This window comes from Actinopolymorpha rutila, assembly GCF_013407855.1.
GTDB classification, from domain to species: Bacteria; Actinomycetota; Actinomycetes; order Propionibacteriales; family Actinopolymorphaceae; genus Actinopolymorpha; species Actinopolymorpha rutila.
Map to the genome: position 1 here is coordinate 5,106,715 of NZ_JACBZH010000001.1, position 228,933 is coordinate 5,335,647.

Here is a 228,933-nt window from a genome sequence, read left to right on the forward strand (position 1 = left end):
CAGCGCCCAGGTGACCAGGGCGACGACGAACAGGTGCAGGAAGACGATCCGGATGCCCAGCAGATCAAGGGGTGCCAGCAAGTACGCGAGGATCAGCACGACCAGCGGCCCGGCGCCCCACGCGACCTGGGTGAAGCCGAGCAGCTTCCCGCGTGCCTTCGCCGGGGAGAACTCCGCCACCAGAGCGAGTGAGGTGGGTACGTCGGCGCCGACGGCGATGCCGACCACCAGGGTCCCGACGAACAGCATCGGCGCATTGAACGCCAGCGCGATGCACAGGATGCCGAGCGCGTACACCAGCAGGTCGTACTTGTAGATGCGTTTGCGGCCGAGCTTGTCACCGAGTCGTCCGCCGATGAACGCGCCGATCGCGCAGCCGATGGCGTTCGGGCCGATCGCGGCGAGCGCTCCCACCGCACCGCTGCTCAGGTGCAGGTAGCTCTGGAACAACGCGAGTCCGGCACCGAGGGCCACGATCGAGCCGGCGTCGAGGTAGGACGCCATGCCGGCCAGGACCGACCAGGTCCACTGCTGCCGGCTGACGGCGCCGTCAGCCGGCTCACCGCCCTCCTGCTCGTGCTGGTGCTCACCGTGCGCCTGTCGTGGTTCCACTGCGACTCCTCGGGTTGGTCGAGGTACGTCGGGCTTCGGATTCCCACCCCCGGGCGTAGGCGAGGCTAGCGCCGGACTGACCAACTGGCGCGAGCCCTGAGCGCTGGCCCTTCCGGCCGGATGAGGACAGCCGACCGGTCTCGGACAGCGCGACGCGGGCGCCACGGCCGGGAACGGACGCCGCCGCAGGTTCGAGCCGGTACTGGTTCTGGTAAGGACTGATAGGCGACCTGTTGTCGCCGAACCACCGACGAACCACCGCACCACCGAACCACCGACGAACTACTGCACTGAACCCGCACCGATGGAGACGACATGACGATGCCCGCACGTACCCTCGGCCGCTCCGGCATCTCCGTGAGCCCGATCGGCTTCGGCTGCTGGGCGATCGGCGGGCCGGCGTTCCGCGACGGCAACCCGATCGGCTGGGGAAAGGTCGACGACAACGAGTCGGTGGCCGCGATCGAGGCCGCCCTGGACGCCGGGGTGACCTTCTTCGACACCGCGAACGTCTACGGCGCGGGCCACAGCGAACGCGTCCTCGCCCGGGCACTGGCCGGCAGGCGGGACCGCGTGGTGATCGCCACGAAGTTCGGCAACCTGATCGACGAGGGTGCCCAGCAGGCCATCGGCCGGGACGCCTCCCCCTCCTCGATCCGCGCGCAGTGCGACGAGAGCCTGGCCCGCCTGGACACCGACGTGATCGACCTCTACCAGTTCCACATCGGCGACTATGACCTCGAGCAGGCCGAGGACGTGGTGGCCACGCTGGAGGAGCTGGTCCAGCTCGGAAAGATCCGGTCGTTCGGCTGGAGCACCGACGACCCGCAGCGGGCGGCGGTGTTCGCCCGCAGTGAGCACTGCGCCGCGATCCAGCTGCACGCGAACGTCATCGACGACAACCCCGAGATGGTGAAGCTGATCGAGTCGGAGAACCTCGCCGGCATCAACCGCGGACCGTTGGCGATGGGCGCGCTGACCGGGAAGTTCAACCGGGACACGAAGTTCGCCGACGACGACGTACGCCGTCGGTTCGACTTCGCAGGCAAGGAGGGCCGCACGCTGGACGCGCTGGAGCACATCCGCGGCGTGCTCACCTCCGGCGGCCGTACGCTCGCCCAGGGCGCGCTCGGCTGGCTGCTCGCCCGCAGCGAGGCGTTCGTGCCGATCCCCGGTATCCGCACGGTGGCCCAGGCCCAGGACAACGCCGGCGCGCTCCGGCACGGTCCGCTGACCAACGGGCAGATGGCCGAGGTCGACACCGCGCTGAAGTCGCTGTCGCTGCGCTGAGTTTCCTCACGTACGCAGAAAGCCCGGCCGGTCACGTGACCGGCCGGGCTTTCTGCTGTCTGGGCTCTCGGCTCGTCGAGCGCCGGGATAAAGGCTGTCAGAAACCCCAGATGTGGTACTGCTCGACGTCCATCCAGGCAGTCACGCGTGGGCTTTCGCGGTTGGGGTACTGCTTCCCGCCGTAGTGCTTGGACAGCCGATCGATGTCGGCCAGGTCCGGGTCCGGCTCCAGCGTCACCGTGCCCTGCAGGCTCACGTGGCGGTACCACGAGTCGCCGTCCAGGACCGTCAGCGAGACCCGCGGGTCGGCACGCAGATGCTCCAGGCGCTTGCGGGTCGCGTCCAGGTTGAGCAGCACCCGGCCGTTGTCCCAGATGTACCAGGTGGCCACCGACACCGGCGTACCGTCCGGGCGCACCGTTGCCATCACGGCGGGGTTGGGACTCTTCAGGATCACTTCGACGTCGGCGGGCACGGGCGGCTTCGGCACGGCAACTCCTTCCCTCGGGGGAACACCACGTCGGTGGCGTACTCCTCGACCCAACCACCGACGCCGTACGCCTGTTCCACCGGCCCGCCCGCGCTGCGGAGCAGAACCTATGCGGAAGCGGCGGCATGGCAGGCGCCGTAACCGTCCGCGCGGGCGATGATCCGGCCCGCCTGGATGCGGACTGCCGTCTCGGTGGCGTCGCTGACGGCGGACACTCCGGCGGCCGCGGCGAGCTCGCCGGACTCGTCGTGGACGATCCGGAGCCTGGGCCAGGCTGACGGCGCGAAGGCGCCTTTGAGACCGGTGCGCAGGTCGGTGACGGCCAGGCGGGCGAGCGGGCCGAGCTCACCGGGATTGCTGGTGACGAGGACCGCCGTCACCGCGCTCTCGGGCGGCGCAGCGCGCAGTGCCTCCTCGACGGCGGCCAGCCGATGGAGTCCGAGCACGGCGAGGACACCGTCTTGTTCCAGGTCGGCCGGCTCGTCCCGCAGTGCGTCGGTCGTCGCCGGCGGTCGCCAGGGCCGGTCGACGGGTCGCGCCGGTGCGACGTGCGGCAGGTGAGCGGGCCGCCACGTGTCGTCAAGGTCGAGCTCGGCGAGCTGTTCGCACGCGCGGACGACGGCGAAGGGCTCCCCGAACCCCGGCGCCGCCGCGGCGAGCTGGCCGGCGCCGTGCAGAGTCGTCAGGGCGATCTCGGCCACCTGGACCATGCGGGAGGCGGCCCGGCGCGAGGACGGGAACTGTTCCAGGCACAGGCCGAGCAGGATGGCGCCGAGACTCGTCAACTGCGAGAACGGTCGGCTGACCCGTTCGTCGGACACGATCTCGGGGATGAGGTCCCGGCCCAACCGGCTCGCACTGCGCTGATCCTCGGTGGACAGGGGAAGCCGGGCCATCCAGGCACGCGCGAAGTCACCCAGTGCCGCGCCGGCAGTCGTGGCGGTCGGTGGGTACTGCTGGTCGGCTGCCCGCTCCGCGTCCTCCGCCAGTACGGCGAAGTAGAGGGCCCGCTTGCTCGGGAAGTTGGAGTAGACCGCGCCGCGGGTCAGCTCGGCTCGCTCGGCGATCTGGTCGATCTTGGCGTCGCGGAAACCGCGTTCGGTGAACTCGTCCCGGGCCGCGGCGAGTACCCGGCCCCGGTTGTGCTCCTGCATCTCCGCCCTGCTGCGCCGGACCATCGCGTCCCTTCGTGCACTTCGTTGCCGTCGCTCCGCGGGTAGGATACTGTCCCCATTCAGATGCCGTCATCATCTGAAATTACCATCTGGAGTACGCATGACTGCCATCCCCGAGATCGACCTGTCCAATCCCGCCGCCCTGCGCGACCCCTTCACCGCGTACGGACGGGCCCGCGAGATCTGCCCGCTGGCGCGGCTGGTGACACCGGGATTTGGCACGATGTGGGCGGTCACCAGGTACGAGCACGCGAAGGCGATGCTGACCGACCCGCGGTTCGAGCTCAACGCGAACAGCTACCTGCGTCCGGACGTTCCCGAGCACTGCCTGAAGTACATGCGGACCATGCAGGAAATGGACGGACCCGAGCACACCCGACTGCGCCGGCTCGTCTCACCGTCGTTCAGCGCACGGCGTGCCGCGGAGTTCCGGCCGCGCGTCATGCGCATCGTCGAAGGCATGCTCGACGACCTGGCCGAGAAGGCCGAGCGGGCCGAGCCCGCCGGCGGCGGCAACGGGAACGCGGTGGACCTGCTGGACCACTTCGCCAGGCCGCTGCCGATCGAGGTGATCTGCGAGCTGGTCGGCATCCCGCCCGAGGACCGAGGGTCCTGGCGCACCTACGGCGCCGCGGTCACCGCCGGACACGGCCCCGCGTTCGCGCGGGCCATCCCCGCCATCATGCGCGACGCCGTGGCCGCGGTCGCCCGCCGTACGCACGAACCCGGTGCGGACCTGCTGTCCGAACTGGTCGGCGTCCACGCCGACGACCAGGACCGGCTCGGCGACACCGAACTGGTCACCCTCGTCTGGCACCTGATCCTTGCCGGCCAGACCCCGGCGAACCTCGTCGCCAACGCCGTGGAGACTCTGCTCGGTCACCCCGGCCAACTGGCCGCGCTGCGCGCCGACGAAGACCTGATGCCCGGCGCCGTCGAGGAACTGACCCGTTGGTACGGCCCTCAGCTACTGACCCTTCCTCGCTACGCCCGCGAGGACGCCGACATCGCCGGTTTCCCCATCGGCAAGGGAGAACCCGTCACCGTCGCACTCGCCGCCGCCAACCGTGACCCGCGCGTCTTCGCAGACCCCGACCGGTTCGACCTGCGCCGCCCGGCAGGCAAACCGGCGCACCTAGGATACGCCCACGGGCCGCACTTCTGTCTCGGCGCGGCCTTGGCGCGCGTCCAGACGGAGGCCGCGCTCACCGGACTTCTGCGCCGGTTTCCCGATCTCGCGTTCGCGGGCGACGGCGCCCAGCGCGCACCGGACCCGGGAACCTGGCGCCTCACCGCTCTGCCCGTCTCCCTCTGCCCGGTCTCCCTCTGACCTACCGCCCTACTAGGGCAGGATCCGGGGATGACTCTGACCACCGAGGACCGGCTCGCCATCCACGAGCTCATCGCCCTGCACGGCCACCTCGTCGACGAGGGCGCCCTCGACAGGCTCGGCGAGGTGTTCACCGGCGACGTCGACTACGACCTGACGCCACTGGGAGGCGAGGTTCTCAACGGCATCGACGCGATCCGCGCATCGGCACTGGAACTCGGCGACCGAAACCCCGTCGCCCACCTGGTGACCAACATCGTCGTGGCCGAACACGACGGCGAGATCACCGCTCGCTCGAAGTTCATCGGCCTACGGCGTGACGGATCCGTCGGCAGCGGCGTTTACACCGACGTGCTGCGGCGCACGCCCGACGGCTGGCGTATCGCCCACCGGAGGGTGTCGCTGCGACGTGAGCCGCTCCAGCCGTGAGCGCTCCAGCCCTGCGGCCGGCGGCCGTCGTCAGACACCGAGGTCGGCAGCCAGCCGGCGAAGCCGGTCCTCGGCGGCCGCCACCTCCGCCATCGCGTCCCCGACGCCGGTGTCCGGGTCGGCGTACCGCGTCATCCATCCGGTCTGCGGAGCGCCGGTGACGACGGCGTCGACCATGCCCGCCAGTCGGCCGAGTTCGCTGCCGAGCTTGTGGGCGAAGAGGTTCTCGCCGAGTCCGCCGACGAGCTTGCCGCCGTTCGCGGCGTAGGACGCGAGCGTGCGCCGGACGAGGCGGGGGTCCCGGTACGCGAACGTCACCGCGGCGAACCCCGTCTCCAGGCTCGCGCTGTCCGGCCCGATCACGTCCCAGTCGGTGAGTACCGGACCGGTGGGGGTCATCAGGACGTTGAACGGAACCATGTCCCGGTGGGTGAGGACGTGGTCGCCGATGCCGGAGTACGTCGTACGCAGGCGTTCGGTCTGGCGTAGGTAACCGTCCAGCCGACCGGCGAACTCCGTTGCCCACGGGCGGCCCTGACGCCGCGCCTGCGCGGCCCACTCGCGCCAGCGATCGGCCGGATGCACGTAGTAGAAGGGTTCCAGGTCGCCGGTATCACTAGGGTAGGGCTCGAAGCTGTGCAGGACGGCGAGCACGCGTCCCAGCCAGTCGCTCAGGTCGTCATCGGCGGTGACCTTGCGGTGCTCGACCCATTCGGTGACGCGGTAGGCACCCCGGCCGGCGACCCGCGACGTCCAGCCGTACGCCTTCGTAGGCGGCGGCACCGGGGGCGGGATCCGGATGCCCGCGGCCGCGACGCGTTCCTCGAAGGTCCTTCTCCAGTTGAGCTCGTCGGCCCACGGGCGGTCCTCGTCGGGCCAGAGTTCCTTGACCAGGAAGCGTCCCGCGCTCGTGGTCAGCCGCCAGGTCTGCGACACCGTGTGCTGGACGAGATCCAGCTCCCCGGTCGGCGTACCCAGGTCGAACGCCTCGGCCACCTGGCGTGCGGTCACGTTCCCGACGGCACCAACGGTCACGTCGTACGCCAGTCGTCCACGCCGATCCGCCACAGCACGTGCCGCCGGATCGGGTGCCCCTCCGGAACCCGCGGGTGGTCGAAGTCGCCGTCCAGGTCCGGGCGCATGCCGATCTTGCGCATCACCGACTGCGAACGCTGGTTGACCGGTGCGGTGAACGACACCACCTCGGTCAGGCCGACCGTCTCGAAGGCGAACCCGAGCGCCGCCCTGGCCGCCTCGGGTGCGTACCCGCGTCCCCACGCGTGGTGGGCGAGCCGCCAGCCGACCTCCACCGCCGGCACGAACGGCGCGTCGAAGCTGACACGGGACAGTCCGGTGAACCCGATGAAGTCGCCGGTCTCGCGTACCTCCACCGCCCACAGGCCGAAGCCGTCCCGCTCGAAGCCGGCCTCCATCCGGTCGACGAACGCGTCGCTGTCGGCCTCGCTCAACGGATTGACGAAGTGCTCCATCACGGCGGGGTCGGCGTTCATCGCCGCGAACGGCGCCCGGTCACTTTCCCGCCACCGGCGCAGTAGCAGCCGCTCGGTGGTCAGCTCAGGTCCTTCGCCCATCCGTCGATGATAGGCGAGCAGGTGTGAAGCGTACGAACGAGATTCGCTCGCCGACGGCGCGGTAGTCGTCCTGACTGCCGTCCACCTGGAAGCCCATGAACCGAGTCAGCCTGGGCGCGAGCCGCGGATACCTGACGGCGTAACGGGCCATGAGCTCCGCGCTCTCCGCCGGCGGCACCGGAGTGGCGGTCATCGCGCGCACGCGCCGGCCGACCTGAACGGTCACGCCGGGGTTGGCGAGGATGTTGCGGTACCAGTCCGAACGCCGTCCGTACCCCGACGGGCCGACGTAACTCCCGTCGCGCGGGTCGTGGTCGATCGCCTCGATCACCACCCGGCGCGCACTGCCCGACACCCGCCCGGTGTGGGTGAGCAGCATGAACCTGCCGCCCAGCAGCCAGCCGAGGTGTGCCCGGTAGAGGTGGATGGGCAGCCGGAAGAAGAGTCGGCGCAGTCCGCTCGGCGGCCGCGGGGTGTCGAGCACCTTCATGACGGGTCCTTCCCCCACGTAAGGCGCCGCTGCACTGATTTGGTCACTCGCCCAAATTAGCACGTCGTCCGCCACCGAGGCGCCCGGTCGTCGCGGCAGCGGCGGCGGGAGGGATGTGCCGTCCTGGCCGGATCAGGCCGGACGGGCGAGACATTCGGCGTCCTAACGGTTAGCCTCCTTAACTGTGAAAGATGACGAACCTTCGGTCGAGCGTGCCGTGCGGGCGATCGTCCGATTGGCGCGGCTGCTGGAGCGTGCCGACGCCGGGCTGACCCTCGCGCAGTTCCGGATCCTGGAGCTGGTCTCCCGTGGGACCGAGCGCTCCACCCACATCGCGACCCGCCTCGCCACCAGCAAGCCCGCGATCACCGTCGTCGTCGACGGGCTGGTCGCCGCCGGTCTGCTCACCCGGCGTGGCGAACCCGGTGACCGCCGCGTCGTCCGCCTCGCCCTCACCGCCGAGGGACGGGAAGCGCTCGCCCAGGCCGAGACCGCCTACGGCGACCGGTTGCGCCCGCTGCTGGCGGAGATCTCCGCCCCGGACGCCCTGCTCGGCCAGCTCGCCGAGGTCGACGACGCGATGGACGCGCGCTGGGCCCGGCACTCCCCCGCCGCGAAGGACCGCGCCCCGAAGAGCGCCGCCGCCCCGAAGGAACCCACAGCCCTCCAGACCCCACCGTCGCCGGAAGCCGAGGTGCCCGCCACCAGATGACCGCCGCCACGACAGCCTCGTCCAACGGCTCCCAGCAGCCGGGCCGGCCCGCATCCGCCGGCAACAGTCAGCCCGACCAGCCCGAACAGCCCGAACAGCCCGGCCACTCGGGCACACCCGCGGCCCCTGGTCAGTCCTCCGCCGACCGGTGGGTGCGCCGCCTCGCCCGCTACTGCTGGCGGTCCAGGCCGCTGGTGTTCGCCAGCTTCGGCGGGGCGATCGTGGCCATGGCCGCGAGCGCGTTCGTTCCACTGGTCCAGCGCCAGATCGTCGACCACGTGATCATCGCCCGGACCGCGCCGATGCTGCCGTGGATCGGAGTACTGCTCGTACTGGGCCTGACGACCTTCGGCGCGGGTTTCGTACGCCGTTACCTCGGCGGCCGGCTGGCACTCGACGTCCAGCACACGATCCGCGGCGACCTGTTCCGCGCGCTGTCCCGGCTGGACGGCGCCCGCCAGGACGAGCTGCACACCGGGCAGGTGGTCAGCCGGTCGATCAGCGACATCATGATGGTGCAGGGCCTGCTGCAGATGTTGCCGATGATGCTGGGCAACATCCTGCTGTTCGTCATCTCGCTGTCCATCATGGTGTGGCTGTCGCCGCTGCTCACGCTGGTCGCGCTCGCGGTGGCGCCGGCGTTGATGCTGATCGGCTACCACAGCCGCAGCCGGCTCTTCCCAGCCACGTGGGACGCCCAGCAGCAGGCGGCCGAGGTCGCCGGCATCGTCGACTCCGCGGTCACCGGCGTCCGGGTCGTCAAGGGCTTCGGCCAGGAACGGCGCGAGCTCGGCCGGCTCGAACGCCAGGCGCGCAACCTCTTCGGCTCCCGGCTGCGCGCGATCCGGCTGACCAGTCGCTACGGGCCCACGCTGCAGGCGGTCCCGCTGCTCGGCCAGGTCGGCATCCTCGCCCTGGGCGGATATCTCGCCGTACGCGGCAACATCACCCTCGGCACCTTCCTGGCGTTCTCCAGCTACCTGAGCCAGCTCGTCGCACCGGTGCGGATGCTGTCCAACTTCCTGGTCATGAGCCAGCAGGCCCGGGCCAGCGTCATCCGGGTGTTCGAGGTGATCGACTCCCGGCCGGTGATCACCGAGAAGCCGGACGCGATCGAGCTTCCTGTCGGCCCGGGTGCCGTCGAGCTCCGCGACGTGCACTTCGGCTACCTCGCCTCCGACCCGGTGCTGTCCGGCCTGTCCCTGAACGTGAACGCCGGGGAGACGGTGGCACTGGTGGGTACGGCGGGATCGGGCAAGTCGACGATCTCCCAGCTGCTCCCCCGCTTCTACGACGTACACAGGGGCTCGGTCCTGGTCGACGGACACGACGTCCGCGACCTCACCCTCAGCTCGCTGCGGGCCCGGATCGGCCTGGTGTTCGAGGACAGCTTCCTGTTCTCCGACACCGTGCGTTCCAACATCGCCTACGGACGTCCGGACGCCACCGACGAACAGGTGCGCGCCGCCGCCCGGGCCGCTGAGGCCACCGACTTCATCGAGGCACTGCCCGACAGCTACGACACCGTGGTCGGCGAACGCGGGCTCACGCTGTCCGGCGGGCAGCGGCAGCGGGTCGCGCTGGCCCGGGCACTGCTCAGCGACCCGACCCTGCTGGTGCTCGACGACGCGACGTCGGCGGTCGACTCCCAGACCGAGGCGGAGATCCACGCCACCCTGCGCCAGGTGATGGCGGGGCGGACCACGATCATCATCGCCCACCGGCGTTCGACACTGCAGTTGGCCGACCGGATCGCGGTGCTCGACGAGGGACGTGTCGTCGACGTCGGCACGGACGAGGAACTCACCAGCAGGTGCTCGCTCTACCGCCTGCTGCTGTCCGGACCGGGCGAGGACGCCGAGGGCATCGAGGCCGGCGAAGCCGAGGTCGAGCAGCGGCAAGCCGAGGTTGACACCCAGGTCGACGGGGTCACCCCCGCCCTGTGGGTACGCAGCGGCGACGACACGCCCAGCCACCTGACCCGGGTGCAGCAGGCGACCGGTCTCGGAGGCGGGTTCGGTGGCGGCGGAGGCCGCGGCGGTGGCGGAGGCGGCATGGGTGGCGGCTGGCTGGCCAGCATGCCGCCGACGCCGGAAGTGCTCGCCCAGGTGGCGAAACTGCCCCCGGTCCGCGACGTCCCCGAGGTCAGCATGGAGGACGCGCAGCAGGCCGACCCGGGCTTCACCCTGCCGCGTACACTCCGGCCGTTCAACCGGCCGCTGCTGCTGGCGCTGGTCCTCGTGGCGGCGGACGCGATCGCCTCGCTGTGCCTGCCCCTGCTGATCCGGCACGGCGTGGACGCGGGCGTGCAGCGGCAGGCGGTGTCGGTCGTCCTGGTGGCCGCGGCGGTCGCGCTCGGCGTCGTGATCACCGACTGGATGATCAACATGGGCCAGACCAGGGTGGCCGGCCGCACCGGCGAACGCGTGCTGTACTCCCTGCGGGTCAAGCTGTTCGCCCATCTGCAGCGCCTCGGGCTCGACTACTACGAGCGCGAGATGGGTGGCCGGATCATGACCCGGATGACCACCGACATCGACGCGCTCTCGTCGTTCCTGCAGACCTCACTGCTCACCGCGGTGGTCGCGATCCTTCAGTTCGTCGGTGTTCTGGTCGCGCTGGTGTGGATCAACTGGGAGCTCGCCCTCGCGGTGCTCACGTTGATGCCGGTGCTGATCGTGGCCACCCTGATCTTCCGGGCCAAGTCCTCGGTCGCCTACCAGGAGGCGCGGGAGCGGATCAGCGTCGTCAACACCAGCTTGCAGGAGAACGTCGCGGGGATGCGGGTGGCGCAGGCGTTCGGCCGCGAGGAACACAACGCCAACCGGTTCGAGGAGAAGAGCGACGCCTACCGGGTCAGCAGGTTGCGGGCCCAGCGCTACATCGGCACGTACTTCCCGTTCGTGCAGTTCCTCAACCTGGCCGCGGCGTCGGTCGTGCTCGGTGTGGGAGCCGGGCTGGTGCACTCCGGCAGCCTCACCACCGGTGCGCTGATCGCCTACCTGCTCTACCTCGACCTGTTCTTCTCCCCCGTCCAGCAGCTCTCCCAGGTCTTCGACGGCTACCAGCAGGCGCGGGTGGGCCTGCGCCGGATCGGTGAGCTGTTGCGTACTCCCACCACCACACCGCAGGCCGAGCACCCGAAGCAGGTCGGCCGGCTCACCGGTGAGATCGTCTTCGACGACGTGCGGTTCCACTACCAGAACGCCGCGGGCGACGCGTTGCAGGGAATCAACCTGCGGGTGCGTGCGGGCGAGACGGTCGCGCTGGTCGGGGAGACCGGAGCCGGGAAGACCACGCTGGTGAAGCTGGTCGCCCGGTTCTACGACCCGACCGGCGGAAGCGTACGGGTGGACGGAACGGACGCCCGCGAGCTCGACCTGGGCGGGTACCGTCACCGGCTCGGTTACGTACCCCAGGAGTCGTTCCTCTTCCCGGGCACGGTCCGCGACGCGATCGCGTACGGGCGACCGGAGGCCACCGACGCCGAGGTCGAGGCGGCGGCGCGGGCGGTGGGTGCGCACCAGGCGGTCGCCCGGATGCGGGACGGCTACCTGCACACGGTGGGCGAGCGCGGGCGCAACCTGTCCGCCGGGCAGCGGCAGCTGCTCGCACTGGCCCGGGCGTACCTCGTCGACCCCGACATCCTGTTGCTGGACGAGGCGACCGCTGCGCTGGACCCCGGCACCGAGGCGCTGGTCATCCAGGCGACGGAGACGCTGGCCCGGCAGCGCACCACGCTGCTCATCGCGCACCGGCTCACCACCGCCGAACGCGCCGACCGGATCGTCGTGGTCGACCACGGCCAGGTGGTGGAGGACGGCACGCACCGGGACCTGGTGGCCGCCGGCGGCCGGTACGCGCAGCTGTGGCGGGTGTACTCCGGCGCCGAGCCGGTCCACGCCCACGGCTCAGGCGCGGTCTCCGTCGTCGACCCCGCCTGAGGTCAGGCGGGGAGGTGCCATTCGATGCGAGTGTGGTTCTCGGTCTGCGACACGGAGACCCGGCCGCCGTGTTCCCGGGCACGTTCCTCCAGCCAGGCGATGCGTTCTGCCTCGATGGTCGTGGCCGGCGGGCGTCCCTGGTCGGAGACGGTCAGCACCAGGTGGTCGACCATGGCCTCGATGCACACCTCCACCGAGGTCGCCGACGGGTGTGGCGCGAGCGCGAGCGAGTGCTGGACCGCGGCGGCGAGCTCTCCGCGCACAGAGCTGGCCAGGGCCGTCTGGTCCAGGTGACCGGTGAGCACCAGCCGGGGATGCAGGCCGGCCGTCGAGCAGGCGGAGTCGATCTCCTCCAGCAGCGGCTGCCAGGCAGTCGACCGCACGTCCGTGGTTGCCTCGTCCTGGGTCTGGAACACGGTGTCCCGCATGGCCCGGACCGTGTCCTCCAGCGCCTCGACGGCCGACTGCAGGCGGCTGCGTACCTCGGGTTGCCGGGTGAGACCGAGGGCGCTGTGCAGGTCGAGCTCCGACTGGGACAGGCGTTCGATCACGCCGCCGCTCAGCTCGCCGGCAATGCGGTCGCGTTCCCGTAGCAACAGCAGCTGGTCGCGGTCCTCCTCCGAGTGCAACCGCAGCAGCGCAAGGGCGGCTTGACGGGCGAAGCCGCGTACCAGCTCCACCTGCTCCCCCCGTTCCAGCGCCGCCACGCCCTGCGGCGAGCCACGGCGCCAACCGACCTGCAGGACGCCGAGGATCCGTCGCCCGGCCTGCAAGGGCAGCAGCATCCCGGGCCCCATCGAGGCGAGGCGCCTGGCGCACGGGACCGGCGGGTTGTAACCCTCGACCGCGGACAGGTCGGCGCTGATGATCTCCTCGCCGGTACGAAGGACCCGCCCGGTCAGGCTGTCCGGCGACATCTCGGTGACCGGGACGTCGTCCAGACCGAGTCCGTCCACGGCGATGATCAGCGGTACGCCCGGCCGGAGCGGGTCGGCGCACATCACCGCTGAGACGTCGGCGCCGCACAGTTCCCGGAAGCCGCCGCGCAGGATCTCGCGCAGCGCCTCCTTCGGGTCGACGTGCTTCAGCAGCAGGCTGGTCACCGTGGCGCTGATGGAAAGCCAGTGCTGACGTCGTCGTTCCCGGGCCGCGATCCGCGCCTGTTCGATCGCCGCTCCGGCCGCGTCGGCGAGAACGGTGACCACGGAAGCGTCCTCGGCGGTGAAGGTGCCGCCGCGCTTGGCGGCCACGACCAGCGCCCCGCACAGGTCACCGCACTCCGGGGAGAGGATGCGGTCGCCGAGCAGGCCGCAGGTCGGCGTCGAGGGTGAAGGTGAAGGTGAAGGTGAAGGTGAAGGTGAACTGCCCGCTCCTCCGGCCCGCCGACGCCCCCGCGAGCGTTGGTGCGGAACGGGCAGGCTGTGAACGTCGGTGACGTGCGTGGGTCCGTCGCAGTCGAGCACCCGGCGCAGCACACCCGACTCGGCACCGAGCAGCAGCGCGTCGTATGTCGAGTGGTGCGGGCCGTGCGACACAGCGAGTTCGGGTGGTTCGCCGTCGACCAGCACGATGCCCGAATACTCCGCATCGGTGAGCGCGGCGGCGCTTTCGGCGATCCGTTCCAAGGATCCCCGTACTCGCTCGTTCGCGATGAGAGTCACCTGAAAACCTCGCTTCTCTTACCCCAATCCTCGCGCGCACCGGCGTGGGAGTCGACACCGCGAGCCCCCATCGGTCCTTCGGGGTCCCGGGGCTTCCATCGTTACGCGCAGGCAGGAATGCCTTACCGAGCACGGTCGACTTGCCCGCCATCCTGCCTGCTCCGGGCGCGGTTTTCCGGCCGTTGGACCTGGAGTTCCAGCCGCGGCGCCGGACATGGGGCGAGTGAGAATTTCTGCCCGGGATGCCCGTGGTGCCCGGTCCGGGAAAACCTCGGTGTGCCTCGGTGTGCGCCGGTGCGCGCCGGTGATGAGGCCGAGGGACCTGTCAGCGGCTGTCCCGCTCCTGCGCCCACGGGGTGTTTGCCCACGGGTCGTAGTCGACCTCGAGGGGTTCCTGCGGTGGGCGGTGCGCCTCGGGGACGTGCTGGAGGTTGACCCGGATGCGGTACCAGACCGAGCTTCGTCCGCGCATGCCGTCGACCAGGATGTCGGCGGGTTGCAGCTGCCCGACCACGGCTTCGTGCCGGGACTTCCAGCGTTCCAGCCCTTCGAGGGCCTCCTCCTTCGTCTTCGCCCGGGCTATCTCGACCAGCGGCATCGTCTGTTGACGGCGGCCGGTCCCCTTGGGCGGCTTCTCCGCGGGTCCGAGTCGCCTGGCGAGGTCGAGCAGGGGTTCCAGGGATCCGTGCGAGCTGCCGATGCCCTCCCACTGGTCGCCGAGCGCGTCGTAGCGTTCGAGGACGGTCGGCAGGGTGTACGCCTCGGGCCGGCAGTCGGGCACCTCGTCCCACCGCAGAGGGGTGGACACGCGGGCGTCAGGGGTGGGCCGCACGGAGTACGCCGACGCGACCGTGCGGTCCTTGGCGTTCTGGTTGAAGTCGACGAACACGCCCTGGCGTTCCTCCTTCCACCACTTGCTGGTGGCGAGGTCGGGCGCGCGGTTCTCCACCTCACGGGCGACGGTCTCCGCGGCGAGTCGTACGTCGCGGAACGTCCAGTGGGGTTCTATCCGCGCGTAGATGTGGAAGCCTCGCGACCCGGAGGTCTTCGGCCAGGCGGCGAGCCCGTGGTCTTCCAGCACCTCGCGGGACACCAGCGCGACATCGAGGATCTGCTTCCACTCCACGCCGGGAACGGGGTCGAGGTCGATGCGTAGCTCGTCGGGATGGTCGAGGTCCTCCGCGAGCACGGGGTGGGGGTTGAGGTCGACGCAGCCCAGGTTGACCGCCCACGCCAGCCCGGCCGCGTCACGCACCACGGCCTCCTCCGCCGAACGCCCGGAGGCGTAGTGCAGCTCGGCCACCTCCACCCAGTCCGGCCGGTTGCCGGGTGCGCGTTTCTGGAAGAACGCCTCCTGCTCGATGCCCTTCACGAACCGCTTCAGGATCATCGGGCGGCCCTCGATGCCACGCAGGGCTCCGTCGGCGACGGCGAGGTAGTAGCGCACCAGGTCGAGCTTGGTGTGGCCGCCGGCGGGGAAGACCAGCTTGTCCGGGTTGGTGACAGTCACCTCATGCCCGGCCACTTCCAGGACCTGCGACTTCGACATGGGCTCACGATAGGCGGAAGCACGCCCAGATCGCTGTCATGGCCGGCGCACTTTCTGCCGCGGGTCCACCCACTCTGGCGGGATGTATTCGGGGTGTCCGTGGTCACCCATCCGCACTGTCCAGCCTTTGTGGTGGACGAAGGTGTGGTGGGTTTTGCAGAGCAGCACTCCGTTGGTGAGGTCTGTCGGTCCGAAGTCGTCCCACGGGTTCAGGTGGTGAGCGACACAGCGCCGCTCGGGCACCTGGCAGTCGGGGAAGTGGCAGTGGGACCCGTCCCGGACGGCGAGTGCTCGGCGTTGGGGTTCGGTGAAGAACCGGTCGGCCATCCCGACGTCCAGGACCTCCCCGTTGCCGCCGAGGACGACGGGGATGATGTTGGCGTCGCAGGCCATCCTGCGGATGGTGGCGACTGAGAGCGGTTCGCCGCGCAGGCCGAGGATCCGGGCCGATCCACCGCCTCCGCACTTGGTGCAGCCGTCGTGCGGGTCGGGGGCAGCCTCCAGGCGCGCCGCACCCTCCCCGGTCTCGGCGTCGGTTTCCGGATCCGTTTCACCTGTTGGATCCGCTCCGGTCTCGCTGTGCGGTTGTGGGTGCTGCCCGGGGCCTCGCGGTTCGGGTACCCGGTCCGCGTACCCACCCGGATCGCCCGGTGGTTTCTCCTTGGCTGGATGACCTTCCCGCGTAGCCACCGTGCACTCGGCACCGGCCTCCTCCGAGTCGCTGGTTCCGGCAACGCCACCTGCACCGGCTTCGCGCTCGCTGTCGTTCGCGTCCTCGCTGCGGACGGAGTTCTTGGCCTTGGTGTCCTCGGTGTCGTCGGCGCCATTGCTGCAGGCGGGCGTCGTGGGCTTGGTGCCCGTGGTGCCGTTGGTGTTGCTGGTGTTCTTGTTCTGCTGTCGGGTCTTGCGCTGGGCCTGGCGTTTGGCGTCGGGGGTTTGGCAGTTGCAGGGCATGGGGCGCACGGGGTTGAGGTCATCGATGGTGCCGAACCCGAGGCCGGTCAGTAGCTGGTCGACTCCAACGGTGACCGTGACGCAGTCGCGTCCGCGGCCGCGGTTGGGCGATGCCTGCTGCTGCGCCCACCGGGCGACCAGTTCCGCAAAGGCGTCCCCACGCCGCTGGTCCAGGGGGCGTTCGTCGGGGTCGGGGCGGGCGTCGGAGGCAATCAGCGCCTCGACCATCTTCCGGAGGGTCTCCATCTCCACCGCCGGAAGCTTGATCACCACGGTTTCGGAGCCGGGAACACCGTTGGCCAGGTAGCGCAGGGACCGTTTACGTTCCGCTGCGCGTTCGGCGTCGCCGAGCTCCTTGCCGAGGCGGCGTTCCCACTCCTGCGGTGCGAGGTACTGCAGCAACGCCCGGCACAACACCCGGATGTCGTCGGGGTTACGCCGCCTCGACCAGGCGATCAGGTACTCCTCGGCCTTCACCCGCTGTTCGGGACCGATCCAGGTGGGCAGGTCCTTGACCGCGAACGCGATCACCTGCGCATGCTTCAACGACAACTCCCCACGAGCAAGAGCCCGCGCGGTCATGGTCACCGTACGATCCAGGTCCCGCGCCAAGCCGACGGTGGCGGACGCCTCGGTCTTCGACATCCGCTGCACGGTGCGCAACCACCCCGCCGCGGTCGCAGCACCCGTCGTCTTCCCGATGTCGCCGGCTTCGGCCTCGCGTACCCAGGTCAGGGTGAGCGCGTCCGCGCGCGCCTTCTCCACGGCCAGTTCGCCGATCAGTTCGCCGAGTTCGCGCGCTTCCAGGCAGGCGGTGGGGGTGGACAGTGCCTCGTCCATCCCGGCGCGGAACATACCCAGCGCAGCCCTCAACCGGGCGACGGCGCCGCTGCCACCTGCGCCGGGAAGGTCCTGCGTCGTCGAATGCATGTTCGAAGTCTAGAGGCCACCGCCGACACGAGATCCGTTGTCCACAAGGAGACCCGATGCACAACCCGATCCGCTACCTGTGGACAAAAACCTGGCACCGCACTACTCAAGGGAGGTACTCCCGGCTCGGAGACGCCCAACCGGAGAAGGCGCCGACGGCACGGCAGGCCCACGCATGCCGGGCAGGCGCGGCCGACCCGGACCAGGGGCCACGACGTGCAGGATCGGCTACCGCTCCTTCAGCATCCGCACGTACGCGTCGTGCAGGTCGTTCCAGCCGAAGTCGACCGCCTCCATGCCGCGGATCGGGCCCACGGGTTCCCCGTCGAGCAGGTGCTCGGCCACGTCGAGGCACAGGTGCCAGCCCGCCGCGACCTTGGCCACCACCTGCCGATCGCCCACCGTGTGCCGCAACGTCAGCAGGGTGCCCGCCCCTTGGGCAGCGAGCTCCCACCGCAACAGGTCGGAACCCCACGTGTACTCGAGCAACCGAGGAGGCTCGGCCCGGCGGACGGTAGACGCAACGTCGTCCGTCGCGGCGCCGTCGACCATCGCCAGGGTCGCGTCACCGGCCCGGCCGAGATCGCGGTCGGGTACGAACGGCGCCCATTCGCGTACCTGGTCCGGCTCGGTCAGTGCCGCCCACACGCGTTCAGGCGAGTGACGGAGTTCGCGGACGAGAACGAGCGTCCAGCGATCGTCCTCGGGGACGGCCTCCGCCGGGCCCGGCGGCCTGGGTCGGAAACTCGAGCGATCCATGGAGCACTCCTCACCAAGAGACGGTTCACACAAGGCGGCCGGCGCAGCGGGGTCCGGAGAACGTGACGCCCTCACGCCAGAAGTAATATGCCGCCTTGGTTATATAGCCGTCAAGACCTGTCCGCCTTTGCCTGAACTCCCCGGGACTCCCCGCGGACTCCCCCGGACTCCCCCGGAACTCACCGGGACTCCTCGGCACCAGCCGCCGGCGATGACTTTCCGGCCGTCGCGGAGTCTCATCCGACGACACAATCCGGTTGCTCCCCACCTGGGCCGTGGGCCTACCGTCGTCCCCACTGCGCGGCGGCGCCACCAGCACGACCAGGAGGCGGCACCGGCAGCACAACCGAAAGGGACGTCGTGACATCGCAGTCGACCGCACCTGGCCCCCGCGCGAGCCGACGGGAGTGGACCGGGCTGGCCGTGCTGGCACTGCCGACACTGCTGCTCTCACTCGACATGAGCGTGCTCTACCTCGCCCTTCCCCACCTGAGCGAAGATCTCGGCGCCACCGCGACCCAGCAACTGTGGGTCATGGACATCTACAGCTTCATGATCGCGGGCTTTCTGGTCACGATGGGGACCCTCGGCGACCGGATCGGCCGCCGGCGGCTGTTGATGATCGGAGGTACGGCGTTCGCGGTCGCGTCCGTGCTCGCGGCGTATTCCACCTCCGCGGAGATGCTGATCGCGACCCGTGCCCTGCTCGGTGTTGCCGGCGCCACCCTCATGCCGTCGACCCTGTCGCTGATCGGAACGATGTTTCGTGACCAGCATCAGCGGGGCGTGGCGATCGCGGTGTGGATGACGTGCTTCATGGTCGGCATGACCGTCGGGCCCCTGGTCGGCGGCGTACTCCTGCAGAACTTCTGGTGGGGCTCGGCGTTCCTGCTCGGTGTCCCGGTGATGGTGCTCCTGCTGGCCACCGCACCCTCGCTGCTGCCCGAGTTCCGGGACGAGCAGTCCGGCCGCATCGACCTGGCGAGCGTGGCCCTGTCGCTGGCCACGGTGCTGCCCGTGGTGTACGGCCTGAAGGAACTCGCCCACGGCGGCTGGCAGGCCGGTCCCGCACTGGCGGTGGTGGCCGGCCTGGCGTTCGGCGTACTCTTCTGCCGCCGTCAAGTCCGCCTTGACGACCCGTTGCTGGACCTGGATCTCTTTCGCTCACGCCGGTTCAGCACCGCACTCTGCATGAACTTCGGCGGCGCGATCGTGATGGCCGGAACCTTCCTGCTGATCAGCCAGTACCTCCAGCTCGTCGCCGGCCTGTCGCCGCTGCGCGCGGGCCTCGCCACCATTCCGGTGAACGTCGCGATGGCGATCAGTTCGATGCTCACCCCGCAGTTGGCGCGCCGGTTCCGTCCGGCCCTCGTCTCGGCGGGCGGGTTCGCGATCGCCGCCCTGGGTCTGGTGGTGGTCGCGCTGGCGGCCGGTCGCTTCGGACTCACGACGTTGCTGGTGGGCTTCGCGCTGGCGAGCGTCGGCATCGCCGCGCCGTCCGCGCTCGGGGTCAACCTGATCGTCGGCGCGGCACCGCCCACGAAGGCCGGCGCCGCGTCCGGCATGTCGGAGACCAGCGGCGAACTCGGCGTCGCCCTCGGCGTGGCGACGCTCGGCAGCATCGCGGCGGCCTTCTACGTCGCCCGGGTCAGCGTCCCCGCCGGCGTCCCGGCCGCGGCGGCCGACGCGGCACGGGAGAGCCTGCCCGGCGCGGTGGTCACCGCCGGCGGACTGTCCGACCCGATGGCCACCGCCCTACTCGGCTCCGCGCGCAGTGCGTTCACCGGCGGTCTGGCGATCGCCGCGGTCGTCGGCGCGGTGATCCTCGCCGCGGTCGCCGTCGTGGCCGGCGTGATGTTCCGTCACCTCCGGTCGTACGGCGACGAGACCGCCGCCGAGTCCGCCGAGCCTGCCGAGTCCGCCGATCCCGTCGACGCCGCCACGCGTGCCTGACCGGACCGTTTCCGCACCCGGCGCCGGGTGAGCGCCACCCCGACCAGGCACAGCGCTCCCCCGGCGAACGCCAACGACGCCGGCACCTCGCCGAGCAACAGCCAGCCGAGCAGGATGGCCACCGGCGGGACGAGGTAGGTCGTGGCGCCCATCCGGCCGGCACTCGTCCGGGACAGCGCGTACGCCCAGGTCGTGAACGCGACCGCGGTCGGGAACGCACCCAGGCACACCACCCAGCCCAGGGTGGACGGCCGGGCCGCCACAGTCTCGCGTACCAGCTCCGGACCGAACGGCAGGCAGGCGACCGTCCCAATCACACACGCCAGCCAGGTCACCTGCAACGCCGGCAGGCGCGCGAGCAGCGGCTTCTGCGCCACCACGCCGACGGCGTAGGCGACCGCGGCGACGAGGCACAGCAGCACGCCAACGGTGTCCGCGGTCGACCCCGCGGACGTCGCCACCCCGATCACCACGACGCCGGCGAACGCGACCGCGCTGCCCAGCAGCAGTGCGGCCGGGAACCTCTCGCCCAGAAACGCCCCGGCCAGCAGGGCGATCAGGATCGGCCCGACGTTGACCACCATGGCCGCGGTGCCCGCGTCGACCCGGCGTTCGGCGGCGTTCAGCGCGACGTTGTAGACGCCGAACCACAACACTCCGCACACCACCAGCCGGGGCCACATCGACCGCGCCGGCCAGGGCGACGGCCGGCCCAGCATCACCACGCCCAGTACCACGCTGCCGACGAGCAGCCGGCCGAGCGACAGGGCTCCGGGAGACAGCTCGGCGCCGACATGGCGGATCGCCACGAACGCCGAGGCCCACAACAGCACGGTGGTCGCGGCGGCGATCGCCGGCAGCCAGGCGAGGCGCTGGGACGTCGCCGGCGCGGACGGGACGCTGGAAGGTTCGGTCGAGCTCACCGGACGACTGTAGGGAGTCGTCCCTTCGGCCGGGCCCGAACGGTTCGACGGCGGGCGGCCCGACCCGCGTCGCCCACGGCGGGGTGCCGGTCAGCGCATGGTCGGCCGGGCCTGCACGAAGACCCACTGGTGTCCTTCGAGGTCCTCGGCGACGTAGCTACGGACCGCGTGGGATCCGATCCCGGTGACGATCCGCGCACCGTGGTCCCTGGCGTGGGCGAAGTGCGCGTCGAGGTCGTCCACGTGCACCCACGGAACGTGCGTACGCCGCGGTTCCCGAGCGCCACTGTCCACGGCGCCACTGTCCACAGCGCCGCCGCCCACAGCGCCGCCATCCACACCGTCACCGGCACCGCTCCGGCCGACCGTACTCTCCTGCCGGAAGAGCATCACCAGGCTGTCGCCCACGTGGAGATCGATCCAGCCCGGGCGTTCGCCCTCCTCAGGTGCGCGGTCGACGTCCCAGGAGCCCAGCCCGAACACCTCGTGCAGCCAGCGCGCCGCCGCCACCGGATCCTCGTAGTAGAGCGCCAGCCCCAACCGGCCGATCTCGCGTGGCGTACGCGGGGCGGTGTCGCGGCGGCGGCTCCACGCCAGGTAGGTGCGGAGCATGTTGGCCCACCCGAACCCGACCGTCGCCGGGTCGCCGCCGGGACGGAGGTACTGCGAGACCCGGACCCGGGTGCCACCCGTCGCCGTCGGCTCGAACAGCACGTCGGTCTCGGTGTCCTGGACGCTGCCCCGCAGGACCAGCCGGGCGCCTGGCTCCCAGACCGTGATCCGCTGGGTCTCCAGGACGTCTCCGGTGGACTCGTCGTAGATCTCCAGCACGCGGCCGCCGACTCCGGGCTCCATCCGCAGCTCGGCGAGGCGGGAACTGTCGAAGTGGTTGATCGGCCCGCGTACCCACCACAGGTCGATCTCCTCGGTGAAGACGGCGAACGCGGTGAACCGGTCGACGTCGACCTCGACGAAGGCCTGGGCTGACATACGGCTCACGAGCGGCTCCGGCGTTCGACGTGACGGCGGAACGAGCCGAGTTGCTCGGTCCAGTGGGCCTGCACCTGGTCCAGCCAGGCCGACACCGCGGCGAGCTGGTCGGCGCGCAGCGAGAAGATCCGGGCCCGCGCGTCGTCGGGTGGCCGCTCGTCGGTCACCAGGCCGGCCCGCAGCAGGACGCGCAGGTGCCGGCTCATCACCGGTGCGGACGTGCCGAGCTCGCGGGCCAGGTCGCCGGCGCGGTACGGCCGCGCGCCGAGCAGCTCGACGACGCGGCGGCGGGTCGGGTCGGCCAGGGCGCCGAAGGCCTCGTCCACCCGAGATTCCGTATTCTTCACCACACCGAAATAGTTGCACTTCTCGCTAACAATTGGCAAGCTGCCCGGCATGACCGAGACGAAGCTCCCCACCATGGTTCCGATGCTCGCCTACGAGAACGCGAGCGCGGCGATCGAGTTCCTCACCACCGCGTTCGGCTTCACCGAGCGCTTCCGGTTCACCGACGACGACGGCCGCATCACCCATGCCGAACTCGCTCACGGCGACGGCGTCGTGATGCTCGTCGACTTCGGCAACGGGTACGAAAGCCCCGCCACGCACGTGCGGACCTGCGAGGCCGCCAGGGGCTGGATGGACACCCCGTACATCGTCAACGGCGTGTTCGTCCAGGTCGGCGACGTACGCGCGCACTTCGACCAGGCCAAGGCCGGCGGCGCCACGATGCTGTCGGAAGTGGAGGACACCGGCCACGGGACCCTCTACCGGGCCGCCGACCCGGAGGGCCACCGCTGGATGTTCAGCCAGCCCGGCGAGTAGGCAACCGATCCCGTTCGCGAACCGCTACGGTCGCGGCGTGGAGGTGATCGGCCCGCAGGAGATCGGCCCGCAAGAGATCGGCCCGCAAGAGATCGGCGTCGTCGAACGCGTCTGGCGGTACCCGATCAAGTCGGTCGGCGGTGAACTGCTGCGCCAGGCGGACGTCGACGCACGCGGGGTGGTCGGCGACCGCCGGCTCGCCGTCCGCGACGGACGCGGGAAGCTGGGGTCGGGCAAGAGCACCCGGCGATTCACCAGGATGGACGGCCTGCTTCGGCTGGGTTCGCGGCTGCCTCCCGGCACCGACGAACCCGTCCTGCTCGACGTGGACGGCAACCCCACGCCGGACGCGAACCGCTTCCTGCGCACCTACCTGAACCGGGACGACGTCGAACTGGCCCGCGAGGGCGAGATCTCCCACTTCGACGAGTTGCCGGTCAGCGTCCTCACCACGGCGACGCTGGACTGGATCCGGGCTGCCGTACCCGACGTCCCCGTGGACGAGCGCCGCTTCCGGCCCAACCTCCTGGTCCGGACCCCTCCGGGCTGCCCGCCGTTCGTCGAGGACGACTGGCTGGGCCGCTCGGCCGGAATCGGCAGCGCGCGGCTCACGTTCGTACGTTCGAGCGAACGCTGCGTCATGGTCAACCTGGCCCAGCGCGGACTCCCGCACTCCTCCGACGTGCTCCGCGCGATCGCGGCCACGCACGACAACTGCCTGGGCGTACTCGCCACGGTCGCCTCGGCCGGTTCGATCACCGTCGGTGACCCTCTTGTGCTGACGAGCCACGGATAACGCCGCGGCGCCCGGCCCGTCCCACGGTCTGCCGCGGCGTTCCGCAAGTTCGCGGTGGTTCCCGTACGGTGGACGCTCGCCATCGCCCGGCAGCCGTGAGGAGGCGAACGCCGATGACCCAGAGCCCGCAGGAGAGCACGCCCAGAGTCGACCTGAGCGGCCTGTTGGGGGCGCTCCAGTCCCTGCTGCTCGCCGGTCCGCGACTGGAGGAGTTCCTCACGAAGGTGGCCACGCTGGCCTGTGAGGTCACCGACCCGCCCGCATCGTGCGGCATCACGGTGCGTCAGGACGGCGAGCCGATCACGATCGCCAGCAGCGACGACCGGGCGTCTGTGGTCGACGAGAAGCAGTACGGCTTCGGCGAGGGCCCGTGCATCCACACGCTGGACACCGGCCACATCATCGAGGTGAAGGACCAGGCCGCCGACACGACCTGGCCGAAGTACAATGCCGCGGCGGCCGAACTCGGCGTCTGCTGTTCCCTGAGCCTGCCGCTGAGAGTGGGCGACGAGGTTCTCGGCGCCCTCAACTTCTACGTCTTCGACCACCCGAACGCGTTCGACGGCGATCAGCGTGCGCGGGCGGAGACGTTCGCCGCGCAGGCGTCGACGGCGCTGGCGCTCACCGTACGTCACACCGAGCAGGCCGACCTGACGTCGCAACTGGAGCAGGCACTGGTCTCCCGTACCTACATCGACCAGGCCGTCGGCATCGTGATGGGGCAGCAACGTTGCGACGCCGACCAGGCGTTCGACATCCTCCGCAGGCACTCGCAGAACAACAACCGGCGGCTGCGCAACGTGGCCACCGACCTCATCACCCGGGTCAGTGGAAAGCCTGCCGTCCCTCCCCGGCCTTTCGAACGCTGAGTACGGCGCTACAGTGGCAGGCGGTTGGGAAAACAGCCGGTGGCCGAAAGGCCGCATCCGTGCTCCCCTGCGAAGGACCGGCGATGACCAAGCCGACCCCAACCACCCTCCCCTGCGACGCTCCGGACATCGTTCCGGACGGTCCTACTGACAGCTTCCCGGGCAACCTCCCTGAAAACGTTCCCGCGGCCGGAACGCTCGTTCCCGCCGTCGACGTCTCCTGGGCCGCCGAGACGGGGCGCCACCTCGTCGTCACCCTGACCGGTGACATCGACGTGGCCACCGCCTCACAGGTCCGCTCGGATCTGCTGCCGCTCGTGAACCACAGCGTGCCGACCGTGGTCCTCGACCTGAGCGCGGTGTCGTTCCTCGACTCCACCGGCCTGGGCACGCTGCTCGCCGTCCAGCGTCGCGCCGACGCACTCGACGTCACGCTGCGCCTGGCCGCACCGCCGCGAGGGCCGCGCCGGGCACTGCACATCACCGGCCTGGATCGGGTGTTCGACGTCTACCCCACCCTGGACGAAGCGCTGTGCTCCGGCCGGGCCGCCGATGGATCGGGCGGGCGCTCCTGCGGCGCGACGGCCGCGACGGCCGCGACCGAGCCGACCGAGCCGACCGAGCCGACCGAGCCGACCGAGCCGACCGAGCCGACCGAGCCGACCAGGACCGAACCCGCCGGCGCCTGAGCGGCCGCCCGCCGCCGCTCCGCCCGCAACCGGCGGCCACCTCGGGCGTACCACCCGGCGAGCAGCGCCACCGCCAGCAGCACCTCCACCGCGTCGCCGCCGTAGAACATCACCTGCGCACCGAGCCGCACCTGCTCGGCGCCACCGGCAGCACTGGGCAACGTCTCGGCATACATCAGTTTGGCGAGTACGTCGTGACTGCCGGCGGCGAGCAGCAGCACCACCGCGGCGGTATGCGTGGAGGGCCGGCGGAGCATCGGGTCACGACCCGCGACGTACCAGGCCAGCAGGCATCCGGCCAGCACCATGTGGACGTCGACCAGCAGCCCGAGGGCGGGCTCCCTACCGGCCGCGGCGAACAGCGGGGTGAGGTAGTACGCGTACATCCCGCCGACCTCGAGCACGAGCACGACCGGTGCCCGGGTGAGGACCCGCACGACCCGGCTGTGCAGGACGGCGAGCAGCAACCGCCGGGCGTCTCCGGTGAGTGTCCGCAGGGCGAGAGTCACCGGGGCCGACAGCGCCAGCAACAGCGGCGCGAGCATGGCGAGGACCAGGTGCCGCACCACGTGCACCGGGAACGGTGCCCCCGGCGGCATCAGCGGGGTCAGCGTCAGCACCGGGGTCAGGGTGGCCAGCAGGCCCACCAGCCCCGCCGCGGCCGCTGCCGTACGCCGCCACGGCCATCGAACGTCGCGCCCCCGCAACTGGCGGACGGCCCGACCGTACGACACGGCACCGGCAACCACCGGAACCAGCGCCAGCCACGTCCCGCTCATCGCGTGCCCGGTCATCGCGTGCCCGGTCATCGACCGGCAATGGCGCGCGGAGCCCCGCGAAGCAGGACCAGCCCGACGAGGATGCCCAGGACTCCGGTGAGATTCCAGACCAGGTCGTACGGCAGGATCTCGACGCCGTACCGGATCTGGTGCAGGCCGAGCACCTTGTGCTGGAACAGCCCGTCGTACACCTGGAAGCCGCCCCAGCCGAGCAGCCCGCCGGCCCACACCCGTTTCGGCACCGTCGCCTGCCGCCGGTGCAGGTCGGCGTACATGAAGAGACCACCGACGATCGCCAGCCACCCGGCAGCGTTGAAGTAGCCGTCGGAGACCAGTCCGGCCGCCGGGGTGGAGCGGTCGTAGAAGTGGTGCCAGTGCAGCAGTTGGTGGAAGAGCGTCTCGTCGACGAACGCCGCGACGCCCATCCCGATCAGCACACCGGCGAGGATCGAGCGGCCGGTGCCGTCGTAGGGCGGACGGGAGTACGGGATGCCGCCGCCTTCGACCCGGTCACGCGGCCCGCTGTCGCGGGGCTGGGTTCCCGACACGGTGAGCTCCTGTCGACGCAGCGGGCGGGCCAACGTGTCATGCGCCTACCCGGCACGAGCTCGGGTAAGCACGGGCGCTCCGCCCCGGGGTCGGTCAGCTCACCGTGGAGCGTTCGGCTCCTGAGTGCCGGGAGTAGCCGCGGCGTCTCCGACACCGGCGGAGAGGATCTCGGCGATGCGGTCCCCGGTCGGGTGCGACTCGAGGTCCTCCAGGGTGGCCGGCAGGGCCAGCGACCAGTTGTCGCGGTCCTCGTCGGCGCCCGGCATGTTGGGGCGTTCGGGCTCCACCACCGCGTCGTCCAGGGTCGCGGTGAGCAGCGTGGCGGGCGCTCGGGCGAGCAGTTCGTACGCGGCCACCACGGCGGCATCGGAGTCGGCGTGGTCGTCCAGCCCGCCGGTCTTCGCCAGCCGGTGGCGGATCGCCGCCGTGCTCTCCTCGTTCGGCTGCTGGCCGAGGCGCCGCTGGGTGTCCAGGTCGCTGCCGTCCCACAGTCCCGCCACCGTGGGCAGGTCGTGGGTGGTGACCGCGGCCATCGACTTCGCCGGCCAGGTCGTCGGGTCGTCCTCCTCGAACCACAGCAGGCGGTACGACAGGATGTCGCGCTCGGCCAGTTCCTCGCGCACACCCTCCTCGACCGTTCCGAGGTCCTCACCGACCACGGCGGCACCGGCGCGGGTGCTCTCCAGCGCCACCAGCGAGAGCAGGTCGCGGGTCGGGTAGCGGACGTAGGCGCCGCCGGCCGGACCGCTGTCGTCCGGGATCCACCACAGCCGGAACAGCCCCATCACATGGTCGACCCGCAGGCCACCACCGGCCGACATGCTGGACCGGATCGTGTCGATGAACGGCTGGTAGCCGGCCGCCCGCAGCCGCCACGGGATGAACGGCGGCAGGCCCCAGTCCTGCCCGAGCTGGTTGAACTCGTCCGGCGGGGCGCCGACCGACGCGTCCAGCGCCACGAGGTCCTGCCACTCCCAGGCGTCGAAGCCGTGCGGGTCGAAGCCGATCGGCAGGTCCTGCATCACCGCGAGGTCGCGTCCGGCCGCGGCGAGCTGGCCCTCCACCAGCCACTGCAGCCAGGCGTGGAAGCGCACCCGGTCGGCGTTCTTCTCCTCCGCCTCGGTGACCGCGGGCCCCTGCGGACGAGCCAGCTCGGCCGGCCACTCCTGCCAGTCGGCGCCGTGCTGCTCGACCAGCACCGACCAGGTGGCGAACTGCCGCAGCGAGGCCGGCTGGTCGGCGTACCAGCGATCGAACTCGGTACTCCCGCCGCCGGCGCTCCAGATGGCCTCCAGCGCGGACTGCTTGAGCTCCCACACGGTGTCCCGGTCGATGGTGCGGCGGTCGTTCAGCGCGCGGCCGGCGGTGGCGGCGCGGCGTACGTCGTCGGCCGCGAGCTCGGCACCGGGGACGTCCTCGACGCGGAGGTAGAGAGGGTTGCGGAACCTGCGGCTGGCAGGGAAGTACGGACTCGGCTGCTGCGGCAGAGAGGGCGCGACCGCGCCGATCGGGTTGACGAGGAGGAAGCCCGCGCCGCGCTGCCGGGACCAGCGGGCCAGCTGGCCCAGGTCGGCGAGGTCACCCATCCCCCAGCTCTGCGCCGACCGGGTGGCGTACAGCTGGGTTGCCCATCCCCACGCCCGCCAGCCTTCCGGCAGGTGGCAGCGGCCGGGGGTGACGATCAGCCGGCGTTCGCTCCCGGAACGGTCGACGAACGTGTGGTAGCCGAGGGGAAGATCGGCCGGCGTCGTGGTCTTCACCGGGACGGTCCTGCCGTCCTCCAGCACGACCTCGCCCGGCCCGGTGTGAGTCTGTTCACCTTCGCCGACGATCAGCGGTCCGGCGTCGTCGGTAGGCGTGCCGATGATCTCCCGCAGGCGCTCGACCACCTCCGGAGGGACCTGCTGCTCCTTGTCCGTCGCGTCGACGTACCGGCTCTCGATCCCCCATGCGTCGGGCATCGCCACCTCCAAGATCGGCAGGACTCAGCGGTCATCATCTCGCAGCCGGGCCGACCCGCAACGGACCGGGAGGCGGCAGGAATCGGGCGGCAGGAATCGGGCAAGGAAAAAGCCCGCACCACGTGGGTGCGGGCTTTGTCCTCTAACGGTCAACGCTCGGAAAGGCGCTGAACTCCGGCTCAGACCGGACGGATGTTCTCCGCCTGCGGGCCCTTCTGGCCCTGCGTGACGTCGAACTCCACCTTCTGGCCCTCGAACAGCTCACGGTAACCCGTGGACTGGATGTTCGAGTAGTGAGCGAAGACGTCGGCGCCGCCGCCGTCCTGCTCGATGAAGCCGAAGCCCTTTTCCGAGTTGAACCACTTGACCGTGCCAGTCGCCATGCTTGCTCCTTCAGGGATGCGTTGCCGAACCCGCACCGTGTGTGCAGGTCGGAGTCGCCGCTACGAGTGCCCCTCCGGAGTAAGTCCGGAAAACAAAGCGCCCGGCGGTCGCAACCGACGAGCGCGTAAACGTTCATGGGTACCACAACTGCAACTCAAGCCATGAGACTAGCACGCCGGTGATCCGCTCGCCGCACACCCTCGCATCGGGTTTCAAGATCGTGTCCCTCGCCCCGTACGGGTGGTGGCGGACTGCCGCCCGGCCGCAGGACAATTGGCCCCATGACCAAGCGCAAGCCGCCGGGGATCGGCTTCGAGTCGTGGGTCGACCAGCAGATCCGTGAGGCGACAGAACGTGGCGAGTTCGACAATCTGCCCGGCGCGGGCAAACCGCTGACCGACCTGGACAAGCCCTACGACGAGGTCTGGGTGATGCGGCACCTGCACAAGGAGGGCCACTCGAGCGAGGACCTGCTGCCGCTCCCCCTGCAGCTTCGCAGGGAGGTCGAACGGCTGCCCGAGACGGTCCGGAAGCTGCGTACGGAGCGTGAGGTACGCGACGCCGTGGCCGACCTCAACCTCCGGATCGTCGCCTGGCTGCGGGCACCACTCGGGCCACCCATCCCGGTGCGGCCGGCCAACGCCGACCAGGTGGTCGAACGCTGGCGGGCCGAACGCGCCGAGCGCCTGGCCAAGGGAGAGGAACCCCCTCCCTCCGCCGGGACCAGCCCCGACCCGACCGGGCAGGCGCCGGCGAAGGCGCGCCGGCGGAGGTCCATGGGCGGCGGGCGTTCGCCGGACGACCGGCCGACCTGGTGGCGCCGGGCGCTCCGCCGCGGCCGCTCCACCTGAGAGGGGTTGCCGGCTGAGAGGGGTTGCCGGCTGAGAGGGGTCGGTTGCTGAGCGGGTCGATTCAGTCCTTGCGGCCGGACACCGCGACCGACAGCCCCAGCCCCACCATCGACAGGCCGCCGACACCACCGACGAGTTCCAGACGCCGGTGCGAGCGGCCGAACCACGACCGGACCGCGCTCGCCGCGACCGCCCAGGCGCTGTCGGACAGCATCGCGATGGCGAACGACACCAGGCTCAGCACCAGCATCTGGGCCGGGACCGCGCCCGCCTGCCGGTCGACGAACTGCGGCAGCACGGCGGCGAAGATGACGAACGCCTTGGGATTCGCCACGCCGACGAGGAAGCCCTCGCGGGCCGCCCGCCAGCCGCTTCGCGCGGGCTCGACCGCGGCGAACGCCTCGGCCAGCGAACGCCGGTGGCGGAACGCCTGGATCCCCAGCCAGACGAGGTACGCAGCGCCGGCGTACTTCAGCACCGCGAAGATCGTCTCGGACCGCTGCACCAGCGCACCGACACCCAGCGCGACGCACGCGGCCACGACGTAGATCCCGACGGCGTTGCCGAGGACCGACGCCAGTGCGGTCCGGCGGCCGTAGGCCAGGGCCCGGCCGATCACGAACAACACACTCGGGCCGGGGATCACGATCAACACGAACGACGCCAACCCGAAGGTGAGCAGCTGAGTCGAGGAGACCACGATCGGACACTAACACCGGCGAGGACGGCGGAGACTCGGCTTCAGTCCGGCCAGTGCCGCACCGCGGGACGCAGCGGATCAGCCAGGTCGAGTACGACGTCGGCCCGGTCCAGTGGCCGTGCCTGCACGCGGTACAACTCCTGGCCGGGCAGGTAGCGCGCGACGTACCGCTCGCGTACCGCCTCCCGCGAGCCGAACAGCGCGGCGGTTCGGTACCACCCGTCGCCGCCCGGGCCGTCCACAGCGACCCGCAGTGGGTGGGGCGGCTCGCGGTCGGCGAGCAACCCGGCCAACCGGTCGAGCACCTCCGCCCGCTCACCGGCCCATGCCGGAAGTGTCTCGCTCTCGCCGTGCCCCACCACGGCAGCCTGGAACCATCCGGTGATTTCGGGGTGATCGTCGCGGTGGTCGGTGTTGGTACGGTGCGCCGGTGGCTGGTCGATGGCAGCGAACGCCGAACGAGGCCGGCGCCCGCGAGGTTGCCGGTGCCCTCTACGACGACGTGAAGGACGTGGAGTGGATCCCGTCCGACGACGCCGACGTCTTCCGGGTGACGTTCACGTCCGGACGGCGGGCGCGTGTGCTGAAGCTCGCGATCTCCGGGAACCCCGCTGTGTGGCGTGAGGTGGGAGCGTTCCCGGCCATACGGTCCCTGGGCGTTCGGGAGGTGCTGGAGTTCGAGCACACCACCGAGGACCTGCCCGGCCTGGGGTACGAGTTCCACGTCACCGCCGAGCTGACACCTCCGTCGCTGGCCGATCAGGCGATGGCGCGGATGTGGGCGGACGACCGACCGCGCGCGGTGGAACTGGCGCACTGGTTCGGGGACTGCACGCGACGCGTCGAGAGTCTCGACCGGCGTCGTGTGCCGCGGGCCAACAGTCCGGAACGCACGATCGAGCTGGCGACGCGGTGGTGGAGACCCCATTACGACAAGCTGGTCACCCGGCCGGACTGTCCACAGTGGGTACGCGAGTTCGTCGATCAGGTCTGGGAGCACATCAGGCGGCCGCCCACGTCGTTCGGAGGGTGGGGTGGCGAACTGCTCCGCGCCCCGGACGGGACGTTCCTTCTGATCGACTGGCCCAGTCTCGGCGCCGCGCCGCCCTGCTCCCAGGCGGCCACCGCGTTGGAGGTGCTCCTGAGGTTCGGAGCGGCCGACCCGGCGCCGCTCGTGGAGGCGTTCATGGACGGCTGGGCGCCTGGTGGCCTCGACGACCTCCGCCTGCAGGACCTACGGCTTTCGTGGGTACACAGCATCCTCGGCTGGGCCGGAATGAGTCTCACCTTCGACGACCCCGACGCCGACCTCGGACCGGCGTACGCTGCGGCCCAGCATGATCTCGGGGAAGACGACCCGACCGCATGGCTGCGTCGAGCAGCCGGAAACCCGTAGGCGACGCCGCCCACCCGCGCGTCCCGCGCCGAAAGGACCAGACGATGAGCACCGAGGACGCGGAGACCGCCGGTTCGGCGCAGGTGCGCACGACCATCGCGCCGTGGCTGGCCGTACGCGACGGGCAGGCGGCGGTGGACTTCTACAGGGCCGCGTTCGGTGCGGTCGAGGTCTACCGGCTCGACGACGAGGACGGCCGTCCTGTGGTCGCACAGCTCGAGGTGGACGGCGCGGCGTTCTGGGTCCAGGACGACCCCGAGAACAGCCCCACGGCGACCATGCCGCACGGGTCCGGCGGGCCGGTGCGGATGATCCTCACCGTCGCCGACCCGGACCGGCTCTTCGGTCAGGCGGTCGCCGCCGGCGCGACCACGATCGCCGAGGTGCACGAGGACCACGGCTGGCGGGTGGGCCGGGTCGCCGACCCGTCCGGCCACCACTGGGAGATCAGCCGCCAGACCGGCTCCGACGCCTGACCTGGCGCTCCCGCTTCCACATCAGGACGCTCTGCAGTGCGCCGTTTACAGGAGGATGAAATATGACTTAATGTGTGCTCGCCATAGGCGATCACACGGTTGGCGATCACACGGATCGGTAGGCACCCCCATGCCCTCTGCCCAGAAGCTGCGTTCGGTCGCGGTCGCTCTCGCCTGCACGGTGGCAACTATCCCGATGGTCGCCGCCTGCGGTTCGTCCGGCTCCGAGAAGCCGTCCGCCGGACCGGTGACGCTGACCATGAGCGCGTGGGGCGGCGACGTGGACAAGAAGGTCTACGAGCAGCGGCTCGCCCTGGCACACAAGAAGTACCCCAACATCACCGTGAAGCTGCAGATGGCGCCGGGTGGTGAGGACTACTCGCAGAAGATCTCCACCGCCATCGCCGGCGGCAAGGGCCCGGACATCCTCGAACTCGCCGAACAGACGTCGGCGTTCGCGAGCAAGCACCAGATCCTTCCGCTGGACGACAAGGTGATGGCGAGCAAGCTGGACCTGACGAGGATGTTCGGACCGACGGTGCCGAAGATCTTCCAGTACGACGGTCAGCAGTACGCCATCCCGGATCGTTCCGGCGCGATGGTGCTCTACTACAACAAGAAGTTGTTCGACCAGGCCGGTGTCGGCTATCCCTCCGCCGACTGGTCCTGGGACGACCTGCTGGCCGCCTCGCGCAAGCTCACCGTCCGCGACAACGGCAAGGTGAAGCAGTGGGGCTTCGCCACCATCTCCTGGTGGCCGTACTGGATGACGTTCATGTACCAGAACGGCGGCCGGATCCTCGACGACAAGGGCGCCCCGGTGGTCGACACGCCCCAGAACGTCGCGGCCATGAAGTGGTACAACGACCTTGCCTGGAAGGAGAAGGTCTCACCCACGCCACGAGACTTCGCCAACTACGGCCAGGGCGTGGGGCCCGACCAGCTGTTCGCGCAAGGCAAGCTTGCCATGGAGATCACCGGGTTCTGGAACATCTCCGCGGCCAACAGTGTCAAGGGTCTCGACTGGGACATCTCCCCGCTCTGGCACGGCACTAAGCCCGCGACCAGTGCCTTCTTCAACGGGCTCGCGGTCTCGCGTAGCTCCAAGCACGCGGCCGACGCGTGGAAGGTGATCGAGTTCATGGCCGGTGAAGAGGGGCAGCGGCCGATCATCGACAACGCCGAGGACGCGCCGGCCAACGTCCTCGTCCAGCGCAGCGACGCGTTCCTCAAGCCGAAGTGGGCCAAGCGGGACGTCAACATGAACGCGTTCGCCGACTCCGCCGACGCGATCTTCGTTCCGCCGCTGACACCCCACTGGAACGAGATGCTCAAGGTCTTCACCGACAACATCGAGCTGATGATGAACAACAAGGTCACGCCGGAGAAGGCGCTGGCCACGATCCAGCAGCGGCTCGGGCCGGTCATGAAGCAGGGCGGCTGAGCTCTCGGTGGGGCACTCGACAAACGCAGACACCACCCTCCGCCCGCGGTGGACGCAACGCCACCGCGAGGCACTGTGGTTCTACCTGATGGTCTCGCCCTGGCTGGTCGGGTTCGTCGTGTTCCTCGCCGGGCCGCTGCTCGCCTCCGCCTACCTGAGCCTGACCGATTACGACCTGTTGACCCCGCCACACTGGGTGGGCCTGGCCAACTACGTGCGGATGTTCACCCAGGATCCTTTGTTCTGGAAGGTCCTGCGCAACACCGCGTACTACACGTTCGTCGCCGTCCCGCTGTCCACGGTGGTCTCGGTTGCGCTCGCGGCCCTGCTGAACAAGCCGGTTCCGGGGATGCGGGTCTACCGGACGATCGTCTACCTGCCGGCCCTGGTGCCACTGGTGGCGAGTGCGATGTTGTTCGGCTGGGTGCTCGCTCCGGACGCCGGACTGGTCAACCGCGCGCTCGGGCTGGTCGGCGTACACGGGCCGGCGTGGCTGCTGGAGGAGGCGTGGGTCATCCCCGCGCTGGTGCTGATGTCCCTGTGGGGCGTGGGCACCGGCGTCGTCCTGCTGCTGGCGACGATGCAGGGCATCCCGGCCGAACTCCTGGAGGCCGCGACCATCGACGGGGCCGACCCGCGCCAGCGGTTCTTCCGCATCGTGCTGCCGATGTTGTCGCCGGTGATCCTGTTCAACGTCGTGATGGGCCTGATCGGTGCGTTCCAGGTGTTCAGCCAGGTCTACATCCTCACCGGCGGCGGACCGAACAACGCCAGCGAGACGCTCGTGCCGTACATCTTCGAGGAGGGCTTCAAGAACTACCGGATGGGGTACGCCTCGGCCCTGTCCTGGTTGCTGTTCGCGGTCATCATGGTCTGCACGGCGGTGGTGTTCCGGTCGTCCTCGCGCTGGGTCTTCTACGAGTCGGAGGTACGCCGATGACCGCGCCGCCACTGGTGGAGACCGCCCTCCCCGAGGACGCGAGCCGGGGACGGCGGAGCAGGCCGGTCGGCAGTCACGGCCGGCGCGAGGCGGCGGTGTCGTACGGCGTCCTGACCGTCGTGTCGGCGGTGCTGTCCGCGCCGTTCGTGTTCATGGTGTCGATCGCGCTGTCCTCCGACGTGACCGTGCAGAAGGCGGCGTTCACCCTGCTGCCGCGGGAGTTCCACCTCGACAACTTCGTGCGGGTGCTGGGCTCCGACGCCGACATGGCCCGGTGGATTCTCAACAGTCTGGTCATCGTGACGTTCGCCTGCCTGGGGCAGATGTTCGTCAGCGCGATGGTGGCCTACGCGTTCGCCCGGCTGCGGGCACCCGGGCGCTCGGCGCTGTTCGTGGTGCTGCTGTCCACGATGATGGTGCCGATGGAGGTGACGATCATCCCGCAGTTCGTGTTGTTCCGCGGGCTGGGTTGGATCGACACCCTGCTGCCGCTGATCGTGCCGAACCTCTTCGGCGGCGCGTACAACATCTTCCTGATGCGGCAGTTCATCACCCGCATCCCGCGCGAACTCGACGAGGCCGCGCAGGTCGACGGCCTCGGCCACTTCGGCATCTTCGCCCGGATCGTGCTGCCGCTGATGCGGCCGGTGATCGTGGCGGTCGGGGTGTTCAGCTTCTCCGCTTCGTGGGGTTCGTTCTTCGGCCCGCTGATCTACCTCAACACCGAGAGCAAGTACCCGTTGGCACTCGGCGTGCAGTTCCTGTCCGGCACGTCCACCAACGCGCAGACGCCGCCGTACAACCTGGTGATGGTCGGTGCGCTCTTCCTCACCCTGCCGATGGTGGCGGTCTACTTCTTCAGCCAGAAACACATCTACGAGGTCAACCTCGGGGCGGGCAGCGCGGGAATCCGCTGAGAAGCGGGTCTCACCGGCGGGTACGCCGAAGGTGGGAGAGGTCGTCCACGGCCCGGGTGAGCAGGGCGCGCATCTCCCGCTCCGCGCGCGCCGGGCTCCCCCGCCGGACCGCGGCCAGCACGGACCGGTGCACCGGCACGGAGTCCTCCGCGGCGCCGGACCCGTGCATGTGCCGGTCGCGGACCGACAGGCCGACCTCGATCACCACCTCCATGCGTTCCAGGAGTTCGTTGTGGGCCGCCGCCAGCAGCGCGCGGTGGAAGGCGAGGTCGGCCCTGGTCATCGCGTCCGGATCCTCACCGGCGGCCACCATCGCGTCCAGCGCCGCGTCCATGGCAGCCAGGTCCTCGTCGGTGCGGCGTTCGGCGGCGAGGCGCGCACCGGCGGGTTCGACGATGCCGCGGATCTCCTGCAGGTTGGAGAAGAACGCGACGTCGGAGCGGCCGGCGAACTGCCAGCGCAGGATGTCGGCGTCGAGGAGGTTCCAGTCCGCGCGCGGCCGGACGTAGGTGCCCCGCTTCTGCCGGGCGGTGACCAGGCCCTTGGCGCCCAGCACCCGGAACGCCTCGCGGACGACGGTGCGGCTGATGCCGAGCTCGGACTCCAGGGCGACACCGTCGATGGTCGCGCCCTCGGCGAGCTCGCCGGTGAGGATCCGGCGGCCGATCACCTCGACGGTGTGCCCGTGGATGCCGCGTCCGTCGTACTCCGCCATGCCCACATCCCTGGATTCAGCACACCGATCCCGGCCGAATATACCCGCCGCACGCAACTTCTCCGCCCCGTCGCGACCTCACTCCGGTGGGTACTGACCGGACGGTGGCGGCTGCTCGGTCGGTGGCTGCCACAGCAACGCGCCCACCACCAGCCAGCCCACCAGGCTGAGTCCGGCAAGGCCCCAGAGGAGCAGGCCGAGGTCGGGCCTGAGGGCGAAGGCGATCAGTCCGAGGCCCGCGAACCCCGCGCAGGCGTACTTCAGCCCGTCCACGTACGGGTTGCCGTCCAGCCGCTCCTGACCGTCACCGGCGTCGAGACCGTGTTCGCGTTCGCGCCGCGCCCGCCAGCGCCGGGCCGCCGCGCCTCCCTCGTGCAGTGCGTCACTGGGCTCGGTCGGCTCGCTGGGCTCGCTGGGCTCGGTCGGTTCGGGCATGGCGCTCCTCGGCGTCAGGTGGGGACCGAAGCGTATGCGGAAAACAGGATGCCGTGCCGGTCGTACGGCGGCCAGACTTGGTGCATGCTCGCCGACCACTTCCCCCTGGTGGGACTGCGCCTGACGACGCCCCGGCTCGAGCTCCGGCTGCCCACGCCGGAGGAGCTCGCCGACCTGGCCGACGTGGCAGCGGCCGGCATCCACGACCCGGCCGTGATGCCGTTCCTGGTGCCCTGGACCGACCGGCCGCTGGCCGACGTCGCCCGCAGCGTCATCCTCCATCACTGGCTTCGGCTCGGCGGCTGGACGCCGCAGGCCTGGTCGCTCAATCTCACGGTCTTCCGCGAAGGTCAGGTCGTGGGGCTGCAGACGATCGGCGCGTCCGACCTCGCCGTGACGAGGACGGTCAGCACCGGCTCCTGGCTGGGCCGCACTCATCAGGGCAAGGGCATCGGCACCGAGATGCGCGCGGCCGTGCTCGACCTGGCGTTCACCGGGCTCGGCGCGGAGGAGGCCGTGTCAGGGGCGTTCGACCACAACGTGACGTCCTACGGAGTGTCCCGCAAGCTGGGCTACGTCGACGACGGGACCAAGCGGCACGCGGTAGGCGGCAAGCTCGCCGTCGAGCGCAGGCTGAGGTTGACACGCGCCGACTGGGAACGGCACCGGAAGATCCCGGTCACGATCGAGGGCCTCACCCCATGCCTGCCGCTGCTCGGGGCGAGCTGACCTCGGCATCGGCAGCGGCAGGGGCGGCGGCAGCATCACCCAGTGCCATCCGCAGCTGCCGCTGCCGGGCCGGGTCCTGGCTCCGCGGATACAGTCCCTGGTAGGCGTAGCGGGCCGCACCGGTCGGATAGGTGTCCGGCCCGGCCCAGATGCCGATGACGTTGCGCCGCGGCGCGGTCGACGTGTTGGCCCCGCCACCGTGCAGCAGGTTGACGTGGAAGATCACCGCCGAGCCGGCCGGGCAGGCGACCGTCCGGCGTTCGAGGTCGGCCGGCAGGTCCTCCTCCCGGATGTCCTGGTCGCCCACCGCGACGTTCTCGTCGGCCAGCAGGTGGCTGCCGGGCAGGACGACCGTGGCGCCGTTGTCCTCGGTCATGTCGTCCAGGCACAGCATCGCGGTGAGCAGGTTGGGCGTGGAGTGGTAGAGGTAGGGAAGGTCACGGTGCCAGACGAAGGCACCGCTGGCGCCGGGCGCCTTGTTGACGCACTTGTAGTTGTGGAAGTGGAACTCCGTGCTGGCGAACAACGCCTGCAGGACGTCCAGCAGGGGCTGGTAGCGGATGAGTTCGGCGAACACCGGCTCGAACTCCGGTAGCTCCATCACCAGCCGCACGGCCCGACCGAGCCGGGTAAAGTCCCGGTCCTCGGCACCGTCGGACCGGGCGTACTCGCGTTCCAGCTGCACGTGGGCGCGCAGGTGCGCCGGCAGGCTGTCGGGGTCGTCGACGATCCGGGCCACACCCGCCCGCAACGCTGTCAACGTCTCCTTGTCAAGACAGTCCTCGACGACGAGGTAACCGTCGCGCGCGTAGTCGGCCCGCCAGCGTTCGGGTTCACTTCTCATCGCGCGGGTTCCCTTCCCCTCGTCGGACGCTCAGGTGGCGTATTCGTAGTTCAGCAGCAACAGCACGTCGTCGACGTCACCCGCATGCACACCGGCCGGCAGGTCCACGACGCGCCCGGTCCATGATCCGGTCACCGGCTTGCCGTGCGCCATGGCCTCCAGCGCGGCGAGACCGGAACCGGCCGGTGTTCCGGACGCGGTGGCCACCACACCGACGTCGTTCGTCTCCACCTGGACCGGCGCGGCCCCCTCGTAGGAGATCTCCAGCCTCGCCTTGCCCGGCAACGCCGCCAGCCCCTTCGCGGAGACCAGGAAGCCGACGTTGACGACGGTGCGCTCCAGAACGGACGCCTCGAACAGGTCCGGCCCCACCTTCCACCCGAACGTTCCGGTCAAGTCCGGTGGTGTCCCGCGGGCCTCACCCAGCTTGCGGGCCGACAGCGCCGCCGTCTCCTTGCGACCGGTGTAGCGCTTCTTCTCCAGCACCCGCTTGAGGTTCTCGTCGAACATCGCTTCGTACTGGAACGACACCCGCACGTCGGTGACCAGGGACAGGTCGAACGGCTGGTCGGGCAGCAGTTCGATCGCCCAACTGCTCTCCAGGCCGACGTTCTCGAAGAAGTTGCGTTCGCGGGCCTGGAGCTGTCGCATCCGCTCCTGGTGGAGGTACGACGAGAAGGGCGGGAACGCCATCGTGTCGACGTGCCGCTGACGCTGGAACCTCTTGTAGCACAGGCGTACCAGATCGGGATCGGGCTCGGCGAACACCTGAACGCCGTCCACCAGGCGCTTGTTTCCCGAGTCGACGAAGCGGACCCAGGAGACGCCGTCGTTGGAGAGATACCCGCGGGCGGGGACGGGTTCTCCGTCGACGAAGACCTCGATGCCGACCTCCTTGATCCGCTGCTGGTATGTGCCGGGGAACCACCGGTCGAACTCCGCGAGCTTGGTGGTGAACCTCGTCCTGCCGGTCGCACGCAGGGCGACCAGGCTCATCGGGTAGTGGCGGGCGAGGGAGACGGTGTGGCTGAGCTGCATCGCCTTCTGCGTACGGCCGGTGAGCTCGATGTGGTCGAAACCGCCGAGGTCGTGCAGCAGGCTCTCCGCCGAGGTGTAGCCCTTCCGGGCGTCGTCGTAGTACGCGTCCTTCACGACGTGCACGTCCGCGTCCCGCTCGAAGTTGAACGCGTCCTCGGCGAGCTTGGCCACCGACTGGGCGCGGGTGAGCAGCGACTGGCGGATCGCGTTGTACTGGGACTGGATCGCGTCCAGCGTCTTCGCGTCGAGCAGCCGCGCCGCGTTGCTCGCGTACACCGCGCAGAGCTGGTCCGACAAGGCGCTGATGCTTGCGACGAGGGCGTCTCTGGTGGTCAGCGCGTGGGAGAGTTCCGCCCTGGTCTGGGTGATCCCCTGCCGGATCGCGTTCAGGGTGGTCTTGTACTCCGTGGTGATCTCGCCGACGTTGTCGCAGTTGATCGTGTTGAGGCCCGCGAGCACCAGCGAGTCACCCACGAAGACGTCGAGGGGTATCGCGAGCGTCAGGAAGAAGCCGAGCTCCAGCGGGGTCAGCGGAGCCGCGACGATGCTCGTCGCCACCACGATCGCCGCGGCGAAGAGGAAGCACAGCGACGCGGTCAGCCAGCACCACCAGTCGCAGTCGCACTGGTCCTCCACCGCGTCCAGCGCCACGACCACCTGGTCGACCGCCTTCTCCGCCTGAGCGAGCGCGGTGAGCCCCTGGGTCAGGTCGGCGATCCGCTGGTTGACGGCGAGGAGTTCGGCCTCCTGCTCGGCCAGCGGACGGCGTACGGCGTCGACCACCTGCGCGAAGTCGTCCAGCTCGAACTGGATCGGCAGCATCCGCGACTCGATCTGCCGAACCCGGTCGGCGATCCGCTCGGCCTGGTCGCGCAGGTGCTCGTAGCGGAACAACGGGACCGAGGCCGGCGACTGGCCGGTGGGTGTGAGCCGGGCGTCCAGCGCGAGCAGCCGGGCCTTCGCGGTGAACACGCCGGCGATCAGCGGCATCGCCACCGAGGCCCGCAACCGGCCGTCGGTGGCCTGCGGGCTGACGTCCACCGCGACCGCTCCGGTCGACGTGGCGCTGAACACGGTCGCGGGTACGGCCGACCCGAAGTCGACCAGCTCGCTCTCGGCCGGCAGCGGGTCGACGTACCCCGGATCCGGGTCGATCGGCGGCCGCTCGCCCAGCGTGGGTTCGAGGCGGAAGTCCGGTGAGATCCGCTGCCGCAGCGCGGCCACGTCGAGCAGGGTGAGCCTGGTGAGGTCGCTGTGGTCGGCACACCAGTTGCCGTAGTCGTCCTTGCTGATGGCCGCGGTCAGCCGGTCCACGAGCGCGGTCCGCCGGGCACCGAGCTCGTCGAAGACCTGGCCGGCCAGCTGGGCGGTCGCGCGTACGGTCGGGTCGGTCGTCTCCGGGCTGACCGCGCGTTCGTAGAAGATCCGCGCGTTGGCGGCGTCACCACGCAGGAAGTACCTGTCGGCGATGCCCACGTGCGCCCGGGCGAGCTTCTCGTGCCGCAGGAACTCGTAGTGCGCCGACAGCTTCCCGCCTGGCGGCAGTTCGGCGGCGGCGCGCAACGCGGTGCCGAGGTGGCCGCGGCCGATCAGGTCCTCGACCCTGGCCAGGACCGTCTCGACCTCGGTGCTCTTCGGAAGCTCGTGAGCCGGCGCCGCGTCCGGCGCAACGAGGTTGTCCCGGTCGGCGGACGGAAGCACTTCGCTGCCGAGCAGACCGGCCTGGACGAACTCACGGCGCGACGCCTGCCCGGGATCCTGCACCGACATGGCGGGTCTCCCTTCCCGCGAGCCGGCCGGCCTCGATCGCCGGGTCCCTCGGGCTCCGCGGTGCGCATCATTGTTCAACCCGTACCTGCGAACGACGCCCGAATGCGGAAATCCTCCCGCCCCATCCGCGGTGCGCTGTCGCCCGCGTCGTTTCCGCCCGCACGTTGCCGTACGCGTCATGATGTGGGGGTGGACCTCGACGAAGCGGCGCGGGAGCTGTACGGCCTGGCACCGGAGGACTTCACCTCGGCCCGCAACAAGCTGGCCGACCAGGCCAAGGCCGACGGTGACGCGGCCGCGGGCAAGGCGATCAGGGAGCTGAAGAAGCCCACCCTCGCCGCGTGGCTCGCCAACCAGCTCGTCCGCGCCGAAGCCGACCGCATCGACGACCTCGTCCAGCTCGGCGACGACCTGCGTGACGCGCACGCGTCCCGCGACGGCGACCGGATGCGCGAGCTCACCTCGCAGCGGATCTCGCTCGTCCGCGACCTCGGCCGGGCCGCCCGCGACCTCGCGAAGAAAACCGGCCACAAGGTCACCGACACCGTGGGCGACCGGCTCGCGGAGACTCTCGACGCCGCCTCGGTCGACACCGACGCCGCGCGGCTGCTGGGTACCGGCCGGCTGACCAGTGCGCTGCGGCACGTGGGGTTCGGCGTGGTCGACGAGTCCGGCGAGCCGGCCGAGGTGACCCCGATCAGCACCGCGCGGGAGCGCCGGGCGAACGGGAAGAAAGCCACGAAGAAGCAGGCCGGCAGACCTACCCAGGCCGACAAGCGTGCGGAGGAACGCCGGCGCAAGGAGGCCCGCGAGAAGCTCGACCGGGCCGAGGCGGAGCTGGCCGAGGCCGAGGAGGCGCGGGCGCAGGCCGAGGCCGAGCTGGACGCCAACGAGCACCACGTCGAGGACATGCGGACCGCGGTCGAACGCCTGACCGACGAACTGGAGAAGGCACAGGCCGAGCTGGAACGCGCCGAACACCGGACCGGCTCGCTGGAACGCGCCCTCACCAGGGCCGGCCGCGCCGCCACCTCCGCCCGCAGGCGACGCGACTCACTGGCGGAGGACTGACGCGGGGAACCGATCAGCCCGGGCCCCTGCCGAAGGGATCTCGGAAGAGTGATCCCGGAAAGTGATCTCGAAAAACTATGGGCAGCGGCACTATCGGATAGTTAAGCTATCCGTATGCGGATGGCAGAGCTGAGCCGAGTGAGCGGGGTCCCGGTCCCGACGATCAAGTACTACCTGCGCGAGGGCCTGCTCCCCGCCGGCCGGCTCACCCCGCCCAACCAGGCCAGCTACGACCGGTCCCACACCCGGCGGCTGACCCTGATCCGCGCACTGACCGACGTGGGCGGCATGTCCATCGCCACCGCTCGCGTCGTGCTGTCGGTGATCGACGATCCGGACAGGACGGTCCGCCAGAAGCTCGGCGCCACCATCAGTTCGCTCGGCGACATCCAGGCGGGCGGTGTGGCCGACGGGACCAACCGCGCCGACCGGGCCGACGAGGAGCACGTGCAGGCGACGAAAACGGTCGACGACCTGCTCGAACGCCGCGGCTGGCGCGTCGAGGAGGCCAGCCCGGCCCGGGCCGCTGCCGCCGACGTGCTCGCCCGGCTGGACCGGCTGGGCCAGCACCGGGCGATCGCGGCGCTCGACGGCTACGCCGAGGTGGCCGAGCTCGCCGCCACGACCGACCTCGACGTCGTCGCCGGGATCGAGGACGAGGACGAACTCGTCGAGACCGCGCTGGTCGGCACCGTCCTCGGCGACGCACTGATCGTCGCGTTACGCCGGCTCGCGCAGGAACACCTTTCCGGCAACCGCTACCGAACACCACCGCGCTGACCGCGCACCATCCGACCGGGGGGACTCATGACCTCTGTGCCCGAACCATCCGTGCCGACCTCGACCGCCCACCACCGTTCCGGGCGCCCCGAACGCCGCGACCGCCTCGCCGGGGTGACGTTCTCCCAGGCGTTCGGGTGGCACCGCCCGCTGATGACGCTCGCCGTCGCCATGGCGGCCGTCGCCGTCGTCGGAGTCGTCGGCCTGTTCGCCGACCACCGCGTACTCACCGGCATGCCCATCTGGGCCAAGCCGACGAAGTTCGCGGTCTCGATCCTGATCTACTCGGTCACCTGGGCGTGGCTGATCTCCCAGCTTCGAAACCTCCGCCGGACCGCGTGGTGGATGGGTACCGTCTCAGCCGTCGGCCTGATGGTGGAGATGGTGGTCATCGTCGGCCAGGTCCTCCGCGGTACGACGAGCCACTTCAACGAGACCACCCCGCTGAACGGCGCGCTCTGGCAGGCGATGGGCATCTCGATCGCGTTCGTGTGGGTGGCCACGCTGGTCGTCTGCGTGATCCTGTTCCGCAACCCCGGCCCGGACCGCGCCCGCACCCTCGCCGTTCGGGCCGGCGGACTCGTCGCACTGCTCGGCATGGGGCTCGGTTTCCTGATGGTGATTCCGACCGCACAACAGCTCGCGACGGACTCCTCGATCATGGGCGCGCACACCGTCGGGCTCGCCGACGGTGGCCCCGGGCTCCCGTTGCTGGGCTGGAGCACCGTCGGCGGCGACCTGCGGATTCCTCACTTCGTCGGCATGCACGCGCTGCAGTTGATCCCGTTGGCCGCGCTGCTGCTGGAGTTCCTGGCCCGTGGCCTGCCTGTGCTGCGGGTGCCCGCCGTTCGGCTGCGGCTGCTCGTGGTGGCGGTTTCGGCGTACGTCGCGGTGCTGGCGCTGCTCACCTGGCAGGCGCTTCGCGGGCAGTCGATCGTGCACCCGGACGCCCTGACCGGCACCGTGGCGGCCGTCGTCCTGGTCGGCGCGGTCGCCGGCGTCCTCGGGGCGCTGCGGGCCGGCCGTGGACGGGACCTCGGCGGCGACATCGGGGGTGACCCCGACGCCGGTCACCAGCAGACGATGGTCTCCCCCGTCAGGTGATCGGAGGCCGAACTCACCAGGAACAACACGATCGAGGCCATGTCGTCGGGCTGGGCGACCTGTTGCAGACGCGACCGGTCGCTCTGGTCCGCGACGTTCCGGGTGGCGAGGAACCGGCCGGTGTAGGTCGGTGCGGGCGAGATGCAGTTGACGTTGACGTCGTACGGGCGGAGCTCCTCGGCCAGGCAGCGGGTGTAGTGGGAGTTGGCCGCCTTGGCCGCGGCGTAGATGATGCCGTTGCGGGCGGGGATGTGCCCGGCGACCGAACCCACGTTGACGATCTTGCCGGTACGCCGTTCCCGCATGTGCCGGCCGGCGAACTTGCAGGTGTACATCGTGGTGAGCACGTTGCGTTCGACGACCGCGCGGATGTCGTCGGGGTCGATGTCGAGGGCGTCGTTGGGATCCGGGCGCGGGCCGGTGGCGCCGATGTCCCCGCCGGCGTTGTTCACCAGGATGTCCAGCCGGCCGAGCTCCTCGACGGTCCGCGCCACCAGCCGCTCGGCCGCGGCCGGGTCGGTCAGGTCCGCGGGGACGAACGCGGACTGCCGGCCGAGCGCGCGTACCTCCTCGGCGACCGCCTCACCGGACTCGGCCTCGCCGAACTCCGCTGCCGCCCGGTCGTCGACGTCGTGGACGACGACATCCGCACCGCGCCGGGCGAGGTGCAGGGCGTAGTGCCGGCCGAGGCCGCGGCTGGACCCCGTCACCAGCGCGGCCCGGCCGGCCAGGTCCTGGTTCTGGTACTGGTTCTGGTCTGCCTTTTCCGTCGTCATGCCCGCCCTCCGTGCCAGTCCTGCAGGGTGCGGACGTAGGCGATGCTCTGCAGCAGTTGGCGTTCCTCGTACGCGACGATCTCCTCCACCGACTCGCCTCGCTCGTACGGCGTACGCCAGTCGCCACCCGACGGCCGGGCGTTCGCCTGGACGACGCCCAGCGCCTGCGCGAGCTGCGCCGACGTCCGCGGCGGGTAGTCCGGCCAGAAGTCGGCCGCCAGGACGCGGATGTGACGGGCCTCCAGCGCACCCAGCTCGATCGCCATGCTCACTCCGGGCGCGTGCTCGGCGAGCATGCCGAGCAGGGCCGGGAAGTCGGTCAGCCCCTGGCCGAGCGGGCACCGGACGAGCCGGTAGCCCTCCTCGCTGAGCCACGTCCAGTAGTCCTTCAGGTGCACGTTCTTCACGTACGGCGCGACCCGGCGGAAGTAGTCGATCGGCTCCTCCGCGGTGGCCAGCGGGTTGCCGGTGTCGAGGTTGATCCCGAAGTGGGCCGAGCCGATCGACTCGCACAGGTCGAGGAGTTCCTCCGACGCGAGGTCCTGGTGGTTCTCCACGGCGAGGGTGACGCCGACCTGCTCGGCGAGTTCGGTGGCCGCTTGCAGCTTGGTGGCCACGTCGTCAAGGAACGCTTGCCAGCGGGCGGCGAGCGGGCGCCGGTCGCCGCCGATCTTCGCCCCGCCGATGACGGTACGCACGACCGGGGCGCCGACCCGTACGGCCAGCTCGAACACCCGGCCCAGCGCCTCCGGGTCGAAGCCGGCTGTGTCGACGGTGACGAACAGCCCGTGCTCGGCGGCGTACTTCCCCAGTGCCTCCGGACTGTCGGCCCGCTCGGAGCGGTCGGGTGTCTCGCCGGGCTCGCGGCGGGTGCTCGGTGCCTCGCCGGCCAGCATGGTCGCGGGCAGCTCCACTCCCGCCAGGCCGAACCGGACCGCCTGGTCCATCACGTCCCGCGCGGTGACCGGCGGGCGACCGGCCTTGGGATGCAGGCCCATGCTGTACGTCGTTCCGTAGACCGACAGGCCGACCCGAAGCGGCGCGGACGTACTCGCGGCGCTCACTGGGCGGTCCAGCCGCCGTCAACGACCAGCGTCGAACCGGTCATGAAACTCGACGCCGCCGAGGCCAGGAAGATCGCCGCGCCGGCGAGTTCCTCCGGGTTTCCCCAACGCCCCAACGGGATCCGGTCGACGAAGTACTTGTTGGTCTCGGGGTTCTCGATCACCGGGATGTTGAGGTCGGTGGCGAACGGCCCCGGGCACAACGCGTTCACGGTGATGCCGTGACCGGCCCACTCCAGCGCGAGCACCTTGGTCAGCTGCATGACCGCGGCCTTGCTGGAGCAGTAGGCCGTACGGTCGGGCAGCGCGGACACCCCGAGCATGGAGCCCACGTTGATCACCCGCCCGTACCCCTGCGCCTTCATGTGCGGCGAAACCGCCCTGGCGCACAGGTAGGGAGCCTTGAGGTTGGTGGCCTGCACGAGGTCCCAGCTCTCCTCGTCGAACTCCTCCACCGGCTTGCGGATGTTCACCCCCGCGTTGTTGACCAGAATGTCGAGGTGCCCGAACTCCGCCACCGTCGCGGCCACGGCGTTGTTCACGTCGGCCGCCCTGGTGACGTCGGCGCCGATGCCCAGCGTGCGCCGGCCGGTCTCCTGACCGATGTCGGCCGCCGCCTTCTCCGCCTGGGCCTGCTGCCGGCTGACGACGGCGACGTCCGCGCCGGCACCGGCCAGCGCCTTGGCCATCACCAGCCCCAGACCGCGGTTCCCGCCGGTGATCAGGGCGACCCGACCGCCGAGCTCGAACGACTCCAGACCCATGAACGCGAACCTTCCTCGTCGGTGACACGACCACCGCTCGGCCCCTTCATCGACGCTGATCAACACTCGTCGCGTCCAGTCCTCGCGTTGTCTCCTGCCGCGTCAACGTAGCGCTGACACCGGCCGCCGAGGGGCTCTCAGTCCGGGACCGGCAGGCCGGTTCCGACGCGGGCGCGCTCTTAGGGTCTGTCCTGCGGACCCTAAGCTCCGGTCCCGTGTCCGAATCCGACCAGGCCGACCCGGTGAACGCGGAGCGCATCGCCCGGGCGAAGCTGCGACTCGACGCGGCGCACCGACTGCTGGCCCACCTGGACCTGCCGGCCCGCTGGAGCCGGTACGGCAACCCGGTGCTGTGCGGCGCCACGGCGTACGACCTGATCGTCGAACCCGACATCGACCTGGAGGTCTTCGTCGACGCCCCGTCCATCGACGACGGTTTCGAGGTGCTCCACGAGGTGGCGAAGCTCCCCGGCGTCGTCCGGTGCGCGTTCTCCAACCACCTGAACTCGCCCGACCACGGGCTGTACTGGCGCATCGTCTGCGACCACGAGGGGATCCGCTGGAACATCGACAACTGGCTGTTCGCCCGCGATCACCCGGGACCGGTCAGCGCGCGCCTGGTCGAGCCGATGCTCGCCGCGCTGAACCCGGCGACCCGGTCGGCCGTGCTGGAGATCAAGGAGGAGGCGTACGCCCGGAACGAGCCGCTGCAGGGCATCTGGGTCTACCGCGCCGTGCTTGACGACGGAGTGCGCGGGTACCCGGCCTTTCGCGACTGGTTGCGCGGCGTCGACACCGACGCACTCACCGGCTGGACTCCCCGACCGTGTGGCGATGGCCCGCCAACCTGAGCCGCGACGTCGTGTGACGACGGCTTGTGTCAATCGCGGACCTGCGTACTCTGTAACACCGAAGACAACACCGGAGACCGTGACTGCATCGGTGCGTCGATCCGACCTGCGGGGAGCCGACGAGAACGGCCTGTTCCTGCCGCGTGGGAGAAGGGCGATGCATGAGCTGGCAACCGCCTGTTGGCAGCCATCGGGACAGCTGCCCCGATGGCCGCCCGGACGCCATCTGCCCGAACGCCATCTGCCTGGACGTACGCGATGGCTGACGACCCGCTGGGCGACGCCCTGGCGGCCATCGTCGCCGAAGGTGGTGACGGGGCGCCGCTTCGGGTGTGTCACGCGGGCGTCGCGGAGTTGCCGATCGACGGCGCGGCGATCACCATGATGACCGGCCTTGATCGCCAGGAGCCGATCTGTGCCAGCGACGAGGTCGCCGGTCGCATCGACGAATTGCAGTTCACCCTCGGCGAGGGCCCGTGCCTGGAGGCCTTCGCGTCCGGCCACCCGGTGCTGATCCCGGACCTGCAGGAGAGCGTCGACCGCCGCTGGCCGGTCTTCTCGCTGCACGCCCAGCGCACCGCTGCCCGCGGACTTTACGTACTCCCGCTGCAGCTCGGTGCGATCAAGGTCGGCGTGATGGACCTCTACAGTCTCGCGCCCGGCGATCTCCCGTTGAAGGTCCTGACGAACGCGCTGCGCATGGCCGACGCGGCCATGTGGACGCTGCTCGACCGGCGAGGCGAGCACCAGACAGGACAGCCGGCCCACGAGGCCGAGGCGACGTACGGGCTCACCGACCTCCCCCTTCACCGCGCGGAGATCCACCAGGCGACCGGCGTGATCCTGGCGCAGGCCGGCGTGTCCGCCGAGCAGGCCCTGGCCATGCTGCGGGCGTACGCCTTCGCCAACGAGCGCCCCATCGACGAGGTCGCCCGCGACGTCGTCGCGCGACGTCTTCGGTTCGCAGGAGGAACGTCATGACCAACGGATATCCCGAGGAGGTGTTGAAGCCGTGAATGACGGCGACCGCAGCCGAGAACGTGAACTTGCCGAGGTCCTGGTAGCCCTTGCCGATTCCCTCGTCGACGACTACGACGTCATCGACCTGCTCCACCGGCTGACCGACGAGTGTGTCCACCTGCTGCCGGTCGACGCCGCCGGGCTGATGCTGTCCGACCACCGCGGCACGCTCCACCTCGTGTCCTCCTCCAGCGCACAGGCCCAGCTGCTCGAGCTGTTCCAGTTGCAGGCCGAACAGGGCCCGTGCATGGACTGCTTCCGTACGAGCCGGCAGGTGACCGTTCCCGACCTGACCGGGGAGAGCAGGTGGCCGCTGTTCGCCGAGCAGGCGTCGGCCGCCGGCTACCACGCGGTCTACGCGGTGCCGCTGCGGCTGCGCACGGAGACGATCGGAGCGCTGAACCTGTTCAACGTACAGGCCGGGCCGCTGGAGTCCGACGAGCTCCGGATCGGCCAGGCTCTGGCCGACGTCGCCACCATCGGCATCCTGCAGGAACGCGCCGTCCGTCACAACGACGTCCTGGTCATGCAACTGCGGACCGCCCTGAACAGCCGCATCGTCATCGAACAGGCCAAGGGCGTGATCTCCGAGCAGCACCGCATCGACGTGGCTGCGGCGTTCACCGTCCTGCGTGGATACGCCCGCGGCCACCGCCGCAAACTCACGGAGGTGGCCGCCGAGGTCGTCGAGGGCAAACTGTCGATCCCTCGTACCTGACGCTTACCGCGTAGCGGCCTGCGTGCGTGACGTTCTGCTGCGTGCGAGTCCTACTGCATGGTGGCGGCCACCTCGTCGGCGCTCAGCCGGCCCCGCGCCGGGTCGGCGGCACCGGCCCGGACGACTCCCCGGCCGGCCAGTGTTTCGCCGCGCCGGGCGTCCGCGGTCGAGGCCGGCGGATCCGCCGGACGCCGCCAGTGCCAGTCGGTGACCGCCTGGTAGGCAGCGGCGACCGACAACAGCCGGTCCTCGCCGTAGGGCAGCCCGCCGAGGATGGTCCCGATCGGCAACCCGGCAGCGGTGAACCCGATCGGGAACGCGATCTCGGGCAGGCCGAGAATGTCGAACGGCACCGGCCCCGTCTGCACCACCACGTCACAGTGGTCGAAGATCTGGTCCAGAACGCGTTCCAGCAACAGCAGTTTGGCCCGCTGGCCGGTGAGGAACTCGTTTCCGCCCAGCAGCGCACCCTGCAGCCAGCCCAGCACCGACACCCCGAAGCCGCGCAGGTCGTCACGCAGGTAGGGCATGAACGGCTCGCTGCGTTCAGGCAGCCGGACGTTGTTGAACTCGTTGCCGGTGAGCAGGTCCCACTCGTCGGGGAACGGCACGTCCACCAGCCGCGCGCCTGGGATCGATGCCAGCTTCGTCAAGTACGCCTTGCGCGCGTTCGCCGTCTCCGAGGTCCCGTCGGCGAAGCCGGGCAGGACGCCGATCCTCGTCTGCCACCGCAAGCTCACCTTGCCCCCGCGGCGCACCGGACTGGCGGCGGTGATCAGGTCGGGCACCGGCGGAAGCCCCTGCGTACGCGGGTCCTGCGGGTCCTCCCCCGCCATCGCGGTGAGCATGATGGCCGCGTCCTTGGCGTCGCGCGCCAGCGGTCCGGGATGGTCCCGGGTGTAGGTGAGCGGGATGATGCCGTGCAGCGACACCCTGCCCATGGTCGGCTTGAGGCCGGTGAGGTTCTGCGCGTTCGACGGTGCGGTGATGGAGCCGCCGGTCTGGGTACCCGTACCCGACGTCACCATCCGTCCGGCGACCGCGGTCGCGGTGCCGGTGGAGGAGCCGCCGGGGTCGACGCGCGGGTTGGTCGGCGCCCAGGCGTTGACCGTGGTGACCACACCCGCGGGCGTGGTCGCACGGGTGGTCGCCAGCGGGCCCATCTGGGTCTTGCCCAGCACGATCGCGCCGTTCCCGGTCAGCCGGGCCACCGGCGTCGCGTCGTACGGCGGAACGAAATCCTCGAACAGGAAGGAGTTCGCCGTGGTGGGCACGTCCCGGGTGTAGTAGTTGTCCTTGATCGCCAGCGGAATCCCGTGCAGCGGGCCCAGGTGCCGCGACCTTCCCGCGGTTCGCGCGGCCGCCATTGCCTGGCTGACCAAAACCACGTTGAACGCCTGGTAGGTCGGGTCGAAGGTGCCGATGCGGGCGAGGTAGGCCTCCAGGAGTCGTTCCGGGGTGAGCCTGCGCGCCCTGATCATCCAGGCCGCCTCGCCCAGGGTGAGTTCGGTCGGGTCGGCCAACACCTGCGGGCGCGGGCGGACGTAGGCGTTCGGCTGGTCGAGGTTCGGGTCGGGCCGGCCGGGTGGCCTGCGGGTGGACGTGAGGCCGGTCGCCGCGGTCGTCGCTGTCGTTGCCGAAGCGGTCGAGGGCAGGGCGACGGCGCCCATCGCACCGGCGGTGCCGGCCGCGGCCAGGGCGGCGGAACGGGCCAGGAACGCCCGGCGGTCCACGCGCCGGTCGACGGGCTCGTTCGCCATCACTGCCGCCATTCCGTGCTGATCGAGGGGTAGAGCATCGGGGCGTGCTGCTGCGACAACGCGTCCGCGGTGTCCGCGTCGGTGGCCGTCGGCGCCGGAAGCTGGTAGCCGGCAAGCGTTCCGACGGTTCCCCGGACGAACGAACGCAACGACGCCAGTGCGGCGTCCCGGCCGGGTGCGCCGGTCTGCGGGTCCGCGTCGGTGCCGGCCGGAAGCTGGTCGAGGTCGATGCCCAGCGACGCGAGCCGGGCGCGGATCATCACGTCCAACTCGGCGTCGGTCGGTGGGGTGGGTGGCATGGCTCTCCTTCGAGGGCGGGGATGCGAAACCAACTTTCGGGGTCACCTGTGTCCGACAGGTAACACGCCGATCTCCCGCCCGTGAAGGCGATCACCACCGATCACACCGTCCGACCCCGGTCGTGCCCTTCCTCGAAGACGACGAGCACCTCGCCCGTGGTGGCGTCCACGACAGCGGTGCCGTCGAACCGCATCTGCTGCCGCACGGCCTGGCGTTCGGCCCTGGTCATGGACACCGGGCCGTGGACCTCCGCATCGATGTCGCGCCAGGTGAGCACCCACACCAGCCGGTGGGTGAACGGCCCGGTCGGCCGGCCCGGGTCGCCGACGTCGACCGAACCCGTCGTGCTGGCGAGCATCACCTCGGCGCGTGGGCGCCGAGGTGGTTGCCAGGTCGCTCCACCCTGGCTTTGTTCGTACGCCTGAACCGCGTCGCTTCCCGACAGTGTGGGAACGGTCCCAGCCGGCGCGGGAACAAGCTCGAGCCCCAGCTCCGGGTAGCTCCGCGCGGCTGCCTTTCGGTGCAGGGCGTCGCCGGCGGCCGCGGTGGTCACGCCGACAGCGGGAACCACCGCCACTGCGGCCGCACCGGCCAGCAACAGGTTGCGCCGCGCGACGCGTCCCACGCTCATGCGCACAGTGTGCGCCCCTCCCGATCCGAAGGCGAACCGCCGGCCGCTGGCCTGCAGGTCCCACGCCGCCGGGACAGGCTTCGCCGGTGACGGATGACCGTCCACCTCGGCAGACTGACCGCATGGCGATCGGCATCCGCGAAGCGCGGGAAACGGACGCGGCCCGGGTCACGCGGATCTACGTCGAGTCGTGGAACTCCGGGTTCGGTGACCTGATGGGCATGATCAGGCTCGACGAAGCCCGGATCCGACGCTGGGAGCACGACCTCACGGCTGGCCCGACCCGCTGGTGGGTCGCGGAGACCCCCGAGGATGCGGTCGAGGTCGCGGTCGCGGATGCCACGGGAGCCGGGCGGATCGTCGGGATGGTCGGAGTCGGCCCCAGCCGTGACCCGGTCGACCCGGACCTCGGCGAACTCGACACGATCGCCGTCGACCCCACCTTCTGGCGCGGCGGCGTCGGGACCGTGCTGATGCACACGGCGCTCCGCTCGCTGGCGGAGTCCGGGTACCGCGAGGCGGTGCTGTGGACGGTCACCGGATACACCCGCGGCCAGGCGTTCTACGAGGCGACGGGCTGGCGCCGCGACGGGGGCACCCGCGACTGCGGACGCCAGCTCTCGTTCCGGCACAGCCTCCGCGACGTCGAGGTGGACCCGCGGCGGAAGTAGGCAGCCGGAGCGAACTCGGGCTTGACCTTGACGTGCGGGTCAGGGGTTAGGACAGAGCCCGAAGCACGCCCTGGCGTCTGGGCGCGGGTGACCCACCCGTCCACCGGCGCCTGCTGACCGCACCCGAGGAGCCGTCCGTGACCAGCCCTTCCCAGCCCACACCCACGTCCACGTCCACGCCGCCTCGTACGTCACGCGAGGTCCGGCTCGTCTCCGTACCCGACACACTTCCGCGCCCCGAGAACCTGGCCGTCGTCGAGACACCGGTCCCGGAGCCCGCCGCCGGCGAGGTGCTGCTGCGCAACCGGTTCTTCCACGTCTTCCCCGCCCTGCGCTCGGTGATGGGCGACGGCGTGCAGGACGCGCCGCTGCCTCCCCTGCGGCCGGGCGACACGTTGTTCGGCGCGGCGATCGGGGAGGTGGTCTCCGCACCGGCCGGCAGCACCCTGCGCCCGGGTGACCTGGTGTCGCACTGGCATGGCTGGCGGGAGTACGCGGTCGTACCCGCGTCCGAGTGCGTCCCGCTGGGCGACGGTCTTCCCGACCCGGCGGCCCACCTGTCGCAGGGATCGACGGCCTACGACGCGCTCACCGACGGGGCCGACGTACGACCTGGCGACACCGTGTTCGTCTCCGGCGCGGCCGGCTCGCTGGGCTCGATGGCCGGCCAGCTCGCCCGCCTCCTCGGGGCGGGCCGGGTCGTCGGAAGTACCAGCACGCGGGCGAAGGCCGACCGGCTCGTCGCGGAGCTCGGCTACGACGCCGTCCTGCTCCGGGGCCGCGACGACGACCCGATCGCCGACCAACTGGCCAAGGCCGCGCCGGACGGAATCGACGTCTTCTTCGACAACGTGGGCGGCGAACAACTGCGGGCGGCGGTGGCGGCGGCCCGCCCGGGAGCACGGTTCGTCCTCGTCGGCGCGCTGTCCGGGCAGCTCTCACCGGTCAGGCCCAGTCCCCACGCGCCGGTGGAGATCGACTCGTTCGCGGTGATCCTCAAGCGCCTGCGGATCCGCGGGTTCAGCGGCGCTGGACTCCGCGCCGTCGGCACGGGCGGAATGGACCGAACGGTTCGCCGGGTGGCTGCGGGCCGGGGACATCACCTTCCCCCACGTTCGGATCCAGGGCATCGAAAACGCTCCGCAGGCGTTGTACGACGCGGCAGCAGGCAAGCACCTGGGCACTGTGATCGTGGCGTTGTAGGTGCCGCGGACGCCCAAGATCTCGACGGAGGAGCCATGCGAATCGGCGACGCGGCCGCGGCGGCGGGCACCACGGCACGGGCACTGCGCTTCTACGAACAACGCGGGCTGCTCCCCGCGCCGACCCGGACGATGGCCGGGTACCGCGAGTACACCAGCCGCGACGTTTCCCGGGTACGGCTCGTCCGGGAACTGCTCGCCCTGGGCCTGACCGTGGAGGACGTGCGCGGCTGCGCGGACTGGCTGGACGAGTGCGCGGCCGACGGTCTGCCGAAGCGGTGCGCGGCGACCGCGGCGACCAGCGAGCGGGCCGGGATCGCCGAACGCCGGCTGGCCGCGCTGGACGCCGAGATCGCCCGGCTCACCGAGACCCGCGACCGGCTGGCGGCGCGGATGAACACGAGCGCCCCGGTCGGGTAGGCCTACGGGGCGTCCGCTGGCGACGTCCGCGCCGTCGCCAGCCGAAAATCGCTGAACTACTACGACAGCCGATGTATCGTACAGCGTAGTAGAGCGACTGGCGGGACGGCGGAGGAGGAACGGTGGCACCGGAGACCGACGCGGGAGTACTCGTGCTGACCAGCCTCGCCGGAGGCGAGAAGCACGGGTACGCGATCACCCAGGACATCGCCGAGCGGGTGGGGGTGACGCTCGGCCCGGGCACGCTGTACGGCGTACTCGCGCGGCTGGAGGAGGGCGGCCTGATCGAGGCGCTGCCGGCCCAGGCCCGGCGCCGCCCCTACCGCCTCACCCCGGCCGGGGCGGAGGCGCTCACCGAGCAGCTACGCCAGATGCGGCTCGTCGCCGACCTGGGCACCCGCCGGCTGCGGACGGCCGCGACGTGAGCTGCCGGAGACGGGCCGCGGCGTTGGTCGCGCTGTATCCACCGGCCTGGCGCGATCGGTACGGCCAGGAGTTCGTGGCGCTCCTGGAGGACACCGGCGTCCAGCTCCGCCAGGTCCTGGACGTCCTTCCGGCGGCGGCGAGGGCTTGGATCCGACCGGCCGCCCACCTGCACGACCGCGCCGCGCGGATGCGGGCCAGCGTCACTGCGACGTTGTTCGCCTGGGTCACGGTCGTCGCCGGCGCCGTCGTCTTCGGCCAACTGCACGACGATCCCGCGCCGGGGTTCCCGGCCGGCGGCGGACTGCGTGCGCTGTCCGTCGCCTGCGCCGTGGCGTCCGCGTCACTGGTGGTGCTGGGCGGGATGCCGCTGGCGGGAGCTGTCGTACGCGCCAGCGGCCGCCGGGTCCGGACCATTGCAGCTCTGGGCGTACCCGTCGTCGCGGCGGCCGGCTTCCTCACCCTCGCGGCGGCGGTCACCCGACTCGTCCCGCACTCTCCACGGCCGGGCACGGGAGTCGGCGCGACGTGGTTTCTCGCGTTGACCGCGGTGGGTTGCGCGGCGGCGCTCGCCGCGGCGGCCGGACCGGCGTCGGCCCTTCGACGTACACCGGTGGCCGGGCGACCGCTCGTGCTGGCGCTGGCTGCCGGGGCAGGCGCCACCGTCCTGATCGCTACCGCGACCACCAGCGGCCTGGCCGCCGTGCTCGTCCCAGCCGCCGTCTGGCCGTCGACCCCGGGCGACCTGCCCACTACCCTCCTCGCGTACGGCGCAGGGATGGCACTGACGCTGGTGGTGGCGGCGACCTCCTGCGTGCGGGGTCTGCGAGCCGCCGCGTCGAGCCCCGGGAGTGGTCGTGGCCAGGGCTGAGCGACGCCGGCGCGGGCCGCTGCGCCGCGCGCTCGCCGTCGTCCTCGCGATCTTCCTCGCCGTGGTGGTGGCCTGCGCGGGGTACGTCGGTTACGTCGCGGTCCGCAGCTCCCGGCCGGTGACGCTTCCCCCGCCGACCGGCGCCTACGCCGTCGGTCGTACGGCGTACGACTGGACCGACGCCGGGCGGACGGACCCGCTCGCACCACACCCCGGCACGGCTCGCGAACTGTCGGTCTGGCTGTGGTACCCGGTCGCCCGGACCGACGCCGGGCGTGGGCACCCCGCCGACTACGCACCAGGCGAGTGGAGCCAACTGCACTTCCCTGGCCCGGTCGGGTTGGGCGAGGGCAGCTTCGGCAACCTCAGGATCCACGCGCGGGAAGGTGTTCCGGTCGCGAACGGGAGATTCCCGGTGGTGGTGCTCGAGCCCGGGCTGGGCTTCGCCGCGCCGCAGTACACCACGCTCGCGGAGAACCTCGCCGGCCACGGCTACCTCGTCGCGGGCGTCACGCCGACCTACAGCGCGAACCTCGGCGTCGTGCACGGCCGGACGGTGAGAGCGAGCGACGCGGGCAATCCGAGCGGCCTGGAAGGCACCTCGGCTCGGGCCACTGCCGAAGCGAAACGGATCGTCGCCGTGTGGGCCGCCGACGCGAGGTTCGCCGCGCGTCGGGTGGCGGCCCTCGACGGTTCCGGCGGGACCGTCGACCTTCGCGGGCACGTCGACACCGGCCGGGTCGCCTACGTCGGGCACTCCTTCGGCGGGGCGGCGTCGCTGGAGGCCTGCAGAACCGACGCCGCCTGCGCGGGAGCGGTCGACCTCGACGGCAAGGAGTTCGGTCCCGTCGTGCACACCGGGCTGCGCGTACCGCTGATGCTCGTCGGCAGCGAGAACTCCTGCGTCACCGGCACCTGCTCGCCCGCGAGCGACACCGACCGCGGCGATCTCGCGGTCGCGCGTTCTCTGCTGGCGGCCAGCACGGGCGAGGAGTACGCCTACTCGATCACCGGTGCGCGGCACTTCAACTTCACCGACTACGGGGCGTACTACCTCGCGCGGCCACTGCGCGCTCTGCTGGCCCTGGGGCCCATCGACGGCGACCGCGCGCTGACAGTGCAGAACGCCTATCTGGTGGCGTTCCTCGACCATGTGGTGCACGGCTCCTCCCGGCCGCTGCTCACCGCCTCCCACTCGAGCAAGTATCCGGAGGTACGCGTCCTCCGCCATCGAGCGCCGCCGTCGCCGTGACCGGGGCCAGTCCTGGGGTCTCCCACTCGCCGGCGAGCCGGCGCAGCCGGCCGAGTACGACGTCGCGCCGGGACGGGGCGACGGCCTGGAGGTGGTCGGGCCAGCCGTACAGGATCATCCGGATCTCGGCCGCAACGGTGGCCGCCCGGAGAGTGGCGTCGAGCGGGATGCCGCGCGCCTGCGCGTAGGCGGCGAACATCGCCTCCCTCGGCGGGTCGCCCCCGTCGAACTCCGCGCGCTGCCAGAGCAGCGCCAGGTCCACCGGCCCGCGATCCAGGCCGACCTCCTGCCAGTCGATCCACACGAACTCGTCGTCGGCGTCGAGCAGCAGGTTGTCGACGTGCCAGTCTCCGTGGCACAGGCAGGTCGGCAACCGGGACAGCGCGTCGGCGAACTCGCCTTCCCGGTCCAGCAACGGCCCGGCGAGGGGATCGTGGCCCAGCCGCCGCCAGGCTGCACGGACACTATGGGCGGCCACGGCCGGTGCACCTGTTTCGCGGCGGGGCAGCCAGCCGAACCCGGTAACGCCGGCGGCGACCTCCGGTCGATGCAGGGCACCGAGCTGGGCGGCCGCCCGCTCCCAGTCGCGCGCGGCCCACCGGTCCGGCGGCGGCGCGGGTCGGGCGTTCGTGAGCAACAGCACGGTCTGCCCGTCTGCCGTCTCGGCACCGGCGAGCAACCGCGGCGTGCGTACCGGAAGCAAACCAGCCACGTCGCGGTAGAAGCCGAGCTCGCGCCGGGCGCGGTCACCGCCGCTGGTCACCTTGAGGACGACCTCCCGATCGCCGTCCAGAGCCAGCAGGTGGACGGCCGAACCGGACGCACCCCCGGCCAGGCGGCGATGCCGGAGCACCCGGCCGAGGCCGGGCGGGAGGTCACGCCCGAGCACGGCGAGCGCCCGGTCCACGGACTCCGCGTCGGTGGGCGGCGTACCCGGCGGTTCGTTCATCGATTCCTCCGTGGTCGGCGGGAGAACCATGGCCGGTGAACCATGGAGGACTCGGTATAGCAGCGACCACCGACACCCATGACCAGGAAAGCTTCCGTATGGTGAGCCGGTGAACGACACCCCCATCTCGCTGCGCCGGATGACGGACGAGGACCGGCCCACGATCGACCGGCTGTGGCAGCTGTACGCGCACGACCTGTCGGAGTTCCGCGGCACGATGCCCGACGCCGCGGGCCTGTTCAAGTGGACGCGGGTGCCCGCCTACTTCGACGACCCGGACAGGTGCGGCTACCTCGTAATGCACGACCGGGGGCCGGCCGGGTTCGCGCTGGTGCGCGGGCTGAAGGACGACCACAGGTTGATGGGCGAGTTCTTCGTCGTTCGGGCGGTACGCCGCCGTGGGGTGGGCCACGACGTCGCGCACGAACTGCTCCGGCTGCACCCCGGCAGGTGGGAGATCCCGTTCCAGGAGGAGAACCCCGGGGCGGCGAGGTTCTGGCGGCGTATCGCGACCGAGGCGGTCGGCGACACCTGGACCGAGGAACGCCGACCGGTGCCGGGCAAGCCGCAGATCCCGCCGGACGTCTGGCTCTCTCTCACGGTCTGAGCACGCCTCGGCCTGACGGAACCAGGCCCCGCACCGGCTCAGTCGTCGTCGGGCTCAGTCGTCGTCGGGCTCGGGCGTCACGGTCACGGTGGGCAGCTCGGCCACCCGGAGCCGGGCCGAGCCGTAGGGCAGCAACCGCAGCTCCATCACCGGCGCCCGGGTGCTCACCGGACCGGCCGGTGGCGGACCCGCGGAGTTGTCCCGCATCCGCCACTGGCGCAGCGGGGCTCCGCGTCCGTGCACCACCACCGGAGCCGCGTCCACGTCGTACGGCACCGGCCCGACAGGGCGGCGCTCGACCGGCCAGGAGTCGATGCCGGCGGGGTCGTCGACCCAGGCGCCGAGGTTCCAGAACGTGCGGGGCGTGATCTCCCACTCGGCGAGACCTGCGTGGTCGGGCACCGGGCGCCAGATCTCACCGACCGCGTGCACGAGCACCAGCGGTCCGAGGCGGAAGCCGACCGCGCCGTCGTCCCGCGGCACGGTCCGCAGCCGCATCGGCAACCCGAGGCGGACCACGTCGCCGTCGGCCCACGTCCGCCGCACGGTGACCCAGCCGTCCTCGTCCGGCGTGACGGGGATCGACTCCGACCCCACGGTCAGGGCCGGCTCCTGGCACCAGCCCGGGATCCGCAGCCGCAGCGCGAACTCGTGCGCCACCGCCGTGCCGACCCCGATCTCCACCACGTCGTCGAAGGGATAGCTGGTGCGTACGTCCAGCCGCACCGGACGGCCGGCCAGCTCCGCGTCGACCTGGCACGGGGCGTAGGCGACGGCGGCCAGGGTCTGGTCGTCGGCCCGCATCCACAGCGACCTGGCGAACTTCGGCCAGCCCTGGTGGAGGTTCGCCGTGCAGCAACCGAAGTGTGGCTCGAGGCCGAAGACGTTGGCGTCGGGCCCGCTGAAGCTCCAGTCGCGGTCGGCGAAGGAGACCAGCACCTGGTTGGCCTGCTGGTGGTACTGGTGGGCGAGCATGCGCGGGTCGCTGCTCGCCGCGAGCAGGTTGAACGCGGTCTGCTCCAGCAGGTCGGCGTAGGTCCCGTCACCGAGGATCCGCACCAGGTGCTCGAGGCTGAACATCAACTCGACCACCAGGCAGGTCTCCACGCCGTGGTGGGGCTCGCGGCCGCCGAGCCACTCGTCACCCGAGAAGCAGCCGTGCACGAGCCCGTGCAGGCGCATCAGGTTGGCCAGCATCTCCCGCGTCTGCTCCGCGCGCCGGCCCGGTCCCCCGTCACGGTCGTCGGCGTCGTCGAGCAGGGCGGCGACGGCCGGCGTCTTCAGCCCCATCGCGACGTTGACCCCGTGGGTCAGGTGGCGGAACGCCGGAGCGGGCCCTGCGGGCAGGTCACGGGTGAGGAACGTCGCCCAGTCGTGGGTCTGGGCGAGGAGCAGCCGGCCCAGGTCGAGCAGCCACTCCTCCCCCGTTCGGTCGTACAGCCACATGACGGACAGGACGTTGTCCGCGCCGCGCGCGCGTCCCCAGCCGTGCAGCGGCCGCCCGGGCAGAGTCCGCGCCTGGAAGGTGAAGTAGCTGCGCAGGAACGGCGGCACGCGTTGGTCGCCGGTGGCGTCGGCGTACTGCGTGAGGACCTTCAGCATCACCATCCGCGGCCACCAGTCATCGTCGGCCGGGCCGAACTGCCCGTCGTCGCGCTGGCTCACCAGGACGGCCTCGATCCACTTCTGCGCCCTGGTCGACAGGTCGGCGTCGTCGAGGAGGTACGCCAGCGGTATCAGCCCGTCGAGGTAGTAGGGCCCGCGTTCCCAGCCCTCACCGTCACCGCCGAGCCAGGCGCTGTCCGGCCCGACGTCGGGCCAGATGTCCTCCAGCCGCCCGGTCTGGCCGTCGGCCTGCAGCCGCAACTGGTCGGCCAGCCAGCCCCTTGGCCGGATCGCGCCCAGTGGGAGTTCGGTGAGCCGGGCCAGGCTGCGCACGTTCGGCACGGGTCAGCCCTCGACCGGCCACTCGGCGGGCTGGAGCGGTGCCCCCAGCCGTTCGCAGATCTCCCGCCACCGCTCGACCATCCCGGCCGCCCACAGGTGCGGACGGAAGCCGAGCCGGAGATAGGTGTGCAACGCCGGAAGCCGGAAATCGTCGGTCTGCAGATAGACACATTTCGCGCCGACCTCGACCAGGCGAGCGGTCGCCGCGGCGGTGACCGCTCGGCCGAGTCCCCGGCCGCTGTGGTCGGGGTGCGCGGCGATCCAGCCGACCTCGTGGCCGTTCGGATAGAGGTCGGGCACGGGCCGGCGCTGCGACATACCGGTCGCCACGACCGTGCCGGTCGGCTCGTGCACGACCAGGTGCCAGCCGTCGGGGACGACACTCTCCAGCACCTCGCGGAGCTTGTCGTCGTCCCACGTGCCGAGCTCGACCCGCGCCATCAGCTCCCGGAACGCGGGAACGTACTGGTCAGGGTCGCCCTGGCGGAGGACGTAACCGTCCGGCAGCCGAGTGGCCTCGGCGTCGGGCGCCTCCCCGGCCGGCCAGAGCATCCGCAACTGCTGCGGTGCTCCCCCCTCGGTCCAGCCGTCTTCTGCACCCATGCGCACCTCCAGCCACTCGTGCGGGTCGAGCTCCCCGCCACTACTTCGCCTCGACAACTTTCACGACGTTCGGCCAACCTACCCGGACGCACCGACATGACTTCAAGGTCCTGATCCGGGCGCGTCGTGTCGCCGGACACGCGAAGGTCCCCGTACGCCGCGGCGACAGCCACGGTGCACGGGGACCCGGAACACGAGCCGCGCGGGCTCAGCGGCTCCTCGCGGTCAGCGTTCTCCTCCCAGCAGCAGCGAGTTGAACAGCAGCTTGTACGTGCCGTGCGCCTGCGCCCGGTGCTGCACGCTGGTGCCGAGCAGGACCACGCGCCCCTTGCCGTACGTCACGTCGGCCACCGCCGCCTTGCCTGCGATCAGGTCCTCACCGAGCAGCCAGCCGCTCCGCAGGATGTTCCCCTGCGGGTAGGTCACCGGAGTGCTGACCGATCCGGCATCACCGGTGACCGTGAACGCCGGGCTGGTCGAGGAGTACGCGTCCAGCTTCTCCGGCAGGCCCCACGTCACCGGCGTGGTGGGCTGCACCTGGGTCGCCACCACCGAACCCGGCGAGTAGTACTTCGTGGACGGCACTCCCTCGGTGACGTCGGTGACCGGGAAGTCGCCGAACGCCTGGATCGGCAGCTGGGCGGCGTCGTTGACCGTGACGAGCGTCCCGCCCTCCTCGACGAACTTCTTCAGGTTGGCCACACCCGCGGCGGTCATGCCGCCGGTGTACTCGGCGGGTAGGGAGCCCTCGCGCAGGCCGTTCAGCATCCGGGAGTACGTCGCGTCCGGCAGCACCAGCACGTCGTACTTCTTCGCCAGCGAGCCCGCCCGCACGTCTGCGTCGTGCACCTGGGCGTACGGGAACTTGAACTGCTCCAGCACGTAGCGGGTCCAGCCCTCGTCGGAGTTGCCGCCCCAGCCGTGGTAGAGCCCAACTCGGGGCCCGCTGACCGGCACGGTCTTCGCCGGCTCGGTGGCCACCCCTGCGACCGTCAGCCCGAGACCGCGGGCCTGGCCGCGCACCTTCACCTCACTCGAGCGCCCCGCCGGGACCAGGAACGTGCCCGCGGGCCAGGTGCCCTGGTCGGTCTGCACCGCCTCGAGGGTGCGGGTCACCTTCTCACCGGAGCGCATCAGCTGCATCGCGGCGGTGTAGGAGTCGTTGACCCGCGGGTCGAGGGCGTACGCGTAACCCGGCGTCCGGCTCGGCATCTGCGGGGTGGGCACGCTCGCCCACGTCACCTGCCGGGACGGCACGTCGATCTTCGCGTCCACCTTGTCGACGTCGACACCCATCTGGTACTGCAGTGTCCAGCCGGCCATGTCGTACGGGCGTTCCGGCGTGCCGTCGGGGTTGCGCCGGTCGGGGTAGTTCTGCGGGTTGAGCAGGTCGACGACGTACGGCCGGAACGGCTGCGCCTCCCGCACGATGTAGCTGCCCGCGGGGTAGGTGCGGTCGCCGACCGCGAACGCCCTGCTCGCCTGCTCGACCTCGACGTCACCCCAGCGCAGGACGTTGACCATCTTGGCCGCGGTGGCGAAGTCGGTCTGGTCGGCCGGGATGACGTACGCGACGTTCCCGCCGGCCTCGATGGCCTGCTTGCCCATCCGGTAGGCGCCGTACAGCCAGCCCTCCCGGTCGCTGGCGGCAGTGTTGAGGTAGGCCCAGCCGGTCGACTCGATGTAGGAGCAGCTGTCCTTCAGGTGCCACCAGCCACCCTTGTAGGGGCTCGGGTAGAACGCCGACGGCTCCGACGTCGACACGCCCTGGTAGGGGAACTCCTTCGGGAACTTCGCCGGGTCCTCGAACTTCGGCGTCGCGGAGGCGTGCGCGGTCTCGCTGAGCAGGCCGATCTGGTTGTGGAACGCCGGCACCGAACGCAGTCCGCCGTTCCACCACTGGTCGTACTGCTGCCGGGACACCGCGCCGACCTTGCCCTCGCGGTCCAGCCGCTGGGTCATCGAGTCGCCCATGAGGTTGATGCCCCGGATCACCTCGGCCGGGATGTTGGGGTTGCTCGGGTCCTTGAACGGCGGGATGAAGATCCGCGCGGGGTACGCCGCGGTCTGGTGGGTGTTGTAGACCATCTGCGGGTACCACTGGTGCCACAGGATGTCGCCCTGGTTACGGGTCTCCTGCAGGTTGAACATGAACCAGTCGCGGTTGTCGTCGTGGCCGGCGTACTTCTGGTACAGCTCGGGATAGCTCGAGTCCTGGTAGGGCCCGCCCACGTGGTCCATGTACCACTTGGAGATGTGCGTCGTCCCGTCCGGGTTGACGTTCGGGTTGAACAACGTGATGACGTTCTCGCGGATCGACTTCGCCTCCGCGCTCTCGCTGCGCACCAGGTCGTACGCGAACTGCGGGGCCGTCTGCGTCGGCGCGACCTCGGTGGAGTGGATGCCGAAGTCCACCCAGGCGACGGTCTTCCCCTCGGCGGCGAGGTCCTTGGCCTGCGCGTCGGTCAGCCCGCGCGCGTGTGCCAGGCGTTCGGCGATGCCGCGGTACTTCTTCAGGTTGTCCGGGGTGAGGTTGTCCGGCGTGGACACGATGCCCAGCACCTGGTCGCGACCCTCGGAGGTCTTGCCGATGCTCATCATCTGCAGCCGGTCGCTGGCCTTGTCGAGCGCGCCGAAGTAGTCGGTGATCTGTTCGTAGGTGGCCAGCTTGTAGTCGGTGCAGGGCTCGAAGCCGAGCACCGAGGCGGGGGTGGGCAGGTTGTCCTCGCGCGGGTCGCTCGCCTTCGCCAGCGACCCCGAGGCGGAGGGGCCGACGACGGCGGCCAGCGCCGCGACGAGCGGAACCACGAGTCCTGCTTGAAGTTTGCGTCGCATGCGTACCTCAAGACACGAGTAGGAGGAACACTCAGGACACGAGTAGGGACACCTCGGCCATGGAAATGATCAATCTAGGTACGAACCCGCTGCGTCACAAGACCGTGTCTGAACGTGGCCGGATGACCGTTTCCTTGCCACCGCATGGGGATCTCGTGGTACGCCCAGGTGGGAAAGAAGCCGCTCCCCTACAGTGGGGCCTCATGCGCCACGGCATCGTGATCCTGCCCGAACACCGCTGGTCGGAGGCTGCCCCGCGGTGGAAACGTGCCGAAGAGTACGGATTCGACCACGCGTGGACCTACGACCACCTGGCGTGGCGCAGTCTCGCCGACGGGCCGTGGTTCGGCACGGTTCCGACCCTGACCGCGGCCGCGATGGTGACCTCGCGGATCAAGCTGGGGACCTACGTGGCCACGCCCAACTTCCGTCATCCGGTGTCGTTCCTGCGGGACGTCCTCGGCCTCGACGACATCAGCGCGGGCCGGTTCCTGCTCGGCGTCGGCTCCGGCGGCACCGGCTTCGACGCGACCGTGCTCGGTCACGACACCCTGTCCCCGCCGCTGCTCGTCGCGCGTCTCGGAGAGTTCCTGGACCTGCTGGACCGGTTGCTGACCGAGGATGACGTCAGCCATGCGGGCGACTACTTCACGGCGGTGCACGCGCGCACCCGGCCCGGCAGCCTGCACCAGCCGAGGCTTCCCATCCTGGTCGCCGCGAACGGGCCCAAGGCCATGCGGCTCGCCTCGCGGCACGGCCAGGGCTGGATCACCTACGGCAAGGGAGGCCAGGGCGACCTGCCGCAGTGGTGGCGGGGCGTCGCGGACCTGGCCACCCGCTTCGACGACATCCTTGCCCAGGACGGCCGCGACCCGGCCACGATCGACCGCTACCTGTCCCTGGACAGCGACGACCACTTCGCGCTCGCCAGCACCGAGTCCTTCGCCGACGCGACGGGCAGGGCGGCCGAGCTCGGCTTCACCGACGTGGTGGTGCACTGGCCACGGCCCGACGGCATCTACGCCGGCGACGAAGCCGTGCTCGACAAGGTCGCGAGCGACTACCTGTCAGCTCCGTAGCCGCCCTCGCCCAGAAGCTCGGCGAGCTCGCCCGCGTCCGGCTGGGCGTCGGTGCCGCCGGCGGCCCGGGTGGACAGCGACCCGCACCCGGCGCCCAGCGCGAGGCACTCCCCCAACTCGGCGCCGGACAGCATGCCGTGCACGAATCCCGCGTCGAAGGAGTCGCCGGCACCGGTGGTGTCGACGACATCCACCTCGTACGCCGGAACCGAGGTGTCCCCGCCGTCGCGTACCGCCAGCGCTCCGTGCTCGCCGCGCTTGACGACGACCGTCCCGCCCGGGCGCATCCGCTCGCTGAGCGCGTACGCCGCACGGAACGCCGGCAGGCCGCCGGTCAGCCCCTCCGCCTCGGCCTCGTTCACGAACACCACGTCGACGTGGGCGAGCAGCGGCAACAGGTCGGTCCAGCGTTGCGCGGGGTCCCAGTTCGGGTCGAACGACGTGCTCAGGCCCGCGGCCCGGGCGTCGTCGAAGAGCGCCGGCAGGTCCGGGCGCAGGTCACGTTGCAGGAAGACGCTGCCCACGTGCAGGTGCCGCGCCGTGTCCGGAAGCGGCGCGGGCACGTGCGCGCGCCGGGTCGTTCCGATGCTGCCCGGGGCGGTCAGCAGGGCGCGGTCGGTGCCGGTGTTGAGGATCACCGTGACGCCGGTGGGTGTGCCCGGGTCGACGACGACCGCGGAGGTGTCCACGTCGCGCTCGCCAAGGGCGTCTCGTACGACCTCGCCGAACATGTCCGCCCCGACCACGCCGACCATCGTGGTGGGGTGTCCGAGCCGGCGTACGCCACAGGCGAAGATCGCCGAGGACGACCCCAGCGTCACCCGGCACTCGTCCACGATCTGCTCGTGCTGGCCGAACGTCGGAACGGCGTCGGCGCCGGACACGATCACGTCGACGTTGAGCTCGCCGACGACGAGCACCTCGGTGGGTTCGGGCATCGGCGAAGCGTAGCCGACCTGCCGGAGCTCTTCGGAACCTGCCGGAGCGGGTCGGAAGGCCGCAGGCGGACACACCGGCTTGACCCGGCCAGGTGAGGTGAATACGTTCCGCAGACGTCGGCAGTGATGCTCGTTCCCAGGGGCGGTTTCCCACATGTCGTTGAGCCGCAGGGGTTTCCTCACCCGCTCCGCCGCGGGCATGTCGGCGGTCGCCGCGGGTTCCGTGCTCGGCGGATGCTCCTCCGGAGCGACCACCGAGGGAACCGTCGTGTCCAAGCCGGTCGACGGCAAGCTGAACGTCACCTGGTGGAGCCACAACAACCCGAGCTTCGTCACGGCCAACACCACGATGATCAGGCGCTTCGAGGCCGAGAATCCCGGCATCCACATCGTCTACCAGTACTTCCCGTACGACGTGCTGGCCCGCAAGCTGCAGGCCGCCTACCGCGCTCGCAACGTCGCCGACATCCAGCAGATGTTCGGCACCTGGGTCACCGAGTACGCCGTCAACCAACTGCTCGACGAGGTTCCGGCGTCCCTGTCCGGCAGTGAGCCGACGTCGAGGTTCTGGCCGGCCGCGGTCGGTGCCTACACCCACAAGGGAAAGCTGTACGGCGTTCCGCACGAGTACAACCTGGAGAACGGCGGCATCCTCTACAACCCGAAGCTGGCCAAGGAAGCAGGCATCAAGGAACCGCCCGGGACCTGGGCCGAACTCGTGCGGGCCGGCGAACGGCTGACGAAGGTCGACTCCAAGGGACGGGCCGACCAGGTCGGGTACGCCTTCACCGGCAACGACTCCATCACGTTCACGTTCTTGTCGATGATCCTCCAACTCGGCGGCGACTTCTGGGACGCGGACGGCGTGCACGTCGACTTCCACAGCGCGCAGGCTCGTAAAGCGTGGGTTGACGAGACCGAGCTCGTCACCAGACACAAGGTCGACAACACCACGTGGTACACCGGCGACCCGTACACGATGTTCTTCCGCGGCCGGGCGGCGATGGCCCACCAGGGCCCGTGGGTGGTGGCGTCCGGGCACGCGGACTTCCCGAAGTTCACCGATCTCGCCTACGTCGCCGAGCCGCCCTACGCCGGTGACACGCTCAAGTTCGCCGCCGAGTCCGGATGGGGCGAGGTGGTCAACGTCAAGGCGGATCCGCACATACGGGAGGCCGCGTGGAAGTTCGTCGGCTTCATGGCCCGCCCGGACAACGCCCGCATCTGGAACCTCACCTCCGCCACCGTCCCGGCGTTGAAGGAACTGCAGAACGACGAGCAGATGCTCGCGAAGGCGCCCTACCTCAAGGTGCCGTTCGGCGTCCTGCCGCACGGGCGGTGGGTCGGCCGGGTGCACGACCGGGACGAGTTCTGGACCTACATCCACGACGCGTTCGTGAGCGTCGAGCTGCATCGCCAGGACCCGGTGACGGCGATCACCGAAGCGGAGAAGCAGATCAACCTGATGATCGACGAGAAGATCGGGCCCTGACATGGCGGCCACGACCACACCCACGCCCACGCCGACTTCCGCGTCCACGACCTCCCGACTCCCCGGGCGCAGGCGGCAACTCGCGTTCGTCTACGGCTGGCTCGCCCCCATCCTCGCGTTGTTCGCGGTCTTCTCGCTGGTCCCGATCGGCATCGCGATCTGGCTCAGCCTGCACAGGTACAACCAGCTCGCGCCGGTGTCGCCGTTCATCGGCCTGCGCAACTTCACCTACGCGTTCACCGACGACCCGGCGTTCCTCAACTCTCTCGCCGTCACCGGGAAGTACGCCGTTGTCGCCGTACCGCTGAACATCGTTCTGTCGTTGGCGGTCGCGCTCGCCCTGAACCACATCACCCGGCTACGGGCGTTGTTCCGCACGGTGTTCTTCCTGCCCGCGATCGCCTCCGCGGTGGCCGCGTCCCTTGTGTGGGTGCCGATCTACGACCCGCAGGCGGGCTGGCTCAACGCCGTCCTCAACCTCGTCGGGCTGTCCGGGAAGTCGTGGCTCGGCGACCCGGGCACCGCGCTGTGGTCGGTGATGGTCACCTCGGTGTGGCAGGACCTGGGCTTCAACGTGATCGTGTTCCTGGCCGGGCTGCAGGCGATCCCGCTGGACTTCTACGACGTGGCGAAGGTCGACGGCGCCGGTGTGATGTCCCGCTTCCGGCACGTGACGCTTCCGCTGTTGCAGCGTACGTTCGTGTTCGTCTTCTGCCTGACCACGATCGGCTACCTGCAGGAGTTCACCCGGATCCAGGTGATGACCGCGGGCGGTCCGCTGCGGTCGAGCGAGACCGTCGTCCTGCACATCTACCAACGCGCCTTCGGTGACTTCCAACTCGGGTACGCGACCGCGATGTCGCTCATCCTGATGTTGATCATCCTCGTCATCGCGCTGGTCCAGATGCGCATCCTGCGATCCCGTTGGGAGTACTGATGGCGAGCCCGCTCACCAGCCGCGTCCCGGCGGCACCCACGCCCGCGACCGCGTCTGTGGCGAGCCGGGGCGGCCGGTCCCGTCGCCGTTTCGGCGGACCCGGCCAGGTCGTGCTGTACGTGGTGCTGAGCGCGGCGGCGATCGGCTTCGTCGCGCCGTTCGTGCTGATGGTGAGCAACTCGCTGAAGACCGCGCAGGAGATCATCCAGGTCCCGCCGAGCCTGCTGCCCGAACACCCGACGTTCGCGAACTTCGCGTTCGTCCTGCAGAACTCGCCGTACCTCGTGTGGTATCGCAACAGCCTGCTGGTGGCGGTGTCGGTGACCGTGCTGACGTTGTTCACGAGCTCGATCGCGGGCTACATCTTCGCGAAGTTCACCTTCCCGGGAAAGAACGTCGTCTTCGTCGTACTGCTGTCCACGATGATGATCCCGGCACCGGTCCTGCTGATCCCGAGCTACCTCGTGATGAACTTCCTGCACCTGCTCAACACTCTGTGGGCGCTGGTGGTCGGCAGCATCGTGAGCGCATTCGGCATCTTCTTGATGCGGCAGTTCATCGCCGCGATCCCGGACGACCTGGTGGACGCGGCCCGGCTCGACGGGGCGGGCGAGTTCGCGATCTACTGGCGGGTGATCCTGCCGCTGACCGGGCCCGCGCTGGCGGCGCTCGGCATCTTCACGTTCCTCGGTTCCTGGAACGACTACCTGTGGCCGCTGATCGTGATCAACGACCAGGACAAGATGGTCGTCCCACTGGCACTGACGTACTTCAACAGCCAGCACTCGCAGCGCTCTGACCTGGTGATGGCGGCGGCCACGATGGCGGTCGTTCCGGTCTGTGTGGTCTTCTTGTTCTTCCAGCGGCGGATCGTGAACGCGTTCGTGCTGACCGGAATCAAGTAGGCCGGTATCAAGTGAGGCTGGTATCAAGTAGACCGGAATCAAGTGAGGCTGGTGGCGTAGGCCGATGGCGGGGATCAAGGTCGTGCTGATCGGCGCGGGCAGCACTGTGTTCACACCCGGGTTGCTCGCCGACCTCGCGGCCTCACCGGTCTTCGACGGTGCCGAGGTGCACCTGGTCGACCTCGAGGAGGACGCCGCCACCACGATGGCCCGGCTCGGCCGGCGCATCGCCGCCGAACGCGGGGCCCGGCTCACCGTCGAGGCGCACGTCGATCGGCGGGAGGCGCTGTCGGAGGCCACGCTGGTCGCCACCACCATCGCGGTCGGCGGTGCGGACGGATGGCGCGCCGACCTGGACATCCCGCTGCGGTACGGCATCCGGCAGACGGTCGGCGACACGGTGGGCCCGGGCGGGGTGCTTCGCGCGTTCCGGCAGGTGCCCGAACTGGTGCGGATCGGCCAGGACGTGGCCGACCTCGCCCCGGACGCCTGGCTGGTCAACTACGCCAACCCGCTGACCGCCAACGTCCGGGCGATCACCGGCTGGGCGCACCCGCGCACCATCGGCCTGTGCCACGGCACGATGCACACCCGGTCCATGCTCGCCCGCGTGCTCGGGGTGCCGCGGGAGGAGATCACCGCCGTCTTCGCCGGCCTCAACCATCTGTGCTGGCTGCTCGAACTCCGCCACGGGCGGGAGGACCTCTGTCCCCGGTTGCGTGCGCTGGTCGAGGAGGTCGCCGCGAAGGGCGACCGCGACCACCCGCTGGGCGAACCCGTGAGCCGCGACCTGCTGGAGCTCTTCGGCCTGTTCCCCGCGCCCGGCGACCGGCACGTCGCGGAGTTCTTCGGGTGGTACCTGCGCGGCGGTCCGGACGCGTCGGGCGCGTCGAGCACGTCGGGCACGTCGAGCACGTCGGGCACACCGACCGGCGCTCTGCCCTGGGGACTGCAACCCGGCCTTGACGCCACCCGCTCCTACATCGACGAGAAGTCCGACCTGTGGGACAAGCTGCACGGGCAGGCGTCCGGTGCGGTGCCGCTGGATGCGGTGTCGGAGGGCCAGGAGGCCGAACGCCTGGTCGCGATCGCCGAAGCGCTGTTCACCGGCCGCGAGCTCGTCGAGCTTGCCGTCAACGTTCCGAACGCGGGAGCGATCGCGAACCTCCCGAGCGAGGCCGTCGTCGAGGTGCCCGCTGTCGTCGGCGCGGCCGGCGTCACCCCGCTGGCGGTGGGCGATCTCCCGCCCGCACTGGCGGCCGTACTCACCGAGCGCAGCCACCAGCAGGAACTCACCGTACGCGCGGCGATCGAGGGATCCCGGGAATTGGCCGTGCAGGCGCTGGCGTTGGACCCACTGGTGCCGAGCCCGCAGGTGGCGAAGGCGCTGCTGCGCGACGCGATCGCCGGCCACCGCCCGCTGCTGGACTCCTTCACCGCCTGAGGAGACCTCGCTCCCAGAGGAGAAGACGTGCCGCACCGCCCCGAACTCGTCGTGTTCGACGTCAACGAGACGCTGACGGACCTCTCGCCACTGCGCGACCGGCTGGAGTCGGTGGGCGCACCGCGCCACCTGCTGGACTCGTGGTTCGCCGCGACCCTGCGCGACGGGTTCGCGCTCACCAGTGTGGGTGCATACGCCGACTTCGCTGCCGTCGCCAAGTCGACCTTGCGCACCGCGTTGGCGGGATCCGGCGTGGGCCTCACCGACGAGGCGAAGCGAGAGGAAGCCGTGACGGAGATCCTCTCCGGCTTCCCCGCCCTCGACGTGCATCCCGACGTCCCGGCCGGGCTGCGCCGCCTGCACCAGGCCGGGGTTCGGCTGGTGACGCTCACGAACGGGGCGGCGGAGCTGTCGCGCGGCTCGTTCGAGCGAGCCGGTGTCCTGGACCTGTTCGAACGTCGCCTGTCGGTGAGCGAGCCCCGCCGCTGGAAGCCCGCACCCGAGCCGTACCTGTGGGCGGTTGGTGAGTGCGGCGTACCGGCCGATCGGGCCGCCCTGATCGCCGTTCATCCCTGGGACACCGACGGTGCCGCCCGGGCGGGGCTGACCAGCGCGTGGATCGACCGTTCCGGCACGCCGTTCCCCGACATCTTCCGCGCCCCCGACCTGACCGGCCCGGACCTGCCCTCCGTCGTCGAGGCGTTGCTCGCCCTCGACCCCGCCTGATCCGCCGTGGAAGCTTCCGAGGTCCGGCGCGCGGTCGACGCCGCCGAAGCAACCGCGTCCGGGCTCGGCCTCGAGGTCCGCGATGCGGTCGTCGTCCACAACTCGGACCGCATCGCCGTACGCCTGACTCCCTGCGAGGTCCTTGCTCGGGTCGCACCGGCGTCGGCGTCATGGCAGGCGGGCATGGAGTTCGAGGTGGAGGTCGCTCGCCGTCTCGCCGAAACCGACAGCCCGTTCGGTGAACTCGAGCCTCGGGTGGAGCCGGCCGTCCACGTGCGTGACGGCTTCACCATCACGCTGTGGACATACCACGAGCCCGTCGTCGTCGACCGGCGGGCCGACGTGTCGTCCGCGCAGCTCGGCATGTCCTCAGACGTCGTGCCGGCGGACTATGCGGACGCACTTGTCAGGTTCCATGCCGGCCTGCGCCAGATCGACGTGGACGCGCCACACACCACCGCTCGAGTCGCCGGCTGGGTACACGGCATTGACAACCCGGAGTTGACGCCGGACCTTCGCGATCCCGACCGCGAACTCCTCAGCGACACATTCGGGCGCGTGAGCGCGGCGATCGGTGGCTGGGGTTGCGAGGAGCAGTTGTTGCACGGTGAGCCGCACCCGGGAAACCTGCTCAGCACCAGTCGGGGCCCGCTGTTCATAGACGTCGGTACGTGCCAGCGCGGGCCGATCGAATACGACCTCGCCTACGTGCCCGAAGAGGTTGCAGAGCACTACCCTGGGGCCGACCAGGACCTCGTTCACCAGTTCCGCATCCTCATGTGGGCTGGGGTCGCGACGATGCGCTGGGGCCGGGACGATCAGTACCCGGACCGGGACCACTGGCGAGTCGAGGCACTCGACCAGCTGCGAGCAGCACTGGGCCGCTGCGGACCGGATTGAGTCAGAACGGCGGTAGGTCATCGTCGGCCGTCCTCGTGCCGGCGGTGGCGGGTGCCGGTTCGGGTGGTGCCGGGTCGGTGAGGGATGGTGCCCCGCTTCGGTAGTGCCGGCCGTAGGGGTCGGTGAGCCTGTGCTCTCCCGGCCCGGTCTGTTCGAGTTTCCAGTCCCGTTCGGTTTTGGCTTTGTGGTGGCGTGGGCACAGGGGTGCGATGTTGTCCACCGAGGTGGCACCGCCGTCGGCGTGTTCGGCGTTGTGGTCCAGGTGACAGGTCGCCGCGGGTCTGCGGCAGGTGGTCCACACGCAGCGCTGGTCGCGGGCATGCACCAGTTCTGCCTGTAGTCCGCGCAGGAACCTCGCCGGTATCGGATGCAGGCTGAGTAACCGCCCGGTGACCGGGTGGGTGACACCCACACTGAATCGGGCCTCGGGGTTGTCGAGATTGTTCGCGACCAGCCTCGCGGCGACCTCGGTGATGACGGGTCCGAACCCGCCGAGTTCACCGGGCCGGGTGGACAGTCCCATCAGCGTGGTCAACGGGACATTCAGCTGGATCTTCGCCCGCGTTCGTATCCCACCCCAGCTCGGTTGCGAGGAAGACCAGGGCCGCGGTGTAGCTGGTGGTTCTGTCGGCGGATCAGACGTGCCCGCTGGCTCGTCGGGTCGCCGGTTCTGCTGCGGGATGTGGCCCGCGGCGGGATGACCGGTGGCCGCCTCGTCCCCGGCTGCGTCCTCTGTGGCCGCGGTGCGCTCGGCGGCGTCGTGGGCGGCGGTGTCGTGCACGGTAGAGCAGTGACAGGGGGTGTAGTGCGGCGAGGTGTTTCCGGTCCCGGCGGGAGCGCAGTCGCTGCAGTCGCAGTCGGCGCTGTGCAGGTCGTGGTCGGGGTACCGGTGAATGGCACAGTGCCCCTGCTCGGTCTCACCCTCTCCCTGCGGCGCGCTGCCTTCCGCGTCACACTGATCAGCCTCGTCCTGCTCTGTCTCGCCAGGTGTCTGGTCGGCTTGCCTGGGGGCGGAGCAGTCGGTGATGTCGGCGGTGCCGGTGAGCAGGGCGGCGGCGACGTCGGCGCGGAGTTGGCTGAGGGTGCGGGGGTCGCCGGTGGATTTGACCGCGCGGGCGATGGCGTCGATGTAGCCGTACGCCTCAGCAGCCTGGTCGGCGGACAGGCCGCGGATGGCGAGGTCGGCTACGCCGTCGACGGCGGGCCACATCGCCACGTTCCGCCCGGTCCGCGCGGCCCGATGCCGCTTCAATGCTGCGTCGGGGTCGGCTTTGAGGACCTCTGCCTCGACTTTCGCCCGCAACAACCCGCCGCGCAGGTCGAGCACCTTGGGGAACAACGCGTCCTCAATGGCCTCCCACAGGTCGGGTTTGGCGTCGGTGATCCGGTCCACGATGGTGCGGACCTCGTTGAGCTCCAGCCCACCAGACGCCAGAGCCTCACGTACCCGTGGCAGGCGGGGCGGGGTGGTGGCCAAAGACACGTACTGGTGTGCGCGGTAGCCGGTCCACCCCAGCAGCGGTTCGAGGACCTCCGGGGTCATCGGGTCCGGCGTGACGGTCCGTCCGGCCGGCTCATCACGCATGCCGGGCTCGGCGTAGGTCAGCTCATTCACCGCCGCCAGACACTCAGCATCCAACCAGCAGATCAACCGCCGCTGGGCCCTGATCAGCTCCTCCAGCTCCCACCCGTTACACGCGGCCAGATCAACCGAAGCCACCGCCGCCGCCAACTCCGGCCCGCCCGGCAGATCAGCGAACCCGGCAGGCAGCACCCGACGACCACCAGGCCCATTGCCTAGGTGGTCGTCGAAGTGCTCACCGCTGTCGCTCATGCGTTCGATTCTACCGAACAAGATCCACTACTGCTCGCCGGAAACCCCTTACCCACAAGAAGATTCGGCGCGATGTTCAGATCTACATCTACGACAGCCAGGCCGACGGAATCACTCGAACAGAACGACTCACCGCCGCCGGCCACGGCATGGTTGGCAGCCGGCCGCCGCAAGTCATGACGGGAGGTGGATGCGTACGAGGTTGCGGCCGCGCACTGTGAAGACATCCCCGGAGTCCTCGTCAACCGCGAGTTGCGGCTCGTTGTACCAGTCGCCCGCGAGCCCGGAGACCAACGTCGTCGTGGTGGCGTCGGGGTTTACCCTGGCCAGCACCTCGCTGGTCACGGCGAGCACAGCGCCCGCCCGCACCGCGAGGTAGCCGTGCCGCCCGGCCGGTATCCGCCCGGAGCCGACCACCGTGCGGGTCACAGGATCGGCCACCAGTAACGCCCCCTGCGCCGTAACGCCGTACAGCAGACCGTGATGGTGCACCAGGCTGACGTACCCGGTGGCACCCGGCACCGCGGTCCACGTCCACACCACCCGTCGGGTCGTGAGGTCGAAGCCGGCCAGCACCGCCTCCTTCGCCACCGGCGGCGCACCGTCCACTGAGATCTCGGTGCCGAGGTAGGCGACATCGCGATGGCTCGCCACCGCCGCGACCCCCTGGCCGGCGGCGAGATTGTCGTACCGATCGATCGCGCCGGACCGGACATCGACGATGGCGAGCGCACCACCGGGTATGCCGTACTCGTTGCGTACGCCGATCAGCAGCAGCCGACCCGGTGGATGCAGGCGCATCGAGCGGGGCCGGTTGGCGAGGCCGCCGATCTCGCCGATCCGGACGACGTTCGCGGACCGGTGGTCGTACGCGTCGACCAGTGCGCCCGGATAGATCGCCATCGCGGTGCGGTCGCGTACGGGAGTCATCGACTTCGCCTCCCCGTCCACCCGCACGCGCCGACTCGTCCTCCGGGCCAGATCGCGCACCTGCAGGCCGAAGTTGCCGCCGACGAGCACCTGCCCGGAGCCACCCGCGTACGACACCGACTGCGGCGGCTCCGGTCCGGTCCGCAGGCCGACGTCGACCAGGTCGACGACGTTCACCTTGCCGCCGTTGGCCGCGTCGTAGGTCCACCACAGCCCCGCGCCGGACGCGCCGTGCACGACGCCGTCCCGGACGAACACCCCGCGCGTCTCCTCCGCGGCAACCGGGACAGCGAGCCGGGTCAGTTCCCCGGTGTCCAGCCGGTACGCATAGAGGGCGCCACTCGGACGAGCGGTGAAGTACGCCGTGTTGCCGTCGATGGTGATCGCGTCGATCGTGCGTTCACCGGTGGTGACGGCGGTGTTTTGCGTGGGATCGGCCCGGTCGATCACGACGAGCTGACCGTGGGGTTCGGTGCCGGCCACCACGTGGTCGGCACTCACGGCGACGTCGTAGACGAACGACTCACCGTGCAGCGACGCCGGCAGGATGTCGGTCCGGGCGCCACTCACCGGATCGATCGCCACCAGCCGGGCCGACGTGCCGGTGCCCGCGTACACCGTGCCGTCGGGACCGACCGCGACACAGCGGACGTACTGCAGGCCCGGCACCGCCTGACGGAGGTCGCGGATCACAGGACTGCCGGTGCCGGTTGTGGGATCGATCTCATAGACCTTCCCACCGGGGAACGTACCGGCGTAGACCTTCCCCGACGGTGAGGCGGTCAGGTCGAACGCGAACTGCTCGTTTCCCAACCGGCCAAGGCGTTCCACTATCCCGGTGGCGAGGTTCAGCCGGTGGATGTCCGCTACGGAGTACATCCCGGCGTACACCGAGCCGTCGACCGCCACCATGCCCCAGCCGCCGAGCCCGGTCGTCAACTCGTGGTTGGCAACCACCTTCCCGGTGTTCAGGTCGTACTCGGCCAGGATCGGTGGCTCGAGTCCACGGGTCACCACGAAGCCGCGGTCACCGGCGACCGTCGCCCCGACGATCGGCGCTCCCAGCACCGCCGGGCCGAGGTCGGTGATCGTCGGCGCCGCTTCCTGGGCAGCTTCCGACGTGGCACGCGTCCCACCCGCAGCGTGTGCGGTCGCCGCGCCGACCGGAAGCGTCGCCGCGACCGCCCCGACACCGGCCGCACCCGCCGCGCCGAGCAGGCGTCGCCTGGAGATGCCGTCGTTGTCGCGTTCGGGCGTGGTCATCGGTTGCCCTCCAGTCCGATTCGGACGAGGTCGCGCCCACCGCAGCGCATGCAAGTGCGGAGCCGTCGGGAGCCGTGGCGATCACGGCGTCGCGTCGATCACACGTTTCGGTCGGGACTGTAATTAAGGATCGGCGGGCATGACAGCCCTCGCTCGATCCGCGTCCGCGTTCGGCCGCTCCTGCAGCTCCGGTCGCGGCAGGACTCGACTCAGCTCAGAAAGGTGAACGCCTGGTCGAGGTTCGCCTCGGCGATCATCCGCATGCCCTCGCGGTCCGGGAAGTCGCTCTCGAGGATGAGCAGTGGCTTCGCGACGAGCGACAGGTGCTCCGCGAGCTGGTAGAACTCCAGCCGTCGCTCGTCGAGGTCGCCCCGGCGAAGGGCCTGGTAGTGCTCGCCGAAGCGGATCCGCAGGAAGACGTGCTCCCATTCGACGTCGAAGAACATCAGGCCCTCGATGTCGATGAGGACCGGGGCACCGCCACGGTCGATCATGACGTGATCCGGTCCGAGTTCGCCGTGGATGAGGCTGTACTGCGTACGAGGACGAACGGCCCCGGTCAGCGTCCGGAGGACGTCGACGAACTCGTCGTGCGCCTTCGCCATCCGCTCGTCCCGGGACGCGGCGCCGGCGAGGTCGGTGAGCGCGTTGTCGAGGACGACCTGTTCACACGAGGAGCCGATCGGCCGGCCGCCGCCGTCGACCATGGCGACCTTGCCGTACGTCGGCCCGAGGTGGTCGTGCATGCGGCCGAGGGCGTCACCCAGCCGGCCCATGACCGCGCTCGCCGCCGTCGGATCGCTGTCCAGCAAGGTCTCCAGGTTTGGTCCCCGGAGGTCCTCGACGACTGCGCCGTCGGCCGGGAAATGCGCCCGGCTTCGGTCGGCGAGGTAGACCCGCGGACTGCGCACTCCCACCTCGTCCAGGTGCGTGCGCGCGGCCTCGAACAGCTCGAAACCGGAGGCGTGCGAGAACGGATCCGCCCAGTCGCCGTCGGAGGCCTGGTCGTCGCCTCGCCCGGCATCGTCGACGTCAGCCCCCGATGACGACGGCCAGTAGTTCTCGTCCGGGTCCCAGCTGTAGACGACTGCCGTGGTGTCGTCGTCGAACGCGAGGCGGTACACGCCCTTCTTGGTGCCACCAGCCAGGCGTTCGGTGGCGACCAGGCGGCGGTCGCGGCCGAACGCCGCGCGTGCGAGCGCCGTCAGGTGCTCGGGATCTGCGAACTTACGTTCCGCGGTCATCAGCCGATCTTCGTCGGACGCAGAGCGGTCACACAAGGCATTCCAACGGTCAGGCACCGGGTGGTTCGAGGACGAGACCGAGGTTCTTCGGCCCGCGGAAGTCCAGTCGTACGGACTCGCAGCGGCCACCGAGGTCGCGGTGGTGCGCGGCGACCGCGGCGAGGAGTTCGGCCTGGCCCAGCCGATGGGAACGATCCCAGAAGTTACAGCAGGGCACCACCAGGACCGGACGCGTGACGGCCGAGTCGACCACCTCCCGCAGCGCCTCGTCCGGATGCAGTCCGACCACGACGTCGTAGAAGTCGGCCATCGCCGCGGAGTACTCCTCCGCCCGTCCGGGCACGCCCTTCAGCGTCCAGCCGCGCGGATCCACCACCTCGCACTCCATGCCGTACCGCTTGCGCAGCAGCCGCGCCAGCATGCCCTGGCCACCGGCCACGTCCGCGACGTACCTCGCGGCGGGGAACCGCTCTCCGACATACGCGGCGACCACCTCGAAGCGGGCAGGGTCACCGTGGAAACGATGCCGGCTCACGGCTCCCTCCCCGCGACGCGACGACGGCGCGACCCGGTGGTGCGCGGTCGTTGGCGTCATCGGCGTCCCTCCCATGAGTTCGTTGTCATGCTCGGTCATTGAATCGTCCCGGTGCGGCGGGCAACAATTCTCCGGTGCAGTTCAGCGCGGATATTCGTGATCGGGTAGCGGACGGCACCATCACAGTCTCCTACCGGCTCTGGTCGCGCCCACAGGTCAAGGTCGGCGGCCGCTACCTGAGTGGGTCGGTGACGATCGAGGTCGACGAGATCGAGCTGGTGCCGTTCTCGTCCATCGGGCAGGACGATCTTGCGCGGACGGGAGAGGCCGACCTCGACGCTCTCCGTCGTCGCGCCGCACACGCCGGCCCGATCCGAGCCGACACGCTGCTCTACCGCGTGGAGTTCCACGTCTCCGGACAGCCGGAGGACGAGTGACGTCCGTGCGGACGCCGCTGCCGATGGGCGGCATACGCTGCGGCCATGGTGCCCGAGGTCGGCCGTACAAGCATCGACACAAGCATCGACCGAGCCACCGTGGCCGTCGAGCACGACCTGATCGCCCTGCGGCGTGAGATTCACCGGCGGCCCGAACTCGCCGGAGACGAGAAGAACACCGCGGCCCTGGTGGCCGACCGGCTCAGGGCCGCCGGGTTGGACGTGTCGACCGGAGTCGGGGGCAATGGCGTCGTCGGGATCCTCGATGGTGGCGGACCTGGGGCTACGGTCGCCTACCGCGCGGACATGGACGCCGTCGCGATGGACGAGGACGTCCCGTACGAGTTCCGTTCCCAGGTCGCCGGCGCCGGCCACCTGTGCGGGCACGACATCCACACAGCGATCGGTGTCGGCGTCGCGCGCGTACTGGCCGAGGTGAGGGCGCAGCTACCTGGCCGGGTCGTGTTCTACTTCCAGCCGGCGGAGGAGTCCCTCAGCGGGGCGCAGGCGATGATCGACGACGGCGCCCTGGACCTGGCCGGTCCACAGGAGATCTACGCCCTGCACTGCGCGCACTTCGACGTCGGCCGGTTCGCGGTGATGCCGGGCCTGGGGCTGCCAGGCCACGACAGCTTCGATCTCGAGCTCGACGGTCAGGATGCGCCCGCGCGGGCCACGGAGATCACGGCCCGGGTCGGCCGCCTGTCCACGGTGACTCCTCCGACCACCCCGCAGGAGCACCAGGACCTGCTGGCCGCACTGCAGGTCGAGGACGGGCCGATGGCCCGATTCGTGTCCGCCGGCGCGGGGGCGGGCGTCGACCCGAACAGCTCCTCGACCCGGGTGCACGGCTGGGTGAAGGCATGGCCGGACGACCTGTACCCCGGCATTCGCGACCAGGTGGCGCAACTGGTGCGCGAGATCGGCGGGCCGCGGGCGGTGGAGCAGCTCAGGTTCCGGGAGAGCAGGTTCCCGGCCATGGTGTGCTCGCCCGACCTCAGCCACGCCGCGGCGGAGCACTTCCGGACGACCGTCGGCCCGGATGCCGTGGCCGTGCTGCGGGCATGCTTCCCGTTCAACGGCGAGGACTTCGCTCACTTCCTCGACCGGATACCGGGAGCGATGTTCTTCCTCGGAGTGGCCAACCCGGCAGCCGGGCTCAGCGGCCTCGTGCACACCCCGACCTTCGCTGCTGACGAACGCGCGATCGGCATCGGAACCCGTGCCATGGCGGGATGGCTCGCCGACCGCCTCCTTCGACGAACGTCTGTTCGAAGCATCGGGTAGGGTCGGACGCGTGACCTCGGCGTTCCAGGGCTCCCTGCTGGACTATGCCGACGAGCCGGGCCTGGCCGAGCTCGCCGGCGCCGTCCGCCGCGTGCCGCTCAGCTACGGAGCGTGGATCGACCTGCGGCCGGGCTGGGTGCGCGGCTCCGACCAGCTGTTCGAGCGGCTGAGTGAGACCGTCCCGTGGTACGCCGAGAAGCGGCAGATGTACGACCGGGTGGTCGACGTCCCGCGGCTGCTGTGCTTCTACGACGAGGACGCGCCCCTTCCCGACCCGCTGCTCGACCAGGCGAAGGCCGCCCTCGACACCCACTACGCCGAGGAGCTGGGCGAGCCGTTCCGCACCGCCGGGCTGTGCCTCTACCGCGACGGCAGCGACAGCGTGGCCTGGCACGGTGACCGGATCGGCCGCGGCCGCGGCGACGACACCATGGTGGCGATCGTCTCCCTCGGCGCTCCGCGTTCGCTGCTGCTGCGACCGCGCGGCGGCGGTGAGACGATCCGGCATCCGCTCGGCCACGGCGACCTGATCGTGATGGGTGGCTCCTGCCAGCGCACCTGGGAACACTGCGTGCCCAAGACCAGAGGCGTGGTCGGGCCGCGGATCAGCATCCAGTTCCGTCCGCGCGGGGTGCGCTGAGCCGCGCGCTCCCTCCCCGCCCGATGGGCGAGACGGGGCAGACCATGCCCGGACAGCTCCCCTACCGCCCGCCCCGCTTCGTGGTTGGCTGGCGGGCATGCACATCGATCTCAGTGGACGTGTCGCCGTGGTGACCGGTGCCGGGCGCGGGATCGGCCGCGCGCTGGTGCGCCGACTGGCCGCCGAAGGGGTCACCACCGTGGCGCTGGACGTCCACCCCGACGAGTTGGACTCCCTGGGGGCCGAGCTCAGGTCCGAGAGTGCCGTGCCCGCCAGTCAGTTCGTCTGCGACGTCACCGACCTGGCCCGCATCCAGGAGGTCGTGGAGGAGACCGTACGCCGGCACGGTCGCATCGACATTCTGGTCAACAACGCCGGCATCGTCGCGGGCGGACCCGTCGACGTGCTGTCGGAGGAGAGCTGGCGGCGCTGCCAGGACGTCAACCTCACCGGAACGTTTCTGATGTGCAAGGCCGTCGTCCCGGTGATGAAGGAACAGCGTTCCGGGCGCATCATCAACGTCTCGTCGTTCGCCGCGATCGTTCCCACCGCCGGCGGTTCGGCCTACGCCTCGGCGAAGGCGGCGGTCGCGCACTTCACCCGGGCACTCGCCGGTGAGCTCGGCCCGTGGAACATCACCGCGAACGCCTACGCCCCCGGCATGGTGCCCACGCAGATGAACCACTTCGCCGAACGCTCACCGGACGAACAGGACAGGCTGCTGGACCTGCTCACGATCCGCCGCTGGGGTACGCCGGACGACATCGCCAACCTGGTCTGCTTCCTCGCCTCCGATCAGGCCGGCTACGTGACCGGAACGCTGGTCGACGTCAGTGGCGGCAAGCTCGCCACCCAGATGCCCCGCGCCGCCTACGACCGGGCGGCCCGCACGACCTGAGCGGCGTCTCGCTCAGGCCTTCAGGTGGTGCCGCAGCATCGTCGCCGCCTGGGTCACCGCGGCCCGGGCGGCACCGGTGTCGCGGAGCGCGTCCAGCAGCACGAAGTCGTGGATCGTTCCGGCGTACCGCACTGCCGTCGTGGGCACGCCGGCCTGGCGCAGCCTGACCGCGAACGCCTCTCCCTCGTCGCGGAGCACGTCCGCCTCCGCGGTGATCACCAGCGCCGGTGGCAGGTCGCGCAGGTCGTCGAGGTCCGCGCGCAGCGGGCACACGGTGGGCAGCGCCCGCTCGTCCTCGTCGGTGGTGTACTGGTCCCAGGCCCATCGCATCGCGTCCCTGCGCAGGAAGTAGCCCTCGGCGAACTCCTCGTAGGAGCCGGTGTCGAACGCCGCGTCGGTCACGGGGTAGAACTCCACCTGCGCGGCAAACCGGACGTCGCCGCGCTGTTTCGCCAACAGGGTAAGGGCGATCGCGAGGTTGCCGCCCACCGAGTCACCGGCCACCGCGATGTGGGAGGAGTCCAGTCCCTGCAGGGCACCCTGCGCGCAGACCCACTGCGCCGCCGCGTAGCACTGCTCCAGCGCGACCGGGTAGCGCGCCTCCGGTGATCTGTCGTACTCCGGGAACACCACCGCGGCGTGTGCCTGGGTGGCGAGCTCGCGCACCAGCCGGTCGTGGGTGTGCGCGTTGCCGAACACCCAGGCGGCGCCGTGCACGTAGACGACGGCCGGCAGCAGGCCCCGTGCCCGCGGCGGGCGTACGACCCGCACCCGGACCGACCCCGTCGGGCCGCCCGGGACGGTCACCCACTGCTCGTCGACCTCGGGCTTTTCCACCTCGCCGGACTGGACCTCGTCCACCGCTGCCCGGCCCTGCTCGGGCGGCAGCTCGTAGAGGTAGGGCGGTGCGTCGGTCGCCTCGGCGAACGCCTGCGCGGCCGGGTCGAGCGCGATACCTCGCGGGTTCGCCGTCATGGGCTGCTCCTGAGACCAGAACGTACGACTCGGAACGTACGATCACAAACGTACGACGAGAACGCACCACTGCGAACCTGAACCGGAACTCCGGCCCGAGATTCTGCCCGCGGCCTACTTCAGGGCACCCCGCGTCAGCCCGGCCACGAACTGTTTCTGGAAGAAGATGAACACCAGGATCACCGGCAGGGACGCCAGCAACGCACCGGACAGCAACATTCCGTAGCGGAAGTCGTACGGTCCGATGAGTGAGGAGATCCCGAGGTTCATGACGAACATCTTCGGGTCGGTGGTGATGATGAGCGGCCAGAAGTAGTCGTTCCACAGTCCGAGGAACGTCAGGATGCCGAGCACGGCCAGCCCGGGCCGCACCAGCGGCACGACGACCCGCCACCAGATGCCGAACTCGGTGGCGCCGTCCACCCTCGCCGCGTCGAGCAGCTCGTTGGGGATCGAGAGGGTGTACTGCCGCATCAGGATGATCCCGAACGCCGTCACCGCCCGCGGGATGATCAGGCCCTGGTAGGTGTTGAACCAGTCCAGCGTCCGCATGATCTGGAACTGCGGGACCAGCAGCACCTGGCTGGGCAGCAGGATGGTGGCCAGCATCAGGAACAGCAGCGGGGTCTTGAACCTGAAGTCGTGCTTGGCGAACGCGAACCCCGCGAGCGAGGCGAGCATCACCGCGAGGAACGTGCCCACCACCGCCACGATCGCGGTGTTGAGCATCCACCGGGCCACCGGGAAGCCCTGGAACAACTGCGCCATGTTGGTGAACGTCCACGTCCGCGGCCACAGGGTGAGCGGGACGCCGAAGATCTCCGCGTTGCTCTTGAACGCGCTGAAGGCCATGTAGAGGTAGGGCAGCACCTCGACCAGGACGCCGATGAGCAACAGGACGTTGATGACGACGAACGACACGAGCGGCCAGCGCCGCCTCGTCCCTACCGTGGCCGCGGTGTCGGCCTGCGTGCGCGCGGATGCCTTGGTAATGGCCTTGTGAATGACTGCCACTTGCTTCACCTCACTCGCCGGGCGCGGACCTACCGCGGAAGACCTTGATGTTGACCAACGACACGATCAGCAGGAAGAACGTCATCACGTAGGCGATCGCGCTCGCGTAGCCGACGTTGAAGAACTGGAAGCCCTGGTTGTAGATGTAGAGCGTCACCGTGAGCGAGGCGTCGGAGGGCCCGCCGTTGGTGAGCAGGAACGGCAGGGCGAACAGGTTGTACGACCCGATGATCGCCTGCAGGACCACGAACAACGCGATCGGCCGCAGCAGCGGCATGGTGATGTGGCGGAACGCCTGCCAGCTGCTGGCCCCGTCGATCGCGGCCGCCTCGTAGAAGTCCTCGTCGATGCCGTTGAGGCCGGCCATCCAGTACAGCGCGTTGATGCCCGTCCACGTCCACACGCCGATCAGCACGATCGCGAACATCACCAGCTTCGGGTCGGTCAGCCAGGCGAACGGCCCGATGCCGAACCAGCCGAGTGCCGCGTTGAGCAGGCCGAACTGCTCGTCCAGGATGCGGGCGGCGATGACGGTGATGACCACTTCCGACGTCAGCACGGGGAAGAAGAAGGCCGTTCGGTAGAACGTCTTCCAGCGCACCGACCTGGAGTTGATCGCCAGCGCGATCAGCAGGGACAGTCCGCCGATCAGGACGACGCTGCCGAGCGCGTAGATCGTGGTGTTGCGCAGCGCCATCAGGAACCGCGGGTCCGACATCAGGTGGATGTAGTTGCCCAGGCCCACGAACGTCCGGTTCTCGAACCCGAAGCCCTTGGTGAAGCTCAGGAGGAACGAGTAGATGATCGGATACAGGCCGAACACCAGGAACAGCAGGAAGAACGGCGCGATGAACAGGTAGGGCGACACCTTCCGCTGGCGTTGCCACCACCACGTCCGGGCCGGCTCCAGCGGCGCGGTCAGACGCGCGCCCAACGTCGACGTCGCCATCAGGCAACCTCTCCTTCTCTCACGACCCCCACGGCAACGGCCTCCACGACGGCTCCCAGAACAGTCCCCACGACGGCCCTCACGACGGCCCTCACGCGGTCACGAAGTTGATGGTGTCGATCGACTCCCGCTGCGCATTGGTCAGCGCCGACCGCGGGGCCATGTGCAGGTTCTGCATCGGCGGGGTGAGGCCAACCCGCACGAACGTGCTGGTCGTCTCCGGCCAGTACGGCGACATGTAGGCAGTCGGGATCTCCGGCGACACCTCGTGGATCAGGGCACCCACCCGCTGGTTGTCGAAGAACGGGAGCGGCTCGGACAGCCGCTTGTCGGCGAACGCGGGCTTGTAGGTCGGCCACACCTGGCGGATGCCGAAGTCGGTGAGCAGCGCCTGGGAGTTGGTGTGCTCCCACAGCACGAAGTCACGGGCCTCCTCGGCGTACTTGCCGGTCTTCAGCACCGTCACTCCGGTGCCGCCCCAGGTCGCGGTGCGCGGGCCGCCGGCCTCCCATCGCGGGAACGGCATCAGGTGCCACTTGCCCTTGGTCTGCGGGATGTTCTGCTGGACGAACCCGCTGAACTGCCAGGAGGGACCGAGCAGGGACGCGATCTTGCCCTGCTCCAGCGCGACGTTGTACGACTGGCCCGCCGGGCGCAGGGTCGACCAGCCCTCCCTCATCGCGTTCTGCATCCACGCCAGCGTGCGCACACCCTCGGGGCTGTCCAGTGCCGGCCGGCCGTTCGGGCGGAAGAAGCCGCCTCGTTGCTGCAGCGTCTGCATCCACCACTGGCTCCAGTCGAGGTACGCCTGGTCGATCAGGTAGCTGCCGGTGTCGCGATGGAACCGCTTCGCCTCCTCGACGAAGTGCTCCCAGGTGGTGACGTTGGTGTCGACCTTCGCCTTCTTCCACACGTCCCAGCGATAGCTGAGCAGGCAGGCGTTGAGCTCGTTGCCGATGCCGTACGTGTGGCCCCGCCAGGACCAGGGGTCGGTCGCGGACGGATGGTAGAGGTTGTCCCATTCACCCATCTGTTTGAGCTTTGCAGCCAGATCGACGAAGAGAACGCTCCCTTTGATGAAACGGGGGAACTGACTGATTTCTACGTCGGCCATGTCGGGGCCGCCCGAACCCGCCTGGGCGGTGATGAGCAACTGGTCGTGCATCTGCGTGAACGGCAGAATGAGCCAGTTGATCTCGAAGTCCGGGTTCTTCTCCTTCTTGTACCGCTCGAACGCTTTCTTCTGCCACGCGATACGCGTATCGGTGAATGCCCAGAAATTAAGCGTCTTCTTCGCCCCGCGATTGACGTTAGGCGCCTGCCCGCAACTGCCCAGCACCGACCCACCAGCGACCGCGGCTCCTGCCGCTACAGCACCTTTGAGCAGTGCCCTTCTGGTCACAGACGCCATCTTCACCAGCCTTTCGAAAGCATCGGACGCACCGACTTCCGCAATATCGGGCAGTTCGTTTTTCTACTGATGGAAATACGGTTGACGCGACACACACGAATCCGCCGTCGGAGGCGTTGAGCGTACGACGTGACGCATTGCACGGCTACCCGGGTGGCCAGCTTCGGACAGCATTGGATTCAGGTACTGACGCGGATTAGGAACTGAACTTTCAAGTGCTGAGCGCTCAACAAAGTGGGTTGCCCTTTTTACGTCGAAAGGCATCGACGCAACATCGACCCAACTGACCGCAAAACTCGCCGGCGCGGCCGACCCCGGGCATGCGGCGCCGGGGCCGTGGACGGGTCACCGGCGCCTGCACTAGCGTCCCAGAACATGCCGCACGGACCAGGCAAGCCTGGCAACACCAGCCCGTACGAGATGTTCCGGACACTCGCCGACCACAACCGACCGAAACACGGCTACCGGCCGGACGAGGACGTCGCCGCCTGGCGGGCACGGGCTCTGCCGGACGTGCTGGCCACGCTCGGCCACTCGCCCGCCGCGGCGTCCCAGCCGCGGGCCGACCTGGTGGCGGAGTGGCAGGACGGCCCGGTGCTCACCCAGCGCTGGCTGCTGTCGGTGAGCGAACACCTCGAGGCCTACGCGTACGTCAACCGGCCCGCCGACCTGGCGCCGGGTGAACGACGTCCGGCGCTGCTGTGCTGGCACGGCCACTCCGCGGGTGGCAAGGAGGTGATCATGGGCAACGCCTCCTCCCCCGAGTACCGCGACGCCGACCTGGACACGCACACCTCCTACGGCCGCCGGATGGCCGAGGACGGGTTCGTCACCTTCGGGGTCGACTGGATGGGGTACGGCGACCAGGACGACCGCCGCAAGCCGCACCACCACGACGTGGCCGGCAACCGGGACTGGTGCAACCTCTACTACCTGCAGGCGACGATGCTCGACATGACGCCGCTCGGCATCAACCTCGCCCATGGACGGAGCCTGGTCGACCACGTGGTCACCCTGCCGTTCGTGGACGCGGACCGGCTGGGTGTGATGGGGCTGTCCGGCGGCGGCACGATGACGCTGTGGAGCGCGCTCACCGACGATCGGCTTCGCGCGGCCGAGATCATCTGCTACAGCGACCTGTTCGCCGTCTTCGGGTTCCGCGACCTCAACTACTGCGGCTCCCAGATCGCCCCCGGGCTGTTCACCCTGGTCGACCTCCCGGACCTGCAAGGGCTGCTTGCGCCGCGTCCACTGCTGGTTGACATCGGTGCGTACGACGAGTGTTTCCGGCTGGAGTCGGCGATGGCCTGCCACGAGCGGGTACGCGAGATCTACCGTGCGGCCGACGCGGCGGACCTCCTCGAGCTCGACCTGTTCCCGGGCGGGCACGGCTGGGGCGGCAACCGGTCCGTGGCGTTCTTCTCCCGTCACCTAGAGGTCGGCCGATGAGCGGCAGGCCGACGGGTCGCCGTACCCGATATGCCCTGTGCGGCCTGTCCAACCGCGGGCTGTCGCTGTTCGCGCTGCCCCTGCTCGGCCTGGACGCCACGGGCACGCGGCGGGCCGAGCCGTCGGAGCTGTCCGGCCTGTCCGATCTGTCCGACCTGTCGAAGCACGGTGAGTTGGTCGCGATTCTCGACGTGGACGCCGACCGCGTACGCGCGTTCGGCGACCTGACTTCCACCGCCGTCCCCTACTACGCTCCGGCCGACTTCGACCGGATGGTGGACGAGACCGATCCGGACGTCGTGCTGGTCACCTCCCCCGACGCCACCCACGCCGTCTACGCGATCGCCGCGCTGCGCCGGGACCGCGACGTCATCACCGAGAAGCCGATGGCGGCCAGCTGCGCGCAGGTTCGGGAGATGCTCGCCGCCGAACACGCCGGCCGCGGGTCGATCAGGGTGGCGCACAACCTCCGTTACACCGAACGCAACCGGCAGCTGAAACGGTTGCTGCTCGACGGCGCCGTGGGCAGGGTGACCAGCGTCGAGCTGACCTGGAGCGTGGACACCCACCACGGCTCGAGCTACTTCCACCGGTGGAACCGCGAACGCCGGATCTCCGGCGGGCTGTCGATCCACAAGGCCTGCCACCACTTCGACATGGTCAACTGGCTCGTCGGCGACGTGCCGCAGCAGGTGTTCGCCTACGGCGCGCTCAACTACTACGGGCCGAACAGCCCGCACCGCCCGGAGGCCGTCGGCACCGCCGACGCCGACGACAACACCGACCCGCGCCGGGGTTGCCCGTACCACCAGCGCTGGCTGGCCGACGGCGACGTGCCGGAGGACGACCACCTGAAGCCGCGCACCGGCCTGGGCGGTCTGCCGTACACCGTGCAGTACCCACCCGGTCGGCAGAACTGGATCTACGACGAGGCCATCGACATCGAGGACACCTACTCCGCGGTCGTGCGCTACCGCTCCGGTGCGAGCCTGAGCTACTCGGTGCTGTTCTCCGGCGCGTGGGAGGGGTACCGACTGGCGATCAACGGTACGCACGGACGACTGGAGGCGTGCAGCGTCGACTTCCGTGACGGGAAGGGCGAGACGCCGGAGTCCGGGCAGATCGTGCACTACCCGATGTTCGAGCCGGTACAACACCACGACATCGCCGGTGGCGAGGGAGGGCACGGCGGCGCGGACCCGCTGATCCGGCGGGATCTCCTGCTCGGCCCGTCGAAGGAGTCGCTGGACCTGCGAATCCCGGCCGACAGCCGCGAGGGTGCGCTGGCGGTGGCGATGGGCGAGGCGGTCTGGCGTTCGGTGGCCGACAACCGTCCGTACCTGATCGACGAACTGCTCGACGACCCGCTTGAACGGAACAACCGCACGAACGTGGCCGAGACGACGGGGAGGTACGGCGATGGTGAGCGACATGGCAGCAGCGCGGCAGGTGGTGGGTGAGCACGCCGGGCGCGACGGGTTCTTCCTGGTGGAGGACCTGGTCGGCGCGGACGACTGTGCGCGCTACGCCGCCCGCCTCAACGAGTACGCCAGTGGCCGGCGCGCGGCTCCGGACGGCATCAGGCTGCAGCGGGAGCCGGCGCTCGACCGGTCCGGCGAGGTACGCCCGGACGGCGGGGACATCCGCAAGGTGGACGGGCTGTTCCACGACGACCTGCTGCACGGGCTGATCACCAGTGAGCAGGTACAGCACTTCGTCCGGGCGCTCGTCGGTGAGCCGCCGCGGCTGTTCCGCGCCACCGCGCTGATGAAGCCGGCGGCGGTCGGCTCGGAGAAGGGCCAGCACCAGGACTCGCCGTACTGGCCGATCGAGCCGATGTCGCTGTGGTCGTGCTGGATTCCGTTCGACGACGCCACCCTGGACAACGGCTGCCTGACCGTCGTCCCCGGCAGCCACCGGCGCGGCGCGTTGCCGCACGTGCAGACGCAGGACGACTTCGTGGTACCCGCCGAGCACTACGACCCGGCCGCCCTGGTGCCGGTGCCGATGAGGCGTGGCTCCGCGTTGTTCTTCCACAGTCTGCTGCTGCACGGGAGCGCGGCGAACACCTCCGGTGACCCGCGCCGCGCGGTGACCATGAGCTATGTGGGGCCGGGCCACCGCTACACCGGCACGCCACCGGCCCCGGAGTACCCCGCCGTCACTCGGTAGGGTCAGGACGTTCCAGGCGACGTCGACGCGAGGAGCGATGCCCGGTGGTCGAGGAGCGGCGGGAGTGGCGGGAGCTGCTGGAGGCGAACGCCGCCGGCTACGCACGGGTGGCGCTGGACAACATCGACCGGGAGTTCCCGTACGCCGTCCCGCACACGATGCGGGAGCCGGGTGACTTCCCGCACCGGCCGCGAGCACAGCACCCGGTCTTCTACGGCAGCTACGACTGGCACTCGTGCGTGGAGATGTACTGGCTGCTGGTGCGCCTGCTCGCGACGGCCGGTCGTGGCGTCCCTGTCGGGGCGCTACCCGAGGCGGAGATCCGGTCCCTCCTCGACAGCCACCTCAGCGCCGACGGCCTGGCCGCCGAGGCCGCGTTCATGGTCGATCGGGTCGGAGGTCGCCGCGAGCGACCCTACGGGTGGGGCTGGGCGCTGCGGCTCGCCCACGAGCTGGCGAGCTGGGACGACCCGGACGCCCGGCGGTGGTCGGAACGCTTCACACCGTTGGCCGAGACCCTGACCGGGAACTTCCTCCGGTGGCTACCCAATGCGACCTATCCGGTGCGGTACGGCATGCATTCGAACAGCGCCTTCGCCGTGTCCCTGTCGCTTCCGTACGCCCGGGCCCGCGCGGCCGGCGGCGACCCGGACCTGCTCAACGCACTCGTAGCGGCCACGCACCGGTGGTTCGGTGACGACCGCGACTACCCCGGCGCGTGGGAGCCGTCCGGCAGCGACTTCCTCTCCCCCGCGCTGACCGAGGCCGAACTCATGGCCCAGTTTGTGCCGGCGGAGGACTTTCCGACCTGGCTCGAACGGTTCCTGCCCGGACTCGCCGACGCGAGACCGGCGGCCCTGTTCACCCCGGCGATCGTGTCGGACGGCAGCGACGGCCAGATCGCACACCTGCACGGCCTGAACGCAAGCCGCGCGTGGTGCTGGCGCCGGATCGCCGAGTCCCTTCCCGGCGACGACCCGCGGGTGGGAGTCGCGCTCACGGCGATGCGGCGTCATGCCGACGCGGCGTTGCCGCATGTCGCCGGGAGCGACTACATGGTGGAGCACTGGCTCGCGGCCTATGCCGTCCTCCTGCTCACCTGAGCGCCGCCCACCTGTCACTCGTCGGTCCAGGCAGCCAACTCAGTCGAGGTAGGCAACTCAGTCGACGTAGGCAACGTCGTCGACCTGGAACCTCGCACTCCAGGGCGTGTCCGACCCGATCGCCCGGAAGCTGACCTCGATTCTCGTCACCTTGTTGCGCGGGGCCCAGTCGCCGACGTCGACCTGAAGCCCGTTCCACCTGTCCGGCGTGAAGGTACTCACCGTCGTCGACCGGCGCTCGGTTCCGCTGACGAGAGTCAGCGTGGCCTCGTAGCCGGTCGCTCCGGGCGCGCCCCCGTAGGAGTCCACCCAGGCGACGACGCTCTTCGCGCCGGACAGGTCCAGCGGGCCGGCCGGGTCGACGGCGACGGTCCTGGTCGCCGAGGCCGGTGCCGCGGCTCCGGTGGCTTCCAGCGCACCGGCCCTCAGGTCGTCCGGCGTACGACGTTCCACGAGGGACGGCTGTTGAGCGCCTGGACGTCCATGTCGCTGAGCCGCCGCTGGGCACCAGCCGTGCCGGCGAGCTCCTCCGGTGTCAGCACGTCGGCGATGTCATCGAAGCCGTGTGGCGCGCGTTCGGTCACCAGCGCGATCGTCTGCTCCATGGGCAGCTCGCGCTGGGCGAGCACAAGGTCGGCGGTGGCAGGCCTGCGCTCCTCCTCGTACGCCGCGAGACCGGCCGCGGGGTCGGTGGTCACGGCCAGCTCTCTCGCCAGCACGCGGGCGTCCAGTACGGCCTGGGAACCGCCGTTGGATCCAACCGGATACATGGGATGCGCGGCGTCCCCGAGCAGGGTGACCCGGCCAATTCCCCAACTGGGCAACGGATCCCTGTCCACCATGGGGTACTCCAGGATCCGCTCCGTGCCGGCGAGGATCGCGGCGATGTCCGCGCCGGGAAGCCGCCAGCCGTCGTAGTGCGGGAGTACGTCCTCCAGCCGCCCGGGCCGGGACCAGTCGGCCGCCGGCGCCGGGCCTGGCTCGGCGAGCGTCACCTCTGCCACCCAGTTGAGCAGTGCTCGCCCTCGAGCCCCGGCGCGAGCCGAGACGGGGTAGAGCACGAACTTCGCCGACCGGTTCGAACCCGCGATGATCATCGTGGCGCCGTCGAGGTAGGGATCCCCCTCGACCGTTCCGCGCCACATCCGGATCCCGTTCCACAGCAGCGGTCCGTCGTTTGGGTGGAGCCGGGCTCGCACGGTGGAGTGAAGACCGTCCGCGCCGACGAGAACGTCGGCCGTCTTCGACAGTCGCTCCCCGGTCCGCACGTCGCGCAGCAGCGCCGTGACTGCGGTGCCGTTCTGCTCGAAGCTATCCAGCGCCAATCCTGTCGAGATGCCGCCGAGGCGGTCGCGTACGTGCTCGAGCAGCATCATCTGCAGCTCACCGCGGTGGACGGAGTACTGCGGCCAGTCGTATCCAGCAAGCCTCCCCCGAGGAATCGTAACGATCGTGCCGCCGAACCTGTCGGTGTACATCATCCGGCTCGTCGGTATGCCGATCTCGGCGAGCGCGTCCCCAAGGCCAAGGTCGGTGAGCTCGCGGACGGCGTGCGGCTGGAGGTTGATGCCCACGCCGAGGGCACGGGGCTGCACGACGTACTCGACGACCTCGCAGTCGACACCCGCCGCGTGCAGGCTGAGCGCTGCCGTGAGCCCCCCGATCCCGCCCCCGACGATCAGTACCTTCATGCTCTCTTTCCTGTCTGCTGGAGATTCACGACATGCCTCGCGCACTCAGGTGCCAACGGGGCTCCCTCTTCTCCATCGTCACGAAGAGGGCGTTGGGCAGACAGTCCAGCACACGTATGAATCGCCGGCGGCCGGTGACCATGGATCTGGGAACGGTCTCTGACGCAGTCCTGCCCCGACGCGAATCGCGTCGGGGCAGGAACTGACTTCAGCGGGCCGGGTCAGCCGAGCATGCCTGGCCGGGCACTCAGGTGGTGCGGGCCGCGGCGGTCGCGCCCACCGGCTCCGGCTCCAGCGCTACCGGCGGCGGAGCGTCCTCGGTGCCGGGCACCTCGGTGCCGTTGATCGGGCACCGGCTGGTCTCCGGGATCCGAATCAGCGAGATGGCACCGATCGCGCAGGCGGCCATCATGTAGAACGCCGGCGTGAGCGCAACCCCCGTCTTCGCCGTCAGCCAGTCGTTGACGGCCGGCGCCGTGCCACCGAACAGCGACGTCGAGACGTTGTAGGCGATGGCGAACCCGGCGTACCTGATGTGGGTGGGGAACATCGCCGGGAACGTCGCGGAGATCGTCGCCAGCTGCGGAACGTAGAGCAGGCCCAGGACGGCGAACCCGATCACCGCGCCCACCACGTTCGTCGCCATCAGGATGAACATCGGAACGACCGCGACGAACAACCCACCGAGCGACAGCCACCACATCGGCTTGCGACCGAACCGGTCGGAGAACGCTCCGGCGAAGGGCAAGAACAACATCATCGCCAGCATGCCGATGATCGGGACGACCAGCGACCAGTTCGCGCTCAGCCCGATCTCCGTCTTGAGGTAGGTCGGCATGTACGTCAGCAAGGTGTAGTTGACGACGTTCAGCGCGATCACCAGGCCGCCGAGCTGAAGGATCGGACGCCAGTACTCCGTGATCAGGCTCCGGAACGGGTGGCTGACCTTCTCCTTCTCACCCGACTCCTCCAGCTCCTGGAACACCGGAGTGTCCTCCAGCTTGGAGCGCAGGTAGACGCCGATCAGCCCGAGCGGAGCCGCCACGAGGAACGGCAGCCGCCAGCCCCACGCGTGCATGGTCTCGTCGCCGAGTGCCAGCGAGCAACCAAGCATCAGCAGGGCACCGAGCGAGAAGCCCGACAGCGTGCCGAACTCCAGGAAGCTGCCGAAGAAGCCGCGACGCCGGCTGGGGGCGTACTCAGCCATGAACGTCGCCGCACCGCCGTACTCTCCACCGGTGGAGAACCCCTGGATCATCCGCAGGATGACCAGCAGCGCGGGTGCCCACAGGCCGATGGAGTGGTAGGAGGGGATGAGTCCTACCGCCAGAGTCGCGCCGGACATCAGCAGGATCGTCAACGCGAGCACGTGCTTGCGACCGAGTCGGTCACCCAGCGGTCCCCAGATCAGACCGCCCAATGGGCGAACGAGGAACGACACCGCGAACGTCAGCAGGGCGAACAGCGTCGCGTTCTGGGTGTCACCCGGGAAGAACGCTGCCGAGATGTAGATGACGCCGTACGAGTAGATGCCGTAGTCGAACCACTCGGTTCCGTTCCCGATGGCCGACGCGGCGATCGCTCTGCGCAACACCCCCGATGGTTGCTCTTCTTCCACGGTCGGTCTGGCGGATTTCTGTGAACTCATAGTCCTCCTCGGCCGTTTCCGGACCGCGGCACGCTAGCAGCGTCCAGTGCAACGTTTCAAAACCCGAACTATCCAAGGCAAGATCAACTTGCGCCTGCGTGCGACTGGGACCCCAGCGTGATAAGTGTCCGCCTGAACAGCGGCCGGACGAGCCGTGGACCAGCCGCTTGGGGGTCAATCCTCCCGCGCTGACAGGCGTGCCCGATTGTTGTCCGATAACGGACAGCGCTTGCCCGCCGGAGGGGCCGTGCCTGGTTCGCCCTAGTATCGAAGGAAACCATGCGGCGGGGCGCCGGTCTCGCCGGACCCGTCTGGCCATGGGGAGACTCATGAAGATCACGGACGTCAAGACTTTCCTGGTACACGACCGCGAGCGTCCGAGCCGCAACTACACATTCGTGAAGATCTACACCGACGAGGGTGTGACCGGCCTCGGTGAGGCAGGAGTCACGGGCCGTGAGTTGGCCGTACGCGGCATGGTCGAGAGCTTCGCACCCATCCTCCGCGGCATGGACCCGACCCGGATCGAGCACATCTGGCAGACGCTGTGGCGCGGCCACTTCTTCCGTGGTGGGCACGTCCACTCCGCCGCAGTGGCGGCCATCGACATCGCGTTGTGGGACCTGCGCGGCAAGGTGCTCGGAGTCCCCGTCTACGACCTGCTGGGCGGGCGTACCCGCGACTACGCGCGCTGCTACTGCCACGTGCAGCAACCCGGCGGCGGTCACGGCCCACGCGGGGCGATCGACGCGATGGTCGACTACGCGAAGGGCCAGGTCGAACAGGGCTGGCAGTTCATCCGCTTCGGGGCCGGCGAGGGCAGCCGGCAGGGCGCGGAAGGCATCTACGAACAGTCCCGAGCGGTGCGGTGGACCGTGGAAGCCTTCGGCGCGCTGCGGGACGCGGTCGGCCCGGAGGTGGAGATCTGCGTCGACTTCCACCAGCGCACCACCCCGCCGTACGCCATCGAACTGGCCCGCGAACTCCAGCCCATGCGGCCGTTCTTCATCGAGGACCCCCTGCGGGCGGAGAACCCCTCGGAGTTCGCCTACCTACGCCAGCACATCTCGGTGCCGATCGCCACCGGTGAGCAGCTGCCGAGCAAGTGGGACTGGCGCGAACTCGTCGAACAGGACCTGATGGACTACTGCCGGGTGGACCTGTGCATCTGCGGCGGGCTCACCGAGGCCCGCAAGGTCGCCGGATGGTGTGAGACCCACTACATCGAACAGGTCCCGCACAACCCGCTGGGGCCGGTGTCAACCGCGGCCTGCCTGCACTTCGACCTGTCCACACCACTGTTCGCCGTACAGGAGCTCACCTGGCGGCCGGACATCCTCGCCGACATCGTGACCACCGACATGCGGTTGGAGGGCGGCAACCTCTACAGCGGCGGCTCCCCCGGCCTCGGCGTGGAGCTGAACGACGAGGCGGCGCTCGCGGAGCCCTACCAGCTGGCGGGCCCGCACATCCTTCACCGCGAGGACAACTCCGTCTCCGACTGGTGAGTCGGTAGGAGCTGCAGAACTCACGCAACGAGACGAGACGCCGGAAGGACAGCCATGCGGGTGAAGGAAGTGCGTACCACCTACTCGGTGCGCCCACACGCGGCCCGGCCGATCCGCGACGCCCTGCAGACGCTGACCGGCGGCGGCTCGGTGAGCGTGGAGGTCGAGTCCGAGGATGGCCTGGTCGGGCGCGGTACTTCGTCGTTCGGACGGATCGACGGGGCACCGAAGGCGTTGTCGGTCTTCATCGACGGGGTACTCGCTCCGTTGGTCGTCGGCCGGGACGCCACCGGGATCCCGGCGATCATCGAGTCGCTGAAGGTGGAGACCGAGTACCACGGCACGGCGGGGTTCGCGACATTCGGCATCAGCGCGGTCGACGTCGCGTTGTGGGACCTGCTGGGCAAGGCCCACGGCGTTCCGACGTACCAACTGTGGGGTGCCCACCGCGACCGGGTCCCCGCGTACGCGATGGTCGGCTGGTCCAACTACGACCTCGACGAACTCCGGCAGCAGTGCGGCGAGGCGGTCGCACAGGGCTTTCGCGGTGTGAAGATCAAGGTGGGCGCCGGCGACCTGGACGACGACGTACGCCGGATCGAGGCGGTCCGGTCGCGGATCGGTCCCGACGTCGCGCTCATGGTCGATGCCAACCAGGTGTTGACACTCAGCGAGGCGCTGCGCCGCGGCGAGGTGTTCGGCGAGCTGGGCGTGACGTGGTTCGAGGAACCCCTGCCCGCACAGGACTTCGCGGGCTACGCCGAGCTCACCAGCCGACTGCGCATCCCGGTCGCCGCCGGTGAGAACCTCTACGGCGCCGGACAGTTCCGCGAGTTCTTCGAACGCCGTGGCTGCGACATCGTGCAGCCCGACCTACGCCGCGCGGGCGGGCCGACCGAGATCCGCGCGGTCGGGGCGTTGGCCTCGGCCTTCGGTGTCCCGTACGCCTCACACGGCGGTGGTCCCGCGGCGCTGAGCCTGCTCCTGTGCGCACCGACCGCGATCTGGCTGGAGACCGGACTGCGGTCGTCGCCGACGGCGTACCCGCGACTCGAGGACGGGTGCGCGCTCGCTCCACAGGGGCCTGGTTTCGAGTGGGAGTGACGTCCTCGGCATCGTCGACGTCGGACCCTGGGGTCTCCCCCGACCGTTCGACCTCGTCGACCGAAAACCCGCACGACGCGCACGACGTACACGACCGGCGACTGCTGTCCGGTGTCGTCGGGCAGGCAGGTGCGGTCGCCGTCGCGGTCACCGGCGGCGCCGCCTCGGCCGCGCAGGCGCTGGTGAACGGCCGGCTGGCCACCGGTCTCGGAACGCCGGTGACCGCAGCGCTGGTGAGCAACGGACTCGCCACCGCGCTCCTGCTGGTGATCGCGGTCGCCTCGCCCGCCGTACGAACGTCGTTGCGGCGCGTCCTTCGCGAACGGCTGCCGTGGTGGTGCTATCTGGGCGGCGTCCTGGGAGCGGTTTCGGTCGCCGGTACGGCGTTGGCCGCGCCGATCCTCGGAGTGGCGTTGTTCACCGTCGTCTCCGTCTGTGGCACCGGGGTGGGTGGCCTCACCGCCGACCGCGCCGGACTCGGCCCCGCGGGCCGGCTGCCGGTGAGTGCCGGCCGGGTGGCCGGGGCCGCGCTGGCAGTCGTCGCGATGACCGTCGCGCAGGCCGGCCATTCGGCTGCCAACGTGGCGCTCGCGGTCATCGTGTTCGTCCTGGTCCTCGGCATGGGCCGGTCGGTCCAGGCCGCGCTGAACGCCAGGCTGGCGGCGGTGGCCCGCAACGTGGGCGCCGCGTCCCTGGTGAACGCGACGGTGGGTACGACTGCGCTCGGCCTGGCTGCCGGGGTGCTCGCCACCGCGGGCGCCCTGCCGTTCGCCGGCTGGCCGGCGACCTGGTGGGCCTACCTCGGTGGCGTACTCGCGCTCGTGGTCACCGGCGCGAACATGATCGCGGCCCGGTCGATCGGCGTACTGCGGACGGTGCTGGCGGCCCTGTCTGGACAGCTGGTGTGCGGAATCGCGCTCGACGCGCTGGTGCCGTCCGAGCCGACGCCGACCGGATGGCTGCTGCTGGGTTCGGCGCTGATGGTGCTCGCGGTCACGGTGTCCGGGGTCACCGCCGCCCGGGACAAGCAGGGGCCGGCTCGCGCGTGACGGTCACCGCCGAGCGCGTACGCGACTCGACGCCTGGGGCCAAGCTCCTGTGTGGGCAAGCACGGCTTGCACCACCTGCTCGACGGTCCGCCCGTCGGTGTCGACCCGGTGGTCGCCAACCCCGGCTTGCTCCAGGTCGGCCGCGCCCCTCGCCGCGTCGTTCGCCACCTGCTTGAGGACCGAGTCCGGCTGTCCTCTCAGCGGATCACCGGGCTGCCACCAACTGCCGCCTCGGCCGCGCCTCAGGATCCGGCGGGTCAGTTCCTCCGGCCCGGCGTGGAGTCGGCACACCGTCAGGGTGGCGGCCGGCAGCGCGTTCGCGTACGTGTGTACGGCGGAGGGGTCGTCGACCGGTCCGTTGACGACCAGGCACCGTGCACCGCCGGCACGGTAGGTGTCCCACACCGCCGCGAGGTTGTTCGCCCTGACCTGGTGGACGTCCACGCCGGTGTCCACATCCACGTCGCCGTCCACGCCGGTGTCGCCGACCCGGAAGTGGCCGAGCTGGTCCAGGTCGACGAACGCCGCGGGCACGCCCGCTGCCCGCGCGTGCTCGAACAGCTGCCAACCCACGGTTGACTTGCCGACCCCGGTGGCGCCGCACACCCACAGGATCGGTCCGGGTGCGTGGCTGATCCGTCGCGGTGCCGGGCCGGCGACCGAAGCCCTCGCCACGAGGCCGGGCCACTGCCCGATCCGCGTGCGCATCAGGCGCACCACCTCTTCGACGGTCAGGTCGGTGGTGTCGACGCAGCTGTCGGCAAAGTCACTGGCGTCCAGCACCGCCGCCTCCCGCAGCACCTCGTCCACCAGCTCGGCCTGAGCGCCGCGGCCGACGAACCGCGCACGGAGTACGTCCTCGTCGGCGCGCAACCGGCACACGGTCACCGCCGTTCGCGGCAACGGATCCACCGGTGCGTCGCGACGCGGATCGAGGAGTCCCGAGGTGACCACGCAACTGATCCCGGCGGCCTCGAAGTTGGCCACGACGGCGGCCAGGTTCGTGGCCTGCATCCCGTGCCGCCCCGGATCGCTCGCGGATTCGGGGTAGCACATGCCGAGCTGGTCCAGGTCGACGTACCCCGCGTTCACGCCGGCGTCGACCAGCTGGGTATGGAGCTCCCACCCGACCGCCGACTTGCCCACCCCGGGCGGCCCGCAGATCCACAGCACCGGGACCAGTTCGCTCATCTCGGCGACCCTACGCTCCACTCCCCCGTGGGTGCGACTGACTTACTCCCCGCCGGGCTCCTCGTACAGCCGCAGCAGCTCCTGCCGGTGGCGCGGCACCGGCAACAGGTCTCGTACCTGGTCGATCCGCCCAACCGGCCACCGCCGCGCGATGCGTTCCACCGTCGGGTCCTTGATCTGTGCGCGCAGCGCACCCGGAAAATCTCCCCAGACCACCTTGAACGGACGGTCCCACAGCTGGTGCACCTCGGTGGCGACGGGCTCGGTGACGCCCAACGCGTTGTGCATGGCCGCGACCGCCTCGTAGGCAACCGCCAGCGCCTCCTCGCGTTCGGGCCAGGTGCCGGCTCGAAGAGCACGCGAGAGTACGGGAGACAGTTCGGCGCCGCAGGCCAGCCGGGAGAAGGCGGTGCCGAACCACTTGGAGTACGGCGCGTACTGGCGTTCCATCGAGAAGCACAACGCCATCAGGTCGTGCACCAGCTGCGCACCGATGAGTGCCGACCCGAGTTCGTCGCCCACGAAGCCGGTTCGGCCCACCAGGTTGGCCTCCGGGTGGACCCGCCACCAGCCGGCGAGCAGGAGGTAGAGCCAGACGTCGTGCGGATAGTAGGCGAACCGATCGCGGATGCCCCGCAGACCGACGTCGTCGTGGTGGACGGTGCCGGCGGCGAGCATCCGGAGCCGGTCCTCGGGAAAGGTGAGCCAGTCGTGCGCCTCGATCTCCTCGTCGAGGTCGAAACCCAGCTGGGCAAGGACGTAGCCATGCAGGGTGTGAAGCTCGTACTTGGTCGCGCGATTTCCGAACCGAGCGGGCAGTCCCGTCCGCAGGGCTTCCTCGACCGCTTCACCGTGCCGAGTTTCGTCCTCCTCCCGCAGGAAGACCAGCACGCGCGCCTCGCAGTCGTGGTCGGTCGACATCTCGTCGTCGAAGCCCAGCACCTCCGAGCCCCGGCCGAGAAGTGCCGCGCTGTGTGGCAACCCAGGGAACCTCGCGTCCAGGACCGGCCGCACCGCCTCGTGGTAGAACCGCGCGCTGAGCTCCCTGCCGGAGACGAATCCAGTCATGGAGAAGGACCTTACGGCGTCTGGAACCCCGCGCGGGCGAGCACGGCCCGTCCACGACCGGACAGCACGTAGTCGACGAAACTCCTGCCGCCGTTCGCGTTCTGGCCGCCCTTCAGAACGACGATGGGGTACGCGTTGATAGCCTTGGCCGACTCGGGAAACTCCACGCCGTCGACGTCGGAGGCGGCCGAGCGCACGTCCGTGCGGTAGACGAGCGCGGCGTCGACCTCGCGGATCCTGACCTTTGTCAGGGCGCCCTTGACATCAGGCTCCAACGTCACCGGGGTTATCTTGACGTGGGCGGCCGCCAGCGCCTTCTGAGCGGCCGCGCCGCAGGGCACCTGCTCCGCGCACAGCGCCACCTTCGTCCCCGACTTGGCCAGATCTTTCAGCCCCTGCACGTGTTTCGGGTTTCCCTTCGGCACCGCGATCACGAGCTGGTTGCGAACGAACGTCGTCGGGCTACCGGCCACGTGGCCCTGCTCGGTGACCGCCTGCAGGTTGGCCGGGGCGGCCGAGGCGAACACGTCCGCGGGTGCGCCCTGGTTGATCTGGGTGGCCAGGGCGGAGCTGCCGCCGAAGTTGAACCGCACCGTGACGCCCGGATGGGCCGCCTCGAACTCCTTGCCCAGCGTGGTGAACGACTCGGTCAGCGAGGCGGCGGCGAACACCGTGATCGTCCCGGAGACCTTTGGCGTGGCGGACTTCGCGGCCGCACTGGTAGTGCTCTTGCCGGGAGTCTTCCCGGCCCGGTCGCCGGCGGAGTTCGTCGGGCCACCACAACCGGCCAGGCCGACCAGGGTCACCGCGGTGAGTGCAGCCACGCCGACCAGCGCGGAACGCAGCCGCGCGCTCACGACCGGGCCCCGTGTTCGACCACGACGTTCGTCGACTTGATCACCGCGACGGCCACGGAGCCCACCTCCAGGCCGAGTTCGTCCACCGCCTCCCGGCTCATCAACGACACCACCCGGTACGGCCCGGCCTGGATGTCGACCTGGGCCATCACGGTGTCCTTGGCGACGGCGGTGACGATGCCGCGCAGGCGGTTTCGGGCGGAGGAGAACCCGGTGCCGTCGGCGTCCGGCTCACCTGCCTGCGCACGGGCGAACGCGGCCAGATCCTGCCCGGCCACCGTCCGGTGGCCCTGCCCGTCGCGCTCGGCGGCGAGTCGGCCGGCGTCCACCCAACGACGTACGGTGTCGTTGCTGACGCCCAGAAGCTCGGCGGCCTCACTGATTCGGAACGATGTCACGCCCACACCATAGCGGGCGCAGGTGCAAGGTGAAACCGGCTACTTACCTCGCATCCGCGCCTCGCACACCGACCCGCCCCGCGCATCTGCCGGGATGGCGTTCCCAGTCGACGTCAGCCGTGCCCGCCGACGGTCACCCGGCCGATCGTCAACGTCGGATTGCCCTGTAACACCTCGCCGACGCGGCGCACCTGCAGGTCGAGGTCCTCACGCTGGGCCGCGGTGAGGTCGACGACAGGCTCCACGGTGACCGCGATCTGGCGGCCGCTTCGGCGCTGGTGCCACAGCCCGCCGACCACTCCGTCGACCAGGAGCACCTGGAAGTTGCCACCGAGCACCCGGTCGGCCGCGCGTCCCGGACAGAGGTGCTCGGGCGGCTGGTTCCCTACCCGATAGGCGTATCCGTCGAAGTACGGCAGCAGGCGTACCCCGCTCGGCGCCTCGTCCGGCACGTCCAGCTCGCCGGCCGGCAACCAGGCGGGGCTCCCCTCGACATCGACCCGGCATAGCTCCCCGTCCGCGGTTTCGAACACCGAGCGCGCCCACGACACCGGCGCGTTCAGCCAGTGCGCGAACCGCTGCGGCGTCGACGGCCCGTACGCACGCAGGTAGCTGCGCAGGAGCCGTGGCACCGCCTCCTCCGCCGCAGCCGGCCGGAACGACGGAAGCCAGCGCCGCGGGTTGGTGTAGGTCACGTTGCGGCCGGTGTTCGGCCCGAAGCACAGCGTGCCCCGATGCCCAGCGAGGTGCTGGACCTGCCGCCAGCGTGGCCAGTACGTCTGGAACGCCGGCATCACGGGGTCCGCGGCCCATGACCCGGCGAGGTCGGCCACCGCGTCGGTGAGCTCGTCCACGGTGAGCTCGGCGTCCAGCAACGCGGTGCCGATCGCGTCCACCACCACTTCGATCTGGTCCGGGCTCATCCGCACCGACTCCGGGAACGGGCTGACGCTCGGCGCGACGGCCGACAGCGCGCCGGTCCAGGTGCCGAGCTCGGCTGCGGGCAGGAGGTGGACGGTGCCACGCGGCCCGAACGCCTTGATCAGACTGTGGTCGTTCCACAACGCGTTCCGGATGTCGACGCGGGTGGCACCCTCGATCCGGAGCGCGATCCCGAGCTCAGCGGCGGACATCACCTGCGCATGTGTGCCGGCCGTCGCCGCGACGATCTCGGCCGGCTCGGCGTCCTTGGCCGGCTGGGTGAGCGCATGCACGTGCAGGCGGCGCGCACACACCTGCCGCCGGGTCAGGCGTGTGGCCGAGGCGGGAAGCTGCTTGGTCATGGCCGCAACTCTAGGAACCATTGAGGCCAGTTTCCGACCTCAGACGTCAGAGCACGCGGCACCTACGAGTGCTGGTCGGGGTTGGCCCAGTAGAAGGCCTCAGGGTCGTAGACGGCCGGGGTCGGGTGGGTCCAGGCGTTCACCCAGCCGCCGGCGGCGAGGCTCTCCCGGGCCGGCACGTTGCGCAGGTCCTTGTGCACCACGGTCACCTGGGGCGCGTCGGCCACGCAGCCCATCAGGAACGGCCCCTCCTCGATGTGCACCTTGTAGATCTCCCACAGGAGCCGGACCTGTCTCATCCGGTCGGTCTCGACCCTGCCCTTCCGGTAAAGCTTCCACAACCGGTCGATCGGGCTGTCCGGCTCGGCCAGCAGCCAGGGCGGTTGCCGCTTCCACGGATCCTCGTGCTCCTGGGCCTTCAGCCTGCCCGGATCGGCTGTCTGCAAGGCGAAACCCTGCGCGTGCAGCGGAGCCCAGTGCGCGGGTGGTACCGGTACCACAGGAGCGGGGTAGATGAGCGGGGTGTCACTGACTTCCCACGTGGTGTACGACATCAGCCGTCCCGCCTCCCAGCGCTCCCCGAACGTCGTGGGCGGGACGGGGTTCAGTTCGGTGTCGATGCCGACGGCGCGCCAGTTCTTCTTGATCACGTCGTTCTTGACGATGTTGATCTTGTCGGTGTCCGCGGGATAGTCGAGAGTGATCCTCAGCCTGGAGCCGTCGGGCAACTCCCGCTTGCCGTCGCCGTCCCGGTCGACCACGCCGAGCTCGTCCAGCATCGACTTCGCCTTCGCCGGGTCGTACGTCAGATAGGAGTCGCGCCAGCGGGCGTAGGTCTTCCGCCCGGTGTCATTGACGATGTACTCGTACGCCGTGGGGTGGGTGGTGCCGGTGGTCTTCTCGCCGGTGTTGAAGTAGACGGACTTGCGTACCTCCTCCCGGTCGTAGGCGTGGGACAGCGCCTGCCGGAACTTCGGTTCGCGAATCAGCGTGCGCAGCTTCTCGTCGGGATAGTCGTAGTTGAAGAAGAACAACGTGCCGGTGCCCGAACCGGAGTTCCACAGGTGCACCTGCATGCCGCTGCGTTTCGACGACTGCTTCAGCGAGGACACGTCGGGCAGGCCGATGCCCACGAACGGCCCGTGGCAGTAGTCGACCTTTCCCTCTGTCACCTGGAGCTTGCGCACCTGCGGGTCGACGACCGTGGTGAACGTGAGCGTGTCCAGGTAGGGAAGCTGGCAACCGTCGGGCGCGACACACCAGTAGTAGGGGTTGCGTTCGAACGTCACCGCGCGGCCCTCGCGGTAGCTCGCGAGCCGCCACCCGGTCATCGTCGGGCACTGCGGATTGGTGGCCCAGTTGGCCTTGTCGTCGTGGGTGTTGAACCACGCCTTGCTGGTGATCGACTTGTTGTACTTCGGGTGGAACTGCGAGACGTAGTGCTTGGGCTGCATCCAGGTGGCACCGTTACCACGGTTCACCCACGCCGCGAGGCGTTCGGGCAGGACCGGCGCGGGCGCGTCGAAGGTCAGCACCAGCGTGTGATCGTCGGGTGCGGTGAACTTCGCCAGCGTGTCCGTGCCCGACCGCACGTCGTCCGGCGGCACCTCCGGGTGCTCCTTGTCGAGCACCAGGTCCTCCCACCAGTACATGATGTCGGCGGTCGTCCACGGCTTGCCGTCCGACCAGCGCAGCCCCTTGCGAAAGTGCAGGGTCCACTCGGTGGAGTCGGCGTTCGGCTCCCAGCTGTGCACGAGCCCGGGCCCGATGTCGAGCCCGTCGTTGAGCCACCGCAGCAACGAGTGGCCGTACATGAACTCCTTGTTCGACCCGTCCTCGGTGCTGGTGCCGATCAGCAGCAGGCCGCCGCCGTACCTGCCGGGCGACAACCATCGGTGGGGTACGACGTACGGCTGCTCGGGAAGGCGCTTCGCCAACGGTGGAAGGTCGCCGGCCCGCACGCGCTTCGCCAGCGCCGGGGCCTCCTTCAGCTTGCTCGGGACCTTCGGCGGCTTCGTCAAGGAGCCCTTGCCTACTGGCGCCTTGCCGGCCCGGCCGCCGGATCCGCCCGAGCCTCCGTCCGTCCCTGCGCCCTTCCCCGCCGAGGAGCACGCGGTGAGCGTGGCGGCGACCGCCGCCGTGGCCGACAGGCGCAGGACGTCCCGGCGGCTCGGTGCGGATCCTGGTGTCGTCATCAGCCCGCGCGGAACCGTTCGGCCAGCCGGGTCGTCCGCGCGGCGAGGTCGGAGATGCGCGACCCGTCGAACCCGAACAACGCGCTGCGCAACCGGTCCTCCAGTGGGTCGACCCAGTGCGCCGGGATCGCCTTCGCACCCACCAGCGCACCGGCCACCGAACCGGCCGTCGCACCGTTGGAGTCGGTGTCCCAGCCGCCGAGCACGGTCAGCGCGATCGTCCGGGTGAAGTCGCCGTCGCCCCACAGCAGACCGGCGGCGACCACGGCGGCGTTGTTGATCGTGTGCACCCAGCCGTAGTGGCCGTACCGCTGCCCGATCTCGGCTCGGGCCGCCTCCCAGGTCAGCTCGCGGGAGTGCAGGTCCAGCACATCGCGCAGCGCCTCGGCGAGCCGGGACGCAGGCGGCACCACGCCACACGAGACCTCCAGGGCCTCCCGGGCCGAGCCCGCCGTGAACGCGGCAGCCACCACCGCGGCCGCCCACATCTCGCCGTAGACGCCGTTGGCGACGTGGGAGAGCACGGCGTCCTGGTAGGCAAGCCGGGCCGCCGACGCCGGGTCACCGGGGAACACGTAGCCGAACGCGTCGCCGCGGATCTGCGCGCCGATCCATTCGCGGTACGGGTTGCGGTAGACAGCCGTGGTCGGGGCGCGCAGGCCGATCGCCAGGTTGCGGTAGGCCACGCGTTCGGCCGTGTAGGTCTGGTGCAGCGGCAGCAGAAGGCGCCACGCGTCCGCCACGTGGTGGGGTGTGAGATCGATTCCATGTTGTTCGAGCAGGTGCAGCCCGAGGACCGTGTAGTCCACGTCGTCGTCGCGTGAACTGCCCTGCACGTTGCCGCGCGTGGTCTGGGATGCGTTCGGCAGGATCCGGTATCCCTCGGGCACCGGATCCATCAGCGGGATGTAGTCGTCCAACGGCCAGGCGCCGGCGAGCTCGAGGTAGGACCGCAGATGCTCGGGGGTCCAGTGGTCCCCGGACTCGACCGGCTTGCCGAGCATGTTGCCGGCGACCCGGCCGAGCCACGCACCGTGGATGCGGTTGGCTAGGTCGTCGCCGGTGGGCGGTGTGGACGGTGCCGGCTGGGTGAGGGTGGCGGTCAGCTCGTCCCAGTCCGTGGGTTCGACGTAGGACCACCCGGAGCGGTCGTCGGTGGCTTCCTTCTTCGCCAGGTCGTCCAGCAACGCGCCGAGTTCGGCCGCACTGCCGTCGGCGAGTTCGGCCAGCCGGCGCTCCTCCTCGCGCACGTCGAACCCGGTCTCGCGAAGTTGTCGTAGCTCCCACTCGGCGAGATCGCGCAGGTCGATCGCGTCGTGCATCGCTGGCCTCCTGGTATGGCTGGATCGCGGACAGACACCGCCCGTCCACGTAACCCCTGTCCGTGAGCGACGGTCAAGGAGAACGGGTCCGGCCGCCGAATACGGCCAGCGCTTGCCCGGGGTCGGCGGCCTCAGGCCAGGAGCGTCGCGCGGTTGGCCAGGATGTACGCGATGTCCTCGCGGTAGCCGTCGGTGTGCCGCTCGTCGCGTTGCCGGTCGTACGCGGGATTGCCGGCCCGCACCTCCCGGTCGATCGTGGCCGCGATCGAACCCAACCGGACGACCAACAGGTCCAGCAGTTGTGCGGGCGGGATCTCGCCGTACGCCCGCGCGAACGTCCGCAGCCGCGCCGCCTGGTCCGGCAGCGGGTCCCAGCCGAACGCCTTCGTGGAGCGCGGAGCGGACAGCGGCACGAAGCGGTGGGCGGCGTAGCAGAGGTCCCAGGCGCGCGACGACGGCCCGGCGAAGTCCCAGTCGATGATGGCGGCGACCTGCGAACCTCGGTAGACGAGGTTGTAGGGTCCCAGGTCGTTGTGGCCGATGCAGTCCACCTCGGTGGGAACGCTGGTACGCACCTGCCAGGAACCCTCGTCCGGTGGGACGAATCCGGCCGTCGCGTCGTGCATCGCCCGGATCGCCAACGCGACGTTGACAAGGGCCTCGTTGGACCGCTGGGCCTCGGTCAGCGGGTAGGTGCCGCCGTCACCCTCGACGAAGCCGAGCGTCTCGGTCCGCCCGTCCTCGCTGACCGCCACCGGCTCGGGCGCAAGACCGAAACCCGACCGCCGCACGTGCCGCAGCAGCGCATGGACCTTGGGCGTCCACGGCCCGGCTCGCCGCTCGACGACCTCGCCCCTACGGACGGGAGCGGAGTGGAACCCGCCGGGAAGGATCTCGTTCACCACCGCCGACCCTACCGAGGGCGGCGGCCACCGCGGCACCCGCCGCGAGCAGCACGACCAGCAACCACGCGACGCGGGGCTCGGTCACGGTGGCGACCAGCACCATCGCGGCGACGCCGATGGCGGTGCCCAGTTGGGCCGCGGTGTTGAGCACCCCCGCGGCGGTGCCCTTGGCGTGCGCGTCGACCGCGGTCCCCATGTCGTTCGCGGCCACCGAGGCGATGCCGTTTCCCAGGCCGCTGACTCCGGCCGCGACCGCGATTCCGGCCACCTGCGGCCAGGTGACGAGCACGAGGGCGCCCACGGCGACGACGCCGAGACCGACACCGAGGGTGCCACTCCAGCCGAGCGCCGCGACCAGCCGCGGCGAGAGTGCCGAGCCGCCGACGGCGAGGATGCTGAACGACACCAGCAGAGTGGCCGTCCGCAGCGGTGTCAACCCCAGCTTGTCCTGGAGATACAGCGTGGCCAGGATAACCGACGAACTGGTCGTCGCGGTGACGAAGAACGACCCGAACGCACCCCATCGCAGGCCACTCGACCGCCAGGCCGCGCGCGCCACCAGCGGATGGCGGGACCGGCGTTCGAGCAGTACGAAGCCTGCAGCCGCCAGCAGGCCCAGGACGGTCACCGCACCGGCGAGCACGCGGGACCTGCCTTCGCCGAGCATCGTCGTACCGGCCACGACGCCCATCGCTCCCCCGGTGAGCAGCAGCGACGACCGCCAGCCGATTCGTACGTCCGAGGTGTCGGCGTGGTCGCGTGGGATCATTGCCACAATGGCGGCCGCCAGCCCGGCGGCGAGCGCGATGTTCAGCCAGTACACCGCTCGCCACGAGACGAGCTCGGTCAGCACACCACCGACGAAGAACCCCGACGCTCCGGCGGTGGCGCCGGCCGCACTCCACCCCGCGACCGCTCGCCGGCGCACCGGCCCCTCGGGGACCACCGTCGTCAGCAGCCGCAGCGCGGCCGGAACCGACGCGGCCGCTGCGGCACCCTGCAGCGCTCTCGCCCCGGCGAGCATCCACACCGACTCCGCCAGCGCGCCGAGCACCGACGCCGCGGCGAACAGCGCGAGTGCCGCGAGGACCACCCGGCGATGGCCGAGGCGGTCACCGATCCGCGAGGCCACCATGAGCAGGCCGCCGAAGAACATGGCGTACGTCGTGACGACGACCGTGCCCGCGGCCGGTGTCGCGCCGAGATCGGCCAGCATCCGAGGCAACGTGGTCACCACGACCGTCACGCCGAGGACGTCGACGAACTGAACCCCGCACAACGCCACGGCGGCCCGACCGGACCCGGCCTCCTCGCCCCTGCTCCGCTTGTCGGTGTTTCCGGCTAACTGGGTCACACCGGAAACATGCCAGGTGCGCGCCGGGACCGCAACTGGTAAAACTGACTTTGATGGAAACATCCCCGAACCAGCTGTCCGACCCGAGGGAGCTGCCGATCGTCGGCGGCCATCTCGCGCTGGACTTCGCCAACACCGTCGACGACCCGCTCGGGCCGCAGCGGCACGACCACGCCGCGACCTACGACGACCTGGTGAGCTGGTCGACCAGGGTCGAGACGGTCACCGGCGCACAGGAGGCGCGGCTCCGCCGGCTGGCGCGACGCCGGGCCGACGACGCCGCGCACACCCTCGAGCGAGCACACGAACTCCGGGACACCCTCAACAAGGTGTTCGGACGCATCGCCGACAGCGGGTCCGGCGCAGCGGAGACCGCGAGGCACTGGACCCGGCTGCGCCCGTTCGTCACCGACGCGATGGCGGCAGCCACCCTCGCCGAGGAGCCTGCCCCGAGTCCCGGATCGCCCGCATGGCGATGGGCATGGCCACGCTCCGACGACCTGGCTGTGGTCCTGCACCCGGTCGCGGTCGCCGCAGCCGACCTACTGGTGAGCGACCAACTTCACCGGCTTTCGCGATGTGCGCGCTGCCCCTGGTTGTTCCTGGACACCTCCAAGAACCACAGCCGCCGATGGTGCGACATGAACGACTGCGGCAAGGCCCAGAAGATCGAACGCTACGTGGCCCGCCGAGCCGCCGCTCGCCGCGGCGGCTCGAACCGCTGAAACAGCGCTCGGAGAAAGGCGATCCGGTGTGCCGTTCCGGCGGTATACAGGCCGAGCCGTCAGGGGCGACGCGGGACGATGGGGCCGAACGGGTTCTGCACGTGGGGGCCGTCGATGACCGGTCCGTCGTCGCCGAACTTCAACCTGGACAGCCAGACGAGGCGGCCGGACGGCACACCGTCGGGCTCCCACGCGTGGTAGACGTACCACCAGTGCGGCCCGACCTTGATCGGCATGCCGTGTCCGGGGCCGGACGCCACGTCGTTACGGGACAGGATCGGGCCGTTCCCCTGCTTGGTCCACGGACCGGTGATCTTCGGAGCCGTTGCCCAGCAGACGCCGTAGCTGTCGTTCCAGTACTCACCGGTCGAGTAGAAGCAGTAGTAGGCGCCTTGGTGCATGATCACCGACGCGCCCTCGATCGTGTACTTCTCGTACGGCTGGTCCATGCCGATGATCCGCTGCCGCTCTCCCTGGAGCTCCAGGCCGTCGTCGGTCAGCCGCTGCAGATAGATGTACGACGGGAGACCCACCGCGTTGCCGTCGTTCTTCCACAACAGCCACAACGAGCCGTCGGTGTCGCGGAACGGCGACGCGTCGATGCTTCCGCCCTCGTCGGCCTGGCCGACCAGCGGTGCGGATCGGTTGTCGACGAACGGTCCGGCAGGTGAGGCGGAGACCGACACCGACACCGCCTGCTGCCCGTTGTCGGCGCGGCGCGCGGTGTAGTAGGACTGGTAACGATCCCCTACCTGCATCACTTCCGGTGCCCAGTGCCGGCCGGGCACCGACCAGGTGGCGATCACCGGCATGCCGTTGCCGACCTCGGTCCAGTTGACCAGATCCGGCGACGTCAGGACCGGCATCGCACCCATCTTCCCGGCCGTGGAGTAGAGATAGAAGGCTCCGTCGGCGAACAGGACCGCGGGATCGGGATGGTTCGTCGGTTCGACGGGGTTCTGGTATCCGGGTGACTGCGCGTGGGCGGTACCGCCCATGAGGAGAGCTGCGGCGGTGCCGCCAGAGGCCGCCAGCATGGCCCTTCGACTCATGGAACCGGTGAACGGGGACGAGGGATCCTGCGGCATGCCTTCTCCTTTGAAAGGGACGGAACGTCCGAGCCGTACGAGTGGCGCCGGGCAAACGATCATCAAGAAGCTAGGTGATCGTTCATCCCCGCGCAACATTGTTGGCCAGGACGGCCCCTTCGACCGCACGTCGCTCTCCCGCACGGGCATCGACCGTGACGCGCTCGCCGCCGGCGCGTACGACGATCCGCCGATCGGTGTCGGGCGTCACGAAAATCCGGTCGATCGCGCCGTCGGTCCACTCCGTGTCGACAGTGACACCACCTCGCGCCCGGAGCCCCGTGAACGCACCGGTGCGCCACGACTCCGGCAGCGCCGGCAGGAGGTGGAGTTCGGTGACCTCCCGGCTGGAGTCGTGGGACTGCACGAGCATCTCCGCGATCCCGGCGGTGACACCGAAGTTTCCGTCGATCTGGAACGGCGGATGCGCGCACAGCAAGCTGCGGTAGACACCGCCAGGTCCCATCGCCGGACTTTCAGGCACGTCGTCCGGCATCGGCGCGAGGAACGCCCGAAGTGCGGTGTGGGCACCGACGGCGTCTCGCAGCCGTGCCCGCAACGAGACCCGCCAGGCCAGAGACCAGCCGGTCGAGTAGTCACCTCGTGCGGTGAGAGTCCGCAGCGCCGCCGCCGCGAGTTCGGGGGTCGACTCGGGTCCGATCCGCTCGGCCGGGTAGACGCCGAACAGGTGTGACATGTGCCGGTGCTTCGGCTCGGCGTCGCGTAGCTCGGTGGACCACTCGGCCAGCCGTCCGTCGGACCCGACCCGTTCGGCGGGGAGCCTGTTCAGGGCGTCGGTCACCCGCTCCCGCCACGCGTCGTCGGCTTTGTCAGCTCTTTCGGCTCTGTCAAGAGCGGCTTGCAGGTCGAGCGAGCGCTCCAGAAGGTCGCGGATCATCGCCAGGTCGGCGGTCGTGGACACCGACACGGCGGCCGGCTCCCCGTCCGGCGCCACGTAGTGGTTCTCCGGCGAGGTCGACGGCGCGACCGCGAGTGTCCCGTCCGGACGTTCGGCCAACCAGTCCAGGCAGAACGTCGCGGCATCCCTGACCAGCGGCCACGCGACGTCACGCAGGAAGGTCTCGTCCCGGCTGTAGTCGTAGTGGTCCCACAGGTGACGGCACAGCCACACCGCGCCCAACGGGCCACGCGGCCCAGCACGGGTCGTGCGTACCGTCGCCGACGGGTAGCGCGAACCCCCAGGCGTCGGAGTTGTGGTGCAGAACCCAGCCGTCCAACCCGTACAGGTCGCGGGCCACCGTGCTGCCGGTCCGGTGGGCGTACCGAAGCCAGTCCGTCAACGGTGCATGGCACTCCGGGAGGTTCGCGACCTCGGCCGGCCAGTAGTTCATCTCCAGGTTGATGTTGACCGTGTAGTTGCTGCTCCAGGGCGGGCGGACCGAGGCGTTCCAGATCCCCTGCAGGTTTGCCGGGAGCGTTCCCGGCCGCGAGCTCGCGATCAGCAGGTAACGGCCGTACTGGAAGAGCAGCGCTGCCAGCCCTGGGTCCGGCAGCCCTCCGGCGTGCCGCGCGAGACGGTCGTCGGTGGGCAGCTCGTCCAGCTCCTGCCGGTGCTCGTCCTCGAGATCACCAAGGCGCAGGTCGACCCGGCCGAACAGCGCGCCGTGGTCGGTCACGTGTTCGGCGCGCAGGGCGTCCACCCCATGGTCCGATCCGCCGTCCGCGACTTGTGCCGCGAGCGGGTCGAGTCGCGCCGACACCTGCGCCCGCAGGGACGCGACGTCTCCGTGCGGTGGGGTGAGCGGGTCGGCATAGTCGGTCCGCGTCGCGAGGAGGACCACGAACCAGCTCGCGCGGGCGACGGCCAGCCCGTCGTCGCGTACGTCGACCTGGCCGTCGGTGACCACCCGAAGCTGGACGACCGCCGTCACCGCCGCGCCCGGGGCGTCGTCGTAGGTGACCGGCGACTCCGACCTGTCGTGCGACGGGATCACGTCGGAGGGCATCCGCACGACCAGCTCCAGCCCGTCGGCCGGCGCGTTCGCGTCCGAAGTGATCCTCGTGCACGTGGCGGTGGCGTGCGGTGAGTCGAGCCGGACAGTGATCTCGGGCAACCGGGCATTGACGTCGGCCGCGGTGGCCCTCGGCGCGACCCGGCGGTGCACCACGAGGGCGCGGTTCGGCCTGCTCGACCAGGCCTCCTGCTGGACGTCAACCCCGCCTTGCGTCCATTGGTGCGACGTGATCGCCGTACGCAGGTCCAACGCTCGTCGGTATCCGGCCGGGACGTCCTCACTGTTGGCCCTGGCCGACTGCGTGAGCCACAGGTCGGCCAGCGGCTGGTACGCCTGGCTGTGGCCATACTGCAGGTGGCGAACCGCCGTCTCCGCCCCGCGGACGTCCCCCGCGTCGAGTGCCTTCCGGACGGCGGTCAGCGCCTCCCTCGCGGCGTCCGCACGGACCGGCGGATGACCCGCGACCGTCACCGGCGAGCCGGACCAGCACGTGTCGTCGTTCAGTTGGAAGCGGTCGACCTCCACGCCGCCGAAACACATCGCGTCGAGGTTGCCGTTCCCGATCGGGAGCGCGTCAGTCCAGATCCTTGCCGGCCTCGAGTAGTGGAGCCGCACGTCTACTCACCCCTGGTTCACTGTGCCGCGACAACCTCGGCGGCATGTTACAGCCGGTTCGTCAGATGTCCGAGGGTCAGTCACGCCGCCGCTCCCGGTCGGCCGGTCGTACTCGACGGCGCAGATCACCTTTTGGTCGCGTCGGCAACCTTCGGGTCCACACCGGCATCCCCCAAAGAGACGGATGCGCTTTCGGTGGAGGTGATCCCCGTGTGGAAGACAAGGCCACGGGCACGATGGATCGGCGCGGTGACCGCCGGCGTGCTCATGGCGACGACGTTCCTCACCGGCGCGGCTACGGCGGCGCCGGCACAGACCGGCAGCGGCGGTTGGGAGGTGTCGCCGGTTCGCGCGTTGCGCGGGCAGGCCGACCTGACCGGCGTGGTCGCGTTCGGCCCCTCAGACGCCTGGGCCGTCGGTTACACCGGCGGCAATTCGACTGTCAGCACGCTCACCCTGCACTGGGACGGCACGCGCTGGTTACGCATTCCCAGCCCGAACCGCAGTGCCCGGGAGAACTGGCTGTTCGGCGTCGCCGGCACGTCCCCGAACGACGTGTGGGCCACCGGCTACGACATCGGACCGGACGGCAAGCACCGGACGCTGGTCCTGCACTGGGACGGCGCCCGGTGGCGGGTCGTCGCGAGCCCGACGGTCGAGGGCGAGGACGCGACGCTGAACAAGGTGGTCGCGTTGTCACCCACGAACGCCTGGGCGGTCGGGAGCACGATCGCCTGGCCGTTCACGGGCCGGACACTGGTCCAGCACTGGGACGGGCGCGCCTGGTCGACCGTGGCCAGTCCCAACCCCGGCACGTCCGGGCTCGGCAGCTTCCTGCTCGACATCGCCGCGACCTCCGCGGACGACCTGTGGGCGGTCGGTGACTACGACACCGGCGACGGGACGATGCGTACGCTGACCGAGCGCTGGGACGGCACCAGGTGGACTGTGGTCGAAAGCCCAGCCTCCGGTGAGGGTTCCCTGCTGTCCGGCGTGGCGACCGGCGCGCGGGGGCAGGTCTGGTCCGTCGGCTGGCGGCAGGACGGCGTCGAGCAGGCGCCGCTCGTACTGCGCTGGAACGGCGACGCCTGGTCGCCCGTGGACGTGTCGGGCCTTCCCGCGGAGACCTCTCTGGGGGACATCCGCGTGGTCGGGCCGAACGACGTCTGGGCCGTGGGCAGCCAGGCCGGACAGACGTTGGCCGCCCGCTGGACCGCCGGTACGTGGACGGTCTCGCCGAGTGCCGGCCCGGGCTCGGTCGCCAACGCCTTCGCCGACGTGGCAACGATCCCAGGAACGAACTGCCTGTGGGCAGTCGGGCAGTACACCAACGGCGACGTCGGCCGACCTCTCGTCGAACACCACTGCGACCAGTAGGCGCCTACTCCGCTCATGTGACCGCGCTGACGCGACCAAGTGTCATGTCAGCGCGGTCACTGCATGACGCTCTCCGCGGAGTCAGGGGAAGGTGCGTGCGACGGTTGGAGCACGCCTCCCGCGTCACCGTCGTCGTCACCGCCCTCGTCGATTCTTTCGCGCCAGCGCCAGGTGATCTCATTTCTCCGTGCATGACGTGGCCGACCTAGGTGGAGCGTGGCATCTCCCGAGGGAAAGTCGATGGCGTATGCACAAACCAACTGGACCACCGAAAGCTCTGCGGCTGGAGCGTCCGGGAGTTCACCCAGCACGTCCGCCGCCATCCGCAGATCTACGACGTCCCGAGGCAATGGCGGCTGATCAGGATCGGACTGACTAGCGACGTTGCTCTTCGTTCGGCTCTTCTGCGACCACATGATGTGGTCCACGTCTTGTCCTCCGAAGGACTGAAGGAGTATCTGCCAGGAACCTCGACGCCACCCCGGTGACCCGTTGAGATCGTCACGCTCGACCAGATCCGAACGCAGGACCGGAATCCCCTGGAAGTCACATCGCGGCATGCCCTTAGCAAGGATCTGGCATCGCTCGAAGTGAGACTGGTCGGCACGAACTTCGAACTTCCTGCAGCGGAAGACTCGATCCAGTCTGTTCGAGAACACCTTGTACGCGGTGTATCCGAGCCACCCCTGATCGTGCCCCGTATCGGGATCGAACGATCTCAGAGTGGACCTTCGCGCACTCCCCCATGCCCACCGCAATGCGCGTATGACACCGCTGTCATCCAGTTCACGGACAGCATCCTCTTGCTCGCGCATTCATCGACCATAGGTGGAGAAGATCACCTCGTACACCCGTGAATGATTCTCCCGCCCGAGCACGGGCCTCGCCTCTTGTGAGGCTGGCCGGCAAGAGTGAAAACTTGCGGGAGCAATAAACGCCCGTGCTGGACCAGTTCCGTCTCGCGCGTGTGGAGCCTAGCTTCCGCCTCCGCAGCGAAAAGGTCGCTACGACAAAGAAACGGCGACGCCCCTGGCCTCCGGAGAGGACAGGGGCGTCGCCGAGTGAGACTGCGATGTACGCAGCAGGTTTCGCGATTATGCCGTCGCGACCACGCGCTCTCGCTCCGGCTCCGGTTCCGTCGGCTCGTTGATCAGGTCGACGCGCTCGGAGTTGTAGATCGCCTCGTCCAGGATGCCTTCCCGCTTGGCCACCAGCGTCGGCACCAGCGCCTGCCCGGCGACGTTGGTCGCGGTCCGCATCATGTCCAGGATCGGGTCGATGGCGATGAGCAGGCCGACGCCCTCCAGCGGCAGGCCCAGCGTCGACAGGGTGAGCGTCAGCATCACGATCGCGCCGGTGAGCCCAGCGGTGGCGGCGGAGCCGAACACCGACACGAACGCGATGAGGAGGTACTCCTTGATGCCCAGCGGCACGCCGAAGATCTGCGCCACCGTGATGGCGGCGAGCGCGGGGTAGATCGCCGCGCAACCGTCCATCTTGGTGGTCGCGCCGAACGGCACCGCGAACGACGCGTACGACTCGGGCACACCGAGGTTGCGGATGGCGACCTGCCGGGTCAGTGGCATCGTTCCCACAGAGGACCGGGACACGAAGGCCAACTGGATCGCGGGCCACGCACCGGAGAAGAACTTCATCGGCGAAAGCCCGTGCGCCCGGGCGAGGATCGAGTAGACGCCGAACAGCACCAGCGCGCAACCGACGTACACGTCGACGGTGAAGACGGCCAGCGGGGCGAGGAGGTTCCAGCCGTACGTCGCGATCGCCTTGCCGATCAGGCCCAGCGTGCCGAGCGGTGCGAGGCGGATGATCCACCACAGCACCTTCTGCACGATCTCCAGCGCCGAACGGTTGAACGCCAGGAAGGGCTCGGCCTTGTCGCCCACCTTCAGCGCGGCGATGCCGATGGCGGCGGCGACGACGACCAACTGCAGGACATTGAAGTCCAGCGACGTGGTGGGTCCGGTGTCACCGGTCTGCGTACTCGCGGTCAGTCCGAGGAAGTTGGCCGGGACCAGACCGCTCAGGAAGTCCAGCCAGGTGCCGCTTCCACCCTTGTAGGACGCGCCTTCCGGGGTCAGCCCGCTGTTCGCCCCGGGGTTGGTGATCAGGCCGATCGCCATCCCGATGACCACCGCGATGAGGGAGGTGATCATGAACCAGAGCAGGGTCTGCCCGGCCAGCCGGGCGGCGTTGCGGACCTCGCGGAGATTGGCGATGCTCGCGACGATCGCGGTGAAGATCAGCGGTACGACGGTGATCTTCAGCAACTGGACGAAGATCGTGCCGATCTGGGTCAGGGTCTCCGCGAGCCAGTTGACCTGGAACCCGCGGGCGATGCCGCCGAGGACCAGGCCGAGCGCCAGGCCGAGCAGGACCTGCGCCCAGAAGGGTACGGAGATGCGCCGTCTGGGCGCGGTGGTTTCGGTGGCCGAGTCGACCATGGTGCGGAGCCTCCGGAAGTAAAGGCGGAAAGAGATGGCAGGTACGCGGATGCGTGAGTACTACAGCGCTGGGTAGCGTCGACACGCACAGCTGGCCTGCCGTCGCAGATCGACATGCAGGCGCCGCCAGAAGTACCGTCCGGTCATCGGCCGGTGCAACACCGGTGACTCGCCGCCCTATTCCGGATCCGTCGACTGAATGTCCGACTCCGGCCAGTCGCCACTTCCTCACGTCATGACTCGGGCAGGTCGAGTACCCCGGCGAGCATGCGGTACGCCTGTCGCCGAGCGGCGGGTGGGAACGTGTGCGGACCGTCGAAGACCCAGGGCACGAACGACCCGTCGGCTCCGTACGCCGCGTACACCTCGCGCACCTGGTCCAGCCAGCGCGCCTCCCCCACGTCGGGAAAGATCGCGTCCCTCCTGCCGGCCACGACCATCAGCGGTCTGGGCGCCACCAGCGCCAGCCAGTGGTGGAAGTCCAGCGGCGTCTGCTCGACAGCCGGGGCGTAGAGGCCGAGGCGCGGGATCAGCGCGGTCTGGCGCCACCACCGGTGCCGCGACGGGTCCCGCCGCAGCAGGTTCAGTCCGCAGCTGGCGACGCCGGCCGCGATCCGCGGCTCGGCCAGCATGGCGAACAACGTCCCGTACGCGCCGTGGGAGTGGCCGATGCATCCGACCCTGCGCGCGTCGGCCTGCGGCAGCACCTGCAGCAGGTCGACCGCCCGGGACACGTCGAAGGCCATCTTCGCCATCACCGAGCCGTCGGGGTGGGCGGCGAAGAACTCCTCGGCCGACCGGTAATGCGCGTTGGTGTGGCCGGCCTGGCGCTCCCCGAACGCGATGGCGTCCGGCGCCAGGACGACGAACCCACGGGCGGCGAGTTCGGCGGCGTACTGCACGTGGCTGGTGTTGCCGGTCGTCTCCAGGCCGACCACCTCGGCCTTGCCGGACGCCGTGGTCTGGTGCAGGGCGACGACGGCGGGACGAGGCTCGGTGCCGGCGTGGCCGGTGGGGTCGCGGGGCGTCAGCAGCCAGGCGTAGCCCCACTCGTCGTCGGTCAGCGGGTAGCGCAGCCGGCGCATCGCGTACGAGTGACCCGGCGCCGGCGGCGTGACCACGAACTCGTCCCCGAGGTACTCCCACGACATGGTTGCGGGCGGCACGTCGTTCACCGAGCCGAGGACCTCGGCGGACACGGCCTGCCAACCGGCGCGCGCCTGCTCCCAGCGCTCGAGCCGCTTCCCGGGTGGGCAGTCGGCAAACAGCGGCAGCGGTTCGGCCGAGCCGGACTGCTCGCTGACCACCGGTTCCCAGGACTGGCGCGACTTCCAGGCCGCGAAGTCCCATCCCCCGTCCGGCCAGTACCACAAGTACGACATCAGCGCGTTGCCCTCGTCAGTCGTTCGTCAGTGGTCCTCGGGGTTCTTGTACGCCATCTGCTCCATCGCGCTGGTCGCCATGAACTGCAGCCGGTAGCTCAGCACCGCGTCGCTCAGCACGTTCACCAGGTCCGCGCTGACCACGACCGGGGCGAACGGCGCGGTGACCGTACCGATCATCCAGACGTTCTCGTCGTGCGCCTTGAGAATCTGCCGGCCGATGGTGAGCCGTTTCTGCTCGTCGACCTCGCTGGCCATCTGGTCGTAGAGCTGTTGCAGCCTTCGGAACTGCGGCGGCGGCTCCACCCCGCTCTTGCCGCCGGTCTCGTACCACTCGCCGTACGCCGGCGCCCAGTAGGAGGATCTCGACGTCGGCACGTACCAAACCGGGTCCACGTCCCACAGCAGCCCGGCCACCGTGTAGCCGGGGATGTCGAGCAGGTTGCCGGTGGCGCGTTCGGACCACAGCGGTCCGGCGACGCTCTGGAAGTTGGTCCGCACCCCGACCTTCTGCCAGTTCGCCTTGACGATCTCGTACGCGTCCGAGGCGTCGGCTGTTCCGCCGTACTCGAAGGTGAACGTGGTGATGGAAAGCTCCAGCGGCTTGCCGTCGGGCCGCAGCCGGAAGCCCTTCCCGTCCCGCTTGTCCACCCCCGCCTTGTCGAGATAGGCGTTGGCCTTGGCGACGTCGTACGCGGTGAACCGGTTGCCGGATCCCTTGATGTAGTAGTCGTCCTGCGGCACCGCGCACGGCTGGCGCGTTCCGCCCGCACCCGCGTAGAGGATCTTGCTCATCTCGTCGCGGTTGAGCGCATGGGACAGTCCGGCACGGAAGTCGATGTTCTGCATCAACCCGCGAAGCACCGGGTCCTTGTCGCTCTGGTTCATGTACATCGCGATCCACGGCGCGTCGCTTGCCCACCGCAGCAGCCGGAAGCCGTTCTTCTTCGCGGAGTCGGCGAGCACCGGCAGGTCACGGACGTTGAGCGTCTCGAACTGGATGTCCAGGTCGCCGCCGATCGCCTGCAGCGCAATGGTTTCCGGACTCAGCTTGGCCTGGGTGATGGTGTCGACGTACGGGAGCTGGCGTCCCTTGGAGTCGACCTTCCAGTAGTACGGGTTGCGTTCGGCGACGAAGCGAGGGTCGCTGGCGGTGAGCTGGTGGGTGAGCTTCCACGGACCCATCGCCGGCCGGTCGGGGTTGTCACCCGGCGAAGCCTTCGCCACGAACAGGTCCGTCCACGTCTTCAACCCGGCCGCCTTCACCTTCTTGTCAAGCTCGGCTTTCGGTGCGTGGTCGACGTGGAACTGGCTGAGATAGTGCTTCGGCGTCAGCAGGCTGCCCTGGAACGCGCCCCGGAACGCCATCTGGCGAAGGAGAAGTCCGTGCGGTCCGTCGAAGGCGAACTTCACGGTGTGGTCGTCGATCTTGGAGATCGTGCCGGGCTTGCCGTTGATGGTGAGCCACGTCGGGAAGACGGGCGTGAGCTCGGTGTTGGACAGGACCGACTCGTAGAAGAAGACGAGGTCGTCGGCGGTGAAGGGATGGCCGTCGGACCACTTCGCGCCCTCCCGAAGGTGGAACGTGTAGACCTTTCCGCCCTCGGTGATGTCCCACGACTCGGCCAGGCCCGGCACGACGTCCGTCGTGCCGGGAGCCCACTCGACCAGACCTTCTCGCGCGACGATGAGGAAGTGCGCGCCGGACTGCACCGTGGTCGCCATCCGGATGGTGCCGCCGTAGTTGCCGAGTTGTTGCAGCGGCTTGACGACCGCCGGCTTCTTCGGCAGCCGCTGCGCGAGCGGAGGCAGCTTGCCCTGCTTGACCTGGGCGGCCAGCGACGGTGCCTCCTTGACGTCACTGCCTGAACCCGCGCTCTTCTGGCCGCTTCGCTTCTTGTCCGACGGGTCGGTCGACAGCAGGTCGCAGCCGGACAGCAGCCAGCTTCCCAGGAGGGTGCCTCCGCCCCACTTCAACAGGCTCCTGCGTTCGGGTCCGCCCGCGCGTGCCGTTGTCATGTCCGCTCGACTCCTTCGCCCCGTCGTGAGGGAAGTGTCGACCGGTGTGGGATATCGGTCAAGACCATAAGTAGTGACGTGGCCCGACTCGGACACGCCTCGCCCTTCGTCCCGACCTCGAGCCCGGCGCCGCGAGTCAGCGCCGCGAGTCAGCGCCGGCGGTCCTTCGCAGGATAGGGTCGGACCTTCGTGGCCGGAGGTCCCCGGCCGCGCCCTGTCCTCGTCGCGCGGCGGAGGCCCACCGATGACCGAAAGTCACGAGCGCGCGGACCGACGCCGCCTCACCAGGCGGATCGACCGGTTGACGGCGGAGATCTCCCGACGGCTCGAGCTCGCGGGAGTGACGTACCAGATCGTCGTACGCCCCGCGCCGGCGCTTCCTGGCCGGACGGACGTCCTGGTCGAGCTGGCCACCGGCAACGGTGTCGCCGTCATGTGTGCGGTGCGGGACGAGACGACCCTGGTCCTCGTCGACTCCGGGGACGAGTACGACATCCCCTGGCGTGCCGTGCCGGCGTACGTCCGGGATCTGCTGCTCTTCCACCGCCCGCCCCGGCGGAAGCGGCGGCGACGCGCTTGACCCTCCCGTAAGGGGAGGCGCGAGGGTCGGGTCATGAACGACGGCAGGCTCTACACGATCGGTGAACTGGCGCGGCTGACCGGACTCACGGTCAAGACCATCCGCTTCTACTCCGACCGCGGGATCGTGCCGCCGACCGACCGTAGCCCGACCGGCTACCGCCGATACGACGCCGACGCCCTGGCGCGCCTGGAACTCGTCCGGACGCTGCGCGCCCTCGGACTCGATCTGCCCACGATCCGCAGGGTCGTGGACCACGAGGTCTCGCTTCAGGAGATCGCGGCGGCGCACGCCGACGCACTCGCCGTGCAGATCCGGTTGCTACGCCTGCGGCAGGCGGTGCTGACAGCGGTGGCCAGGCGCGGTAGCACACCGGAGGAGACGAATCTCATGCACAGGTTGGCCAAACTCACCGAAGTCGAACGCCGACGGTTGGTCGAGGAGTTTCTCGACTCCATCTTCGGCGGCGTGGGGACCGGACAGGAGTTCGGGGCGATCACGCGCACGATGACGCCGTGCCTGCCCGACGACCCCGAGCCCTCGCAGGTCGAGGCGTGGGTGGAGTTGGCGGAGCTGACGAGCGACCCGACGTTTCGGGCCGGCCTGCGCCGACTGGCCGAGCAGCACGCGGTCGAGCGCTCCCTGCACGGGGACGGCGGTGTACGACGCGACTTCGCCGCGATGGTCCCGGACCTGGTGGCGCCTGCTGTGCGTACTGGAATCGATCCCACCTCGCCTCAGGCGGGGCCGGTCGTCGCGGAGGTGGTCGACCGGTACGCACGCGCTTCCAGCCCTGACGGGGCCGACGTCCGCGACCGGCTGCTGAGATGGCTGGAGGCTGCCAACGATCCACGACGGGATCGGTACCTCCAGCTGCTTGCGTCCATCAACGGATGGCACGCCCCGGACAGTCTCGCGCCGGTGTTCGACTGGCTCGACCGAGCTCTGCGCGCCAGGGCTTCGGCATAGCCTCCTGCGGCGAGAGACTTTGGTCGGCGTCAACCTGCCGTTGGCACTCGTCCGGACTCGAGCATGCCGACGAGGCAGTCCCGGATCCAGCGGAAGAACCATCCGTCGAAGGCTCGCTCGCCGTCACGTTCGTACCAGGTCGACAGCCGGTGAGCGGCACTGAGCACACCCGCCAAGTAGATCCGGCGGGTATGGTCGTCCGGGAGCGCGCGCACCTCGGCGTACCCCTCTTCTACGAATCCAAGGAGCTTCCCGGCCGGCGGAACCTCCTCGGCGTTCAGACAGAGCGTTGCGAAGTCGAACGTGTAGTCGGTCCCCCGGATCTCACCGAAGTCGATCAGCCCCGTGTATGACCCGTCGTTCTCGAAGATGTGACTGGCGTCGAAGTCGCCGTGCGCCACCGAACCGACCCCTGCGGTGGGTCCGGTCTCGACAGCCTCCTGCAACAGCCGTTCGATGGCACGAACCTGGTCGGTGGAGAACCCGATCCCAGCAAGTGCACCGGCGACAGCCGACGGGTCGACATACTCGGCGTACGTGCGATGCTCCGCGCGCAGCGGCCAGCCGGCCCGGTCGTGCTCGCGGCGAACCCAGCCGAAACCATGCACCGGAACGCCGTGGATTCGCGCCAGGTCGCGTCCGGCCGAACGGCCGATCTCCGCCACCGCCCGGGTGGGAGTGGAGGCACTCATCGGCGCGCCGTGCACCTCCGTGGTCACCATGATCGAGCGTGCCAACGTGTGGTCGAATGGTTCGTAGTGCACCACCGCGGGCACTCGCACGCCTGCCGCGTGGAGCGCGCGATGCAGTTCGGCCTCCGGCGCAAGGCTGGCTTGCTCCTCCTCCGCGACCCGCACATAGAAGGTCTCGGTACCCCGGTCGACCCGGTAGACCTGGGTAGACGATCCCGTCGGTGTCCGTCGGCAGGTGAACTCCTGCTGCGGCCCGAAGATCTCGACCAGCAAGGCGTTCAACCCGCGAAGGTCCACGTCTGGCTTACGCATCAGACCTCGTCCCGGAGCCGAAGCGGCGAACGACTGAGGGCATCACGGGCCTGATTCCCCTTCTCCGACAGGAACGTGGCGAGTGCCGACTGCCCGGTCGGCCAGGCATGCTCCCCGTCACCGACCACCACCTGGGCCCCGGGAATCGGCGCCCAGCCGGAAGCGCCGGCGTAGAAGCCGACGTTCTCGGGCGAGCAACAGATGAGCCCGAGGTCGGCGTCGCCGGCCTCGATCCGTCCGCACGCGGCCGTCACGAGCCGGCCCGCCCAGCCTTCACGCCGAAACGACGGGAACGTGAGTACGCCCGTCAGGGCCTGTGCCTGGTAGGTCACTCCATCGCACTCGACCTCGTGGTCGACGATCTCCAGATGACTGACCACCAGACTGCCCGCGACGTAGAGCAGGTGGTACGGCTGGTACTCGGAGCGGGTGATCCAGTCGCGGTAGCGAAGATCGCCGGTGAAGCCCTCTGGCCACACGATCCGCAGGAAGGACAGCACCTGCCACCGGAGTTCGGCCGGCAGCGCGTCGTCGGTGTACTCGACGAACCGGGGCTCCTGCGGGCCGGTGCTCACGCGGTCCGTTCCAGGTGCCACACGATCAGCGCCGGAGTGTCCCGGCACGCCGCGCGTACCGCTTCCGGGCAGTAGCGCTGTGCGTCCGAACCACCGTGACCGCCGGGAACGTCTCCCCACCGGGGTTCGTGACAGGCGCGGACCGTGAACCCGGAGGCGATCGCGGCGCTGAGGTAGTCCGACGGCAGGAAGCGGCTGGCGGGCATCGCGAGTCTCCCCTCCGGACCGTCGACCGACGAGACGCCGCCGAGGTACAGCGACAGCCAGTGGATGTCGGACAGGATCAGCTGCCCACCCGGCCGCAGCACGCGCGCGAACTCCGCCAAGGTCGGATCCAGCCGCGGTTGGTAGGTCAGCGCCAAGGCGCAGACAAGGGAGTCGAAACTCTCGTCAGGAAAGGGCAACCTGTCGATCTCGCCTGCCCGGAAATCCCCGCCTGGAACCTTGATCCCCGCACGATCGAGCATCTCCGGCGACGAGTCGACACCGACCACCTCGTGTCCGAGTTCGGCAAGATACTGCGCATGCCGGCCGGTCCCGCAGGCGGCGTCCAGCACCCGCCCGAGCTTCAGCGCGTCCAGCAAAGGACGCACCACCGGTTCCTCGGCCGCGATCAGCGGGTTACCGGCGTCGTCGTAGGAATGGACCCACTGGGCGTAGCCCTCGCGAGTGCCGATGTCGCCGACCGTCCCACCGGGTCGCGCGGCCAGGTCGGGATCGGCGAGCAGAGCGCGGACCTCGTCCAGGCGAGCCTGCACGAACTCGCGGCTCGGGCCCAGATCGTCACCAGCCTGACTGCGCAGAAGGGCGATCCCCTCCAGGCCCAACAGCCAGGCGAGTACATGTGAGTAGTGCGGCACGCGCACACCTTAGGTGGAACGCCGTGGACCGTCGATCAGTTTTGCTGCCGATGGCCCGGCGGAGCGCTGGCAACGGCGGTGGAGTTCGGCCATGAGGTGTGAGAGGTCATGGGAGGAGACCTGCTGGAGTCGTCGTTGCTGAAGCTGTCGTACCACCGGCGAGCTGCGCAACTTGGCAACCAGCCCGTGCCGAGCCGACCGGGTTCCGAGCACCGGACTTCGGAACTCCAGGTACCACAACAGATCCTTCATTCTCATCCCGGCGCGACGGGTGAAAGCGTCGTCCATCACCGCGTCGATCGAGGTCGTACAACGCCTCGGCACCAGGTGCAGAATGCAGGCCGGGCTGCGCGCCGGCGGGTGGAAGTCCTTCGCGGACAGCGAATCGACCATGCCAACCGTGAACCCGGCCTGGACTTTGAGGCTGAGCCTCCCGTAACGCGCCGAGCCGGGTTCGGCCACAGCGCTGTCACCGAACGCGTGGCCCATCACCAGAGTCGCCGACGTGAGAGCCGGTAGCCGGCGTAGCCACTCCAGCAGATGCTCCGTTGCCCGGAACGGCGGATTGGCCACCACCTTGGTGACCGTGGGCAGGTCGACGTCGAGGAAGTCGTTCCAGAGCAGTCGTACGTCGTGGGAACGGGTCAGGGGTTCGAGGTACGGCTCGAACCTTCGGTCCAGCTCGACGGCGTAGATCCGCGCGACCGCGCGGCGAAGGAGCCCGCGGGTGATCACCCCCGTGCCGGCGCCGAGGTCGGCCACCACGTCGCGAGCGGTCGGTGCGGCCGTGTCCACCAACGTGCGAACGGCAGTCGCGTTCCTGAGCAGATGCTGGTCCAGCAGTGCGGTGTCCAGCGGCGGATCTTCGGGGAAGAGGGCAGGGTCGAGCCGTTCATGCGGTCGCATCGGTGGCTCCGGGGCAGCGAGAGGTGACGCCGAGATCGGCGAGGTGAGTTGGTTCTCGCGAAGGCATCCACCGACGCCCGGCGGCGTCGTCGCGCGACGCGGCCGGGTGGACGCGGAACGGCTACACGACCAGCGGCCGCGACCACCGTGAGTGGATACCTACAGGCTCATGGCTCGGGATGCTAGACGCGACCTTGATCCCGACGCGACTGGTTTCTACCCGTGTTTCTACCCGTGTGATCGGCGAAGCGCCGACTCGATCGCCCTGCGGAGCTCGGCATCGCTCGCCCCGAGGTGGCGGGCCTGCGCAACCGCGGCCGACGCCACCTCGCCCAGCCGGGCCCGCCGGTCCGCGCCCGACAGCTCTGCCCGGCGGGCGGTGACCGTGGTACCCGCCGCGCGGCGTGAGCGAACCAGGCCTGCCTTCTCCAGTTCGCGGTACGTCCGGGCGACGGTGCCGGTGGCCAGAGCGAGGTCCGCGGCGAGCTGGCGGACCGGCGGCAGCCGGGTTCCGTCCGCGAGCGTGCCGGCCTCGATCAGGTTGGCCAGCTGGCGGCGTAGCTGCTCGTACGGCGGAGTGGGATCGTTCCCATCGACGCGCAGTTCGACGGTCATCCCCGCGCCTGCTCCCGTCCGCCAGTGCCAGGCGAGGCAGGCAGGGAACCGCGATCTGGCTCAGCACCGGCACCCGCGCCCGGAAGCAGGAGCACGACCAGGCACCACACGAGACACACCAACGCGACCAGGCCCGCCAGGACCATGCACCAGCCCGTGGCCTGCAGGACAACCGGCCCGTGGTTCTGCCCTAGACCTGCCAGCCGGCCACCCGCAGGCAGTGCTGCGCCCGCGAGACTTCCGGTGAACGCGACGCCGAGCGCGGCGAGTACGGACTCGACCGAACGCCTGCGGACCACGTCGTCGACGGCGACGATCTCCGGCACCGCCCCGTTGCGCGGGCGTCGTACCGTCACCCGGATGGCGACACCGGCGAGCACGAGCAGCAAGGCGACGGCCATCGGAACCGAGTAGTACGAGCCCGGCCAGGGACTCAACGTCCCGTGGTCGCAGCCCGCGGTGCACGAGTACGTCAGGGCACGGCCTGCTCGCCCGAGATCGTCCGGTCCCGCGACGGCTCCGGCCCAGGCGAGGAACAGCGCCAGCACCGCACCCGCCGCGACGGCGACCCGTACCAGCCCCCGGGCGGAGAAGTCGCGCACCCTCCGGACCTCCAGGCCTGCCGTACCCGGCGTCCGGGCGTCGTCGCGAGCAAGGAGATCAACGGCCAGCACCCCGACGACCTGGACCGCGGCGAACACGGCGGGGGCGACCGCGAACCCGCGGCCCAGTCCTCCCGTCGAGGCGGTCACCACCGCGGCGATCGCACCCACCACCATCGCCAGTCCGCGGCCGAGCAACGTGGAGCGGCGAAGCCGTGCGAGCCCCGGGTGAGCGGCCTCGTCGACGGCGACCAGCGCGCGGCGGCGCGGAACTGCCCGCCATGCCACGGCCAGGCAGGCCACCAACGCCAGCAGCGGAAGGGCGAACGCGAAACCACCGGACACGGCAGCGCTCCTTGTGTCAGCAATTTGATACAAGCGGAGCATAGACCCGACGGTGGCACTTGTGTCAATCAGTTGATACAAGTGGTGGGCTCAGCGTCCGAGGGCCCGCGCGAGAAACCGGTTCGCGTCGGCGCGGCGGCAGCGGGCAGGATCGGCGCATGACGACTACACGCGACGACGTACCCTCCGCCCTCGACGAGCGCTCAACACTGCTGACCATGCTCGACTACACCCGCAAGACCGCCATCGCGAAAGCCGAAGGCCTCTCAGATGCCGACGCCGCGAAGGCCCCACTGCCCACCTCGCCGCTGATGACGGTCTCCGGGGTGATCAGCCACCTGCGCTGGGTGGAGTACTCCTGGATCCAGTGCCGGTTGCTCGGCCACGAGGACGAGGGACCCTGGACCGAGGAGGACCCCGACCGGGAGTTCCACTACCGGCTCACCATGCCGCTGGCCGAGGTGATCGCCGACTACCAGCAGATGGCCCGCGAACACGACGCTCAGATCGCCGGCTGGGATCTGGACATGAAGGGCGCCCAGCGGTTCCGCGACGGCCGGGAGTTCAACCTGCGTTGGATCCTGCACCACCTGGTCGAGGAGAACGCCCGCCACAACGGGCACATCGACATCATCCGCGAGCTCATCGACGGCACGACCGGCGACTGAACAACGGTTCACGAACGGCTGCCCTGGGGCGTTCAGCCACCGACGAACGCGACGACCTCCTCCAGGGCCGGGTCGTAGCCGTCGGTGGTGTCGACGGTGATCGTCGGTACCGGCAGGGACAGTCGTACGAACGAGTCGTAGTGCTTCGTCGCCTCCTCCAGCGTCTGCGGCCCCTGGGCGTCGGCGTGGGCGCGCCGGGTCGGGGTGTCGGCGAAGCGGCGAAGGTTCCTGGCGTGGGCGACCCCCACATCGGCCGTGCACTGCACGATGCGGAGGTCCGCGAGCCCCTGCAGAGGTTCCAGGCCGCGCTTCCAGTTCCAGTCCTGGAAGGCCGCCTCCGCGACCACGGTGACGCCGGCCTTCAGCAGGAGTTCGAGAACCTCGAAGAAGACCGGGAACGTCCGCTGGGTCAGTGGATCTCCAGGTGTGGCCCCGTCGAACTCGGGGTGGGCGTGCACCATGCCCTCCTTGATCTCGTCCCGGCAGATCGCCGGGCAGCCGACCGAGCGCGCGACCGCGTGCGCGAGGGTCGTCTTGCCGAAACCGGCGGGGCCGCTGATCACGATCAGGGTGGGTGTGCCCGCGTACTCAAGCTCGTCCATGGCCCCTGAGTCTGGTGCAGCCGATGCGCAAAGATAAGTCTTGTATTGCCCCCCTCGCACGTGCGAGAAATAAGGGGTGGGGACAGTCCGCGTCCGCGGGCCCAGGCGAAAGGACGATCCGGTGGCAGCTCCGGTGACGGAGGCGGCGATCGAGAAGGTTCGCCAACTCATCATCGGCGGCGAACTCGGACCGGGCTCCCGCCTTCCCCCCGAGGCCACGCTGGCCGAACGGCTGGGCGTCTCCCGCAGCAGTGCGCGCGAAGCGGTGCGCGCGCTGGTCACCGCCCGGGTTCTCGACGTACGCCGCGGTGACGGCACCTACGTCACGAGCCTGCGACCGCAACTTCTCCTTGACGGCATCGGATTCGCGGTCGAGATGATGCGGGACGACTCCGCGCTGGAACTCATCGAGGTCCGGCGCGTGCTGGAGCCGGCGGTCACCGCGCTGGCCGCGGACCGGGCGAGCGCCGGCCACCTGCAGGAGATCGGCGCCAGCCTGGGCCGGATGCGCCAGGCCGACGGGCACGAGGAGTTCGTACGTTTCGACGCGGAGTTCCACGACCTGGTGGGCGAGGCGTCGGGCAACGAGACGCTGGCGTCGATGGTGCGGGGAGTGTCCAGCCGGTCACTGCGCGCGCGGGTGTGGCGCGACATTCTCGAGGCCGATGCGTCCGAGCGCACCATGGCAGAACACGAACGGATCTACGCCGCGCTCCAGGCCCGTGACAGTGCGTCCGCGCAGGCCGCGGCTCTGCTGCACGTGCGCTCGACCGAGATCTGGCTGCGTCAGGTGCTGGACGCCAACCGCGCGCAGACCTCTTGACACCCTCCTCGGCGACGTTACGGTACGAAACATCCGATCTTTCCGGCCGTAGGCAGGAGCGCCGTTCCGCGATGTCCACCGACACCTCCGCCGCGCCCTTCGCGGCCACCTTCGAATCGCTCCGTCAGTTCGAGTGCCCGGACTGGTTCCGCGACGCCAAGCTCGGCATCTGGTCGCACTGGGGCGCCCAGTCGGTCCCGATGTACGGCGACTGGTACGCGCGGAACATGTACATCGAGGGCCACGACCAGTACCGCCACCACCTGCGGATGTACGGCCACCCGTCCAAGGTCGGTTACAAGGACATCGTGGAGCGGTGGAAGGCGGAGAACTTCGACCCCGAAGGCCTGATGGACCTCTATGTCGCGGCGGGTGCGAAGTACTTCGTCGGCCAGGCCACCCACCACGACAACTTCTTCAACTACGACTCGCGGATCCACCGGTGGAACTCGGTCCGGATGGGCCCGAAGAAGGACATCACCCGGCTGTGGAAGGACGCCGCGGACGCACGCGGACTGCCGTTCGGCCTCACCGAGCACCACGGCGCCGCCTTCTCCTGGTCCAACGTGAACAAGGGCGCGGACAAGTTGGGCCCGTACGCCGGAATCCCGTACGACGGCAACGACGAGGCGTACGAGGAGTTCTACCTGCCCAACCGCGAGCACTACGACCCCGACAGCGGCGGCAAGCTGGACATCGCCAACTGGTACACCGGCAACAAGCGCTGGCACCAGCACTGGCTGGAGGTGGTGAAGGAGATCATCGACCTCTACCAGCCGGAGCTGCTGTACTCCGACGGTCCCGTGCCGTTCGGCGAGAACAACGGCTACGACATCGGCCTGCAGGCAATCTCCTACCTCTACAACGCCAGCGCCGCCCGCAACGGCGGGGTGAACCAGGCGGTCTACAACCAGAAGGACCGCCGTCAGGAGATCTACTCCGTCGGCGTCATGGACATCGAGCGCAGCCAGGAACCCGACATCAAACCCGAGCCCTGGCAGACCGACACCTCGGTGGGCGACTGGTTCTACAACGTCCGCGACGACTACAAGACCGCCGGCCACGTGGTCGAGCTGCTGGTCGACATCGTCTCGAAGAACGGCAACCTGCTGCTGAACATCCCGCAGCGGCCCGACGGCACGCTCGATGACGAGTGCACCCACATCCTCACGTCCATGGGGCGGTGGATCGACGTGTGCGGCGAGGGCATCTACGGCACCCGGCCGTTCCGGGTGTCGGGTGAGGGCGGCAGCGCGGTCCGGATCGAGGGCTTCCGCGAGGACGCGGTGGAGTGGACGAGCACCGACCTCCGCTTCACCCGCAGGGGCGACACGCTCTACGCGTTCCAGCTGCGGTGGCCGGAGGACGGCCGTACGGTGATCCACAGCCTGCGTCCGGAGGATCGGGCCCGCTCGGTGCGGCTGCTCGGCGGCGGGCAGGTGCCGTTCGAGCGGGCCGGCGGCGTGCTCGTCGCCCAGCTGCCCAAACGCCGGCCGGTGGACGAGGTGAACTGCCTCGCCATCGAGTTCGACCACCTGGCGTAGCTCGACCACCTGGCGTAGGGGCGTCGACCGGCGCAGAGGACACAGGGCAGACTGGGGCGTCGAAGCCCACTCGGAGCGCATTCCGGCGAAGGAGAACTTCGATGCCACAGGACGAACCCACCCCGGCCAACGTCGTCGTGATGCACTGTCACGACCTCGGACGGTTTCTCGGCTGCTACGGCAACGAGACCGTCGCCACCCCGCATCTGGACGCGCTGGCCGCCGACGGCGTGCGCTTCGACCGGGCGTTCACCACGGCACCGCAGTGCAGCCCGTCGCGGGCGTCGCTGTTCACCGGCCGCTACCCACACGTCAACGGCGTGCTCGGGCTGACCCACCAGGACTTCGCCTGGGACCTGCACCCCGGCGAACGCCACCTGGGTGGCCTGCTGCGCGACCAGGGCTATCGCAGCGTGCTGCTCGGTGTGCAGCACGAGTCCCGGGCACGCGCCGACGAGGACCTCGCCGACCGGCTCGGCTTCGACCACGTGGACACCACCTCGACCAGGGCGGAGCCGGTGTCGCAGGCTGCGGTCGACCAGCTGGGGCAGCTCGTCGAGGGTGACCGGCCGTTCTACCTGCAGGTCGGGTTCCTCGAGCCGCACCGGATGGCCGGTGACCGCGACGAGCCCGGGGTGATGGGCTTCCTGGGCAACCACGTGGTGCCGGACGACAGCCTGGGCGTGGCGATTCCGCCGTACCTGCTGGACACCCCGTCGGCGCGCACCGAGCTCGCCGAGCTGCAGGGAGCGGTCCGGCACATGGACGCCGCCGCCGGTCGGGTGCTGGCCGAGCTGGACCGGCTGGGTGCGGCCGACAACACGATCATGATCTTCACCACCGACCACGGTCTCGCGCTCCCCCGGGCCAAGTGCTCGTTGTACGACCCGGGGCTGGAGGTCGCGCTGATCATCCGTTACCCCGACGGCGGCTGGACCGGCGGGCAGGTGCGCGACGCGATGGTGTCCCACGTGGACCTGCTCCCCACGCTGCTGGCGGCCACCGGTGGCACGGCCGGCGACGACGTGCACGGGCGCAGTTTCCTTCCCCTGCTCGACGGCGAGGAGCACACCCGCCGGGAGGAGATCTTCGGGGAGATGACCTACCACGACTACTACGACCCGCGCCGGTGCGTACGGACCGAACGCCACAAGCTGATCGCCAACTTCACCTCCGCGCCGGCGTTCATGGATCCCAGCCAGGGTTGGATGCGGCGGTGCCGGCCGAAGGTGCAGACCGAGGGCCTGGCGTCCTACCACCCGTCGCTCGAGCTGTACGACCTGGCGGCGGATCCGGCCGAGCTCACCAACCTGGTGGACGATCCGGAGCAGGCCGGCATCGTGGCGGAGCTGTCCGCGAAGCTGGCGGAGTGGATGGTGCAGACCAAGGACCCGCTGGTCGACGGCGCGGTGACCTCCCCGCTGCACACGAAGACGATGAACGCCCTCCTGCGGGCGTGATCCGCCACCTTCCACCCCCGCTGCGGGCGGTCACCCGGCCAGCCGCTCGCTGCGCAGGTGGTAAGCGGGCTTGGACAAACTCGGCACGACGAGAATGCGTGGGTCGGCTCCGACATGCCGGCGCGCCTCGGCCAGCGCCTCCTCGACGGTGGGCACTGGAATCGCTCCCATACCCCGGGCGTGGCCGGGGCTGACCGCACCCGCGACGTAGACGGCTCGGGCGTACTCACGGGCCAGCCCGCCCATGTAGGCCATGGAGAACGCGTGGAACGGGTGGTAGCCGTACGCGGTGCGGTAGCGGTCGAGGTAGCCCGCGTCGGTGCACAGCTCGTCCTCGTACTTCGCCAGGTCGGCGGGACGGTGGACGGTCTGCAACAGCTCGTAGGTTCGTTCGTACGAAGGGAACTCGGTGTCGTTGAACCACCCGTCACACACCGAGGCGGCGATCACCACCGGGTGCGGTGTCAAGGCCGCCTTGGCACGCGCGATCGACGCGCCGATCGCCTGCATCATCAGGACCGGGTTGGAGCCCATGCCGTTGCCGTAGTGGAAGCTGCGCGGCATCCCGAGGACGAGTACGTCGGCGGGCTCACCGGGCAGGGTCAGCTCGGTCCGGCGGGTGGCGGGCGGCCAGGACGCCTCCTCCACGGCGGGGATGCTGCCCGCGAGCACCGCGACCTGTTCGGACCGGGCGTTCAGCACGGCGTCGACGGTGAAGAACGGCCGCGGCAACGCCTCCTCGATCCGCTTCCCGATCGCGGCGAGCTGGTGCCGGAAGTGGCTGTGCGGCGAGATCGGCACGAAGTCGTCGCGGTTCAGGCTGCCCGGCGTGTGGTGGCAGCGGATGGACCGCCAGGTGGTCAGCCCGGTGGCGGGCATCTTGTAGCCGCCGGAGAACCCGCCGTACGGGTTGCCCGCCGCGTGGCTGATCAGCACGGTCAGGTCGGACTCGACGACGTGGCGGTTGACCTCGACCACGTCCCCGAGCGCGGAGGCTTCGAGGGCGACGATGCCGTCGGGGTCCTCCGCGTCGTGGTTGACGATCTGGCCGGGTTCGAAGAGGTCGAGCACGTCCTGGCCGAGGTAGGCCGCGAACTCCTCCCGGGTGTTCATGCGGTGCAGCCCCGTCGCGCACACCAGGGTGATGTCCTGTCGGCGTACACCGGCGCGTTCGAGCTCCTCGACCACCACCGGGATCGCGACCTTGCGGTGGGCGGTGACGTGGGCGCCGCCCTTCACCCGGTCGGGGAAGGCGATGGTCACCCGTGAGCCGGGCCTGACCAGGCTGGCCAGGGGCTCGGTGCCCAGCGGGTTTCGGACCGCCTCACGGGTCGCGCCGATCGGGTCCGCCAGGCCGGCCGGCTCGTGGGCCGCGCTACCGGACTGGACCACCGTGGCGTGGTCGGGCAGGTCGACGTCGAGGTGACCGTCGCCGTACTCCAGGCGTACGCGTTGCACCTGATCCTCCTCACCGGGACTTCGTGCACCATAGTGGCCCGGTCTGCGGGCGTACCACGAGGAGGGCGACAGCATGGTCGAGGAGACACACAGCACGGGCGGCGTCGGCACCGTCGGGATCGTCGGCACCGGCACCATGGGCGCGGCCATGGCGGACGTCCTCCGCCCGCACCACCGGCTGGTCGTGTGGGACGTCGACGAGGCGAGCGTCCGGCGGCAGGAGGCGGCCGGCTCGGTGGTCGCCGCGGACGTCGCCGAGCTCACCGCCGAGGCGGACGTCGTACTTCTGTCCCTGCCCGGCCCCGACGTCGTACGCAAGGTGGTGGCAGGTGAGCGCGGCGTCCTCGCGGCGGCCGGCGCCCCGGGGGTGATCGCCGACCTGAGCACCGTGGACCCCGGGACAGCCAGGGCGATGGCGACGGCGGCCGCCGAGATCGGCGTGGGCTACCTGGACGCGCCGGTGCTGGGCCGCCCGCACCGGTGCGGCGCGTGGACCCTTCCCGTCGGTGGCACCGAGGACGATCTGGCGTTCGCCCGACCGGTGCTGGAGAAGGTGGCGGCCCGGGTGATCCGGGTCGGCGACGTCGGCGCCGCCAGCATCCTCAAGCTGCTCAACAACCTGATGTTCGGCGCCATCAACGCGATCACCGCCGAGACGATGGCAACGGCCGAACGCCTGGGGCTGGACCCGCAGACGTACTACTCCACGCTCGCCGACTCCGGTGCCGCGTCTGTGAGCAACCTGTTCCGGGAGATCGCGCCCAAGATCGCCAACCGGGACTGGTCCCCCGCGTTCACCGTCGACCTGCTCGCCAAGGACAACCGGCTCGGGCTCGCCGTGATCGAGGAGGCCGGCATCACCGCGCCGGTCGCGCGGGCCGTGGTCGGCCTCAACGAGGAGGGCCGCTCGGCCGGACTCGGGGCGCTCGACACCAGTGCTCTCGTTCAGCTCTTCGAGGGGGTTGAGCGAGAGGGCTGACGGGGAGGCTCCTACAGCCATGAGCCCCGACACCGAACCCGAGCCCGACACCGAACCCGATTCCGATTCCGAACCCGAGCCCGCCCCGCTGCCGACGATGCGCCCGGCGACCGAGGCGGACCTGCCCGCCGTGTTCGCGTTGCTGACCGAGGCCGCCGAGCGGCTCGCCGAGCACGGCGTCGAGCAGTGGCCCACGAGGTTCGAACGCGACGGCGGCTGGCGGGCCCGGCGAATCGAGGAGTACGTCGCCGACGGCTACCTCTACCTCGGCTCCGACGACCGGGGGTACGTCGCGACCATCACACTCAGCCCGCACGCCGACCCGGACTTCGCCCACGCCTGGCCCGGCGGGCCCGAGGACGCGCTCTACATCTTCCGGTTCGCGATCGCGGGCCGGGTCGCCGGTCACCACGTGGGCGAACACCTGCTCGCCTGGGCCGCCGACCGCGCGGCGCGAGCCGGGAAGTCCTGGCTGCGCGTCGACGTACACCGCCGCAACGAGGAACTCCATCGCTACTACGAGCGGATGGGCTTCACCCGCGTCGGCACCGTCGTCACACCCCCGCGCAGGTCCGGCGCGTTGTACCAGCGACCGTCCGCGCGGCTCGGATCCAGCTCCGACCGCTGACGTACGTCGGCGCCCGGGCACCTGCGCCCGGCTCGACCGAAGTTGTCCACAGGCGTTCCCCCCGGACTCCCCGAAAGCTGCCACACTCGATCGATCCCAAGATCAGTCGGAACCGGCACCGGTGACGTGGGGGCAACGGGGATGGCGAACGTACCGAGGGCAGCTCTGCTGGCAGCCGCGAAGAGGGCAAAGATCACCGAGGCGGCGGCGGACCTGCTGCGTTTGGTGGAGAAGAAGTACCTGTCGAAGAACCTCGGTCACAACCTGGAGGTGGCCGGGAGACGCGGCATGAAGAACGCCGCCGGCAAGCTCACCGACGACGCCGCACACCTGGTGCCGAAGGCCTCCAACTATGTTTCCGCGCGGCGGGCCCGGGCGATCCTGGAGAAGTACAAGATCCACCTCGACGAACCGGTCAACGGAAGCTGGCTCCCACATGGCAGGGACGCGTCGAAGTATCCGAACCCGTTCAGCAAGTCGCCGCACCAGGCGACCCACAGCCGGGCGTACTACGACGCGCTGTGGGGCCTCCTTCGAAGATGTAAGAACGAGGACCAGGTGGTCGCTGTCCTAAGCTACGTCCGCGCCCAGCTCGACAAGGGCATGTGGCCCTGATCGTGAAGTGGAGATCCAGAAGTGAGAGTCTTCCAGCTGTACCCCGTCGGCGAGTACGAGTTCCTCACGACCGAGGACGAGGACGACCTGGAACAGCTGGGTGAGCTCGACGCCACTTCCCTGGCGGCGGACTGGACGCCCGTTCCGGTCGAGCTCGGCACCACCGACGAGGACTCGGGCGCACCCCTGCTCCGAGCGGACTTTCCCTGGCTCGGTAGCTGGTCGCTGGTGCTCCGCGACCAGGGGATCGACCTCGCCGGGCCGGTCCTGGACTCCTTCGGTGAACTCCTGCCGCTCACGTGCCCGGACGCACGGGTCGCCCTGTTCAACCCGCTCGTGGTGCTGGACGCCCTGGACGAGAGCCGCTCAAAGCTCGTGCGGTTTCCCGACGGCGACCTGATGGTCATCGAGAAGTACGTCTTCGCACAGCGGGCGATTCCGGAGCGGTCGGTCTTCAAGATCCCACAGGAACGATCCGGTGCGGTCTTCTACACCGAGCCGGTGGTCGACGAACTGAGAGGGCTCGGCCTGGCCGGGCTCGACTTCAAGCTGCTGTGGGATTCCGACGCGGACTGAGCGGAGCGGGAGGAGTGTGGATGAGCCGACCCCTGGACGACGACGAGATCGAACTCACGGACCAGGACGACTTCGATCAGGGATTCGCCACCGCGCGGGAGCAACTCGACGACCTGCTGGCAGGCGAGGTGCCCGCGACCGACCAGGCGAATGACGACGACGAAGAGCTCCGCGGAGTGGGCCGGGCCGCGGACGGGCGGGTCGTGGCGACCGTCGGTGTCGGCGGCCGGCTCGAGTCGATCGACCTCGACCCACGGGCCCTGCGTGGCGGGCCGGACCTGCTGGGGCAGCAGTTCACGGAGTCGATCAACGCCGCGCTGGACGACCTGCGTTCCAGGGCCGGGCAGGCGACCGGCCAGGACGAATGCGTCGATCCGCGAGTGATCGCGGAGGACCTCGACGAGTTGCAGGACGTGCTCAACGAGCACGTGGCGTCGCTCACCGAGCGGTACGACGACGCCGTCGCGCAGCTCCGGCGCCAGGCCGAGGAGGAGTAGGGCGTGTCCGACGATCGCCAGAACGACCCGGAGGCGCTGCGCAACAGCGGCAAGGACCTGATGCGGATCGGTGACGACGGTCATGCCGCCTGGGCAGCCCTCAAGAACACGTCGGAGGGCATGGGCGACATCTTCGGCGACGACCTGGTGGGCGGGTTGATCGGCATGGCCTACGGCGCCGTCTTCCAGCTGGCGGACGAGTCGTTCACCGGCTCGCACGACGACATCATCGGGTTCGGGGAGAGACTCAGGTACGCCGGCGACAACAACGAGCGGACCGAGCAGAGCAACGCGAAGGCGATGTCCGACCTGGACGGAACCCTCGGCGGGGTGGAGGTCTGATGGCCGGCTCGCCACTGATGCTGCCGGGCTGGGGGGCGGACTTCCTCAACGAGCTGGGCTACATGTGGCCCAAGTCCGACGAGGTCAAGATGTTCGACCTCGGGAGCGCCTGGGTGGGCTTCGGCTCCCAGGCCTCCGCCACGCACGGTCGTACGACCTCCCCGTTCCAGTCGGTGACCAGCCAGAACAAGGGGCAGGACGTCGACGCGTTCTCCGGGCAGTTCTCCCATCCGGACCGCGGTCCGACGGTGCTGAGGGACGGCAGTCAGGGAGCGACGCTGATCGGTCCCGCGTTGTTCGTGGCGGCCGGCCTCGTCCTGGCGTTGAAGATCACCGTGATCGTCCAGCTGACCCTGCTGGTCATCCAGATAGCCGAGGCGATCGCCGCGGCGGTCGCCACCTTCGGCGCTTCCCTGTTGTGGATTCCGGTGGCCAAGAAGCTGTGTGGCCTCGCCATCAACTTCGCTCTCAGCAAGGTCATCGAGGCCCTGCTCGGCTGAACCCTCCCGGAGGTCGTTCGATGACAGATCAACCCCACGTCACCGCGCGGGATTTCACCGGAGTGCTGGACATCGCCCGCGAAGCCGTCGCCACGCATCTGCGTGCCGTTGAGCAGGAGGGGTCCGAGGCCGAGATGGTGTCCGGCGAGGGCGCGGACGACGACGGCCTCGTCCGCGCCACGGTGACGTCGGACGGCCGGGTCGCGAGCGTCGACCTCAGCCAGAAGGCAGTTCGGCTTCCGGCCGAGGACCTGTCCGCCGCCGTGGTGGTCGCCGTCAACCGCGGATGGGACGCACTGGCCGCGGCGGTGCGCGAGCAGGCCCGGATCCAGGTGGCCGCATCGTGGGATCCCACGCGTCTCGTCGCACTGCAGCAGGCGGCGGCGATACGGACCGGCGCGCTGATCGACAAGCTGGCTTCGATGAACACCGCCGCCGGCCGCATCCCCAACGCCGGTCGCACGCCGAACGCGTAGGGCTCCGACAGGAGCCCGAACCTTTCCGGACGTCCCGGAATGCCCGTAGGCGTGAACGTCAGGGCGTGCGGTGGTCCAGCGTCGCCACGGGTTCGGTGTTCGTACGCGGGGTGTCGGTCAGCAGATGCCACTCACCGGTCTGTGCGTCCAGCCACCGCACGTCCTCGCGGTGGTACTGCAGCGCGTACGCCACTCGCGGCCGGTCGGTGTGGTTGGGCCCGGAGCCGTGCACGGTCCACCGGGAGAACGCGACCGCGTCACCGGCCCGCATCCGGAGTGGCAGGGCCGTGGCCGGGTCGACGTCCACCTGGCGGTGGGAGTCGCCGTCGTCGCTGCCGCGTGCCTGCAACTGCTCGCCCAGGTGCGACCGCGGAACGATCTGAAGGCAGCCGTTGTCCGGGGTCATGTCGTCCAGTGCGACCCAGATGTTGATCGATCCCATCGCCGGGTCGTGCCGGGTGTAGCTGTTGTCCTGGTGCAGGTGGAAGGTCCCGCCGCCGCCGCCGGCCTTCACCGCGGTGAACGGGAGATAGCGCACCGCGCGGCCGTCGACGAGTCGCGAGGCGACGGCCAGGGTCGCCGGGCAGTTGATGAGGTCGTCGAGCACCGAGCCGGCGACGTACGCGGAACACTGCCGGAGCTTGTCGCCCACCCCGCTGGCCCGCTCCAACGAGGCCCGCGAGACGCCGTTCGCCTCCAGCACGTCGAGGGTTTCGGTCCGCAGCGCCTCCACCGCGGCCGGCTCGACGAAACCGGGCAGTGGGAGGTAGCCGTACTGGTGGTAGAACGCGACCTCACCGTCGGCCAGCGTCAGCTCCCGTACGACGTCGCCAAGCTTGCCGGCGCTGCCGACGTTGCCAACTCTGCCCGCGTCGTCCACTTCGCCGACGTTTCCTCGTGCACCCGCGTCTGTTGTGTCCATCGCCCAATCCCAGCACGCGAATCCCGCCGGCGCCGCATGGTCGACCAGTCCTGGACTTCGTCGATCACAGCGGGCCGCACTCCGTGGCAGGGTGGAGAGCTGCCCGCTCGTGGAGTACGCCACCGAGATCGGAGGGTTCGTCATGGCCGCACATCGCCGTGGCCTCAAGGCCTGGTTCCTGCTGACCGCGCTCGCGGTGCTCGTCGGAGGCGCCGTCGTGGGAACGACGAACGGACCCGCGGCGCAGGCGGCGACCGGCGCAAGCGGAACCCTCCTTCGCCAGAACGTCGGCCTCTACCCTCGCCTGGTTCGCCTCCAGCACTCCGGGTCCGCCAACGGCACGATCCTCGGCAGCGTGGTGACGTTCGACGGCAACACCGGTCTGGGCGCCATCTACGCCAGCCGGGACGAGGGCAAGTCGTTCGAGCAGATCGGCACGGTCGCCGACCCGGCCAGCGCGAACGGGAAGGGACTGTGCTGCGCCACGTTGTACGAACTTCCGCGACGGGTCGGTGACCTGCCCGCCGGCACCCTGCTGTGGGCGTCCTCGGCCGGCCAGTCCACCAACCCGCGGCAGATGAGCATCCCGATCTGGGCCAGCCACGACCACGGCCGCACCTGGTCCCACCTCGCCACGCCGGTGGTCGCCCAGAACACCGGCGGCCTGTGGGAGCCGGAGTTCACCGTGACCAGGGACGGACGGCTCGTGGTGTTCTACTCCGACGAGACCGACCAGCCCGCGCACAGCCAGATGCTCGTCGCGCAGTCGTCGGCCGACGGCGTGCACTGGACCGACCGGGAGCGGGTGGTGGCGAGCGACGACCCGGCCGCGCGCCCGGGAATGTCCATCGTCCGCCGGATCGCGGGCGGCCGCTACCTGATGACCTACGAGGTGTGCGGACCGTCGTACGACTGCAAGGTGCACTACCGCGAGTCGAGTGACGGTGCGCAGTGGGGCGACCCGAGCGACCTCGGCCCGACCGTCCGGGCGGCCGACGGCACGTACTTCGAGCACACCCCGACGATCACCTGGGAACCCGGCCGCGGGCGGGAGGGCAGGCTCTTCCTGACCGGGCAGATGCTCTACGCCGCGGACGGCACCGTCGCCGAGGGCAACGGGCGCACCGTCTTCGTCAGCGACAACGGACCGGCCGGACCGTGGCGGGCGATCCCCGCGCCGGTGAGCGTTCCCGATCCGTACAACAACTACTGCCCCAACTACAGCTCGCCGCTGCTGACCGTGCGGAACGGCACCCGGCTGCTGGAGATCGCGACCGCCTACGACAGCGACGGCGTCTGCAAGGCCTACTACGCGACCGGATCGGAGCCCGTAGCCCGGTGACCGTGATTCGGTGACTCGGTGACTCCGGTAACGGCCGGACTCCGGGCGCTCCCAGCCCTTGATTCGCCCCCGCGCCGACAGTGAACTACGTGCAGGAATGACGCATGCAGTCGGTTTCACCCGGGGGCTGGGGGTTGTCGTGGCCGAATTTCTCGGTGAACAGGACCGTGACCGCAGTAGCGCTGCCGATCTGGCGGCGGACCTCGCGTCGGGGGCGACCGCGGTGAGCCGCGCGCTGACGGGGACCACGGCGAGCCGCACGCTGGTACGCCGCGGATTCCTGCTCCGCAAGCTGTACGCGGATGTGGTCGGCGCCGACGGCGACGTGCTGGTCGTTCAGCTCGCGTGGCTGCGCGTCGCCGGGGTGCACACGCCCTACGCCGTGGTCGAACGCTATCCCGCCGACGGAGGCCGGGAGGTGCTGCGCGGACGCCCGATCGCGGGCTCACCCAGGCGGCGTCGAGACGGCGGGATGGAGTACTCCATCGCCACCCGGGACGGCCGCACCCTGCGACTGGTGCACCACTCCCCCGTGCCCGCCTGGCATCCGTCCGACCCGCAGATCAGCCCGCGAGTGCACTGGCATGTGGCCGTGCCGTACGCGCGGGCCGAGGTCTCCTGGGCCGGCGCCGGCGCCGGCTCGTGTTTGGGTGCCGGCGCTGGCTTGGGTGACGGTGTCGGCTCGGGTGCCGGTGTCGGCTCGGGTGCGGGCCCCCTGGTCGGGACGGGGTACGCCGACTGGGTGTGGCTGCGGCTACCGCCCCGGCTGCTCGGGCTGCGCCGGCTGCGGTGGGGCCGAGTCCATCTGCCGGACCGTACGGTCGTGTTCACCAGCGTCGACCAGACGAACGGCATGCGCTGGACGAGGCTCGCCGAGTGGCGGGTGGGTGGGGGTCAAGGGGATCCGGCCGGCGGGGTCAGCGGAGAGCCGGTCGAGGTCGTCGTGGACGGCGCACCCCGGGTCGACGGACCTGACGCGGACTCGGGCACCTGGACCGTCCCCGCTCCCGGCGGCCCGGTCATGCTCGAACCGCTGCGGGTGCTGCACGAGGGCGAGCCCCTGGACACCGACCGGTTCCCCGACCCGTTGGAGCGGTGGGGCAGCCGGCTGGCCAGCGGTGCGACGTACGAGATTCGCCTGCTCAGCAAAGCACGTGACGAGACCGGCGCGACCGGCATGGCCGTACACGAGTCGATCCGGTTCGGCCACTGACCGGGGCCAGGGCGGAGTCAGCGCGGATCAGGCCGGCTACCCAAGTTCCCGCCTATCCGTACGCACCCGTGGGCAGGAAGCCGAGCAGCCGTCGCAGCCGCGGATTCGCCTCGGCGTACACGTGTTCGGGCATGACGTAGTTCATGAACGGGAAGTAGCGGTGGCCGACGAGGCGGTGTGCGTACGAGACCTGGCTGACGTATCGGGTTCGCTCACTGAGGTTGGGGTGGCCACGATGCCAGACCTGACAGCTGAACATGATCGCCGTACCCGCCCTGCCGTACGCCGTCACCACGTCCTGCTCCCACCGCGTTCCCTCCACCGTGGGCGGGCAGTGCGCGCCGAACAGGTGTGAGCCGGGCACGAACTGCGTCGGGCCGTGGCTCGGCTCGGTCACGTCGGTGAGGTAGTAGTTGCAGGTGAACAGGAGTACGGGCAGCCGCACATTGCTCGGTGGCTCGCCGTCGGTCACGAGATAGTGCGGCGGGTCGTCCTGGTGCCAGGTCGAGATGCCTGCCTGGGTCGGCGTACGAAACGCGTTGTTGTGTACGACGTGCACGTGGTCCGGCCCGAGGCCCGGGCGGTCCTGGCTGATCAGTCGTTCGGCGAACGAGACGACGGGTTCGTGGTCGAACAGCCGCAGGTGCGCCTTGCTGCGTTCGAACATCCGCACCTGGATCTCGACCTGACCGGCGTTGTTGGGCGCGGCACCGATCGCGTCGTCCAGGTCGGTACGAAGCTCCCGCACCAGATCGTCCGGGAGGGCGTTCTCGACCACCAGGAAGCCGTCGCGGTGAAAGCGTTCGATCCAGTCGTCCAGGTGCGGCTCCGCGTCCGTGTTCGCGCGCACCGGTGAGATGGCGTTGTTCATGAGGACATCCCGAGCTCGTCCCAGACACCGAGGACGTAGAGGGCGGCGGGGCTCAGCCGGTCGCGCGTGCGTACGCGGAGGTACTCCGCCTGGTCGAGCTGCTGCGGCATGTCGCGCCTGGTGAAGTAGGAGTGCAGCGCGCGGCGGGGCCGGTCGCTGTTGTTGCGCGTACCGCCATGCCACAGGTGGCTGTTGAACACCACCACCGTCCCGGCAGGCGCGATCAACTGCACCTCGTCCGGATGCGTGGCGCGCGGGTCACCACCGAGTTCGTCGGCAGGCGCCTTACCGCGCTTGCGGTGCGAACCCGGCACCACCCGCGTCGCGCCGTTCTCGGCGGTGAAGTCGTCCAGCAACCAGATCGAGTTGCAGACCTGGAAGCCCTGCCCCTCCTGCAGAACTCCCCAGTCCGCGTGCAGCCCCTGGTGTCCCTGGCCGGGCAACGCCGCCCTGCTGTTGAGCGAGGACAGACGAAACTCCCCCAGCACATGACGGATCGCCGCCAGCACCACCGGATGGGTGAAGCACACCTCGAACATCGGGTCCTTGTTGACCAGATCGGACAGCCGGTCGGTACCGGCCTCCTGGTGCACCTCCTCCCCCGCGCGGCTCCCCTCGATCTTGGACAGCTCGGCCAGTCGCTGCCCGAACGCGTCGGCCTGCTCCGGCGACAGGATCCCCGGAAGCGGCGCGAACCCGTCGGTGTCGAGCTGCGCCTTCGTCTTCGCGTCGAGCAGGTCGTCCGTCACGCCGAGCTCGCTCAGCGCCGTCTCCATGTCCATGTCCTGCCGTCCTCCGCACTCGCAAGCCGCGTCTGGAATCCAGGTCTTCCTACGAAGCCTGCCGCAGAGTCGGCGCCGCCACCATGCACGAAACACGTATTCCCATGCACATTTCGAGCAGCCGTAGCCGGTGGCCGAACGAGGTTGGTGGATCGGTCTCGAAGGCTGGCGCGGCTGCTCGCCACCCGGCACCATGGGCGGGATGTGGACAGCACCCGAGGTACCCCGGCATGGACACGCCGATCCCCTGCTGGGCGACGAACGAAGCATGCTCGAAGGCAGACTCGAGTGGCACCGTGCCACCCTGCTGACCAAGTGCGCCGGCCTCACCGGCGAGCAACTGGCCGCGCGGGTCGCACCACCGTCGAACCTCTCCCTGCTGGGCCTGATCCGACACGTCGCCCAGGTCGAACGCACGTGGTTCCAGCGCATGCTCGCCGGGTGGCAGGACGCACCTCGGGTGTATCCGACCGGCGGTGCCGACTTCAACGACGCCCGGCCCGGGAACGCCGAAGCCGACTACGCGACCCTGCTGGCCGAGATGGAGGCGAGCCGGGAGACCGTCGCGGCCAGGGGCCTGGACGACGAGTTCACCGTGCCCATGTGGGACGGGCAACGTGCGTCCGTGCGCTGGCTCTACGTCCACATGATCGAGGAGTACGCCCGGCACAACGGCCACGGGGACCTCCTCCGCGAACAGGTCGACGGCACCACCGGCCTGTGACCCTCGCCCGCGCACCGCTGCCGGCGACAGACCCGTTATGCAGCCGACACGGCGGCGGCCTCTGTGCGTCTCCTGGCCCGTAGCATCGCAATACGTTGTCGGGCTGTCAGCCCTCCACGTACTCCCCACTGGTGAGACGCAGGGCGCGACAGTTCGGCAGCCAGGCATGGGGTTCCGAATGGGCATCCGGCGCACAAGGCCGCGGCGACCTTTTCGCGCCTGACCTGCTCACTCAGTTCTTCAGCGGATTCGTCGTCCGGGCCGAACCACAATTCCATTGGTGTTCCAAGACACGGGCGGTACTGCCAGCCATCCGGCAGCGAGGTAGTCGGGCGCATTGACCGCTCCATCTTCACGTGTGCGATACGGACGCGGCTGTTGCACTCCCGCCCGCGTCCGGGTCCTCACCTCCTTAGCCAATCGGAACTGCGCCACGAACGGGAGTTAACCGGTGTTAACCTCTCCCTGTTAGGGCGCCTACAACTCCGGGGCGGGAACCTGTTCGCGCACCCACGAGAGGACCGATGACCACGTCCGCGCTCAAGCAGGCAAGACTGGCCCGAGGCTGGTCCCAGAGCCGGCTCGTCGCAGGTATGGAGTCCTACGCCCGACGCCACACGATCCAGATTGCTGCCACCGCCAGCCTTCATGTGTACGTGTCCGAATGGGAGAACGGACGGCGCAGGATTTCCTCGCCGTACGCCGGAATTCTGCGTGGCATCCTGGGACTCACAGAGGACGAACTTCCTCCGCCAGGTGACGAACCATCCTCAGGCAACTCTTGGCCGGACGGATACAAAGACCTGGCGAAGCGAGTTCGTTCCTACCGCGCCGTCAGCGGCAGTGTCGTAGGCAACTTCATGGCCCAGACCGAGCTATTGCGAAGCCTCGACAGGCAACTGGGTGCTGCTCAGCTCGTCGACCAGATGCAATCGCACCTCGCAACGATCCAGGATGCATTGACATTTTCGGTCCTCCCTGCCTCCCGGAGACCGCTGGCCCTCGCGCTTGGCAGCGCTTCGACCCTTGCCGCCTGGCAGGCCCTGGACGTCGGAGCTGTCGACCGCGCCTGGCGTCATTACGAAGTCGCCAAGAGCGCCGCGCGGGACGCTGAGGCACCAGCTCACCTGGCCTACGCGATGGGTGAGCAGGCATACGTCCTCGCTGAGGCGGGAGAGCTCGGACTAGCCGTGGAGTTGGTTCGTGAGGCGGCGTACGTCGGGGCCGGAGTCGCGTCGGGGAAACTGATGGCGTGGGTCGCATCGGCAGAAGCAGAGCTTTGTGCGCGAGCCGGGATCCGCGATGACTGCCTACGAGCATTGGAACGAGCGGACTGTCTATTGCCGCCTGGCGACGACGCACGTGATGAGGACGTGCCGAGCATCTTCTTGAACGCGAGCCATCTTGCGCGTTGGCGCGGAAACGCCTTGGCTCTCATTGGCGACGAGCATGCTGTAGCCGGCCTGTACAGCGCACTCGGCGGTCTTGATCCGTCGTTCACACGGGCGGAAGCCGGTCTACGGTGCGATCTCGCTCAAGCGCACATGGCTCGCGGGGAGTACGACGAGGCAGCTGCTCACCTGTCCGTTGCCCGCCTCGTCACCAGCCGCACCGGATCGGTTCGGCACCGCCGTCGGATCGATCGGCTCACCGGCGCCTCGTCCTAGTCCTGGCTACGCCGAAGCGCCATGAGGTGAAGAAGGCCGACCAAGGTGCCTGAGCCGAGCAGTTCGCCGCGCGCCATGAGCTCCCCGACATCTGCGAGTGGTGTCCATGCCACCAGGCCGGCTTCCTCGGGGTCGGCAGGCTCTCCGACGAATGTCGCCCCTCGCCCGATGAAGACTTCATGAGGTGCATCGACCATTCCGACCACAGGCTGGTACGAGATCGCGTGCTCGAGTGAGTGCGGCCGCCATCCGGTCTCCTCCTCGACCTCCCGTGCCGCGGCGTCCTTCGCGTCCTCACCGTCGTCGATGAGTCCACCAGGCAACTCCCAGCCCCATCTCCGGACGACGAACCGATAGCGCCACAGCATCAGGACCCGATCGTCGTCGTTCACGACAGCGGCGACTGCCGCGCGGCCAAGCCGCACCACGTGATGTTCGAACCGCTGCACTCCGGGCGGTTCGACATCTACCAGGCCCAGCCGCACCCACTGGTTGTCATAGATCGTGCGCTCACCGTGGATACGCCACGCATGCGGGTCCGCAGTGCCACGACCGTTCGCCTCGTCTTCAGCCGGGTCGCAGCCCATAGCCCAATCAACTCCTGAACCCTTGGATTGATCGAGTCTAACCAGGGGCGCCGCCCGATCACGTTTGCCTAGCGGTACTGGTCCCAGCGACTGGGGTCGGCCTCCAGCGCGGCGCGGTCCCAGTTGCCGCGCTCGGCCGCCGCCGCGTACGTCGTGTGCAGGAACCGCAGCAGGGTCTCGTCGGGGTCGTCGGCCGTCCGCACCGCTTCGTACGGCAACAGGAACTGCTGGAACTGCTGGTTGTACCGGGCCGCGGCCGGCTCGACGGGGTAGTCCGCGAACCCGTCCGGCTCGGGATAGGCGTAAGCGTAGAAGGCGCCTTCCTCCCCGCCACCGGGCCAGAACCCACAACTGCTGAGCTCGCGAGAGTAGCCCTCCACCATCACCCAGTCGCCGCAGTTGGGCGCACCGCCGGGATGTTCGGGTGCGGGCCGTCCGGAGAAGCGCGTGCACGCGAGGTCCAGTGCGCCCCAGAAGAGGTGCACCGGGCTCACCTTGCCGACGAAGTAGGACCTGAAGATCCCGATGACGCGGTTCGCCTGGACGAGCTGCTGCCAGAACAGATGGGCGGCGTCCGCGTCGTAGGCGGCGTGCGTGGTGTCCTCGGCGAACGGGATCGCGAGTTCGACCTCGTTGGGCCGGGCGAGGATCTGGATCTCGAAGCCCAGCCGGCCAAGGGCCCGCATGGTCTGGTGGTAGAAGTCGGCGACCGACTTCGGTTCCAGGGCGACGGTCTCCACGCCGCCGTCACTCGACCGGACGACGAGTTGGTGGTCGCAGAAGTCGAACTCGATGTCGAAGAGCCTGTTGCCGTACGGGATGCTGCCGGTGGTCAGCCCGCGTGGGCTCACGTACAGCGTCACCTGCCACCAGTGGTTCAGCAACGGCGCCTGTGACAACCTGATCTTGCCCACGATCTGCGTCCACATGTGCAGCGTGTCGCGGGTGGCGGTCCAGTCGTCCACGCGCAGGCTCGGCCACGCCTGGACCTTTGCTGTCTGCGTCTTCCCCATGTCGCCTGGTCCCCCTTCGGCTTTCGTCCCTTTGGTGCGGTTCTGTGAGACACCTTGGAGCGACCCCTCAGGTCTGCGTACCGCAAAGGGGGTCCCGGTGCATCTTCCCGCGATCTCCTCGCAACGACAAAGTGCGGAGCTGCGTCCTTGCCCGCCGAGGAACCATCCCCCACGCCATCGGTCAGCGGACGGTCAAGAATCGTCCAACCCGGGAGCCGCGGGCCGGGTATGTCCGTTGAAGTGGTGGCGCGCCCCCGCGCTGGCAGAAACGGAGATCATCATGGGACTGACCGGCAGTGGGTTCCTCGCATTGTGCGTAGCGTTCGGGCTCGTCGTGATCGGCATCGCGCTGTGGGCGCTGACCCGGATCAGCGGCCGCGGTCCTGGCCCGCTGCTCGCTCGGCTGGGCGTGTTGGTGGCCGCGCAACTGGCAGCGATCTCGATGGTCGCGGTGGCCGTGAACGACAACTTCCAGTTCTACACGTCCATGTCCGACGTCATGGGCACGGCCAACAACGCCGACAACGTGGTGGTCAAGGGTGTCGACCCCCAGCCACCCGTCACGGGTGGAAAGGGCCAGCAGGGAAAGCCGTACGACTCCGTTCAGATTCACTCGGGGATCCTTCCGGCGGCGACGGCCAGGACGTCCGGTGAGATCCTCGACGTCACGGTTCGTGGCGCCAAGTCGAGACTGAGTTCGCAGGCGTACGTCTACCTCCCGCCGGCGTACTTCTCCTCCGCCTACGCTCACCGGCGGATGCCCGGCCTGGTCGTCATGCCCGGTTACCCGAGCACCGCGTCCAACCTGATCATGCGAATGAACTACCCCTGGGCGATGGAGTCGCAGATCAAACACCACCGCGCCCGGCCCATGGTGCTGGTGATGACGAACGAGACGGTCACCCCGCCGCGGGACACCGAGTGCACCAATGTGGCCCACGGCCCGAAGGCGGAGACGTTCCTCGCCCAGGACCTCACCGACGCGATCTCGGCGAAGTTCCGTGTCGACCGGCCGGGCGCGGGATGGGGGCTGATGGGCGACTCCACCGGGGGCTTCTGCGCGGTGAAGATGGCGATGAACTACCCACATCGGTTCACCTCGGCGGTGTCGCTGTCCGGCTACTACCACGCGATCATGGACTTCACGACCGGTGACCTGTTCGGCGGCAACCGGAACCTGCAGCACATGAACGACCCCGAGTGGCTGCTGCGCCACCGGCCGGCGCCGCCGGTCTCGGTTCTGGTCACGACCAGCCGGACGGAGAGCCAGGTCCTGCCGGACACCCGCAAGTTCTTGTCGATGGTCAAGCCGCCCATGCGGGCGTCGTCCATCATCCTCACCTCCGGTGGGCACAACTTCGGCGCGTGGAAGGGCGAGATGCCGCCCTCACTGGACTGGTTGTCGGCCCACCTGTGGGCAGTCGCCAACGGAGGCCACCCGGCACTGTCGACCAAGCGGTCACTGGCCAACCCGCCGGTCACCCGACACCGCGCCGCCCTCCACCAACGACGCCACGCGTAGAAATCGCTGGCAGGCCTCGGGGGTCGCGCTGCTGGTGACCGGGGTGGGCCTGCGCGCCGCACTCAGCCGGGTGGTGCAGGCACGGCCGGAACGCCAGGGCCGCCCGACCGTCGACTCCGACCTGTGGCGAGTGCTGTGGACGCACCGCGCAGAGTGGACCCGCGGCTGGTCCGGGTCCTGACGGCCGTTCAGGCGCGGCTGCTCTCGTCGCGCAGCAAACCTGCCAGCAAACGGCCAATCACCTGCGCCTCGTCGTGCGCGGGGATCACAATACTGATCACCTCCGCAGTATTGGTGGCGCACAGGGGGTGCGCTGCCGAATCCCTCCTTTCCCGGAGGAAGACATGGCGGAGTCAGGAGGACATCGTGGGTGGAGTTCCGGAGGACATCGTGGGTGGAGGGCATCGTGGGTGAACCACGCGTTCACCCGGGCGCGGACGTCGACGAGCGCGCCACGCTCGGCGACGACACCACCATCTGGCACCTGGCACAGGTACGCGAGCACGCCGTCCTCGGCAGCGAGTGCATCGTCGGACGGGGCGCCTACGTCGGGCCCGGCGTGCGCATCGGCGACCGCGTCAAGCTGCAGAACCACGCTCTGGTGTACGAACCCGCCGTCCTGGAGGACGAGGTTTTCGTCGGTCCGGCGGTGGTGCTGACCAACGACCTCTACCCGCGCTCGGCCGACGTGGACGGCAAGCTCAAGCGGCCCGACGACTGGGACGCCCTCGGTGTCACGGTGCGCCGCGGCGCGTCCATCGGTGCGCGTGCCGTCGTGGTCGCCGGTCACACCATCGGGCGCTGGGCGCTGGTGGCCGCCGGTGCCGTGGTGACCAGGGACGTCCCGGACTTCGCGCTCGTCGTGGGCGTGCCCGCCCGGCGGATCGGCTGGGTGGGACGGGCCGGCGAACCGCTCGGTCCGCTCGGGGATGCCGAGTCCGGCGTACGCCACTGGCGTTGTCCCCGCACGGGCGAGCGTTACCTGGAACGCGACGGATACCTGACGTACGACCAGCCGTGAGCCGAACGCGGCAACGTGTCCCCGGTCGGCCACCACGCCGGCGTACTCGACCTGATTCCGCTGCTCTGTGTGACGATCCGATTCGATTCCACGAAAACGCCTCCACCGAGGCGAACAGTGCCCGAAGATCGTCGCAGTACCCGGGGGCTGAGCTCGCCGCACCGGACTCGTGGGTGCCGGCCTGCGGCAGTCGATCCTGACCCGGCAGTTTCACCTCTCACTTCGCGACGAGGCGAACGACGAGTGTGCCCGAAGCACGCCCGATTTTTACCCAAGCATGGAAGGGACTCCGATGAATCCCATCGGCCTGGCCGTGATCGGCGCCGGCTACTGGGGCCCCAACCTGGTGCGCAACGCACAGGCGACGCCGGCCCTTCGGCTGGAATGGCTGTGCGACCTGGACACCGCACGCGCCCGGTCCGTCCTCGGCCCCTACACCACGGTTCGTACGACCGACTCCTACGAGCAGGTGCTCGCCGACCCGAACGTCGCGGCGGTGGCCATCGCGACGCCGGCCGCCACCCACTTCGACCTGGTGCGCGCCGCACTGGAGGCCGGAAAGCACGTCCTGGTGGAGAAGCCGCTCACGCCGTCGTCCGCGGACGCGGCGAAGCTGGTCGACCTCGCCGAGGAGGCGGGGCTGACGCTGATGTGCGACCACACCTACTGCTACACCCCGGCGGTACGAAAGATCCGCGAGCTCGTGCACGCCGGCGAGATCGGCGAGGTGCAGTTCGTCGACTCGGTACGCATCAACCTGGGGCTGGTGCAACCTGACGTTGACGTGCTGTGGGACCTGGCGCCGCACGACCTCTCCATCCTGGACTTCGTGCTCCCGCCGGGGATGCGGCCGATCGCGGTGGCCGCACAGGCCGCCGACCCGATCGTCGCCGGCCGCGCCTGCGTCGCCTACCTCACGGTGTGGTTCGGCGGGGAGACGATGGCACACGTCCACGTCAACTGGCTCAGCCCGACGAAGATCCGTACCACGGTGATCGGCGGGTCGCGGCGCACCATCGTGTGGGACGACCTGAACCCGCAGCAGCGGGTGTCGGTGCACGACCGCGGCGTGGACCTCACGCCGGCGTCCCACCTCGCCCCGGAGGAACGCCGTGCGGCCCTGATCTCCTACCGCGTGGGCGACATCCAGGTGCCGGCCCTGTCCGAGCGGGAGGCGCTGCGGTCGGTGATGGAGGAGTTCGCCGCGGCGATCGACCAGGGCCGGCCCGCGCTGACGGACGGGCGAGCCGGGTTGCGGGTCGTACGACTGCTGGAGGCCGCGTCGCGCAGCATCGCGGCCGGTGGATCGAAGGAACTCGTCGAGGGGGACGACTGATGATCGAGGGAAGCCGCTGCCTGGTCACGGGGGGCGCGGGCACGATCGGTTCGACGATCGTGGACCAACTGGTGGCGGCGGGGGCCGCCGAGGTGGTGGTGCTGGACAACCTGGTGCGTGGACGCCGGGACAACCTGGCCGCCGCGCTGGAGACCGGCCGGGTGAACCTCGTCGAGGGCGACATCCGCGACCGCGCACTGCTGCGTTCGTCGATGGCCGGCACCGACCTGGTGTTCCACCAGGCGGCGATCCGGATCACCCAGTGCGCCGAGGAGCCGCGGCTCGCGCTGCAGGTGCTGGTCGACGGCACGTTCGAGGTGATCGAGGCGGCCGCGGACCTCGGTGTGCGCAAGGTGGTGGCCGCCTCGTCGGCGTCGGTGTACGGACTGGCCGGGCAGTTCCCGACGCCGGAAACCCAGCACCCGTACGACAACGACACGTTCTACGGCGCGGCGAAGGCGTTCAACGAGGGCATGCTGCGCAGCTTCCACGCGATGCGCGGCCTGGACTACGTGGCCCTGCGCTACTTCAACGTGTACGGCCCGCGGATGGACATCCACGGCCTCTACACCGAGGTGCTCATCCGCTGGATGGAACGCATCGAGTACGGCAAGCTGCCGCTGATCCTCGGCGACGGCCTGCAGACGATGGACTTCGTCTACACCGACGACATCGCGCGGGCGAACCTGCTGGCCGCGCAGGCCGACGTGACCGACCAGGTGTTCAACATCGGGTTCGGCGCGGAGACCAGCCTGCGCGAACTGGCCGAGGCGCTGATGCGGGTGATGGGTGCTGCGGACCTCGGCCTGGAGTTCGGCCCGGCGCGCGCGGTGAACGGCGTGAGCCGGCGGCTGGCCGACATCTCCCGTACTCACGAGGCGCTGGGCTGGAAGCCCGAGGTCGACCTGGAGGAGGGCCTGCGCCGGTTGGTGGCCTGGTGGCGGGCCGAGCGGAAGGCTGAGCGGCGGGTCCCTGCGTGATCGTCTTCTTCGCCGGTTCCGCGTACGACGGTGTGGCCGGCACCGACCGGCACCTCGCCGACGAGCTGGCGACGATGCGGCCGGTGCTGTACGTCGACCCGCCGTGCTCGGTGCTCACCCCGCTGTTGCGGACGCGGCCGGCGGCAGCGATGCGCGCCCGGTCGATGCTCGGGCCGGCGCTGCGGCAGGAGAAGTCCGGCCTGTGGCGGCTGGTGCCGCGCGTGCTGCCGGGTACCCGGCGGCCGGGAATGCACCACGTCACCACCCGCTGGACCCGCGCCAAGGTGCGGCGCGCGGCGGCCCGGCTCGGGCAGCCGGTGACCGCGGCGATCGCCACCGTTCCCGACGACCTGCTGGGCGCGGTCGAGGGCGTGCCGACGATGTACTACGTCACCGACGATCTGGCCGCCGGCGCGGAGCTGCTGGGGCTGCCGCGCCGACGGCTGCTGGCGGCCGAGCGGCGTCAGGCGGAGGCCGCCGACGCGCTCGCCGTGGTGTCGCCGGTACTGAAGGAACGCTTTGCCGCCATGGGGCTGGACGCAGCGGTGGTGCCGAACGGCTGCTCACCCGCTGCGTACGCCGGAGTCGACGAGGCGCCCTGGCCGGACGACGTACCTCGCTTCGACCGGCCGGCAGCCGGGTTCGTCGGCAACCTCAACGGCCGGGTCGACCTTGACCTGCTGGAAGGGGTGGCCGACGCCGGGCACCCCCTCCTGCTGGTCGGCCCGCGGGACGCTTCCTGTCCGGCCGAGCGGTTCGCCGCGCTCACCGCGCGCCCGGACGTGGTGTGGACGGGAATGCGGCCGCACACCGAGCTGCCGCGCTACCTGCGGGCGATCGCGGTGGGGTTGACACCGTACGTCCTGAACGACTTCAACCGGGCGAGCTTCCCGCTGAAGACGTTGGAGTACCTCGCCGCCGGTCGGGCGGTGGTGTCGACCGCCCTGCCGGCGACGGACTGGCTGCGCGAGGACGCCGAGGGTGCGGCGCTGGTCAGGGCGGAGTCCTCGCGGGAGGCCTTCGTGAAGGCGGTCGGCGACGAACTGGCTGCCTCGGCCGAGCACGGCAGAGCCGAACCAGGCAAGGCAGAGCAGAGCATGGCCGGACGGCGCCGCGCGTATGCCGCGCGGCACGACTGGAAGTATCGGGCCCGCGAGATCGCGGACCTGCTGGACCAAGTGGGGGGACCACGTGATTCCGGTGATCAGGCCCGTCCTGGGCGATGAGGAGGCGGCGGCGGTCGCCGAGGTGGTGCGCTCCGGCTGGGTGGCGCAGGGCCCGCGGGTGGCCGCGTTCGAGGAGGCGTTCGCGGAACGGATGGGCGCCGCACACGGGGTGGCCACCTCGTCCTGCACGACCGCCCTGCACCTGGCCCTGCTGCTGGCGGGGGTGGGGCCCGGCGACGACGTGGTGGTGCCGTCGCTGTCGTTCATCGCCACCGCCAACGCCGCCCGCTACGTGGGCGCGGAACCGGTGTTCGCCGACGTCGACCCGGCCACCGGCAACCTCACCGGCAAGACCGTCGAGGCGGCGCTCACCGAACGGACCCGTGCGGTGATCGCGGTGGACCAGGCGGGCGTTCCCGTGGACCTGGACGAGCTCCGGGCGGTGTGCGACCCGCGCGGCATCCCGGTGGTCGAGGACGCCGCGTGTGCGGCCGGTTCGGTCTACCGCGGCCGTCCGGTGGGGGCCGGAGCCGAGCTCGCCGCGTGGTCGTTCCACCCACGCAAGCTGCTGACCACCGGTGAGGGCGGGATGCTGACGCTGGCATCGGCGGAGGTGGCCCGGCGGGCGCGGCGGCTGCGCGAGCACGGGATGAGCGTCAGCGCCGCCGACCGGCACACCGCCGGCACTGTCGTCATCGAGGAGTACCTCGAGACCGGCTTCAACTTCCGGATGACCGACCTGCAGGCCGCGCTGGGCCTGGTCCAGCTCACCCGGCTGACCGAGGTGGTCGAGCGGCGCCGGGATCTGGCGGCCCGCTACCAGCGGCTGCTCGCCGACGTGCCCGGCATCGACACCGTGCGCGATCCGCTGTACGGGCGGACCAACTACCAGTCGTTCTGGATCGTGCTGCCGGAGGGCTTCCCGGTCGGCCGGGACGCGCTGCTGGAACGCCTGCTGGCCGCGGGCATCTCCGGCCGGCGCGGGATCATGGCCGCGCACCGCGAACCCGCGTACGCAACCTCGTCGTCGGGCTGGACAGCCGACCTGCCTGTGACCGACCGGCTCACCACCCGGTCGCTGATCCTGCCGCTGTTCCACCAGATGACCGAGGAAGAACAGGACCGCGTGGTGCACGTGATCGCCACTGCGGCCGGGCGATGAAGGTCCTCGTCTACCCGCACGCCATGGAGCTCGGCGGCAGCCAGCTCAACGCCGTGGAGCTTGCCGGGGCCGTCCGTGACCTCGGCCACGAGGTGACGGTGACCAGCGAGCCGGGCCCGCTGGTGCAACGCGTGGTTGACATGGGCCTGGAGCACCTGGAGCTGCCCGCGGAACGCCGCCGTCCCTCCCCCGTCACTGTGCGGCGGTTGCGTTCTCTGGTGGACGAACGCGGCTTCGACGTCGTGCACGGGTACGAGTGGCCGCCCGGGGTGGAGGCGTACTTCGCGGCCGGCCGCCGGCGCGACGTCGCCGCCACGTGCACGGTCATGTCGATGGCGGTCGCGCCGTTCCTGCCCGCCGACCTGTCGCTCGCGGTGGGTACGGCCCAGATCCGGCTGTCCGTGCTGGAGGAGCGCTTCCAGCGGCGTGCCGGTGGGGGCCGGCACGCCGGCCGCGGTTTCGACCCCGGCCTGGTCAACCTGCTCGAGCCACCGGTCGACCTGGCCGCCAACCGGCCCGGGCATCCGACCGCGGCGTTCCGGGCGCAACACGGGCTTGACGACCCGGCCGACGCCGGCCTGCTGGACGTGGTGGTGGTCTGCCGGCTGGTCCCGGAGCTGAAGCTGGAAGGCGTTCTGACCGCCGTCGACGTGGTGGGCGACCTCGCCCGCGAGCTGCCGCTGCGGCTGGTGATCGTCGGCGACGGGTCGGTACGCGAGCAGGTGGAGGCCCGGGCAGCCGCCGCCAACGAGCGGGCCGGCCGACGTGCCGTCGTGCTCACCGGCGCCCTGGGCGACCCACGGCCCGCCTACGCAGCGGCGTCGATCACTCTCGGCATGGGTGGCTCCGCCCTGCGTGCACTGGCGTTCGGGCGGCCGCTGATCGTGCAGGGCGAGGACGGGTTCTTCGAGCTACTGACCACGGAGTCGAGCAGGACGTTCCTGCGCCAGGGGTGGTACGGCCTTGGCGGCGACGGCACGGCCACCCTGGTGCGGATCCTGCGCGAGCTCGCCGCCGACGACGCCCGGCGGAAGGACCTGGGCGACTTCGGCCTGCACCTGGTCACCGAGCGCTTCAGCCTGGAAGGCGCCGCCCTGCTCCAGGAGGCGATCTACCTCGACGCGCTGGAACGCGCGGCCGGCCAGCGGCCGCAGGCAGCACGGGAGGCGGTACGCACGGTCTCCGGCGTCGTGGCGCACAAGGTGCGCCGCCGGCGCCAGCGACGTCGCGGAACCGTGGCCACCGACGACTTCAACGCGCTGACGAAACGGAGAACGCAGCGGTGAGAAGGTTCGCGATCCGCGACGACGACCCCTTGTTCGCCCGGGCGTTCCGGGCGGCCGGCTGGAGTTTCGTCAACACCGCCGTGTCCCGGCTGGGCACGCTCGCCATCGGCATCGCGCTGGCCCGCATCCTCGGCCCGCGAGAGTTCGGCGCGTTCGCGGTGGCGATGGTCGCGCTGCTGGCCATCATCAGCTTCAACGAACTCGGCGTCTCCCTCGCGATCGTGCGCTGGCCGGGCGATCCGAAGGAGATCGCGCCGACCGTCGCGACGATCTCGGTGGTCACCAGCGTGCTCATGTACGCGGGTTGCTACTTCGGCGCGCCGGCGTTCGCCGCGGCGATGGGTGCGCCGAACGCCGCCGGCGTGATTCGCGTCCTGACGTTCAACGTCGTGATCAATGGGCTTCTGGCGGCGCCGGTCGCCCTTGTGCAGCGCGCGTTCCGCCAGGACCGCAAGATGATCGCCGACCAGGTGAACAACTGGACTGGCGCGGCCGTGTCGATCGCGCTGGCCCTCGCCGGTATGGGTGCGATGAGCCTGGCAGTCGGCCGGCTGGCCGGCGCGCTGACCTCCGGCGTGCTGTACGTGCGCTTCTCCCCGCTGCCCCTGCGGCTGGGATTCGACGCAGGTGTGGCCCGTAGGCTGCTGCGGTTCGGCCTGCCCCTGGCGGGGTCGAGCCTGGTGCTGTTCGCGGCGGGAAGCGTGGACCAGTTCGTCGTCGGCAGAGTGCTCGGCGCGACCGCCCTCGGTTTCTACGTCCTCGCGTTCAACCTGTCCAGCTGGCCGGTCGCGATGTTCTCCCAGCCGGTACGCGGAGTCGCCCCGGCCGCCTTCGCCCGGCTACAGGGTGACCCGCCGGCGATGCGGCGTACGTTCCTGTCCACGGCAGGTTTGCTGACCGGGCTCACCCTGCCGGTCTGCCTGCTGCTGAGCGGAGCAGCGCAACCATTGATCCGCTTCGTCTACGGGCAGGCCTGGACGACGGCGGCGCAGGTGCTGGTGTGGCTCGCGTTGCTCGGTGCGTTCCGCATCCTGTTCGAGCTGATGTACGACTACTTCGTCGTGTTGGCACGCAGCCGGGCGGTGTTCACCATCCAGCTGCTCTGGTTGGTCGCGCTGGTGCCCGCTCTGGAGGTCGGCGCCCGGGTCGGCGGCATCGCCGGGGTCGGTGTCGCGCACGTCCTGGTCGCGGCGGTGCTCGTCCTGCCCCTCTACCTGTGGGAGCTGCACCGACACGGCATCCGGCTCGCCGCCGTCACCAGGGGGCTCGGCCTGCCGGTGCTGGTGTCCGCCGGGGTGGGCGGAGCCGCTGCCCTTGCCCACCGGGTGATCCCGTTCGACCTGCTGGCGCTGGCGTCGGCCGGCGTGGTCGCGGTGGCCGCGGTGGCGGCCCTGCTGTACCGCATGCGCGGCCTGTTCGCCGACCTGAAAGCGATGGAGCAACCCGATGTCGGCACCCCGTGACCTGTTGATCGTCGGCAGCGGCGGCTTCGCCCGCGAGACTGCCCAACTCGCGGCCGTCCACCCCGGCTGGCGGCTGGTCGGCTTCTGCGACGACGCGCCGTCGACCCACGGCACCGTCGTGGACGGGGTGCGGGTGCTCGGCCCGGTCGAGGACACCGTCGAGGAGACGGCCCGTACCGGCGCACAGCTCGTGGTGTGCGTCGGCAACCCGCGCGACTACGGCAGCCGCGCCCGGATAGTGGCCCGGCTGGACCGCCTGGGAGTCGGGCCGGACCGGTACGCCACCCTCGTCCACCCGGCGGCCTCGGTCGGGCCGTCGTGCACCGTCGGGCCCGGCTGCGTGCTGCTGGCCCAGACGGTGCTCACCGCGTCCGTGCGCCTGGGTGCACACGTCGCGGTGATGCCGCACGTCACGCTCACCCACGACGACGTGGTGGAGGACTACGTGACCATCGCGTCCGGCGTACGCCTCGGCGGCGGCGTCCGGGTGGGCACCGGGGCCTACCTCGGTGCGGGCGCATTGGTGCGGGAAGGGCTCCACATCGGAGCGGGATCCCTTGTGGGCATGGGCTCTCTGGTCCTCGCCGACGTTCCGGACGGACAGGTCTGGGTCGGCTCGCCCGCACGGTTCCTGCGTACTACGCAAGCAACATCTCTGGGGGGATGACATGACCACTGTTCCGTTCGTCGACCTGCGTGCGGCGCACGCGGAGATCGACACCGAGGTTCGCGCCGGCTTCGACCGGGTGCTGGCGGCCACGGCATTCGTGAAGGGACCGGACGTCGCGGCGTTCGAGGAGGAGTACGCCGCATTCTGCGGAGTCGCGCACTGCGTCGGGCTGGGCAACGGCACCGACGCGATCGAGCTCGCGCTGCGGGCCGCGGGCGTGGGTGCGGGCACCGAGGTCGTCGTACCCGCGAACACCTTCGTGGCCACCGTCGAGGCGGTCGTGCGCGCAGGTGCCCGGCCCGTCCTGGTCGACGTGGACAAGGACACTCTGCTGATGGATCCCGAGCAGGCGGCGGCCGCGGTCGGTCCGCGGACTCGGGCGATCGTGCCGGTCCACCTGTACGGGCGGCTGGCGCCGGTCACAGAGTTGCTCGACCTCGGCCCGACAGTGGTCGAGGACGCGGCCCAGTCCCAGGGCGCGGTCCACGACGGCCGCCGGACGGCCGGCGCACTCGCGGCGACCAGCTTCTACCCGGGCAAGAACCTCGGCGCCTACGGCGACGCGGGCGCCGTGGTGACCGACTCCGCCGAGCTCGCCCGCACCGTCCGGCTGCTCGCCGACCACGGCAGCGAACGCAAGTACGTCCACGAGACGCTCGGGTTCAACTCCCGGATGGACACCCTCCAGGCCGTGGTGCTGCGGGCGAAGCTGCGCCGGCTGGAGCGCTGGAACCGGCTGCGTGCCGACGCGGCCGCGCGCTACACCGACATGCTGGCCGGGCTACCGGGGCTGGTGCTGCCGGAGGCCGGTTCGGACGGTGAGCACGCCTGGCACCTGTACGTCGTGCGGGTGCCCGACCGGGAGCGGGTCACCGCGGTGCTCGGGGAGCTGGGAGTGGCGTACGGCATCCACTACCCGGTGCCGGTCCACCTGACCCCGGCGTTCCGCTCGCTCGGGTACTCGGCAGGCGACTTCCCCGTCACCGAGGAGTCCGCCGGGCGGATCCTGTCGTTGCCGATGTTCCCGCAGATCACCGTGTCGCAACAGGAAGAGGTCGTCCAGGCCGTCCGCAAGGCTCTGGCGTGACCTGAGCTTCTTCCGGCCTTCGCTCTCGCGTACGCGTGCAGGCCGCGACCGCGGTGACCCTCACCGCGGTCGCGGCCTGTTCGCCTGCGGCGGCTACCTGACCAGCCGCAACCAGCTCAGACCTTCCGGTGCCGGCCCGGACGTTGCTGCGTCGTCCGCTGAGTCGGGCGCTGTGTCCCCCGCCTCGTCGCCCTGTGCATCCGCTGCGGTTCGTCCTCCGGTACGCCTTCCGACTTGGTCTCCGGCTCGATCTCCAGCCAGTACTGCGGCTCGACCCACGGCTCAGGTCGGAACTGGACCGGTGTCATGGGAGGCGAGCCGAGTGCCCCGGCAAGTCGCGGCTCAGGCGTGGCAGCGGTCGTCCCCGACAACCCGGCCGTGGGATTCTCTCTGGCCAGCCGCCACAGGGCAGCGCAGCAACCCAGCATCAGGAACATGAGGTTGGTGATCATCGGGAAACTCAGCGCGTCGAACGTGCCGAACGAGAACGCCGCGACTGCCATCGTCGCCGCGAAGCACTGCGCCAGGTGGCGGACCTCGGGGTTGCTGCTCGCCCTTCGTGCGCCCCGGGCCAGCAGCCAGCCCGCCACGAACAACGCCAACAGTGCCGCCACACCGACCAGCCCGGTCTCGATCGCGGTGCCGAGGTACTGGTTGTCGAGGATGCGATATGTCTGGGGCAGATAGGTCCCGAGCCCCCGGCCGAACCACGGTTGGTGGCTCACCGACGCCAGCACGGCACCGTAGTCGTCGGTGCGGGCGGTCGTACTCGAGTCGCTTCCGATCGAGGTCACAAGGTTGCGGATGGTGCCGAGCAGGCCGGGCACCACCGCCTGCATGGCAACGGTTCCACACCCCAGCACCATGAGCGCCACCACGCGTACCTTGCCGGGCCAGACAGGGACCATCACCACGGCGGCGACCGCCATTCCCAGGATCGCAGACCGGGAGACCGTCATCGGAATCGTCGCCAGCAGGAGGAAAACCTGCAGGCGGTGCCGCCACACCGTGCCGGGCCGGGCGTGCAGCATACCGTGCACTGCCAGCGGTAGCAGCATCGTGAGCACCACGCCGAGCTCGATGGGGTGCGTCGCGGTCGCCATCGGCCGGTTGAACTCGTCTCGGCGCAGGACGCTGGAGAAGTCGGCGTTCGCAGTCAGCCCCGGCACAGCGAGGTAACCCGCGATGTCGATCCCGGTGAAGAACTGCACGAGTCCCAGCGAGGCGACGATCGACCCGCCGGCCACCAACCTGCGCCGCAACACCTCCAGCCGTTCGAGCCGAGGAATGCCGTCGGCGGCCAGTAGTGCCAGGCCCGCCCAGCCCGCCGTGAGGATCAGCCCGCGGTCGGCCGCGTTGACCTCGAGGGCCGCTCTGGGCTCTGCGTGCATGACCGCGTAGCTGGTAAGCACCGACACCACGAAGAACACCACGACCGTACGCAGTGGCTGGCGGCCCCGGACCGGCGTGGTGCTCGGTGTGATCAGCGCGCTGAGGTACCACAGCAGGCATGCCACGGCCATCAACCCCGCCGGGGTTCCGGCCCCGCCGAGCGGGCCGACGACGTACCGGCTGGGCAACAGCATGAGGATCGCCACGAAGACGCTCAGCACCACGGCCGGATCGATCCGGCCGGCCACAGCCCGGCCGGTCCGACCGACGCCGCTGCGGTCGGCACCGTCCCGATCGGCACCGGCCGGGTCGGCACCCGACTCGTGACCGGTCAACGGAGTGAGGTGCAGGCTGGACACCGCCCGGTTCAAAGGTCCTGCTCCCGGGAAGCGGATCTGGGCGGAACGACCGGCGACCGGCCGGTCCGTACGAGATGGTCGGCACGTGCCCCGTGGTTGGCGCGAGGGCTGCGGGGGGTCTGGGTTGTGCGGTGGCTGCGGTCGGTGGGGTAGCCGTCGAGCGCGTCGGCGGGCCTCGCCGGGCGGCTCCGGCCGTTGGTCGCCTGAGCGTCTCCAGGCGCCGAGTACGTCGGCGTACGGACGTCCACCGGTGTTTGGGGCGAAGCATGTGGCCTGCGCCGCCGCCTGGCCGCCATCGCCTCCACGGACAGAGGCATCACGATCGTGGTGACCAGCCCCGCGAACAACGCCATCGCGAGCGTACGGAGCTTGCCCTTGGCCTGCCGTGTGGGTGGCGCCGTGGACACGTCGGTGATCCGGATGCGCGCATGGCTGGCCACCCCCTCCTCGGACTGGATCTGGGCCAGTCGCTGCACCACCAGTTTGTTGACGGCGTCCTGGGTGGCGCGGACGTTCGTCCGGTCGGATCCGGTCACCACGATCGACAGGACCGGTCCGGTGGAGTCGAGCGGCCGCGCCACCTCGTACTCCGAGGTGAGCTTTCTGGCCTTCAGCTGCTCGGCGACGTCTGGTGCCATCACCTCCCGGCCCACGACTTCGGCGGTGACCGCCAGTGAGGAGTCGAACAGCAGGTACGGGTTTCCGCCCGCCTGCTTGGCCTGGAACTGGGAAGCCAGCAGCAGGACCGAGGACTGCGCCTCGTAGCTCCACGGGAGCACGAAGTATCCGGCCGCCACCCCGGCAATGGTCAGCACCAGAAGCGGGACGGTCAGCATCCATCGCCGTAGCAGGATGTTCACCGAGTCGAGCAGGTCCACCAGGCCCCCCTAGTCGTTGCCCGTGTTGTCGATCTACCGACAAGATCGCGGGCCATCACCGATGATACGAAGAGCGCGGTTCGTAACTGGGCGAAAAGGTAATTCCCAGTGCGAACCGCGGTGTTGCGATCGGCAGGTACGGGCTTGGGGGGACCATGACCTTGCGGGACATCTGGACGGCCGCGTTCCACCGACCCTGGCTGGCTCTTGCCGTGGCCGCTCTGTGTGGGCTGTGGAGCTTCCACCAGGTCACCGCACCCACGGTCTATGAGACGCGGGCCGTGGTCACCCTGCTCAGCCCGAAGACGACGTTTCCCCGCAACGCCTACGCCGGTTTCACCCAGGGCCTGGTGATGCTCACGGAGGCATCCGCACTGTCCGCTGCGAATCCCGCCACGCGCGACCAGATCCGTCGGGCGGGCGGCACCGGTGACTACGCCGTGGTGATGGCCAACCGCGGCAACGAGGAGCTTCCGATCCACGACCAACCGGACCTTTGGGTGTCAGCGCGATCCACCGACCCAGCCGAGGCCGAACGAACCCTCACCGCAGCGATGGGGGTGCTCCGTACGCAGCTCCGGGAGCGCCAGGAAAGTGCCGGGGCCTCCACCGCCTCGTTGGTCACCTGGCGGGTGACCGGCGGCAACGGCGCTCCGGTAGCGTTGCACGGCAGTCGGATCCGGCAGCTGGCCGGGCTGGGACTGATCAGCATCCTGGTCACCACTTACACCGTGGTGTTGGCTGACCGAAGAAGCCGTTGGTTCCCCCGGTCGCTCCGTTCGGTCTTGCGGTTCGGGTCCCCGCGTCCGGTCAGGCTCCCCCACCGCAGCGGGTATAAGTAACGGTGGCATCACGCCGACGGATTCCGGTCGGGCAATTATGGGGATCCTTTGCCGGCTGCTTTGCATTGCCGCGTGAATGGTCAAACCCGGAGTACCTTGGAGCGACGCGTGATCTTCTTCAATCACGAGCACGGACCGCGCTCGACAACCCATTTCGACGGGCGAGCGACTCGTGATTGTCGGCATTTGGAGGGCAGTTCCCATGCAGCACCCACTTCGCGTCACCCTACTTGTCCTGATTCCCTCGGTGGCAGTGGGGCTGGCCTTCCTCCTTGCGCCGCCGCCCGCATCAGCCGACACTCTCTTCGGATCCCTCGTGCCGGAGACGGACGCAGCTCCCGACACCGCCGCCGTCGAACTCGGCGTGCGCTTTTCGACAACGGTGCCGGGCATGATTACGGGAGTCCGCTTCTACAAGTCCACGGTCAACACGGGTACTCACGTCGGTTCGTTCTGGAACAGTGCCGGGCAGCGGCTCGCCCAGGCCACCTTCAGCGGCGAGACCGCCAGCGGCTGGCAGTCGGTCACCTTCACCACGCCTGTCGCTATCACGCCTGGCTCGCTTTACACCGCGTCCTACTTCGCACCACGGGGTCGCTACGCCGCGACCGTCGGCGGGTTCGCCGCGCCGTACACAAGCGGGCGGCTGACCGTCCCCGCGGGCGGCGGCAGGTACAAGTACGGCGGCGGATATCCGGTGGATAATTACCTGAACATCAACTATTTCGTCGACGTCATGTTCACGCCTTCGTCGACACCATCGCCGACGCCGACGCCGACAGTTCCCGGTGAGACGACGCTGACACTTCCGCCCATTCCGTGGGAGGGTGGGCCCGCCTACTGGAGGAACTTCCCCAAGGCCAACGCCGCCGGCTGGAGCAGCCCGACCTTCTTTCCCATTGTCGTGTGGTTCAACGGCGTGAGCAGCAACGCGGAAGCCCTGTACGACAAGAGCATCGGCATCAATTCATATGTCGGCATGTGGGAGGGCACGCCATACAGCCTGTTCGCCGACAACGGGATCTACTGGCTGGGTGGGAAGCTGAACAGCAGCTTCAATGACACGAGCAAGAACTGGGTCGGTGAGTTCCTCGACGACGAGGTCGATGGTCGTTTCCCGCCGGCGCAGGGCTTCGCGCACCTCAAGGCGCTGAGTGACAAGGTGATCGGCACCGGACGCTTCCGCTACGCTAACTTCACCCAGATGGTCATCAGCAGCGACATGCCTCCGGCGACGGCCGCGCAGTATGTCAATCCATACACCGACGCCGTCTCGGTCGACATGTACTTCTACACGATTCCGTACTGCGACTGGCGGCCCTACCGGGATGTCTACATCACGCCGATCGACCAAGCTCATTGCCGAACTGCCTCCAGCTACGGCAAGACGGTAAGATCGCTTCGCATGCGGGACGCCGCCGATGGCAAACTCCAGCCGATGTGGCAATTCGTCGAGAACCTGAACGGCGGTCCTGGCGAGGGTCCTTTCGTGGCCGACATAACGCCGGCCCAACTACGGGCGGCTGTCATGAACTCGGTCATCAACGAGGCTCGTGGGATCGTCTACTTCAACCAAAGCTTCACCGGACCCTGCCAGGGCAGCGCGATCTTCCGTCAGACACAGGTCAACCCGTCGTTCTGCGCCGCACCCCAGGTCGACGCGGCAAGGATCGTGAACAGTCAGATCAAGGCCCTGGCACCGGTGATCAACACTCAGTCCTACACCTACTCGTTCGGGTCGGGGCTGAATACGATGCTCAAGGCCTACAACGGGTCGGTCTACGTCTTTGCGATGATCGACGGCAGTTCGAGTCCGGGAAGCCGAACCTTCCAGCTGCCCGCCGAGGTGTCGGGCAGAACCGTCACCGTACTGAACGAGAACCGCACGCTGACCGCGTCGTCCAGCGGGCGCTTCACCGACAACTTCCCGGCCGAGACGACCTACCACATCTACAGAATCGCGAAATGACGGTCCCGCACAGGCGGGCAGATCGATGCTGGGGGAAATGAAGAATGGTCGTGGAAACAGCCCGGGTCGCGCACGCCGTGCTCACTCGGTTCAACCTGCCTTCGGCTGGAATCGAGGGCACCGTGCGTGCCCGGGAGGGCTGGCTTCGATCGCGTCTGGAGTTGTTCGAGACCTACACACTGCCCGCGATGCGGGGGCAGATCGACCCGCCGGACACGTGGCTGATCTATTTCGATCCGCAGTCGCCCGACTGGCTGAAGAGCGCGATCGATCGACATGTCGCCGAAGGACGGTACGTCGCGCTGTTCCGCGACTCGGTTCCCAGCGAACAGCTAGCGAAGGACCTGGCGAAGCACCTGCCTGACGCACCGATGCTGTTGACCACGAATCTCGACAACGACGACTCGATCGCCTACGACTTCGGCAAGCGCCTGCACCAACTGCCCGCGGTGACCAGCGCACACGCGGTGTTCTTCCGTGACGGCCTCATTCGTGCCGGCGCTCGAACGTACCTGCGCAGGGACCCGGACAACGCCTTCTGCTCCGTCCTCGAACCGTGGTCGCAGCAGCCGTCGACGTGCTGGCTGGACTGGCACAACCTGCTCGGCTCACGTATACCCACGATCGTCCTGGACGGTGATCCGGCCTGGCTGCAGATGATCCATGACGGAAATGTCAGCAACCGGGTTCGCGGTCGGGTAGTGGATCCAACGCGGTTCCAGCCGTTGTTCGGTCATGGCCTGAGCGGAGCGGAGCCGCCCGGACTGCGTCGCAGGGCGGCGGACTTCGCGATTCACCGGCCCTTGCGCGGCTCACGCGACGCGGTTCGAACGCTTGGAAAGAAGATCGTTCTGCAGACAGGTGGCAAAGAGCAGCTGGATCGCTTGAAGATGGTGACAAGCCGATTGAGCAGCCGCTCCAACTAGCGCGAGATTACGGCAACGGATCAGCGCAGTCCGTGCGGCAGTCCGTACGCCCCGCTTCGGCGCTGCGGACCAGGTGTGCTGCCCACACAGGTTGGCGATGGGCGACCTGGGTTCGATGATCTTGAATGGGTGAGGACCTCCGCGTGAGGTGTGGAACTGCCACAGCTGTCCGCACCGACCCTGGAGGTCCGCGTGCTCCGCAACGCCCAGTTGACCGAGCTTGGCCGGCTGCGCCTGGCACGGTGTGTCATCGAGGATGGCCGGTGCGACGCGCAGCGGAGCGGTTCCAGGTCTCAGTCACCACCGCGCATCCTGGGCCAGCCGCTATCGACGCGACGGCGTGGCGGGAATGACCGACCGGTCCACCCTCCCCCATCGGTGTCGGGCACAGACACCGCGCCGGCTGGTGAATCAGGTCGTGTCCCTGGCCTACACCGAGATCCTCACTGCACTTGATGGACTCCCACCTGTCACCCGCATACTGACCTGTTGGGCAGAACAACTAGGCGGCAGCTGCCCGCTGGGTGTCGTCACGCTCCCACGGCCGGTCCGCCGCCTGAGTGGGCTGGATTCGCGCGAGCAGGACGAACCCCGCGTACACGACGGCGTCGGCCAACTCCGCGACGCTGTGCACGGAGCTCAGCAGTAGCCGCAGTCCGCCGACCTGGACCGACGACGCCTCGACGATGCCCGCTGCGGCCAGCCCAGCTGGTCCGCGGCGGACCCGGCGAAGCGTTCGCAGCAGCGCCCGCGCGTTCCGCGGGCAACGCACCACCGCGGCACCCGTCGTCCCGAAGGTGATCTCGGTCCTGTCGAACTTGCTGTCGACGTAGACGTCGTCGGCCACGACGTCCGGGAACCGGCCGACCCGGGCATGCCCCGCCTCGGTCAGCGCGTAGGCACCCGCACCCCACAGGTGGGCCGACAGCTCGGGCATCCGTTCCCGGGCCCGATAGTAGGCCCGGACGAGCGCGCTGCAGCCGGCGGTCAGATAGCCGCTATGCGGCCGGCCGGCCAATGCGCCGGGCGCGGACAGCCGTTCGAGCAGCTCGGCCACCGTGTCCGTGCCGATGGCGATGTCGGCGTCGAGGTAGAGCCGCGGCCAACTCGTCGCCGCCTCGTCCCCGGCGTTGAGCGCGGCCGTCTTCGACCCGCGGGACAGCTCGATCACCTGGACGCCCGGGATCGAGCGGGCCAGCTCGGCAGTCCGGTCCTTGCAGCCGTTCGGCACGACGATCACCTGCAGGCCCCGGCTCATCAGCGGGCGCAGCGGCTCCAGCGTGCGGAGTATGTTCGAGGCCTCGTCGTGAGCCGGGATGATCACACTCCCCCGTACCGCACTACTCACTGGCCGGCTCCCCCGATGTCGGCCACGAGGTCGGACCATGACGAACGGTCGATCAGATACCGCAGCGACGCCCGGTGTCGGGTCTGCGACAGCCGGAGCAGCGACGCCAGGACCTGGGTCGCGCGGAACGCCGTCGCCGGCGCGGCACCGTGCCAGGCCTCGTAGTAGCGCACCTTGTTCACGGCGAGGAGAGCCTCAAGTCGATCCGAGACGCCCGAGCCGCCACGCCGGTGCTGCATCGTGGCGTCCGGCTCGAACCACACCTCCGCGCCCAGTTCGCGAACCCTGCGGAGGAAGTCGACCTCCTCGGAGTACAGGAAGTACGACTCGTCCCAGCTGCCGACCTTCCACGCCAGGTCGGCGTCGACGAGCATCGCCGCACCGGTGCCCCAGTCGATGGCGTGCGGCTGCCGGTATCGGCGTGGATCGAGCTCGATCTCGCTGAACAGTCCGGACCGCCCGCGCAGCCGCTCCCCGAAGAGGCTGTCGCCGACCGCCCGCGTCAGTGACGGCTCGCGGCGGATCGAGGCGTAGAGCTCGCCGTTCGCCTCGAGCAGCCGCGGCAGCACCACACCGACGCCCGGACGAGCCAGCCGCTCACGCAGCGTACGCACCGATCCCGGCGCCAGCTCCAGGTCCGGATTGACAATGAGCACGGCGTCGGACGGCCGGGCGTACTTCAGCGCGACGTTGATCCCGCCCGCATAGCCGAGGTTGGCGCCAGTGGGGACCGCGATCACGTCTTGGTGTCGACTGAGCCGGCTCAGCGTGTCGTCGGTCGAGGCATTGTCGACCACGATCATCCGCATCGACTGGTCGTCGAGCTGGCGGCGGACGGAACTGATCAGCGGCTCGATGTCGTCCGCGCTGTTGTGCGTCACAGCGATCACGGCGACGTCGACGTGCGAATGGGCCGGCGAGAACTCACCGGTCGGCACCGTCCGCGGCAGCACCGGGTGCTTGGACATGGCCGGTTCGGAGAAGTAGGTCGTCGCCATCTTCACGTAGCTGTCCCGCCGCAGGGACACATACGCCGGAGGGCCCTGGATCAGGTAGCGCCGGGTGAGTCGGCGTGGTTCGTTGGCCAGCCGCCACGCCCACTCGAGACCGTGGTCGGCGATCCAGCCCGGTGCCCGGTTGACCCTGCCGGCGAGGAAGTCGACCACGGCCCCGAAGGCCAGACAGACCGAGGCTCCCGAGGCGTGGGCGTGGGTGGCGATCCAGCGCTCCTGGCGCGGCTTCCCGAGGCAGACAGCGAGGATGTCCACCCCGGCCGCTCGGATGTCGCGGGTCAAGCCGGCCGCGGCGTGCTCGTCGTCGAGCTGACTCCGCGTCGGCGCCCAGTAGCCTCCGATCCGCAACTGCGGCCAGCGTGCGGCCATCACCGGTGCCAGGGCTTCGTGAGTTTCGGATGAGCCGCCGAGGAAGCCGACCGAAAGACCTCGCCGCTCGGCCTCGTCGAGTAGCGGCCACATCAGGTCGCTACCGGCGAGCCGCGGCCACAGCCGTCCGGTGAGTTCGCCGGCCCGGCGGACCAGCGGTGCCCCATCGAGCAGGGTCAACCACTCGACCTGCCCGTCGATCGAGAGGTTGATCACTCGTTGACGCTGGCGTCGAGCGGAGGTACGGCCGGAACCGAAGTGATGCAGGTGGTCGAGATTCGCCGAGACGACGGCAAGCACGTCCTCGTGCGGAGTCATCGCATGGTCGATGATCAACGAGACCGCATCGTTCTCGTCCAGCAGATCCGTCGTCACCCCGGCCAGCTGGACGCGCGGCCAGCTGGCCGGCCGTGGTCCGTGCTCGACATGGCGCACGGCGTGGATCTTCGCAATCGGTTGTGCACCCATCAGAACCCCCCACTCACTGAATTGCTCGAATTCCCTGTGCAGACCCGAGCGGCCCGCTTGCCGACCGCTGCGCCCCGCCGGCCCGCCCCCAACGCGCAGCTCGCCGCGTATCGCAGGCTGCTGCCCTCGGGCAGGACGGGTGGACGACCAAGGGCGTCCGTGGTTTCGGCGGCTGATCCGGCCCGTGTCGTAGGTCATGGTTGCTCCTGCTCTGCTGCCCTGCTGCCCTGCTGCCCTGCTGTCGCTGTCCTGCTTCGACGAGACCGGCCGGCCAGGGACGCGGGATACCGCAAGTAGTGGTCGGGTCGGCGGGTTCGGCGCGGTGGCGCCGTCACCCGAGTGCCCGGTGGCGGTCCGTCGGAGACCAGCGGACACACCGGGGTGAGGAGGTTGCGAACAGCTTGGGATTTACGAGAAGTGCCGGAGAGCTCGGCCCGTCACGTCGGTAGGAACGGCCTGAAGGGCTCGCGCACCAAGCTAGTGGGAACGATCCCAGTACGTGCGGGAACAGCGAAAGATCGTCTGCTGTCGGGTGTACGAGGCTGCTGTTCAGCGCTTCGGACAAGACGACGGAAGGCACGACGCCTTGTCAACGTGTGCCTGCGCACCGCCGCGCGACCAGACGATCCACCGGCAACCACAGGTGCCGGATGCTTGGCCCGGCGGGACTTTCGAAGTGAGGTCATAGCGCTCCCCCCAGATCGCTGAGGCGAGCATAAGCGAGAATTCGATCAACGGGGCCGGAATCGGCACAAGAACTAAAAATGCTGACCTACTCCGCCGATCTGTGCCGAATCGCTTCGCGAAACGCCTTACGCCGCTACGATCCGTCGACGTCTCCGGTCAACCGGAGCCACTCCTTCACGACCTCGCGCGCCACCTCGGGAACACCGCGTCCGTCGGTGTCGACGCGGAAGTCCGCGATGTCGTCGCGTTCCAACTGCGCCGACAACTGCGCGGCCCGTCGCGTCAGTTTGTCGAGGTCGGCTCCGCGTTCGCGTCCGCGGCGGACGATGCGATCCGCCAGCTCCTGCCGGCCCGCGTACAGCCGGCACAGGACGGGAACGGCGTTCGGAACCGCGTCCGCGTACAACGCGAGGCCATCTCGCGACTCGATCACTCCGGCGGCCAGCACGCATCGCGCCCCGGCGGCTCGGTAGTTCTGCCACATCGCACCGAGGTTGCGCGCCTTCATCCGCTCGTTGTGGGGATCGTCGTCGGGAACGGGCCAGCAGGCACCGAGAAGGTCGAGGTCAACGAACGCCGGCGAGTTGCCGCTGTCGACGAGCTGCCCGAAGATCTCCCACGCCACCGTCGTCTTGCCGACGCCAGGTGGTCCGGAGAGGAACAGCATCGGCACCGGGTGAACACGCATGGCCACGACCGTATCCCCCTGCCAAGCGTCCACACGACCGTTTTCGTGCGGCTCACGTCGAGCCGTTCGCGGCGAAGGCGCCGCGAACCACCCGGCTGTACCTACGGTGAACGAGCAGTGCCGACGCTCAGGTCGGGTCGTCGCTTCGGACCGGTAGGTGCAGCTCCGCGGTCTCGCCGGGCTCGAGCAGCATCAGTCCCCCGATCAGACCGGCCTTCTCGAATGCCGCCCGCAGGTGGGCCGCGCCCTCGCTGAAGTGCATCCAGGAGTCGAAATGCAGCGGGACGGTGCTCCCGGCGCCAAGAATGGCGGCGGCCTCGGCAGTCTGGTTGCTGTCGAGAGTGAGCAGTGCGCCGTCGAAGAGGCGGGTACGGACGGCGCCGGCGAAGAGTACGGCGACGTCCACCGGTCCCACCCTGGCCGCAATTTCGCGAACGACGCCCAGGGACGCGTTGTCCCCGCTGACATAGAGAGTGGGCAGTCCGGAGCCGGAGAGCACGAAGCCCGTGACGTCGCCGGTGACAGGCTCGCAGCCTTCCGGCCCGTGCCGAGCCGGCACCGCGACCACCTCGATGGCGCCGCCACTTGGCACCGGAAGTTCGTACGTCTGCCAGGGGGCGAGGCCGTCGGCGGATCCTCCGAGTCGGCGGGCCCCGGCAGGCGTGGTCAGGGTCAGCGGAGCCCTTGCCAGGAAAGCCCGGCCGGAGTCGTCCAGGTTGTCGGCGTGCTGGTCGTGGGACAACAACACGACGTCGACCGACCCGACCTGGTCCGGACCGAACGCCGGTGGTGCCAGCTTCGTGAGGATGTTGCCCGTCTCACTGATGTAGTCGCCGGGCTGGTCGAACGTGGGATCAGTGAGCAGGCGAAGGCCACCGTACTCGATGACGGCGGTCGGGCCACCGACAGCTCGAATGACCACCACGGCGTCGGACATCGCACTACCCCTCACGGCAAATTGAGAGCTTTCCTGTGAGACCTGACGCTAGGTTGCCTCACGGAGAAAAGCAAGCATTACCATGAGATCCATGAACGCCGCGAAACCCGGGCAGAGCAGGTCGACGGATCCGCTGCCGACCGCCCCGGGCGCCGAGCGCCATGTCGCACTGGCCCTGGTCAACACCCGGACCGTTCGCGCCGGGAGCGAGGTCGACGAACTCTCCGACGTGCATTCGGCCCGGGCCTGGCTGGTGGCGGCAGACCTCCTCAGGCCACGAACGTCCCTCCGCAGGGACGACGCGGTTCGGCTGGTCGCCCTCCGCGAGTCGGTCCGCGCACTGTTCGCCGCCCTGGTCGACAGCGAGGTGCCTGAGCCGGCAGTGCTGGCCGTCCTGAACGGAGGTCTCGCCGCCGCGCCCGTCGCAGACGAACTTCGCTGGGACGAAGCGAGCCGACCGACTCGAGTGGTCAGGGCGCTGGGAGCGACTCCCGTCGAGGCGGCACTCGCCCATGTCGCACGTGACTGCGTGGACCTGCTCGTCGGCCCCGACGCGGCGACGCTCAGCGCGTGCGGCGCTCCCGGCTGCATCCGCTTCTATCTGCGAACCCACGCAGCTCGCCAATGGTGTTCGACGCGCTGTGGTGACCGGGTGCGTGCTGCCCGCCACTACGCTCGCAGCCGCACCCGGCACCCGTGAACGGCGTGCCGGCGACGGGAGGACCATGAGTCACGGCGACGAGGACCTTTCTCCTGCCGAGCCACCGCAGCTGAACCGGTTCGGTCCGATCCGCGAGGTCCCACCGTCCGGCGTGTCACGAGCGTTGCCCGGGCCCGGATCGGCGACCAGGTGGCGGGCAGAGCGGTTCGGCGGCGACGAGGACCGCTATCCCAACGGCGGCATCTGGCGGTTCACGGCGGACCCCTTGAACTCCGAGCCGTCCGGCGCTCCGTTCAGCACGATGGTGAAGCGCACCGGGGGCGGCTACCTCGGCACCGACCCGGTGTGGCGTGGCCGGCCCGAGCCGGGAGACCCGCAGTGGTGGGGACGGGAGGCCGCGTTCTACGGGTCCGACCTCGCCACCACCGGATGGTCTCCCGGTGTACGAGCTGCCCGCTGTTACGCCGTCGACGACCACGACGGTTGTCGCGACGTCTGGCTGGAGACGGTGAACGTCCCGGCGACCGTGGACACCTGCGAACATGCCGTGGCCGGCCTGGCCCGGTGGCAGGTCGCCACGGCCGGCGCCGAGCACCCCTGGCTGTCCGAGGACTGGATCCCCACCCACGTCCGCCGTCGCGGCCTGGACAACGCCCGTACGCTGGCGCACCCGGCCTGGCCTTCGGCGATCGTACGTGGCCTGGACCCGGACCTTCGCGACGTGGTCGCGGACCGGATTACCGACCCGGCGCAGATTCGTCAACTGTTGCAGGGATTTCCACGGGTCCTCACCCACTACGACTTCCACAACGCCAACATCGGCACCGTCGAGGACGAGGTGGCGATCATCGACTGGGCGTACGTCGGCTGGGGCCCGATCGGGCACGACGCCGGCCACCTGGCGGCGGACGTCGCGGGTCGCGAACTGCCGCCGGACAAGGTGTGGGAGCTGCTGCGTTCGGCATACTGCGATGCCCTCACCGAGGCAGGCTGGCCGGGCGACCTGGCGGTGGTCCGTCGTTCGATGACGACGTCCAACGTCCTGCGTCTGGGCTGGCAGATCGACCACGCATTGGACATCGTCGACGACCTGCCCGACGACGCGATCCCCCTCGTGAACGCCAGGCTCCGTCTCTTCGCAGAGCTTCAGTACTCGCCGGACATGGCGCGGTGAGATGGCGGCGCCCCCTCAGCTCACTTTCCCTTACCAGTAGGGGAAGCGGCAACGAGCAAGCCGTGCTTGACGACACTTCGTCAAAGCGCTGTCGACAGGCGACGTGTCACGTTCAGGGACGTCACAGCCTGTCCCAGGTGTCCTTCGTCCCCACCACCATCACCAGTGCGGCAATGACAAGCGCCACGACCATGAGGGTGTGGTGGTGCGCCTGGAATGCCCACAGCACAAAGGCGAGAGTCGCGATCCAGTAGATTCCCCACCGTGTCATGTCAACTCCACTGTTCACCTTCTTCTGCATCGTGACATCGGGGCGGGACCGACGCCACGTTTTTACCGAAGTACGGAGAGGGGCTGCGTCCCTCGTAATTTCGTCTGTCAGTTGCTGCATTCCTGACCGGTCGGGCACGCACGCGAGACTCCGGACGGCGCACGCCCATCGGTCATCAGCGGCCCCGGCCGCGTGCCGACCCACTGTCCGACCTGTCGGCCGTGGTCCGGTCAGCTTCAGGCGGGCCTGTTGACAAGCCCGGGACGCGGGGCGTATACAACTCTTAAGTTGTACAACCCTGGAGTTGTTAAATGTCCACAGGAGCACCCATGCTGATGGATCTGATCGCCGCGGAGCGCCGGACGCTCAGCGAGGTGCTGGGCAATCTCGATGCCGGCCAGTGGCGTGCACCGTCCCTGTGTGCCGGATGGACGGTGAGCCACGTGGTGGCCCATCTGACGATGCCGTTCCGGATCTCCGAGCAGGAGTTCGCGGACGCGATGCGACGGGCCGGTGGACAGTTCACGGTGATGTCGGACGAGGTTGCCGAACGGGACAGCCGGCTTCCCACTGCCTCGCTCGTAGCCGCGCTGAACGACAACGTGCACACCCCGTGGAGCCCGCCGGGCGGCGGGCTGGCCGGGGCACTCAGCCACGACGTCATCCATGGCCTCGACATCGCCCGGCCGCTCGGCATCGAGTACCCGATTCCGGACGACGCGCTCACGACGGTGCTCGACCTCATCACCGGCACCGGGCACACCGGCACCGACGGGGCCAATCCGTTCGGCTTCCGGCTGGACGGCCACTGTTTGTCGGCCACGGATCTGGACTGGTCCGCAGGGTCCGGTGAAATGGTGGCCGCGCCGGCCAGGGACCTAGTGCTCCTCGCGGCCGGTCGGCGACTGCCGTGACGGCCACCGACGACCTGACGGTCACCTTCGCCGCGCTGGCGGACCCCACCAGGCGGGCCATCCTGAGCCGACTTGTCGACGGGGAGGCCACGGTCAACCAGTTGGCCGAGCCGTTCGCCCTGACCCAGCAAGCCGTGTCCAAGCACCTCAAGGTGCTGGAGCAGGCCGGCCTCGTGTCGCGTACGCGGACCGGTCAGTCCCGACCGTGCCGGCTCGAACGCGACCGGTTCGACGCCGCGGCCGACTGGATCGACCGTCACCGCCGGGTGTGGCAGGACCGCTACGACAGGCTCGACGAGCACCTCACCGCCCTACGGGGCGACGACCAGGAGTCCGACACATGACCCGACCCGGCGAGTTCACCTACCGGCGCGTCCACCGAGCCGGCCGGGAGCTGCTCTTCGACTGCATGACGAAACCCGAACACCTGGCGCGGTTCTGGGGACCGGTCGGCACCTCAACGCCGATCGACGGCATCACCGTCGACCTTCGGCCAGGTGGCGTGTTCGAGACGGTGATGGTCAACGACAGCGACGGTAGCCGCTACACGATGCGCGCCGTCTACGTCGAGGTGCAGCGGCCGGAGAAGCTGGTGTGGACCGAGCCCGACGTCGAAGGCGGCATGAGGACCACGATCACCTTCGTCGAACTCGACGACGAGCGGACCGAGGTCGTCACCCACCAGACCAACGTCCCGCCGATGTTCGGTCGGCCGGAAGCCAGGGATGGCTTCCTGACCAGCCTCGACCGCTTCTCCGCCTATGTCGAGGCCCTTCCCGGAAGTGCACTCGGCTGACCACAACCGGTCTCGCCACCCGGCAGCCGGTGAGCGTTCATCGCGACGTCGCCCTCTCACGCCTTCGATGGTCCTACCATCGGGCCGTCGATGATCATCGCTGTGGAAGGGGTGGTTGGACGTGCCCGAGAACCTGAACCGGCGGAGTCTGCTGCGAGCGGGTGGCCTGCTGGCCGCTGCCGGCGCGGCCGGCCAGATGCTGCCCGGCGTGGCCTTCGCCGCCCCGGAGGAGGGCGAGACGCAGACGACCCGGACCGTCACCGGCACGTTCACGCCGAGCATCCCGGACTGGTACTACCTGCCGGTCGAGGTGCCGCGCGGCGTCAAGCAGATCGACGTCGTTTATTCGTACGACAGACCGTCCGTGCCCGACGGCTACCGAGGCAACGCACTCGACATCGGCATGTTCGGTCCGGAGGGCTTCGACCTCGGCAACGCACGCGGCTTCCGCGGTTGGTCCGGTGGGTTCCGGGACCGGTTCTCGATCAGCGCGTCGGCGGCCACGCCCGGCTACCTGCCCGGCCCCATCAAGGCCGGCACCTGGAACGTGATCCTCGGCCCGTACACCGTCGCCCCGCAGGGGATGAACTACCGGGTGGACATCACGCTGACGTTCGGCCGCGCGGACGCGCCGTTCCGGCCGAACCCCGCACCGGCGTCGGCGCCCGCCAAGGAGCGCGGCCGGGCGTGGTATCGCGGCGACTCCCACCTGCACACGGTCTACTCCGACGGCCGTCGTACGCCGGACCAGCTGGTCGCCGACGCCCGCGCCGCCGGTCTGGACTTCATCGTGTCCACCGAGCACAACACCACCAGCGCACACCTGATGTGGGGCGACCACGCCACCGACGACCTGCTGATCGTCAACGGCGAGGAGATCACCACCCGGTCCGGCCACTGGGCTGCGATCGGGCTGCCCGTCGGCAAGTGGATCGACTGGCGCTACCGCGCGAACGACCCGCAGGACTTCCGCAGGTTCGTGGACGAGGTGCATGCCAACGGCGGCCTGGTGACCGCGGCGCATCCGTTCGCCAGCTGCTTCGCGTGCAGCTTCGAGTTCAGCTACGAACTCGCCGACCTCGCCGAGATCTGGAACGGCCCGTGGGATCTGGAGGACGACCGGTCGGTCGCCACCTGGGACGGCCTGCTGCGCACCGGGCGGTGGATACCGGCCATCGGCGACTCCGACGCGCACAGCCCCGGCAACATCGTCGGCCTTCCGCACACGGTCGTACTCGCCGACAGCCTGAGCGCCCGCGACCTGCTCACCGGATTGAAGGCCGGCCGGTCCTACCTGGTCGAGTCCAAGGACGTCGAGGTGACCTTCACCGCGAAGGCGGGTGGGCGTACTGCGGACATCGGGGGGCGGCTGCCCGTCGACACCGGAACACCGGTGACGGTCCAGGCCGTCGTTTCCGGAGCCCCGGGAACGACGCTCACCCTCCACGACCAGAACGGCCCCAAGCGAAACCTGGCCGTCCCGGACTCCGGCACCGCCACCCTCACCTGGACGACGTACTCCCGTTACAGCCAGTGGGTTCGGGTGGAAGTACGCCGTGCGTCCGGCGGCGTCAACACCACCGTACCGAACGCGATGGTGGCGATGACGAACCCGATCTTCCTCGGCCGGGACTGAGCCGGTCCTGACAGCGCAAGGCAGCCTTGCGCTGCTGCGCCGGGCGCCGGACACCGTCTCGTCGCGTTCCGTTCATCATCGTGGGTTAGCGTCCCCGCGTGCAGGCAGAGCGGTGGCGCCCCACCGGTGGGCGGCACGCGGCCCGACCCGGTCGGCCGCGTGGATCTCCCGACGACGCCGACCGCGTTGTGGGCAACGCCGATCGGGTCGCCGGTAACGCCGATCGCATTGCAGGAAACGCCGACCGGGTGGTCGGCGACATCGGGCGTACGGTGAGATGGCTGCGGCACCCCGGCACCGTGGATCGCGTCGCGGCCGTGATGTACGAGTCCCGCACCGGGCGACGGTGGCTGTCCGCGGCCGAGGTCGACCGCGTCGGCTACCTCGCCAACGCCCGCGCCGTCCTCGACTTCCTCGCCGCCGAACACCCCTCCTGAGGTACGCCACGGCAGTGGTGGGCGGGCCTTCCCCCAGACCTGCCCACCAGCCGCGGGCGTCGTTCAGGCCTGGTGCGCGTTCTTGTCCGCACCCTTGTCCGCGTCCAGGAACGCGAGGACGGTCGCGGCCCACAGCGGCGAGTCGTGGATGTCGTAGTGGGTGAGCCCGGGCAGAATCGCCAGCGCGTGCCCGCCCTTCGGCCGTCCCTCACCCATCCAGCCGCCGTCGCGCAGCCCGCCGTCGAGGAGCTTGAACACCTCGACGTAGTGGCTCGGCGGCGCCATGTCCGCGTCTGCCGCCACGATCAGCGTCGGCATCCGCAGACCGCGTACTTCCTCGGAGAAGTCGAAGTCCTGCGCCATCGCCGCCCCGATCTTGTCCAGCAGCCGGCCGAAGTCCTCAGGACGTGGCGCCACCCGCTGGTAGAGCTCGTACATCGGGGTGTCCTTCATGAACTCCGCCGCCGCCGCATTCACCTGACCCTGCTGGGCGAGCATCTCCGCCGGGATCGCGTCCCGTCGCACGTGCGCGGAGGTGGCGACCAGGCGGCCCACCTTCTCGGGGTACTTCGCGGCGGTGTGCAGGGCCACTCCGCCACCGAGGGAGTACCCCACGACGTCCGGGCGGTCCAACCCCAGGTGGTCGATGAGGGCCCCGATGTCGTCGGCCATCAGCCGGATGTCGAGCGGCCGGGCGATGTCTGCCGTACGGCCGTGTCCCTGCAGGTCGACGGCGATGACCTGGTGGTTCTCGGCGAACGTCGGAAGGATCGGCCCGAACATCTCGCCCGACCCGAGTCCGCCGTGCAGCAGGATCATCGGGTGGCCGGTCCCGTGCGTCTCGTAGTAGAGGTTGATGCCGTTGACCTCGGCGTACTCTCCGGCGCCACTCGACTGGGCGGTCCATTCCATGCTCACGGTGCGCTCCTCGCGTTCTCGTTGGTCCGGTTGGTCGTGTGCTGCTCGTCAGTTGCCCATCAGACCGGGCCATCCTCCCCAACTCATCGGCGAGCAGGCAGGAAATTCCGGGAGGTCCTGAACCGCGAGCGCCAGGGCCGGCACCACCACCGCGGGACTTCGGCCTGTTGCGGGCACACTGTGGGTGTGACCGACGACGGCTCCACCGACGACCCGACGGCCGACTCCGCGACCGACGCCGGCTGGCTTGTGCTGATCTACCGGATCCCGTCCGAACCCACCCGGCTGCGTGCCGGCGTGTGGCGGAAGCTGAAGCGCCTCGGCGCGATCTACCTGCAGAGCTCGGTCGCGGCCCTGCCGGCCGGCCCCGCCTCCGAACGCGCGTTACGCAGGCTGCGGCACGAGATCGTCGAGATGTCCGGCACCGCCGTGCTGCTCTCGTGCGAGGCGCTGGCGGGCGGGCAGGAGGTCCTCGCCGCGTTCCAGGCGGCCCGCGACGACGAGTACGAGGAGATCGTCGACAAGTGCCGCGACTTCATGGGCCAACTCGACAAGGAGTACGTCGCCGAGCACTTCACGTACGCCGAGTTGGAGGAGAACGAGGAGGACCTGGTCAAGCTGCGCAACTGGTTCGCGAAGGTCAGTGGCCGGGACGTCTTCGATGCGCCGGGACGAGCCGCGACAGTCGACGCGCTGGCGACCTGTGAACGCGCCCTGGAAGAGTACGCCGCGCGGGTCTACGCCGAGGAGGCCGAGAGCCGCTGAGCCGCACTCGGCACGACGTCACCGACGGCGTGCGCGCCAGAGGCTCCATGGCAGGACGATCCCGACCGCGACCGGCATGACCCACCAGGACGACGTTTGGGTATGCGCGACCCCGGCGGTCACGGCCAGTGCGAGAACGACCGCCACCGCGACCCGCCAGTCGTCACCGACCACGAAGTCGTACCAGAACGCGCCGAACGCGCGCAGTCGAGCGATCACGGCTTCCTCGCTTCCGCCTGTGCGGCCAGGACCGGGACCGGACCACCGGCGCGACGCATCACGAACACCAGGCCGATCGCGAACAACGCGACCGCCGGTACGACGACCAACAGAGCCGCGTCGGCGCCGGGCCAGTGGGCACCTGCCCCCTCACTGCCCCAGAAGATCCCGAACGACGTCAGCATCACGCCGACGACGAACTTCAGGGTGTTCTCCGGTACCCGCGCCAGCGGAGCATGGACGGCGAAACCTGCGCCGGCGACCAGCACGATCGCCAACAAGGCGGCCAGTGCGGCCAACGGAACGTCGTGCTGGTTGGTGCCGAAGGTGACCGCGATGAACGCGACCTCCAGTCCTTCGAGCAGGACGCCCTTGAACGAAAGCGTGAACGCGTACCAGTCGCCGACCAGGCCGCGCCGCCGAGTGCCGGCCGCCCGGGCCGCGGCCAGTTCGGTCTGGAAGATCGCCGCCTCGTCGTGCAGCGCCTTGTGACCGCTGGCACGCAACACCGCCTTGCGCAACCACTGCAGGCCGAACACCAGCAGCAGGCCGCCCACCACCAGCCGAAGTCCGGTCAGGGGAATCACGGACAACGCGGGCCCGAGCACCGCGACCACGGCGGCGAGCACCACCAGCGCGGCGCCGACGCCGTACCCGGCCGATCTCCACTCCCTCGCCGTCCCGGCCGCCAACACGATCGTCAGGGCCTCGACGGCCTCGACCGCGCACGCGAGAAACACCGCGAGGAAGAGCGCCCCACTCGTCACAAGCACCTCCCGGCAGGCTGGCAACGCTCTGAAGTACGCCGAGATAGTAACAGCGGTTACATTCGAGCGGTGACGGCCCGGGGTAAAGGTTTGCCCATGCGTACTTTGTGAACGTTCTGCCAGATGCGGGATGCTTTCAGGTTGTTGTCAGGACCGCACCCGGAGCCTGGGTGCATGACGAGTGAGACACGCCTGGAACCAACCGAAAGCCCATTGCGGACCATGTTGAACAAGGTCCCCGAGGTGACGCTGTACTTCTGGATCATCAAGATTCTGTGTACGACGGTCGGTGAGACCGCCGCGGACTACATGAACGACACGCTGGGCTTCGGCCTGGACAAGACCTCCTACGTCATGAGCGCGGCCCTGATCATCGCCCTGGTCTTCCAGTTCCGCGCCCGCCGCTACGTCCCCGCGATCTACTGGCTCTCGGTGGTCCTGATCAGCGTCGTCGGCACCCTCATCAGCGACAAACTGGCCGACGACCTGGGAGTACCCCTCGTCGTCACGACCATCCTGTTCGCGGTGCTGCTCGCGATCACGTTCGCCGTCTGGTACGCCAGCGAGCGCACACTCTCCATCCACTCGATCGTGACCCGCCGGCGGGAGACCTTCTACTGGCTGGCGATCCTGTTCACCTTCGCCCTGGGCACCTCCGCCGGTGACCTGTTCGACGAGAAGCTCGGCGTGGGGTACTGGCCGACGGTGGGCATCGTGGCGGCGCTGATCGCCCTGATCGCGGTGGCACACCTGGGACTTCGGCTGAACGCGGTACTGGCGTTCTGGGCCGCCTACATCCTCACCCGCCCACTCGGCGCCTCGATCGGTGACGGCATGTCCCAGCCGGCCAAGAACGGTGGCTTCGGCCTGGGCACGACCGGCACCAGCTTCATCTTCCTCGCCGTCATCCTCGCCCTCGTCGTCTTCTTGTCCGTGACCAGAGTGGACCGCACGGAGGCCCGGGCCGGGGACCCCGACGAGTTGGACGAACGCGACTCCGTCACCGTCTGACCTCCGGGCGGGCCAGCTCGCTTCCCCCGCCTGGTCACCCACATCTCGTGGCAGAGGGTGACGATGCTGATAATGGCGCCCGTGAGCAGACCGCGGGTACTCGTCGTGGAAGACGACCACGAGCTCAGGGACGTGCTGGTGCGTGGTCTGAAGGAGGCCGACTTCGCGGTGACGGCGGCCGTGGACGGCGCCGCCGCTCTGCGGACCCCGACCGAGACGCTGGACGCCGCGGTGATCGACATCGGCCTGCCCGACTCCGACGGCCGGGACGTCTGCCAGGCCCTTCGCGCACGCGGAGTGACCGCGCCGGTGGTGTTCCTCACCGCCCGGGACGGCCTCACCGACCGGCTCTCCGGGTTCTCCGCCGGGGGTGACGACTACCTCGGCAAGCCGTTCCACTTCGCCGAACTCGTCGCCCGGCTGCGAGCAGCACTGCACCGAACCGGCCATGACGCCGGCCCGGTGGTGGACGACCTGGAGCTCGATCCGGTGAACCACGAGATGAGCGTGCGGGAAGTGGTGGTGTCGCTGACTCCCACCGAGTTCCGGATCCTTGCCCGGCTCCTCGCCGCCCGTGGGTCAGTGGTCCGCCGGCACCAGTTGCTCGCCACCGGCTGGCCGGACGGCGCGATGGTCGCGGACAACACCCTCGACCAGTACGCCGCCCGGGTTCGCCGCAAGCTGAGGGACGTCGGGTCGACCTTGGAACTGGAGACGGCCCGCGGACTCGGGTACCGGCTCAGGTGATCCGACCGACCACGCTGCGCGGACGTCTCGCGCTCGTCGGGGTGCTCACGGTCGCCGCGTGGGTGGCCGTCCTCACGGTCGCGTTCAACGTCGGCCTCACCCACCGGCTGCACAGCCAGGCGGACGACGTGCTCAGGGCACGGGCCGAGGCGACCGTGGCCACCGTCGATGTCGGCCCCGGCGGCCGGCTCGACGTACGGGAAGTTCCCAACGACACGGCGCTGGACACCGGGATCTGGATCTACGAAGGTCACCGCCTCGTCGAGGCCGGCGTCAGCCCGGGTGTACTGCGCGACGATGCCGCCGCTCTCGCCGGTCGGGGCGAACGGTTCCAGGACGCTCGGCACAACACGTCGGTCAGGTTGTACGCACTCCCGGTACGTCTGGGCGGCCGACAGGTCGGCACCGTCGTCGCGGCCACGTCCCTCGACCCGTACCAACGCACCGCGCGACTGGCTCAGGTGGGATCGATCGCCCTCGCCGCGTTGCTGCTCGTCGGGGTCTACGTCATGGCGCGGCTGACGGTTTCCCGGGCCCTCGAGCCGGTCGACCGGATGGCCGGTCAGGCAGCCGAGTGGAGCGCCCACGACGTCACGCAACGGTTCGGCACGGCCGCCAGGCCGGACGAGCTGGCTGCCCTCGCCGCCAGTCTGGACGGCCTGCTCGACCGGCTGTCGGCCGTACTCCGGCACGAACGGCAGCTCTCGGCCGAGCTCTCCCACGAACTCCGTACACCACTTGCGCACATCGCCGCCGAGACCGAACTCCTGATCGGCAGAAGGCGCTCCGCCGACGAACTCGCCCGTGCCCACGTCGCCATCCGGGACAGCACGGATCGCATGCGCCGGATCATCGAGACGCTGCTGCTCGCCGCTCGCGACGGCAGGGTGGACGCCCCTGGACGGTGTGCGGTGAACGAGGTGCTGGCCTCGATGGTCGCACGGCACCGCGCGACAGGTGAGGTGTCGCTGACGTTGTCCGTCGAACCGTCCCGCCTCTACTGCGGCGTCAGCACCGACATCCTGGAACGGATCGTCAGCCCGGTCCTCGACAACGCGGTGCGGTACGCGTTCGGCCAGGTGCGGCTGAACGTGCGGCGGAAGGAGGACCTCCTCGAGATCGAGGTCGGCGACGACGGACCGGGACTGGCCCGCGGCGCCGCCGAACTCGCGTTCACGGCAGGCTGGCGCGGCGACCCGGCCGACCTGCACGACGGCGCCGGACTCGGCCTCCCCCTCGCTCGACGGCTCGCCAGGTCCGTGGGCGGCGAGGTCGAGCACCTGCCGTCCGAGCACGGCGCCGCTTTCGTCATCCGGTTGCCCAGCGGCTGACCGGATGGTCCGGTTGGTTCGGTTGGTCGGGCTGGTCGTGTGCACCGGCGTGTCCCGGCACCCCGTAGTCGGGCGTCAAGTGTGGCTTGCCCGGTGTCAACCGGCCGTTTCCTCACCGCCGATCCGGCATACGATCGGTTATGGGTGACCAGGTTCACTGGTGACCCGGTTGCTGACATCGGGAGGTCAGCATGGTGGTCGCGATTGTCCTTGTCCTCGCGATCGTCCTGATCGCGTTCTTCGCGAGCGCACGGGTCGTACGCCAGATCGAGAGAGGTGTGGTCTTCCGGCTCGGCCAGGTCCTCGCTCCTCCTCGGCAACCAGGTTTCACCATGATCATCCCGTTCGTCGACCGCATGCGTAAGGTCAACATCCAGGTCGCGACGATGCCGGTGCCCGCGCAGGAGGGCATCACGCGGGACAACGTGACCGTGCGGGTGGACGCCGTCGTGTACTTCAACGTCGACGACCCGATCCGGGCGATCGTCAACGTCCAGGACTACGACTTCGCCGTGTCGCAGGTCGCTCAGACGTCCCTGCGTTCGATCATCGGCAAGAGTGAGCTCGACGACCTGCTGTGCAACCGCGAACGCCTGAACGAGGGGCTCGCGCTGATGATCGACAGCCCGTCCGTCGGGTGGGGAATCACCATCGACCGGGTGGAGATCAAGGACGTCGCGTTGCCCGAGACGATGAAGCGGTCCATGTCGCGGCAGGCCGAGGCCGAACGCGAACGACGTTCCCGGATCATCACCGCTGACGGAGAGTTCCAGGCGTCGAAGAAGCTGGCCTCGGCGGCCAAGGAGATGGCGGACACGCCCGCGGCCCTGCAGCTGCGCCTGCTCCAGACCATCGTCGAGGTTGCCGCGGAGAAGAACTCCACCGTCGTCCTCCCCTTCCCGGTCGAGCTGCTGAGGTTCCTCGACACCGCGGCCGGCGGACTTGTCCAGCAGCTCTCCACCGCGACGACCGGGACACGCACGCGCGACAGCGGTCCCGCCGAGGTCGAGTCCGCCCCGTCCGGCCCGGCCGGCGTGGAGCCGGCCGACGCCGAATCGGCCGAGCTCGAGGCGGGTGGCCCGGAGCCGAGCGAGCCTGCCCGACCGGCCCTACCCCACCAGACGCGCTCGGACGAGGCCGGACAGCACACTCACCGCTGACGGCCGTCCGGGTCCGCGGGCCCCGGGTTCACGGGCACTGGCTGCACGAGCCTGGCAGGATCGTCGGGCATGAGCCGGACAGCGTGGGGCACGCATGCAGTCGAACTCACCGGTGACCAGGTGATCAAGCGGTTTCCGGAAGCCGACGGCGGGTGCGCGGAACGCGAGTGGCGTGCTCTCACGCTGTTGCACGAACACGTCCCCGGCCTCGCACCCGAACCCGTGAAAGCCCAGCTCGGGGTGACCGGATCGACGGTGCTGATGTCCCGGCTTCCCGGCACTCCGCTGCGGGGACTCACGCTGAGCAGCGAGCAACTCGCGGCGCTGGCGACGGCCATGCGGGCGATCCACACGGCCCTGCCGTCCGATGTGCTCCGGCAGGTCCCGATCCGGCCCGGCCAGCAGGCCGGCCTCGTCGCCCATCTTCGCCGGTGGGCTGCCGAGAAGCCGCCCGAGGTCGACGCCCAGGTGGGCCGTGCGCTGAGTGCTGGACTGACCTGGCTGGAACGTTCGGGACTCCAGGCGGACCACGCCCCCGCCGTTCCGCCGGTCTTCGGGCCGGGAGACGGCAACCTCGCCAACTATCTGTGGGACGGCTCCCAGGTCCGGATCGTCGACTTCGAGGACTCCGGCCGCAGCGACCGGGCCTTCGAGCTCGCGGAGGTCACCGAGCACGTCGGCAGCTGGGTCGAACATCCCCTGGATACGCGGGCGTTCCTGGGCCAGTTCGAGTTTGACACCCGCCGAGTCCGTACGCCTGCGGGAATGTCGACGACTCCTCGCCCTCGTCTGGCTGTACCTGCTGAGCTTCGACGGTGACAACCGGCGCAACCCACCGGGCACGGCGGAACGTCAGGCCGAGCGTCTCATGGTTCTCCTCGGCTGATCGTTGTCAGTGCCTGCTGACACCAGGTGGACCTGCTCGGGTTCTCCACCGGGGGTCGGGTAGCCATGCACTTCCTGGACAAGCATCCTGCGCAGGTGCGCCGGCTGGTTCTCGCGTCCACCACGGCGTATCAGGACTTCGCGGGGTACTTGGAGGGCTGGGACGACTACCACCGTCGCGTACGGCAGCAGCTTCCCGAGGACCAGATCGACGGTGACACGTTCGAGCCCTGGGCCAGGAATGGTGCTTCAACCGCCATCTGGGACCTGTCGTTGCTGCCGGAGTACCTCGAACTCCTTGACCGGGTGCGGTTCTCCGGCACCTGGGGCGCCGCACATCCCGACCCCGCCGAAACGCTGCATCCCTGGTGCCCAGGCGATCCAGTGGGGATCCTGCGCCAAGCACGGAAGCCCGTTCTTGTTCTGCACGGCGAGAAGGACATGGGCTTCCCGGTACAGGTTGCCCACAGGCTGCACGAGGAACTTCCTGGCAGTGAGCTCGCGGTGGTCGACGGGGCCGCCCACCAGTGCCAGTTCGAGAAGCCGGACGTGTGGGCACGACACGTCCGAGAATTCCTGGACGCGAACGCCGGTTCCGACCGCCCAGGGCGCTGACGGCGGCTCGGAAGCGTAGCGGCGTGTCCGAGAGCGGCCGTTCAGGCCCGGATTCACGCCGTCCTGCTTGCCGTCGCCGCGGACTGGGTGCAGGCTGCGTCATCGTCGTGACCGCGACCAGGGAGGCGACCATGTCCCGTTCACATTCTCCCCTGTCTGTCCTTCGACGCGGCCTCCTGCCGGTCGCGGCCGCCGCGCTCGCAGCGGCGTTGTCGGCCGCCGCGCCTTCGTCCGCCTCCGTGTCCGCGCCGGTCACGACATCGCCGGGAATCGGCTCCGCCGCTGAACAGCGTTCGGGTGTGCCGTCGCCGGCACCGGGATGGCGGCGGGTGTGGACGGACTCGTTCGACGGCGGGGCAGGCAGCCGGGTCGACGCGGACCGATGGACCTACGACGTCGGGCCGGGATCGAACTTCGGTACGGGCGAGATCGAGACCGCCACCGACTCGACGGACAACGTCTTCCAGGACGGCCGCGGCAACCTCGTCATCCGGGCGCTTGGTTCGGACCGCACCTGGACGTCCGGCCGAATCCGTACCCCCCGGCTCTTCGGCGCCCCCGCCGGTGGCGCCATGCGGGTCAGCGCGTCCATCCAGCAACCCAACCCTGCCCACGGCCTCGGCTACTGGCCGGCGTTCTGGATGCTCGGACCGGGCGACTGGCCCGGAGCCGGCGAGATAGACATCCTCGAGGACGTCAACGCCCGAAGCCATGTCGCGTCCACCTTCCACTGCGGCGTCTACCCCGACGGCCCGTGCAACGAGCCCATCGGCATCGGAAGTGGCCTGAAACCCTGCCCCGGCTGCCAGACCAGCTTCCACACCTACTCCGTGGTCGTCGACCGGCGGAACCCACTACGCGAACGGATCCGATGGTACCTCGACGGCGCCCAGACCTTCGCGATCGACCAGTCCCAGGTGCCGGCCGAGACCTGGCGGGCCGCGGTCGACCACGGCTTCGCCGTCATCCTCGACCTCGCGGTCGGCGGTGGCTTCCCCGACGGAGTCTGCGGATGCAGTACGCCAACCCCGCAGACCTCTTCCGGCGGCACTCTCCAGGTCGGATACGTCGCGGTCGACGAACTCAGCAGTCCGCGGGGCGCACGACAGTAGCGGAGACGCCGTAGTCCGGACATCCGGCTGTTGTGTGGGACGTGTAGGCGCGCCCGGCCGGCGCGGTTCCCCACCTCTGTTTGTCGACCTGAGCAAGGGGCACATGCGCGCTTGACGGACGACGACCTCATCGTCGACCCAGCAGCTGGTTTCGGGGACGGCACACGATGTCACGCAGATTCGCGTTGGTCCTGGTTGTCATCGGGCTGCTGGCAGGTGCCATCACGGCGCCGATGCTGCTGGACCGGGCCCGGGAGACACCTGCGACGTCGGAGGCCGCGAACGCCCGTCCGGCGATGTGGCCGCACCCGAAGCCCACTCCGACGCCCACCCCGTCACCCGGTGCACCGAAGAACGGCGAGGCGTGGGGTTGGACGCAACTGACGCCACGCGGGACCGTGATCCGCTGGGCGACGACGGAGCTGCCCGCCGGCGTGTGCCCGACCGTCAACTACACCTACCAGGGCATGAGAACCGGCCACCAGATGGTCTTCGTCAGCGGCCCGTTCGGGACGCAGTTCCCCACGACGGTCTGCCGGCTGCCCGTACCCGACGGCGCCACCAACGCGGTCGTGCAGAGCACCACGACGAACGCAAGGATCATCAACCCGGCGAACCTCCAACTGCCGCTAGCGCGGTGGCAGGCGGCGGGGCGGCCTCGGCCCAACAGCATCGTGGCGATCGGTGACGCCGGCTGCGAGGTCAGGTTCACCAATCCCGCGCTGGACCAGAACTGCTCGCACGACTGGCCGTTCCAGCCACTTTCCATCAACGCCGCGGCGCTCTCGCGTCCCGAACTCGTCATCGAGGCGGGCGACTACGTGTATCGCGAACAACCACAGGCCGCCAACGACGCCACCCCCGGTTGCGACATGCAGGGACAGGCTGCGGACTGGGACTGTCTGGTCAAGGACTTCTTCCGCCCGGCCGCGGCGTTGCTGGGGCAGGCGCCGTTCATCTTCGCCCGTGGAAACCACGAGGTGTGTACGCCAGGGATCGGGCGGGGCGCCGAGTGGTTCCGCTACCTCCACACGGTGCTCTTCTCGAACAACCAGTGCTTCACCTACCCCGACACACCCACCCAACCGGTCCAGATCAACGCGGGCACGCTGCACTTCGTCCTGATGGACACCTCGTCCGCAACCCCCGGCAACGACTTCGTGCTGGATCCGCAGGAGGTTCCGCTGTGGAGGCGGGCGTTCGACCAGGTGAACGCGTTGGCCGCGAACAACCCCACCCAGGACTATTTCCTGATCTCCCACAAGCCGCTGTGGATGGTGCAGGCCGCCTCCTCGACCACGGTCACCTGGACAAACCCAACGCTGGAAAAGTCGATCTCGCAGACCGCCCTGACCGCGCTGGCACCCAACATCCGGCTCGTCATCTCCGGGCACGAGCACCTGTACCAGCTGTTGGGCTTCAACAGCTCACGTCCGCCGCAGTTGACGGTGGGTTCGTCCGGATCCGAACTCAACACGGCACCCGACGACAGCAAGGTGCTCGGCAAGGTCGTCGACAACCAGCCCGTCAGGAAGTCGATCTCACAGGACGTGCACGGATACCTGCTGCTACGCGACCAGGGCCAGTGGCACCTGACCTTCCACGACACCTCCGGTTCCAAGCTGGGCCCGGAGTGCACGCTGAGCAACGGCGCCACGAAACGACTGACCTGTGTCTGAGCCTCGCCGTGGGCGAGGCTCAGACGAACGGGTCAGTCGATCCGCGCACCGTGTCGACGCAGGAGTTCGTCCACGCCGTCGTCGCCGGTCGGCCGGTTGATCGCGTCCGCCCGGGCACCGGCCGCCAGCAGTCGCTCGACGATGGTGACCCGGTCTGGATGCGTGCCGTTGTTCACCGCCCACACCGCGACCCCCAACACCGTGGCGTGGTGGTAGTTGTCCGCGTCCTCCAGGGGAGCGCCGCGGGTGATCAGGAGGTCGACCACGTCCAGGTGACCCTGGACGGCCGCCCAGTGCAGCGCGGTGAGGCCGGCCATCGCCCGCGTACCTGGATCGGCTCCTCGACGGGACAGCAGGTCGACCACCCCGGCGTGCCCCAGTGCGGCGGCGACGACGAACGCCCAGCCGACGTTCGCCTCGGGCCGTCGCGGCAGGTTCGGTCGCAACCCGACGACCCGGACGTGTGACCGCAGCCGGCCCTCGTCGTCCAGGTAGTCACGTACGAGATCCTCCCGGCCGAGGCCGGCGGCCGACACGATGTCGTCGGTTCGTGCACCTCTGCGGACCAGTGCCTCGGCGGCAGACGAGTACTGGTACGCCAGTGCGATCACCAACGGCCGGTTGTCGTCGCCCGGACCGTTCACTGTCGCACCGAAGTCGACCAGCTTGTCCACCAGGCGCGCCTGCACCCCGGCTTCGGCCGGATGGGTGCTGGAGACGAGCATCTCCATCGTCGTTGCGTCGTCCGCTCCGTACATGGAGGCGACAGCATCGGCCTCAGCGCCCCGCGCCAGCAGCAGGTCTGCGACCTCGACGGCGTTGGGCGGAGTCTTCTGCCGATATGTCTCCACACCGTTGGCGGCGACGTAGTGCAACAACGTCGCCCGGTGCGTACGGGTCGACCGCGCACGAACCAGGTCCGGGTGACGGTCTACCAACGTGGTCAGCGTGTCGAGGTCACCGGTGACGATCGCGTCCACGGCGGCCTCGTACCTGCCGACGGGGCCGTCAACCAGACCTTGCAGGTGGGCGGAGAACTTCGGCCAGCTGGCGAAGCCGTGCTCGCGGGCGATCACGAACTGCGCGTCGGCGAGCGTGTGACCGGACCGGTCACTGGAGCGATGCTGCCGATCGACCGCGGGCAACTCACGGTTGACGCGTTCGAGAGCGTCCGGATCGCCGGCCCGGCAGGCCTTCAGCAGATCCTTGGCCTGCTTGTGGTACTGCTCCAGGCTGGGGCGCGGCGGAAGCGAGCGGGCATGGATGACGTCCATACGAACCTCTTTCGTAGGTCGCCTGGGGTCCGCCCGGGTCAGGCTGAAAGAAGGTTCGTCACCTTCGATGCACTGGGTGGGTGGGCACTGCCCTTTCCGCGGACCGGTCGCGCCCCTCGCGCGTACCGGCACGCTATTGCCGCGCGACGGACGCGTCAACCCCGGAGATCGTCGAACCTCACCGCGGCGCCAGGGATCGTTCGCGCAGGATCGCACCGCTGTCGGATGCCATCGGTAGGACGCTAGCGTTGGTCGCGGACGTTCTGCTGCCGGAACCGGATCGAGCGATGACCGACGAACTGAGCCCCACCTCCCGGGCCCTGCTGGCCCTCGAGCTCATCCAGAACAGCCCGGGCATCACGGCCCAGCGGCTGGGCGAGCGGCTCGGGGTCACCGAACGCGCCGCCCGCCGCTACGTCGCGATCCTGCGGGAAGCCGACCTGCCGATCGAGTCGGCCAGCGGCCCCTACGGCGGCTACCGGGTGGGACGCGGACTTCGCCTTGCGCCGTTGATGTTCAGTGCCGCCGAGGCGGTCGGACTGGTGATGGCCGTCCTCGAAGGGCACCGAGGGGCCGCCGACCCGGCCGACCTGGTGGGCAGCGCACTGGCCAAGATCGTGCGCGCCCTGCCGGAGCGGGTGGCCGAGCCGGTCCGCAGCGTCCGCGACGTACCCACTCCCCGCCCCACCGACGAGCCGACGGCCGGCCCCGAGCTGACCACCCGGCTGGTCGAGGCCTGCGCGGCGGCGCGACGGCTCCGCCTCACCTACCGGCTGGGCCAGGCCGGCGACCGGGTGATGGACGTCGATCCCTGGGCCGTCGTACTCCGGCACAGCCGGTGGTACCTCCTGGCCTGGTCCCACACCAGGCAGGCACGGCGGGTGCTGCGCGTGGACCGGATCGCGTCGGTGGAGTCGCTGGCCGAGTCGTTCACCCCACCGGCGGACCTGGATGCCCTGCGTACGTTGGAGGAACACCTGTCCCAGGGGTGGACGTACGAGGTCGACGTCGTGGTCGACGCGACGGTCGAGGAGACGTCGCGGTGGGTACGGCGAAGCCTCGGACGGGTCGAGGCCGACACCGACGGCCGAACCCACCTTCGGGCGACCACGGACGAGCCCGAGTGGTACGCCCGCCAGCTCGCCGCCATCCCGGCACCCTTCCACGTCCTCGCCTCCCCCGAACTCCGACGAGCCGTCACCGCCCTGGGTCGACGACTGATGCGGTCCGGCAGCTGACGCGGTCCGGCGGCTGATCCGTCACCGCGGCCGACGAAGGCCGGCGACGAGGAGTCCGACCAGCCGGCGCGCGTCGTAGCGGGGATCGTTGTCCGCGCCGATGCAGAGGTTTCCGACGCCACGCATGAGTTCGTACGCCTCCACACCGTCCCGGATCTCGCCGGAGGTGACCGCCGCGTCGAGCAGGTCGGTGCACACGGGCAGCAGGCGGTCGAGGAAGTAGGCACCCAGGGTGTCCATGCCGGCGCTGTCGGACCGCAGTACGGCAGCGAGCCCGTGCTTGGTGACCACGAAGTCGACGAAGAGGTCGATCCACTTCGTCAGAGCGACGTAGGGGCTCTCGCCGGTCGCCAGCAGCCGCGGACCGGCCTCGGCGCAGGCGTCGACCTGGTGCCGGAACACGGCGATGATGAGGTCCGCCCGAGTCGGGAAGTGCCGGTAGATCGTGCCCGTCCCGACGCCGGCGCGGGCGGCAATCTCGCGGACCGGCGCCTCCACGCCTGACGCGACGAAGACCGCGGCGGCCGCGTCCAGCAGGGCCTTCTCGTTGCGCCGGGCGTCCGCCCGCTTGGACCGGGTTTGCCCGGCGCCCTGCCCGGCCCCTTGCCCGGCCACTTGCCCAGCTCTCCGGACGCCGTCTCCCTCGCTCACCGAACCGATCCCTTCCGCCATCGACCTTGCAAAACGGAACGTCGTTCCGTATCGTAACCGGAGCAGCGTTCCGCTTGCACCCCATGATGCCAGAGCGAAGGAACATCGTCATGCAGTACCGCACCCTTGGCCGCACCGGAGTCCAGGTCAGCTCCCTCGCGCTCGGCGCGATGAACTTCGGCAGGGCCGGACGTACGACCCAGAACGAGGCCACCGCCCTCGTCGACGCCGCGCTCGAGGGCGGCATCAACCTCATCGACACCGCCGACCGGTACGGCGACGGCGAGTCGGAGGAGATGGTCGGCAAGGCCATCGCCGGCCGCCGCGACGACATCGTGCTGGCCACGAAGGCAGGCCTGCCGATCGGCGAGGAGCGCAACCACAGAGGGAGTTCGCGCCGCTGGCTGGTCACCGAACTGGACAACAGCCTGCGTCGGCTCGGAGTCGACCACGTCGACCTCTACCAGATCCACCGGTGGGATCCGGCCACCAGCGACGAGGAAACCCTGTCTGCGTTGACGGATCTGCAACGTGCGGGAAAGATCCGCTACTTCGGCTCCTCGACGTTCCCCGCCTACCGCATCGTGCAGGCGCGGTGGGCAGCCCGCGACAACCACCTGAGCCGGTACGTCACCGAACAGCCCAGCTACTCGATTCTGCAACGAGGGATCGAGACCCACGTGCTGCCGGTGACCGAGCAGTACGGCCTCGGCGTACTGGCGTGGAGCCCGTTGGCCTCGGGCTGGCTGTCCGGCGCGGTCCGCGCGGGCCGGGAGATCACCACCAACCGTTCGGCGTTCCTACCGGAGCGCTTCGACATGGCGATCCCCGCCAACCGCGCCAGGCTGGATGCCGTCGAGCGGTTGGCCAAGGTCGCCGACGATGCCGGCCTGACCATGATCCAACTGGCGTTGGGGTTCGTGACCGCGCACCCAGCGGTGACCAGCGCGCTCGTCGGCCCCCGAACGCTGGACCACCTGCGCTCACAGCTCGCCGCCGCCGACACCGTGCTCGCCGTCGACGTCCTCGACGCGATCGACGAGATCGTCGTGCCCGGGGTCGACCTGGCACCGCAGGAGAAGCACGACACCCCGCCGGCGCTGCTCGACCCGTCCCTGCGCCGCCGCTGAAAGGACCGCCAACCGATGCCCCACACCCAGCGCACATCCCGACCCAGCTTCGGGATCATGACCGCTCCGTCCCAGGTCGACTACCCCGACATCCTGCGAGTCTGGCGCGAGGCGGACGCGATCCCGGAGATCGAGCACGCCTGGCTGTTCGACCACCTGATGCCGATCTTCGGCGACCCGAACGGCCCGACGTACGAGGGCTGGACGCTGCTCTCGGCGCTCGCCGCCCACACCGCCCGGATGCGACTCGGCGTACTGGTGACCAGCAACCGCTTCCGGCCGCCGGCGATGCTGGCCAGGATCGCGGCCACCGTCGACGTCGTCTCCGGCGGACGGCTCGACTTCGGCATCGGTGCCGGCTCACGGCCCAGCCACCCGCTGGCCCGTCGCGAGTACGAAGCACACGGGCTGCCCTTCCACGACGCCGAACACGCCGTGGGCAGTCTCGCCGAGGCATGCACGGTGATCCGTCGGCTGTGGACGTCGGACGAGCCGTTCGACTTCGACGGCACGTACGTGCGACTCACCGGAGCATACGGAAACCCCAAGCCCGTCCAGCGTCCCCATCCGCCGATCATGATCGGCGGCCGTTCGTCGGCGACGCTTCGCGTGGTCGCCGAGCACGCCGACCTGTGGAACATCCCGGGCGGCGGTCCCGTCGACGACCTCGTCCGCCGGAGCACGCTGCTGGACAAGTACTGCGCCGAGATCGGCCGGGACCCGGCCTCCATCGTCCGCTCGATCCACCTGCCGGTCTCCTACGACCAGCCGGGCCACACCCGTGACGCGATCGGCGAAGCGGTCGGCGCCGGCTTCGGGCACGTCATCCTGGGCCTCCCGGCGCCCTACCCCACCGACGTCGCCCGGTGGGTCGCCGACGAGTTCATCGGCACGACACCTACATACCGCGGGTGATCTGAACGTGGTCACCATCGGTTCGCCGACCCGTGCCGACGTCGGTGACAATGTTCCCGGTGGAACTGACCAGGAGTGAGTCACCGCTCCCGCGGGCGTAATAGAACCCTGTGCCGTTGGGAGATCCGCCGCCGCGGACGGCATTTCCGGTCACGCTCAGCACACCTGTGCCGTAGTTGACTTTGGAGATGCCGATGTAGCGGTACGTCGACGCCGGGTTGGACTCTCCGTTGATGTTGAAGACCTTGTTGTCGGCGATCGTCGAGGCAACTCCACCCTGGACCGTCGCCTGGATTCCGTACCACGTGCCGGTCCGGGTGGACCGGCCGAAGTCCTCGATGTAGTTGTCCGAGATCGAGGTTCCCCACAGGCGATTGGCGTAGATCGCGCTCTCGGGAACGCCGTAGATGTGGTTGTTGCGGACCACCCAGCCGGCAGCGTTGTCCAGGTGAATCCCGTCCAGACCGGAGTTGGCGATCCAGTTGCCGCTGAGGTTCCAGTCCGTGAGGGAGTTTCCCGGGTCGTCGACATAGACGCCGTGTCCGCCCGAGTCGGTGATGAAGTTGCCTGTGATCTGCCCGTTGACCGAGGTGTTGGTCAGGCGGGTGCCGTCGGCGCTCTCGTTTGTGAACCAGATGCCGTGGCCGCCCATCGACGTGATCTGCACGTCGGAAACGACCGTCTGCCACGACCGGAGGATGATCCCCGACGTCGGCGCGGAATTGTGCGCACGGTTTCCGTCCAGGGTCAACTGCCGCACGGACACAGGGGTTCCGGTCTTGGGATCGTTGTCGAGGAAGCTGTCCGACGCGAGGATCGCCCTGATGTTGGCCCCGTCCTGCTGCCGGAGAACGGTTCCGGTCCTGCTCTCGCCGCGGTAGGAACGATCGCCGAGGAGCTTGATCGTCTGATTGATCCGGCACTGACCGGTGATGATGATCTGGTCCCCGGCCCTGCTCCCGGCTATGGCCGCGTTGATGTTCGCAGCATCGGACGTGGAGTTGGCACAGCCCGCCTCGATCTTGGCCGCGCCGGCGGTCTGCGGATGAGTAGCGCTGAGCGTCCACCCGAGGGCGACGGCGAACGCGAACAGGAGAACACGCTTGACCCACGGCATGGCAGCCGTCCCTTCGTCCGGTGACGCGCACTGCCCGATCATTGCGACAGTAGTGGCACTGATCGCCACGGAAGCGTTCGCGCGTGCTCTACGCCCCTTTTGGTCAGCGGTCGTGCGGTGAACGGCGGGCGAGGCTTTGCAGGTGCGCGTTGTACTCCGCCAACTTGGCGTCGTCGTCGCGATCGGCTGCCCGGTCGGTCCGTCTGGCCAGGCGTTGGTCGCTGCGCCACCAGTCGAGGAACACCACCACCAGGACGAGCGCGGTGGGCACCTCGGTGAACGCCCACGCGATGCCGCCACCGGTGGACTGGTCCTGCAGCGGCGAGACTCCCCAGGCAGAAGGCGGATGCGCGAAGTAGCCGGCGATCAGGGTCGACGACATCATCACCGCGATCCCGAAGACGGCGTGGAACGGAACACCCACGAACAACTCCGCCAGCCGGATCGGATGACTCACCCGGTGCGGACCGGGATCGACGCCGAGGATCGGCCAGAAGAAGAGCAGGCCGACGGCGAGAAAGTGAACCAGCATGAGGGTGTGACCGGCCCAGTTCGACATCGCCGCGTCGAAGATGGGCGTGTAGTACAAGCCGTACAGGCTGGCGAGGAACAACGGCAGGCTGAAGAACGGCGAGGCGAGCACCCGGGCGACCCTGCTGTGCAGTACGACGAGCAGCACCTCGCGCGGGCCGCGCCGCCCACGCGGCGCGGGAGGCAGCGCACGCAGGGCAAGCGTCACCGGTGCTCCGAGGAGCAGGAGCACCGGTGACAGCATGCTCAGCACCATGTGCTGAACCATGTGCACGCTGAACAACCGCATGCCGTACCCGCCGACACCGGTTCCGGTGACGGCGACGACAGTGAGCAGGCCCGCGACGAACACGATCCAGCGGCCGACGGGCCAGCGGACCCCTCGCCGCCTGAGCATGACCATGCCGGCGGTGTACGCCAGCAGGGCAAGGGCAGTGCCGACCGGAAAGACCGGCACCGGTTGCGGATGCCAGGCGAGCAACCGGGCCAGTGTGGGCGCCACCATGGGCATCCACATCGGCCCGCTCATGCCGCCGCTCATCCCGTCCATGCCGCGAACCGATCAGACGTGCGCCGGCCGCGGAGTGAGGTCGCCCAGGTCGTCGGCGTGCTCGGCGGGCACCAGCACGCTGAGCCTGTCCCCGCTCTCCAGCACCGTGTCAGCGGTGACCGGCACCGCCGCCTCGTCGCGGCGGATCGCCATCACCCGGGTGGCGGGCGGCCAGTTCACCTCACTGATCCGCAGCCCGGCAAGGTCGACGTCGGCGCCCGCGTTGCCGTCCAGGCTGAGCCCGACGACCCGGAACCCGCCGAGCTTGCGCGGCTCGGAGCGCGCGTCCTCGGCCACGTCGGCGAGCCGGCGCCGATAGCGGGTGAGCACCTGCTTGTGGTTCAGCCAGCCGACGAGTTCGCTGCCGTCGTCGGCGAGCACCGGCAGCCCGTCGTCCTCGGCGTTGTCGAGGAGGCTCAGCGCACTGGCCAGAGTCTGGCCGCCGGACAGCGCGGGTACGGCGGTGGCCAGGGCGGCGGCCGTCGCGTCGAGTTCGTTGTCCCGGGCCGCGGCCTCGGCCTGGCGTACGGAAATCGTTCCGCGGTATGCACCCTGGCCGTCGACGACGGGCACCGCCGGGTCGCTGCCCTCGGCCAGCCGGGACAGTACGTCGTCCAGCGGGGCGTCGAAGGCGAGCGGTGCCGGCACCGGTTGCATCGCCTCCCCCACGGTGAGCGTTTCCAGCAGGCTGGCCGAACGGCCCCGCATGATGTCGATCCCCCGGCGCCGGAGCTTGAGCGTGTAGATGGTGTCCCGGGACAGCCGCTTGGACAGGGCGGTCGCCACCGCGACCGCGGCCATCAGCGGGAGGATGATCGAGTAGTCACCGGTGAGCTCGAAGATGATGAGTACGGCGGTGATGGGTGCCTGCGAGGTCGCGGCGAAGACCGCGCCCATGCCGACCAGCCCGTACGCCCCGGCCGACCCCACCAGCCCCGGCAGCGCGGCGTGCGCGGCAAGGCCGAACGCGCTGCCTGCCATCGCACCGAGGAACAGCGACGGCGCGAAGACTCCGCCGGAGCCCCCGATCGAGATGGTGAGACTGGTGGCGATGATCTTGCCCACCAGCAGTACGAGCAGGAACCACACCACGTAGTGACCCTCGACGGCACCGGACAGCACCGGGTAGCCCACGCCGTACATCTGCGGCAGGACGAGCAGCACCCCACCCAGCAGCAGGCCACCGACGGCCGGGCGCAGCCACTCCGGTCCACGCCAGATCCGGTCGGCCAGATCCTCGAAACCGTAGAGAATCCTGACGAAGCCCAGTCCGACGACCGCCGCGAGCACCCCGAGCAGGACGTACGTCACGAACTCCGCGGGCGAGGTGAGGTGGAACGCCGGCAGGTGGAGGAACGGCGCGTCGCCGAACACCGCGCGCCCGATCACCGCGGCGGTCACGGACGTGAGAACCACCGCACCGAACGACTCCGCACCGAAGTCGTTCAGGATGAGTTCCATCGCGAAGAACACCCCGGCGATCGGAGCGTTGAAGGTTGCCGAGATACCACCGGCCGCGCCGCAGGCCACCAACAGGCGCAGGCGTTTCTCCGGCAGGCGGACGACCTGGCCGAGGCTGGACCCGAGCGCCGACCCGATCTGCACGATCGGCCCCTCCCGGCCGACCGAGCCACCGGAACCGATGCACAGCGCGGACGCCAGCGCCTTCACCACCGCGACCTGCGGGGCGATCCGGCCGCCGCGTTCGGCGACCGCGAGCATCACCTCGGGCACTCCGTGACCGCGGGCCTCGCGGGCGAACCGGTGCACGACCGGCCCGTAGATCAGGCCGCCGACGACCGGGGCGAGAACCACGAAGAACATGCCGAGCCTTGGTACGAAGTGGTTGGCCGCGTGCCCGGCGCCGGAGTAGTCGGCGTGGCCGCTGAAGAGTTCGGTGAACCACAGGATCAGGTAGCGAAAGGCGACGGCGCCCAGCCCGGCGCCGAGACCGACCACCAGCGCCAGCGGCACCAGCCCGGCGGGCGTTCCCCGCAACCAGTCGAAGCCACGGCGCAACCGGCTGGACGGACGCCGGACCACGACAGCTGACATCGGTTCCACACTCACGAGCGGTGCTCGCCCTCCACTTCCGGGTCCTGTTCGGATCGCTCGAACTGTTCGAATCCCAGCCACCACTGCTGCTCCGGCACCTCACCCGCGGCGTCGGCCAGTGCCCGGAGCCCGGCCACGGCGCCAGCCCGCTCCTGCGGTGACATCCGGGCGACGATGCGCCGGATCTCGGCGCGCCGGCGACGGGTCACCTTGGCGACGTACCGCCGGCCGGCCGGTTTCAACGTCACCTCCACGGCGCGACGATCACCGGGCAGGGGTTGCCGGTCCACCAGGTCCGCCTTCACCAGGCGGTCGATCAGCCGGGTCGCCGTCGAGGGCGTGACGCCCAGCTCCGCCGCCAGATCGACTCCCCGCTGCGGCCCCCGGCCGGCCAGCACGACCAGCGCGCGGTACTGCGGAAGCGTCACGTCACCGAGATCGGCCACCGAACGGGCGGCCACCGCGACCAGCGCACGACTGGCCGTGATCAACGCGTCGACCACGCCCTCGGGGTCCTCGCCTGATTCATGCACTGGGTGATTATTGCATCCCGCAATTATCCCGGGTCGCATCGGTTCCTGCGGGGGCGGTGACACGAGGGCGAACCGACCACTGCCACTCACCCGGCGGACGGAGCCAGGGTCCCGGAGTGCGGGCTCAGCCGCGGGCGCCCAGCGGCGCGTGGAAGATCTCCCGCAGCGCCAGGGTGGCCGCCCCGATCGTGGGCGCGTCGACCAGGTTCGACACCTCGATCCGTACGGCGTCCCGCATGGCCGGGAAGATCCGTCTGCGGACCTCCTCGCGAACCGGGACGACCAGTGCGTCACCGGCGGAGGAGAGTTCCCTGCCGAGCAGGATGAGTTCGGGGTCGAGGGTGTAGATGATCGTCACGATCCCCGCCGCCAGATGCCTGGCCACGTCGGCGAAGACGTCGACGACGTGCGGGTCGCCGGCGTGCAGTGCGGTGACGACCTCGGGCAGCGTCACGTCCGCGGCGCGACCCTTTCGCCCTCGCTGTGAGCCCGACCGCACGGCCTCCAGCACCCTGGGGACGGAGACGTACGTTTCCAGGCAGCCGTTGTTGCCGCACGCGCACTGCGGACCGTCGAGGTCGACGCTCAGGTGCCCGGCCTCCCCCGCCAGGTCGTGGTTGCCGCGGTAGAGGTCACCGTCGAGGACCAGGCCGGTCCCCACGCCGACACCGAGATTGAGCAGGACGAAGTTCTGCGCCCCCTGTCCCGCACCGAACCACAACGCGGCGAGCGCACTCGTGTTGGCGTTGTTGTCGACCCAGGTCGGAAGCTTCCACCGGTGCTCGAGTTCGGCGGCCAGCGCGACGGCCCGCCACGAGTCGAACGAACGCGGCGCGAGGTACTGGCCCGTGCGGATGCTCACCGGCCCGGGGATACCCATCCCGATGCCCACCACCGCGTCGCGTTGCATGGACGTGAGGGGCCTGAGCAGACGTTCGACGACCCGGCTGCCGATCGGCACCGCCGTCTCCTCCCGCCACGGGTTGTCCGCCTCCTGCTCGATCCTCGCGTGCACCGCGCCGGACAGGTCGACCAGCGCGCCCGTGATCGTGTGCCGGGCGAGGTCCAGGCCGACGGCATAACGACCCGTCGGGTTGATCTCCAGGCTGATGGGCCGGCGACCGGCACGCTGAGGCGAGCGCGTGCCGGTCTCGTTCGCGAGACCGGAGGCGATGAGCTCTTCGACGATGTGGGAAACGGTCGCCGGGTTGAGCCCGGTCTGCCGCGCGAGATCGACGCGTGCGATCGGGGCCATTCGGTGGATCGCCCTGAAGACGACCGCACGGTTGCTCTGCTTCACACTGCGGTGGTTGGCGCCGGAGTAGCCGTTGGTGAGCCGCATCTGCCCTTGACCTCCTGCGTCCACCACCCTTGACAGGGCTGAGAGTGATCAATACGTTAACCGATCAGAGTTGGTTGCAACAATCACTCAATCAATCCCGATCGATCGATCGACCTCAGCGTTTGCAGTCCTGCAGCTCCCTAGGTTCAGTCCGCAATTCCGCAGCCCCACCTACCTACGAGGGGGGTGCCTGGCCGTGCGACTTTCCTGTGCGGAACAGATGCTGGGCCGGCGTCCAATCGAGGACAAGCTCGACTTCGTCCGGGAAGCCGGACTCGACGGCATCGACCTGCGAATGGCCACCGTCAGCGAACCGTCGGTGCGTGACCGACTCGCGGACAGTGGCGTTCCGGTCGGCGCGATCTACTCCCAGCTCCGAGAACCAGGCCTGCTGTCGGCCAGGGCGGCCGACCGTGCCGGCGCGGTCGACCGGGTGGTCGAGTACGCGGAGACCGCCGATGCCGTAGGCGCGTCCAACCTGATCCTGGTACCGGTCTTCGGTGCCGCGAGACTACGTGGATTCGGGCAGGTGCTTCCCCTGCACCAGGTCGAGACCGCTGTGCTCATGGTGAGTCTCGCCGAGATCGCCGAACGGATCGCCGACCTCAGCGTGCGGGTCACCATCGAGCCGCTGAACCACGGTGAGACCCATTTCCTCACCGATCCCGGTGTCGGTGCCGGCATCTGTGACGCGATCGGGTCACCTCGCATCGCCACGATGGTCGACACCTACCACTGCGAACGCGAAGGCCAGAACATCCCGGAGATGATCACGGCCGCGGGCGACCAACTCGCCCTGGTGCATCTCTCCGACACCGATCGACGCCTTCCCGGCGACGGCGACATCGACTTCGGCGCGGTCCTCGCCTCGTTGGACGAACACGGCTACACGGGCTGGCTGGGCCTGGAGTGCCGACCGGTCGACGACGTGGAGGACCTCCGCCGGACCGTCCGGCACCTGCGTGAGGGAGCCCGGCCATGACCATCACGGTCGCCGTCGTGGGAGCCGGCCGCATGGGCCGCCTGCACGCGAAGCAGCTGAACGACATTCCGGATGTGCGCATCGTGGGTGCGGCCGACGTGCGCGCGGAAGCAGTCGAGGAGTTCACCGCGGAGTTCGGGGGGACCGGATCGGTCGACTACCGAGAACTGCTCGATCGGACCAGCCCGGACGTGGCGTACTTCTGTACACCCGCCGGTGAGCACCTGGACCAACTCACGTTCGCTGCCGAGCGAGGCATCAACGTCTTCGTGGAGAAGCCGTTGGCTCCGTCGGTGACCGCGGCCACCGCGGCCGCGGAGATCATCGAGCGGCACGGCGTTCTCTGCACGGTGGGCTATCAGTGGCGCTACAGTCCGCTGACCGACGTGGCAAGGGACGCGCTGGCCGGACTCCCGCCGACCATGTTGGCCGGATGGTGGTACTGGACGATCCCGCCGCTCCCCTGGATCCGGGACCGGCGAACCGGCGGTGGCCAGATCTTCGAGCAGGCGACCCATCTGATCGACCTCATGCGCTTCCTGGCCGGTGACGTCAGCACCGTCTTCGCGGCGTACGCGGACAACGCGATCCCCGAGGAGGAGCTGCCGAACTGGGACGCCAGCGCGGTCACTCTCGGGTTCGCCAACGGCGCCGCCGGAAGCGTCCATTCCACGTACGCGTTGTTCCCGGGGATTCCGGGGTCGAACGGGGTCGACGTCGCCGCGCGGGAGGTCCTGGTCCGGGTCAACCTCGCGAAGGCGACGGTGTTCCGTCGCGGAGTCCCGCCTGAGGAGACCGCGGCCCGAGCCGGCTGGAACATCGACCAGGAGTTCATGACGATCGTTCGGCGCAACGATCCGCCCGCGGTGCGGGCGACCGCCCGCGAGTCGGCCCAGAGCATCGGCGTCTCGCTGGCCGCCAACTACTCGGCAGTCACCAAACAGGTGGTCGACCTGCGTGACTTCATGACGAACCCACCCGACGACGCCACCATCATGCCGCTGTGAAGCCCAGCAGGAGGTTGTGAAATGAGTGACCGATCCATCTCACGTCGAAGGATGCTGCACCTGGTCGGCGCCGGCGGCGTGGGCCTGGTCACCGCGTCCTGCGTCAACACCTCAGACTCCACCGGAGGCGGCGCAGGGCAGCCGGCTCGCCCGAAGTCCTCGACGGCGTTCGACATCCCGGCCGCGACGACCAAGCTGCCGAGCGGCAACGTCCGGTTGCGCTGGATGGACTCCGGAGACATGAAGGCGCGCTTCTTCGAGAAGTTCTTCCCCGCCTACCAGAAGAAGCATCCGAACATCTCGGTGAAGTACGACGGCACGAACTGGAACCAGATCACGCAGGTGGTGACGTTGGGCGTGCGCAACGGGACCGTGCCCGACGTGTTCCAGTTGCCGGGCCAGATCACCATGGGGATGGCCGTCTCGAACGGCTGGATCGGTGCGTACGACGACATCATCCCTGACTTCGACAAGGTGAAGGCTCGCTATCCCGGCTACTCGTTCGCCCCTGGGGTGACCGACTTCGGCGGCAAGACGTACGCAATGCCGCTCACCGGCAACGGCCGGATCAACAACCTCCTGCTGTTCAACCGCGACCTGGTGAAGGACGTCGGGGCGGACCTCGCCAACGAGGTGATCACCTGGTCGAAGCTGCGCGAGGTCTGTAAGACCGTCACCAAGCAGGGCAGTGGGAAGTACTACGGGATCATCTTCGGTCTGGCCCAACCGGGCGGGTTGGCCGGACCGGTCAGCACTCTCTGCGAGATGGCAGGTGTGCACGGCGGCGCCGACGGCATCGACTGGCGGACCGGCAAGTACAACGTCACCAACCCGATCGTCGTCGAGGCGATCGAACTCATGCTGGCGATCAGGAAGGACGGCAGCGCGCACCCGGACTCGGTCAACCTCGACGCGCCCGGTGCGCGGTCGCGGATGCCGTTGGGTCAGGCGGGCATGATGTTCCAGGGTCCGTGGAACATCGTCGCCTGGCGGGAGGACAACCCCGACTTCCATCTGGGGCTGAACATCCCACCGCAGAAGAACCCCGAGGACATCTGGCCACTCGCCTTCGGACCCGGCGGATCCAACTCCTGGGTGTACTCCAGCAAGACCAAGCTGGGCCCGGTCATCGGCGACATCATGAGCTACCTCTCCAGCGCCACCGGCCAGGTGCGGTGGGCCGACTACGACGGAGCGGCCGACCCGCCGTCGTTCCCGGACGCGATCAAGAAGGCGAAGCTGGACGACCTGCAGCAGAAGGCGATGGACCTCGGCGCGAAGCACACCGTCATCCGGCCCGAGCCCGCCGTACGCAACCCTGATGTCAGCAAGGTCTACGAGGTGCAGGTCCCGGCACAACCGTCGTTCAGCGACACCCTCGTCGGCCTGTACACCGGGCGGATCGGCGGCAGTGTCGAGAAGGCGATGAAGCAGATGGAGGACCGGCTGGAGAAGTCGCTCGAGGACGCCATCAAGAAGGCGGCTTCGCGCGGCGCCAAGGTCTCCCGCGACGACTGGGTGTTCGAGGACTGGAACCCGCGCGCTCCCTACACCAAGCTCTACCAGGACTGAGCACGATGGCCTCGATCTCCGCCGTACGTCGCGAGCCGGCAGGGCACGAGCCCCGCGACTCGCTGCGTCGGCGCATCTGGGCGGCCCGACCCTGCTACCTGCTGATGCTTCCCGGGCTCGTGCTGATCGTGATGTTCTCCTTCTACCCGCTCGTCATGTCGTGGTACTACGCGTTCTTCGACTGGAGCGGCTTCGAGCAGGCGAAACACTTCGTCGGCTGGCAGAACTTCAGCGAGCTCATGGGAGACGAGTACTTCTGGAAGGCGTTCGGGCGGTCGGCGTGGTTCGCGGGCGTCGCGACGCCCGTCGAACTCCTGCTGTCGCTGGTCGTCGCGATCGTCCTCAACGACCGGTCGCTACGACTCGCTCCGCTGTTCCGGACCCTGTTCTTCGTTCCGGTCGTCACCACCACGGCCATCGTCAGCATCGTCATGAGCATGGTCTTCTCGGCGTTCAACGGCCCGGCCAACGAGGTGCTGCGCGCACTCCACCTCACCGAGCGCCCGGTGGGCTTCCTCACCGACCCGCACGTGGTGATGTGGACCGCGATCGGCATCTTCGTCTGGAAGTGGTTCGGCCAGCCGATGATCTACTGGCTCGCCGGCCTGCAGACCATCCCGACCGAGCTGTACGAGGCCGCCCAGGTCGACGGAGCCGGCTGGTGGCGGCGCTCCGTCTCCATCACGGCGCCGCTGCTGACGCCGTTCGCGGTGATCATCACGCTGATCGTCCTGGTCGGAAACATGCAGGTGTTCGCGTTCATGCAGGCGCTGACCCACGGCGGCCCGTACTTCTCCACCGAGGTGATGGAGCTGTACATCTATCGAACGGCGTTCGGCGCGCAGGGCCAGGTCTCGGCCCAGCGCCTCGGATACGCCTCCGCCGCAGGTGTGCTGTTCGGCCTGTTGCTCATCGTGCTCGCCGTCGCCCAGATCACCGCCGTCCGCAGACTGCGCCGCGGACCCGGAGCACCGGTGGAGTCGCGATGACCATCCCCGAGCTGACCGCGCGGGACTCCCGGGCAAAGGCGGGCCTCCCCAGTGCCGGTGTGGGTCGACCGCGCCCGCGGGGGCGGGTCAGGCGGATGGTGACCTACGCGATTCTCACGCCGATCGCCCTGGCGTGGATCTATCCGTTCCTGTGGATGATGTCGGCGTCGGTGCGCCCGAACGGCAAGGTTTTCGCCGGTCTCGGGCTCTTCCCGACGAAGTGGTTCTTCAGCAACTACACCGACGCCTGGGTCGATGCCGAGATGGGGCGCTACTTCCTCAACACGGTCGTCGTGACCTTCAGCGGCATCGCGATCGTCGTCTTCACGACCGCGACGATGGGCTACGTCCTCGGCCGGTACGCCTTTCCCGGAAGGAAAATCCTGGTCGCCGTACTCGGCGCCCTCGTCTTCCTCCCACAGGGATACACGATCATCCCGATCTTCGACCTGATCGGGAAACTCCACCTTGACGGCACGTTGTTCGGGATCATCATCGCCGAGAGCGGCCAGGCCCACATCATCCAACTCCTTCTCTACGCCGGGTACTTCCGGCAGCTCCCGAAGGAGCTCGAGGAGTCGGCGACGATGGACGGTGCCGGCTTCTTCACGATCTTCGTGCGGGTCTTTCTCCCGCTGGCGAAGCCGGTGACGGCTACCGTCGTCATCCTGCAGTTCATCGCGAGCTGGAACGACTTCCTGCTCCCGCTGGTGCTGACCCTCAGTCAACCCGACCTGCGCACCCTCGCGGTCGCGATCTACTCCTTCCAGGGCGAGAACTACACCAGCTACGCACAGATGAACGCGGCAAGCACGATCAGCCTGCTTCCGGTGGTCGTGGTGTTCCTCCTGCTTCAGCGCTACTTCGTCGAGGGGATCGCCGGTGCGGTGAAGCAGTGACCGAAGGGAGCGACGGGGACATGGGAACACTGCAAGGACAGGTTGCGGTGGTCACCGGTGCCGGGTCGGGGATCGGCAGCGCGATCGCCCGCCGGCTGGCCCACGACGGGAGGCTCGTCGTCGTGGTGGACGTCGACCGCGAAGGCGGCGCGAACACGGTCGAGCGGATCGAGGAGTCCGGTTGCTGCGCCGGCACGGCACGGCTCCATGTGGCCGATCTCGCCGACCCGTCGCAGCGGGAGGGTGTCATTCCGGCGGTGCTCGAACGTTTCGGCCGGGTGGACGTACTCGTCAACAACGCGGTCTACCACGGGCCACGCGTTCGGCTGGTCGATCTGGACGAGGACGAGTGGGCGCGGGTACTGACCACCAACCTGACCACCACGGCGATGCTGTGCCGGGCGGCCGGCCGGCACATGCTCCCACGTGGCAGCGGCGCGATCGTCAACGTGACGGCCATCCAGGAGCACCTCCCACTTGCCACCTACACCGCGTACGGCGCCAGCAAGGGTGGCATCTCCGCGCTGACCCGGGCGGTCGCCGTCGAGATGTCACCAGGCGGCGTCCGGGTCAATGCCGTCGCACCCGGTGTCATCGACACTGCGTCGACCCGGGAGAGTCTGGGGGACGGCGACATGGGGATCGAGCGTCCGCCGCCCACCCTGGTCGGCCGGTCGGGCAGACCTTCCGAGGTTGCCGCCGCGGTGGCGTTTCTTGCCTCGGAGGAGGCGTCCTTCGTCACCGGAGTCGTACTCACTGTCGACGGCGGTCGACGCCTCAGCCGCGGCGCCGACCCGTTCGCGGAGAAGCACGGCCGGCCTGTGTCGTCCGGCTGAGCATCGGGTCAGGTGTCCGTGGTGTCCACGACGACGTGTGGTTCGTCGGGGCCCAGCGGGTCGACTTTCGCCTTCAGGACGTCGAAAGTGTTGCGCACCATGCGCAGGCTGCCGGAAGGGTCGGAGTTGCGCTCCTCCACCCGCTGCCACGCCACGTCGTCCGCGCACCTGACGTCGTACAGCCGGACCGTCGCACCGCACGCTGCGACCCGCTCACGGGTGGCGTCGCGGAGCTCGCGGCTCCAGAAGCCGAGGTCCAGCACGACGTCGAGGCCGAGCGTCAGTCAGCGAGCCCACACCGGTTCCATGGCGGTCACGAGCCGGGCGCTGATCGTGCCGACGTCCGGTTCGACGTCGGCCTCGTCGTCGCCGTACAGGGCGGTGAGCCACTCGTCCAGCGTGAACCGAACGGCGTCGGCGTCGCGTTCCAGCCGCTTCGCCAACGTGGTCTTGCCTGCCCCGATGTAGCCGTGGATCAGGTGCGCGGTGGGCATGGTGGCCGATGCTAGCCAGACGGATCGGCGGACGCGACGAGGTTTCCCTCTTCAGGGAGGTCGGCCTTCAGTAGGGTCGACGCGAAGCCGGAACGGCGTACTCGGGAGGTCGCGGCACTCGTGGTGACGGAGATTCCGGACGAACTACGGCAGGCGACCGTACGACGCGACGGCGGAACCGCCTGGCTGGCATCGTTACCAGCCCTGGTGGACGAGCTGCTGCAGCGCTGGAACTGTGTGCCCGACGGACCGACGGTCGGCGGCAAGGTCGGAATCGTCGTACCGGCGAAGTCCGGTGCGCACGGCGACGTCGTACTCAAGGTGTCCTGTCCGCATCCGGCGAACGTGCACGAGCCGGACGCCTACGAGACGTGGGCCGGACATGGGGCCGTGCAGGTGTGGGAACGCGACGACGAGCGGTTCGCGATGCTGCTGGAGCGCGTGGGCCCGGATCGGCCGTACGAGGTGCTCCCGGTCGACGACGCGGTACGGGTCGCGGGTGTCCTCGTCCGCCGGCTCGCCGTCCCCGCTCCCCCACAGCTGCCGCGCGTCTCCGACTGGGCAGCCGAGTGGGCCGAGATCGTCGACCGGGCGGCCGGGCGCCTGCCGGACCAGGTCGTGAAGGCCGCGCGCGAGACGGTGCGGGACCTCTGCCGGGACCAGCCGGACACGATGGTGCACGGAGACCTGCACCTCAACAACGTGCTACGCGGCGTACGGGAGCCCTGGCAGGTCATCGATCCCAGCGGGTGGGCCGGCGACCCGGCGTTCGACGCCTCGACTCTGCTCCGCACCACCGCGGTCGGCGGCCTCGCTGTGGGTTTCATCGCCCCGGAGGAGTTCGAGCCCGCCCTGCTGCGCTGGCTGGCCATCTTCGCCGAGGCTGCCGAACTCGACCCCGAGCACGTACGCCGGTGGGCTCAGGTCCGTGCCGTCGTCCGGGCCCAACAGCATTTCGAGTGGGACACCCCGCAGTCCGACCAGGACACCAACGACCACTTCGCGAGCGTCCTGACCTGAAACCGAGGCGACACCGGACGGCTTGCCCAGCAGACTGGCCGCGTGTCCGATCCGGAGTACAGCGACGACTACACCGACCCGCGGCTCGCGGTGTTCTACGACCAGCTCAACCCGTGGGGACCGGAGAGCGACTTCTACCTCGACCTCGTCCTGGCCGCGCGCTCGGTGCTGGACGTCGGCTGCGGTACGGGCGCCATCCTGCGGGCCGCCCGCGCCGCCGGCCACACCGGACGGCTGGTCGGCCTGGATCCGGCGGCGGCGATGCTGGACCAGGCCAGAGCGGGCTCGGGCATGGCCGGGCAGGCAACCGACGTCGAGTGGATCCTGGGCGACCTCGGCTCGGTCAGCTTCGACGGCGAGTTCGACCTCGTCCTCATGTCCGGCCACGTCTTCCAGGTGTTCCTCACCGACGACGAGATCGCGGCGACCCTCGCGGCGGTCCGGGCTGCGCTGGACGGTGACGGTCGGTTCGCGTTCGAGACGCTGAACCCGCGGCTGCGTCCCTGGGAGAGGTGGACGAACGGTGCGCAGGTGGTCGCGGCCGACGGCACGGTGGTCGACACCGCGAACACCGACCCACGGCTGGTGGAACCCGGGATCGTCGAGGTGGTCGGCCGGTTCGCCAGCGCCTCCTGGGAGCGGGAGGTGCTGTGCCCGAGCCGCTTCCGCTTCGTCGGGGAACCAGAGCTCGACGGACTCCTGACGGCGGCCGGGCTGTCCGTCGAGGACCGCTTCGGCGGCTGGGACCGGCGACCGTTCACCGGGCAGGAGCCGGAGATCATCACGATCGCGAGACCGGTGCGGGATACTTCTGCCCGTGGCGCTCATCGTTCCTGACGACGACTGTTCGTTCTGTGCCTACCTCCGTGGTGACCGGCCGTTCACCGTCCTGAAGCAGTTGGACAAGGTGGCTCTCCTCGTCACGCGGGAACAACGCGGCGTGGGGCACGTGCTCGCGATCCCGACCGCGCACCGGCCCACCCTGCTGGACCTCGCGCCGGACGAGTACGCACCGCTGATGGAACTCACCCAACGCGCGGCGACCGCGATCGTGCAGGCCTTCGACGTCGAGGGCGTGGCCGTCTGGCAGAACAACGGCGTGCCCTCCCACCAGACCGTTCCGCACGTGCACTTCCACGTGGCCGGAACGCTGCCCGGTGGGGGCACCGACTGGGGAACGGTCCCCCGGCTGTCGTTCGACGAAACTGCCCGGATCGCCGACCGTCTTCGACCACACCTGCAGACCGACTGACGAGTGCACCAAGGTCGCTGTCAACCAGTGCTTTTGCCTTCGCCACGACTGGCTCACCTGGTGGCGACAGGCGAACCCGTAACCAGGTAACGGCTGAACAGCACCTTAGAGCCCCGCGCCTTTTCCATGTAACGCGACAACCATGAACGAACCAAAGTTTGGCCGATTGGGGACGTACAGCCTTCTGCCAACTGGCAGACGACCACGTCTTCCAGTCGTTCGCCGACAAGTAGCCGTTGACACCCAATTCCCTCGGCCGTATCTTTCTCGCACCCAGAGAATGAGGCAGACAGAGAATGATTGACCCATTCCGAAGCAGCGGTCTGAACGTCGTCTCTCGCAAGCGCCTCACCGACCAGACCGCCGCAGCCCTTCGCGACTACATCCTGACCAACCGCCTCGCGGTCGGCACCCGCCTCCCGGCAGAGCCCAGCCTCGCCCAGTCGCTCGGAGTCAGCCGCAACGTGCTGAGGCAGGCTGTGGCATCACTGGAGGCATTGGGAATGCTGCGCGTAACGCAGGGCAGTGGTACCTATGTCGCCGACGTCGCCGACTCGGAGGTGTTCGCACAGATCGCCGCCTGGATGGGCTCCGACGGCCTGACCGAGCAGGACTACCTCGAGGTCCGTGCGATCTGGGAGCGCGGGATCTATGAGCTGGTGCTCGACCGGGCGTCCGCGTCCGACCTGGACCACCTCGACGAGATCAGCTCGGCGATGGTGCACGCCGAAGACCTCGGCAAGGCCGCGACGCTCCACGAGGAGTTCCACGACGTCCTGCTCCGCGCCACCGGAAACCAGTTCCTGGTCACGGTCGGGTCGATCCTCCACCGTTTCTTCTGGGAGTTCGGTTACCGACGGGCACAGGTCCGAAAACCCCCAGCAGAAAGACTTCTCGACGGCCACCGTTCGATAGTGCGACTGTTGCGAACGCGTGACCCGGGCAACATCCAGCACATGATCGACCTGCACCTGTCGCCCCATGACGGCGGCGACGAAGGCGCCGACGAGAAGGAGGGGTGCGCCACCTAGCAGCGGTGGAACACGGGGTGCTCATTCACCCCTGGCATCGGCCAGGGGTGGTCGGGGGTGAAGGTGACTGCTCGCGGACTCGACGTCGGCCACGTGTGGCATCGAGTCCACAGAATCATGGAGGTACCGGCAATGAGCGAATTTTCGACTGGGCAATCCGCCCGCCTTCCACACCTGACCCGCCGCGGTTTCCTGGTAGGGGCCTCGGCACTGAGCCTGGCCGCCTGCAGCAGCTCCCAGAACACCAGCAGCGGCGCCGGCACCAAGAACGCGCTCGGCGTGAAGCTGCCCGCCGGTGCCGCACCAGCCGCGGACCAGTACTACGTGCAGCCCTTCGACTCGACCGGCGCGAGCTACAAGGCGCTCGACTTCTACGAGAACGTCTACTCCCGCGCTCCGCTGGCCGACCAGTTCGACATCCCCCTCGTACGGCTGAACCAGGACTACCAGATCGTCCCGGGCGCAGCCAGCAGCTGGGAGCAGTCCGCCGACAAGAACAGTTGGACGTTCCATCTCCGTAAGGGGATCATGTGGTCGGACGGCAAGGAGCTCACCGCCGCCGACTACGTCGAGACCCTGCGCTACTCCGCCGATCCCAAGCATGCATGGGACTTCAGCTGGTTCTGGTCCGGCGTCATCAAGAACTACACCGACGCGGTGGCGGGCAAGGTGCCGACCAGTTCGATCGGTGTGAAGCAGGGGGAGGACAAGTACACCCTCGTCATCGAGACGGAGGGTCCGGTCGCCTACATTCCTTCCGCCTGCCTCTACACCACACCACTTTCGGCAGCGGCGCTGCACAAGTACGGCTCGGGCAGCTACAACATCAACCCGGCGACCTGTGTCACCTGCGGACCGTACAAGCTCACGAAGTTCGACCCGACGGCCCAGATCGTCCTGGGGCCGAACAAGAAGTACACCGGCCCGTTCAAGCCCACGGTCGACACCCTGGTGGGGAAGATCTACGCAGGCGGTGACATGCTCCCGCGATTCCAGACCGGGCAGGTCGACGAGATCAGCGTGACCCCTCTGGACCTGAAGATCGCGGCGAAGAACCCGAAGACCAAGGATCTCCATCTCTACAAGAACCCCAACGACTTCGAGATCTGGTACACCTTCTTCGACACGAAGAAGCCACCGTTCGACAACATCAAGGTCCGGCAGGCACTGGCGCACAGCGTCGACCGGGACTCCCTGGTCAAGAGCCTGCTCGCACCTCTCGCCACGCCGGCGTACGGCTACCTCATGCCGGGTTATCCCTTCGCCGTCGAGGACCAGCTGAAGCCCTACACCAACTACGACCCCGCGAAGGCGAAGTCACTGCTCGCCGAGGCGGGATATCCCAACGGCAAGGGCTTCCCGCCGGTGAAGTTCTACTGGTGGGCGAACGCGGTCTCCAACACCGAGGCGGTCGTGCAGGCGCTGACGCACACCTGGAACTCCGTGCTCGGCATCAACATCACGCTCCAGCAGCTGGACAAGACGACCTTCTACGCGCGGATGAACAAGAAGCCGACCGACATCTCGATGGGCTTCGTCTCCTACGGCATGGACTACTTCGACGCGTCGAACATGCTGAGCGTGTACAAGAGCGACGGCCGGCACAACTGGAACAACGCCCAGTACGACAAGCTTCTGGCGAAGGGCGCGGCCGAGAGCAGGAGCGCCGCGCGCCAGGAGATCTACACCGAGGCGCAGGTGCAGCTGACCAAGGAAGCGCCGGGAGTCTTCATCTTCCACCTGCTCTACGGCTACTACTACGCCCCGTACATGCAGGGCAAGGCGCTGGCGAAGAACAAGAACGGCTACGACGGCATCCAGTGGCCGGGCTTCGCCGCGACCAGCGACTCCCTCCAGAACCTCCATGTCGCACAGAACAAGCAGAACTGGCCCCGCCAGAAGCCGAGCGGCATCTCCTGACCCGTCGCATCTACCACGGAAGGTGGTGCGGCCTTGGTTGCCTATCTCGCCCGAAGGTTCCTGACCCTGCTACTGGTCATGTTCGTCGTGACCATGCTCATCTTCGGACTCATGCACGCCGTGCCCGGCGGGCCGTTCGACCAGACCCAGCAGCCCTTGCCGGGCCCCGCGATGGCGAACGTCATGCGTAAGTACGGACTGGACCAGCCGATCTGGCGGCAGTACCTCAACTGGTTGTGGGCACTGCTGCACGGCGACCTGGGGATTCCCTTCGAGCAGCCGACGATGACGGTGACCGGGCTGATCGCGAAGGCCTGGCCGATCACTTTGTTGGTCGGCGGCCTCACGATCCTGCTGTCCTACGTCGGCGGCCTGGTGATGGGTTGTGTCGCGGCGTTGCGGCACAACACCTGGCTGGACTGGCTGCTCACCTCCGCCGTGTCGACCGTCGGAGTCGCGCTGCCCAACTACGTCGTGGGCTTCCTCCTCATCTCGCTGTTCTCGGTCAAGCTCGGGTGGTTGCCCGTAGGCGGGTGGGGCCAGCCCCAGGACCTCATCCTGCCCGTCATCGCCTTCTCGCTCTATCCGATGGCGCTGATGGCCAGATACACGAGGGCCAGCACGCTCGAGGTGACCTACGCCGACTACGTACGCATGGGACGTGCACGTGGGCTGTCGGAGCGGCGGCTGACGGTGCGCTACATCCTGCGTACCGCGCTCATCCCCCTGATCACGATCATGGGGCCGAACATCCCGAACATCCTCACCGGGTCGATCTTCATCGAGGCGACGTTCGCCCTTCCCGGGCTCGGGAGCTACTTCACCACGGCCAGCCTGCATCGTGACTACCCGCTGATCCTGGCTCTCGTGCTCATCGTCGCGGTCCTGTGGGGGACCTGCTACATCCTGAGCGACGTCGCCTACACGCTCGTCGATCCTCGTGTGCGACTGGAGGGACTCTCCCGATGACCATGGCACTGGGCCGTTCGGCCGTACGGAGTTCGAACTCCGGATTCTGGCATGCGGCGTGGTACCGCTACCGGCGCAACCGGCTCGCGCTCGTCAGCGGGGTCATTGCCGTGCTCATCGTGCTGGTCGCCTTGTTCGCACCACTCATCGCTCCCTACGGCTACGCCGCCCAGGACCTCAGCCAGTCCCTGGTCGGGCCGAGCCTGCACCACCTGCTGGGCACCGACGAGTTGGGCAGGGACCTGCTGAGCCGGGCGATCTACGGCGCGCAGACCTCGATGACCATCGCCGTGGGCGCTCCACTCGTCGGCGCGCTGATCGGGATCCCGATCGGAATCGCCAGCGGTTGGTTCGGCGGCCTCGTCGACGCGATCACCCTGCGGGCCTTCGAGATCTTCACGATGGTGCCGCAGATTCTGCTGGCGCTGTTGCTGATCGCGCTGTTCGGGTCCGGTGTGCTGAAGCTGCTGCTCTTCCTCGGAGTGACAGCGTGGGTAGGGTTCGCCAGGCTCGCACGTGCGCAGTACATCGCGCTGCGAGATCGCGACTTCGTGGTCGCCGCCCGCGCCATGGGCGTGCCGACGTGGCGGATCATCACCGTGCACGTGCTGCCGAGTGCCGTCGGTCCGCTGATCGTCTTCTTCGTCCAGCAGGTTCCGGCCACCATCTTCGCCGCGGCCGGGTTCAGCTTCCTCGGACTCGGTGTGCAGGATCCGACCGCCGACTGGGGAAAGATGATCAACGACGGTCAGCAGTACGTCACCATCAACCTCACCGTCGCGCTTCTGCCCATCGTCTGTATCGCGCTCGCCACCCTCACCTTCAGCTTTGCCGGGGACGGTCTGCGTGATGCCCTCGACCCGACATCAAGGTAGGCGGACATGCACGACGACCAGCAACCGCAGGAACTGAGTGGCCGGCCGCTGCTCGAGGTCCGGGACCTACAGGTCTCCTTCCGACTGGAACGCAGCACCATCTACGCCGTACAGGGACTCGACCTGCGGGTGGGCGCCGGAGAGCGGCTCGGCGTCGTGGGTGAGAGCGGCTCCGGCAAGAGCGTTTCGGCACAGTCCGTCCTGCGGATGGTTCCCTCGCCCGGCCGGATCACCGGCGGCGACATCCTGTTCGATGGCGAGAGTCTGCTTTCCCAGCCAGAGCACAGGATGCGGCACGTCCGCGGGCGGCAGATCGGCATGATTCCGCAGAGCCCGATGACCTCCCTCAATCCCGTACTGACCGTGGAGGACCACTTCGACGAGGTGCTGTCACTGCATCTGGGTCTGGCCGGGGCCGAACGCCGCGACCGGACGGTGGAACTCCTTCGCTCGGTGGGGATTCCCGATCCCGCGACCCGCATGCGCGAGTACCCGCACCGCCTGAGTGGCGGTCAGCTGCAGCGGGTGATGATCGCACTGGCGATGGCGTGCCGGCCGCGGCTGCTGATCGCGGACGAACCGACCACGGCGCTGGACGTCACCATCCAGGCGCAGATCCTCAAGCTGTTCGACGATCTGGTGGCCCAGTCGAACGTCGGCGCGATCCTGATCACGCACAACCTCGGCATCGTCGCCGGACACTGTGACCGGGTGGTCGTGATGTACGCGGGCCGGGTCATGGAGACGGCCACAGTCACCGAGCTGTTCGCCCGTCCCGCACATCCCTACACGCTGGGTCTGCTGCGGTGCGTGCCGAGGTTGACGGCAACCAGGACCCGTAAGTTCCATGCCATCCCCGGCCTGCCTCCCCGCGTGACCGAGCGGATCGACGCCTGCCCGTTCGCCCCGCGCTGTGAGCGCGCCACCGACACATGTCGTACTCAGACCCCTCCCCTGGACGACATCCGGCCGGGCCACTCGATCGCGTGCTGGCACCCGGTCACCGACGCAACGGAGGTCGTGATGACGTCGACACCCACGACACCCGCGACACCCGCGACACCCGCGACACCCACGGCCGCGGAGCCACCGGTGCCGACCGCACCGGACCCGCTGCTGGAAGTCGAGGGGCTCGTGGTCCACTACCAGGTCCGCGGCGCGGGCACGGTGGTACGGCGGCGGGAGACCGTCCACGCGGTCGACGGGGTCGACCTCTCCCTCGACACGCACCAGACGCTCGGCCTGGTCGGTGAGAGTGGTTGCGGGAAGAGCACCACCGGCCGTTCCGTCCTGCTTCTGGAACGCCCGACCGCGGGCTCGGTCCGGTTCGAGGGGCGGGACCTCACGGCACTGAGCAGGCGCGAGCTCAGCGGACTCCGCCGGCGGATGCAGATCGTCTTCCAGGATCCTGTCGGCTCCCTCAACCCCCGGCACACGGTGGGCCAGCTTCTGCGTGAACCCCTCCACGTACACCACCTGGTCCCGAAGCAACGACAACGTGAACGCGTGGAGGAGCTCCTGGACCTGGTGGGCCTCCCCACGGATGCCGTCTCGCGCTTTCCGCACGAGTTCAGTGGTGGGCAGTGCCAGCGGATCGGGATCGCGCGGGCGCTGGCGGCAGAGCCGTCCTTCCTCGTTCTGGACGAACCGGTGTCCGCCCTCGACGTGTCCATCCAGGCGCAGATCCTCCAGCTCCTGACCGATCTGCAGGACCGGCTGGGGCTGTCCTACCTGTTCATCGCCCACGACCTCGCCGTCGTCGGGCAGATGAGCGACCGGGTGGCGGTGATGTATCTCGGGAAGATCGTGGAGATCGCCGAGCGCGACTCGCTGTACGCACGACCGCACCATCCCTACACGCAGGGGCTCTTCTCCGCCGTCCCCGTACCCGACCCGACGTTCAGCCGGGAGCGCGGGGACACCGTGGTGGGTGGTGAGGTTCCGAGCTCGCTGGCCCCTCCTCCCGGTTGTCGCTTCCACACCCGGTGCCCGCTGGCCCGGGAGCGTTGCCGTACCGAGGAACCTCCGCTGGAACAGGTCGCCCCGGGCCACCGGGTCGCGTGTCACTTCGCCGACGAGGCCGTACGCGACAACCCGTTCGACCTGGCCCCTGCAGCCGAGGTGTGAGGCCGAAACGCTGACGAATCATCGCAAACAAGGACGGTGCGGCTGGCCCGATCGCGGGACGCCGGCGAGCGTGCGACGCTGAGAGTCACAGCCCATCGCGAGCACGAGATCAGCCGAAGGAGTCGACCGTGACGCAGACGCTCCTTCGGGGACGCTCGGCCGAGGTGGAGACGACGCTGCGCGTGCTCGAGGAGACGGCCACGACGGGCCGCTCCACGGTGCTCGTCGTCAGCGGCGAGGCCGGCCTCGGCAAGACCGCCTTGCTGGAAAGCGTGCGCGCACAGGCCGAACGCGACGGCTTCACCGCCTGTGTGGGAAAGGCCGAGGAGCTCGACCGGATCTCACCGATGGCCCCGCTGCTGCTGGCGCTGCGAGGCGGCCGCCCACCGCTGCTGTCCGAGGGTGACCTCGCCGCGGTGGGTCCGCTGCTGGACCAGCAACTGTGGTTGGTGGACCGGATCGCGGCACCGCTGGAGGAACGTTCCCAGCGCACGCCGATCCTCATCGCCGTCGACGACGTGCAGTGGGCAGACCGGCTGACGTTGTTCGCGTTACGGCTGCTGCCTCCCCGGCTGGCGGCGTCGCCCATCGTGTGGCTGCTCACCGCCCGGGACACGCCGGCGACGAGCACCGAGCTCTCCGAGGTGATGCCGCGCGACCTGCCCGTCCATCAGATCACCCTGCGACCGTTGAGCCCGAACGCGATGAGGGAGCTCGCGGCGGACCGCCTCGGCACCGAACCGGGTCCGCGGCTGACGCGCCTGCTGGAGGGTACGGCCGGAAACCCTTTCCTGGTGACCGAGTTGCTCGACGGTGTGCTGAACGAGGAGATGGTCGAGGGCGGCGACGTCACCGAGTCCGGTCCCGGCGTACCCACCAAACTGCGCACCGCGTTGCGGAGGCGACTTTCCGGACCGGACAAGGACGTGTGGAGCCTGCTCCAGGCAGGGTCGGTCCTGGGCGGCACGTTCTCCATCGACGACGCGGCCGCACTGCGGCGCGTACCCGTCTCCGATCTCCTGCCCAGCCTGCACGGCGCGCTCGCCGAAGGCATGCTGATCGACACCGGGGAACACGTGGCCTTCCGGCACGACCTGATCCGGGAAGCCGCCTACGAGGACCTGACACCGACCGCACGGCGGGTGCTGCACCGCGCGGCGGCCGAGCACCTGCTCGCCACCGGCCGTACCGCCGTGGACGCCGCGCACCACCTGATGGCGGGTGCGCCGGCCGGGGACCGGGACGCGGCGGACGTCCTGCGCCGTGCCGCCGCCGAGGTCGCGCCGCAGTCGCCGGCCACGGCGGTCAGCCTGATCACCCATGCCTACAACCTGTTGCCCCGCCGCGATCCCCTCCGGCTGGAGGTGGGGCAGGAGGTGGTTGACACCTTCGTACGCGCGCGACGGGTCCAGGACGCCATCTTCACCGCGGACGAACTGTTGCGTACTTCCCCCGACGCCGAGACCGCCGCACGCATCCATTCCCGGCTCGCCCGTCCGCTGTGGGATCTCGGCCTGGACGAGCGCCTGCTCGCTCGGGTCACCGAGGCGCTGGAACTCGACGGGATCTCGCCGCAGGTGCGGGCCCTGCTGCTGGCGCAGCGGGCGCTGGCGATGTCCCGGTCCGACGACCCCGACGCGGCGGTGAACGCCGGCCACGCGGCACTCGCCGACGCCGACGAGGTGAGAGACACCGACGCCCGTACGACCGCCCTGCGCGCGCTCGGGCACGCCGCGGCCACCGACGGCCGGTACGGCGACGCGCTGGACTTCCTCCAGCAGGTACGCGCGGTCCACGGCGGACCCGCCCAGGCGGCCGAGTTGCTCGCGCTGGCCCTGCTCGACCGCTACGACGAGGCGCGGGACGGACTCACCCGGTCACGCCAGGAGGCCGAGGAACACGGCGCGACGTGGGAGGTGCCGGCGTTCGGCTGGTGGGAGGCCGCGATCGACCTGGCCGCCGGGCGAATGGAGGACGCGGAGGCCGGCGCGCGCACGATCGTACGGCTGGCAGAAGATCTGCAGGAGTACGGCTACCGAGTCCAGGCGTACGCCCTGCTGGCCCGGATCGCGTTGCTGCGCGGCGATCTGCGGCAGGCCGGGGAGTACATGACGCAGGCCACGCGGTGGACCAGGTCGGAGGTCCGGCTGGCCTCCGCCCAGGCGACGCTGGCGCACGCGTTGTGGCTGGACGCCGGTGGAGACGCGGAGGGTGCGGCCCGGCTACTCGGCGCGGCGGCGGACTCACCGGCCGCGCTGGCCCGGCACACCGGCGCCGGTTACGCCGACCTTCCGGCCGTCGTCCGGATCGCCCTGCGTGGCAAGGACACCGAGCTCGCCCGGCGGGCGGCCCTGCTTGCCCAGCAGTACGCCGACCGCAATCCGGGCGTCGCCACCGCCGCCGGTGTCGCCCTGCACTCCAGGGCGTTGCTCGACGACGACGTGAACCTGCTCGGAGAGGCCGTTACCGTCCTGCGGGAAAGTCCCCGTCTCCTCAGCCGTGCCTCGGCAGCGGAGGACCACGGCCGCGCGCTCGTCGCGCACGGCCGTCGCGAGCCGGGGGTGGCAGAACTGGACCGGGCATGGGACGCCTACGTCGCCCTCGGCGCGACCGGCGAGGCGCGCCGGGTTCAGCGCCGGCTCCAGTCGACCGGAGCGCGACGTCGCCGCTGGATGGCGACAACCCGCCGTCCCAGCACAGGGTGGGACGCGCTCACCGACACCGAGCGCAGGGTCGCTTCCCTGGTGGCCGAAGGCCGTACGAACCGTGACGTCGCGCAGACCCTGTGTCTGTCGCCGAACACCATCGGCACCCACCTGCGGTCGATCTTCGGCAAGCTCGGCGTCAACTCACGGGTCCAGCTGACCCGGGAGGTCCTCAGCCGGCGGTGATGTCTCCCTGGTCAGGTGACGCACCCGGCTCGGACATTCCCCGACGAACGCGGCTGGTCCGCGCAGAAACACCTGCGCAACACCGTCTTGACATAGCGTACGGACGCGGACCATGCGACGGCCCCGAACCGGTTCGCCTCACCCGAACACGTGAGGTGGATGCACACCTCGCCGCCTTCCCGGCCGGTCCGCCCTCACTCATTTGGCTCGAACTCGTGATTCACCCGAGCACCGCCGCGCGCTTTCCTGGGATGCGAACGGAGAAAGCCCCCACCGCACCAGGGACTTTCGACCCCAGTACGTAGTCCATCGCCAGCCAATGGCCCGGGCCCAACCGCGCACATCAGTGCACATGCGGACACACCGCCCGTGGTCGGCCGCTGCCCGACGACGAAAGCAACGCCGATGATCGTTACCATCCTGAGCGCCGTGGCCACCTCGATCGGCCTGGCACAGGCATGTGCCCTGTTCGACCAGACCCGCAAGCTGCGTCGCGCGGGCAGCGCGGACGAGGTCTCCGTCGCCTTCCTCACCGCCTCGCTCGTGGGCAACGTGGTCTGGTTCGCGTACGGCGCGTTCCAGGTGGACGCCGCGCTGCTGGCGGTCAACAGCGCGGGACTGCTCGGGGGTGCCGCCACGCTCACCACGGCCCTGCGGCTGCGCCGCCGTCGTCCGGCCGTCGCCGCAGCCAAGGCGCCCGCCCTCGGGTCGCGGTCCGTGCACGAGACCAAGCAGCCGGTCGGCTCCACGGTCGTACGCCGGAACGTCCCCAAGCCCCGCCGTACGCAGGAGGTAGCCGTGCACCAGCGGCAGAACTGCCGGATGGCGCCCGCGCGGATCCCCGCGGCGTCGGCGCGCACCGCCTCGGCGCGCGCCGCCTCGGAACGATCCCACTCGGCGCGATCCCACTCGGTGCGTCCCGAGCCGACACCCGCGCAGCCGGCCCGCACCGCTGCCGTCCCGGCGACACCGATCCCGGCCGAGGCGCAGGCCCCCGTCCTGGCCACACCGCACACGCACCGCTGGATGCGGCACATGTGCACCCCGGTCGCCGCGGCGGTCCCGGCCTGACTCGCGAGCTGCCTGGTCCGTGAAAAGCCCCACGGACCAGGCAGCCGACCGGGCAGCCGACCAGGCAGTCCAGCTACAAGCAGAGGCAGAACGGATGGCCGTCCGGATCGAGTAGCACCCGGTGGGTCTGCGACGGCTGGAAGTCCGCGAGGGTGGCTCCGCACTCGACTGCCCAGGCAACCGCGCTGTCGAGGTCGTCCACGCCCACGTCCAGGTGCTGGGTGGCGACCTGTCCGCCGTCGACGCTCGGCCAGGCGGGCGGCCGGTAGTGCGGGTCGTACTCGAAGTTCAGTGCCGGCTCGGCCACTCCGTCGGGAGCACACACCAGCGCGTACCCTCCGTCCGGCGGTTCTCCCGGCTTCGGTACCTCTTCCCGGACGTAGGGCCACCCCAGCAGTGCGGAGTAGAACCGTGCCAGTGCCCGCGGCCGGGCCGTCGCGACCGTGACTGCACCCACCTGCATCCGCGCCGGCCTGCCCATCGGACCTCCTCGACGTGCTCGGAAAGCCCGACCCTCCCGCACGCGCCTGCGTGGCCGCAAGAGTCAGCCCTACCGGCGGGTGGTGCAGGTCCTCCGACCGGCCCGGCAACAGTCCAGCGGCTGGGATACTCGCCAGATGCCAGACCTGGTGACAACCACCCTCGCGGACCGCCCCGAGCTCGAGGCAGTGATGTGGGCCATGCCTGACAGGTGGCCGGAGTTCATGGGCCACGACGAGATCGCTGCCGCGTTGTTCTCGCAGGTGTCGTCCACGTTCCCGCACCTGTGCATGGTCGCCACCGAGGGCGACGAAGTGGTGGCACGGGCGTTCGCGGCGCCGTTCATCCTTCACACCGACCGCCGCGGAACGCTGCCGGACGGCGGCTGGGACCGCGTACTGACCTGGGCCTTTCGCGATCATCGGAACAACACGAAGCCTGACACCGTGACCGCGCTGGAGATTGCCGTACGCCCGGACCGCCTGGGTGCCGGGATGTCCCACAGCATGCTCGGCGCGTTACGGGCAGCGGCCGCTGCCGCCGGCTTCGGCGAACTCGTGGCCCCGGTACGCCCGAACGGCAAGCACGCCGAGCCGCACACGCCGATGACCGACTACGTCGCCCGCACTCGCGACGACGGCCTGCCTGTCGACGCGTGGCTGCGCACGCACGTACGAGCGGGAGCCACCGTCGACTCGGTGGCGCCCAGGTCGATGGTGATCGCCGGCTCGCTCGCCGAGTGGAGGGCGTGGACCGGGCTGCCGTTCGACGAGACAGGCGAGGTGACTGTGCCCGAGGCGCTGGTCCCGGTGCGGTGCCAGGTCGAGCACGACTACGCCGTGTACGTCGAACCGAACGTGTGGGTCCGGCACCGGCTCTCGGCCTGACCGTCACACCTCCGGTTGACAGGGTGCATTCGCCCGCTCACGCTGACTGCAGGTTGGCAGCGCCAGTGACGCCTCTGCGGCCAAGGCCACGGTAGGAGAAGGCGGGCTTCGAGGCGCACCTCCTCCCAGCATCAGCCCGACGAGGCGGGGGCCAACGTCATGGGGGCGGAGAACGAGGAGGTCTCATCGCCGGAGTTTCCGTGCGAGAGGCCCAGCAGCGTTTCGATGGACCGGCTACAGGCATGCATCGCGAGCGGCACACCACTCGTGCTCGGCGATCACCTGTCCGCGTGGACACCGCTCGACGGAAGTCCGCCGCCGCCGGAACTCCTCATCCGTCCGATCACCTCCGGCAGATCCTGCTCGATCAGGGTCTGAGCTCGCGAGCCGATCCACGCGGGCTCACGATCTGCGGCGCGATCATCCTCGGGGAAGTCGATTCGTCCTTCTGAGGTTGGCCGCCTGGGTGTTCACCGCCATGTTGATCGCCGGCATCACCGGGCTGTTGCACAAGCAGACTTAGTGGTTGCGCCGGGCACGCCCCGGCTCGTGGGGCACCGAACGTCCGCAAGTGGAACGGCCCGACCCGGACCCGGTCGTTGACCCGACCACGCGCCGACCATAGCTTCCGGAACCGTGACCAACCGAAGGTTCTCCCGAAGGTCAGTGCTCCGTGGTGCCGCAGCAGTCGCCGCCGGCGCGGCTGCTTCGACGGTGGCTTCACCGGCAGGCGCGTCCACCCGGCCCTCCGTCGTCGAAGCGGTGCCGGTCGCCGACTTCCTCCACTCGATCTGTGCCTGCGCGCACATGGGACAGGGTGTCGACGACCCCGCCCGGGTGGCAGACGCGCTGGCCTACACCGGCATCCGCAACATTCGCGACAGCGACAACGTCTCCGCGGCCTTCGTGGACGAGCTGATCTCGGTGCACCAGCGGACCGGCGCGCGGTTCGTGATCGTACGCAGTGGTCCGGACGACGCCTGGCTGACCGCCCAGGTCGACGCGTCTCGCAGGCTCGCCCACGCAGGAGCGCTCCTCGCGTTGGAAGGGCCGAACGAACCGAACAACTGGGCCGTCACCTTCGACGGCGCCACATCGGTGTCGGACAAGGACTTCACGCCGGTCGCTCGCTGGCAACAGGAGCTCTACCGGCGCGCAAAGGCGGACCCCGTTCTGCGGAACCACCCGGTCTTCCACTCCAGCGAGGCCGGAGGTTCGGAGCCCAACAACGTCGGCCTGCAGTTCCTCACCATTCCCGATGGCGCGGGGACGCTCATGCCGGTCGGCACCCGGTACGCCGACTTTGCGAACGTACACAACTACATCTGCCGCAAGCCCCTCATCATCGACGACATGGCGTGGGAGAACGCCTCGCCGGACTTCGAGGACTGGATCGACGGCATCTACGGCGAGTACGGCATGACCTGGCGGGAAGGCTTCCCCGGGTACACCTCGGCGGCCGACAGGGCAGCGCTGCCGAAGGTGTCCACCGAGACGGGCTGGGCCACCCAGGGCACGAACAGCCTCACCGAGGAAGACCAGGGGCGGCTGCTACTCGCCCTCTACCTCTCGCAGTTCGCCCGCGGCTACCAGCACACGTTCGTCTACATGCTCCGCGACGACCCCGTACAGGGCTACTGGGGATTCGTCGACCCCGACTACCAGCCCAAGCGTTCAGGTGTCTATCTGCACAACCTCACCTCGGTCCTGGCGGACGCGGGAGGCTCGGCACCCGGTGGCGGCCTGGCCTACTCGATCAGCGACCGGGCGCCCACGACACACGACCTGCTGCTACGCAAGGCCAACGGCGACCTCTTCCTCGTGGTGTGGAGCGAGCAGGCCGGCGGCTCGGAATCGGTCACCGTCCGTCTCGCCGGTCCGCCGCGAGTAGTGGACATCTACGACCCGACGACTGGTACGACACCGATCCAGACCCTCTCCACGACGAAGACGGTGCCGGTGACACTCACCAACTACGACGTACGAATCCTCAGGTTGCAAGGCGCCACCGACAGGCGGTAGCCGACCCGGCCGACGGTCACCTCGAACGAAGACACAGACGAAGGCGCGCCCGGTCGACACCGACCGGGCGCGCCTTCGACCTGGGAACGATCTCACCTGCCGTGTGGGAGCGCTACCGCACGGATGACCTCCTGCGTCGACTGGTTGCCGTCCGCGTCCTGTGCATGCACCCGGAACGACACGACCGAGCGTTCGGCGGCGAACAGCAACGGCACTCGATGCGCCTACTTCGTCGTGGCGGCGGTGACGTGGTAGACGCGGCCGCCCCAGCCGTCCTCGGGGAAGGAGTCCGACACCCGTAGGTAGGTCGCCTTGTCCGGACCGAGGTACGCGGTCAGGTCGATCACCTGGTCGGCCTTGTTGGAGCCGTCGGTGACGCGCCGGGCCTCCTTCGAGACGGTTGTCCAGTGCTCACCATCGGAGCTGGCCTCGACGACGTACTCGTTGTCGATGGTGAGCGTGGCCCGGGCCGTCGCGGTGTCGGCCGAGAAGGGGAACCTGTAGACGAAGTAGTGGTTGCCGTCGGCGAAGCGGTTCTGGACGCCGTTGCTCTGCGAGCCGTCTGCATCCCACAGCCACGGCATCTCGGCGGCAGTGCCGGTGTCGAAGTCGATCTTGTGCGCGACCGTCACCTCTGACCGTGTACTGAAGGACAGCCCCGAGTCGGCGGTGACCGTCGCGGACACGTCGTGGTGGCCGTCCTCGGCGGTCGCCGGGACCGTGACCTGTACCGGGAAGGTGCCACTGGCCGGGTGCGCACTGCCGCGCGGCCTCAGGACGACCGTCCCGGTGGTGGGCGAGACGGTCCAGCCATCCGGCGCCCTGACCGTCACCTTGGCGGTCACCGGCTGAGAGGCCGGCCCGGTGACCGACACCCCGACGTTGACCGTGAGCTTCGTGGAGCCGTCGTCGGCCGGCATCACGACGGGCTGAGCCGGTGAGGTGTTCGCAGTCAGCGACCGCTTCGGCGCCGGCACAGGTACGGCGGCGATCAGGGCGCTCAGTGCGCTGGCCTGCGTACGCCAGTCGAACACGTTGGGGTGATCGGTGCTGGTGCCACCGGCCCAGCGCGTGCCGAGTCGATCGGCGGCGTCGTGGTCCTGCGCCCAGATGGTCTCGGCCTGCCTGGTCACGAACGTCTTGTACTTGTCGGCATGGGTGGTGTCGGCCAGGTCCATGAGGTAGCGCAGGAAGATTCCCTTGAACTGCTTGGCGTTGTCGTCACAGGTCCGATCGAGGGTGTCGCAGGCCTCGGTCAGCACGCCGTCGGTGGTCAGCCCTCCGTCGATCGCCGCGTCGGCGAGCCGCCGCGCCGTACTCAGCAACTTCGGGTCGCCGGTCGCCCGCCACAGTTCGAGTGCCCCACCGACGGCCAGTCCCTGGTTGTAGCTCCACACGGTCTGCCCGTTGCTCTGGCAGTCGTCGTTCACGCCGTCCTCGACCAGACCCGACGAATTGATCATGCCGCTGCCGGCGAACCAGTCCCACGCGGCCTGCGACCGGGCCAGCCACCGCTTGTCGCCGGGCATCCGGTTGTGCAGTTCGGCGGTCAGCCGGATGTACAGGCCGTTGGTCACCGCGTTCTTGTACGTCCTCTCCGCGTTCCACCAGACACCGCCGCCACAGGTGTTGTCCCAGTACCCGTTGGTGAACTCGGCGATCTTGGCCGCCATCCGGAGGTACTTGGCGTCGCCGGTGACGTCGTACGCCTGAATCCAGGTCAGGCCCCACCACTCGGAGTCGTCGATGGCGCGACTGGTGAAGTTGCCCCACAGTTCGTCGCCGGACAACTCACCGGCCGGGAACTTGCCCTGGTCCTTCTGGAACGTGTTGTCCAACTGCGGCAGGTAGCGCCGGTCATCCGTCCGCTGCATGTAGTCGCCGATGGTCTGCAGGGCGACTGCCGAGTTCCACCAACTGGAAGGGAACCACGCCTTGTTCGGGTCGTAGGAAGACATCAGCACGTCGGCCGCCACGCGTGCACGGGCCACAGCGGTCGGCCCGTCGGCGGCTTCACTGCTGACGGCTTGGGCGTGTGCGGCAGCAGCGGGCGCCAGGCCGATGACCATGGCGACGAGTCCGACCAGGACGGCCCGGACACGACGACGCGTGGGTACTGCGGACATGACTCGACCTGCCCTCTTGAGGCTACGCACGGACGGCACACGGGAGACGTCTCAGCGCGCCACGCACGAGTGTGATGTCCGGTCAAACGGCTGTAAAGATCATCCGGCAGAGTCGGACACGACCTGAGCAGGCCGGTACCGGACGAAGACGCAGGCGCGCCCGGTCGACACCGACCGGACGCGCCTGCGACCTGGGAACGATCTCACCTGCCGTGTGGGAGCGCTACCGCACGGATGACCTCCTGCGTCAACTGGTTGCCGTCCGCGTCCTGAGCATGCACCCGGAACGACACGTACCGAGCCTTCGCCGGCGCGTTCGGCGGCAGGTCCACCGTGTATCGGCCGTCGCCGTGGCGGACAGCCCGCAGGTGCCGCCACCGGCCGCCGTCGTCGTAGGAGACCTCGAACGTCAACCGGCTGACGGGAATGTCCACCCCCGCCTGGTGGCCGGCGGTCACCTTCACCTGGTTCGACCCGTGCGCCGGTGGTGTCAGCTCGTTGCGCAGGTCGACTCCGACGTCGTACCCGAGGGTCAGCAGCGGCAGCGGTTCAGCCGCGTCGGTGGCCGCGGACCGGAACGTCCACTCCGAACGGCTACGGGTGGACAGCTGCGCCCACGACGCACGGTTGGCCACGTCGAACGACATCCGGTAGGTGTCCTCCGAACCGGTGGGCAGCGGCACGTAGCCGAAGAGCCCACCGGGTACGTGTTCGGTCTCCCACAACGTCTCGTCACCCCGCGAGAGCCGGAACATCGTGGCGAAGCCGTCGTCGCCCTCGGTCGACGCCACCACCGATGAGTGGTTCGCGCCGTCCACCATCCCGACTCCCTGGGACAGCATCGGGAACGGCTTTCCGAGCACCAGCCGATCCCCGTTGCGCACGACCGGGAGGCTCGGGTTGAGGCCGGTGGCGACCGGCGCTCCGAGCCACGACTGCGTGGTGCGTTCACGTGGCGCGTAGGTCGTCAGCGGAGCGTCCAGCTGAAGTTGCGCGACCTCCGGGTGCGGCTCGTGGTAGCCGGACGGCCGTTCGGGGGTCGACATCACGTACGACCACCTCGTCGTGGGATCCGACGCGTGGTAGACGACGCGCGAGCGCGGTGCGTCGTACAGCGGTCGTTGGAAGGTGATCGCCATGTCGTCCTGCGGCCGGAAGGCGAACGCTCCCTCGCTGTAGGTGATCTGGTCCGTCGACAGGCTGTGAATGTCCTCGTCGATCCGCACCAGGTCCTTCGGAACCGCACTGTAGTGCGGTTGTGCGGGGATGCCGTGCCGCTCGGCGTAGACCAGGTCGTAGACGTACGGGCTGGCCATGTTCCCGGTCGCACGTACTGTCAACTTCCCCTTGCCGAGCCGACCGAGCAGATCGAGCAGCGCTCCGCCCTCGGCACCGGTGAGGCGCACTGTCGGCACCTTGAGGGCGAGGTCGGCGTAGCCACCGGGGTTGCCGTTGGCGCCGGGACTGTCGTTGTAGACCGCCACCATCCGCGCGCCCCCGGCGGCCGCGGCGTTCGACTGCTCGGCCACCGGCAGGTCGTCGCTGCGCCGTACGAGCGCCAGTGCACCCTTCAGGTCCAGGCCGGCGAGGTCGTCGGGCCGCCCCTGGCCCGCGTCGACCACGCGCAGGTTGGCCGCGCCATCGAGCACCGGGAACTGGCTGCTGAAGTCGCTGAACCAGTTCATCGGGTAGTACTGCGGGTTGAGCTTCACGTTCTTGGCGCCCGGGACGGACAGGGTGACGTCCGGCGCCTCCAGCCGCCACCTCGAGGTCGCCTCGAAGGTCCCGACCGACGCGTCGTCCATCGGCTGCACGAAGAAGCGTTCCTCGTGCTGCGACCCGGGTGCGTTGAGAACGGCGTCGTCGGCGACCGTGCCGTCGGGAGCGGTGCGGTACCACCTGAGTTCGACGGCACCGCCGAGGTTGGCCCTGGCCTCCGGGTTCGCCGGGGTGTCCACCGTGACCTCGACCGCCTTGCGGGCATCGAGAGTCAGCGTGGTGTCGCCGGTGACCTTCAGCTCCGGGTCACCGACCAGCGACGTGTCGAGGCCGTCGCCGTAGCCGTTCGACGGCACCCCTGCGGGGCGGGTGTGGATGAAGGCCAGCACGGAGTAGGTACCGACCGGCACCTGCATGCAGACCTCGGTCGTCGGGTCGTCGACCTTGCAGCGCTTCGTCATCGTCTCGCCGGTGTCGACGTTGACGATGGGCGAGGCGTTGAGGGAGCCGACCCAGGGCAGTGCCGGCCGGCCGTCGCGGGCGATGCCCTTCAGGCGCAGGTCGAACAGCTGCAGCTGGCCCACGAACCCGATCGGCGTGTGCAGGGACTGAGCACCCGGGACGTCGGCCACCACGGTTCCGGTGTAGTTGCCGGGCTTGGCGGTTCCCGGGTCGACGACGACCTTCGCGGTGCCCACGGCGCCGGGCTGGACGGTCAGCTGGGACGGTTCCACCGACGTGTAGTCGACCTGGGTGCCGGTCTGGTCTCGAAGCTGGGCGTGCAGGTTCAGCGTCACCGGCTGGTCGGAGACGTTGCGGTAGCTCAGGTCGTGGTCGACCGGGGCGGTCCCGCCACCGGCCTTCAGCGCAACGACACCGAAGTCCAGCGATCCCTGCTCGGCGAGCACCGGGCTCTCCAGTACGCGGCCGACGTCGACCCGGCCGGCGCCCTGCTGGTACTCCCGCAGCCCCGCGGTGGGCACCGCGGTGGACATCAACGCGGCCTTGAGTTCCGGCCCCGTCATGTCCGGCCTGGCCTGCGACAACAGGGCCGCGGCGCCGGCCACGTGCGGGGTCGCCATGGACGTTCCGGACAGCTGGAGGTACGGGCCGGAGCCGCCGAGCTGGGCGTCCTCGGCGCGGGCGGCCCAGATCCCCACGCCGGGCGCGGTGATGTCCGGCTTGAGCGCCAGGTTGACCGGGCCGGGACCGCGGCTGGAGAAGTCGGCGAGCTGGTCCCCCCGGTCCACCGCACCCACCGTCAGTGCGCTGGGCGCGTCGCCGGGCGCGAGCACGCACGCGTCGCATCCGTCGTTGCCGGCCGCGACCACGAACAACGTGCCGTCATCACTGCTCAGCCGGTCGACGGCCGCCGTCACGAGGTTGCTGCCGTAGACAGTGGGGTCCGAACCCAGGCTCATGTTCACGATGTCGGCGTGCTCGTCACCGGCGGCCCACTCCATCCCGGCGATGATCCAGGACATGGCGCCGCTGCCGTCGTCACCCAGGACCTTGCCGTTGAGCAGGTTCGCGCCGTACGCGACACCCTTGCGGGCACCGTCGGAGGCCGCGCCCGACCCACCGACGATCGACGCGACGTGCGTGCCGTGCCCGAACCTGTCGCCGGCGTCCGCGGTGTCGGTGAAGTTGTGCGCGGCGCCGACCCGACCGGCCAGGTCGGGGTGGGTGGTGTCGATGCCGGTGTCGAGTACGGCGACCTTCACTCCGGCGCCGGTGTAGCCGGCGTCCCAGGCGGCCGGCGCGTCGATCTGCTTCGTGCTCCGGTCCAACGCGACCCTGACCCGCGCGTCCAGCCAGATCTTGCGTACGCCGGCGAGCGGTCCGGCCTGTGCGGCGGTCAGCGACGACGTACGCCGGCCCGTCTCCTGCGCGGCCTCGGCGAGCTCGAACACCGCGTTCCCCAGCTTGCCCACCTCGTCCTTGGGGACCTCGGTGGCGACGCCGTTCACACTGTCCAGCACGCGACGGTCACGGCCCCCGGGGATCGTCTTCGTCCGGTAGGTGCGCGGCGCGTCCTTCGGATAGGTGAGGATCAGCGGAAGGGTCTTGCTGGCCGTGTCGTCGTAACCCTGCTTCGCCAGCGCCGTCACGTCGAACAGCGCCGGGTCGAGCACGTCCGCCCGCAGCAAAGGGCCCATGTCGGTGGGGATGACGGACGTCCGCCCGTCCCTCGTACTGACCTCGAACTGCGGAACGACACCGTTGGGCCGCGGCGCCGGATCCACTGTCGCGGAGGTCCGCCCGCCCCCGACCGAGCGGAGCTGGACGCGGTCACCGGTGATCAGGGTGAGGGTCGTGGGTCCGGAGGACGCCTCGAGCGGCGTGCTCGCGGAGGTGGCGGTAGCGACGGTCGCGGTTGCGGTGGTCTTCGTCGTGGCCGCCGTGGCCACGGTCGTGGGATGACCGGGAGAGCCGGCCACCGCGAGTGCGACGACCGCCGACGCCGCGATTATCCGGGGAAGGACACGGGGAACGACCTGACGGCCGAGGGCCCGACCGGCCATGGCATGACCTCTTTCCTGCGTTCTTCTTGCATTTCCCTGCGTTGTCACAGGGGTTCGAAGCGGTCGTCGTCAGCTGCCTCGTCGTCGATGTAGGACGTGGCAGGGGCGGCGCCGGCGCTCGGCGAAGGAGCATCGGGCTCGGACGGATCCGTCCACGGCAGGGCACGTCGCCCGGTCGGCTCCGGCTGGTCCGGCTGGTCCGGCTGTTCTCGCCTCAACGGGACGCCTGAGCCCGGGTCGCCGCGCCGGCCCCCGTACTGCTCGTCGTTCTCGTCGCCGCCCTGGTCACCGTCCACCCGAACACGATCGGGTCTGGCCACTGCTTCCAGCGACCGGGCAGATGACCTATTGGTTGTCCGGTTCCGGCGGCCGGTCCCGTACGCCTGCGTCCGTACGACCGGCAGCGCGACCGGACGGGCGGTCCACCGAGACCAGGCCGGCCTCCGTCGCGGCGATGGCCGCCGCCGTACGCGTGGACACGCCCAGCTTGCGCATCGCGGCACGAAGGTGATGGCCGACCGTGCGCGGCGAGAGGAACAGCGTCTCGCCGATCTGCCGGTTCGTCAGCCCCCGGGCGACCAGCCCGACCACCTCCAGCTCCCGCGGCGAGAGCTGGTCACCGTAGCCACGCGGGCCTCGCCGCCAGGTCCGGGCCACGTCGACTCCGTGGTGGCGTAACAGCCGAGCCACCCGGTCCGCATCCCACCGAGCGCCCAGCGACCGCAGCTCCCGCTCGGCGTCCGACAGCAGCGCGAGACCTCGGCGTTCCTCCCCCGCGGCGACCAGGCACCGGCCCTCCCCTTCCCTGGCGAGAAGTTCGTCGTACGGACGGGGCAGGGCGCACCACGCCGCGGCCGCGTCGGCGAACAGCGCGGCCGCCTCGTCCAGCCGTCCCCGCGCCTCGGCGGCGATCGCCCGGCACACCGTCAGCGCGGCCGCCGGCGCCGGGCCGCCCCGATGCCCCAGACCGGCAGCGAGCCGGCCGACCAGGTCCGCGGCCCGCTCGACCTGCCCGGTCGCGACCAGTGCGGTCACCGCGACCGGTGCGACGTCGGTGGCCCACCACCACACGCCCTTGCGTTCGATCGTCGAGACGTCGCGCGCGAGCACCGCCAGCGCCTCGGCCGCCGCGCCGTCAGCAATGTGCAGCCGGGCCAGCGCCGCCGCGGCCGGCATGGCCAGCGGGTCGACCACCCCCAGCCG

General features: G+C 69.6%; 218 protein-coding genes and 2 pseudogenes (2 of these 220 cut by a window edge). 119 read left to right on the forward strand and 101 right to left on the reverse strand.

Going from position 1 to position 228,933, the window contains the following annotated elements; translation table 11 throughout:
• Positions 1–612, reverse strand: the beginning of a protein-coding gene (locus F4554_RS22790; RefSeq protein ID WP_202889424.1) for an MFS transporter. Its footprint begins 711 nt before the window's first position; 612 of the gene's 1,323 nt are visible here — the first part of the coding sequence; the start codon lies at positions 610–612; its stop codon lies off the left edge, out of view.
• A 315-nt stretch (positions 613–927) separates the two neighbouring features.
• Here F4554_RS22790 and F4554_RS22795 point away from each other — a divergent pair, with 315 nt between their 5' ends.
• A complete protein-coding gene (locus tag F4554_RS22795) occupies positions 928–1,902 on the forward strand; it encodes an aldo/keto reductase (RefSeq protein WP_179789441.1) in 975 nt (324 codons plus the stop codon).
• Between the two features lie 97 nt (positions 1,903–1,999).
• Here F4554_RS22795 and F4554_RS22800 read toward each other — a convergent pair whose 3' ends face one another.
• Together F4554_RS22800 and F4554_RS22805 are read right to left on the reverse strand one after the other, a co-directional pair.
• A complete protein-coding gene (locus F4554_RS22800; RefSeq protein ID WP_179789442.1) occupies positions 2,000–2,392 on the reverse strand; it encodes a TIGR03618 family F420-dependent PPOX class oxidoreductase in 393 nt (130 codons plus the stop codon).
• Between the two features lie 107 nt (positions 2,393–2,499).
• A complete protein-coding gene (locus tag F4554_RS22805) occupies positions 2,500–3,546 on the reverse strand; it encodes a TetR/AcrR family transcriptional regulator (RefSeq protein ID WP_238341383.1) in 1,047 nt (348 codons plus the stop codon).
• 121 nt (positions 3,547–3,667) lie between these two features.
• On the opposite strand from F4554_RS22805, the gene F4554_RS22810 reads away from it, so the two are divergent.
• Entirely contained in the window at positions 3,668–4,897 is a 1,230-nt protein-coding gene (locus tag F4554_RS22810) for a cytochrome P450 family protein (protein WP_179789444.1), read from the forward strand.
• Positions 4,898–4,927: 30 nt separating this feature from the next.
• Positions 4,928–5,326, forward strand: coding sequence for a nuclear transport factor 2 family protein (locus tag F4554_RS22815; protein WP_179789445.1), 399 nt, complete (start codon positions 4,928–4,930; stop codon positions 5,324–5,326).
• Positions 5,327–5,356: 30 nt separating this feature from the next.
• Here F4554_RS22815 and F4554_RS22820 read toward each other — a convergent pair whose 3' ends face one another.
• From F4554_RS22820 to F4554_RS22830, 3 genes are read right to left on the reverse strand one after another with little or no spacing between them, the layout of a single operon-like run.
• Positions 5,357–6,337: a phosphotransferase gene (locus F4554_RS22820; RefSeq protein ID WP_179789446.1), complete on the reverse strand. Its 981-nt coding sequence runs from the start codon at positions 6,335–6,337 to the stop codon at positions 5,357–5,359.
• Positions 6,338–6,357: 20 nt separating this feature from the next.
• Positions 6,358–6,918, reverse strand: a complete 561-nt coding sequence (locus tag F4554_RS22825) for a GNAT family N-acetyltransferase (RefSeq protein ID WP_179789447.1) — start codon at positions 6,916–6,918, stop codon at positions 6,358–6,360.
• Positions 6,902–7,408, reverse strand: coding sequence for a nitroreductase family deazaflavin-dependent oxidoreductase (locus tag F4554_RS22830; protein ID WP_179789448.1), 507 nt, complete (start codon positions 7,406–7,408; stop codon positions 6,902–6,904). Before F4554_RS22830 ends, F4554_RS22825 begins: the two co-directional genes overlap by 17 nt.
• A 184-nt stretch (positions 7,409–7,592) precedes the next feature.
• Here F4554_RS22830 and F4554_RS22835 point away from each other — a divergent pair, with 184 nt between their 5' ends.
• Together F4554_RS22835 and F4554_RS22840 are read left to right on the forward strand one after the other, a co-directional pair.
• Positions 7,593–8,120 (forward strand): MarR family transcriptional regulator, encoded by a 528-nt coding sequence (locus F4554_RS22835; RefSeq protein ID WP_179789449.1) that lies wholly within the window; start codon positions 7,593–7,595, stop codon positions 8,118–8,120.
• The gene (locus tag F4554_RS22840; RefSeq protein ID WP_179789450.1) at positions 8,117–12,064 is read left to right on the forward strand and encodes an ABC transporter ATP-binding protein; all 3,948 of its coding nucleotides are present in this window, start codon (positions 8,117–8,119) and stop codon (positions 12,062–12,064) included. Before F4554_RS22835 ends, F4554_RS22840 begins: the two co-directional genes overlap by 4 nt.
• A gap of 2 nt (positions 12,065–12,066) precedes the next feature.
• Here F4554_RS22840 and F4554_RS22845 read toward each other — a convergent pair whose 3' ends face one another.
• The 4 genes from F4554_RS22845 to F4554_RS22860 form a co-directional block, all read right to left on the reverse strand.
• The gene (locus F4554_RS22845) at positions 12,067–13,725 is read right to left on the reverse strand and encodes a GAF domain-containing protein (RefSeq protein WP_179789451.1); all 1,659 of its coding nucleotides are present in this window, start codon (positions 13,723–13,725) and stop codon (positions 12,067–12,069) included.
• A 325-nt stretch (positions 13,726–14,050) separates the two neighbouring features.
• Positions 14,051–15,274 (reverse strand): non-homologous end-joining DNA ligase, encoded by a 1,224-nt coding sequence (gene ligD / locus F4554_RS22850; RefSeq protein WP_179789452.1) that lies wholly within the window; start codon positions 15,272–15,274, stop codon positions 14,051–14,053.
• Between the two features lie 36 nt (positions 15,275–15,310).
• Positions 15,311–17,158, reverse strand: coding sequence for a DUF222 domain-containing protein (locus tag F4554_RS22855; RefSeq protein WP_179789453.1), 1,848 nt, complete (start codon positions 17,156–17,158; stop codon positions 15,311–15,313).
• Between the two features lie 228 nt (positions 17,159–17,386).
• On the reverse strand, positions 17,387–17,917 hold the full coding sequence (locus F4554_RS22860; RefSeq protein ID WP_179789454.1) for an SRPBCC family protein: 531 nt from the start codon (positions 17,915–17,917) through the stop codon (positions 17,387–17,389).
• Positions 17,918–18,277: 360 nt separating this feature from the next.
• On the opposite strand from F4554_RS22860, the gene F4554_RS22865 reads away from it, so the two are divergent.
• Complete coding sequence (locus F4554_RS22865; protein WP_179789455.1) at positions 18,278–19,870, forward strand: MFS transporter; 1,593 nt, start codon at positions 18,278–18,280, stop codon at positions 19,868–19,870.
• Here the strand turns inward: F4554_RS22865 and F4554_RS22870 are convergent.
• The 3 genes from F4554_RS22870 to F4554_RS22880 all read right to left on the reverse strand — a co-directional run bounded on the left by F4554_RS22870 (position 19,780) and on the right by F4554_RS22880 (position 22,109).
• Positions 19,780–20,793 (reverse strand): EamA family transporter, encoded by a 1,014-nt coding sequence (locus tag F4554_RS22870; protein ID WP_179789456.1) that lies wholly within the window; start codon positions 20,791–20,793, stop codon positions 19,780–19,782. The two genes, F4554_RS22865 and F4554_RS22870, sit on opposite strands and share 91 nt — an antisense overlap.
• Positions 20,794–20,883: 90 nt before the next feature.
• On the reverse strand, positions 20,884–21,783 hold the full coding sequence (locus F4554_RS22875) for a VOC family protein (protein ID WP_202890146.1): 900 nt from the start codon (positions 21,781–21,783) through the stop codon (positions 20,884–20,886).
• 5 nt (positions 21,784–21,788) lie between these two features.
• Complete coding sequence (locus tag F4554_RS22880) at positions 21,789–22,109, reverse strand: ArsR/SmtB family transcription factor (protein ID WP_337796167.1); 321 nt, start codon at positions 22,107–22,109, stop codon at positions 21,789–21,791.
• A 70-nt stretch (positions 22,110–22,179) separates the two neighbouring features.
• On the opposite strand from F4554_RS22880, the gene F4554_RS22885 reads away from it, so the two are divergent.
• The 4 genes from F4554_RS22885 to F4554_RS32520 all read left to right on the forward strand — a co-directional run bounded on the left by F4554_RS22885 (position 22,180) and on the right by F4554_RS32520 (position 24,962).
• On the forward strand, positions 22,180–22,608 hold the full coding sequence (locus F4554_RS22885) for a VOC family protein (protein WP_179789459.1): 429 nt from the start codon (positions 22,180–22,182) through the stop codon (positions 22,606–22,608).
• 37 nt (positions 22,609–22,645) lie between these two features.
• On the forward strand, positions 22,646–23,404 hold the full coding sequence (locus tag F4554_RS22890; RefSeq protein ID WP_202889425.1) for an MOSC domain-containing protein: 759 nt from the start codon (positions 22,646–22,648) through the stop codon (positions 23,402–23,404).
• Positions 23,405–23,517: 113 nt separating this feature from the next.
• Positions 23,518–24,273, forward strand: coding sequence for a GAF and ANTAR domain-containing protein (locus tag F4554_RS22895; protein WP_179789460.1), 756 nt, complete (start codon positions 23,518–23,520; stop codon positions 24,271–24,273).
• An 83-nt stretch (positions 24,274–24,356) separates the two neighbouring features.
• Positions 24,357–24,962: an anti-sigma factor antagonist gene (locus F4554_RS32520; RefSeq protein ID WP_238341384.1), complete on the forward strand. Its 606-nt coding sequence runs from the start codon at positions 24,357–24,359 to the stop codon at positions 24,960–24,962.
• A gap of 56 nt (positions 24,963–25,018) precedes the next feature.
• On the opposite strand, the pseudogene F4554_RS22900 reads toward F4554_RS32520, so the two are convergent.
• The 4 genes and pseudogenes from F4554_RS22900 to F4554_RS22915 form a co-directional block, all read right to left on the reverse strand.
• Positions 25,019–25,771 (reverse strand): annotated as a pseudogene (locus F4554_RS22900) (cytochrome c oxidase assembly protein); the annotation flags it as partial.
• Positions 25,768–26,289 (reverse strand): DUF2243 domain-containing protein, encoded by a 522-nt coding sequence (locus F4554_RS22905; protein ID WP_337796168.1) that lies wholly within the window; start codon positions 26,287–26,289, stop codon positions 25,768–25,770. The gene F4554_RS22905 and the pseudogene F4554_RS22900, both read right to left, overlap by 4 nt.
• Positions 26,290–26,388: 99 nt before the next feature.
• Positions 26,389–28,251, reverse strand: a complete 1,863-nt coding sequence (malQ, locus tag F4554_RS22910) for a 4-alpha-glucanotransferase (RefSeq protein ID WP_179789462.1) — start codon at positions 28,249–28,251, stop codon at positions 26,389–26,391.
• 179 nt (positions 28,252–28,430) lie between these two features.
• Positions 28,431–28,634 (reverse strand): cold-shock protein, encoded by a 204-nt coding sequence (locus F4554_RS22915; RefSeq protein ID WP_092653593.1) that lies wholly within the window; start codon positions 28,632–28,634, stop codon positions 28,431–28,433.
• Positions 28,635–28,916: 282 nt separating this feature from the next.
• Between F4554_RS22915 and F4554_RS22920 the strand changes: the two genes are divergently transcribed.
• Positions 28,917–29,486, forward strand: a complete 570-nt coding sequence (locus tag F4554_RS22920) for a DnaJ family domain-containing protein (RefSeq protein ID WP_179789463.1) — start codon at positions 28,917–28,919, stop codon at positions 29,484–29,486.
• A 61-nt stretch (positions 29,487–29,547) separates the two neighbouring features.
• Here F4554_RS22920 and F4554_RS22925 read toward each other — a convergent pair whose 3' ends face one another.
• Together F4554_RS22925 and F4554_RS31615 are read right to left on the reverse strand one after the other, a co-directional pair.
• Entirely contained in the window at positions 29,548–30,186 is a 639-nt protein-coding gene (locus F4554_RS22925) for a LysE family transporter (RefSeq protein WP_179789464.1), read from the reverse strand.
• A gap of 41 nt (positions 30,187–30,227) precedes the next feature.
• Positions 30,228–30,545, reverse strand: coding sequence for a nucleoside/nucleotide kinase family protein (locus tag F4554_RS31615; RefSeq protein WP_202889426.1), 318 nt, complete (start codon positions 30,543–30,545; stop codon positions 30,228–30,230).
• A gap of 71 nt (positions 30,546–30,616) precedes the next feature.
• Here F4554_RS31615 and F4554_RS22935 point away from each other — a divergent pair, with 71 nt between their 5' ends.
• The 5 genes from F4554_RS22935 (at position 30,617) to F4554_RS22955 (ending at position 35,359) form a co-directional block, all read left to right on the forward strand.
• Positions 30,617–31,582, forward strand: coding sequence for a hypothetical protein (locus F4554_RS22935; protein ID WP_179789465.1), 966 nt, complete (start codon positions 30,617–30,619; stop codon positions 31,580–31,582).
• Positions 31,583–31,626: 44 nt separating this feature from the next.
• Positions 31,627–32,058, forward strand: a complete 432-nt coding sequence (locus F4554_RS22940; protein WP_179789466.1) for a VOC family protein — start codon at positions 31,627–31,629, stop codon at positions 32,056–32,058.
• A 130-nt stretch (positions 32,059–32,188) separates the two neighbouring features.
• Positions 32,189–33,502, forward strand: coding sequence for an ABC transporter substrate-binding protein (locus tag F4554_RS22945; protein ID WP_179789467.1), 1,314 nt, complete (start codon positions 32,189–32,191; stop codon positions 33,500–33,502).
• A 7-nt stretch (positions 33,503–33,509) separates the two neighbouring features.
• Positions 33,510–34,442 (forward strand): carbohydrate ABC transporter permease, encoded by a 933-nt coding sequence (locus F4554_RS22950; RefSeq protein ID WP_337796169.1) that lies wholly within the window; start codon positions 33,510–33,512, stop codon positions 34,440–34,442.
• The gene (locus tag F4554_RS22955) at positions 34,439–35,359 is read left to right on the forward strand and encodes a carbohydrate ABC transporter permease (RefSeq protein ID WP_179789468.1); all 921 of its coding nucleotides are present in this window, start codon (positions 34,439–34,441) and stop codon (positions 35,357–35,359) included. Before F4554_RS22950 ends, F4554_RS22955 begins: the two co-directional genes overlap by 4 nt.
• Positions 35,360–35,369: 10 nt before the next feature.
• Here the strand turns inward: F4554_RS22955 and F4554_RS22960 are convergent, their stop codons facing one another.
• Positions 35,370–36,074: a FadR/GntR family transcriptional regulator gene (locus tag F4554_RS22960; protein WP_179789469.1), complete on the reverse strand. Its 705-nt coding sequence runs from the start codon at positions 36,072–36,074 to the stop codon at positions 35,370–35,372.
• A 78-nt stretch (positions 36,075–36,152) separates the two neighbouring features.
• A complete protein-coding gene (locus F4554_RS22965) occupies positions 36,153–36,509 on the reverse strand; it encodes a hypothetical protein (RefSeq protein WP_179789470.1) in 357 nt (118 codons plus the stop codon).
• An 84-nt stretch (positions 36,510–36,593) separates the two neighbouring features.
• On the opposite strand from F4554_RS22965, the gene F4554_RS22970 reads away from it, so the two are divergent.
• Positions 36,594–37,238, forward strand: a complete 645-nt coding sequence (locus tag F4554_RS22970; protein ID WP_179789471.1) for a GNAT family N-acetyltransferase — start codon at positions 36,594–36,596, stop codon at positions 37,236–37,238.
• On the opposite strand, the gene F4554_RS22975 is transcribed toward F4554_RS22970, so the two are convergent.
• Together F4554_RS22975 and F4554_RS22980 are read right to left on the reverse strand one after the other, a co-directional pair.
• The gene (locus tag F4554_RS22975; protein ID WP_179789472.1) at positions 37,204–38,082 is read right to left on the reverse strand and encodes a phytanoyl-CoA dioxygenase family protein; all 879 of its coding nucleotides are present in this window, start codon (positions 38,080–38,082) and stop codon (positions 37,204–37,206) included. The genes F4554_RS22970 and F4554_RS22975 overlap by 35 nt on opposite strands.
• 30 nt (positions 38,083–38,112) lie before the next feature.
• Positions 38,113–40,890 (reverse strand): Tc toxin subunit A-related protein, encoded by a 2,778-nt coding sequence (locus tag F4554_RS22980; RefSeq protein ID WP_179789473.1) that lies wholly within the window; start codon positions 40,888–40,890, stop codon positions 38,113–38,115.
• Between the two features lie 189 nt (positions 40,891–41,079).
• Between F4554_RS22980 and F4554_RS22985 the strand changes: the two genes are divergently transcribed.
• From F4554_RS22985 to F4554_RS22995, 3 genes are all read left to right on the forward strand, one after another.
• Positions 41,080–41,961 carry a hypothetical protein gene (locus tag F4554_RS22985; protein WP_179789474.1) on the forward strand — a complete coding sequence of 294 codons (882 nt, stop codon included), beginning with the start codon at positions 41,080–41,082 and terminating at the stop codon, positions 41,959–41,961.
• A 114-nt stretch (positions 41,962–42,075) separates the two neighbouring features.
• On the forward strand, positions 42,076–42,741 hold the full coding sequence (locus tag F4554_RS22990; RefSeq protein ID WP_179789475.1) for a MerR family transcriptional regulator: 666 nt from the start codon (positions 42,076–42,078) through the stop codon (positions 42,739–42,741).
• Between the two features lie 27 nt (positions 42,742–42,768).
• The gene (locus F4554_RS22995; protein WP_179789476.1) at positions 42,769–43,845 is read left to right on the forward strand and encodes a hypothetical protein; all 1,077 of its coding nucleotides are present in this window, start codon (positions 42,769–42,771) and stop codon (positions 43,843–43,845) included.
• Here F4554_RS22995 and F4554_RS23000 read toward each other — a convergent pair.
• From F4554_RS23000 to F4554_RS23010, 3 genes are read right to left on the reverse strand one after another with little or no spacing between them, the layout of a single operon-like run.
• Entirely contained in the window at positions 43,812–44,621 is an 810-nt protein-coding gene (locus tag F4554_RS23000) for an SDR family NAD(P)-dependent oxidoreductase (protein WP_179789477.1), read from the reverse strand. The two genes, F4554_RS22995 and F4554_RS23000, sit on opposite strands and share 34 nt — an antisense overlap.
• Positions 44,618–45,685 (reverse strand): sugar phosphate isomerase/epimerase family protein, encoded by a 1,068-nt coding sequence (locus tag F4554_RS23005; protein WP_337796170.1) that lies wholly within the window; start codon positions 45,683–45,685, stop codon positions 44,618–44,620. The genes F4554_RS23000 and F4554_RS23005 overlap by 4 nt, the downstream gene beginning before the upstream one ends.
• On the reverse strand, positions 45,682–46,449 hold the full coding sequence (locus tag F4554_RS23010) for an SDR family NAD(P)-dependent oxidoreductase (protein ID WP_179789478.1): 768 nt from the start codon (positions 46,447–46,449) through the stop codon (positions 45,682–45,684). The genes F4554_RS23005 and F4554_RS23010 overlap by 4 nt, the downstream gene beginning before the upstream one ends.
• A 215-nt stretch (positions 46,450–46,664) precedes the next feature.
• On the opposite strand from F4554_RS23010, the gene F4554_RS23015 reads away from it, so the two are divergent.
• From F4554_RS23015 to F4554_RS23025, 3 genes are all read left to right on the forward strand, one after another.
• Positions 46,665–47,300, forward strand: coding sequence for a hypothetical protein (locus tag F4554_RS23015; protein ID WP_179789479.1), 636 nt, complete (start codon positions 46,665–46,667; stop codon positions 47,298–47,300).
• A 258-nt stretch (positions 47,301–47,558) separates the two neighbouring features.
• Positions 47,559–48,281, forward strand: a complete 723-nt coding sequence (locus F4554_RS23020) for a GAF and ANTAR domain-containing protein (protein WP_179789480.1) — start codon at positions 47,559–47,561, stop codon at positions 48,279–48,281.
• Positions 48,282–48,312: 31 nt separating this feature from the next.
• Positions 48,313–49,038 carry an ANTAR domain-containing protein gene (locus tag F4554_RS23025; RefSeq protein ID WP_179789481.1) on the forward strand — a complete coding sequence of 242 codons (726 nt, stop codon included), beginning with the start codon at positions 48,313–48,315 and terminating at the stop codon, positions 49,036–49,038.
• Positions 49,039–49,088: 50 nt separating this feature from the next.
• Here F4554_RS23025 and F4554_RS23030 read toward each other — a convergent pair whose 3' ends face one another.
• The 3 genes from F4554_RS23030 to F4554_RS23040 all read right to left on the reverse strand — a co-directional run bounded on the left by F4554_RS23030 (position 49,089) and on the right by F4554_RS23040 (position 51,729).
• Positions 49,089–50,798 (reverse strand): amidase, encoded by a 1,710-nt coding sequence (locus F4554_RS23030; protein ID WP_238341385.1) that lies wholly within the window; start codon positions 50,796–50,798, stop codon positions 49,089–49,091.
• Entirely contained in the window at positions 50,798–51,097 is a 300-nt protein-coding gene (locus F4554_RS23035; protein ID WP_179789483.1) for a hypothetical protein, read from the reverse strand. The genes F4554_RS23030 and F4554_RS23035 overlap by 1 nt, the downstream gene beginning before the upstream one ends.
• 101 nt (positions 51,098–51,198) lie before the next feature.
• Entirely contained in the window at positions 51,199–51,729 is a 531-nt protein-coding gene (locus F4554_RS23040) for a hypothetical protein (protein WP_179789484.1), read from the reverse strand.
• A gap of 122 nt (positions 51,730–51,851) precedes the next feature.
• Here F4554_RS23040 and F4554_RS23045 point away from each other — a divergent pair, with 122 nt between their 5' ends.
• The 5 genes from F4554_RS23045 to F4554_RS23070 all read left to right on the forward strand — a co-directional run bounded on the left by F4554_RS23045 (position 51,852) and on the right by F4554_RS23070 (position 56,568).
• Complete coding sequence (locus F4554_RS23045) at positions 51,852–52,400, forward strand: GNAT family N-acetyltransferase (protein ID WP_179789485.1); 549 nt, start codon at positions 51,852–51,854, stop codon at positions 52,398–52,400.
• Between the two features lie 137 nt (positions 52,401–52,537).
• Entirely contained in the window at positions 52,538–54,022 is a 1,485-nt protein-coding gene (locus F4554_RS23050) for a zinc-binding dehydrogenase (RefSeq protein WP_202889427.1), read from the forward strand.
• Positions 54,023–54,144: 122 nt separating this feature from the next.
• Positions 54,145–54,447, forward strand: coding sequence for a helix-turn-helix transcriptional regulator (locus tag F4554_RS23060; RefSeq protein WP_179789487.1), 303 nt, complete (start codon positions 54,145–54,147; stop codon positions 54,445–54,447).
• Positions 54,444–55,316: a hypothetical protein gene (locus tag F4554_RS23065; protein WP_179789488.1), complete on the forward strand. Its 873-nt coding sequence runs from the start codon at positions 54,444–54,446 to the stop codon at positions 55,314–55,316. The genes F4554_RS23060 and F4554_RS23065 overlap by 4 nt, the downstream gene beginning before the upstream one ends.
• Positions 55,303–56,568 carry an alpha/beta hydrolase gene (locus F4554_RS23070; protein WP_202889428.1) on the forward strand — a complete coding sequence of 422 codons (1,266 nt, stop codon included), beginning with the start codon at positions 55,303–55,305 and terminating at the stop codon, positions 56,566–56,568. The genes F4554_RS23065 and F4554_RS23070 overlap by 14 nt, the downstream gene beginning before the upstream one ends.
• On the opposite strand, the gene F4554_RS23075 is transcribed toward F4554_RS23070, so the two are convergent.
• The gene (locus F4554_RS23075; protein WP_179789489.1) at positions 56,498–57,517 is read right to left on the reverse strand and encodes an aminoglycoside phosphotransferase family protein; all 1,020 of its coding nucleotides are present in this window, start codon (positions 57,515–57,517) and stop codon (positions 56,498–56,500) included. The two genes, F4554_RS23070 and F4554_RS23075, sit on opposite strands and share 71 nt — an antisense overlap.
• A gap of 109 nt (positions 57,518–57,626) precedes the next feature.
• Between F4554_RS23075 and F4554_RS23080 the strand changes: the two genes are divergently transcribed.
• Complete coding sequence (locus F4554_RS23080) at positions 57,627–58,124, forward strand: GNAT family N-acetyltransferase (RefSeq protein ID WP_337796171.1); 498 nt, start codon at positions 57,627–57,629, stop codon at positions 58,122–58,124.
• Positions 58,125–58,178: 54 nt separating this feature from the next.
• On the opposite strand, the gene F4554_RS23085 is transcribed toward F4554_RS23080, so the two are convergent.
• The 3 genes from F4554_RS23085 to F4554_RS23095 all read right to left on the reverse strand — a co-directional run bounded on the left by F4554_RS23085 (position 58,179) and on the right by F4554_RS23095 (position 63,482).
• Positions 58,179–60,071, reverse strand: coding sequence for a beta-L-arabinofuranosidase domain-containing protein (locus F4554_RS23085; RefSeq protein ID WP_179789490.1), 1,893 nt, complete (start codon positions 60,069–60,071; stop codon positions 58,179–58,181).
• A 3-nt stretch (positions 60,072–60,074) separates the two neighbouring features.
• The gene (locus F4554_RS23090; protein ID WP_179789491.1) at positions 60,075–60,674 is read right to left on the reverse strand and encodes a GNAT family N-acetyltransferase; all 600 of its coding nucleotides are present in this window, start codon (positions 60,672–60,674) and stop codon (positions 60,075–60,077) included.
• A gap of 225 nt (positions 60,675–60,899) precedes the next feature.
• The gene (locus tag F4554_RS23095) at positions 60,900–63,482 is read right to left on the reverse strand and encodes a M14 family zinc carboxypeptidase (protein WP_179789492.1); all 2,583 of its coding nucleotides are present in this window, start codon (positions 63,480–63,482) and stop codon (positions 60,900–60,902) included.
• Between the two features lie 230 nt (positions 63,483–63,712).
• Here F4554_RS23095 and F4554_RS23100 point away from each other — a divergent pair, with 230 nt between their 5' ends.
• Positions 63,713–64,588 (forward strand): LLM class flavin-dependent oxidoreductase, encoded by an 876-nt coding sequence (locus F4554_RS23100; RefSeq protein ID WP_179789493.1) that lies wholly within the window; start codon positions 63,713–63,715, stop codon positions 64,586–64,588.
• Here F4554_RS23100 and F4554_RS23105 read toward each other — a convergent pair.
• Positions 64,570–65,526 (reverse strand): carbohydrate kinase family protein, encoded by a 957-nt coding sequence (locus tag F4554_RS23105; RefSeq protein ID WP_179789494.1) that lies wholly within the window; start codon positions 65,524–65,526, stop codon positions 64,570–64,572. The genes F4554_RS23100 and F4554_RS23105 overlap by 19 nt on opposite strands.
• Positions 65,527–65,680: 154 nt before the next feature.
• Here F4554_RS23105 and F4554_RS23110 point away from each other — a divergent pair, with 154 nt between their 5' ends.
• The 6 genes from F4554_RS23110 to F4554_RS23135 all read left to right on the forward strand — a co-directional run bounded on the left by F4554_RS23110 (position 65,681) and on the right by F4554_RS23135 (position 71,930).
• Positions 65,681–67,018, forward strand: coding sequence for an ABC transporter substrate-binding protein (locus F4554_RS23110; protein WP_179789495.1), 1,338 nt, complete (start codon positions 65,681–65,683; stop codon positions 67,016–67,018).
• Position 67,019: 1 nt separating this feature from the next.
• Positions 67,020–67,955 carry a carbohydrate ABC transporter permease gene (locus tag F4554_RS23115; protein WP_179789496.1) on the forward strand — a complete coding sequence of 312 codons (936 nt, stop codon included), beginning with the start codon at positions 67,020–67,022 and terminating at the stop codon, positions 67,953–67,955.
• A complete protein-coding gene (locus F4554_RS23120; protein ID WP_179789497.1) occupies positions 67,955–68,860 on the forward strand; it encodes a carbohydrate ABC transporter permease in 906 nt (301 codons plus the stop codon). Before F4554_RS23115 ends, F4554_RS23120 begins: the two co-directional genes overlap by 1 nt.
• A gap of 64 nt (positions 68,861–68,924) precedes the next feature.
• The gene (locus F4554_RS23125; RefSeq protein WP_179789498.1) at positions 68,925–70,304 is read left to right on the forward strand and encodes a family 4 glycosyl hydrolase; all 1,380 of its coding nucleotides are present in this window, start codon (positions 68,925–68,927) and stop codon (positions 70,302–70,304) included.
• A 27-nt stretch (positions 70,305–70,331) separates the two neighbouring features.
• Positions 70,332–71,030, forward strand: a complete 699-nt coding sequence (locus F4554_RS23130) for a haloacid dehalogenase type II (RefSeq protein WP_179789499.1) — start codon at positions 70,332–70,334, stop codon at positions 71,028–71,030.
• Positions 71,031–71,036: 6 nt separating this feature from the next.
• On the forward strand, positions 71,037–71,930 hold the full coding sequence (locus F4554_RS23135; protein ID WP_179789500.1) for a phosphotransferase: 894 nt from the start codon (positions 71,037–71,039) through the stop codon (positions 71,928–71,930).
• Position 71,931: 1 nt separating this feature from the next.
• Here F4554_RS23135 and F4554_RS23140 read toward each other — a convergent pair whose 3' ends face one another.
• From F4554_RS23140 to F4554_RS23155, 4 genes are all read right to left on the reverse strand, one after another.
• The gene (locus tag F4554_RS23140) at positions 71,932–73,764 is read right to left on the reverse strand and encodes an HNH endonuclease signature motif containing protein (RefSeq protein ID WP_179789501.1); all 1,833 of its coding nucleotides are present in this window, start codon (positions 73,762–73,764) and stop codon (positions 71,932–71,934) included.
• Between the two features lie 174 nt (positions 73,765–73,938).
• Positions 73,939–75,957: a PQQ-like beta-propeller repeat protein gene (locus F4554_RS23145; RefSeq protein ID WP_179789502.1), complete on the reverse strand. Its 2,019-nt coding sequence runs from the start codon at positions 75,955–75,957 to the stop codon at positions 73,939–73,941.
• 209 nt (positions 75,958–76,166) lie between these two features.
• A complete protein-coding gene (locus F4554_RS23150) occupies positions 76,167–77,201 on the reverse strand; it encodes a phosphotransferase family protein (protein ID WP_179789503.1) in 1,035 nt (344 codons plus the stop codon).
• A gap of 49 nt (positions 77,202–77,250) precedes the next feature.
• Positions 77,251–77,736 carry a hypothetical protein gene (locus F4554_RS23155; RefSeq protein WP_179789504.1) on the reverse strand — a complete coding sequence of 162 codons (486 nt, stop codon included), beginning with the start codon at positions 77,734–77,736 and terminating at the stop codon, positions 77,251–77,253.
• A 134-nt stretch (positions 77,737–77,870) separates the two neighbouring features.
• Here F4554_RS23155 and F4554_RS23160 point away from each other — a divergent pair, with 134 nt between their 5' ends.
• From F4554_RS23160 to F4554_RS23175, 4 genes are all read left to right on the forward strand, one after another.
• Complete coding sequence (locus tag F4554_RS23160) at positions 77,871–78,173, forward strand: ASCH domain-containing protein (protein WP_179789505.1); 303 nt, start codon at positions 77,871–77,873, stop codon at positions 78,171–78,173.
• A 45-nt stretch (positions 78,174–78,218) separates the two neighbouring features.
• Positions 78,219–79,460, forward strand: a complete 1,242-nt coding sequence (locus tag F4554_RS23165; protein ID WP_179789506.1) for a M20 metallopeptidase family protein — start codon at positions 78,219–78,221, stop codon at positions 79,458–79,460.
• A gap of 10 nt (positions 79,461–79,470) precedes the next feature.
• Positions 79,471–80,100 (forward strand): alpha-ketoglutarate-dependent dioxygenase AlkB, encoded by a 630-nt coding sequence (locus F4554_RS23170; protein WP_179789507.1) that lies wholly within the window; start codon positions 79,471–79,473, stop codon positions 80,098–80,100.
• Positions 80,101–80,197: 97 nt separating this feature from the next.
• On the forward strand, positions 80,198–80,998 hold the full coding sequence (locus tag F4554_RS23175; protein ID WP_179789508.1) for an SDR family NAD(P)-dependent oxidoreductase: 801 nt from the start codon (positions 80,198–80,200) through the stop codon (positions 80,996–80,998).
• Between the two features lie 12 nt (positions 80,999–81,010).
• On the opposite strand, the gene F4554_RS23180 is transcribed toward F4554_RS23175, so the two are convergent.
• The 4 genes from F4554_RS23180 to F4554_RS23195 form a co-directional block, all read right to left on the reverse strand.
• The gene (locus tag F4554_RS23180; RefSeq protein WP_179789509.1) at positions 81,011–81,973 is read right to left on the reverse strand and encodes an alpha/beta hydrolase; all 963 of its coding nucleotides are present in this window, start codon (positions 81,971–81,973) and stop codon (positions 81,011–81,013) included.
• Positions 81,974–82,087: 114 nt separating this feature from the next.
• Positions 82,088–82,987, reverse strand: a complete 900-nt coding sequence (locus tag F4554_RS33760; protein ID WP_202889430.1) for an ABC transporter permease subunit — start codon at positions 82,985–82,987, stop codon at positions 82,088–82,090.
• 10 nt (positions 82,988–82,997) lie between these two features.
• Positions 82,998–83,936, reverse strand: a complete 939-nt coding sequence (locus F4554_RS23190; RefSeq protein WP_179789510.1) for a carbohydrate ABC transporter permease — start codon at positions 83,934–83,936, stop codon at positions 82,998–83,000.
• A 91-nt stretch (positions 83,937–84,027) separates the two neighbouring features.
• Positions 84,028–85,347 carry an ABC transporter substrate-binding protein gene (locus tag F4554_RS23195; RefSeq protein ID WP_179789511.1) on the reverse strand — a complete coding sequence of 440 codons (1,320 nt, stop codon included), beginning with the start codon at positions 85,345–85,347 and terminating at the stop codon, positions 84,028–84,030.
• Between the two features lie 375 nt (positions 85,348–85,722).
• Here F4554_RS23195 and F4554_RS23200 point away from each other — a divergent pair, with 375 nt between their 5' ends.
• The 4 genes from F4554_RS23200 to F4554_RS23215 are packed head-to-tail and all read left to right on the forward strand — an operon-like array spanning position 85,723 to position 90,071.
• Positions 85,723–86,796 carry an alpha/beta hydrolase family protein gene (locus F4554_RS23200; RefSeq protein ID WP_179789512.1) on the forward strand — a complete coding sequence of 358 codons (1,074 nt, stop codon included), beginning with the start codon at positions 85,723–85,725 and terminating at the stop codon, positions 86,794–86,796.
• Entirely contained in the window at positions 86,793–88,256 is a 1,464-nt protein-coding gene (locus F4554_RS23205; RefSeq protein ID WP_179789513.1) for a Gfo/Idh/MocA family oxidoreductase, read from the forward strand. The genes F4554_RS23200 and F4554_RS23205 overlap by 4 nt, the downstream gene beginning before the upstream one ends.
• Positions 88,228–88,968 carry a phytanoyl-CoA dioxygenase family protein gene (locus tag F4554_RS23210; RefSeq protein WP_179789514.1) on the forward strand — a complete coding sequence of 247 codons (741 nt, stop codon included), beginning with the start codon at positions 88,228–88,230 and terminating at the stop codon, positions 88,966–88,968. The genes F4554_RS23205 and F4554_RS23210 overlap by 29 nt, the downstream gene beginning before the upstream one ends.
• Positions 88,969–89,012: 44 nt before the next feature.
• The gene (locus F4554_RS23215) at positions 89,013–90,071 is read left to right on the forward strand and encodes a DUF2891 family protein (RefSeq protein WP_179789515.1); all 1,059 of its coding nucleotides are present in this window, start codon (positions 89,013–89,015) and stop codon (positions 90,069–90,071) included.
• A gap of 57 nt (positions 90,072–90,128) precedes the next feature.
• Here F4554_RS23215 and F4554_RS23220 read toward each other — a convergent pair whose 3' ends face one another.
• The 3 genes from F4554_RS23220 to F4554_RS23230 form a co-directional block, all read right to left on the reverse strand.
• The gene (locus F4554_RS23220) at positions 90,129–90,524 is read right to left on the reverse strand and encodes a hypothetical protein (protein WP_179789516.1); all 396 of its coding nucleotides are present in this window, start codon (positions 90,522–90,524) and stop codon (positions 90,129–90,131) included.
• Positions 90,497–91,762: a flavin-dependent oxidoreductase gene (locus F4554_RS23225; protein WP_179789517.1), complete on the reverse strand. Its 1,266-nt coding sequence runs from the start codon at positions 91,760–91,762 to the stop codon at positions 90,497–90,499. Before F4554_RS23225 ends, F4554_RS23220 begins: the two co-directional genes overlap by 28 nt.
• A gap of 247 nt (positions 91,763–92,009) precedes the next feature.
• Positions 92,010–93,410 (reverse strand): MFS transporter, encoded by a 1,401-nt coding sequence (locus F4554_RS23230; RefSeq protein WP_179789518.1) that lies wholly within the window; start codon positions 93,408–93,410, stop codon positions 92,010–92,012.
• Positions 93,411–93,739: 329 nt separating this feature from the next.
• Here F4554_RS23230 and F4554_RS23235 point away from each other — a divergent pair, with 329 nt between their 5' ends.
• From F4554_RS23235 to F4554_RS23245, 3 genes are read left to right on the forward strand one after another with little or no spacing between them, the layout of a single operon-like run.
• Positions 93,740–94,918, forward strand: a complete 1,179-nt coding sequence (locus tag F4554_RS23235) for a mandelate racemase/muconate lactonizing enzyme family protein (protein WP_179789519.1) — start codon at positions 93,740–93,742, stop codon at positions 94,916–94,918.
• A gap of 54 nt (positions 94,919–94,972) precedes the next feature.
• On the forward strand, positions 94,973–96,022 hold the full coding sequence (locus F4554_RS23240) for a mandelate racemase/muconate lactonizing enzyme family protein (protein ID WP_179789520.1): 1,050 nt from the start codon (positions 94,973–94,975) through the stop codon (positions 96,020–96,022).
• Positions 96,019–97,071 carry a DMT family transporter gene (locus F4554_RS23245; RefSeq protein ID WP_179789521.1) on the forward strand — a complete coding sequence of 351 codons (1,053 nt, stop codon included), beginning with the start codon at positions 96,019–96,021 and terminating at the stop codon, positions 97,069–97,071. Before F4554_RS23240 ends, F4554_RS23245 begins: the two co-directional genes overlap by 4 nt.
• 3 nt (positions 97,072–97,074) lie before the next feature.
• Here F4554_RS23245 and F4554_RS23250 read toward each other — a convergent pair whose 3' ends face one another.
• The 9 genes from F4554_RS23250 to F4554_RS23290 form a co-directional block, all read right to left on the reverse strand.
• A complete protein-coding gene (locus F4554_RS23250; protein ID WP_179789522.1) occupies positions 97,075–98,262 on the reverse strand; it encodes an AAA family ATPase in 1,188 nt (395 codons plus the stop codon).
• A 42-nt stretch (positions 98,263–98,304) separates the two neighbouring features.
• Positions 98,305–99,330: a DUF4037 domain-containing protein gene (locus F4554_RS23255; RefSeq protein WP_179789523.1), complete on the reverse strand. Its 1,026-nt coding sequence runs from the start codon at positions 99,328–99,330 to the stop codon at positions 98,305–98,307.
• Positions 99,331–99,341: 11 nt separating this feature from the next.
• A complete protein-coding gene (gene modA, locus F4554_RS23260; RefSeq protein ID WP_337796172.1) occupies positions 99,342–100,187 on the reverse strand; it encodes a molybdate ABC transporter substrate-binding protein in 846 nt (281 codons plus the stop codon).
• A complete protein-coding gene (locus F4554_RS23265; RefSeq protein ID WP_179789524.1) occupies positions 100,184–100,585 on the reverse strand; it encodes a TOBE domain-containing protein in 402 nt (133 codons plus the stop codon). Before F4554_RS23265 ends, modA begins: the two co-directional genes overlap by 4 nt.
• A 113-nt stretch (positions 100,586–100,698) precedes the next feature.
• Entirely contained in the window at positions 100,699–101,868 is a 1,170-nt protein-coding gene (locus F4554_RS23270; RefSeq protein ID WP_202889431.1) for a winged helix DNA-binding domain-containing protein, read from the reverse strand.
• Between the two features lie 62 nt (positions 101,869–101,930).
• Entirely contained in the window at positions 101,931–104,063 is a 2,133-nt protein-coding gene (locus F4554_RS23275; protein ID WP_179789526.1) for an ABC transporter substrate-binding protein, read from the reverse strand.
• A complete protein-coding gene (locus F4554_RS23280) occupies positions 104,063–105,385 on the reverse strand; it encodes an ADP-ribosylglycohydrolase family protein (protein ID WP_179789527.1) in 1,323 nt (440 codons plus the stop codon). The genes F4554_RS23275 and F4554_RS23280 overlap by 1 nt, the downstream gene beginning before the upstream one ends.
• 131 nt (positions 105,386–105,516) lie before the next feature.
• Complete coding sequence (locus F4554_RS33765) at positions 105,517–106,287, reverse strand: phosphotransferase (RefSeq protein WP_179789528.1); 771 nt, start codon at positions 106,285–106,287, stop codon at positions 105,517–105,519.
• Positions 106,241–107,644: an MFS transporter gene (locus tag F4554_RS23290; protein WP_179789529.1), complete on the reverse strand. Its 1,404-nt coding sequence runs from the start codon at positions 107,642–107,644 to the stop codon at positions 106,241–106,243. Before F4554_RS23290 ends, F4554_RS33765 begins: the two co-directional genes overlap by 47 nt.
• A 53-nt stretch (positions 107,645–107,697) precedes the next feature.
• Here F4554_RS23290 and F4554_RS32535 point away from each other — a divergent pair, with 53 nt between their 5' ends.
• Positions 107,698–108,369 (forward strand): CGNR zinc finger domain-containing protein, encoded by a 672-nt coding sequence (locus F4554_RS32535; protein ID WP_179789530.1) that lies wholly within the window; start codon positions 107,698–107,700, stop codon positions 108,367–108,369.
• A gap of 59 nt (positions 108,370–108,428) precedes the next feature.
• On the opposite strand, the gene F4554_RS23300 is transcribed toward F4554_RS32535, so the two are convergent.
• The 3 genes from F4554_RS23300 to F4554_RS23310 all read right to left on the reverse strand — a co-directional run bounded on the left by F4554_RS23300 (position 108,429) and on the right by F4554_RS23310 (position 112,048).
• On the reverse strand, positions 108,429–109,457 hold the full coding sequence (locus tag F4554_RS23300; RefSeq protein ID WP_179789531.1) for a glycoside hydrolase family 43 protein: 1,029 nt from the start codon (positions 109,455–109,457) through the stop codon (positions 108,429–108,431).
• 82 nt (positions 109,458–109,539) lie between these two features.
• Entirely contained in the window at positions 109,540–110,589 is a 1,050-nt protein-coding gene (locus tag F4554_RS23305; RefSeq protein ID WP_179789532.1) for a glycosyl hydrolase family 95 catalytic domain-containing protein, read from the reverse strand.
• A complete protein-coding gene (locus tag F4554_RS23310) occupies positions 110,525–112,048 on the reverse strand; it encodes a glycosyl hydrolase family 95 catalytic domain-containing protein (protein WP_179789533.1) in 1,524 nt (507 codons plus the stop codon). Before F4554_RS23310 ends, F4554_RS23305 begins: the two co-directional genes overlap by 65 nt.
• A gap of 210 nt (positions 112,049–112,258) precedes the next feature.
• Between F4554_RS23310 and F4554_RS23315 the strand changes: the two genes are divergently transcribed.
• Positions 112,259–113,425: a hypothetical protein gene (locus tag F4554_RS23315; RefSeq protein WP_179789534.1), complete on the forward strand. Its 1,167-nt coding sequence runs from the start codon at positions 112,259–112,261 to the stop codon at positions 113,423–113,425.
• A 56-nt stretch (positions 113,426–113,481) separates the two neighbouring features.
• Here the strand turns inward: F4554_RS23315 and F4554_RS23320 are convergent, their stop codons facing one another.
• The 5 genes from F4554_RS23320 to F4554_RS23335 all read right to left on the reverse strand — a co-directional run bounded on the left by F4554_RS23320 (position 113,482) and on the right by F4554_RS23335 (position 119,288).
• The gene (locus F4554_RS23320) at positions 113,482–114,240 is read right to left on the reverse strand and encodes a hypothetical protein (protein ID WP_179789535.1); all 759 of its coding nucleotides are present in this window, start codon (positions 114,238–114,240) and stop codon (positions 113,482–113,484) included.
• Between the two features lie 279 nt (positions 114,241–114,519).
• Complete coding sequence (locus F4554_RS23325; protein ID WP_179789536.1) at positions 114,520–115,887, reverse strand: dicarboxylate/amino acid:cation symporter; 1,368 nt, start codon at positions 115,885–115,887, stop codon at positions 114,520–114,522.
• Positions 115,888–115,947: 60 nt separating this feature from the next.
• Positions 115,948–116,034 carry a putative leader peptide gene (locus F4554_RS34115; RefSeq protein ID WP_420360760.1) on the reverse strand — a complete coding sequence of 29 codons (87 nt, stop codon included), beginning with the start codon at positions 116,032–116,034 and terminating at the stop codon, positions 115,948–115,950.
• An 86-nt stretch (positions 116,035–116,120) separates the two neighbouring features.
• On the reverse strand, positions 116,121–117,269 hold the full coding sequence (locus F4554_RS23330) for an alpha/beta hydrolase family protein (protein ID WP_179789537.1): 1,149 nt from the start codon (positions 117,267–117,269) through the stop codon (positions 116,121–116,123).
• Between the two features lie 27 nt (positions 117,270–117,296).
• Positions 117,297–119,288, reverse strand: coding sequence for an ABC transporter substrate-binding protein (locus F4554_RS23335; protein WP_179789538.1), 1,992 nt, complete (start codon positions 119,286–119,288; stop codon positions 117,297–117,299).
• A gap of 244 nt (positions 119,289–119,532) precedes the next feature.
• On the opposite strand from F4554_RS23335, the gene F4554_RS23340 reads away from it, so the two are divergent.
• Together F4554_RS23340 and F4554_RS23345 are read left to right on the forward strand one after the other, a co-directional pair.
• Complete coding sequence (locus F4554_RS23340; protein ID WP_179789539.1) at positions 119,533–119,868, forward strand: hypothetical protein; 336 nt, start codon at positions 119,533–119,535, stop codon at positions 119,866–119,868.
• A 33-nt stretch (positions 119,869–119,901) separates the two neighbouring features.
• Positions 119,902–120,837, forward strand: a complete 936-nt coding sequence (locus F4554_RS23345; RefSeq protein WP_179789540.1) for a MerR family transcriptional regulator — start codon at positions 119,902–119,904, stop codon at positions 120,835–120,837.
• A 29-nt stretch (positions 120,838–120,866) separates the two neighbouring features.
• Here F4554_RS23345 and F4554_RS23350 read toward each other — a convergent pair whose 3' ends face one another.
• From F4554_RS23350 to F4554_RS23375, 6 genes are all read right to left on the reverse strand, one after another.
• A complete protein-coding gene (locus tag F4554_RS23350; RefSeq protein ID WP_179789541.1) occupies positions 120,867–121,841 on the reverse strand; it encodes a phosphotransferase family protein in 975 nt (324 codons plus the stop codon).
• Positions 121,841–122,416, reverse strand: coding sequence for a GNAT family N-acetyltransferase (locus tag F4554_RS32540; protein ID WP_179789542.1), 576 nt, complete (start codon positions 122,414–122,416; stop codon positions 121,841–121,843). The genes F4554_RS23350 and F4554_RS32540 overlap by 1 nt, the downstream gene beginning before the upstream one ends.
• Complete coding sequence (locus F4554_RS23360; protein ID WP_179789543.1) at positions 122,413–123,276, reverse strand: methyltransferase domain-containing protein; 864 nt, start codon at positions 123,274–123,276, stop codon at positions 122,413–122,415. The genes F4554_RS32540 and F4554_RS23360 overlap by 4 nt, the downstream gene beginning before the upstream one ends.
• A gap of 9 nt (positions 123,277–123,285) precedes the next feature.
• Positions 123,286–124,182 (reverse strand): rRNA adenine N-6-methyltransferase family protein, encoded by an 897-nt coding sequence (locus F4554_RS23365; RefSeq protein WP_179789544.1) that lies wholly within the window; start codon positions 124,180–124,182, stop codon positions 123,286–123,288.
• A gap of 228 nt (positions 124,183–124,410) precedes the next feature.
• Positions 124,411–124,797: a GntR family transcriptional regulator gene (locus F4554_RS23370; RefSeq protein WP_179789545.1), complete on the reverse strand. Its 387-nt coding sequence runs from the start codon at positions 124,795–124,797 to the stop codon at positions 124,411–124,413.
• Positions 124,794–125,744 (reverse strand): hypothetical protein, encoded by a 951-nt coding sequence (locus tag F4554_RS23375; RefSeq protein WP_179789546.1) that lies wholly within the window; start codon positions 125,742–125,744, stop codon positions 124,794–124,796. Before F4554_RS23375 ends, F4554_RS23370 begins: the two co-directional genes overlap by 4 nt.
• A gap of 158 nt (positions 125,745–125,902) precedes the next feature.
• Between F4554_RS23375 and F4554_RS23380 the strand changes: the two genes are divergently transcribed.
• Positions 125,903–126,412 carry a DinB family protein gene (locus F4554_RS23380; protein ID WP_179789547.1) on the forward strand — a complete coding sequence of 170 codons (510 nt, stop codon included), beginning with the start codon at positions 125,903–125,905 and terminating at the stop codon, positions 126,410–126,412.
• A gap of 32 nt (positions 126,413–126,444) precedes the next feature.
• Here F4554_RS23380 and F4554_RS23385 read toward each other — a convergent pair whose 3' ends face one another.
• Positions 126,445–127,014 carry a P-loop nucleotide/nucleoside kinase family protein gene (locus F4554_RS23385; RefSeq protein ID WP_179789548.1) on the reverse strand — a complete coding sequence of 190 codons (570 nt, stop codon included), beginning with the start codon at positions 127,012–127,014 and terminating at the stop codon, positions 126,445–126,447.
• 121 nt (positions 127,015–127,135) lie between these two features.
• Here F4554_RS23385 and F4554_RS33770 point away from each other — a divergent pair, with 121 nt between their 5' ends.
• The 3 genes from F4554_RS33770 to F4554_RS23400 all read left to right on the forward strand — a co-directional run bounded on the left by F4554_RS33770 (position 127,136) and on the right by F4554_RS23400 (position 130,841).
• Positions 127,136–127,837, forward strand: a complete 702-nt coding sequence (locus F4554_RS33770) for a FadR/GntR family transcriptional regulator (RefSeq protein ID WP_337796173.1) — start codon at positions 127,136–127,138, stop codon at positions 127,835–127,837.
• 71 nt (positions 127,838–127,908) lie between these two features.
• Positions 127,909–129,381 carry an alpha-L-fucosidase gene (locus F4554_RS23395; protein ID WP_179789549.1) on the forward strand — a complete coding sequence of 491 codons (1,473 nt, stop codon included), beginning with the start codon at positions 127,909–127,911 and terminating at the stop codon, positions 129,379–129,381.
• A 101-nt stretch (positions 129,382–129,482) separates the two neighbouring features.
• A complete protein-coding gene (locus F4554_RS23400; protein WP_179789550.1) occupies positions 129,483–130,841 on the forward strand; it encodes a sulfatase family protein in 1,359 nt (452 codons plus the stop codon).
• 30 nt (positions 130,842–130,871) lie between these two features.
• Here F4554_RS23400 and F4554_RS23405 read toward each other — a convergent pair whose 3' ends face one another.
• Positions 130,872–132,299, reverse strand: a complete 1,428-nt coding sequence (locus tag F4554_RS23405; RefSeq protein WP_179789551.1) for a lactate racemase domain-containing protein — start codon at positions 132,297–132,299, stop codon at positions 130,872–130,874.
• 73 nt (positions 132,300–132,372) lie between these two features.
• Between F4554_RS23405 and F4554_RS23410 the strand changes: the two genes are divergently transcribed.
• The 8 genes from F4554_RS23410 (at position 132,373) to F4554_RS23445 (ending at position 136,912) form a co-directional block, all read left to right on the forward strand.
• A complete protein-coding gene (locus tag F4554_RS23410; protein ID WP_179789552.1) occupies positions 132,373–133,278 on the forward strand; it encodes an NAD(P)-dependent oxidoreductase in 906 nt (301 codons plus the stop codon).
• Between the two features lie 19 nt (positions 133,279–133,297).
• The gene (locus tag F4554_RS23415) at positions 133,298–133,906 is read left to right on the forward strand and encodes a GNAT family N-acetyltransferase (protein ID WP_179789553.1); all 609 of its coding nucleotides are present in this window, start codon (positions 133,298–133,300) and stop codon (positions 133,904–133,906) included.
• A 141-nt stretch (positions 133,907–134,047) separates the two neighbouring features.
• Positions 134,048–134,521: an AHH domain-containing protein gene (locus F4554_RS23420; RefSeq protein ID WP_179789554.1), complete on the forward strand. Its 474-nt coding sequence runs from the start codon at positions 134,048–134,050 to the stop codon at positions 134,519–134,521.
• A gap of 21 nt (positions 134,522–134,542) precedes the next feature.
• Positions 134,543–135,097: a hypothetical protein gene (locus F4554_RS23425; RefSeq protein ID WP_179789555.1), complete on the forward strand. Its 555-nt coding sequence runs from the start codon at positions 134,543–134,545 to the stop codon at positions 135,095–135,097.
• Positions 135,098–135,117: 20 nt separating this feature from the next.
• The gene (locus F4554_RS23430; protein WP_179789556.1) at positions 135,118–135,594 is read left to right on the forward strand and encodes a hypothetical protein; all 477 of its coding nucleotides are present in this window, start codon (positions 135,118–135,120) and stop codon (positions 135,592–135,594) included.
• A gap of 3 nt (positions 135,595–135,597) precedes the next feature.
• Entirely contained in the window at positions 135,598–135,936 is a 339-nt protein-coding gene (locus F4554_RS23435; RefSeq protein ID WP_179789557.1) for a hypothetical protein, read from the forward strand.
• Positions 135,936–136,436 carry a WXG100-like domain-containing protein gene (locus tag F4554_RS23440; RefSeq protein WP_179789558.1) on the forward strand — a complete coding sequence of 167 codons (501 nt, stop codon included), beginning with the start codon at positions 135,936–135,938 and terminating at the stop codon, positions 136,434–136,436. Before F4554_RS23435 ends, F4554_RS23440 begins: the two co-directional genes overlap by 1 nt.
• Before the next feature lie 20 nt (positions 136,437–136,456).
• Positions 136,457–136,912: a YbaB/EbfC family nucleoid-associated protein gene (locus F4554_RS23445; RefSeq protein ID WP_179789559.1), complete on the forward strand. Its 456-nt coding sequence runs from the start codon at positions 136,457–136,459 to the stop codon at positions 136,910–136,912.
• A 58-nt stretch (positions 136,913–136,970) separates the two neighbouring features.
• Here the strand turns inward: F4554_RS23445 and F4554_RS23450 are convergent, their stop codons facing one another.
• Positions 136,971–137,834, reverse strand: a complete 864-nt coding sequence (locus F4554_RS23450; protein WP_179789560.1) for a phytanoyl-CoA dioxygenase family protein — start codon at positions 137,832–137,834, stop codon at positions 136,971–136,973.
• A 109-nt stretch (positions 137,835–137,943) separates the two neighbouring features.
• On the opposite strand from F4554_RS23450, the gene F4554_RS23455 reads away from it, so the two are divergent.
• Together F4554_RS23455 and F4554_RS23460 are read left to right on the forward strand one after the other, a co-directional pair.
• The gene (locus F4554_RS23455) at positions 137,944–139,176 is read left to right on the forward strand and encodes a sialidase family protein (RefSeq protein WP_202889432.1); all 1,233 of its coding nucleotides are present in this window, start codon (positions 137,944–137,946) and stop codon (positions 139,174–139,176) included.
• A 97-nt stretch (positions 139,177–139,273) separates the two neighbouring features.
• Positions 139,274–140,389: a hypothetical protein gene (locus F4554_RS23460; protein ID WP_179789561.1), complete on the forward strand. Its 1,116-nt coding sequence runs from the start codon at positions 139,274–139,276 to the stop codon at positions 140,387–140,389.
• Positions 140,390–140,441: 52 nt separating this feature from the next.
• On the opposite strand, the gene F4554_RS23465 is transcribed toward F4554_RS23460, so the two are convergent.
• Both F4554_RS23465 and F4554_RS23470 read right to left on the reverse strand, forming a co-directional pair.
• Positions 140,442–141,260 (reverse strand): phytanoyl-CoA dioxygenase family protein, encoded by an 819-nt coding sequence (locus tag F4554_RS23465; RefSeq protein ID WP_179789562.1) that lies wholly within the window; start codon positions 141,258–141,260, stop codon positions 140,442–140,444.
• On the reverse strand, positions 141,257–142,042 hold the full coding sequence (locus F4554_RS23470; protein WP_179789563.1) for a phytanoyl-CoA dioxygenase family protein: 786 nt from the start codon (positions 142,040–142,042) through the stop codon (positions 141,257–141,259). The genes F4554_RS23465 and F4554_RS23470 overlap by 4 nt, the downstream gene beginning before the upstream one ends.
• A 202-nt stretch (positions 142,043–142,244) precedes the next feature.
• Between F4554_RS23470 and F4554_RS23475 the strand changes: the two genes are divergently transcribed.
• A complete protein-coding gene (locus F4554_RS23475; protein ID WP_179789564.1) occupies positions 142,245–142,766 on the forward strand; it encodes a DinB family protein in 522 nt (173 codons plus the stop codon).
• A 35-nt stretch (positions 142,767–142,801) separates the two neighbouring features.
• Here F4554_RS23475 and F4554_RS34120 read toward each other — a convergent pair whose 3' ends face one another.
• The gene (locus tag F4554_RS34120; protein ID WP_420360761.1) at positions 142,802–143,116 is read right to left on the reverse strand and encodes a WhiB family transcriptional regulator; all 315 of its coding nucleotides are present in this window, start codon (positions 143,114–143,116) and stop codon (positions 142,802–142,804) included.
• A gap of 174 nt (positions 143,117–143,290) precedes the next feature.
• Here F4554_RS34120 and F4554_RS23485 point away from each other — a divergent pair, with 174 nt between their 5' ends.
• A complete protein-coding gene (locus tag F4554_RS23485; protein ID WP_179789566.1) occupies positions 143,291–144,433 on the forward strand; it encodes a helix-turn-helix domain-containing protein in 1,143 nt (380 codons plus the stop codon).
• On the opposite strand, the gene F4554_RS23490 is transcribed toward F4554_RS23485, so the two are convergent.
• Positions 144,430–145,020, reverse strand: coding sequence for an NUDIX hydrolase (locus F4554_RS23490; RefSeq protein WP_179789567.1), 591 nt, complete (start codon positions 145,018–145,020; stop codon positions 144,430–144,432). The genes F4554_RS23485 and F4554_RS23490 overlap by 4 nt on opposite strands.
• A gap of 68 nt (positions 145,021–145,088) precedes the next feature.
• Positions 145,089–146,033, reverse strand: coding sequence for a DUF5996 family protein (locus F4554_RS23495; RefSeq protein ID WP_179789568.1), 945 nt, complete (start codon positions 146,031–146,033; stop codon positions 145,089–145,091).
• 280 nt (positions 146,034–146,313) lie between these two features.
• Between F4554_RS23495 and F4554_RS23500 the strand changes: the two genes are divergently transcribed.
• The 11 genes from F4554_RS23500 (at position 146,314) to F4554_RS23550 (ending at position 157,726) form a co-directional block, all read left to right on the forward strand.
• Positions 146,314–147,555, forward strand: coding sequence for an alpha/beta hydrolase (locus F4554_RS23500; protein ID WP_179789569.1), 1,242 nt, complete (start codon positions 146,314–146,316; stop codon positions 147,553–147,555).
• Positions 147,556–147,589: 34 nt separating this feature from the next.
• The gene (locus tag F4554_RS23505) at positions 147,590–147,736 is read left to right on the forward strand and encodes a hypothetical protein (protein WP_179789570.1); all 147 of its coding nucleotides are present in this window, start codon (positions 147,590–147,592) and stop codon (positions 147,734–147,736) included.
• 225 nt (positions 147,737–147,961) lie between these two features.
• A complete protein-coding gene (locus F4554_RS23510; RefSeq protein ID WP_179789571.1) occupies positions 147,962–148,576 on the forward strand; it encodes an N-acetyltransferase in 615 nt (204 codons plus the stop codon).
• Between the two features lie 292 nt (positions 148,577–148,868).
• Positions 148,869–149,912 carry a Gfo/Idh/MocA family protein gene (locus F4554_RS23515; protein ID WP_179789572.1) on the forward strand — a complete coding sequence of 348 codons (1,044 nt, stop codon included), beginning with the start codon at positions 148,869–148,871 and terminating at the stop codon, positions 149,910–149,912.
• Complete coding sequence (locus tag F4554_RS23520; protein ID WP_179789573.1) at positions 149,912–150,892, forward strand: NAD-dependent epimerase/dehydratase family protein; 981 nt, start codon at positions 149,912–149,914, stop codon at positions 150,890–150,892. Before F4554_RS23515 ends, F4554_RS23520 begins: the two co-directional genes overlap by 1 nt.
• Entirely contained in the window at positions 150,889–152,118 is a 1,230-nt protein-coding gene (locus tag F4554_RS33775; protein ID WP_179789574.1) for a glycosyltransferase, read from the forward strand. Before F4554_RS23520 ends, F4554_RS33775 begins: the two co-directional genes overlap by 4 nt.
• Entirely contained in the window at positions 152,093–153,220 is a 1,128-nt protein-coding gene (locus tag F4554_RS23530) for a DegT/DnrJ/EryC1/StrS family aminotransferase (RefSeq protein ID WP_337796174.1), read from the forward strand. The genes F4554_RS33775 and F4554_RS23530 overlap by 26 nt, the downstream gene beginning before the upstream one ends.
• Positions 153,217–154,506: a glycosyltransferase gene (locus F4554_RS23535; protein ID WP_179789576.1), complete on the forward strand. Its 1,290-nt coding sequence runs from the start codon at positions 153,217–153,219 to the stop codon at positions 154,504–154,506. The genes F4554_RS23530 and F4554_RS23535 overlap by 4 nt, the downstream gene beginning before the upstream one ends.
• Complete coding sequence (locus F4554_RS23540; protein WP_179789577.1) at positions 154,503–155,969, forward strand: oligosaccharide flippase family protein; 1,467 nt, start codon at positions 154,503–154,505, stop codon at positions 155,967–155,969. Before F4554_RS23535 ends, F4554_RS23540 begins: the two co-directional genes overlap by 4 nt.
• On the forward strand, positions 155,953–156,636 hold the full coding sequence (locus F4554_RS23545) for an acetyltransferase (RefSeq protein WP_179789578.1): 684 nt from the start codon (positions 155,953–155,955) through the stop codon (positions 156,634–156,636). Before F4554_RS23540 ends, F4554_RS23545 begins: the two co-directional genes overlap by 17 nt.
• Before the next feature lies 1 nt (position 156,637).
• The gene (locus F4554_RS23550; protein ID WP_179789579.1) at positions 156,638–157,726 is read left to right on the forward strand and encodes a DegT/DnrJ/EryC1/StrS family aminotransferase; all 1,089 of its coding nucleotides are present in this window, start codon (positions 156,638–156,640) and stop codon (positions 157,724–157,726) included.
• A 116-nt stretch (positions 157,727–157,842) separates the two neighbouring features.
• On the opposite strand, the gene F4554_RS23555 is transcribed toward F4554_RS23550, so the two are convergent.
• Positions 157,843–159,477 carry an O-antigen ligase family protein gene (locus tag F4554_RS23555; protein WP_179789580.1) on the reverse strand — a complete coding sequence of 545 codons (1,635 nt, stop codon included), beginning with the start codon at positions 159,475–159,477 and terminating at the stop codon, positions 157,843–157,845.
• 8 nt (positions 159,478–159,485) lie between these two features.
• Entirely contained in the window at positions 159,486–160,355 is an 870-nt protein-coding gene (locus F4554_RS23560; RefSeq protein WP_179789581.1) for a YveK family protein, read from the reverse strand.
• Between the two features lie 155 nt (positions 160,356–160,510).
• Here F4554_RS23560 and F4554_RS23565 point away from each other — a divergent pair, with 155 nt between their 5' ends.
• The 4 genes and pseudogenes from F4554_RS23565 to F4554_RS23580 all read left to right on the forward strand — a co-directional run.
• Positions 160,511–161,197, forward strand: a complete 687-nt coding sequence (locus F4554_RS23565; protein WP_179789582.1) for a hypothetical protein — start codon at positions 160,511–160,513, stop codon at positions 161,195–161,197.
• Between the two features lie 247 nt (positions 161,198–161,444).
• Positions 161,445–163,166 (forward strand): DUF4082 domain-containing protein, encoded by a 1,722-nt coding sequence (locus tag F4554_RS23570; protein WP_179789583.1) that lies wholly within the window; start codon positions 161,445–161,447, stop codon positions 163,164–163,166.
• A 44-nt stretch (positions 163,167–163,210) separates the two neighbouring features.
• Positions 163,211–164,092: a glycosyltransferase gene (locus F4554_RS23575; RefSeq protein WP_179789584.1), complete on the forward strand. Its 882-nt coding sequence runs from the start codon at positions 163,211–163,213 to the stop codon at positions 164,090–164,092.
• Between the two features lie 192 nt (positions 164,093–164,284).
• A pseudogene (locus F4554_RS23580) lies at positions 164,285–164,496 on the forward strand (leucine zipper domain-containing protein); the annotation flags it as partial.
• A gap of 98 nt (positions 164,497–164,594) precedes the next feature.
• On the opposite strand, the gene F4554_RS23585 reads toward F4554_RS23580, so the two are convergent.
• The 4 genes from F4554_RS23585 to F4554_RS23600 form a co-directional block, all read right to left on the reverse strand.
• Positions 164,595–165,440 carry a glycosyltransferase gene (locus F4554_RS23585; protein ID WP_179789585.1) on the reverse strand — a complete coding sequence of 282 codons (846 nt, stop codon included), beginning with the start codon at positions 165,438–165,440 and terminating at the stop codon, positions 164,595–164,597.
• A complete protein-coding gene (locus tag F4554_RS23590) occupies positions 165,437–167,290 on the reverse strand; it encodes a WecB/TagA/CpsF family glycosyltransferase (protein ID WP_179789586.1) in 1,854 nt (617 codons plus the stop codon). Before F4554_RS23590 ends, F4554_RS23585 begins: the two co-directional genes overlap by 4 nt.
• 820 nt (positions 167,291–168,110) lie before the next feature.
• Complete coding sequence (locus tag F4554_RS23595) at positions 168,111–168,665, reverse strand: ATP-binding protein (protein ID WP_179789587.1); 555 nt, start codon at positions 168,663–168,665, stop codon at positions 168,111–168,113.
• Between the two features lie 127 nt (positions 168,666–168,792).
• Positions 168,793–169,602 carry an MBL fold metallo-hydrolase gene (locus F4554_RS23600; protein WP_179789588.1) on the reverse strand — a complete coding sequence of 270 codons (810 nt, stop codon included), beginning with the start codon at positions 169,600–169,602 and terminating at the stop codon, positions 168,793–168,795.
• 91 nt (positions 169,603–169,693) lie between these two features.
• Here F4554_RS23600 and F4554_RS23605 point away from each other — a divergent pair, with 91 nt between their 5' ends.
• Both F4554_RS23605 and F4554_RS23610 read left to right on the forward strand, forming a co-directional pair.
• Positions 169,694–170,302, forward strand: a complete 609-nt coding sequence (locus tag F4554_RS23605) for a CGNR zinc finger domain-containing protein (RefSeq protein ID WP_179789589.1) — start codon at positions 169,694–169,696, stop codon at positions 170,300–170,302.
• A 25-nt stretch (positions 170,303–170,327) separates the two neighbouring features.
• Positions 170,328–171,437 carry a phosphotransferase gene (locus F4554_RS23610; RefSeq protein WP_179789590.1) on the forward strand — a complete coding sequence of 370 codons (1,110 nt, stop codon included), beginning with the start codon at positions 170,328–170,330 and terminating at the stop codon, positions 171,435–171,437.
• Between the two features lie 121 nt (positions 171,438–171,558).
• Here the strand turns inward: F4554_RS23610 and F4554_RS23615 are convergent, their stop codons facing one another.
• Positions 171,559–171,708, reverse strand: coding sequence for a hypothetical protein (locus F4554_RS23615; protein WP_179789591.1), 150 nt, complete (start codon positions 171,706–171,708; stop codon positions 171,559–171,561).
• Between the two features lie 329 nt (positions 171,709–172,037).
• Between F4554_RS23615 and F4554_RS23620 the strand changes: the two genes are divergently transcribed.
• From F4554_RS23620 to F4554_RS23640, 5 genes are all read left to right on the forward strand, one after another.
• Entirely contained in the window at positions 172,038–172,622 is a 585-nt protein-coding gene (locus tag F4554_RS23620) for a maleylpyruvate isomerase family mycothiol-dependent enzyme (protein WP_202889434.1), read from the forward strand.
• The gene (locus tag F4554_RS23625) at positions 172,619–172,966 is read left to right on the forward strand and encodes a metalloregulator ArsR/SmtB family transcription factor (RefSeq protein ID WP_179789592.1); all 348 of its coding nucleotides are present in this window, start codon (positions 172,619–172,621) and stop codon (positions 172,964–172,966) included. Before F4554_RS23620 ends, F4554_RS23625 begins: the two co-directional genes overlap by 4 nt.
• Positions 172,963–173,418, forward strand: a complete 456-nt coding sequence (locus tag F4554_RS23630) for an SRPBCC family protein (RefSeq protein ID WP_179789593.1) — start codon at positions 172,963–172,965, stop codon at positions 173,416–173,418. Before F4554_RS23625 ends, F4554_RS23630 begins: the two co-directional genes overlap by 4 nt.
• A 121-nt stretch (positions 173,419–173,539) precedes the next feature.
• Positions 173,540–175,054, forward strand: a complete 1,515-nt coding sequence (locus F4554_RS23635; protein WP_337796175.1) for a CehA/McbA family metallohydrolase — start codon at positions 173,540–173,542, stop codon at positions 175,052–175,054.
• A gap of 98 nt (positions 175,055–175,152) precedes the next feature.
• Entirely contained in the window at positions 175,153–175,491 is a 339-nt protein-coding gene (locus tag F4554_RS23640; RefSeq protein WP_179789594.1) for a hypothetical protein, read from the forward strand.
• Positions 175,492–175,554: 63 nt separating this feature from the next.
• Here the strand turns inward: F4554_RS23640 and F4554_RS23645 are convergent, their stop codons facing one another.
• The gene (locus F4554_RS23645; RefSeq protein WP_179791738.1) at positions 175,555–176,403 is read right to left on the reverse strand and encodes an alpha/beta fold hydrolase; all 849 of its coding nucleotides are present in this window, start codon (positions 176,401–176,403) and stop codon (positions 175,555–175,557) included.
• A 192-nt stretch (positions 176,404–176,595) separates the two neighbouring features.
• Between F4554_RS23645 and F4554_RS23650 the strand changes: the two genes are divergently transcribed.
• On the forward strand, positions 176,596–177,174 hold the full coding sequence (locus tag F4554_RS23650) for a Chromate resistance protein ChrB (protein ID WP_202889435.1): 579 nt from the start codon (positions 176,596–176,598) through the stop codon (positions 177,172–177,174).
• A gap of 18 nt (positions 177,175–177,192) precedes the next feature.
• Here the strand turns inward: F4554_RS23650 and F4554_RS23655 are convergent, their stop codons facing one another.
• Both F4554_RS23655 and F4554_RS23660 read right to left on the reverse strand, forming a co-directional pair.
• A complete protein-coding gene (locus tag F4554_RS23655; protein WP_179789595.1) occupies positions 177,193–177,393 on the reverse strand; it encodes a hypothetical protein in 201 nt (66 codons plus the stop codon).
• Complete coding sequence (locus F4554_RS23660; RefSeq protein WP_202889436.1) at positions 177,390–178,166, reverse strand: hypothetical protein; 777 nt, start codon at positions 178,164–178,166, stop codon at positions 177,390–177,392. Before F4554_RS23660 ends, F4554_RS23655 begins: the two co-directional genes overlap by 4 nt.
• Before the next feature lie 216 nt (positions 178,167–178,382).
• Here F4554_RS23660 and F4554_RS23665 point away from each other — a divergent pair, with 216 nt between their 5' ends.
• The 8 genes from F4554_RS23665 to F4554_RS23700 all read left to right on the forward strand — a co-directional run bounded on the left by F4554_RS23665 (position 178,383) and on the right by F4554_RS23700 (position 186,700).
• On the forward strand, positions 178,383–179,171 hold the full coding sequence (locus tag F4554_RS23665; RefSeq protein ID WP_179789596.1) for a COG4705 family protein: 789 nt from the start codon (positions 178,383–178,385) through the stop codon (positions 179,169–179,171).
• A gap of 81 nt (positions 179,172–179,252) precedes the next feature.
• Positions 179,253–179,918, forward strand: coding sequence for a response regulator transcription factor (locus F4554_RS23670; RefSeq protein ID WP_337796176.1), 666 nt, complete (start codon positions 179,253–179,255; stop codon positions 179,916–179,918).
• Complete coding sequence (locus tag F4554_RS33780; RefSeq protein ID WP_179789598.1) at positions 179,915–181,249, forward strand: ATP-binding protein; 1,335 nt, start codon at positions 179,915–179,917, stop codon at positions 181,247–181,249. The genes F4554_RS23670 and F4554_RS33780 overlap by 4 nt, the downstream gene beginning before the upstream one ends.
• Positions 181,250–181,440: 191 nt before the next feature.
• Entirely contained in the window at positions 181,441–182,409 is a 969-nt protein-coding gene (locus F4554_RS23680) for a slipin family protein (protein WP_179789599.1), read from the forward strand.
• Between the two features lie 69 nt (positions 182,410–182,478).
• Complete coding sequence (locus tag F4554_RS23685) at positions 182,479–183,228, forward strand: phosphotransferase family protein (RefSeq protein ID WP_179789600.1); 750 nt, start codon at positions 182,479–182,481, stop codon at positions 183,226–183,228.
• A gap of 93 nt (positions 183,229–183,321) precedes the next feature.
• Entirely contained in the window at positions 183,322–183,909 is a 588-nt protein-coding gene (locus tag F4554_RS23690) for an alpha/beta fold hydrolase (RefSeq protein ID WP_179789601.1), read from the forward strand.
• A 299-nt stretch (positions 183,910–184,208) separates the two neighbouring features.
• Entirely contained in the window at positions 184,209–185,021 is an 813-nt protein-coding gene (locus F4554_RS23695) for a family 16 glycosylhydrolase (RefSeq protein WP_202889437.1), read from the forward strand.
• A 167-nt stretch (positions 185,022–185,188) separates the two neighbouring features.
• Positions 185,189–186,700 (forward strand): metallophosphoesterase family protein, encoded by a 1,512-nt coding sequence (locus F4554_RS23700; RefSeq protein ID WP_179789603.1) that lies wholly within the window; start codon positions 185,189–185,191, stop codon positions 186,698–186,700.
• A 32-nt stretch (positions 186,701–186,732) separates the two neighbouring features.
• Here F4554_RS23700 and F4554_RS23705 read toward each other — a convergent pair whose 3' ends face one another.
• Positions 186,733–187,974 carry an ankyrin repeat domain-containing protein gene (locus F4554_RS23705; RefSeq protein WP_179789604.1) on the reverse strand — a complete coding sequence of 414 codons (1,242 nt, stop codon included), beginning with the start codon at positions 187,972–187,974 and terminating at the stop codon, positions 186,733–186,735.
• A gap of 287 nt (positions 187,975–188,261) precedes the next feature.
• On the opposite strand from F4554_RS23705, the gene F4554_RS23710 reads away from it, so the two are divergent.
• Complete coding sequence (locus F4554_RS23710) at positions 188,262–189,212, forward strand: helix-turn-helix transcriptional regulator (protein ID WP_179789605.1); 951 nt, start codon at positions 188,262–188,264, stop codon at positions 189,210–189,212.
• Between the two features lie 21 nt (positions 189,213–189,233).
• On the opposite strand, the gene F4554_RS23715 is transcribed toward F4554_RS23710, so the two are convergent.
• Entirely contained in the window at positions 189,234–189,863 is a 630-nt protein-coding gene (locus tag F4554_RS23715; protein WP_337796177.1) for a TetR/AcrR family transcriptional regulator, read from the reverse strand.
• A 110-nt stretch (positions 189,864–189,973) separates the two neighbouring features.
• Here F4554_RS23715 and F4554_RS23720 point away from each other — a divergent pair, with 110 nt between their 5' ends.
• The gene (locus F4554_RS23720; RefSeq protein ID WP_179789607.1) at positions 189,974–190,993 is read left to right on the forward strand and encodes an aldo/keto reductase; all 1,020 of its coding nucleotides are present in this window, start codon (positions 189,974–189,976) and stop codon (positions 190,991–190,993) included.
• Between the two features lie 57 nt (positions 190,994–191,050).
• Positions 191,051–191,908 carry an LLM class flavin-dependent oxidoreductase gene (locus F4554_RS23725; protein WP_238341388.1) on the forward strand — a complete coding sequence of 286 codons (858 nt, stop codon included), beginning with the start codon at positions 191,051–191,053 and terminating at the stop codon, positions 191,906–191,908.
• Here F4554_RS23725 and F4554_RS23730 read toward each other — a convergent pair.
• The 5 genes from F4554_RS23730 to F4554_RS23750 all read right to left on the reverse strand — a co-directional run bounded on the left by F4554_RS23730 (position 191,892) and on the right by F4554_RS23750 (position 198,036).
• On the reverse strand, positions 191,892–193,025 hold the full coding sequence (locus F4554_RS23730) for a right-handed parallel beta-helix repeat-containing protein (RefSeq protein ID WP_179789609.1): 1,134 nt from the start codon (positions 193,023–193,025) through the stop codon (positions 191,892–191,894). The genes F4554_RS23725 and F4554_RS23730 overlap by 17 nt on opposite strands.
• Positions 193,026–193,128: 103 nt before the next feature.
• The gene (locus tag F4554_RS23735) at positions 193,129–194,106 is read right to left on the reverse strand and encodes a cytochrome c oxidase assembly protein (RefSeq protein ID WP_179789610.1); all 978 of its coding nucleotides are present in this window, start codon (positions 194,104–194,106) and stop codon (positions 193,129–193,131) included.
• A gap of 12 nt (positions 194,107–194,118) precedes the next feature.
• On the reverse strand, positions 194,119–196,161 hold the full coding sequence (locus tag F4554_RS23740) for a chloride channel protein (protein WP_179789611.1): 2,043 nt from the start codon (positions 196,159–196,161) through the stop codon (positions 194,119–194,121).
• Between the two features lie 11 nt (positions 196,162–196,172).
• Positions 196,173–196,694 (reverse strand): MarR family transcriptional regulator, encoded by a 522-nt coding sequence (locus tag F4554_RS23745; RefSeq protein WP_202889438.1) that lies wholly within the window; start codon positions 196,692–196,694, stop codon positions 196,173–196,175.
• A 124-nt stretch (positions 196,695–196,818) separates the two neighbouring features.
• A complete protein-coding gene (locus F4554_RS23750) occupies positions 196,819–198,036 on the reverse strand; it encodes an ROK family transcriptional regulator (protein WP_179789613.1) in 1,218 nt (405 codons plus the stop codon).
• A 196-nt stretch (positions 198,037–198,232) separates the two neighbouring features.
• Here F4554_RS23750 and F4554_RS23755 point away from each other — a divergent pair, with 196 nt between their 5' ends.
• The 6 genes from F4554_RS23755 to F4554_RS23780 are packed head-to-tail and all read left to right on the forward strand — an operon-like array spanning position 198,233 to position 204,321.
• A complete protein-coding gene (locus F4554_RS23755; protein ID WP_179789614.1) occupies positions 198,233–199,018 on the forward strand; it encodes a TIM barrel protein in 786 nt (261 codons plus the stop codon).
• Positions 199,015–200,025 carry a Gfo/Idh/MocA family protein gene (locus F4554_RS23760; RefSeq protein ID WP_179789615.1) on the forward strand — a complete coding sequence of 337 codons (1,011 nt, stop codon included), beginning with the start codon at positions 199,015–199,017 and terminating at the stop codon, positions 200,023–200,025. Before F4554_RS23755 ends, F4554_RS23760 begins: the two co-directional genes overlap by 4 nt.
• Positions 200,026–200,046: 21 nt before the next feature.
• Positions 200,047–201,597: an ABC transporter substrate-binding protein gene (locus F4554_RS23765; RefSeq protein ID WP_179789616.1), complete on the forward strand. Its 1,551-nt coding sequence runs from the start codon at positions 200,047–200,049 to the stop codon at positions 201,595–201,597.
• Between the two features lie 5 nt (positions 201,598–201,602).
• Positions 201,603–202,586: a carbohydrate ABC transporter permease gene (locus tag F4554_RS23770; RefSeq protein WP_179789617.1), complete on the forward strand. Its 984-nt coding sequence runs from the start codon at positions 201,603–201,605 to the stop codon at positions 202,584–202,586.
• Positions 202,583–203,485, forward strand: coding sequence for a carbohydrate ABC transporter permease (locus tag F4554_RS23775; protein ID WP_238341389.1), 903 nt, complete (start codon positions 202,583–202,585; stop codon positions 203,483–203,485). Before F4554_RS23770 ends, F4554_RS23775 begins: the two co-directional genes overlap by 4 nt.
• A 20-nt stretch (positions 203,486–203,505) precedes the next feature.
• Positions 203,506–204,321, forward strand: coding sequence for an SDR family NAD(P)-dependent oxidoreductase (locus F4554_RS23780; protein WP_179789618.1), 816 nt, complete (start codon positions 203,506–203,508; stop codon positions 204,319–204,321).
• Positions 204,322–204,329: 8 nt separating this feature from the next.
• On the opposite strand, the gene F4554_RS34240 is transcribed toward F4554_RS23780, so the two are convergent.
• Both F4554_RS34240 and F4554_RS34245 read right to left on the reverse strand, forming a co-directional pair.
• Entirely contained in the window at positions 204,330–204,584 is a 255-nt protein-coding gene (locus F4554_RS34240; protein WP_179789619.1) for a P-loop nucleotide/nucleoside kinase family protein, read from the reverse strand.
• 21 nt (positions 204,585–204,605) lie between these two features.
• Positions 204,606–204,815 carry a P-loop nucleotide/nucleoside kinase family protein gene (locus F4554_RS34245; protein WP_179789620.1) on the reverse strand — a complete coding sequence of 70 codons (210 nt, stop codon included), beginning with the start codon at positions 204,813–204,815 and terminating at the stop codon, positions 204,606–204,608.
• 120 nt (positions 204,816–204,935) lie between these two features.
• On the opposite strand from F4554_RS34245, the gene F4554_RS23795 reads away from it, so the two are divergent.
• The 10 genes from F4554_RS23795 to F4554_RS23840 all read left to right on the forward strand — a co-directional run bounded on the left by F4554_RS23795 (position 204,936) and on the right by F4554_RS23840 (position 217,971).
• Positions 204,936–205,835 (forward strand): aminoglycoside phosphotransferase family protein, encoded by a 900-nt coding sequence (locus F4554_RS23795; protein ID WP_179789621.1) that lies wholly within the window; start codon positions 204,936–204,938, stop codon positions 205,833–205,835.
• Between the two features lie 42 nt (positions 205,836–205,877).
• Positions 205,878–206,672, forward strand: a complete 795-nt coding sequence (locus F4554_RS23800) for a methyltransferase domain-containing protein (protein WP_179789622.1) — start codon at positions 205,878–205,880, stop codon at positions 206,670–206,672.
• Positions 206,653–207,087, forward strand: coding sequence for an HIT domain-containing protein (locus F4554_RS23805; protein WP_202889439.1), 435 nt, complete (start codon positions 206,653–206,655; stop codon positions 207,085–207,087). Before F4554_RS23800 ends, F4554_RS23805 begins: the two co-directional genes overlap by 20 nt.
• A 296-nt stretch (positions 207,088–207,383) precedes the next feature.
• Positions 207,384–208,118, forward strand: a complete 735-nt coding sequence (locus tag F4554_RS23810) for a FadR/GntR family transcriptional regulator (RefSeq protein WP_179789623.1) — start codon at positions 207,384–207,386, stop codon at positions 208,116–208,118.
• Positions 208,119–208,250: 132 nt separating this feature from the next.
• A complete protein-coding gene (locus tag F4554_RS23815) occupies positions 208,251–210,038 on the forward strand; it encodes a peptide ABC transporter substrate-binding protein (protein WP_179789624.1) in 1,788 nt (595 codons plus the stop codon).
• A gap of 33 nt (positions 210,039–210,071) precedes the next feature.
• Positions 210,072–211,007: an ABC transporter permease gene (locus F4554_RS23820; RefSeq protein ID WP_179789625.1), complete on the forward strand. Its 936-nt coding sequence runs from the start codon at positions 210,072–210,074 to the stop codon at positions 211,005–211,007.
• On the forward strand, positions 211,004–211,882 hold the full coding sequence (locus F4554_RS23825; protein WP_179789626.1) for an ABC transporter permease: 879 nt from the start codon (positions 211,004–211,006) through the stop codon (positions 211,880–211,882). The genes F4554_RS23820 and F4554_RS23825 overlap by 4 nt, the downstream gene beginning before the upstream one ends.
• Before the next feature lie 6 nt (positions 211,883–211,888).
• Entirely contained in the window at positions 211,889–214,009 is a 2,121-nt protein-coding gene (locus F4554_RS23830; protein WP_179789627.1) for an ABC transporter ATP-binding protein, read from the forward strand.
• Positions 214,010–214,137: 128 nt separating this feature from the next.
• Complete coding sequence (locus F4554_RS33790) at positions 214,138–216,900, forward strand: AAA family ATPase (RefSeq protein ID WP_179789628.1); 2,763 nt, start codon at positions 214,138–214,140, stop codon at positions 216,898–216,900.
• 405 nt (positions 216,901–217,305) lie between these two features.
• Positions 217,306–217,971 carry a hypothetical protein gene (locus F4554_RS23840; RefSeq protein ID WP_179789629.1) on the forward strand — a complete coding sequence of 222 codons (666 nt, stop codon included), beginning with the start codon at positions 217,306–217,308 and terminating at the stop codon, positions 217,969–217,971.
• Positions 217,972–218,044: 73 nt separating this feature from the next.
• Here F4554_RS23840 and F4554_RS23845 read toward each other — a convergent pair whose 3' ends face one another.
• Positions 218,045–218,452, reverse strand: a complete 408-nt coding sequence (locus tag F4554_RS23845) for a VOC family protein (protein WP_179789630.1) — start codon at positions 218,450–218,452, stop codon at positions 218,045–218,047.
• A gap of 136 nt (positions 218,453–218,588) precedes the next feature.
• Here F4554_RS23845 and F4554_RS23850 point away from each other — a divergent pair, with 136 nt between their 5' ends.
• The gene (locus F4554_RS23850; RefSeq protein WP_179789631.1) at positions 218,589–219,338 is read left to right on the forward strand and encodes an N-acetyltransferase; all 750 of its coding nucleotides are present in this window, start codon (positions 218,589–218,591) and stop codon (positions 219,336–219,338) included.
• A gap of 714 nt (positions 219,339–220,052) precedes the next feature.
• Positions 220,053–221,360, forward strand: a complete 1,308-nt coding sequence (locus tag F4554_RS23855) for a glycosyl hydrolase (protein WP_179789632.1) — start codon at positions 220,053–220,055, stop codon at positions 221,358–221,360.
• 92 nt (positions 221,361–221,452) lie between these two features.
• Here F4554_RS23855 and F4554_RS33235 read toward each other — a convergent pair whose 3' ends face one another.
• From F4554_RS33235 to F4554_RS23875, 5 genes are all read right to left on the reverse strand, one after another.
• Positions 221,453–221,575: a hypothetical protein gene (locus F4554_RS33235; protein WP_272955906.1), complete on the reverse strand. Its 123-nt coding sequence runs from the start codon at positions 221,573–221,575 to the stop codon at positions 221,453–221,455.
• A gap of 9 nt (positions 221,576–221,584) precedes the next feature.
• Positions 221,585–223,486, reverse strand: a complete 1,902-nt coding sequence (locus F4554_RS23860; RefSeq protein ID WP_179789633.1) for a glycoside hydrolase family 76 protein — start codon at positions 223,484–223,486, stop codon at positions 221,585–221,587.
• Between the two features lie 203 nt (positions 223,487–223,689).
• Complete coding sequence (locus tag F4554_RS23865; protein WP_179789634.1) at positions 223,690–227,730, reverse strand: S8 family peptidase; 4,041 nt, start codon at positions 227,728–227,730, stop codon at positions 223,690–223,692.
• A gap of 44 nt (positions 227,731–227,774) precedes the next feature.
• Positions 227,775–228,026 (reverse strand): hypothetical protein, encoded by a 252-nt coding sequence (locus F4554_RS23870; RefSeq protein WP_179789635.1) that lies wholly within the window; start codon positions 228,024–228,026, stop codon positions 227,775–227,777.
• Between the two features lie 49 nt (positions 228,027–228,075).
• Positions 228,076–228,933, reverse strand: the 3' end of a protein-coding gene (locus F4554_RS23875) for an ATP-binding protein (protein ID WP_179789636.1). The gene runs 2,145 nt beyond the window's last position; 858 of the gene's 3,003 nt are visible here — the last part of the coding sequence; its start codon lies off the right edge, out of view; its stop codon occupies positions 228,076–228,078.

Excerpts from the sequence above, each read along its gene's own strand:
- F4554_RS23575 (WP_179789584.1), top strand. The coding sequence starts at position 163,211 with ATGGTCGTGGAAACAGCCCGGGTCGCGCACGCCGTGCTCACTCGGTTC.
- F4554_RS23345 (WP_179789540.1), top strand. The coding sequence starts at position 119,902 with ATGAACGACGGCAGGCTCTACACGATCGGTGAACTGGCGCGGCTGACC.
- F4554_RS22970 (WP_179789471.1), top strand. The coding sequence starts at position 36,594 with ATGCTCGCCGACCACTTCCCCCTGGTGGGACTGCGCCTGACGACGCCC.
- F4554_RS23600 (WP_179789588.1), bottom strand. The coding sequence starts at position 169,602 with ATGTCCGACGCCGTGGTGGTCATTCGAGCTGTCGGTGGCCCGACCGCC.
- F4554_RS22960 (WP_179789469.1), bottom strand. The coding sequence starts at position 36,074 with ATGGCGGAGTACGACGGACGCGGCATCCACGGGCACACCGTCGAGGTG.
- F4554_RS23860 (WP_179789633.1), bottom strand. The coding sequence starts at position 223,486 with ATGTCCGCAGTACCCACGCGTCGTCGTGTCCGGGCCGTCCTGGTCGGA.
- F4554_RS22860 (WP_179789454.1), bottom strand. The coding sequence starts at position 17,917 with ATGGATCGCTCGAGTTTCCGACCCAGGCCGCCGGGCCCGGCGGAGGCC.
- F4554_RS23490 (WP_179789567.1), bottom strand. The coding sequence starts at position 145,020 with ATGGGCTGCGACCCGGCTGAAGACGAGGCGAACGGTCGTGGCACTGCG.
- F4554_RS23475 (WP_179789564.1), top strand. The coding sequence starts at position 142,245 with ATGTGGACAGCACCCGAGGTACCCCGGCATGGACACGCCGATCCCCTG.
- F4554_RS22885 (WP_179789459.1), top strand. The coding sequence starts at position 22,180 with ATGACCGAGACGAAGCTCCCCACCATGGTTCCGATGCTCGCCTACGAG.
- F4554_RS23330 (WP_179789537.1), bottom strand. The coding sequence starts at position 117,269 with ATGTCGTACTTGTGGTACTGGCCGGACGGGGGATGGGACTTCGCGGCC.
- F4554_RS22855 (WP_179789453.1), bottom strand. The coding sequence starts at position 17,158 with ATGCATTCGACGACGCAGGACCTTCCCGGCGCAGGTGGCAGCGGCGCC.
- F4554_RS23780 (WP_179789618.1), top strand. The coding sequence starts at position 203,506 with ATGGGAACACTGCAAGGACAGGTTGCGGTGGTCACCGGTGCCGGGTCG.
- F4554_RS23400 (WP_179789550.1), top strand. The coding sequence starts at position 129,483 with ATGCCACAGGACGAACCCACCCCGGCCAACGTCGTCGTGATGCACTGT.
- F4554_RS23370 (WP_179789545.1), bottom strand. The coding sequence starts at position 124,797 with ATGACCGTCGAACTGCGCGTCGATGGGAACGATCCCACTCCGCCGTAC.
- F4554_RS22980 (WP_179789473.1), bottom strand. The coding sequence starts at position 40,890 with ATGTCGGTGCAGGATCCCGGGCAGGCGTCGCGCCGTGAGTTCGTCCAG.
- F4554_RS23010 (WP_179789478.1), bottom strand. The coding sequence starts at position 46,449 with ATGGGTCTGGAGTCGTTCGAGCTCGGCGGTCGGGTCGCCCTGATCACC.
- F4554_RS23775 (WP_238341389.1), top strand. The coding sequence starts at position 202,583 with ATGACCATCCCCGAGCTGACCGCGCGGGACTCCCGGGCAAAGGCGGGC.
- F4554_RS22840 (WP_179789450.1), top strand. The coding sequence starts at position 8,117 with ATGACCGCCGCCACGACAGCCTCGTCCAACGGCTCCCAGCAGCCGGGC.
- F4554_RS23020 (WP_179789480.1), top strand. The coding sequence starts at position 47,559 with ATGGCTGACGACCCGCTGGGCGACGCCCTGGCGGCCATCGTCGCCGAA.
- F4554_RS23030 (WP_238341385.1), bottom strand. The coding sequence starts at position 50,798 with ATGGCGAACGAGCCCGTCGACCGGCGCGTGGACCGCCGGGCGTTCCTG.
- F4554_RS23075 (WP_179789489.1), bottom strand. The coding sequence starts at position 57,517 with ATGAACGAACCGCCGGGTACGCCGCCCACCGACGCGGAGTCCGTGGAC.
- F4554_RS23195 (WP_179789511.1), bottom strand. The coding sequence starts at position 85,347 with ATGGCGTCTGTGACCAGAAGGGCACTGCTCAAAGGTGCTGTAGCGGCA.
- F4554_RS23380 (WP_179789547.1), top strand. The coding sequence starts at position 125,903 with ATGACGACTACACGCGACGACGTACCCTCCGCCCTCGACGAGCGCTCA.
- F4554_RS23320 (WP_179789535.1), bottom strand. The coding sequence starts at position 114,240 with ATGCGCGAGCAAGAGGATGCTGTCCGTGAACTGGATGACAGCGGTGTC.
- F4554_RS23750 (WP_179789613.1), bottom strand. The coding sequence starts at position 198,036 with ATGCGGCTCACCAACGGCTACTCCGGCGCCAACCACCGCAGTGTGAAG.
- F4554_RS23825 (WP_179789626.1), top strand. The coding sequence starts at position 211,004 with ATGACCATGGCACTGGGCCGTTCGGCCGTACGGAGTTCGAACTCCGGA.
- F4554_RS23565 (WP_179789582.1), top strand. The coding sequence starts at position 160,511 with ATGACCTTGCGGGACATCTGGACGGCCGCGTTCCACCGACCCTGGCTG.
- F4554_RS23300 (WP_179789531.1), bottom strand. The coding sequence starts at position 109,457 with ATGCCGCAGGATCCCTCGTCCCCGTTCACCGGTTCCATGAGTCGAAGG.
- malQ (WP_179789462.1), bottom strand. The coding sequence starts at position 28,251 with ATGCCCGACGCATGGGGGATCGAGAGCCGGTACGTCGACGCGACGGAC.
- F4554_RS23335 (WP_179789538.1), bottom strand. The coding sequence starts at position 119,288 with ATGACAACGGCACGCGCGGGCGGACCCGAACGCAGGAGCCTGTTGAAG.
- F4554_RS23230 (WP_179789518.1), bottom strand. The coding sequence starts at position 93,410 with ATGAGTTCACAGAAATCCGCCAGACCGACCGTGGAAGAAGAGCAACCA.
- F4554_RS23730 (WP_179789609.1), bottom strand. The coding sequence starts at position 193,025 with ATGCCGTGGGTCAAGCGTGTTCTCCTGTTCGCGTTCGCCGTCGCCCTC.
- F4554_RS23385 (WP_179789548.1), bottom strand. The coding sequence starts at position 127,014 with ATGGACGAGCTTGAGTACGCGGGCACACCCACCCTGATCGTGATCAGC.
- F4554_RS22995 (WP_179789476.1), top strand. The coding sequence starts at position 42,769 with ATGACCTCTGTGCCCGAACCATCCGTGCCGACCTCGACCGCCCACCAC.
- F4554_RS23275 (WP_179789526.1), bottom strand. The coding sequence starts at position 104,063 with ATGACGACACCAGGATCCGCACCGAGCCGCCGGGACGTCCTGCGCCTG.
- F4554_RS22990 (WP_179789475.1), top strand. The coding sequence starts at position 42,076 with ATGCGGATGGCAGAGCTGAGCCGAGTGAGCGGGGTCCCGGTCCCGACG.
- F4554_RS22830 (WP_179789448.1), bottom strand. The coding sequence starts at position 7,408 with ATGAAGGTGCTCGACACCCCGCGGCCGCCGAGCGGACTGCGCCGACTC.
- F4554_RS22825 (WP_179789447.1), bottom strand. The coding sequence starts at position 6,918 with ATGGGCGAAGGACCTGAGCTGACCACCGAGCGGCTGCTACTGCGCCGG.
- F4554_RS23100 (WP_179789493.1), top strand. The coding sequence starts at position 63,713 with ATGCGCCACGGCATCGTGATCCTGCCCGAACACCGCTGGTCGGAGGCT.
- F4554_RS23000 (WP_179789477.1), bottom strand. The coding sequence starts at position 44,621 with ATGACGACGGAAAAGGCAGACCAGAACCAGTACCAGAACCAGGACCTG.
- F4554_RS23500 (WP_179789569.1), top strand. The coding sequence starts at position 146,314 with ATGGGACTGACCGGCAGTGGGTTCCTCGCATTGTGCGTAGCGTTCGGG.
- F4554_RS23450 (WP_179789560.1), bottom strand. The coding sequence starts at position 137,834 with ATGGACACAACAGACGCGGGTGCACGAGGAAACGTCGGCGAAGTGGAC.
- F4554_RS22975 (WP_179789472.1), bottom strand. The coding sequence starts at position 38,082 with ATGAGAAGTGAACCCGAACGCTGGCGGGCCGACTACGCGCGCGACGGT.
- F4554_RS23045 (WP_179789485.1), top strand. The coding sequence starts at position 51,852 with ATGGCGATCGGCATCCGCGAAGCGCGGGAAACGGACGCGGCCCGGGTC.
- F4554_RS23110 (WP_179789495.1), top strand. The coding sequence starts at position 65,681 with ATGTCGTTGAGCCGCAGGGGTTTCCTCACCCGCTCCGCCGCGGGCATG.
- F4554_RS22965 (WP_179789470.1), bottom strand. The coding sequence starts at position 36,509 with ATGCCCGAACCGACCGAGCCCAGCGAGCCCAGCGAGCCGACCGAGCCC.
- F4554_RS23685 (WP_179789600.1), top strand. The coding sequence starts at position 182,479 with ATGAGCCGGACAGCGTGGGGCACGCATGCAGTCGAACTCACCGGTGAC.
- F4554_RS23550 (WP_179789579.1), top strand. The coding sequence starts at position 156,638 with ATGACCACTGTTCCGTTCGTCGACCTGCGTGCGGCGCACGCGGAGATC.
- F4554_RS23040 (WP_179789484.1), bottom strand. The coding sequence starts at position 51,729 with ATGAGCGTGGGACGCGTCGCGCGGCGCAACCTGTTGCTGGCCGGTGCG.
- F4554_RS23240 (WP_179789520.1), top strand. The coding sequence starts at position 94,973 with ATGCGGGTGAAGGAAGTGCGTACCACCTACTCGGTGCGCCCACACGCG.
- F4554_RS23720 (WP_179789607.1), top strand. The coding sequence starts at position 189,974 with ATGCAGTACCGCACCCTTGGCCGCACCGGAGTCCAGGTCAGCTCCCTC.
- F4554_RS23610 (WP_179789590.1), top strand. The coding sequence starts at position 170,328 with ATGAGTCACGGCGACGAGGACCTTTCTCCTGCCGAGCCACCGCAGCTG.
- F4554_RS23765 (WP_179789616.1), top strand. The coding sequence starts at position 200,047 with ATGAGTGACCGATCCATCTCACGTCGAAGGATGCTGCACCTGGTCGGC.
- F4554_RS23605 (WP_179789589.1), top strand. The coding sequence starts at position 169,694 with ATGAACGCCGCGAAACCCGGGCAGAGCAGGTCGACGGATCCGCTGCCG.
- F4554_RS23665 (WP_179789596.1), top strand. The coding sequence starts at position 178,383 with ATGTTGAACAAGGTCCCCGAGGTGACGCTGTACTTCTGGATCATCAAG.
- F4554_RS23350 (WP_179789541.1), bottom strand. The coding sequence starts at position 121,841 with ATGCGTAAGCCAGACGTGGACCTTCGCGGGTTGAACGCCTTGCTGGTC.
- F4554_RS23415 (WP_179789553.1), top strand. The coding sequence starts at position 133,298 with ATGAGCCCCGACACCGAACCCGAGCCCGACACCGAACCCGATTCCGAT.
- F4554_RS23725 (WP_238341388.1), top strand. The coding sequence starts at position 191,051 with ATGACCGCTCCGTCCCAGGTCGACTACCCCGACATCCTGCGAGTCTGG.
- F4554_RS23810 (WP_179789623.1), top strand. The coding sequence starts at position 207,384 with ATGATTGACCCATTCCGAAGCAGCGGTCTGAACGTCGTCTCTCGCAAG.
- F4554_RS23680 (WP_179789599.1), top strand. The coding sequence starts at position 181,441 with ATGGTGGTCGCGATTGTCCTTGTCCTCGCGATCGTCCTGATCGCGTTC.
- F4554_RS23140 (WP_179789501.1), bottom strand. The coding sequence starts at position 73,764 with ATGAGCGACAGCGGTGAGCACTTCGACGACCACCTAGGCAATGGGCCT.
- F4554_RS23460 (WP_179789561.1), top strand. The coding sequence starts at position 139,274 with ATGACGCATGCAGTCGGTTTCACCCGGGGGCTGGGGGTTGTCGTGGCC.
- F4554_RS23590 (WP_179789586.1), bottom strand. The coding sequence starts at position 167,290 with ATGGGTGCACAACCGATTGCGAAGATCCACGCCGTGCGCCATGTCGAG.
- F4554_RS23090 (WP_179789491.1), bottom strand. The coding sequence starts at position 60,674 with ATGGGTGCAGAAGACGGCTGGACCGAGGGGGGAGCACCGCAGCAGTTG.
- F4554_RS23830 (WP_179789627.1), top strand. The coding sequence starts at position 211,889 with ATGCACGACGACCAGCAACCGCAGGAACTGAGTGGCCGGCCGCTGCTC.
- F4554_RS23280 (WP_179789527.1), bottom strand. The coding sequence starts at position 105,385 with ATGCACGACGCGATCGACCTGCGCGATCTCGCCGAGTGGGAGCTACGA.
- F4554_RS23485 (WP_179789566.1), top strand. The coding sequence starts at position 143,291 with ATGACCACGTCCGCGCTCAAGCAGGCAAGACTGGCCCGAGGCTGGTCC.
- F4554_RS23255 (WP_179789523.1), bottom strand. The coding sequence starts at position 99,330 with ATGACTGGATTCGTCTCCGGCAGGGAGCTCAGCGCGCGGTTCTACCAC.
- F4554_RS22895 (WP_179789460.1), top strand. The coding sequence starts at position 23,518 with ATGACCCAGAGCCCGCAGGAGAGCACGCCCAGAGTCGACCTGAGCGGC.
- F4554_RS23210 (WP_179789514.1), top strand. The coding sequence starts at position 88,228 with ATGGCAGCAGCGCGGCAGGTGGTGGGTGAGCACGCCGGGCGCGACGGG.
- F4554_RS23430 (WP_179789556.1), top strand. The coding sequence starts at position 135,118 with ATGAGCCGACCCCTGGACGACGACGAGATCGAACTCACGGACCAGGAC.
- F4554_RS23865 (WP_179789634.1), bottom strand. The coding sequence starts at position 227,730 with ATGGCCGGTCGGGCCCTCGGCCGTCAGGTCGTTCCCCGTGTCCTTCCC.
- F4554_RS23200 (WP_179789512.1), top strand. The coding sequence starts at position 85,723 with ATGCCGCACGGACCAGGCAAGCCTGGCAACACCAGCCCGTACGAGATG.
- F4554_RS34245 (WP_179789620.1), bottom strand. The coding sequence starts at position 204,815 with ATGCCCACCGCGCACCTGATCCACGGCTACATCGGGGCAGGCAAGACC.
- F4554_RS22945 (WP_179789467.1), top strand. The coding sequence starts at position 32,189 with ATGCCCTCTGCCCAGAAGCTGCGTTCGGTCGCGGTCGCTCTCGCCTGC.
- F4554_RS23235 (WP_179789519.1), top strand. The coding sequence starts at position 93,740 with ATGAAGATCACGGACGTCAAGACTTTCCTGGTACACGACCGCGAGCGT.
- F4554_RS23395 (WP_179789549.1), top strand. The coding sequence starts at position 127,909 with ATGTCCACCGACACCTCCGCCGCGCCCTTCGCGGCCACCTTCGAATCG.
- F4554_RS23145 (WP_179789502.1), bottom strand. The coding sequence starts at position 75,957 with ATGACCACGCCCGAACGCGACAACGACGGCATCTCCAGGCGACGCCTG.
- F4554_RS22940 (WP_179789466.1), top strand. The coding sequence starts at position 31,627 with ATGAGCACCGAGGACGCGGAGACCGCCGGTTCGGCGCAGGTGCGCACG.
- F4554_RS23740 (WP_179789611.1), bottom strand. The coding sequence starts at position 196,161 with ATGTCAGCTGTCGTGGTCCGGCGTCCGTCCAGCCGGTTGCGCCGTGGC.
- F4554_RS23420 (WP_179789554.1), top strand. The coding sequence starts at position 134,048 with ATGGCGAACGTACCGAGGGCAGCTCTGCTGGCAGCCGCGAAGAGGGCA.
- F4554_RS22815 (WP_179789445.1), top strand. The coding sequence starts at position 4,928 with ATGACTCTGACCACCGAGGACCGGCTCGCCATCCACGAGCTCATCGCC.
- F4554_RS23445 (WP_179789559.1), top strand. The coding sequence starts at position 136,457 with ATGACAGATCAACCCCACGTCACCGCGCGGGATTTCACCGGAGTGCTG.
- F4554_RS23125 (WP_179789498.1), top strand. The coding sequence starts at position 68,925 with ATGGCGGGGATCAAGGTCGTGCTGATCGGCGCGGGCAGCACTGTGTTC.
- F4554_RS23515 (WP_179789572.1), top strand. The coding sequence starts at position 148,869 with ATGAATCCCATCGGCCTGGCCGTGATCGGCGCCGGCTACTGGGGCCCC.
- F4554_RS23645 (WP_179791738.1), bottom strand. The coding sequence starts at position 176,403 with ATGGAATGGACCGCCCAGTCGAGTGGCGCCGGAGAGTACGCCGAGGTC.
- F4554_RS23205 (WP_179789513.1), top strand. The coding sequence starts at position 86,793 with ATGAGCGGCAGGCCGACGGGTCGCCGTACCCGATATGCCCTGTGCGGC.
- F4554_RS23190 (WP_179789510.1), bottom strand. The coding sequence starts at position 83,936 with ATGGCGACGTCGACGTTGGGCGCGCGTCTGACCGCGCCGCTGGAGCCG.
- F4554_RS23340 (WP_179789539.1), top strand. The coding sequence starts at position 119,533 with ATGACCGAAAGTCACGAGCGCGCGGACCGACGCCGCCTCACCAGGCGG.
- F4554_RS23770 (WP_179789617.1), top strand. The coding sequence starts at position 201,603 with ATGGCCTCGATCTCCGCCGTACGTCGCGAGCCGGCAGGGCACGAGCCC.
- F4554_RS23410 (WP_179789552.1), top strand. The coding sequence starts at position 132,373 with ATGGTCGAGGAGACACACAGCACGGGCGGCGTCGGCACCGTCGGGATC.
- F4554_RS23700 (WP_179789603.1), top strand. The coding sequence starts at position 185,189 with ATGTCACGCAGATTCGCGTTGGTCCTGGTTGTCATCGGGCTGCTGGCA.
- F4554_RS23840 (WP_179789629.1), top strand. The coding sequence starts at position 217,306 with ATGATCGTTACCATCCTGAGCGCCGTGGCCACCTCGATCGGCCTGGCA.
- F4554_RS23440 (WP_179789558.1), top strand. The coding sequence starts at position 135,936 with ATGGCCGGCTCGCCACTGATGCTGCCGGGCTGGGGGGCGGACTTCCTC.
- F4554_RS23175 (WP_179789508.1), top strand. The coding sequence starts at position 80,198 with ATGCACATCGATCTCAGTGGACGTGTCGCCGTGGTGACCGGTGCCGGG.
- ligD (WP_179789452.1), bottom strand. The coding sequence starts at position 15,274 with ATGTCGAAGTCGCAGGTCCTGGAAGTGGCCGGGCATGAGGTGACTGTC.
- F4554_RS23535 (WP_179789576.1), top strand. The coding sequence starts at position 153,217 with ATGAAGGTCCTCGTCTACCCGCACGCCATGGAGCTCGGCGGCAGCCAG.
- F4554_RS23165 (WP_179789506.1), top strand. The coding sequence starts at position 78,219 with ATGGTGCCCGAGGTCGGCCGTACAAGCATCGACACAAGCATCGACCGA.
- F4554_RS22805 (WP_238341383.1), bottom strand. The coding sequence starts at position 3,546 with ATGCAGGAGCACAACCGGGGCCGGGTACTCGCCGCGGCCCGGGACGAG.
- F4554_RS23105 (WP_179789494.1), bottom strand. The coding sequence starts at position 65,526 with ATGCCCGAACCCACCGAGGTGCTCGTCGTCGGCGAGCTCAACGTCGAC.
- F4554_RS22875 (WP_202890146.1), bottom strand. The coding sequence starts at position 21,783 with ATGTCAGCCCAGGCCTTCGTCGAGGTCGACGTCGACCGGTTCACCGCG.
- F4554_RS23035 (WP_179789483.1), bottom strand. The coding sequence starts at position 51,097 with ATGCCACCCACCCCACCGACCGACGCCGAGTTGGACGTGATGATCCGC.
- F4554_RS22795 (WP_179789441.1), top strand. The coding sequence starts at position 928 with ATGACGATGCCCGCACGTACCCTCGGCCGCTCCGGCATCTCCGTGAGC.
- F4554_RS23615 (WP_179789591.1), bottom strand. The coding sequence starts at position 171,708 with ATGACACGGTGGGGAATCTACTGGATCGCGACTCTCGCCTTTGTGCTG.
- F4554_RS23710 (WP_179789605.1), top strand. The coding sequence starts at position 188,262 with ATGACCGACGAACTGAGCCCCACCTCCCGGGCCCTGCTGGCCCTCGAG.
- F4554_RS22915 (WP_092653593.1), bottom strand. The coding sequence starts at position 28,634 with ATGGCGACTGGCACGGTCAAGTGGTTCAACTCGGAAAAGGGCTTCGGC.
- F4554_RS23735 (WP_179789610.1), bottom strand. The coding sequence starts at position 194,106 with ATGGACGGGATGAGCGGCGGCATGAGCGGGCCGATGTGGATGCCCATG.
- F4554_RS22955 (WP_179789468.1), top strand. The coding sequence starts at position 34,439 with ATGACCGCGCCGCCACTGGTGGAGACCGCCCTCCCCGAGGACGCGAGC.
- F4554_RS23760 (WP_179789615.1), top strand. The coding sequence starts at position 199,015 with ATGACCATCACGGTCGCCGTCGTGGGAGCCGGCCGCATGGGCCGCCTG.
- F4554_RS34115 (WP_420360760.1), bottom strand. The coding sequence starts at position 116,034 with ATGACCGGACGGTACTTCTGGCGGCGCCTGCATGTCGATCTGCGACGG.
- F4554_RS23520 (WP_179789573.1), top strand. The coding sequence starts at position 149,912 with ATGATCGAGGGAAGCCGCTGCCTGGTCACGGGGGGCGCGGGCACGATC.
- F4554_RS23545 (WP_179789578.1), top strand. The coding sequence starts at position 155,953 with ATGTCGGCACCCCGTGACCTGTTGATCGTCGGCAGCGGCGGCTTCGCC.
- F4554_RS23850 (WP_179789631.1), top strand. The coding sequence starts at position 218,589 with ATGCCAGACCTGGTGACAACCACCCTCGCGGACCGCCCCGAGCTCGAG.
- F4554_RS23630 (WP_179789593.1), top strand. The coding sequence starts at position 172,963 with ATGACCCGACCCGGCGAGTTCACCTACCGGCGCGTCCACCGAGCCGGC.
- F4554_RS32520 (WP_238341384.1), top strand. The coding sequence starts at position 24,357 with ATGACCAAGCCGACCCCAACCACCCTCCCCTGCGACGCTCCGGACATC.
- F4554_RS23150 (WP_179789503.1), bottom strand. The coding sequence starts at position 77,201 with ATGACCGCGGAACGTAAGTTCGCAGATCCCGAGCACCTGACGGCGCTC.
- F4554_RS23120 (WP_179789497.1), top strand. The coding sequence starts at position 67,955 with ATGGCGAGCCCGCTCACCAGCCGCGTCCCGGCGGCACCCACGCCCGCG.
- F4554_RS23465 (WP_179789562.1), bottom strand. The coding sequence starts at position 141,260 with ATGAACAACGCCATCTCACCGGTGCGCGCGAACACGGACGCGGAGCCG.
- F4554_RS23470 (WP_179789563.1), bottom strand. The coding sequence starts at position 142,042 with ATGGACATGGAGACGGCGCTGAGCGAGCTCGGCGTGACGGACGACCTG.
- F4554_RS23250 (WP_179789522.1), bottom strand. The coding sequence starts at position 98,262 with ATGAGCGAACTGGTCCCGGTGCTGTGGATCTGCGGGCCGCCCGGGGTG.
- F4554_RS22920 (WP_179789463.1), top strand. The coding sequence starts at position 28,917 with ATGACCAAGCGCAAGCCGCCGGGGATCGGCTTCGAGTCGTGGGTCGAC.
- F4554_RS23845 (WP_179789630.1), bottom strand. The coding sequence starts at position 218,452 with ATGGGCAGGCCGGCGCGGATGCAGGTGGGTGCAGTCACGGTCGCGACG.
- F4554_RS34120 (WP_420360761.1), bottom strand. The coding sequence starts at position 143,116 with ATGGAGCGGTCAATGCGCCCGACTACCTCGCTGCCGGATGGCTGGCAG.
- F4554_RS23620 (WP_202889434.1), top strand. The coding sequence starts at position 172,038 with ATGCTGATGGATCTGATCGCCGCGGAGCGCCGGACGCTCAGCGAGGTG.
- F4554_RS23495 (WP_179789568.1), bottom strand. The coding sequence starts at position 146,033 with ATGGGGAAGACGCAGACAGCAAAGGTCCAGGCGTGGCCGAGCCTGCGC.
- F4554_RS32535 (WP_179789530.1), top strand. The coding sequence starts at position 107,698 with ATGGAAACATCCCCGAACCAGCTGTCCGACCCGAGGGAGCTGCCGATC.
- F4554_RS23365 (WP_179789544.1), bottom strand. The coding sequence starts at position 124,182 with ATGCGACCGCATGAACGGCTCGACCCTGCCCTCTTCCCCGAAGATCCG.
- F4554_RS23115 (WP_179789496.1), top strand. The coding sequence starts at position 67,020 with ATGGCGGCCACGACCACACCCACGCCCACGCCGACTTCCGCGTCCACG.
- F4554_RS23270 (WP_202889431.1), bottom strand. The coding sequence starts at position 101,868 with ATGACCAAGCAGCTTCCCGCCTCGGCCACACGCCTGACCCGGCGGCAG.
- F4554_RS23325 (WP_179789536.1), bottom strand. The coding sequence starts at position 115,887 with ATGGTCGACTCGGCCACCGAAACCACCGCGCCCAGACGGCGCATCTCC.
- F4554_RS23595 (WP_179789587.1), bottom strand. The coding sequence starts at position 168,665 with ATGCGTGTTCACCCGGTGCCGATGCTGTTCCTCTCCGGACCACCTGGC.
- F4554_RS23180 (WP_179789509.1), bottom strand. The coding sequence starts at position 81,973 with ATGACGGCGAACCCGCGAGGTATCGCGCTCGACCCGGCCGCGCAGGCG.
- F4554_RS23705 (WP_179789604.1), bottom strand. The coding sequence starts at position 187,974 with ATGGACGTCATCCATGCCCGCTCGCTTCCGCCGCGCCCCAGCCTGGAG.
- F4554_RS23815 (WP_179789624.1), top strand. The coding sequence starts at position 208,251 with ATGAGCGAATTTTCGACTGGGCAATCCGCCCGCCTTCCACACCTGACC.
- F4554_RS22810 (WP_179789444.1), top strand. The coding sequence starts at position 3,668 with ATGACTGCCATCCCCGAGATCGACCTGTCCAATCCCGCCGCCCTGCGC.
- F4554_RS23225 (WP_179789517.1), bottom strand. The coding sequence starts at position 91,762 with ATGAAGGTACTGATCGTCGGGGGCGGGATCGGGGGGCTCACGGCAGCG.